The 225401-nt window shown below is 66.6% G+C and carries 215 protein-coding genes and 1 riboswitch (2 of these 216 cut by a window edge); of the genes, 102 read left to right on the forward strand and 113 right to left on the reverse strand.

Annotated features, from left to right (window positions below; all coding sequences use genetic code 11):
* Positions 1–83, forward strand: partial view of a 3-isopropylmalate dehydratase small subunit gene (gene leuD / locus AC1RP5_RS01320; protein ID WP_493108757.1) — the 3' portion only. 535 nt of this gene lie to the left of the window's left edge; only the last 83 of its 618 coding nucleotides appear in the window; its start codon lies beyond the left edge, outside the window; it ends in the stop codon at positions 81–83.
* A 4-nt stretch (positions 84–87) separates the two neighbouring features.
* Positions 88–951: an EamA family transporter gene (locus AC1RP5_RS01325; RefSeq protein ID WP_493108758.1), complete on the forward strand. Its 864-nt coding sequence runs from the start codon at positions 88–90 to the stop codon at positions 949–951.
* Positions 952–1038: 87 nt separating this feature from the next.
* Here the strand turns inward: AC1RP5_RS01325 and AC1RP5_RS01330 are convergent, their stop codons facing one another.
* Both AC1RP5_RS01330 and AC1RP5_RS01335 read right to left on the reverse strand, forming a co-directional pair.
* The gene (locus AC1RP5_RS01330) at positions 1039–2031 is read right to left on the reverse strand and encodes a hypothetical protein (RefSeq protein ID WP_493108759.1); all 993 of its coding nucleotides are present in this window, start codon (positions 2029–2031) and stop codon (positions 1039–1041) included.
* A gap of 414 nt (positions 2032–2445) precedes the next feature.
* A complete protein-coding gene (locus tag AC1RP5_RS01335) occupies positions 2446–2979 on the reverse strand; it encodes an Lrp/AsnC family transcriptional regulator (RefSeq protein ID WP_493108760.1) in 534 nt (177 codons plus the stop codon).
* 132 nt (positions 2980–3111) lie between these two features.
* Here AC1RP5_RS01335 and ald point away from each other — a divergent pair, with 132 nt between their 5' ends.
* On the forward strand, positions 3112–4227 hold the full coding sequence (gene ald / locus AC1RP5_RS01340; RefSeq protein WP_493108761.1) for an alanine dehydrogenase: 1116 nt from the start codon (positions 3112–3114) through the stop codon (positions 4225–4227).
* 56 nt (positions 4228–4283) lie between these two features.
* Here ald and AC1RP5_RS01345 read toward each other — a convergent pair whose 3' ends face one another.
* The 5 genes from AC1RP5_RS01345 to AC1RP5_RS01365 all read right to left on the reverse strand — a co-directional run bounded on the left by AC1RP5_RS01345 (position 4284) and on the right by AC1RP5_RS01365 (position 9208).
* The gene (locus tag AC1RP5_RS01345) at positions 4284–4451 is read right to left on the reverse strand and encodes a zinc-binding dehydrogenase (RefSeq protein ID WP_493113268.1); all 168 of its coding nucleotides are present in this window, start codon (positions 4449–4451) and stop codon (positions 4284–4286) included.
* Complete coding sequence (locus tag AC1RP5_RS01350; RefSeq protein WP_493108762.1) at positions 4417–4995, reverse strand: hypothetical protein; 579 nt, start codon at positions 4993–4995, stop codon at positions 4417–4419. The genes AC1RP5_RS01345 and AC1RP5_RS01350 overlap by 35 nt, the downstream gene beginning before the upstream one ends.
* A gap of 136 nt (positions 4996–5131) precedes the next feature.
* On the reverse strand, positions 5132–6412 hold the full coding sequence (locus AC1RP5_RS01355) for an ArgE/DapE family deacylase (protein ID WP_493108763.1): 1281 nt from the start codon (positions 6410–6412) through the stop codon (positions 5132–5134).
* Positions 6413–6436: 24 nt separating this feature from the next.
* Positions 6437–8020: a DHA2 family efflux MFS transporter permease subunit gene (locus AC1RP5_RS01360; protein WP_493108764.1), complete on the reverse strand. Its 1584-nt coding sequence runs from the start codon at positions 8018–8020 to the stop codon at positions 6437–6439.
* A gap of 21 nt (positions 8021–8041) precedes the next feature.
* Positions 8042–9208 carry an HlyD family secretion protein gene (locus AC1RP5_RS01365; protein ID WP_493108765.1) on the reverse strand — a complete coding sequence of 389 codons (1167 nt, stop codon included), beginning with the start codon at positions 9206–9208 and terminating at the stop codon, positions 8042–8044.
* A gap of 274 nt (positions 9209–9482) precedes the next feature.
* On the opposite strand from AC1RP5_RS01365, the gene AC1RP5_RS01370 reads away from it, so the two are divergent.
* The 3 genes from AC1RP5_RS01370 to AC1RP5_RS01380 are packed head-to-tail and all read left to right on the forward strand — an operon-like array spanning position 9483 to position 12867.
* Positions 9483–11123 carry a flavin-containing monooxygenase gene (locus tag AC1RP5_RS01370; protein ID WP_493108766.1) on the forward strand — a complete coding sequence of 547 codons (1641 nt, stop codon included), beginning with the start codon at positions 9483–9485 and terminating at the stop codon, positions 11121–11123.
* Complete coding sequence (locus AC1RP5_RS01375) at positions 11120–11809, forward strand: hypothetical protein (RefSeq protein WP_493108767.1); 690 nt, start codon at positions 11120–11122, stop codon at positions 11807–11809. Before AC1RP5_RS01370 ends, AC1RP5_RS01375 begins: the two co-directional genes overlap by 4 nt.
* Positions 11810–11838: 29 nt before the next feature.
* Positions 11839–12867 (forward strand): lysine-2,3-aminomutase-like protein, encoded by a 1029-nt coding sequence (locus AC1RP5_RS01380; RefSeq protein WP_493108768.1) that lies wholly within the window; start codon positions 11839–11841, stop codon positions 12865–12867.
* Between the two features lie 56 nt (positions 12868–12923).
* Here the strand turns inward: AC1RP5_RS01380 and gcvA are convergent, their stop codons facing one another.
* Positions 12924–13847, reverse strand: coding sequence for a transcriptional regulator GcvA (gene gcvA, locus AC1RP5_RS01385; RefSeq protein ID WP_493108769.1), 924 nt, complete (start codon positions 13845–13847; stop codon positions 12924–12926).
* Between the two features lie 141 nt (positions 13848–13988).
* On the opposite strand from gcvA, the gene AC1RP5_RS01390 reads away from it, so the two are divergent.
* On the forward strand, positions 13989–14225 hold the full coding sequence (locus AC1RP5_RS01390; protein WP_493108770.1) for a DUF1127 domain-containing protein: 237 nt from the start codon (positions 13989–13991) through the stop codon (positions 14223–14225).
* A 61-nt stretch (positions 14226–14286) separates the two neighbouring features.
* Positions 14287–15408 carry a bifunctional DNA-binding transcriptional regulator/O6-methylguanine-DNA methyltransferase Ada gene (gene ada / locus AC1RP5_RS01395; RefSeq protein ID WP_493108771.1) on the forward strand — a complete coding sequence of 374 codons (1122 nt, stop codon included), beginning with the start codon at positions 14287–14289 and terminating at the stop codon, positions 15406–15408.
* On the opposite strand, the gene AC1RP5_RS01400 is transcribed toward ada, so the two are convergent.
* Positions 15342–15947, reverse strand: a complete 606-nt coding sequence (locus AC1RP5_RS01400; protein WP_493108772.1) for a Smr/MutS family protein — start codon at positions 15945–15947, stop codon at positions 15342–15344. The genes ada and AC1RP5_RS01400 overlap by 67 nt on opposite strands.
* Before the next feature lie 47 nt (positions 15948–15994).
* Here AC1RP5_RS01400 and AC1RP5_RS01405 point away from each other — a divergent pair, with 47 nt between their 5' ends.
* Positions 15995–17350, forward strand: coding sequence for a tetratricopeptide repeat protein (locus AC1RP5_RS01405; protein WP_493108773.1), 1356 nt, complete (start codon positions 15995–15997; stop codon positions 17348–17350).
* A complete protein-coding gene (locus AC1RP5_RS01410) occupies positions 17347–18042 on the forward strand; it encodes a YggS family pyridoxal phosphate-dependent enzyme (protein WP_493108774.1) in 696 nt (231 codons plus the stop codon). The genes AC1RP5_RS01405 and AC1RP5_RS01410 overlap by 4 nt, the downstream gene beginning before the upstream one ends.
* A 1-nt stretch (position 18043) precedes the next feature.
* Here the strand turns inward: AC1RP5_RS01410 and AC1RP5_RS01415 are convergent, their stop codons facing one another.
* Positions 18044–18985: an endonuclease/exonuclease/phosphatase family protein gene (locus AC1RP5_RS01415; RefSeq protein ID WP_493113270.1), complete on the reverse strand. Its 942-nt coding sequence runs from the start codon at positions 18983–18985 to the stop codon at positions 18044–18046.
* Between the two features lie 75 nt (positions 18986–19060).
* Here AC1RP5_RS01415 and mutM point away from each other — a divergent pair, with 75 nt between their 5' ends.
* The 9 genes from mutM (at position 19061) to AC1RP5_RS01460 (ending at position 29205) form a co-directional block, all read left to right on the forward strand.
* Positions 19061–19900 carry a bifunctional DNA-formamidopyrimidine glycosylase/DNA-(apurinic or apyrimidinic site) lyase gene (gene mutM / locus AC1RP5_RS01420; protein WP_493108775.1) on the forward strand — a complete coding sequence of 280 codons (840 nt, stop codon included), beginning with the start codon at positions 19061–19063 and terminating at the stop codon, positions 19898–19900.
* Between the two features lie 56 nt (positions 19901–19956).
* Positions 19957–20739 carry an enoyl-CoA hydratase gene (locus AC1RP5_RS01425; protein ID WP_493108776.1) on the forward strand — a complete coding sequence of 261 codons (783 nt, stop codon included), beginning with the start codon at positions 19957–19959 and terminating at the stop codon, positions 20737–20739.
* 75 nt (positions 20740–20814) lie between these two features.
* Positions 20815–21078, forward strand: coding sequence for a 30S ribosomal protein S20 (rpsT, locus tag AC1RP5_RS01430; RefSeq protein WP_493108777.1), 264 nt, complete (start codon positions 20815–20817; stop codon positions 21076–21078).
* A 594-nt stretch (positions 21079–21672) separates the two neighbouring features.
* Positions 21673–22137 (forward strand): rhodanese-like domain-containing protein, encoded by a 465-nt coding sequence (locus tag AC1RP5_RS01435; RefSeq protein WP_493108778.1) that lies wholly within the window; start codon positions 21673–21675, stop codon positions 22135–22137.
* Entirely contained in the window at positions 22134–23621 is a 1488-nt protein-coding gene (gene dnaA / locus AC1RP5_RS01440; protein ID WP_493108779.1) for a chromosomal replication initiator protein DnaA, read from the forward strand. Before AC1RP5_RS01435 ends, dnaA begins: the two co-directional genes overlap by 4 nt.
* Before the next feature lie 210 nt (positions 23622–23831).
* Positions 23832–24950, forward strand: a complete 1119-nt coding sequence (dnaN, locus tag AC1RP5_RS01445; protein ID WP_493108780.1) for a DNA polymerase III subunit beta — start codon at positions 23832–23834, stop codon at positions 24948–24950.
* Entirely contained in the window at positions 24947–26152 is a 1206-nt protein-coding gene (gene recF / locus AC1RP5_RS01450) for a DNA replication/repair protein RecF (RefSeq protein ID WP_493108781.1), read from the forward strand. Before dnaN ends, recF begins: the two co-directional genes overlap by 4 nt.
* Before the next feature lie 22 nt (positions 26153–26174).
* The gene (gyrB, locus tag AC1RP5_RS01455) at positions 26175–28616 is read left to right on the forward strand and encodes a DNA topoisomerase (ATP-hydrolyzing) subunit B (protein WP_493108782.1); all 2442 of its coding nucleotides are present in this window, start codon (positions 26175–26177) and stop codon (positions 28614–28616) included.
* Positions 28609–29205: a hypothetical protein gene (locus AC1RP5_RS01460; protein ID WP_493108783.1), complete on the forward strand. Its 597-nt coding sequence runs from the start codon at positions 28609–28611 to the stop codon at positions 29203–29205. The genes gyrB and AC1RP5_RS01460 overlap by 8 nt, the downstream gene beginning before the upstream one ends.
* Before the next feature lie 21 nt (positions 29206–29226).
* Here AC1RP5_RS01460 and AC1RP5_RS01465 read toward each other — a convergent pair whose 3' ends face one another.
* Positions 29227–30153 carry a DMT family transporter gene (locus tag AC1RP5_RS01465; RefSeq protein ID WP_493108784.1) on the reverse strand — a complete coding sequence of 309 codons (927 nt, stop codon included), beginning with the start codon at positions 30151–30153 and terminating at the stop codon, positions 29227–29229.
* A gap of 82 nt (positions 30154–30235) precedes the next feature.
* On the opposite strand from AC1RP5_RS01465, the gene AC1RP5_RS01470 reads away from it, so the two are divergent.
* Genes AC1RP5_RS01470 through AC1RP5_RS01485 form a run of 4 tightly spaced genes read left to right on the forward strand, consistent with a single transcriptional unit; the run spans position 30236 to position 32404 of the window.
* The gene (locus tag AC1RP5_RS01470) at positions 30236–30826 is read left to right on the forward strand and encodes a TetR/AcrR family transcriptional regulator (protein WP_493108785.1); all 591 of its coding nucleotides are present in this window, start codon (positions 30236–30238) and stop codon (positions 30824–30826) included.
* Positions 30823–31212, forward strand: coding sequence for a DUF1330 domain-containing protein (locus AC1RP5_RS01475; RefSeq protein ID WP_493108786.1), 390 nt, complete (start codon positions 30823–30825; stop codon positions 31210–31212). The genes AC1RP5_RS01470 and AC1RP5_RS01475 overlap by 4 nt, the downstream gene beginning before the upstream one ends.
* Before the next feature lie 13 nt (positions 31213–31225).
* Positions 31226–31690 carry a glycine/sarcosine/betaine reductase selenoprotein B family protein gene (locus tag AC1RP5_RS01480; RefSeq protein ID WP_493108787.1) on the forward strand — a complete coding sequence of 155 codons (465 nt, stop codon included), beginning with the start codon at positions 31226–31228 and terminating at the stop codon, positions 31688–31690.
* An 18-nt stretch (positions 31691–31708) separates the two neighbouring features.
* A complete protein-coding gene (locus AC1RP5_RS01485) occupies positions 31709–32404 on the forward strand; it encodes a hypothetical protein (protein ID WP_493108788.1) in 696 nt (231 codons plus the stop codon).
* Here the strand turns inward: AC1RP5_RS01485 and AC1RP5_RS01490 are convergent.
* Both AC1RP5_RS01490 and AC1RP5_RS01495 read right to left on the reverse strand, forming a co-directional pair.
* Complete coding sequence (locus tag AC1RP5_RS01490; protein ID WP_493108789.1) at positions 32401–32796, reverse strand: PaaI family thioesterase; 396 nt, start codon at positions 32794–32796, stop codon at positions 32401–32403. The two genes, AC1RP5_RS01485 and AC1RP5_RS01490, sit on opposite strands and share 4 nt — an antisense overlap.
* Positions 32797–32817: 21 nt before the next feature.
* Complete coding sequence (locus AC1RP5_RS01495; protein WP_493108790.1) at positions 32818–33237, reverse strand: hypothetical protein; 420 nt, start codon at positions 33235–33237, stop codon at positions 32818–32820.
* Between the two features lie 110 nt (positions 33238–33347).
* Here AC1RP5_RS01495 and AC1RP5_RS01500 point away from each other — a divergent pair, with 110 nt between their 5' ends.
* Entirely contained in the window at positions 33348–34190 is an 843-nt protein-coding gene (locus AC1RP5_RS01500) for a helix-turn-helix domain-containing protein (RefSeq protein WP_493108791.1), read from the forward strand.
* Here AC1RP5_RS01500 and AC1RP5_RS01505 read toward each other — a convergent pair.
* Both AC1RP5_RS01505 and AC1RP5_RS01510 read right to left on the reverse strand, forming a co-directional pair.
* Positions 34165–35034, reverse strand: a complete 870-nt coding sequence (locus AC1RP5_RS01505) for an aldose 1-epimerase family protein (protein WP_493108792.1) — start codon at positions 35032–35034, stop codon at positions 34165–34167. The genes AC1RP5_RS01500 and AC1RP5_RS01505 overlap by 26 nt on opposite strands.
* An 8-nt stretch (positions 35035–35042) precedes the next feature.
* The gene (locus AC1RP5_RS01510; protein WP_493108793.1) at positions 35043–36713 is read right to left on the reverse strand and encodes a SulP family inorganic anion transporter; all 1671 of its coding nucleotides are present in this window, start codon (positions 36711–36713) and stop codon (positions 35043–35045) included.
* A 207-nt stretch (positions 36714–36920) separates the two neighbouring features.
* On the opposite strand from AC1RP5_RS01510, the gene AC1RP5_RS01515 reads away from it, so the two are divergent.
* From AC1RP5_RS01515 to AC1RP5_RS01525, 3 genes are all read left to right on the forward strand, one after another.
* Positions 36921–37910: a TRAP transporter substrate-binding protein gene (locus AC1RP5_RS01515; protein WP_493108794.1), complete on the forward strand. Its 990-nt coding sequence runs from the start codon at positions 36921–36923 to the stop codon at positions 37908–37910.
* Between the two features lie 97 nt (positions 37911–38007).
* Positions 38008–38523, forward strand: coding sequence for a TRAP transporter small permease (locus AC1RP5_RS01520; protein WP_493108795.1), 516 nt, complete (start codon positions 38008–38010; stop codon positions 38521–38523).
* Positions 38520–39839 (forward strand): TRAP transporter large permease, encoded by a 1320-nt coding sequence (locus AC1RP5_RS01525; protein ID WP_493108796.1) that lies wholly within the window; start codon positions 38520–38522, stop codon positions 39837–39839. The genes AC1RP5_RS01520 and AC1RP5_RS01525 overlap by 4 nt, the downstream gene beginning before the upstream one ends.
* Positions 39840–39876: 37 nt before the next feature.
* Here the strand turns inward: AC1RP5_RS01525 and AC1RP5_RS01530 are convergent, their stop codons facing one another.
* A complete protein-coding gene (locus tag AC1RP5_RS01530) occupies positions 39877–41337 on the reverse strand; it encodes an alpha/beta fold hydrolase (RefSeq protein WP_493108797.1) in 1461 nt (486 codons plus the stop codon).
* Between the two features lie 169 nt (positions 41338–41506).
* Between AC1RP5_RS01530 and AC1RP5_RS01535 the strand changes: the two genes are divergently transcribed.
* Positions 41507–42754, forward strand: coding sequence for an MFS transporter (locus tag AC1RP5_RS01535; RefSeq protein ID WP_493108798.1), 1248 nt, complete (start codon positions 41507–41509; stop codon positions 42752–42754).
* Positions 42751–42888 carry a hypothetical protein gene (locus AC1RP5_RS01540; RefSeq protein WP_493108799.1) on the forward strand — a complete coding sequence of 46 codons (138 nt, stop codon included), beginning with the start codon at positions 42751–42753 and terminating at the stop codon, positions 42886–42888. Before AC1RP5_RS01535 ends, AC1RP5_RS01540 begins: the two co-directional genes overlap by 4 nt.
* 108 nt (positions 42889–42996) lie before the next feature.
* Here the strand turns inward: AC1RP5_RS01540 and hslU are convergent, their stop codons facing one another.
* Together hslU and hslV are read right to left on the reverse strand one after the other, a co-directional pair.
* Positions 42997–44316 carry an ATP-dependent protease ATPase subunit HslU gene (gene hslU / locus AC1RP5_RS01545; protein ID WP_493108800.1) on the reverse strand — a complete coding sequence of 440 codons (1320 nt, stop codon included), beginning with the start codon at positions 44314–44316 and terminating at the stop codon, positions 42997–42999.
* A 7-nt stretch (positions 44317–44323) separates the two neighbouring features.
* The gene (gene hslV / locus AC1RP5_RS01550) at positions 44324–44887 is read right to left on the reverse strand and encodes an ATP-dependent protease subunit HslV (RefSeq protein WP_493108801.1); all 564 of its coding nucleotides are present in this window, start codon (positions 44885–44887) and stop codon (positions 44324–44326) included.
* A gap of 77 nt (positions 44888–44964) precedes the next feature.
* On the opposite strand from hslV, the gene AC1RP5_RS01555 reads away from it, so the two are divergent.
* Both AC1RP5_RS01555 and AC1RP5_RS01560 read left to right on the forward strand, forming a co-directional pair.
* Complete coding sequence (locus AC1RP5_RS01555; RefSeq protein ID WP_493108802.1) at positions 44965–46224, forward strand: NAD(P)/FAD-dependent oxidoreductase; 1260 nt, start codon at positions 44965–44967, stop codon at positions 46222–46224.
* Positions 46221–46628 (forward strand): GFA family protein, encoded by a 408-nt coding sequence (locus AC1RP5_RS01560; protein ID WP_493108803.1) that lies wholly within the window; start codon positions 46221–46223, stop codon positions 46626–46628. Before AC1RP5_RS01555 ends, AC1RP5_RS01560 begins: the two co-directional genes overlap by 4 nt.
* A gap of 141 nt (positions 46629–46769) precedes the next feature.
* On the opposite strand, the gene AC1RP5_RS01565 is transcribed toward AC1RP5_RS01560, so the two are convergent.
* Both AC1RP5_RS01565 and AC1RP5_RS01570 read right to left on the reverse strand, forming a co-directional pair.
* Entirely contained in the window at positions 46770–47645 is an 876-nt protein-coding gene (locus AC1RP5_RS01565; RefSeq protein WP_493108804.1) for an FkbM family methyltransferase, read from the reverse strand.
* Between the two features lie 74 nt (positions 47646–47719).
* Positions 47720–48469 (reverse strand): M48 family metallopeptidase, encoded by a 750-nt coding sequence (locus AC1RP5_RS01570; RefSeq protein WP_493108805.1) that lies wholly within the window; start codon positions 48467–48469, stop codon positions 47720–47722.
* Here AC1RP5_RS01570 and AC1RP5_RS01575 point away from each other — a divergent pair.
* From AC1RP5_RS01575 to add, 4 genes are all read left to right on the forward strand, one after another.
* Positions 48468–48863 carry a carboxymuconolactone decarboxylase family protein gene (locus AC1RP5_RS01575; RefSeq protein WP_493108806.1) on the forward strand — a complete coding sequence of 132 codons (396 nt, stop codon included), beginning with the start codon at positions 48468–48470 and terminating at the stop codon, positions 48861–48863. The genes AC1RP5_RS01570 and AC1RP5_RS01575 overlap by 2 nt on opposite strands.
* 1 nt (position 48864) lies before the next feature.
* Entirely contained in the window at positions 48865–50055 is a 1191-nt protein-coding gene (locus tag AC1RP5_RS01580) for an aminotransferase class V-fold PLP-dependent enzyme (protein ID WP_493108807.1), read from the forward strand.
* A 62-nt stretch (positions 50056–50117) separates the two neighbouring features.
* Positions 50118–51689 carry an ABC transporter substrate-binding protein gene (locus AC1RP5_RS01585; RefSeq protein ID WP_493108808.1) on the forward strand — a complete coding sequence of 524 codons (1572 nt, stop codon included), beginning with the start codon at positions 50118–50120 and terminating at the stop codon, positions 51687–51689.
* A gap of 11 nt (positions 51690–51700) precedes the next feature.
* Entirely contained in the window at positions 51701–52768 is a 1068-nt protein-coding gene (gene add, locus AC1RP5_RS01590; protein ID WP_493108809.1) for an adenosine deaminase, read from the forward strand.
* 209 nt (positions 52769–52977) lie between these two features.
* On the opposite strand, the gene msrA is transcribed toward add, so the two are convergent.
* Positions 52978–53640, reverse strand: a complete 663-nt coding sequence (msrA, locus tag AC1RP5_RS01595) for a peptide-methionine (S)-S-oxide reductase MsrA (RefSeq protein ID WP_493108810.1) — start codon at positions 53638–53640, stop codon at positions 52978–52980.
* A 110-nt stretch (positions 53641–53750) separates the two neighbouring features.
* Between msrA and AC1RP5_RS01600 the strand changes: the two genes are divergently transcribed.
* The 3 genes from AC1RP5_RS01600 to AC1RP5_RS01610 are packed head-to-tail and all read left to right on the forward strand — an operon-like array spanning position 53751 to position 56450.
* A complete protein-coding gene (locus tag AC1RP5_RS01600; protein ID WP_493108811.1) occupies positions 53751–54137 on the forward strand; it encodes an MAPEG family protein in 387 nt (128 codons plus the stop codon).
* A gap of 22 nt (positions 54138–54159) precedes the next feature.
* Positions 54160–55578 (forward strand): 1-acyl-sn-glycerol-3-phosphate acyltransferase, encoded by a 1419-nt coding sequence (locus AC1RP5_RS01605; RefSeq protein ID WP_493108812.1) that lies wholly within the window; start codon positions 54160–54162, stop codon positions 55576–55578.
* A gap of 2 nt (positions 55579–55580) precedes the next feature.
* Positions 55581–56450 carry a YihY/virulence factor BrkB family protein gene (locus tag AC1RP5_RS01610; protein ID WP_493108813.1) on the forward strand — a complete coding sequence of 290 codons (870 nt, stop codon included), beginning with the start codon at positions 55581–55583 and terminating at the stop codon, positions 56448–56450.
* Positions 56451–56612: 162 nt separating this feature from the next.
* Here AC1RP5_RS01610 and AC1RP5_RS01615 read toward each other — a convergent pair whose 3' ends face one another.
* Positions 56613–56900, reverse strand: a complete 288-nt coding sequence (locus tag AC1RP5_RS01615; RefSeq protein ID WP_493108814.1) for a GIY-YIG nuclease family protein — start codon at positions 56898–56900, stop codon at positions 56613–56615.
* 88 nt (positions 56901–56988) lie between these two features.
* A complete protein-coding gene (locus AC1RP5_RS01620; RefSeq protein ID WP_493108815.1) occupies positions 56989–57984 on the reverse strand; it encodes a 2-hydroxyacid dehydrogenase in 996 nt (331 codons plus the stop codon).
* 195 nt (positions 57985–58179) lie between these two features.
* On the opposite strand from AC1RP5_RS01620, the gene AC1RP5_RS01625 reads away from it, so the two are divergent.
* The 3 genes from AC1RP5_RS01625 to AC1RP5_RS01635 are packed head-to-tail and all read left to right on the forward strand — an operon-like array spanning position 58180 to position 61031.
* Positions 58180–58689: an SH3 domain-containing protein gene (locus AC1RP5_RS01625; RefSeq protein ID WP_493108816.1), complete on the forward strand. Its 510-nt coding sequence runs from the start codon at positions 58180–58182 to the stop codon at positions 58687–58689.
* A 35-nt stretch (positions 58690–58724) separates the two neighbouring features.
* Entirely contained in the window at positions 58725–59921 is a 1197-nt protein-coding gene (locus AC1RP5_RS01630; protein ID WP_493108817.1) for an energy transducer TonB family protein, read from the forward strand.
* Between the two features lie 51 nt (positions 59922–59972).
* Entirely contained in the window at positions 59973–61031 is a 1059-nt protein-coding gene (locus tag AC1RP5_RS01635; protein ID WP_493113271.1) for an energy transducer TonB, read from the forward strand.
* Positions 61032–61052: 21 nt separating this feature from the next.
* On the opposite strand, the gene AC1RP5_RS01640 is transcribed toward AC1RP5_RS01635, so the two are convergent.
* The 4 genes from AC1RP5_RS01640 to irrA form a co-directional block, all read right to left on the reverse strand.
* Positions 61053–61637, reverse strand: a complete 585-nt coding sequence (locus tag AC1RP5_RS01640; RefSeq protein WP_493108818.1) for a DUF3501 family protein — start codon at positions 61635–61637, stop codon at positions 61053–61055.
* Positions 61637–62995 carry a heterodisulfide reductase-related iron-sulfur binding cluster gene (locus tag AC1RP5_RS01645; protein ID WP_493108819.1) on the reverse strand — a complete coding sequence of 453 codons (1359 nt, stop codon included), beginning with the start codon at positions 62993–62995 and terminating at the stop codon, positions 61637–61639. Before AC1RP5_RS01645 ends, AC1RP5_RS01640 begins: the two co-directional genes overlap by 1 nt.
* An 87-nt stretch (positions 62996–63082) precedes the next feature.
* Positions 63083–63502: a rubrerythrin family protein gene (locus AC1RP5_RS01650; protein WP_444778743.1), complete on the reverse strand. Its 420-nt coding sequence runs from the start codon at positions 63500–63502 to the stop codon at positions 63083–63085.
* 127 nt (positions 63503–63629) lie between these two features.
* Positions 63630–64037 (reverse strand): iron response transcriptional regulator IrrA, encoded by a 408-nt coding sequence (irrA, locus tag AC1RP5_RS01655; RefSeq protein WP_493108820.1) that lies wholly within the window; start codon positions 64035–64037, stop codon positions 63630–63632.
* Positions 64038–64174: 137 nt separating this feature from the next.
* On the opposite strand from irrA, the gene fabA reads away from it, so the two are divergent.
* Genes fabA through AC1RP5_RS01670 form a run of 3 tightly spaced genes read left to right on the forward strand, consistent with a single transcriptional unit; the run spans position 64175 to position 66819 of the window.
* Positions 64175–64711, forward strand: coding sequence for a bifunctional 3-hydroxydecanoyl-ACP dehydratase/trans-2-decenoyl-ACP isomerase (fabA, locus tag AC1RP5_RS01660; protein WP_493108821.1), 537 nt, complete (start codon positions 64175–64177; stop codon positions 64709–64711).
* The gene (fabB, locus tag AC1RP5_RS01665; protein ID WP_493108822.1) at positions 64711–65958 is read left to right on the forward strand and encodes a beta-ketoacyl-ACP synthase I; all 1248 of its coding nucleotides are present in this window, start codon (positions 64711–64713) and stop codon (positions 65956–65958) included. The genes fabA and fabB overlap by 1 nt, the downstream gene beginning before the upstream one ends.
* Positions 65959–65970: 12 nt before the next feature.
* Positions 65971–66819: an SDR family oxidoreductase gene (locus AC1RP5_RS01670; RefSeq protein WP_493108823.1), complete on the forward strand. Its 849-nt coding sequence runs from the start codon at positions 65971–65973 to the stop codon at positions 66817–66819.
* A gap of 9 nt (positions 66820–66828) precedes the next feature.
* Here the strand turns inward: AC1RP5_RS01670 and AC1RP5_RS01675 are convergent, their stop codons facing one another.
* The 5 genes from AC1RP5_RS01675 to truB all read right to left on the reverse strand — a co-directional run bounded on the left by AC1RP5_RS01675 (position 66829) and on the right by truB (position 72222).
* On the reverse strand, positions 66829–67470 hold the full coding sequence (locus AC1RP5_RS01675; RefSeq protein WP_493108824.1) for a dioxygenase family protein: 642 nt from the start codon (positions 67468–67470) through the stop codon (positions 66829–66831).
* Positions 67471–67509: 39 nt separating this feature from the next.
* On the reverse strand, positions 67510–68511 hold the full coding sequence (locus AC1RP5_RS01680; RefSeq protein WP_493108825.1) for a Bug family tripartite tricarboxylate transporter substrate binding protein: 1002 nt from the start codon (positions 68509–68511) through the stop codon (positions 67510–67512).
* 177 nt (positions 68512–68688) lie between these two features.
* Complete coding sequence (gene pnp, locus AC1RP5_RS01685) at positions 68689–70827, reverse strand: polyribonucleotide nucleotidyltransferase (protein ID WP_493108826.1); 2139 nt, start codon at positions 70825–70827, stop codon at positions 68689–68691.
* Between the two features lie 203 nt (positions 70828–71030).
* The gene (gene rpsO / locus AC1RP5_RS01690; RefSeq protein WP_493108827.1) at positions 71031–71300 is read right to left on the reverse strand and encodes a 30S ribosomal protein S15; all 270 of its coding nucleotides are present in this window, start codon (positions 71298–71300) and stop codon (positions 71031–71033) included.
* A gap of 16 nt (positions 71301–71316) precedes the next feature.
* Complete coding sequence (truB, locus tag AC1RP5_RS01695) at positions 71317–72222, reverse strand: tRNA pseudouridine(55) synthase TruB (RefSeq protein ID WP_493108828.1); 906 nt, start codon at positions 72220–72222, stop codon at positions 71317–71319.
* 63 nt (positions 72223–72285) lie between these two features.
* Here truB and AC1RP5_RS01700 point away from each other — a divergent pair, with 63 nt between their 5' ends.
* Positions 72286–74505 carry a spermine/spermidine synthase domain-containing protein gene (locus AC1RP5_RS01700; RefSeq protein ID WP_493108829.1) on the forward strand — a complete coding sequence of 740 codons (2220 nt, stop codon included), beginning with the start codon at positions 72286–72288 and terminating at the stop codon, positions 74503–74505.
* Here AC1RP5_RS01700 and rbfA read toward each other — a convergent pair.
* The 7 genes from rbfA to AC1RP5_RS01735 form a co-directional block, all read right to left on the reverse strand.
* Positions 74489–74896 carry a 30S ribosome-binding factor RbfA gene (gene rbfA / locus AC1RP5_RS01705; protein WP_493108830.1) on the reverse strand — a complete coding sequence of 136 codons (408 nt, stop codon included), beginning with the start codon at positions 74894–74896 and terminating at the stop codon, positions 74489–74491. The genes AC1RP5_RS01700 and rbfA overlap by 17 nt on opposite strands.
* A 48-nt stretch (positions 74897–74944) precedes the next feature.
* Complete coding sequence (gene infB, locus AC1RP5_RS01710) at positions 74945–77689, reverse strand: translation initiation factor IF-2 (protein WP_493108831.1); 2745 nt, start codon at positions 77687–77689, stop codon at positions 74945–74947.
* Positions 77690–77721: 32 nt separating this feature from the next.
* Positions 77722–78291 (reverse strand): DUF448 domain-containing protein, encoded by a 570-nt coding sequence (locus AC1RP5_RS01715; RefSeq protein ID WP_493108832.1) that lies wholly within the window; start codon positions 78289–78291, stop codon positions 77722–77724.
* 73 nt (positions 78292–78364) lie between these two features.
* A complete protein-coding gene (gene nusA / locus AC1RP5_RS01720; protein WP_493108833.1) occupies positions 78365–79903 on the reverse strand; it encodes a transcription termination factor NusA in 1539 nt (512 codons plus the stop codon).
* Between the two features lie 29 nt (positions 79904–79932).
* Positions 79933–80514 (reverse strand): ribosome maturation factor RimP, encoded by a 582-nt coding sequence (gene rimP / locus AC1RP5_RS01725; RefSeq protein WP_493108834.1) that lies wholly within the window; start codon positions 80512–80514, stop codon positions 79933–79935.
* 178 nt (positions 80515–80692) lie between these two features.
* Positions 80693–81421 (reverse strand): tRNA (guanosine(46)-N7)-methyltransferase TrmB, encoded by a 729-nt coding sequence (trmB, locus tag AC1RP5_RS01730; protein WP_493108835.1) that lies wholly within the window; start codon positions 81419–81421, stop codon positions 80693–80695.
* 22 nt (positions 81422–81443) lie between these two features.
* Complete coding sequence (locus AC1RP5_RS01735) at positions 81444–82988, reverse strand: acetolactate synthase large subunit (RefSeq protein WP_493108836.1); 1545 nt, start codon at positions 82986–82988, stop codon at positions 81444–81446.
* 180 nt (positions 82989–83168) lie between these two features.
* Here AC1RP5_RS01735 and AC1RP5_RS01740 point away from each other — a divergent pair, with 180 nt between their 5' ends.
* Entirely contained in the window at positions 83169–83603 is a 435-nt protein-coding gene (locus AC1RP5_RS01740; RefSeq protein ID WP_493108837.1) for a hypothetical protein, read from the forward strand.
* Between the two features lie 9 nt (positions 83604–83612).
* Here the strand turns inward: AC1RP5_RS01740 and AC1RP5_RS01745 are convergent, their stop codons facing one another.
* Positions 83613–84806 carry a M20 aminoacylase family protein gene (locus AC1RP5_RS01745; protein ID WP_493108838.1) on the reverse strand — a complete coding sequence of 398 codons (1194 nt, stop codon included), beginning with the start codon at positions 84804–84806 and terminating at the stop codon, positions 83613–83615.
* Positions 84807–85015: 209 nt separating this feature from the next.
* Here AC1RP5_RS01745 and AC1RP5_RS01750 point away from each other — a divergent pair, with 209 nt between their 5' ends.
* The 5 genes from AC1RP5_RS01750 (at position 85016) to AC1RP5_RS01770 (ending at position 88608) form a co-directional block, all read left to right on the forward strand.
* Positions 85016–85708 carry a hypothetical protein gene (locus AC1RP5_RS01750; RefSeq protein ID WP_493108839.1) on the forward strand — a complete coding sequence of 231 codons (693 nt, stop codon included), beginning with the start codon at positions 85016–85018 and terminating at the stop codon, positions 85706–85708.
* A gap of 66 nt (positions 85709–85774) precedes the next feature.
* Positions 85775–86581: a glutathione S-transferase family protein gene (locus AC1RP5_RS01755; protein ID WP_493108840.1), complete on the forward strand. Its 807-nt coding sequence runs from the start codon at positions 85775–85777 to the stop codon at positions 86579–86581.
* Positions 86582–86637: 56 nt separating this feature from the next.
* Positions 86638–87366, forward strand: a complete 729-nt coding sequence (gene hisA / locus AC1RP5_RS01760; protein WP_493108841.1) for a 1-(5-phosphoribosyl)-5-[(5-phosphoribosylamino)methylideneamino]imidazole-4-carboxamide isomerase — start codon at positions 86638–86640, stop codon at positions 87364–87366.
* Between the two features lie 7 nt (positions 87367–87373).
* The gene (gene hisF, locus AC1RP5_RS01765) at positions 87374–88147 is read left to right on the forward strand and encodes an imidazole glycerol phosphate synthase subunit HisF (RefSeq protein WP_493108842.1); all 774 of its coding nucleotides are present in this window, start codon (positions 87374–87376) and stop codon (positions 88145–88147) included.
* Positions 88148–88233: 86 nt separating this feature from the next.
* Positions 88234–88608, forward strand: a complete 375-nt coding sequence (locus AC1RP5_RS01770; RefSeq protein ID WP_493108843.1) for a phosphoribosyl-ATP diphosphatase — start codon at positions 88234–88236, stop codon at positions 88606–88608.
* Positions 88609–88649: 41 nt separating this feature from the next.
* On the opposite strand, the gene AC1RP5_RS01775 is transcribed toward AC1RP5_RS01770, so the two are convergent.
* Genes AC1RP5_RS01775 through AC1RP5_RS01790 form a run of 4 tightly spaced genes read right to left on the reverse strand, consistent with a single transcriptional unit; the run spans position 88650 to position 93169 of the window.
* Entirely contained in the window at positions 88650–89486 is an 837-nt protein-coding gene (locus tag AC1RP5_RS01775; RefSeq protein ID WP_493108844.1) for a hypothetical protein, read from the reverse strand.
* A complete protein-coding gene (locus AC1RP5_RS01780; RefSeq protein WP_493108845.1) occupies positions 89483–90169 on the reverse strand; it encodes an ABC transporter ATP-binding protein in 687 nt (228 codons plus the stop codon). The genes AC1RP5_RS01775 and AC1RP5_RS01780 overlap by 4 nt, the downstream gene beginning before the upstream one ends.
* Entirely contained in the window at positions 90156–91367 is a 1212-nt protein-coding gene (locus AC1RP5_RS01785) for an ABC transporter permease (RefSeq protein WP_493108846.1), read from the reverse strand. Before AC1RP5_RS01785 ends, AC1RP5_RS01780 begins: the two co-directional genes overlap by 14 nt.
* Before the next feature lie 11 nt (positions 91368–91378).
* Positions 91379–93169, reverse strand: a complete 1791-nt coding sequence (locus AC1RP5_RS01790; protein ID WP_493108847.1) for a YncE family protein — start codon at positions 93167–93169, stop codon at positions 91379–91381.
* 181 nt (positions 93170–93350) lie between these two features.
* On the opposite strand from AC1RP5_RS01790, the gene AC1RP5_RS01795 reads away from it, so the two are divergent.
* Complete coding sequence (locus AC1RP5_RS01795; RefSeq protein ID WP_493108848.1) at positions 93351–94046, forward strand: J domain-containing protein; 696 nt, start codon at positions 93351–93353, stop codon at positions 94044–94046.
* Between the two features lie 28 nt (positions 94047–94074).
* On the opposite strand, the gene AC1RP5_RS01800 is transcribed toward AC1RP5_RS01795, so the two are convergent.
* Entirely contained in the window at positions 94075–94383 is a 309-nt protein-coding gene (locus AC1RP5_RS01800; RefSeq protein WP_493108849.1) for a hypothetical protein, read from the reverse strand.
* A 58-nt stretch (positions 94384–94441) separates the two neighbouring features.
* Between AC1RP5_RS01800 and AC1RP5_RS01805 the strand changes: the two genes are divergently transcribed.
* Genes AC1RP5_RS01805 through AC1RP5_RS01820 form a run of 4 tightly spaced genes read left to right on the forward strand, consistent with a single transcriptional unit; the run spans position 94442 to position 98431 of the window.
* Positions 94442–94837 carry a histidine triad nucleotide-binding protein gene (locus tag AC1RP5_RS01805; protein WP_493108850.1) on the forward strand — a complete coding sequence of 132 codons (396 nt, stop codon included), beginning with the start codon at positions 94442–94444 and terminating at the stop codon, positions 94835–94837.
* Between the two features lie 2 nt (positions 94838–94839).
* Entirely contained in the window at positions 94840–95895 is a 1056-nt protein-coding gene (locus AC1RP5_RS01810; protein ID WP_493108851.1) for an alpha/beta hydrolase family protein, read from the forward strand.
* A gap of 47 nt (positions 95896–95942) precedes the next feature.
* Positions 95943–96809 carry a TauD/TfdA dioxygenase family protein gene (locus AC1RP5_RS01815; RefSeq protein WP_493108852.1) on the forward strand — a complete coding sequence of 289 codons (867 nt, stop codon included), beginning with the start codon at positions 95943–95945 and terminating at the stop codon, positions 96807–96809.
* Positions 96810–96838: 29 nt separating this feature from the next.
* Positions 96839–98431 (forward strand): FAD-binding oxidoreductase, encoded by a 1593-nt coding sequence (locus AC1RP5_RS01820; RefSeq protein ID WP_493108853.1) that lies wholly within the window; start codon positions 96839–96841, stop codon positions 98429–98431.
* Positions 98432–98438: 7 nt separating this feature from the next.
* Here the strand turns inward: AC1RP5_RS01820 and AC1RP5_RS01825 are convergent, their stop codons facing one another.
* On the reverse strand, positions 98439–98924 hold the full coding sequence (locus AC1RP5_RS01825) for a hypothetical protein (RefSeq protein WP_493108854.1): 486 nt from the start codon (positions 98922–98924) through the stop codon (positions 98439–98441).
* Positions 98925–99063: 139 nt separating this feature from the next.
* Between AC1RP5_RS01825 and AC1RP5_RS01830 the strand changes: the two genes are divergently transcribed.
* On the forward strand, positions 99064–99846 hold the full coding sequence (locus AC1RP5_RS01830) for a bestrophin-like domain (RefSeq protein ID WP_493108855.1): 783 nt from the start codon (positions 99064–99066) through the stop codon (positions 99844–99846).
* A 24-nt stretch (positions 99847–99870) separates the two neighbouring features.
* On the opposite strand, the gene AC1RP5_RS01835 is transcribed toward AC1RP5_RS01830, so the two are convergent.
* Both AC1RP5_RS01835 and AC1RP5_RS01840 read right to left on the reverse strand, forming a co-directional pair.
* A complete protein-coding gene (locus AC1RP5_RS01835) occupies positions 99871–100308 on the reverse strand; it encodes a hypothetical protein (protein WP_493108857.1) in 438 nt (145 codons plus the stop codon).
* Between the two features lie 88 nt (positions 100309–100396).
* Positions 100397–102019, reverse strand: a complete 1623-nt coding sequence (locus tag AC1RP5_RS01840; protein ID WP_493108858.1) for a YifB family Mg chelatase-like AAA ATPase — start codon at positions 102017–102019, stop codon at positions 100397–100399.
* 149 nt (positions 102020–102168) lie between these two features.
* Here AC1RP5_RS01840 and AC1RP5_RS01845 point away from each other — a divergent pair, with 149 nt between their 5' ends.
* Positions 102169–103368, forward strand: coding sequence for an acyl-CoA dehydrogenase family protein (locus AC1RP5_RS01845; protein WP_493108859.1), 1200 nt, complete (start codon positions 102169–102171; stop codon positions 103366–103368).
* 18 nt (positions 103369–103386) lie between these two features.
* Here the strand turns inward: AC1RP5_RS01845 and AC1RP5_RS01850 are convergent, their stop codons facing one another.
* The 6 genes from AC1RP5_RS01850 to AC1RP5_RS01875 all read right to left on the reverse strand — a co-directional run bounded on the left by AC1RP5_RS01850 (position 103387) and on the right by AC1RP5_RS01875 (position 110325).
* Positions 103387–104382, reverse strand: coding sequence for an ABC transporter ATP-binding protein (locus AC1RP5_RS01850; RefSeq protein ID WP_493108860.1), 996 nt, complete (start codon positions 104380–104382; stop codon positions 103387–103389).
* Entirely contained in the window at positions 104363–105346 is a 984-nt protein-coding gene (locus AC1RP5_RS01855) for an ABC transporter ATP-binding protein (protein ID WP_493108861.1), read from the reverse strand. The genes AC1RP5_RS01850 and AC1RP5_RS01855 overlap by 20 nt, the downstream gene beginning before the upstream one ends.
* A 10-nt stretch (positions 105347–105356) precedes the next feature.
* Positions 105357–107054 carry an ABC transporter substrate-binding protein gene (locus tag AC1RP5_RS01860; protein WP_493108862.1) on the reverse strand — a complete coding sequence of 566 codons (1698 nt, stop codon included), beginning with the start codon at positions 107052–107054 and terminating at the stop codon, positions 105357–105359.
* 35 nt (positions 107055–107089) lie between these two features.
* On the reverse strand, positions 107090–107989 hold the full coding sequence (locus tag AC1RP5_RS01865; protein ID WP_493108863.1) for an ABC transporter permease: 900 nt from the start codon (positions 107987–107989) through the stop codon (positions 107090–107092).
* Complete coding sequence (locus AC1RP5_RS01870; RefSeq protein WP_493108864.1) at positions 107989–108945, reverse strand: ABC transporter permease; 957 nt, start codon at positions 108943–108945, stop codon at positions 107989–107991. Before AC1RP5_RS01870 ends, AC1RP5_RS01865 begins: the two co-directional genes overlap by 1 nt.
* A gap of 210 nt (positions 108946–109155) precedes the next feature.
* Entirely contained in the window at positions 109156–110325 is a 1170-nt protein-coding gene (locus AC1RP5_RS01875) for a hypothetical protein (RefSeq protein ID WP_493108865.1), read from the reverse strand.
* Positions 110326–110385: 60 nt separating this feature from the next.
* Between AC1RP5_RS01875 and AC1RP5_RS01880 the strand changes: the two genes are divergently transcribed.
* A complete protein-coding gene (locus AC1RP5_RS01880) occupies positions 110386–111597 on the forward strand; it encodes a CaiB/BaiF CoA transferase family protein (protein ID WP_493108866.1) in 1212 nt (403 codons plus the stop codon).
* An 89-nt stretch (positions 111598–111686) separates the two neighbouring features.
* Here the strand turns inward: AC1RP5_RS01880 and AC1RP5_RS01885 are convergent, their stop codons facing one another.
* The 9 genes from AC1RP5_RS01885 to argC all read right to left on the reverse strand — a co-directional run bounded on the left by AC1RP5_RS01885 (position 111687) and on the right by argC (position 121728).
* Positions 111687–112400, reverse strand: a complete 714-nt coding sequence (locus AC1RP5_RS01885; RefSeq protein WP_493108867.1) for an MgtC/SapB family protein — start codon at positions 112398–112400, stop codon at positions 111687–111689.
* A 19-nt stretch (positions 112401–112419) separates the two neighbouring features.
* Positions 112420–113736, reverse strand: coding sequence for an ABC transporter ATP-binding protein (locus tag AC1RP5_RS01890; protein WP_493108868.1), 1317 nt, complete (start codon positions 113734–113736; stop codon positions 112420–112422).
* Between the two features lie 10 nt (positions 113737–113746).
* Positions 113747–115501: an ABC transporter permease gene (locus AC1RP5_RS01895; protein WP_493108869.1), complete on the reverse strand. Its 1755-nt coding sequence runs from the start codon at positions 115499–115501 to the stop codon at positions 113747–113749.
* 143 nt (positions 115502–115644) lie between these two features.
* Positions 115645–116391 (reverse strand): ABC transporter ATP-binding protein, encoded by a 747-nt coding sequence (locus AC1RP5_RS01900; RefSeq protein ID WP_493108870.1) that lies wholly within the window; start codon positions 116389–116391, stop codon positions 115645–115647.
* Entirely contained in the window at positions 116379–117188 is an 810-nt protein-coding gene (locus tag AC1RP5_RS01905) for an ABC transporter permease (protein ID WP_493108871.1), read from the reverse strand. Before AC1RP5_RS01905 ends, AC1RP5_RS01900 begins: the two co-directional genes overlap by 13 nt.
* Positions 117189–117208: 20 nt before the next feature.
* Positions 117209–118255, reverse strand: coding sequence for an ABC transporter substrate-binding protein (locus AC1RP5_RS01910; RefSeq protein WP_493108872.1), 1047 nt, complete (start codon positions 118253–118255; stop codon positions 117209–117211).
* Between the two features lie 230 nt (positions 118256–118485).
* The gene (gene araD, locus AC1RP5_RS01915; RefSeq protein ID WP_493108873.1) at positions 118486–120234 is read right to left on the reverse strand and encodes an L-arabinonate dehydratase; all 1749 of its coding nucleotides are present in this window, start codon (positions 120232–120234) and stop codon (positions 118486–118488) included.
* A gap of 46 nt (positions 120235–120280) precedes the next feature.
* Positions 120281–120757 (reverse strand): GNAT family N-acetyltransferase, encoded by a 477-nt coding sequence (locus AC1RP5_RS01920; RefSeq protein ID WP_493108874.1) that lies wholly within the window; start codon positions 120755–120757, stop codon positions 120281–120283.
* 11 nt (positions 120758–120768) lie between these two features.
* On the reverse strand, positions 120769–121728 hold the full coding sequence (gene argC / locus AC1RP5_RS01925; protein WP_493108876.1) for an N-acetyl-gamma-glutamyl-phosphate reductase: 960 nt from the start codon (positions 121726–121728) through the stop codon (positions 120769–120771).
* Between the two features lie 303 nt (positions 121729–122031).
* Between argC and AC1RP5_RS01930 the strand changes: the two genes are divergently transcribed.
* A complete protein-coding gene (locus tag AC1RP5_RS01930; RefSeq protein WP_493113272.1) occupies positions 122032–122481 on the forward strand; it encodes an L-2-amino-thiazoline-4-carboxylic acid hydrolase in 450 nt (149 codons plus the stop codon).
* A 99-nt stretch (positions 122482–122580) separates the two neighbouring features.
* Here the strand turns inward: AC1RP5_RS01930 and AC1RP5_RS01935 are convergent, their stop codons facing one another.
* Positions 122581–123939 carry an alpha/beta fold hydrolase gene (locus AC1RP5_RS01935; RefSeq protein WP_493108877.1) on the reverse strand — a complete coding sequence of 453 codons (1359 nt, stop codon included), beginning with the start codon at positions 123937–123939 and terminating at the stop codon, positions 122581–122583.
* Positions 123940–124049: 110 nt separating this feature from the next.
* Here AC1RP5_RS01935 and AC1RP5_RS01940 point away from each other — a divergent pair, with 110 nt between their 5' ends.
* From AC1RP5_RS01940 to AC1RP5_RS01960, 5 genes are all read left to right on the forward strand, one after another.
* Positions 124050–124514, forward strand: coding sequence for a methylated-DNA--[protein]-cysteine S-methyltransferase (locus tag AC1RP5_RS01940; protein ID WP_493108878.1), 465 nt, complete (start codon positions 124050–124052; stop codon positions 124512–124514).
* Between the two features lie 46 nt (positions 124515–124560).
* The gene (locus tag AC1RP5_RS01945; RefSeq protein ID WP_493108879.1) at positions 124561–126549 is read left to right on the forward strand and encodes a uroporphyrinogen-III synthase; all 1989 of its coding nucleotides are present in this window, start codon (positions 124561–124563) and stop codon (positions 126547–126549) included.
* A 9-nt stretch (positions 126550–126558) separates the two neighbouring features.
* Positions 126559–127956 (forward strand): heme biosynthesis protein HemY, encoded by a 1398-nt coding sequence (locus AC1RP5_RS01950; protein ID WP_493108880.1) that lies wholly within the window; start codon positions 126559–126561, stop codon positions 127954–127956.
* A gap of 17 nt (positions 127957–127973) precedes the next feature.
* Positions 127974–128993, forward strand: coding sequence for a methionine synthase (locus AC1RP5_RS01955; RefSeq protein WP_493108881.1), 1020 nt, complete (start codon positions 127974–127976; stop codon positions 128991–128993).
* A gap of 88 nt (positions 128994–129081) precedes the next feature.
* Entirely contained in the window at positions 129082–129873 is a 792-nt protein-coding gene (locus tag AC1RP5_RS01960; protein WP_493108882.1) for a hypothetical protein, read from the forward strand.
* Here AC1RP5_RS01960 and mutS read toward each other — a convergent pair.
* On the reverse strand, positions 129870–132500 hold the full coding sequence (mutS, locus tag AC1RP5_RS01965) for a DNA mismatch repair protein MutS (RefSeq protein ID WP_493113273.1): 2631 nt from the start codon (positions 132498–132500) through the stop codon (positions 129870–129872). The two genes, AC1RP5_RS01960 and mutS, sit on opposite strands and share 4 nt — an antisense overlap.
* Positions 132501–132708: 208 nt before the next feature.
* Here mutS and AC1RP5_RS01970 point away from each other — a divergent pair, with 208 nt between their 5' ends.
* The 6 genes from AC1RP5_RS01970 (at position 132709) to AC1RP5_RS01995 (ending at position 140489) form a co-directional block, all read left to right on the forward strand.
* Positions 132709–135009 (forward strand): NADP-dependent malic enzyme, encoded by a 2301-nt coding sequence (locus AC1RP5_RS01970; RefSeq protein ID WP_493108883.1) that lies wholly within the window; start codon positions 132709–132711, stop codon positions 135007–135009.
* Positions 135010–135011: 2 nt separating this feature from the next.
* A complete protein-coding gene (locus AC1RP5_RS01975) occupies positions 135012–136724 on the forward strand; it encodes an N-acyl-D-amino-acid deacylase family protein (RefSeq protein WP_493108884.1) in 1713 nt (570 codons plus the stop codon).
* A 164-nt stretch (positions 136725–136888) separates the two neighbouring features.
* Complete coding sequence (locus tag AC1RP5_RS01980; protein WP_493108885.1) at positions 136889–137506, forward strand: LysE family translocator; 618 nt, start codon at positions 136889–136891, stop codon at positions 137504–137506.
* A gap of 140 nt (positions 137507–137646) precedes the next feature.
* Positions 137647–138678 (forward strand): TRAP transporter substrate-binding protein, encoded by a 1032-nt coding sequence (locus AC1RP5_RS01985; RefSeq protein WP_493108886.1) that lies wholly within the window; start codon positions 137647–137649, stop codon positions 138676–138678.
* A gap of 17 nt (positions 138679–138695) precedes the next feature.
* Entirely contained in the window at positions 138696–139190 is a 495-nt protein-coding gene (locus tag AC1RP5_RS01990; RefSeq protein WP_493108887.1) for a TRAP transporter small permease, read from the forward strand.
* A 15-nt stretch (positions 139191–139205) separates the two neighbouring features.
* On the forward strand, positions 139206–140489 hold the full coding sequence (locus AC1RP5_RS01995) for a TRAP transporter large permease (RefSeq protein WP_493108888.1): 1284 nt from the start codon (positions 139206–139208) through the stop codon (positions 140487–140489).
* 124 nt (positions 140490–140613) lie between these two features.
* Here AC1RP5_RS01995 and rnk read toward each other — a convergent pair whose 3' ends face one another.
* The 4 genes from rnk to AC1RP5_RS02015 form a co-directional block, all read right to left on the reverse strand.
* On the reverse strand, positions 140614–141024 hold the full coding sequence (rnk, locus tag AC1RP5_RS02000) for a nucleoside diphosphate kinase regulator (RefSeq protein ID WP_493108889.1): 411 nt from the start codon (positions 141022–141024) through the stop codon (positions 140614–140616).
* 233 nt (positions 141025–141257) lie between these two features.
* Positions 141258–142193 carry a 2-dehydropantoate 2-reductase gene (gene panE, locus AC1RP5_RS02005; RefSeq protein ID WP_493108890.1) on the reverse strand — a complete coding sequence of 312 codons (936 nt, stop codon included), beginning with the start codon at positions 142191–142193 and terminating at the stop codon, positions 141258–141260.
* Positions 142194–142201: 8 nt separating this feature from the next.
* Entirely contained in the window at positions 142202–143134 is a 933-nt protein-coding gene (locus AC1RP5_RS02010; RefSeq protein WP_493108891.1) for a ketopantoate reductase family protein, read from the reverse strand.
* Complete coding sequence (locus AC1RP5_RS02015; RefSeq protein ID WP_493108892.1) at positions 143131–143826, reverse strand: pyrimidine 5'-nucleotidase; 696 nt, start codon at positions 143824–143826, stop codon at positions 143131–143133. Before AC1RP5_RS02015 ends, AC1RP5_RS02010 begins: the two co-directional genes overlap by 4 nt.
* 61 nt (positions 143827–143887) lie before the next feature.
* On the opposite strand from AC1RP5_RS02015, the gene AC1RP5_RS02020 reads away from it, so the two are divergent.
* Positions 143888–144940 carry a DNA recombination protein RmuC gene (locus tag AC1RP5_RS02020; protein ID WP_493108893.1) on the forward strand — a complete coding sequence of 351 codons (1053 nt, stop codon included), beginning with the start codon at positions 143888–143890 and terminating at the stop codon, positions 144938–144940.
* Between the two features lie 70 nt (positions 144941–145010).
* Here AC1RP5_RS02020 and htpX read toward each other — a convergent pair whose 3' ends face one another.
* Positions 145011–146000: a zinc metalloprotease HtpX gene (gene htpX / locus AC1RP5_RS02025; RefSeq protein WP_493108894.1), complete on the reverse strand. Its 990-nt coding sequence runs from the start codon at positions 145998–146000 to the stop codon at positions 145011–145013.
* A 59-nt stretch (positions 146001–146059) separates the two neighbouring features.
* On the opposite strand from htpX, the gene AC1RP5_RS02030 reads away from it, so the two are divergent.
* The 4 genes from AC1RP5_RS02030 to AC1RP5_RS02045 all read left to right on the forward strand — a co-directional run bounded on the left by AC1RP5_RS02030 (position 146060) and on the right by AC1RP5_RS02045 (position 150124).
* Positions 146060–146227 carry a DUF1674 domain-containing protein gene (locus tag AC1RP5_RS02030; RefSeq protein ID WP_493108895.1) on the forward strand — a complete coding sequence of 56 codons (168 nt, stop codon included), beginning with the start codon at positions 146060–146062 and terminating at the stop codon, positions 146225–146227.
* A gap of 91 nt (positions 146228–146318) precedes the next feature.
* Complete coding sequence (locus tag AC1RP5_RS02035) at positions 146319–147665, forward strand: NAD(P)/FAD-dependent oxidoreductase (protein ID WP_493108896.1); 1347 nt, start codon at positions 146319–146321, stop codon at positions 147663–147665.
* A 149-nt stretch (positions 147666–147814) separates the two neighbouring features.
* Positions 147815–148885, forward strand: coding sequence for an NAD/NADP octopine/nopaline dehydrogenase family protein (locus AC1RP5_RS02040; RefSeq protein ID WP_493108897.1), 1071 nt, complete (start codon positions 147815–147817; stop codon positions 148883–148885).
* 6 nt (positions 148886–148891) lie between these two features.
* Entirely contained in the window at positions 148892–150124 is a 1233-nt protein-coding gene (locus AC1RP5_RS02045) for a threonine ammonia-lyase (RefSeq protein WP_493108898.1), read from the forward strand.
* A gap of 6 nt (positions 150125–150130) precedes the next feature.
* Here AC1RP5_RS02045 and AC1RP5_RS02050 read toward each other — a convergent pair whose 3' ends face one another.
* Positions 150131–150616 carry a DUF2269 family protein gene (locus AC1RP5_RS02050; RefSeq protein WP_493108899.1) on the reverse strand — a complete coding sequence of 162 codons (486 nt, stop codon included), beginning with the start codon at positions 150614–150616 and terminating at the stop codon, positions 150131–150133.
* On the reverse strand, positions 150613–151908 hold the full coding sequence (locus tag AC1RP5_RS02055) for an SDR family oxidoreductase (protein WP_493108900.1): 1296 nt from the start codon (positions 151906–151908) through the stop codon (positions 150613–150615). Before AC1RP5_RS02055 ends, AC1RP5_RS02050 begins: the two co-directional genes overlap by 4 nt.
* A gap of 83 nt (positions 151909–151991) precedes the next feature.
* On the opposite strand from AC1RP5_RS02055, the gene purH reads away from it, so the two are divergent.
* Positions 151992–153605 carry a bifunctional phosphoribosylaminoimidazolecarboxamide formyltransferase/IMP cyclohydrolase gene (gene purH / locus AC1RP5_RS02060; RefSeq protein ID WP_493108901.1) on the forward strand — a complete coding sequence of 538 codons (1614 nt, stop codon included), beginning with the start codon at positions 151992–151994 and terminating at the stop codon, positions 153603–153605.
* A gap of 112 nt (positions 153606–153717) precedes the next feature.
* On the opposite strand, the gene purT is transcribed toward purH, so the two are convergent.
* The 7 genes from purT to AC1RP5_RS02095 form a co-directional block, all read right to left on the reverse strand.
* Positions 153718–154908: a formate-dependent phosphoribosylglycinamide formyltransferase gene (gene purT / locus AC1RP5_RS02065; protein WP_493108902.1), complete on the reverse strand. Its 1191-nt coding sequence runs from the start codon at positions 154906–154908 to the stop codon at positions 153718–153720.
* A gap of 36 nt (positions 154909–154944) precedes the next feature.
* Positions 154945–158085: an efflux RND transporter permease subunit gene (locus AC1RP5_RS02070; RefSeq protein ID WP_493108903.1), complete on the reverse strand. Its 3141-nt coding sequence runs from the start codon at positions 158083–158085 to the stop codon at positions 154945–154947.
* Positions 158082–159359, reverse strand: coding sequence for an efflux RND transporter periplasmic adaptor subunit (locus tag AC1RP5_RS02075; protein ID WP_493108904.1), 1278 nt, complete (start codon positions 159357–159359; stop codon positions 158082–158084). The genes AC1RP5_RS02070 and AC1RP5_RS02075 overlap by 4 nt, the downstream gene beginning before the upstream one ends.
* A complete protein-coding gene (locus AC1RP5_RS02080; RefSeq protein WP_493108905.1) occupies positions 159360–160301 on the reverse strand; it encodes a diacylglycerol/lipid kinase family protein in 942 nt (313 codons plus the stop codon). It lies immediately after the preceding gene.
* A 104-nt stretch (positions 160302–160405) separates the two neighbouring features.
* Entirely contained in the window at positions 160406–161728 is a 1323-nt protein-coding gene (locus AC1RP5_RS02085) for an aspartate aminotransferase family protein (RefSeq protein WP_493108906.1), read from the reverse strand.
* On the reverse strand, positions 161725–162615 hold the full coding sequence (locus AC1RP5_RS02090) for a MurR/RpiR family transcriptional regulator (protein WP_493108907.1): 891 nt from the start codon (positions 162613–162615) through the stop codon (positions 161725–161727). The genes AC1RP5_RS02085 and AC1RP5_RS02090 overlap by 4 nt, the downstream gene beginning before the upstream one ends.
* Before the next feature lie 22 nt (positions 162616–162637).
* Complete coding sequence (locus AC1RP5_RS02095; RefSeq protein WP_493108908.1) at positions 162638–163666, reverse strand: amino acid ABC transporter substrate-binding protein; 1029 nt, start codon at positions 163664–163666, stop codon at positions 162638–162640.
* 340 nt (positions 163667–164006) lie between these two features.
* Between AC1RP5_RS02095 and AC1RP5_RS02100 the strand changes: the two genes are divergently transcribed.
* Positions 164007–165077: an efflux RND transporter periplasmic adaptor subunit gene (locus AC1RP5_RS02100; RefSeq protein WP_493108909.1), complete on the forward strand. Its 1071-nt coding sequence runs from the start codon at positions 164007–164009 to the stop codon at positions 165075–165077.
* 39 nt (positions 165078–165116) lie between these two features.
* On the forward strand, positions 165117–168302 hold the full coding sequence (locus tag AC1RP5_RS02105; protein ID WP_493108910.1) for an efflux RND transporter permease subunit: 3186 nt from the start codon (positions 165117–165119) through the stop codon (positions 168300–168302).
* Here AC1RP5_RS02105 and AC1RP5_RS02110 read toward each other — a convergent pair.
* Positions 168289–169524: an MFS transporter gene (locus AC1RP5_RS02110; RefSeq protein WP_493108911.1), complete on the reverse strand. Its 1236-nt coding sequence runs from the start codon at positions 169522–169524 to the stop codon at positions 168289–168291. The two genes, AC1RP5_RS02105 and AC1RP5_RS02110, sit on opposite strands and share 14 nt — an antisense overlap.
* A 69-nt stretch (positions 169525–169593) precedes the next feature.
* Here AC1RP5_RS02110 and AC1RP5_RS02115 point away from each other — a divergent pair, with 69 nt between their 5' ends.
* The gene (locus AC1RP5_RS02115; RefSeq protein ID WP_493108912.1) at positions 169594–170172 is read left to right on the forward strand and encodes a TetR/AcrR family transcriptional regulator; all 579 of its coding nucleotides are present in this window, start codon (positions 169594–169596) and stop codon (positions 170170–170172) included.
* An 82-nt stretch (positions 170173–170254) separates the two neighbouring features.
* Here the strand turns inward: AC1RP5_RS02115 and AC1RP5_RS02120 are convergent, their stop codons facing one another.
* Both AC1RP5_RS02120 and AC1RP5_RS02125 read right to left on the reverse strand, forming a co-directional pair.
* Positions 170255–170752: a DinB family protein gene (locus tag AC1RP5_RS02120; protein ID WP_493108913.1), complete on the reverse strand. Its 498-nt coding sequence runs from the start codon at positions 170750–170752 to the stop codon at positions 170255–170257.
* 23 nt (positions 170753–170775) lie between these two features.
* Entirely contained in the window at positions 170776–170907 is a 132-nt protein-coding gene (locus AC1RP5_RS02125; RefSeq protein ID WP_493108914.1) for a hypothetical protein, read from the reverse strand.
* A 103-nt stretch (positions 170908–171010) separates the two neighbouring features.
* Between AC1RP5_RS02125 and AC1RP5_RS02130 the strand changes: the two genes are divergently transcribed.
* The 4 genes from AC1RP5_RS02130 to AC1RP5_RS02145 are packed head-to-tail and all read left to right on the forward strand — an operon-like array spanning position 171011 to position 173502.
* Positions 171011–171949 carry a LysR family transcriptional regulator gene (locus AC1RP5_RS02130; protein ID WP_493108915.1) on the forward strand — a complete coding sequence of 313 codons (939 nt, stop codon included), beginning with the start codon at positions 171011–171013 and terminating at the stop codon, positions 171947–171949.
* A gap of 11 nt (positions 171950–171960) precedes the next feature.
* The gene (locus tag AC1RP5_RS02135) at positions 171961–172323 is read left to right on the forward strand and encodes a hypothetical protein (RefSeq protein ID WP_493108916.1); all 363 of its coding nucleotides are present in this window, start codon (positions 171961–171963) and stop codon (positions 172321–172323) included.
* Between the two features lie 14 nt (positions 172324–172337).
* The gene (locus AC1RP5_RS02140; RefSeq protein WP_493108917.1) at positions 172338–172706 is read left to right on the forward strand and encodes a nuclear transport factor 2 family protein; all 369 of its coding nucleotides are present in this window, start codon (positions 172338–172340) and stop codon (positions 172704–172706) included.
* 4 nt (positions 172707–172710) lie between these two features.
* Positions 172711–173502, forward strand: a complete 792-nt coding sequence (locus tag AC1RP5_RS02145) for an enoyl-CoA hydratase-related protein (protein WP_493108918.1) — start codon at positions 172711–172713, stop codon at positions 173500–173502.
* 6 nt (positions 173503–173508) lie between these two features.
* Here AC1RP5_RS02145 and AC1RP5_RS02150 read toward each other — a convergent pair whose 3' ends face one another.
* From AC1RP5_RS02150 to AC1RP5_RS02165, 4 genes are read right to left on the reverse strand one after another with little or no spacing between them, the layout of a single operon-like run.
* The gene (locus AC1RP5_RS02150; protein WP_493108919.1) at positions 173509–173916 is read right to left on the reverse strand and encodes an OmpA family protein; all 408 of its coding nucleotides are present in this window, start codon (positions 173914–173916) and stop codon (positions 173509–173511) included.
* A gap of 2 nt (positions 173917–173918) precedes the next feature.
* Positions 173919–175055, reverse strand: coding sequence for a C45 family autoproteolytic acyltransferase/hydrolase (locus AC1RP5_RS02155; protein ID WP_493108920.1), 1137 nt, complete (start codon positions 175053–175055; stop codon positions 173919–173921).
* A gap of 25 nt (positions 175056–175080) precedes the next feature.
* Positions 175081–175695: a thiamine pyrophosphate-dependent enzyme gene (locus AC1RP5_RS02160; protein ID WP_493108921.1), complete on the reverse strand. Its 615-nt coding sequence runs from the start codon at positions 175693–175695 to the stop codon at positions 175081–175083.
* A 1-nt stretch (position 175696) separates the two neighbouring features.
* Positions 175697–176230 (reverse strand): phosphonopyruvate decarboxylase, encoded by a 534-nt coding sequence (locus tag AC1RP5_RS02165; protein ID WP_493108922.1) that lies wholly within the window; start codon positions 176228–176230, stop codon positions 175697–175699.
* A 104-nt stretch (positions 176231–176334) separates the two neighbouring features.
* Between AC1RP5_RS02165 and AC1RP5_RS02170 the strand changes: the two genes are divergently transcribed.
* Positions 176335–177267, forward strand: coding sequence for a LysR substrate-binding domain-containing protein (locus tag AC1RP5_RS02170; RefSeq protein WP_493108923.1), 933 nt, complete (start codon positions 176335–176337; stop codon positions 177265–177267).
* On the opposite strand, the gene hemJ is transcribed toward AC1RP5_RS02170, so the two are convergent.
* Genes hemJ through hemE form a run of 3 tightly spaced genes read right to left on the reverse strand, consistent with a single transcriptional unit; the run spans position 177254 to position 179749 of the window.
* Positions 177254–177679 carry a protoporphyrinogen oxidase HemJ gene (hemJ, locus tag AC1RP5_RS02175; RefSeq protein WP_493108924.1) on the reverse strand — a complete coding sequence of 142 codons (426 nt, stop codon included), beginning with the start codon at positions 177677–177679 and terminating at the stop codon, positions 177254–177256. The genes AC1RP5_RS02170 and hemJ overlap by 14 nt on opposite strands.
* Positions 177679–178710 (reverse strand): ferrochelatase, encoded by a 1032-nt coding sequence (hemH, locus tag AC1RP5_RS02180; protein ID WP_493108925.1) that lies wholly within the window; start codon positions 178708–178710, stop codon positions 177679–177681. Before hemH ends, hemJ begins: the two co-directional genes overlap by 1 nt.
* Position 178711: 1 nt before the next feature.
* Positions 178712–179749, reverse strand: coding sequence for a uroporphyrinogen decarboxylase (gene hemE / locus AC1RP5_RS02185; protein WP_493108926.1), 1038 nt, complete (start codon positions 179747–179749; stop codon positions 178712–178714).
* A 322-nt stretch (positions 179750–180071) separates the two neighbouring features.
* On the opposite strand from hemE, the gene AC1RP5_RS02190 reads away from it, so the two are divergent.
* Genes AC1RP5_RS02190 through AC1RP5_RS02200 form a run of 3 tightly spaced genes read left to right on the forward strand, consistent with a single transcriptional unit; the run spans position 180072 to position 182340 of the window.
* Positions 180072–180905 (forward strand): pyruvate, water dikinase regulatory protein, encoded by an 834-nt coding sequence (locus AC1RP5_RS02190; protein WP_493108927.1) that lies wholly within the window; start codon positions 180072–180074, stop codon positions 180903–180905.
* 23 nt (positions 180906–180928) lie between these two features.
* On the forward strand, positions 180929–181336 hold the full coding sequence (locus tag AC1RP5_RS02195; protein ID WP_493108928.1) for a hypothetical protein: 408 nt from the start codon (positions 180929–180931) through the stop codon (positions 181334–181336).
* A 23-nt stretch (positions 181337–181359) separates the two neighbouring features.
* Positions 181360–182340, forward strand: a complete 981-nt coding sequence (locus AC1RP5_RS02200; RefSeq protein WP_493108929.1) for a Bug family tripartite tricarboxylate transporter substrate binding protein — start codon at positions 181360–181362, stop codon at positions 182338–182340.
* Positions 182341–182373: 33 nt separating this feature from the next.
* Here the strand turns inward: AC1RP5_RS02200 and AC1RP5_RS02205 are convergent, their stop codons facing one another.
* Together AC1RP5_RS02205 and AC1RP5_RS02210 are read right to left on the reverse strand one after the other, a co-directional pair.
* Positions 182374–182994, reverse strand: a complete 621-nt coding sequence (locus AC1RP5_RS02205; protein ID WP_493108930.1) for a hypothetical protein — start codon at positions 182992–182994, stop codon at positions 182374–182376.
* Between the two features lie 21 nt (positions 182995–183015).
* A complete protein-coding gene (locus AC1RP5_RS02210; protein ID WP_493108931.1) occupies positions 183016–185808 on the reverse strand; it encodes a [protein-PII] uridylyltransferase in 2793 nt (930 codons plus the stop codon).
* Positions 185809–185863: 55 nt separating this feature from the next.
* Between AC1RP5_RS02210 and AC1RP5_RS02215 the strand changes: the two genes are divergently transcribed.
* The 3 genes from AC1RP5_RS02215 to mnmE are packed head-to-tail and all read left to right on the forward strand — an operon-like array spanning position 185864 to position 188477.
* Positions 185864–186769 carry a sugar ABC transporter substrate-binding protein gene (locus AC1RP5_RS02215; RefSeq protein ID WP_493108932.1) on the forward strand — a complete coding sequence of 302 codons (906 nt, stop codon included), beginning with the start codon at positions 185864–185866 and terminating at the stop codon, positions 186767–186769.
* Between the two features lie 11 nt (positions 186770–186780).
* On the forward strand, positions 186781–187122 hold the full coding sequence (locus AC1RP5_RS02220) for a ComEA family DNA-binding protein (protein WP_493108933.1): 342 nt from the start codon (positions 186781–186783) through the stop codon (positions 187120–187122).
* Positions 187123–187133: 11 nt separating this feature from the next.
* Positions 187134–188477 (forward strand): tRNA uridine-5-carboxymethylaminomethyl(34) synthesis GTPase MnmE, encoded by a 1344-nt coding sequence (gene mnmE, locus AC1RP5_RS02225; RefSeq protein ID WP_493108934.1) that lies wholly within the window; start codon positions 187134–187136, stop codon positions 188475–188477.
* Positions 188478–188492: 15 nt separating this feature from the next.
* On the opposite strand, the gene AC1RP5_RS02230 is transcribed toward mnmE, so the two are convergent.
* From AC1RP5_RS02230 to AC1RP5_RS02240, 3 genes are read right to left on the reverse strand one after another with little or no spacing between them, the layout of a single operon-like run.
* Positions 188493–190646 (reverse strand): xanthine dehydrogenase family protein molybdopterin-binding subunit, encoded by a 2154-nt coding sequence (locus AC1RP5_RS02230; protein WP_493108935.1) that lies wholly within the window; start codon positions 190644–190646, stop codon positions 188493–188495.
* Between the two features lie 2 nt (positions 190647–190648).
* The gene (locus AC1RP5_RS02235) at positions 190649–191647 is read right to left on the reverse strand and encodes an FAD binding domain-containing protein (RefSeq protein WP_493108936.1); all 999 of its coding nucleotides are present in this window, start codon (positions 191645–191647) and stop codon (positions 190649–190651) included.
* Positions 191644–192282: a 2Fe-2S iron-sulfur cluster-binding protein gene (locus tag AC1RP5_RS02240; RefSeq protein WP_493108937.1), complete on the reverse strand. Its 639-nt coding sequence runs from the start codon at positions 192280–192282 to the stop codon at positions 191644–191646. The genes AC1RP5_RS02235 and AC1RP5_RS02240 overlap by 4 nt, the downstream gene beginning before the upstream one ends.
* Positions 192283–192374: 92 nt before the next feature.
* Between AC1RP5_RS02240 and AC1RP5_RS02245 the strand changes: the two genes are divergently transcribed.
* The 3 genes from AC1RP5_RS02245 to ku are packed head-to-tail and all read left to right on the forward strand — an operon-like array spanning position 192375 to position 198009.
* The gene (locus tag AC1RP5_RS02245) at positions 192375–194471 is read left to right on the forward strand and encodes a catalase (RefSeq protein ID WP_493113275.1); all 2097 of its coding nucleotides are present in this window, start codon (positions 192375–192377) and stop codon (positions 194469–194471) included.
* 3 nt (positions 194472–194474) lie between these two features.
* Positions 194475–197102, forward strand: a complete 2628-nt coding sequence (gene ligD, locus AC1RP5_RS02250; RefSeq protein WP_493108938.1) for a DNA ligase D — start codon at positions 194475–194477, stop codon at positions 197100–197102.
* A 4-nt stretch (positions 197103–197106) separates the two neighbouring features.
* Positions 197107–198009: a non-homologous end joining protein Ku gene (gene ku / locus AC1RP5_RS02255; RefSeq protein WP_493108939.1), complete on the forward strand. Its 903-nt coding sequence runs from the start codon at positions 197107–197109 to the stop codon at positions 198007–198009.
* A 2-nt stretch (positions 198010–198011) separates the two neighbouring features.
* Here ku and AC1RP5_RS02260 read toward each other — a convergent pair whose 3' ends face one another.
* From AC1RP5_RS02260 to AC1RP5_RS02275, 4 genes are all read right to left on the reverse strand, one after another.
* Positions 198012–198791 (reverse strand): ABC transporter ATP-binding protein, encoded by a 780-nt coding sequence (locus AC1RP5_RS02260; protein WP_493108940.1) that lies wholly within the window; start codon positions 198789–198791, stop codon positions 198012–198014.
* Positions 198788–199744 (reverse strand): FecCD family ABC transporter permease, encoded by a 957-nt coding sequence (locus tag AC1RP5_RS02265; protein WP_493108941.1) that lies wholly within the window; start codon positions 199742–199744, stop codon positions 198788–198790. Before AC1RP5_RS02265 ends, AC1RP5_RS02260 begins: the two co-directional genes overlap by 4 nt.
* Entirely contained in the window at positions 199741–200544 is an 804-nt protein-coding gene (locus AC1RP5_RS02270; RefSeq protein ID WP_493108942.1) for an ABC transporter substrate-binding protein, read from the reverse strand. Before AC1RP5_RS02270 ends, AC1RP5_RS02265 begins: the two co-directional genes overlap by 4 nt.
* A 99-nt stretch (positions 200545–200643) precedes the next feature.
* Positions 200644–202557 carry a TonB-dependent receptor plug domain-containing protein gene (locus AC1RP5_RS02275; protein WP_493108943.1) on the reverse strand — a complete coding sequence of 638 codons (1914 nt, stop codon included), beginning with the start codon at positions 202555–202557 and terminating at the stop codon, positions 200644–200646.
* Positions 202558–202641: 84 nt separating this feature from the next.
* Positions 202642–202843: riboswitch (cobalamin riboswitch) on the reverse strand.
* A gap of 143 nt (positions 202844–202986) precedes the next feature.
* Here AC1RP5_RS02275 and mnmG point away from each other — a divergent pair.
* The 4 genes from mnmG (at position 202987) to AC1RP5_RS02295 (ending at position 207238) form a co-directional block, all read left to right on the forward strand.
* Entirely contained in the window at positions 202987–204846 is a 1860-nt protein-coding gene (gene mnmG / locus AC1RP5_RS02280; RefSeq protein ID WP_493108944.1) for a tRNA uridine-5-carboxymethylaminomethyl(34) synthesis enzyme MnmG, read from the forward strand.
* Position 204847: 1 nt separating this feature from the next.
* Positions 204848–205486, forward strand: a complete 639-nt coding sequence (gene rsmG / locus AC1RP5_RS02285) for a 16S rRNA (guanine(527)-N(7))-methyltransferase RsmG (protein WP_493108945.1) — start codon at positions 204848–204850, stop codon at positions 205484–205486.
* The gene (locus AC1RP5_RS02290; RefSeq protein WP_493108946.1) at positions 205404–206255 is read left to right on the forward strand and encodes a ParA family protein; all 852 of its coding nucleotides are present in this window, start codon (positions 205404–205406) and stop codon (positions 206253–206255) included. Before rsmG ends, AC1RP5_RS02290 begins: the two co-directional genes overlap by 83 nt.
* A 92-nt stretch (positions 206256–206347) precedes the next feature.
* The gene (locus AC1RP5_RS02295; RefSeq protein ID WP_493108947.1) at positions 206348–207238 is read left to right on the forward strand and encodes a ParB/RepB/Spo0J family partition protein; all 891 of its coding nucleotides are present in this window, start codon (positions 206348–206350) and stop codon (positions 207236–207238) included.
* 12 nt (positions 207239–207250) lie between these two features.
* Here the strand turns inward: AC1RP5_RS02295 and AC1RP5_RS02300 are convergent, their stop codons facing one another.
* Positions 207251–207718 (reverse strand): hypothetical protein, encoded by a 468-nt coding sequence (locus AC1RP5_RS02300; RefSeq protein ID WP_493108948.1) that lies wholly within the window; start codon positions 207716–207718, stop codon positions 207251–207253.
* Between the two features lie 137 nt (positions 207719–207855).
* Between AC1RP5_RS02300 and AC1RP5_RS02305 the strand changes: the two genes are divergently transcribed.
* Complete coding sequence (locus AC1RP5_RS02305; protein ID WP_493108949.1) at positions 207856–208233, forward strand: encapsulin-associated ferritin-like protein; 378 nt, start codon at positions 207856–207858, stop codon at positions 208231–208233.
* On the forward strand, positions 208230–209054 hold the full coding sequence (locus tag AC1RP5_RS02310) for a family 1 encapsulin nanocompartment shell protein (RefSeq protein ID WP_493108950.1): 825 nt from the start codon (positions 208230–208232) through the stop codon (positions 209052–209054). The genes AC1RP5_RS02305 and AC1RP5_RS02310 overlap by 4 nt, the downstream gene beginning before the upstream one ends.
* A 14-nt stretch (positions 209055–209068) precedes the next feature.
* Here the strand turns inward: AC1RP5_RS02310 and holA are convergent, their stop codons facing one another.
* From holA to AC1RP5_RS02335, 5 genes are all read right to left on the reverse strand, one after another.
* The gene (gene holA / locus AC1RP5_RS02315) at positions 209069–210112 is read right to left on the reverse strand and encodes a DNA polymerase III subunit delta (RefSeq protein WP_493108951.1); all 1044 of its coding nucleotides are present in this window, start codon (positions 210110–210112) and stop codon (positions 209069–209071) included.
* 42 nt (positions 210113–210154) lie between these two features.
* A complete protein-coding gene (locus tag AC1RP5_RS02320) occupies positions 210155–211246 on the reverse strand; it encodes a hypothetical protein (RefSeq protein ID WP_493108952.1) in 1092 nt (363 codons plus the stop codon).
* A 45-nt stretch (positions 211247–211291) separates the two neighbouring features.
* On the reverse strand, positions 211292–211465 hold the full coding sequence (locus AC1RP5_RS02325; RefSeq protein ID WP_493108953.1) for a hypothetical protein: 174 nt from the start codon (positions 211463–211465) through the stop codon (positions 211292–211294).
* A 28-nt stretch (positions 211466–211493) separates the two neighbouring features.
* Positions 211494–214088, reverse strand: a complete 2595-nt coding sequence (leuS, locus tag AC1RP5_RS02330) for a leucine--tRNA ligase (protein ID WP_493108954.1) — start codon at positions 214086–214088, stop codon at positions 211494–211496.
* A 105-nt stretch (positions 214089–214193) separates the two neighbouring features.
* A complete protein-coding gene (locus tag AC1RP5_RS02335; protein ID WP_493108955.1) occupies positions 214194–214778 on the reverse strand; it encodes a DUF3576 domain-containing protein in 585 nt (194 codons plus the stop codon).
* A 401-nt stretch (positions 214779–215179) separates the two neighbouring features.
* On the opposite strand from AC1RP5_RS02335, the gene AC1RP5_RS02340 reads away from it, so the two are divergent.
* On the forward strand, positions 215180–216544 hold the full coding sequence (locus AC1RP5_RS02340) for a porin (protein ID WP_493108956.1): 1365 nt from the start codon (positions 215180–215182) through the stop codon (positions 216542–216544).
* A gap of 98 nt (positions 216545–216642) precedes the next feature.
* On the opposite strand, the gene AC1RP5_RS02345 is transcribed toward AC1RP5_RS02340, so the two are convergent.
* The 4 genes from AC1RP5_RS02345 to AC1RP5_RS02360 are packed head-to-tail and all read right to left on the reverse strand — an operon-like array spanning position 216643 to position 220263.
* Positions 216643–217410, reverse strand: a complete 768-nt coding sequence (locus AC1RP5_RS02345; RefSeq protein WP_493108957.1) for a class I SAM-dependent methyltransferase — start codon at positions 217408–217410, stop codon at positions 216643–216645.
* Complete coding sequence (locus AC1RP5_RS02350) at positions 217410–218096, reverse strand: LutC/YkgG family protein (RefSeq protein WP_493108958.1); 687 nt, start codon at positions 218094–218096, stop codon at positions 217410–217412. Before AC1RP5_RS02350 ends, AC1RP5_RS02345 begins: the two co-directional genes overlap by 1 nt.
* Positions 218093–219514, reverse strand: coding sequence for a LutB/LldF family L-lactate oxidation iron-sulfur protein (locus AC1RP5_RS02355; protein WP_493108959.1), 1422 nt, complete (start codon positions 219512–219514; stop codon positions 218093–218095). Before AC1RP5_RS02355 ends, AC1RP5_RS02350 begins: the two co-directional genes overlap by 4 nt.
* Entirely contained in the window at positions 219514–220263 is a 750-nt protein-coding gene (locus AC1RP5_RS02360) for a (Fe-S)-binding protein (RefSeq protein WP_493108960.1), read from the reverse strand. The genes AC1RP5_RS02355 and AC1RP5_RS02360 overlap by 1 nt, the downstream gene beginning before the upstream one ends.
* A gap of 131 nt (positions 220264–220394) precedes the next feature.
* Here AC1RP5_RS02360 and AC1RP5_RS02365 point away from each other — a divergent pair, with 131 nt between their 5' ends.
* Positions 220395–221171, forward strand: a complete 777-nt coding sequence (locus AC1RP5_RS02365; protein ID WP_493108961.1) for a DUF6675 family protein — start codon at positions 220395–220397, stop codon at positions 221169–221171.
* A 24-nt stretch (positions 221172–221195) separates the two neighbouring features.
* Here the strand turns inward: AC1RP5_RS02365 and mltA are convergent, their stop codons facing one another.
* From mltA to AC1RP5_RS02390, 5 genes are all read right to left on the reverse strand, one after another.
* Positions 221196–222299, reverse strand: coding sequence for a murein transglycosylase A (gene mltA / locus AC1RP5_RS02370; RefSeq protein WP_493108962.1), 1104 nt, complete (start codon positions 222297–222299; stop codon positions 221196–221198).
* A 17-nt stretch (positions 222300–222316) separates the two neighbouring features.
* Complete coding sequence (locus AC1RP5_RS02375) at positions 222317–223045, reverse strand: Tim44/TimA family putative adaptor protein (protein ID WP_493108963.1); 729 nt, start codon at positions 223043–223045, stop codon at positions 222317–222319.
* A gap of 127 nt (positions 223046–223172) precedes the next feature.
* Positions 223173–224525, reverse strand: a complete 1353-nt coding sequence (locus AC1RP5_RS02380; RefSeq protein ID WP_493108964.1) for an adenylate/guanylate cyclase domain-containing protein — start codon at positions 224523–224525, stop codon at positions 223173–223175.
* The gene (locus tag AC1RP5_RS02385; protein ID WP_493108965.1) at positions 224525–225361 is read right to left on the reverse strand and encodes a class I SAM-dependent methyltransferase; all 837 of its coding nucleotides are present in this window, start codon (positions 225359–225361) and stop codon (positions 224525–224527) included. Before AC1RP5_RS02385 ends, AC1RP5_RS02380 begins: the two co-directional genes overlap by 1 nt.
* A gap of 10 nt (positions 225362–225371) precedes the next feature.
* Positions 225372–225401, reverse strand: partial view of an MBL fold metallo-hydrolase gene (locus tag AC1RP5_RS02390; protein ID WP_493108966.1) — the final stretch only. It continues 819 nt past the right edge of the window; 30 of the gene's 849 nt are visible here — the last part of the coding sequence; the start codon falls outside the window, past its right edge; the stop codon is at positions 225372–225374.

Raw genomic sequence — 225401 nt, forward strand, 5'->3', positions numbered from 1 at the left:
TCGCGCTCACCATGTCGCGCCGCGACGAGATCGAGGCGTGGCAGGCGTCGGACAAGAGCTCGCGTCCGTGGGTCTGGCTGTAGCCACTTGAGCCCGCTGCATCTCGCGGCGGCTCTCCTCATCGTGGCGATGTGGGGGCTGAACTTCACGGTCATCCGCTTCGGCCTCGACGAGTTCACCCCCTTCGCCTTCGCGACCTGGCGCTTCCTGCTGGGTGCGCTGCCCGCCCTGTTCATTCCCAAGCCCAACGTCTCGTGGGCGGCGCTGGCCGGCATCGGCGGGCTGATGTTCGCCGGCCAGTTCGTCTTCCTGTTCTTCGCCATGGGCGCGGGCCTGCCGCCCGGCCTCACTTCCGTGCTGGTGCAGCTGCAAGGGCCGCTCACCGTCGTGCTGGCCGCGTTGTTCCTGCGCGAGCATGCGACGCGCGAACAATGGCTCGGTCTTGCCGTCGCGGTCGTTGGTGTCGTGCTGCTGGCGCGCTCGATCTCCGACGACACGCCGTTGCTCGCGGTCGGCCTCGCGCTGATGTCGGCGCTCACCTGGGCGCTGGGCAATCTCGTCTTCCGCTCGGCGCGCGGCGTCTCGATGTTCGCCGTCACCGTCTGGGCCAGCGTCCTGCCCCCGATCCCGCTCGCGCTGGCGTCGCTGGCACTCGACGGGCCGATGGCGCTGGCCGCGCCGATCCTGGCGCCAACCTGGCGCGGCTGGTTCGTGCTCTTCTACACGGTCGTTCCGGTGATGTGGCTGGGCTACCTGATCTGGGGAACCCTGCTGCGCACCTATCCGGCCGCGAAGGTCGGCCCCGTCAGCCTGCTCGTGCCCTGCGCCGCGCTCGCGATCTCGGCCTACCTGACCGGCGAGCCGCTGGACGGGATGCGCCTGCTGGCCGTCGCGGTCGTGCTGGGCGGCGTGGCGCTCGGCGTCTACGCCTCGGCGCGCCGCTTGCGATGAAGCAATTATTGGACTGCAAACGCATCAAGTCGGATTCAAAAAAAGCCGCGCTTCATGCGCGGCTTTTTCGACTAACGTTCTTGCTAGCTATTTCTCGTCATTCTGGTCACGCACAGCTGCCTTTTTGAGACGCGAAATGCGGAAGTCCAGATAATCGCGGATGAACTCGTAACGCTCCAAGGACGGTTCGCCTTTGTACGAAAGAAAGGTCTCGTCTCCTTCGTCGTCTACAAGGCGTTCCTCTTTCCAGCCCGATTTGGCTTCAGGTCGCGCTTCCTCCAACAGAGGTGGGGGGACGGAACTGCCTACAGTGCCTTTTTGATGAAGCTGGACGTTGTCCACGGATGCCCCGGCTTGGCTTCCTTCAACATAAACCCACGGTTTTCCATCATGGATGTTGACCGCCCGAACCCGCCTCGGTTCAGGAAACACCAATGATCCTCCGACTTCGACGTTGACCAAATCCCCGACGGCGATTGGGGGCGGTGGTAGGTCGTCCGGCACCTCATCTTGATAAACGCCTGTGTCAGAATTCGACAATCCAGCATAGTGAATGGTCTCATCATAGACTCGTAAGAAGGTGTTTGCGGCACCTTGTGTGAATCCACCCTTGAGGACGAGCTGATCCAAGCACACAGGATCAGGTGGCCGGTCAGGACCCCAAACATGCCAATAATTTGCAATCGCCTTAGGCTTTAGAGCTGCTCGCTTAAGGACTTCTTTCTTCACGTTCTCCTGCTGCGCGCGCAGATAAGTGCGCCCATCGTCGGAGATTGGCGCCGTGCGAGCATCGCCCGCGCCATTATAATCCACTAATCCGTATGATTTCAGGGCGGCAAGCGTTTGCGCAGCCTGGCTACTCGCTGGCTTCATATCCCATGCAATTCCAGCCTGTAGTGCGGGTGCCGGATGGCGCCCGAACTTAGCGTCTAAAGCGATCAAACGCTCGATTGCCGTCCGGAGTGGAATGAAGGGGTACGAAGGGCTGCGATCCTTCGGCGCCTTTGGCACCTGTGAGTCTATGGAAGTCATAAAATGGAACCTCAGCGGTAAACCGTATTTACGGGATATACGCTTCATGATTTGACAAATCAAGTCACAGGAATATATTCCCGCCAACAAGAGGCTAGCATGACCAGAAGAGACGCCAGCCCCCGCGAGATCGACCGACGCGAGGGGCGAGGACAAATAGGAAAGGCCGCTTCCCGTCCCCGCTGAACACGGAAAGGAAGCGGCCTTTAATCGACTTTACTACTCGTGGAGGTAAGGCAGAGCAGTCGAACGTACCGGTCTCCAAAACCGGAGGGGTCCCTAAGCCAGGCCCTCACGAGTTCGAATCCCGTCATCTCTGCCACGCAGCCCCTTCCAGAAGGGCCAACTCGGTCGCTCCCCTCCACCAGGAGCGGCCTATTTTCTTTTTAAATCAATGACTCCACGCTCTCAAGCGTCCGGGTGGCGCAGCCTGCGGCGGCCCCGCATCGCTCGGTGCACATGCTACTTAATGCCGTAATGATCGAACAGCCTGCCGGCGCGCCGCTTGCGCTGAGCCCCTCGCGCGGTCTTGCCGAACACCGACGGTGGCACCGCGCGGTTCACGACCTCGCGTAGCGCAAAGCTCGATTCCAGCCGCGCGACCCTCGGCAGGCGCGAGAGTTCGGTGCGATGGATGCGCTCGAAATCCTCGATGTCGCGCGCCAGCACGATGACGACATAGTCGTCGCTACCCGACATCAGGAAGCAGCGCACCACCGAGGGACAGTCGAGCACGCCCGCCTCGAACGCCTTCAGCGCCTCGTCGCTCTGGCTCTCCAGGGTGATGCGCACCACCACCGTGGTGGCGAGGCCGAAGCGGCCGAGATCGAGCACGGCCTGGTAGCTCTGGATGAGCCCCTCCTCCTCCAGCGCGCGCTGCCGCCGCGCCACCGCGGTACTGGAGAGGCCGACGCGTGTCGCCAGTTCGACCTGGCTGACCCGCGCGTTCTTCGTCAGCTCCGACAGGAGGGTGGCGTCGATCTTGTCGATATCCATGTTTGGAATCCTGCGCGATTTTCCGTTTCAGCGTAGAGTTCCGGCGCCAACGGCACAATTCTTCTTCAGATTGCCGGGAAACAAACCCGCTTTCCTTGGTTTGATGATCTCCATCAAACCCGGAGAAATTGCATGCGCGTCGGTGTGCCCAAGGAGATCAAGACCCACGAATATCGCGTCGGTCTGACGCCCGGCGCGGTCCGCGAATATGCCCATGCCGGCCACGAGGTCGTGGTCGAGACCGGCGCGGGTGCGGGCATCAGCGCCAGCGACGAGGTCTATCGCGCCGCCGGCGCGCGTATCGCCGCTACGGCCGCCGAGATCTTTGCGACCGCCGACATGATCGTGAAGGTAAAGGAGCCACAGCCCGGCGAATGGACGCAACTGCGGCCGGGCCAGATCCTGTTCACCTATCTTCATCTCGCCGCCGATCCCGAGCAGGCCAGGGGCCTGATCGCCTCGGGCTGCACCGCCATCGCCTACGAGACGGTGACGGATGCACGCGGCGGCCTGCCGCTGCTCGCGCCCATGAGCGAAGTCGCGGGGCGCCTCTCCATCGAAGCCGCGGGCGGCGCGCTGCAGCGCCATCGCGGCGGCCGCGGCCTGCTGCTGGGCGGCGTGCCGGGCGTCCAGCCTGCCCATGTCGTGGTGCTGGGCGGCGGTGTCGTGGGCACGCATGCCGCGCGCATGGCGGCGGGCCTCGGCGCCAGCGTCACGGTGCTCGACCGTTCGCTGCCGCGCCTGCGCGAACTCGACGAGCTGTTCGAAGGCCGGGTCCGCACGCGCTATTCGACCCTCGCCGCCGTCGAACAGGAAGTCTTCTCGGCCGACGCGGTGATCGGTGCGGTGCTGGTGCCCGGCGCCAGCGCGCCGCGGCTCGTGACCAGGGCGATGCTGAAGTCGATGAAGCCCGGCTCCGTGATCGTCGACGTCGCCATCGACCAAGGGGGCTGCTTCGAGACCTCGCACGCCACGACCCACGCCCAGCCGACCTACGAGGTCGACGGCATCATCCACTATTGCGTTGCCAACATGCCGGGCGCCGTGCCGCTGACTTCGAGCGAGGCACTTAACAACGCCACGCTCCCCTTTGGCCTCGCCCTCGCCGCCAAGGGCCTCGCCGCCGTCGCCGAAAACCCGCACCTGCGCGCCGGCCTCAACATCCATCGCGGCCGCTTCACGCATAAGGCGGCCGCCGAAAGCCTCGGCCTGCCCTACGCGCCGGCGGAGCAGGCGATCGCGGCTTAGTCATCCCTCTATTGTCCTCTCCGCCCACGCAGTGGGGGGAGAGGACGCATGAGCGATCACATCTGCTCGACGCTTACGACCACGCTGCCGCGCTTGCGGCCGGTTTCGACATAGGCATGCGCTTCGGGCAGTTGCGCGAAGCGGTAGCGGCGGTCGATCACGGGCTTGAGCGCGCCCGCTGATCCTGCCTCAATCCTCGGCGAACAGAGACCTTGTATCGGAATCCTGCCCCACGGGCCCCCAGCGCGCCCGGGCCTCGGTCAGCACCGCCGCCACGCGCGCAGCCGGCAGTTCCCAGTTGTTGCCGAGATTCACCGGCCCCCACAGGCCAGGGAGGAAGCGTCTCCAGCCCAGCCGTCGCTGCATACCGAGAGAAATGTCGGCTTCAATCTGCTGCTCGCCGTCGGGCACTGCACGAAAGCATCTGAAGTCGCTCCATCGAAACTCGATCGTCCAGAACCAGCGGCGCCAGACTACGCCATCGGCGTCGAGGATAAGCATGTCCGGAAAAATCGCCTTCACGCCGGACGTCACGCCAATCAGGCCTACAAGGACCGGGGCGAAGTAATGCAGGGCAGCGGCGGAAGACGATGCAACGAGGCAGGCATATATCGAAGCGCCGACAAGGCCTGCGAAGCATGTCACGGCATATCTCAGCCGGTGTTGCCGCAGGACGATCGGCGGATCATCGAGCGACCCCTCGACCGCCGGCACCCATTTGGGAAGTCCGAGCTCTTGCTTCGTTCGCAGTCTGGAATGGCGCGTCATTCGTCAACGCCAATATTGCGAAGAAAGCCCACATTCTGCAACCGGAGTCGCGGCCGCTCCCGGTCGGCTACCGCCTAATTGTAGATCGTCCTCTCCCCCACTTCGTGGCGGAGAGGACATGTGAGGCGAATGGTCGTTAGACCTTCTCCAGCCCGCACCATTCGGAGATGAACAGCGCGGTCGACTGGGTGATCTTGCGGATCGATTCGATGTTCACGCGCTCGTCGAAGCCGTGCACGTCGTCGGATTGCGGGCCGTAGACCAGCGCCGGCAGGCCGGCATAGAGGCCGAAGAAGCGGGCGTCGGTGGTGCCGGTCGTACGACGGTCGTCGAGCTCGGCGCCGAACACCGTCTTGTGCGCGTCGGCCAGAAGCTCGCGCACATGCTCGTGGTTCTTGAGCACATAAGGCTCGGCCTGGAAGCCTTCCCACGTCACGGTCGGCAGGTTGTTGCCGAGGAAGGGATCGTTGGCCGCGGCGGTGCGGATCGTGTCCTCGACCTCCTGGCGGCACTCCTTCAGCGTCTGCGTCGGCAGCACGCCCACGCGCATGTCGAAGGTGCACCAGGACGGGACCGAACTCGCCCAGTCGCCGCCGGCGATCTTGCCGACGTTGAAGTTCACCGGGTGGTGATGGTCGCAGTAGTGCTTGTCGTGGACCTTCAGCGCGTTCCACTTCTTCTCGAGTTCGCGCAGCTGCTGGATCAGGCGATAGGCGGACTCGATCGCGTTCGAGCCGGCATCGGCCTTGTAGACGTGCACGGGATGGCCGGTGACCTTGACCTGGAACCACATGACGCCGACCTGCGAGACGGTGAGCGTGCAGCCCGACGGTTCGGGGATGAGTGCTGCCTCGGCGCGATAGCCGCGCTGCAGGCAGGCCAGCGCGCCGTTGCCCGTGCACTCTTCCTCGACCACCGACTGCTGGTAGACGTCGGCTGCCGGCATGTAGCCCAGCGCGCGCAGCGCCCGCAGCGCGAAGACGTTCAGGATCAGGCCGGCCTTCATGTCGCCCGAGCCGCGGCCATACATCCAGCCGTCCTTGACGTAGGCGTCGTAGGGATTGCGCGCCCACATCTCGTGCGGGCCCTCGGGCACCACGTCGATATGGCCGTTGAGGATCAGCGAGCGACCCTTGGGGTTCGACGGCCGCCAGGCGCCGACGACATTCCAGGCATCGTCGTAGTCCAGCGAATGCGGCGAGTAGCCCGGCAGGTGCTTCAGGTCGTCGATCTTGATCTGCCAGCGGTCGACGCCCAGCCCGTCTTCCTTGAACAGGCGGGCCATCATGTCCTGCGCCGGCGCTTCCTGGAACCGGGTCGAGGGAATGCGCACCAGGTCGGCCAGCACCTTGAGCTGGTCGTCGAACTGGCGGTCGACCTCGTCCATGATCTTCGTCTTCACCGCAGAATCGATCATCGCAAAACCCCTAAGAACGAGACCCTACTTCCAGGCGTTGCGCGCGCGCCGCTGGGAGCGCGAGAGCAGGGCGGCGGGAAACAGGGCCAGAAGCGCCACCACGCCCACGACGATGAACGTATCGGAAAACGCCATCATCTGCGCATTGCTTTGCAACATCGTGGCCAAATATTCGAGCGCGCCCGCCTTCTGCTGCTGGAACGGCAGGCCGCTCTTCTGCATCAGGTGCTCGACCTGGGTCAGCATGCGGTCGGTGGTGCGGTTGCCCCAGTCCTGCGTGGCCGTCAGCGCATCGGCATGGAAGCGGGTGCGGATCTCGAAGAACGCCACCATCAGGTTGATGCCGAAGGCGCCGCCCAACTGGCGCATGAAGTTGGCGATGCCCGAGCCCTGGCGCACCTTGTCGGCCGGCAGCGCCTTCAGCGACGAGGCGTTGAGGCTGGGGTTGATGAAGCCCAGTCCCAGCCGTGAGACCATGACCATACAGACCAGCGTGCCGAAGGTCGTGTCGATGTCGGCGGTGGTCATCCAGGCGAAGCCGGTGGCGAACAGGATCAGCCCGCCGATGATCATGGTCGAGGCCGGCATCGCGTCCGAGAGCCGCCCGGCCAGCGGGAAGATGAAGGCCAGCATGATGCCGGCCGGCATCATCATCAGCCCGGCCAGCAAGGGCGTGAAGCCGATGATGGTCTGCACGAAGACCGGGATGATGTAGGTCGAGCCCATCATGCCGGCGCCGAAGATGAAGGCGATCAAGGCCGCCGCCGAGAACTCGACATTGCCGAAGATGCGCACGTCGAGCAGCGCGCGCGGCGTGTAGAGCTCCCAGGCTATGAAGGCGACCGTGGCCCCGGCGCCGAGCAGCAGCCGGAACACGATGGCGTCGGAACTCCAGCCCTCGCGCTGGCCGTCGGCGATGCCGGTCATCAGGCCCAGCAGCGCGGTGCAGAGGAGCGCGAAGCCCAGCCAGTCGAAGGGCGGGATCACCTTGGGGATCGGCCGATGCGGCATGAAGACGAGGCCGAGGACGGCGGCGACGACGCAGAACGGCAGCGAGATGAAGAAGACGTAGCGCCAGGAGAAGTATTCGATCATCAGCCCGCCCAGGGTCGGGCCGATGGCCGGCGCGAAGACGACGCCCAGGCCAAACACACCCATCGCCATGCCGCGGCGCTCGGGCGGAAAGACGGTGAAGATCGTGGCCATGACCAGCGGCTGGGCGATGCCGGCGCTGAAGCCTTGAAGCACGCGGGCGAAGATCAGCGCGTCCTCGGTCGGCGCCGAGCCGCCCATCAGCGCGCCCACCGAGAAGAAGAACAGCGCGCCCACGAAGGTGCGCCGCTCGCCTAAAATGCCGCTCACCCAGGCGTTGATCAGCATGCCGGCGGTCATCGTCGCCATGTAGGCCGACGACATCCATTGCGCCTTGTCCTGGCCGATGCCGAAGGCGCCCATGACGTCGGGCACCGCGACGTTGACCGTGGTCATCGCCAGCACCATCGACACGACGCCCATCATGCCGGTGATGGTCACCAGCCAGCGATAGGAAGGTCCGTAGCGTTCGGTGAGTGCGGCGGCCGTCTGCAGGGGAACGCTGGCAGCCGTCATGGAGTGCTTCCGCCGCTCGCGTCAGCGGATGTCAATTTCGACTTCGACCATCATGCCGGGCGTCAGCGGCTTCGGCATCTGGACCATGTCGATCTTGACCGGCACGCGCTGCGTGATCTTGGTGAAGTTGCCCGAGGGATTGGGCGTCGGCAGCAGCGCGAAGCGCGCCGTCGTGGCGCTGCCGATGCGCGTGACCTTGCCGACGAAAATATCGTTGGGATAGGCGTCGACCGAGACGCGCACGGTCTGGCCGAGCTTCAGCTTGCCGACCTGCGTCTCCTTGATGTTGGCCTCGACCCAGACCTCGTCGGGATTGTGCAGCAGCAGGATGCGCTGGCCCGACGCCACGTATTCGCCCGGCAGGGTGAAGGTGCGGTCGATCACGGCCGGGATCGGGCTCTTGATCGTGCGGTCCTCGACGTCGACCTGCTGCTGGTGGAGCTGCGCGGCCAACACGGCGACCTGGTGGGTCAGCGCCTCGATCTGCGCGTCGATCACCCCCAGCCGGTCATGGCCGACCCGTGCCTCGGCAAGACTGCCCTCGGCCTGCTCGTGCTCCGCCTGGAGCTGCAGGATCTGGATCTCGAGCTTGGTCACCGCCGCCTGCGCCATCTGGGCCTGCCGCTCGTTGATGACCTTGCTGGCGAACAGCGTCTTGCTGCGTTCGAGTTCCAGCTTGGCGAAATCGAGATCGGCGCGCAGGGCGCCCAGTGCCTTCTCGCGGACCGTGATGTTCGAGCTGCGCGTGCGCATCGCGGCATCGGCCTGGTTCTGGTCGAGCTTGCGCTCGGCGCGCAGCCGCGCCCGCTCGACCCGGATGCCTTCGATCTGCGCCTTCAGCCCGTCGACCCGCAGCTTGGCGATGCGGTCGTCGATCTTCACCAGGGTCTGGCCGGCCTCGACCTTCTGGCCCTCGCGCACCGCGAGATCGATGATCCAGCCGTCGGCGCGGCTCGACACGGTCACGATGTCGGCGGTCACGCGGGCATCGTATTCATAGACGTGCGTCAGCCGCAGGTGCAGTTCGCGGCCGCCATAGACCAGCGCCACGAGCAGCAGGAGGCCGATGGCGATGAAACGGGGGCGCAACAGGACGCGGACGAGGCCGCTGGCGCGGCTCGGACGCTCGCGCGGCATTACGCCGATCGCGGGCGATTCGGGCGATGGCTTGAGGGCGGGCGGCGGCACCGATTGATCCACGACCTAGCCTGCCGTCCTCAACCGGGGGTTCGCGCTGCTGTCATCAAAAAAGAATAAGGCCGAAACAATCGTCGAGCCAACGATCTTCGCGCAAAAGGTCCGACTTGCTGCACCGCGTGGAGCGCATGCCGCGCTCATGCCACCCCGGCAGTTCCGCATCTGTGCCCGCTGCGCTTGCCAAATCGGACGGTCGGGTCGACGCTGGCGGTGCCGCTCGTCCAACGCCATTCGCAGAGCAAAAATTCAACCAGGACCCGTCGCCATGCCCGATGCCTCGCACGCCTCCGCGCCTCGCCAGCTCGATGTTGCCATCGTCGGTGGCGGCCTGGGCGGCCTCTACGCCATCCATCGCCTGCGCAAGCTCGGCCTGAACGTCCGGGCCTACGAGGCGGGCTCCGGCATCGGTGGCACCTGGTTCTGGAACCGCTATCCCGGCGCGCGCTGCGACGTGGAGAGTCTCGAATATTCCTACAGCTTCTCCGACGAGCTGCAGCAGGAGTGGAAGTGGCCGGAACGCTACGGCACGCAGCCCGAGATCCTGAAGTACATCAACCATGTCGCCGACCGCTTCGACCTGCGCCGGGACGTTCAGCTCAACACGCGCATCAAGGCCGCCACGTTCGACGGCAAGGCCAACCAATGGACCTTGCGCACCGAGAACGGCGAGGAGATCCGCGCGCGCTACTGCATCATGGCGGCGGGTAACCTCTCGACGCCGCGCGTGCCGAACTTCAAGGGCATCGGGAGCTTCAAGGGCAAGTGGTATCACTCCGGCCTGTGGCCGCATGAAGGGGTCGACTTCACCGGTCTGCGGGTCGGCGTCATCGGCACCGGCTCCTCCGGCGTTCAGATGATCCCGCTGATCGCCCGGCAGGCCAAGCATCTCCACGTGTTCCAGCGCACCGCCAACTTCAGCCTGCCGGCGCGCAACGCGCCGATGGAGGAAGAGCGCGAGAGCCGCCACAAGGCCAACTATCCGGAGCGCCGCCGCGCCGCCTACGACACGCCCTTCGCGATCGGCGGCTATCCGCGCCCGACCCAGTCGGCGCTCGACGTCAGCGAGGAAGAACGCAACGCCGCCTACGAGGCCAAGTGGAAGGAAGGCGGCAGCATCAGCTACCTCTATACCTACACCGATCTTCTAGTGAACAAGGAGGCCAACGACACGGCCTCGGAGTTTGCGCGCAACAAGATCCGCGGCATCGTGAAGGACAAGGCGACGGGCGAGCTGCTGGCGCCCAAGGACCATCCGATCGGCACCAAGCGGCTCTGCCTCGATACGAACTATTACGAGACCTATAATCGCGACAACGTCGTGTTGGTCGACGTGCGCTCCGACCCCATCCAGGAGATCACCGAGAAGGGCGTGCGCACGGGCAAGCAGGAATACGAGCTCGACGCCATCGTCTTCGCCACCGGCTTCGACGCCATGACCGGCGCGCTGCGCGAGATCGACATCCGCACCAGCGACGGCGCGGTGCTGGCCGATCACTGGCAAGGCGGCCCCCTCACCTATCTCGGCCTGATGGTCTCGGGCTTTCCCAACATGTTCGTCGTCACCGGCCCCGGCAGCCCCGGCGTGAAGACGCAGATGATCGCGTCGATCGAACAGCACGTCGACTGGATCGCCGATGCAATCGATCATCTCGGCAAGCAGCAGCTCGACCGCATCGAGCCGTCGCCCCAGGCCGAGGCGGACTGGGTCGGCCACGTCAACGCGGTGGCCGACAGCACGCTCTATCCGCTGGCCAATTCCTGGTACGTGGGCGCCAACATCCCGGGCAAGCCGCGAGTGTTCATGCCCTATGTCGGCGGCTTCGACCGCTACAAGCGGCACTGCGACGAGATCACGGCGGGCGGCTATCCGGGCTTCACCCTCAGCCGTCACAAGGTCGAGGCTTGAGCGCCACCTTCGTCCATCACCGCATCGACGCCGCACCACGGTGCTGGCAGGCCGTGGCCGACCGGTTGGCTGGCGACGGCGCACGACGGATCAACCGCGCCGGCGGCCAGCTCTACGGCGCCTGGCGCAGCCAGATCGGCCGGCCGCGCGACGAGGTGCAGGCGATCAGCGTCTGGCCGCAGGGCATCACGGCTGAAGCCGCCGAGCACGCCCTGCTGGCGGACCGGACCGACATAAGCGCCGCGACCAGCGAGGCGATGACGCCGACGCTGCGCCCGACCGACACCGTCCCGCCGACGCGCCAGGGCAACTACGCCTTCCGCTGGTTCGCGGTACCGCCGCCGAACTGGCCGGAGTTCCTCGACCTCTGCGCCGCTGCCTGGCCAGGCTTCGAAGGCGCCTACGATTCGCAGGTGGTGGGCCTCTGGCAGGCGACCGGCGACCGCACCGGCAAGGCCCCCGACGAGGTCACGGGCGCGGGCCTGCACGCCGGCGTGCGCAGCCTGTTGCTGACCCGGCGCCCCAATCTGGCGATGTGGGAACGCTCGAAGATCCCCGAAGGCGCGGCCGAGACGGCAGTGCGCGACCGGCTCAGCCGCCGCTACGACCTCTGCGACTGGACGGTCGTTTCGACCGCCACGCTTCTGACCGCCATCGACCGCGCAGATACCGCTCGCTGGACTTAAGCGTCCTCGCCGCCTATCTCCCCGCCGCCATGCCGACGCTGCGCACCCTGGACGCCCTGGAACGCGAGGGCCTTCTGTCGCCCGATCCGCGACTGCAGGAGGCTGCCCAATCGATGGCGATTGCCGTGACGCCCGAGATGGCGTCGCTGATCGACCGCGCGAACCTCTCGACCGACCCGATTGCCCGGCAGTTTGTGCCGAGCGGCCAGGAGGCCGAGGTCGCGCCCGAGGAACTGGCCGATCCGATCGGCGACGAGGCGCGCTCGCCGGTAAAGGGCATCGTCCATCGCTACCCCGACCGCGTGCTGCTGAAGCCCCTGCATGTCTGCCCGGTCTATTGCCGCTTCTGCTTCCGCCGCGAAAAGGTCGGCCCCGGCGGCGAAGCCCTGTCGGCCGAGGAACTCGACGCGGCGCTGGCCTATATCCGCAGCCGCCCGGAGATCTGGGAAGTGATCCTGACCGGCGGCGATCCGCTGATGCTGGCGCCGCGGCGTCTGGCCGAGCTGATGGCGGCGCTCGATGCGATCCCGCATGTGGCGATCGTGCGCCTGCACAGCCGCGTGCCGATCGTCGATCCCGCGCGGGTCACCGACGAGCTGGTAAAGGCGCTGAAGCCCGGCCGGGTCAGCGTTTGGCTCGCCGTCCATTGCAATCACGCCCGCGAGCTGGCGCCCCCGACCCGCGCCGCGCTGGCGCGGCTGGCCGATGCCGGCCTGCCGCTGATGGGCCAGACCGTCCTGCTGAAGGGCGTGAACGACGAGGTCGAGACCCTAGAGTACCTCATGCGGGCGCTGGTGACCGCCCGGGTGAAGCCCTACTACCTGCATCACCCCGACATGGTGCGCGGCACCGGCCATTTCCGGGTCTCCATCGAGCGCGGCCAGGCCCTGATGAAGGCCCTGCGCGGCCGCCTCTCGGGGCTCGCCCAGCCGACCTATGTTTTGGACGTGCCCGGCGGCCACGGAAAGGTCCCGGTGGGACCCTCCTACCTGGCCGACGATCCCGGCGCGCTGGTCGTCGAGGACGTGTTCGGCGGGCAGCACCGCTACCCAAAATGACCTCGGCATGACCTCGGCCGAGTGACCTCGAGCCATTAGATTTATTCGAGGCCGCCTCAGCGCCGGCCGCTCGACGCCAGCGCCGGGCGCACCGTGCGGGCCTGCGGCGCGCTCAACTCCTCGACCAGCCATTCCTCGAACGCCTTGGTCTTCGGACGGCTGACCGACGCCGGCGGACAGACGAACCACCAGGCCTTGCCGCTGTCGACGATCTGCTCGAACGGCTGGAACAGGCGGCCCTCCGCCAGCTCCTCGCGGAAGAGCTGCGGCGGACCGACCGCGACACCCGCACCTTCCATGGCCGCTTCCACCGCAATCATCGTCGAGTCGAACGTCAGCACCCTCTTGGGCTTGAAGTCACCGAGACCGACCGCGCGCAACCAGATCGCCCACTCGGGGTCGTAGGTCATGTCGATGAAGGGTACGCGCTTCAGGTCGTCGAGCGTCTTCAGCTTGTCGCGATAACGCTTGCCGCAAAGCGGCGTCAGCACGTCGCTGAACAGCCTCGTTGCATGTAGATCGGGCTCCGGCTGCACGGTGAATCTGATCGCGCAGTCGACATCCTCTCGCGCGAAGTCGACGCGCCGCTGGCTCGTCGTCATGCGCACTTCGATCTCGGGATGCTTGGCCTGGAAACGATGCAGGCGCGGCACCAACCACCCCAGCGCGAAGGTCGTGACGAGGCTCACGTTCAGCGTGCCGGAGTTGGCCTTGCGTCCGACACGCTCCAACGCGTTGGTCATGCGGTCGAACGCATCACGCAGATCCGGCAGCAGCGCCTCGCCCTCGCTGGTGATCTCGAGGCCGCGCGGACGGCGCACGAACAGCGCGACGCCGAGCCTCTCCTCAAGTGCTTTCACCTGATGGCTGACGGCGGCCTGCGTGACGTGAAGCTCCTCGGCGGCGTGCGTGAAACTTGCGTGACGGGCTGCGGCCTCGAAGGCGCGCAAGGCATTGAGCGGCAGTTGAGAGCGGCTCATCAAAGACACCCGTTCATAGAAATTCTATGCCTCCCCCGAGCTTTCATCCTTTGCAACTATCCACAGGATACAGCAAATAAAGGCCAGAAACGAGGCGCAACTGCCGATCCCCGGCCCCATCGCCTCAAGCGGAGCTAAGTCATGTCGATCGTATCCACCGCGCGGGTTTCCCACGCGAGCGCCCCCTCCTTCTCGTTCGGCCGCGCCGTCGCGCTGCTGGCGGGCACGGTCGTGGTCGGGATCGAGAAAGTCATGACCCGAGCCGAGCTCTCGCGTTCGCGAAATCAGCTGGCCCAGCTCGATGAGCGACTGTTGCGAGACATCGGTATCGACCGCGCCACCGCGCGGTTCGAGGCCACCAAGCCCTTCTGGTCCTAGACCGGAATTGCCGGCGGGCGGCGGATAGAGCAGGTTCGGGTCGTGGTGCTTTGATGGCGCCATGACCCAACATCCTCTTTCGTTCCCCGCCGTGGCCCTCGCCACTTCTCTCCTTCCTGATCCGGACACCTGCTGGAACGCCGTCCAGCGGCGCGACCGCGTCTACAACGGCAGGTTCTGGTTCTCGGTCAAGACAACCGGGGTCTATTGCCTGCCGTCGTGCGCGGCCCGTCCGCCGCTGCGCGGCAACGTCGACTTCCACGCCTCGCCCGAGGCGGCGGAAGCGGCGGGTTTCCGTGCGTGCAAGCGGTGCAAGCCGCGCGACTGGCAAGCTGAGCTAGGCCTCAGCAAGCCGGTGGCGCGCGCCTGCGCGCTGTTCGAGGCCGGCGATGCCGACACCCCGCCGTCGCTGGCGGAGGTGGCGCGCAAGGTCGGCCTGTCGAGCGGAGCGCTCGGCAAGCGCTTCCTCACCGAGCTGGGCGTCGCCCCGCGCGACTGGCTGGTCGCGCGCAAGCGCGAACGCTTCCGCAGCGCGCTGCGCGGCGGCGCCAGCGTGGCCGACGCGATCTATGGCGCAGGCTACGGCTCGCCCAGCCGCGTCTACGAGAACAGCGACAAGGCGCTGGGCATGACGCCCGCCACCTACGCCAAGGGCGGGGCCGGCGCGCACATCGACTACACCACGGTCGATTCCGACTATGGCCGCGTGCTGGTGGCGGCGACGCAGAAGGGCATCGCCGCGGTGTTCCTGGGCGACGACGACCGCGCGCTCGAGAAGAGCCTGAAGCAGGACTTCCCGGCGGCCGAGATCGCGCGCAACGACGACGTGCTGGGGCCGCGGGTGAAGGGCGTGCTGTCGCGCCTCTACGGCCGCAAGCCCTCGGCGCTCGATGCGCCCGACGTGCCGCTCGACATCGTGGGAACCGCCTTCCAGTGGAAGGTGTGGAAGGCGTTGACCGAGATCCCGGCCGGCGAGACCCGCACCTATGGCGAGATCGCCCGTCGCATCGGCGAGCCCAAGTCGGCCCGCGCCGTGGGCCGCGCCTGCGCCACCAACCAGGCCGCCGTGGTCATCCCCTGCCATCGCGCCGTCGGATCGAGCGGCGCGCTGACCGGCTATCGCTGGGGCGTGGCGCGCAAGGAACGGCTGCTGGCCGAGGAACGCCGGCGCAGCAGCAGGTAGAAGGCGCCGGTGCCGCCGTGATGGGCGTGGGCGGCCTTGACCGCCCGCACCCGGTCACGGTTGTCGCCGCGATTGAGCCAGCCCACGAACTCCGCCCGGATGCGGCCGTCGATCGTGCGCTCTCCTTCGCGGCGCAGGCCCTTGCCAGTCACGACCAGCACCACGCGCATGTCCTGCGCCGATACCCGCGCCAGGAACGCCGTCACCGCCCGCTCCGCCATCGCGAGCGTCATGCCGTGCAGGTCGATGGTCGCTTCCGGCGACAGCTGGCGCCGCGACAGCGCCCGCGAGACGTCGCGATCGAACTGGCGGCCGTCGGCTGACAGCGCGGGCGCGCTCGGCTTGACCGGCAGCGGCCGGGGTTTCTGCACGACGACCGACGGCCGGTCCGTCGCCGACTTCAGGGCCGCGGACTTTCCGGCGGACTTGGGGCCTGGCTTTGCCTCGACCGCCGGCACGCGCGACGCGGCCGTGCGCTTGCGCTTCAGCGGCTTCACGCCGGCCATCGCGGCGGCGAACAAATCGAGGTCCTTGACCATGCCGTTTCGTCTAGCCTTGGCCGTGGGTCGGGTCTACACAGCCGGCCATGGCCATCGCGCCCCCCTCCCGGCCCAACGGCCCGCCGCAACCCGATCCCGACCTCCAGACCGGCCTGCAGTATCTGCGCGCGGGCTGGTTCGACCGCGCCGAGCCGCTCTTCCGCGGCGCCCTCGCGCGCTACGGCGATCGTCCCGACATCCTGCACTATCTGGCCGTTTGCCTGTCGCAGCGCGGCGCGGTGAAGGAAGCCGAGGGGCTGTGGCGCAAGGCGGTCGCGAAAGACCCCAACGAGCCGATGCTGCTCTACAATCTCGGTCTCGCCTCGCGCCGGCTGGGCAATCTCGACGAGGCGGCGCGGCGCTTCCGCGACACGATCCGCCGCGCCCCCACCCATGTCGAGGCGCGCCTGGCGCTGGCCTCCATTCACATGGACATGGGCCGCTTCGCCGCCGCCGAGCGCGAACTGTCGGAATTCGTGAGCAACGTCGACCGGGCCATCCAGGACCACGGCACCGAGCAACTGAAGCCGCTGCAGGCGCGCGCCCGCAACATGCTGGGCTATGCCCTCTATCGCCTCGGCCAGCATTCGGCCGCCATCGAGGTCTTCGACATGGCGCTGCAGGATGCCGGCGACAATGCCGAGCGCCGCGCGCAGATCCTGGGCGACCGCTCGCTGTCGCTGGCGGCCCTCGGCCTCTACGAGGAGGCCATCGCCGAGGCCGGTCGTGCGCTCGAACTGGCGCCCGCCAGCGCGACCCTGACCCATACGCTGGGCTTCGTGCTCTATTTCGGCGGCCGTCCCAGCGACGCCATCCCGCTGATCGAGAAGGCGCTCGAACTCGACCCGACCTTCAGCCCGGCCCTCGGCACCCTGGCCCTGGCCAAGACAGCGGCCGGCCAGACCGATCAGGCGGCCGAGATCCTGACCAAGGTCCTCGAACGCAACCCACTCGACCAGGAAGCCATCCTCCAGCTTTCGAACCTGCATGTTCAGCTGGGACGCTTCGACGAGGCGACCCAGCTTCTGGAGCCCTATCTGAGGGCCGTGTCCGGCGATGCCCGGGCCATGAACAATCAGGGTCTGGCGCTACTCGGCCTGAAGCGGTTCGACGATGCGCGGCGCATCCTGAAGAAGGCCGCGAAGATCTCGCCCGACGATCCCTTCGTGCAGACCAATTTCGGCCGCGCCCTGCTCGGCCTCGGCCGGGCCGCCGAAGCGCGTCCGCACCATGAGCAGGCGCTGCGCGGCATGCCGGGCGATTCGCGGCTGCTGGCCCATTACGGCATCTGCCTCGCGGCGCTCGGCGAACGCGACAGGGCGCGCGAGACCCTCGATGCCGCCCTCGCGGCCGATCCGAACAACGAGGAAGCGCTGCTGGCCCGCGCCGCGGTCGACGCATGAGCGACGGCGCCGATCATCTGGCCGAGGTCACCGGCCATATCGCCGAGGCCGCGCGTGCGGCCGGCCGCTCGCCGGCCGACGTCACGCTGGTCGCCGTCTCCAAGACGCACGGCGCCGACCGGGTGCGCGAGCTGCTCGAAGTCGGCCATCGCGTGTTCGGCGAGAACCGCGTGCAGGAGGCCGAGGGCAAGTTCCCGGAGCTGAAGGCGGCCTATCCCGACCTCGAGCTGCACCTGATCGGCCCGCTGCAGACCAACAAGGCGCGCGACGCCGTCGCTCTGTTCGATGTCATACAGTCGGTCGACCGCGATCGCCTCGCCGCCGCGCTGGTCAAGGAGATGGACAAGCTCGGCCGCCGGCCGGCCTGCTACATCCAGGTGAATACCGGCGAAGAGCCGCAGAAGGCCGGCATCCTGCCCAAGGACGTCGACGCCTTCGTCGCGCTCTGCCGCGACCAGTACAAGCTGCCCGTGGTCGGCCTGATGTGCATCCCGCCGGTCGACGAGGAACCGGCGCTGCACTTCGCGCTGCTGGCCAAGATGGCGGCGCGCAACGGCCTCGCGAAGCTCAGCATGGGCATGAGCGCCGATTACGAGACCGCCGTGCGCATGGGCGCCACCCATGTCCGCGTCGGCAGCGCCCTGTTCGGCTCGCGACCTCCGCTGGCCACCGCCGCAGAAGCAAAAGCCTAGATTATTCCCGCGTGATCCTCAGATCGAGGATCAGCGGAAGATGGTCGCTGCCGATGTCCGGCCCGATGCGGCGGCTGACGATGCCGATGCCGGCGCTGATCAGCGCATGGTCGATCGGCAGGCCGATCCCGGCCAGCCCCCAGGTCGAGATCCGCGGCGAAGTGCGGGGCTGTTCGGCCGGCAGGATCGTCGTGTCCCACAAGCCGCTTTGCTCGAGCAGCCGCTCGAAGACCGGCGAGAATGGCGTGAGATTGAGATCGCCGATCAGCACGACCCTCCCGCCCTTGTCGACAAGCCGGCGGGCCACGGCGGCGGCCTGGGCGAGCTGGCGGTCGCGGGCGGCAGTCCGATAGAAGCCCGGCCGCCAGGCATGCAGGCTGAGCAGGGTGAAACAGCCCGCATCCGCCACCGGGCACAGCCGCGCCACCATCAGCGGCTCGGTATCGCTCAGCGTCTCGTCGAATTTCAGCGCTTCGGGCGGCTTGCGGGCGAGCAGCATGATGCCGAACGAGTTGTCGCGCGGCATCGGCGACTGGAAGGGCAGCAGGCCGCGCACGTTGCGAAACGCCGCGTCGTAGATTGGATCGAGTTCCGTGAACACCGCGATGTCGGGCTTTTCCGCCTCGATCAGGCGCTGCAGGGCGACGGGATCGCCCTTCGCATTGTGCAGGTTGGCCCAGAGGATGCGCACTACCGGCTCGGCCTGGAGCTGCAGATCGATCGGCGGCAGGCGCATGGCCGGCCATACGGTCGCGAAGCTCGCCGCGGCGACCAGCACCGACAGCACTGCCGTCAGCCATCGCCGCAGCACGAGCGCCAGCACGGCCAGCCCAAGACCTGCCAGCAGGTAATAGACGTTGAAGTGGGTCAGCAGTTCGAACGCCCAGTGCCGCGTCGCCAGACGGGACAGGGCAGCCATCAGCGCAAGGCCCACGACAAGCATGGTCACGGTCAGCCGCAGGACGTTTAATGCGCGGTGTTGCCCATTCATTGATCGCATCTTACATGGCCGCCGCACATGCCCGAACTTCCTGAAGTAGAAACCGTACGACGCGGACTGACGCCGCGCCTGGTCGGCCGCCGCATCGTCCGCCTGCAGCAGCGCCGCCGCGACCTGCGCGTGCCGATGCCCGCGAAGTTCGCGGCCAAGGTCGAGGGCCGCACCGTCACCGGCATCGACCGGCGCGCCAAGTACCTGCTGATCCGGCTGAACGACGGCCAGACCCTGATCGTCCATCTCGGCATGTCGGGCCGCATGACCCTGTACGATGCCGAAACCGCGGCCAGCCATCCGCTCGACCGGCACGACCATGTGGTCTTCGACATGGACGATGGCTGGCAGGTCCGGTTCAACGATGCCCGCCGCTTCGGCCTGATGGTGCTGGTCCCCGACGAGGCCGTGCCCGCGCACAAATACTTCAAGAGCCTGGGGCCGGAGCCGCTGGAGGATGCCTTTACCAGCGAGGTGCTGACCGCCCGACTGGCCGGCCGCAAGACGCCGATCAAGGCGGCGCTGCTGGACCAGAAGACCCTGGTGGGCGTCGGCAACATATATGCGTGCGAAGCGCTGTTCCTGGCCGGCATCTCGCCCCGGCGCTCGGCGCACACGGTCAAGGGCGAGCGCGCCGACCGCCTCGTCGAGGCGATCAAGCGCGTGCTGCTGCGATCCATAGAAGACGGCGGCTCGACCTTGCGCGATCACGTCCAGCCCGGCGGCGAGCTGGGCTACTTCCAGACGCGCTTCAATGTCTATGACCGGGCGGGCATCGCTTGCCCGACGCGCGACTGCGGCCATACCGTCAAGCGACTGGTGCAGGCCGGCCGCTCGACCTTCTATTGCGCGCGCTGCCAGCGCTAGCTAACCAAGACCGGCGCCGGGACAAGGCGCACGAATTCGGCGTGAGGAGGAAAGACGTGACGGCTGCCTACGAGAACATCCAGACCGAGACCAAGGGCCGCGTCGGCATCATCCGATTGAACCGTCCGAAAGCGTTGAATGCCCTCTGCGCCGATCTGGTGCGCGAGCTCGGCCAGGCGCTCGATGCGTTCGAAGCCGATGCCAACATCGGCTGCATGGTCCTCACGGGCAGCGAGAAGGCTTTCGCCGCAGGCGCCGACATCAAGGAGATGAAGGAGAAGTCCTATCAGGACGTCTTCCTGCAGGACTTCATCACCGTCGGCTGGGAACGCGTGAGCCAGGTCCGCAAGCCGATCGTCGCCGCCGTGGCGGGCTATGCGCTGGGCGGCGGCTGCGAGATGGCCATGATGTGTGATTTCATCATCGCTGCGGACAACGCGAAGTTCGGCCAGCCCGAGATCACGCTCGGCACCATCCCGGGCGCCGGCGGCACCCAGCGCCTGCCGCGCTATGTCGGCAAGTCGAAGGCCATGGAGATGGTCCTGACCGGCCGCATGATGGATGCGGCCGAAGCCGAGCGTTCCGGCCTGGTCAGCCGTGTCGTGCCGCTGGCCCAGCTCATGGACGACGCCATCGCCACCGCCGAGAAGATCGCGGGCATGTCGCTGCCGGCCACCATGGTCGCCAAGGAATCGGTCAATCGCGCCTTCGAAACCACCCTTTCAGAGGGTGTTCGTTTCGAGCGCCGGACATTTCACGCAACTTTTGCCTTCGACGACCGGTCCGAAGGCATGGCCGCCTTTGCCGAAAAGCGTAAGCCGGGCTGGAAACACCGCTGATTTCGCGGTTTTGACGAACTTGACCGGCCCTCATACGGTCCGTATAAGCGCCCCCTTCGAATAACGAGGACTATCATGGCTAATCACAAGTCGGCCGAGAAGCGCGCCCGCCAGACCGAGCGCCGCACCGCCGTGAATACGGCCCGCCGCAGCCGCGTGCGCGGCTCGGTGAAGAAGGTCGAAGAGGCGATTGCTTCGGGTGACAAGAAGGCCGCCCAGGAAGCGCTTCGTGCGGCGCAGCCGGAGATCCAGCGCGGCGCCACCAAGCGCATCGTGACGAAGAACGCCGCCTCGCGCCGCGTGTCGCGTCTGTCGGCTCGCATCAAGGCGATGGCCTGATCCTTCTCGCCTCCTCGTTTCAGAGTTAGTGAACGCCGCTCCTTCGAGCGGCGTTTTCTTTTGTGGCGATGACGAGCCCGAGATTCTTTCGCGAAAAAAAATCTCGGCGCTTTTCTTCAATCATCGTTTGGTCGTCGATCCGCCGACTAACATACGATTCGGATTTATCGAACGAAGCGCGACGTCGAGCGCTAGATGTTGAGAGGCATCACGCGATGCACGACGAGCAAAATCGAATCGAAGAACTTGTCAATCGAGCAACGTCGAGAAGTGTCTGAATAGCGTGCGGTGTTCTGCATGTGAATCGTTTGCGGACTCCGGAGAGTCTGGATAAGAGTCGGGACATCGCGACGGGGCGTGGGGCGCTTGGATCGCGAGCCAGATGGAGAAGAGGGGATTCCTCTCCATCGAAACGACGAACGAGGGAGACAGGTACACAACGCTTCGCAAGTTCGACGATCGATAAGAAGATGAAGCGTCCCACATAAGCGACGCTCGCTGATAATCTCTCGTTCCCTCTTGCCGTGTTGTGTGTCGCCTTCGAGCGCTGGCTCGCCGGACAACGCCTCGCTTCGACGAATGAAAGCGGGGGCCATGTCGAAAGACAACAAGATCGCTGACACATACGAAGTGTCCCCCGCGGCCGGCTACGCCGGTGACGTGACTCCTGCAGTAGCGTGGCAGGTTCTCGGCGGGCACAAGGACGCGATCCTGATCGACGTTCGCACGCGCGCCGAGTGGAACTATGTCGGCCTGCCCGACCTTGCCGGCCTCGACAAGAAGCCCGGCCTGGTCGAATGGCAGATCTTTCCGAGCATGCAGGTCAATCCGGAATTCGTTGCCGCTCTTTCGGGCGCGGTGGCGGACAAGGCGACCCCGCTGCTCTTCCTGTGTCGAAGTGGAGTGAGATCGGTCGCGGCGGCGAAAGCCATGGCCGCGGCCGGGTACAGTACGTGTCTCAATGTAGTGGACGGGTTTGAGGGCCCTCTCGATGCGCAGGCCAAGCGCGGCGCGACGAGGGGTTGGAAGGCAGTGGGGCTTCCTTGGAGACAGACGTGAATCGAATTCAAATGCCGATCCAGGGCAACAATAACGCATCGTACGAAAAGAACACTGTGGCGGGGGCCGATATGGAAGAACTTGCGGGCCGGAAAGAGCTCGAAGCGCATTGGGTGCGCGTCTGCGATCGGCTTCGTAAGGAGATAGGGGACAAGGCCTTCAATACGTGGTTCGGCGAGGTCGAACTGGGTGAACTGAAAGACGGCAAGCTCCGTCTGTATGCCCCGACGCGCTTCGTGCGCGACTGGGTCGGCCGTCACTATGGCGACCGCGTGCTGGGTTACTGGCAGTCGGTGAACGCCGACGTGAAGAACGTCGAGGTGAACCTCGTCCCGCCGCCGGCGCCGCGCCGGCCGAACGAGATCATCGCGATGCCGCCGGTGCCGTCCTCGCAGAACAGCCACCAGACCCCGATGCCGCGCATGGGTCCCTCGATCGGCCGCGGCGCCGACGAGATCTCGCAGGCTCCCGAGGCTCGCTACACCTTCGCCAACTTCGTGGTCGGCAAGCCCAACGAGTTCGCCTATGCGGCGGCGCGCAACATCTCCGAGCAGGACCACCCCCTGCCCGAGCGCAACCCGCTCTACATCTTCGGCGGCGTCGGCCTCGGCAAGACCCACCTCATGCATGCGATCTGGCATGTCATCCGCGAGCGCGATCCCAAGACCCGCGTGCTCTACCTGACGGCCGAGAGCTTCGTGAACCGCTTCATCCAGGCGCTGCGCACGAAGAACACCGGCCAGTTCAAGGAGCTGTTCCGCAACGTCGACGTGCTGATGGTCGACGACGTGCAGTTCATCTGCGGCAAGGAAGCGAGCCAGGACGAGTTCTTCTTCACGTTCAACTCGCTGGTCGAGCAGAACAAGCAGATCATCCTGTCGTCGGAGAAGCCGCCGAGCGAGCTGCAGGACATCGAGGAGCGCATGCGTTCGCGCCTCGGCAGCGGTCTCGTGGCCGACATCCACTCCTCGACCTACGAGCTGCGCCTGTCGATCCTGCAGACCAAGGCCGAGAATGCCCGCGTGCCGGTGCCGACCGCCGTGCTCGAGTTCCTCGCGCACAAGATCAGCACCAACATCCGCGAGCTCGAGGGCGCCCTGAACCGCGTCGTCGCGCACGGCCAGCTGATCGGCCGCGAGATCACCGTCGAGATGGCGCAGGACGTGCTGCACGACCTGCTGCGCCAGGCCGACCGCAAGGTCACGGTCGACGAGATCCAGCAGCGGGTGGCCGCGCACTACAACATCAAGCTGGCCGAGATGAGCTCGCCCCGGCGCGCCCGCTCGGTCGCCCGGCCCCGCCAGGTCGCCATGTATCTCGCCAAGCAGCTCACGACGCTCAGCCTGCCGCAGATCGGCAAGCGCTTCGGCAACCGCGACCACACCACGGTCATGCACGCCGTGCGCAAGATCGAGGAACTCAAGGTTTCCGACCTCTCGATCGCCGAGGACGTCGAGCTTCTGAAGCGCCAGCTGCAGGGCTGAAGAATCACCACATTCAAGTGTGAAACAGGGCCCGGAAGGGCCCTGTTTTATGTGGCACCCAAGGGCCTAAGCACCCGTAAAAACAGCGAAATTGCTTCCCGCGGCCCATCCGCGTGATATACTTTTCAACCGTTCCTCCGGTGCCTCTCGCGGCCCCTGGAACGGGCCAAGAACTCGACCCAATCCGGCCCTGACTACGGCGACCAAAACATGAAATTGACGATCGAACGGGCGGCCCTCCTGAAGGCCCTGGCCCATGTCCAGAGTGTCGTCGAGCGTCGGAACACCATCCCGATCCTGTCGAACGTGCTGATCACCGCCCAGAAGGGCCGGTTGAGCCTCGCCGCGACCGACATGGACCTCGCCATCACCGAATCGGTGGAGGCCAGCGCCTCCAAGACCGGCTCGACCACGGCGCCGGCCCATACGCTGTACGAGATCGTCCGCAAGCTGCCCGACGGCGCCCAGGTCGAGCTCGAGGCGGCCTCGGACAACAGCAGCCTGGTCATCCGCGCCGGCCGCTCCCGCTTCACGCTGCAGTGCCTGCCGCCGGCCGATTTCCCGGCGATGAGCGAGGGCGACCTGCCGCACCGCTTCCAGCTGCCGGCGACCGACCTCAAGGCCATTATCGACCGCACCCGGTTCGCGATCTCCAACGAGGAGACCCGCTACTACCTGAACGGCATCTACTTCCATGCCGCGACCTCCGGTGGCACCGAGGTGCTGCGCGGCGTGGCGACCGACGGCCATCGCCTGGCTCGGGTCGAGGTGCCGCTGCCCAAGGGCGCCGGCGAGATCCCCGGCGTGATCGTGCCCCGCAAGACCGTGGGCGAGGTCCGCAAGCTGGTCGACGAGAGCGACGGCTCGGTCGATGTCGAACTGAGCGACACCCGCATCCGCTTCTCCAGCGGCAACGTCACCCTGGTCAGCAAGCTGATCGACGGCACCTTCCCGGACTACGAGCGGGTTATCCCGACCGGCAACGACAAGGTCCTGAACGTGCCGTGCAAGGAATTCGCGCACGCCGTCGACCGCGTCTCGACCATCTCCACCGAGAAGTCGCGCGCCATCAAGCTGGCCGTCGCCAAGGGCATCGTCACGCTCTCGGCCACCAGCCCGGACGCCGGCAGCGCCACGGAAGAGATCGAGGTCGAGTACAAGGACACGGCCCTCGAGATCGGCTTCAACTCGCGCTACCTGCTCGACATCACCGAGCAGATCGCGGGCGCCGAAGCCCGTTTCCTGATGGCCGACGCCGGCTCGCCCACTTTGGTGCGTGACGGTGCCGACGAGAGCGCGCTCTACGTGCTCATGCCGATGCGGGTATGACGGCGCAGGCCACCAGCGCCCTCGCCTATTCTTCCGACGCCGTATCGGGCGCTGCGCCGGCACTCCTCGCCGTGCGCCAGCTCCGCCTGAGCGACTTCCGCAACTACCGCCAGCTCCGCCTCGACTGCGGCCTCGAGCCGGTCGTCCTGGTGGGCGACAATGGCGCGGGCAAGACCAACCTCCTGGAAGCGCTCTCGTTCCTGGCGCCCGGCCGCGGCCTGCGGCGCGCCAAGCTCGACGATGTCTGCCGCCGTTCGCGCGGTGAGGAGCCGCCCGCCGCCGGCTGGGCGGTCGCCGCGACCCTCGACACGCCCGAAGGCCGCGTCGCCATCGGCACCGGCCTTGAAGCCGGCCGCAGCGACAGCAGCCTGCCGCGCCGCGCCGTGCGGATCGACGGACGGCCGATGCAGAGCCAGACCGCGCTTGGCCAGCATGTCGCCGCCGTCTGGCTGACGCCACAGCTCGACCGCCTGTTCCTCGACGGCGCCACCGAGCGCCGGCGTTTCCTCGACCGGCTGGTGACGGCGCTGCATCCCGAGCATGCCGGCGACGTCGCGGCTTACGAGAACGCGCAGCGCCAGCGCAGCCGCCTGCTGGGCGAAGGCAACCGCGACCCGCACTGGTTCACCGCCCTGGAAGACACGATGGCCCGCCATGGCGTGGCGCTCGCGGCGGCCCGTGCCGATACCGTCCAGCGTCTCGACGCCGCCGCGCGGCTGGGCGTCGGTCCCTTCCCGCGCGCCTCGCTCGCCATGTCCGGCGAGATCGACGGCTGGGTGGCCACGATGGCCGCGATCGACGTCGAGGACCGGCTGCGCGCGCAATTGGCCGCCAACCGGTTGCGCGACGCCGAGGCCGGCACCACATGCTGTGGGCCGCATCGCAGCGACCTCGCCGTGCGCCATCTCGATCTCGATCTGCCCGCGGCCGAGGGCTCGACCGGCCAGCAGAAGGCCGTCCTCGTCTCGATCGCGCTGGCGCATGCCCGGCTGGTGGCGCTGTCGCGCGGCCGGCCGCCGCTGCTGCTGCTCGATGAAATCGCGGCCCATCTCGACGTCGAGCGGCGGCTGGCGCTGTTCGACGAGGTGATGGCGCTGGGCGTCCAGAGCTGGATGACCGGCACCGATGCCGAACTCTTTGCGCCGCTCCGCGGCCGGGCGCAGATCCTGCGCGTGGCCGACGGATCGATTGCGGCGATCTGAACTTTTTTCGAAAGCCAGGACCATGAGCGACAACGACATGACGCCGGGCGCCGACGATTACGGCGCGGATTCCATCAAGGTGCTGCGCGGCCTCGAGGCCGTCCGCAAGCGCCCGGGCATGTATATCGGCGACACCGACGACGGCACCGGCCTGCACCACATGGTCTACGAGATCGTCGACAACGCGATCGACGAGGCGCTGGCGGGCTATTGCGACAAGGTCGATGTCATCCTGCACGGCGACGGTTCGGCCACGGTGCGCGACAACGGCCGCGGCGTGCCGACCGACATCCACAAGGAAGAAGGCATCTCGGCCGCCAACGTGATCTTCACGCAGCTCCACGCCGGCGGAAAGTTCGACCAGAATTCCTACAAAGTGTCCGGCGGCCTGCACGGCGTCGGCGCAGCGGTCGTGAACGCGCTGTCCGAACGACTCGACCTGCGCATCTGGCGCAACGGCAAGGAACACCACATGATCTTCCGGCACGGCGAGCCGGAGGGCGACCTGAAGATCGTGGGCGAGGCCGACCAGGGCCAGCACGGTACGGAAGTGACCTTCCTGCCCTCGACCGGAACCTTCACCAAGACCGAATTCGACTTCGCCACGCTCGAGCATCGCCTGCGCGAACTGGCCTTCCTGAACTCCGGCGTTCGCGTCGTGCTGACCGACGAGCGCGGCGCCGAGCAGAAGGTCTCCGAGCTCTATTACGAAGGCGGCGTCGAGGCCTTCGCCAAGTATCTCGACCGCAACAAGTCGGTGCTGCACGACCCGCCGGTGTCGATCCGCGGTGAAAAGGACGGCATCTCGGTCGAAGTCGCGATGCAGTGGAACGACAGCTATCACGAGACGATGCTGTGCTTCACCAACAACATCCCGCAGCGTGACGGCGGCACCCATCTGGCGGGCTTCCGCGGCGCGCTGACCCGCACGCTGAACAAGTACGCCGACGAGAGCGGCATCTCCAAGAAGGAGAAGGTCGGCCTCACCGGCGACGACATGCGCGAGGGCCTGACCTGCGTGCTGTCGGTCAAGGTGCCCGATCCGAAGTTCTCCTCGCAGACCAAGGACAAGCTGGTCTCGTCGGAGGTGCGCCCGGTCGTCGAATCGGTCGTTGGCGACAAGTTCGGCCAGTGGCTCGAGGAGCATCCTTCCGAGACGAAGAAGATCCTCACCAAGGTGGTCGAGGCCGCCGCTGCCCGCGAAGCCGCCCGCAAGGCCCGCGAGCTCACGCGCCGCAAGGGTGCTCTGGACGTCTCCTCGCTGCCCGGCAAGCTCGCCGACTGCCAGGAACGCGATCCGGCGCTCTCCGAACTGTTCATCGTCGAGGGCGATTCGGCCGGCGGCTCGGCCAAGCAGGGCCGCAACCGCGCCAACCAGGCGATCCTCCCGTTGCGTGGAAAAATCCTGAACGTCGAGCGTGCGCGCTTCGACAAGATGCTGGGCTCAGCGGAAATCGGCACCTTGATCACGGCGCTCGGCACCGGCATCGGCCACGACGATTTCACGCTCGACAAGCTGCGCTACCACAAGATCATCATCATGACGGACGCCGACGTCGACGGCTCCCACATCCGCACGCTGCTGATGACGTTCTTCTATCGCCAGATGCGCGACCTGATCGAGCGCGGCCACCTCTACATCGCCCAGCCGCCGCTATTCAAAGCGGCCAAGGGCAAGTCGGCGATCTACCTCAAGGACGAGCGCGCGCTCGACGACCACCTGATCCAGACCGGCCTCGAAGGCGCTACGCTGGGTCTCGGCGACGGCAGCGTGCTGGCGAAGGACGACCTGCGCAGCACCGTGGACATCGCCCGCTCCGTCACCAACCTGGTGAAGCCGCTGGCCCTGTCGCGCCGCGTCACCAGCCAGGCCGTCATCGAGCAGGCCGCGATCGCGGGCGCGCTCAAGCCCGACGTGCTGTCCGATCCGGAACTGGCCAAGCAGGCAGCCGACTACATCGCGCGCCGTCTCGACGTCGTGAGTTCGCCGCTGGAGCGCGGCTGGGTCGGCGAGCCGATCGCCGACGGCGGCCTCGCCTTCACGCGCCGCCTGCGCGGCGTCACCGAACGCCATGTGATCGACGGGCCGCTGACCCGCAGCGCCGAGGCGCGCAAGCTCGACGCGCTGGCCGACGAGCTGCAGGCCGTCTACCAGAAGCCCTGCATCTTCGCGGTGAAAGACAAGGAGACCCGGATCGCCTCGCCCACCGAGCTGTTCGCCGCCATCCTCGAGGCCGGCCGCCGCGGCGTCACGATCCAGCGCTACAAGGGACTGGGCGAGATGAACCCCGACCAGCTCTGGGAGACAACGCTCGACCCCGAGGCGCGCACGCTGCTGCAGGTCCGCATCAATCATGCCGACGAGGCCGACGAGATCTTCTCGACCCTGATGGGCGACGTCGTCGAGCCGCGTCGCGACTTCATCCAGGAAAACGCCCTGAAGGTGGCGAACCTCGATGTCTAGAACCGCAAAAGCCCTGCTCGCGGCCGCCCTCCTCGCCGCCGCGGCCGCTCACCCCGCGGCCGCGCAGACCCAGTCGACGACGCCCACCGCCAACGCCGGCACCAAGCTCAATTTCCCGGCGACCCTGGGCGGCGCCACCTTCGAGCGCTCGGTCAATTACTCGGCCCCTCCGGCCAACAATCCCGGCCAGGGCATGGCCTATTACTACTCCACGCCCAAACGGCTGATCATCAACGTGCAGGTGTTCGACCTCGGCCGTCGCGTGCCGGCGGGCAGCGAAAACCCGGCGGTGATCGCCCAGTTCAACACCGAAGTCAGCTCCGCCGAGCAGCAGTTCAAGTTCGCGGGCTACACCGGCTTCCAGAAGCCCTCGGTGCCGTCGACCTGCACCTATGGCGGGATCAGCTTCCGCTGCATCACCTACAGCGGCGTCACCCAGGCTAATTCACGCGTCTACAGCAAGCTCCTGCTGACCGGCTTCCGCGAGCATTTCATCAAGATCCGGATCGACTGGGCCCAGTCGCACCAGCAGACGACGGCCGACGCCGAAGCCTCGCTGCAGGCCTTCGTGCCCGCCCTGATGCGCTGATCTCGCGCTCGCGCCCGCGCGTCAGCGCAGGCCGAGCCGCCGGAACAGCCCGACCGTGGTCATCAGGCCCAGCGTGACCAGGCAGAGGCCGCCGATCTGCAGCACGCCCGGGATCTCGCCTACGATCGGAATCCCGACCAGCACCGACAACGCCGGCACGATCGCCGGGAACAGCACGGCGCGGCTAACGCCGAGGAAGATCACGGCCTGGCTGTAGGCCACCATGGTGATCGCGCCCTGCAGGCCGCCCTGCACCAGCCCCTGGAACGCCAGCATGCCGAGCGGCAGCGCCTGCAGGTGCGTGAGGCCCATCACCGACAGATAGAGCGGTGTCGTGAGCACGCAGGACAGCACGGCCACGACCGCGGTCGCCTGCAGGGCCGGCAGGCGCCAGTGCCGCAACAGCAGGGTGAAGCCGGCCCACAACACGCTCGACGCGAAGAACAGGAGATCGCCCAGCCAGGCGCGTTCGCCGCTGGGCTGCGTGAGCCCGTCCCAGCCGATCAGGAAGATGCCGGTCAGCACGATGGCGGCGCCGACCAGATGCGCGCGGCTCAGTCGCTCGCGCAGGAACAACGCGGCGCCGATGGTGCTGACGATGGTGACGGTCGAGGGCGCGATCACCGCGCCATGGGCCAGCGGCGCGAAGCCGTAGCCGCCGGTCTGCAGCAGCGCGAACGGCGCGCCGCCCAGCACGGTGAGGATCAGCGAGCGCCGCAGGCCGATCCCGGCGAAGTCGCGAATGCCGTAGCGCAGGAGCAGCGGCAGCATGATCGCGCCGGCCACGACGTAGCGGGCGAAGATCATGTCGACGGCGCCGAGCCCGCCCAGGATGCCGGCGCGCGCCGAGGCGAACGACAGCGACGCGCCCAGCGCCATGATCGAGCCGCTCAGGAAGCCCCAGCGTTCACGCGTGATCCGTGCAGCGTCCGTCGTCGTGTCGGCCATGTAATGGCGCTAGCACGGAGCGGGCCAGCGGCCCAAGAATTTTAGTGCACTCGCTCCAGAATCATGGTTTTCATGTCGAACCATGGCCCGCCTCAAGGAATTCGATGAGGACCGCGCCCTCGATGCCGCCGTCGAGTGCTTCTGGAGTCGCGGCTACGAGGCCACCTCGGTGCGCGATCTTGCCCGCGAGATGGGGATCGGCGGCGCCAGCCTCTACAATGCCTACGGCGACAAGCGCGCCCTGTTCGAGCGGGTCCTCGAACGCTACGCCAATCGCTCGACACGCGAGCGTATCGCACGCCTCGAGGCCAGCCATCGGCCGCGCGAGGCGATCCGCGCCTTCCTGGCGGAGGTGATCGAGCGCTCGTTGAAGGATTCCGACTGCAAGGGCTGCCTGCTGGTGAACTCCGCGCTCGACGTGGCGCCGCACGATGCCGAACTCGGTCGCGTGGTCACCGGCTATCTGGAAGAAATCCGCGCCTTTTTCCGGCGCAATGTCGAGGCCGCGAACCGGGCCGGCGAGACGCCGCGCGGCACCGACGCCGAGGCGCTCTCGATCCACCTGCTGGGCGTGCTGATGGGCATGCGCGTGCTGGCGCGCACCGGGGCGCGCCGCAAGGTGCTGGAGGCCGTCGTGCAGCCGGCGCTCGACCTGCTGGGGAAACCTTCATGATCGACCATCTGAACGAGGCCGCGCTGAAGGCGCTGCCGGACGATGTTCCCGTGGTGATGCTGAACCTGATGCGTTTCCGCGAGCGTTCGCTCGACGGCAATGGCAGCGGCTGGGACGCCTACCTGCGCTACAGCGCGCTCACCATCACGCTCATCAAGGCACAGGGCGGCACCATCATCTGGACCGGCGATGCCGAGGCAGTGGCGCTGGGCGAGCCCGACCGGCACCGCTGGGATTACGTCGCGCTGGTGCGCTACCCCTCGCGCGCCGCCTTCCTCGCGATGATGAATTCACCGGAATACGCCGCCGCCAACATCGAGCGCGAGAACGGCTGCCTCGACCACGCCATCGTCGCCACGCGCGAGACCTATCGCAAATTCACATGAGGAGTTCGTCGCCATGGTGAAGCGTCTCAGCGACATGCCGGAAGTCGAAGCCAACCATCTCCGGCGCATCGAATGCCCGACCTATGACGACACGCCAGCCCTGCCTGGCAAGCCGCTCGCCCAGCGCCGCGTGGTGCTGATCTCGACGGCCGGGCTGCACAAGCGCGGCGACCGGCCGTTCCGCCCCGGCGACGGCAGCTACCGCGTCATTCCCGCCGAGACGCCGGCGCGCGACCTGGTGATGAGCCACATCTCGGTGAACTTCGACCGCACCGGCTTCCAGCAGGATCACAACGTGGCGTTCCCGATCGACCGGCTGCGCGAGCTGGTGGCCGAAGGCGTCGTGGGATCGATGGCGTCGGTTCACTACTCCTTCATGGGCGCCTTCCCGCCCGACGCGGCCGAGCCGCATGCCCAGCATCTCGCCGGCCTGCTGAAGCAGGATGGCGTCGACGCGGCCCTGCTCGTCCCTGTTTGACCCGCCTGCACGCGCGCCGTGGGCGCGCTGGGCCACTTCCTCGAGCGTCAGGGCATTCCCACCGCCGGCATCAGCTTGGTGCGTGAGCACACCGAAACCATCCGTCCGCCGCGCGCCCTCTGGGTGACGTTCGAGCTGGGCCGTCCGCTCGGCATTCCTGACGATCCGGACTTCCAGCGCCGCGTCCTGCGCGCCACGGCGGAGCTGCTGGAGCGGACCGACGGGCCGCTGATCGCGGATTATCCGGAGGATGTGGCCGAGGAGGCCGACTTCACCGGCTGGGCCTGCCCCATCAACCTGGCGCCGCAGGCGACCGACACGCTCGCCGCCGAGATCGACCGGCTCGCAACCTGGCACGACCAGGCCGTCGCGAAGACCGGCCGCACGACGACGGGCGTTTCCGGCCTCGACATGCCGGCGGCGGGTGCGCTGCTTTCAGAGGCTCTGACCGGCGGCTTGCCAGCCGCGCAGGCGCTCAAGGAAGCCATCGACGATCTCCGCGCCTACTACCTCGAGGCGGCGTCGGCCTTTCCCGATCCCGGCACGTCGAAGAAGCGCAAGGCCTGGCTTTGGGACGAAACGCTGTTCGGGAAGGCGCTGCTCGCCCTGCAGCCCAAGCTGGCCGCAAGCGAGGATCCTCAACACAAGATCCTCGCGAATCTGACGCTGATCCCCGCGACCGAGCGTCACCGGCTGGCGAAGCGCCCGGCCTAGAGAACCATCTGCGTCTGCGTCACCACGGCCACGAGCTTGCCCTCGGCGGTGGTGATGCGCGTCGTCCATACCATGGTGCGGCGGCCGCGATGGATCGGCGTGGTCTCGCCGATCACTGTGATACCGACCGGCGCCGGTCCCACGAAGTTGGTCTTGCTCTCGATGGTCGTCGTGCCCTTGCCCTCGGGCAGGTTGAGCACGGTGGCGGCGGCGCCGAGCGTATCGGCAAAGGCCATGATGGCGCCGCCGTGCAGGATGGCCGGTCGCGTGCAGAGCTCGGGGCGCACGACCATCTCGGCCTTCACCCCGGTCTCGCTCGCTTCCGTGAACCGGAGCCCCAGCACCTCGGCGAAGGGCAGCTTGATGTCGTTCAGGTGCTGGAGCTTGTCCATGATCGTTTCCTCTCGTCGTCTTCAGTTGGCGGTGCTGATCCGGCGCAGGCCGAGATACTCCAGGATCACGAAGTCGGCCACGATCAGCGCGACGACGACGATGCCCGCGATGCCGGCCGTGGTCCACGAGGCCGGCAGCGCCAGCACCAGCGCACTGGCCGCCACCCAGGCGATGTCGGCGGCGAAGATCGCGCGGGCGAGGCCGCGCGGCAGCTCGGGCCGCGAGGCGACCCAGGCGCACAGCGCGCCGAAGGCCACGACGCCCACGCCCAGCAGCTCGAACAGGATGGCGAGGTCGAGGCCGGCCACGGAGACCGGCTGGTGCGCGGCGAAGCGCGCGAAGGGCCCGGCGAAAGCCACCAGCACCGCGCCGGACAGCACGGAGAAGGCGGCGTTGCCCCACAGGGTGCGGCGGAGCAGGCGGTCGGATGAAGCGTTCATGTTCGTCCTCCTTTGGTTGCGGACGACGGTGAAATCGCATTCGCCCGCCCGTCCCTCAATTACGCAGGAGGTAATCGGCGGACCGGAGGGCCGGTGCTAGGTTTCTCGCCATGAGCACCATTCCCGCTTCCGCCTCCGCCTCGCCGGTCGACACGTTCGGCCCCATGCTGCGCGCCTGGCGCCGCCGCCGTGGCGCCAGCCAGCTCTCGCTGGCGCTGCAGTCCGGCGTCTCGCAACGCCATGTCAGCTTCCTCGAATCGGGCCGCGCGCGTCCCAGCCGCGAGATGGTGGTCCAGCTCTCGACCGCGCTCGACGTGCCGCTGCGCCAGCGCAACGAGATGCTGTTGGCGGCGGGCTTTGCGCCGGCCTATCGCGAGAGCAACCTCGCCGCGCCCGAGCTCACGCCGGTGCGCAAGGCGATCGATTTCATGCTGAAGCAGCAGGAGCCCTACCCCGCCGTCGTGATCGACCGGCTGTGGAACCTGCTGCAGGCCAACGAGGCAGCCAACGCCTTCACCGTGTTCCTGTTCGAGGGCATGCCGCCGCCCCCACCGCCGGGCAAGGGACCGAACCTGCTGCGCTGGATCCTCGACCCCAAGGCGCTGCGCTCGAAAATTTCGAACTGGGAGGAGGTCGCGCGCTATCTCGTGTCGACGACCTATGCCGAGATCCTGGCGGCCGGCGGCGAGCCCAAGGCGCTGGCCTTCATCGAGGAGATCATGGCCTATCCCGACGTGCCGGCCTCGTTCCGCAAGCTGCGCTTCGAGGAGCGGCCGGCGCCGATGCTGACGGTCGACTATCTGGTGAGCGGCAAGGCGCTGTCGGTGTTCACCACCATCGCCACGCTCGGCACGCCGCAGGACATCACCCTGCAGGAAGTCCGCGTCGAATGCTTCTTCCCCGCCGACGACCGCAGCGACGCGCTGTTCAAGAGCCTGGCGGCGAAGCGCTGATCGACATCGCGAAGGTCGCCGTCGCCTCGGGCGCGATCGCGACCATGCCGGGCTTTTTAGCAAATTCGCCGTCGAAACCTTCGGGACTGGCATAGCCCTGCCACGGCTCGATGCACACATAGCCGGCGCCGGGCTTGGTCCAGATGCCGAGATGGGGCATGCGCGGGAAGTCGACGCGGATCGCCTCGCCGTAGGTGACGCTGCGGCTTTCGAGACTGTCCCAGATCAGAGCGCCATCCGCGAACAGGTCGTCACTCAGATCGAGATGACGGTCGCGCACCGGCGTCGGGAATTGCGCGGCGCTTAAGAGCCCGTCGGCCGGCCGATGGATCGGTGCGGGCTCGTCTTTCTCGAAGACGATCCCGTGTGCAGCGCGCGGCTTGCCGTAGGGCAAGGGCCAGCGCAGCGCCGGATGGAAACCGAACGAGGCCGGCATCGTCTCGCCGCCGGTATTCGTGACCTCGGCCTCCATGTGCAGGGCCGCGTCCTCGATCCGATAGGTGACGTCGAGCCGGAACGCGAAGGGATAACGCTTCAGCGTCGCTTCGCTGGCTTCGAGACGCCAGGTGCACGAGGCCGCGTCGGACCGCACCAAAGTGAAGAGCGAGGTGCGGGCGAAGCCATGCTGGCCCATTTCGTAGGTCTTGCCTGCGACCTTAATGCGGTCGTCCTTGGCCCGGCCGACCATCGGAAACAGCAGCGGCGAGCGGCCGGTCCAGAAGGCGGGATCGCCGTCCCATAGAAGATCGGCACCGGTGCGATCCCGCAGGCGCACCAGTTCGGCGCCGGTGGCGGAGATTTCAGCGCGGAGCGCACCGGTGGAGATCGAGACTGTGGAGGCCATGGGCCATCCTACAGGAGATGCGCCTCGCGCACGGCATCGTCGATCAGCCGCTTGTAGCGGACCTGCGGCCGCCCGGCGCCGGCCCGCAGCAGCATGCGGCGCACCGGCGGCGTGGCGCCGACGATGTAGACCCGCACACCATGGCGCAGCGCCTTGCGGCCGAGGCCGGCGATCACGTTGGCCGCCGTAGAATCGACGAACGGCACGGCGCTGAAATCGATGATGAAGGCCTTGTGCTGGTCGGCGATGCGGTCGAGCACCGCGCCCACGGTCGAGGCCGTGCCGAAGAAGAAGGCGCCGGACAGGCGATAGACGAGGACCTGCGGATCGGTGACGAGATCGGCGGCGAACGGCGCGCGTGTCGCCTGCGTCTCGATGCCGGCCGCCGCGTTCATGCGCTGCAGGAACAACACGACGCCCAGCGCCACGCCCACCACGATGCCTTCAGTGAGGTCACGGAACACCGTGAGCCCGAAGGTGGAGAGCAGCACGACCGCGTCGCCGCGCGAGGAGCGCAGCAGGGTCATGAACTCGTGCTTCTCGGCCATGTTCCAGGCGACGACGGCCAGCACACCGGCCAGCGCCGCCAGCGGGATGTAGGCAGCCAACGGCGCGGCCAGCAGCATGAAGCCCAGCAGGAAGATCGAATGCAGCATGCCGGCGACCGGCCCGCGCGCGCCCGCGCGCACGTTGGTGGCGGTGCGCGCGATGGTGCCGGTGGCGCAGACGCCGCCGAACAGGGCCGCGCCGATATTGGCCACGCCCTGGGCCACCAGCTCGCAGTTCGAGCGATGGCGGCGTCCCGTCATGCCGTCGGCCACCACGGCCGAGAGCAGCGATTCGATGGCGCCCAGCAGCGCAAAGGCGAGCGCATCCGGCAGCACGGCCAGCATCTTCGCCGGCGACATGTCGGGCAGGCTGGGCGCGGGCAGCATCGAGGGGATGCCGCCGAAGCGGCTGCCGATCGTCTCGACCGGCAGGCCGAACGCGAAGGTCGCCAGCGAGGCCGCGACGACGGCGACCAGCATGCCGGGCCAATGCGGCTGCAGCTTCCGCAGGCCGAGTATGAGACCGACGGTGATCACCGCCAGCGCGACGGCCGCCATGTTCACGGTGCCGGCGGCACCTGCCAGCGTTTCGAGCTTGGCTGCGAACTCGCCCGGCTCCTTGCCCTCCAGCGTGAGGCCGAACAGATCCTTGATCTGGCTCGCAAAGATGATGACGGCGATGCCGGCCGTGAACCCCACCGTCACCGGATAGGGAATGAACTTGATGAAGGTGCCGAGCCGCAGCGCGCCCGCCATCACCAGGAAGACGCCGGCCATCAGGGTGGCCAGCAGCATGCCCTCGACGCCGTGACGCTCGACGGTCGCGGCGACCAGGACGATGAACGCACCGGCCGGCCCGCCGATCTGGAAGCGGCTGCCGCCCAGCGCCGAGATCAGGAAGCCGCCGACGATGGCCGTGAACAGCCCGCGCTCCGGCGTGGTGCCGGAGGCAATGGCGATGGCCATGGAGAGCGGCAGCGCCACGATCGCCACGGTGAGCCCCGCCACGACATCGGCCCGCAGGGCAGCCAGCCCATAGCCCTCGCGCAGCACCGAGACGAGCTTCGGCACGAAAGGTCCGTCGAAGCCGGTGGGTGCGCCAAGGGGCGAGGAAGGAATACCGAGCGACATTTCACTAAATATTTGTGTAATAATATTATCCGATAACGCGCTGACGCACAACCTTCGCAAAATCCGGACCGCGCCTTTCCCGCACCGAGGGCGGGAAAAAGATGCACGTTGTCTGACAACTTTGTCGCTTCACTCGCTACGCACATGCATAGTGCGTGCTGGGTCTCGGTCTCAGAACCAAAACAGGACCTTTGGAGAGGAAACGACATGAAACGCAGACTGCTGATGGGCGGCCTTGCCGCCTCGACTCTCGCCGCTCCGTTCATTGCGAACGCGCAGGCCCCGCTCACCCTGAACGGCGCCGTCCAGTTCAACGACGATCACGCCTTCAACAAGACGCTGCTCAAGTTCGAGGAGCTGGTGAAGAAGTATTACGGCAAGCCGATCAACTTCGTGCTTCACCGCAATTCCTCGCTCGGCCTCGAGAAGCAGTATTTCGAGTACATGGCGCAGGGCAAGGCGGTGGACTACGGCATCGTCTCGCCGGCCCACATGTCGACCTTCTCCAAGGCCGCGCCCTTCATCGACGCGCCGTTCCTGTTCAAGGACCTGGTGCAGTGGAACAAGGTGCTCGACGCCGATCTCCTGAAGCCGGTGGCCGACGAGATCGCACAGAAGGCCGACGTCATGCTGATCGGCTATGCCGGCGGCGGCGTGCGCAACATCTTCGTCAACAAGCCGGTGAGCAACCTCGCGGAGATCAAGGGCCTCAAGGTCCGCGTCCAGGGCGCGCCGATCTGGTCCAAGACCTTCGCGGCGGCCGGCATGTCGCCGACGGTCATCGCCTACAACGAGATCTACAACGCCATCCAGAACAACGTGATCTCGGCCGGCGAGAACGAGGCGGCCGGCGTCGAGACGATGAAGTTCTACGAGGTGGCGCCCAATCTCGCGATGACCGAGCACGCCATCACCATCCGGCCCGTCTGCTTCTCGTCCAAGACCTTCAAGTCCCTGCCCAAGGATTTGCAGGATGCGGTCGTGAAGGCCGGCAAGGAAGCGGGCGCCTATGGCCGCCAGGTCGAGAGCTCGGAGGACGAACAGAAGCTCGTCGCGCTCGAGAAGGCCGGCAAGCTGAAGCGGATCCCGTTCAAGGACCGCGCCGAGATGAAGAAGCTGGTCGACCCGGTGATGGCCGCCTACGCCAAGGAGATCGGCGCCGACGGCATCTTCACGCAAATCGTCGCCACCAACTGATGCCGGGCGTGCAGCGGGGCACGGGCTCCGCTGCACCCTTCGTTCCGGCGCCGTCCCAGAAACGTGCGCCGGCCGCTTTCCCCTGAATGGATTTCCGATGCCTCCCTCTGTCTCCGCGCCTCCGGGTCTCTGGCGCCGGTTCACGGCCGCCTACGCCCAGTTCCTGACCGGCCTCATGGCCTTCTCCGTCGCCGTCATCGTCATTCCCGTCACACTGCAGATGGTGTCGCGCTACACCAGCCTGATCCCGGCCTATATCTGGACCGAGGAGATGGCGCGCTTCCTGTTCATCTGGATGATCATGATCGGCGCCATGATCGGCGTGCGCGAAGCCTCGCACTTCGAGGTCGACGTGTGGCCGACCCTTCCAAGACGCGGCGAAGCGGCGGTCCGCATCGCCGCCCGCCTCGGCATCCTGGCCTTCGCCATCGTGTTCCTGGTGGGCGGCATCGAGTTCACGCGCTTCGCCTGGTATCGCACCTCCGAGCTGGCCGACCTGCCGCTCTGGATGATCCACATCGCCTGGCCCGCCGCCGCGGTGACCTGGATCGTCTTCCTGGGCGAGCAGTTCTACGACGAGTTCCGCATTCTTCTCGGAAGGAGCGCGGCATGACCGGCTCGCTCTTCTCCGCCGGCGAGGCGGCCTCGATCCTGTTCGGCTGCTTCTTCGTGCTGCTGGTGCTGCGCGTGCCGGTGGCCTTCGCGCTCGGCCTCGCCTGCCTGCCGCTCTTCTACTTGGAGCCGCGCCTCGGCACGATGATGCTCGCGCAGGAAACCTTCAACGCCTACAACTCCTTCATCCTGCTCGCCGTGCCGTTCTTCCTGCTGACGGCGAATCTGATGAGCGTGGGCGGCATCACCGACCGGCTGGTGGCGCTCTCGCGCGCCATCGTCGGCAGCTTCCCGGGCTCGCTGGCCCAGATCAACGTCGTGCTCTCGGTGTTCTTCGCCGGCATCTCCGGTTCCTCGACCGCCGATGCCGCCAGCCAGAGCAAGATCTTCATCGATGCCCAGACCAAGGAGGGTTACGACCTCTCCTTCTCGATCGCCATCACCGCGGTCTCCGCCGTGCTGGCCGTCATCATCCCGCCCTCCATCCTGATGATCGTGTGGGGCGGGCTGATCTCGACCTCGATCGGCGCGCTCTATCTCGCGGGCGTGGTCCCGGGCCTGCTGATCGCCGGTGCACAGATGGCCACGGTGCACGTCTATGCGGTGAAGCGCGGTTATCCGACCTATCCGCGCGGAACCTTCCGCCAGCTCCTCTGCTCGATCTGGGTGTCGATCCCGGCGCTGATGACGCCCGTCATCATCGTCGGCGGCATCCTGGCGGGCTGGTTCACCGCAACCGAATCGGCCTGCGTCGCGGTGCTCTACTCGGCCGTTCTGTCGATCGTGGTCTATCGCGAGATGGGCCCGAAAGAGCTCTACCGGGCGCTCGTCGACACCGGCAAGCTCGCCTCGGTGGCGCTGTTCTGCATCGGCACCGCCTCGGCCTTCGGCTGGCTGCTGGCCTACTACAAGATCCCGCAGGAACTGTTGGCCAACGTCACGACCTGGGGCATGGGCCCGATCGGCGTCGGCTTCTTCATCGCCTTCGTGTTCCTGGTGGTAGGCTGCTTCCTCGATGCCATCCCGGCGATCATCATCGTCGGCACGGTGCTGGAACCGCTCGCCAAGTCGGTCAGCATGGACCCGGTCCACTTCGCGATCGTCTCGATCGTGTCGCTGGCCTTCGGGCTCGTGACTCCGCCCTACGGGCTCTGCCTCATGATCTCCTGTGCCGTCGCGGGCGTTCCGCTGCGCTTTGCGCTGAAGGACACGATCATCATGCTGATCCCGATGATCGTGGTGCTGGCGGCGATGATCGTCTGGCCCGACATCGCCCTCTTCCTGCCGCGTCTCATCGCGCCGGAGCTGCTGAAGTAGGCGTTGAGGCCGGTGGGCGTGGGCCCACCGGTTCTCCTCACGGCATATTGCGCATGCGTTCCCAGGCGGCGGTGAAGTTCGGCGCCGTGTCGGGGCGGCAGGGCAGCGTGCGCTTGGGGTTCGGGTCTTCGATGAAGGCATCCCGCAGGCGGGCGGCACAGGCGTCCTGCACGACGACGCCATGGCCCTGCGCGCGGAAGACGACGCTGCGCGACGAGGAGAGTGTCTTGGCGGCCTCGCGCGCCCAGGCCGGCGGCGTCAGCCAATCGTAGCCGCCGCTCAGCAGCAGGGTCGGCACTTCGGACTTCACGGGCTGGCGTTCGGTGGCCGGCGCGGCGGTGACGCGCCAGACGGGACAGAAGGTCGGCGACTTGCTGGCCTTGGCGTTCAGCCCATAGACGCCGTTGGTCTCGATCGCCTTGCGCCGGGCATTGCGGTCGACCATCGGCCAGGTCTCACGGCATTCGATGCTGTTGTAGAGCCCGTCGAACTGCTGGGCGTTCTGCTCCATCAGCCCGCCATCGTTGGTCTCGAGATCCTCGGCGTAGAGCTTGAGCAGCCGCATGTCGCCCTTGCGTACCGCCGTCACCATCTCGGGGATCGAAGCGACCTCGCCCTCGCGCATCATGTTGAGCATCACCATCAGCACCTGGGTGCCGTCGAGCTTCACCGGATGCGGACCGTCCTCCAGCGTGATGGAAAGCTCGAGCGGCGTGCGCTCGGCGCTGTCGATCAGGCCCTCGACGGCGGCGCGCAGGTTGGGCTGACGCTCGCGGCACACCGCATCGTTGGCGCAATCCGTGTAGAGCTGCTCGAAGGCGCGGCGCACGATCTCGGGCTCGTTCTGCTCGCCGTTGACCTGGGGCGGATAGACCCCGTCGAGCACCGCCGCCCGCACCAGGTCGGGATGGCGGCGCATGACCTCGAGGGCCCAGCGGGTGCCGTAGGACACGCCGTAGATGTTGATCTTGCTTTGGCCCAGCGCCGCGGCGAGATCGGCCACGTCGTCGGCCAGGGCCGGCGTCGCATACATGGCGAGGTCGATCTTGCGCCGGTCGAGCCCGGCGCGGCAGCGCACCAGGATGTCCCGCTCCTGCTGTTCCGTTACGGCGCGGCGGCGGGCCTTGGCGGGATCGGACGTGCGCGTGTCGAAGCAGTCTAGATTGGGCGTCGAGCCGCCGGCGCCGCGCTGGCTCAGGATGACGACGTCGCGGCGGCGGCGGATGGCAGCCGTCTCGTTCCACCAGTCGCCCTCGCTCAGTGCATCTGCACCCGGCGCGGAGGCGACCAGCGGCGCATCGCCGGGACCGCCGGAAAGATAGATCAGCGGCTCGACGCCGGCGGTCCGCTTGGCCTTCAGGATCGCGACCTTGAGCTTGATCTCGCGGCCCTGCGGCTGTTCCCGGTTTTCCGGCACCGTCAGGACGAAGCATTCGACCCGATCGCCCTTGGGCGGCTTGAAGGCGCAGCGCTCCTTGTCGAGCCGCGGCGCGGCCATGGCGCTTCCTGCCAAAACCAGCAGAAAAGCTGCCAAGCCGCACAGGAACCGCAGTCGCGCCATGGATATGTTCTGCCACATTGGAGCTTGTGACGGCATGAAGTAATTCTATGGAAACCATGAGGCCGAACGTCTTGCCACGTCGGTCCCACCGCCTCAGGTTGCGACCATGACCCAACGCTCCTACTGGACCGCCGTCTGGTGCGGCTTCCTCGTCCTCACCATCGGTCTCGGCGTCCGCCAGAGCTTTGGTATCTTCCTGAAGCCGATCTCGGCCGAACTCCATGTCGGCCGCGAACTCTTCTCCTTCGGCACGGCGCTGTCGATGCTGCTGATGGGCGTCATCGCGCCCTTCTCCGGTCGCCTCGCCGACCGGTTCGGCTCCGCGCCGACCATCGCCGGCGGCGGTGCGGTCTATGTGCTGGGCATGATCGTGACCGCCACGATGCACAGCGGCTACATGCTGATCCTGGGCAACGTGCTGGTCGGCGTCGGCCTCTCGGCGGCGACCTTCGGGCCGGTGCTCGGCGTCATCCTGCGCGTCGCCCCGCCGGCCAAGCAGGCGCTGGCGGTGGGCATCTGTTCGGCCGGCGGCTCGTTCGGCCAGTTCTTCATCGTGCCGCTGGCCGCGGTGCTGCAGAACTATTTCGGCGACTGGCGCCCGACCATGTGGGCGCTGACCATCCTTGCCCTGCTGATCATGGTCCTGCCGATCGGCCTCAACGACCGCAAGGAAATCGCAGCCTCCAAGCGCGGCAGCGGCGGCAGCCAGACCACCGGCCAAGCGCTATCAGAGGCCTTCGCCCAGCGCAGCTACGTGCTGCTGGTGGTCGGCTACTTCGTCTGCGGCTTCCATGTCGCGTTCGTGGGCGGTCACCTGCCGGCCTACATCTCCGACAAGGGCATCGGCCTGTCGCTGTTCGGCATCAACCTCTCGCCGGCCGAGCTCGGCGGCTGGGCGATCGGCATGGTCGGTCTGTTCAACATTGCCGGCGCCATCCTGTGGAGCTCGATGGGCAACCGGTTCAAGCGCAAGAACCTGCTGTCGACGCTCTACCTGCTGCGCTCGCTGGTGTTCCTGGGCTTCGTGCTGGCGCCGCTGTCGGCCGCCTCGGTGCTGATCTTCGCCGCAGCCCTTGGCTTCCTGTGGCTGGGCACCGTGCCGCTCACCACTTCGCTGGTCGGCTACATCTTCGGGCCAGTGCACGTCACCATGCTGAACGGCTTCGTCTTCATGGGCCACCAGATCGGTAGCTTCTTCGGCGGCTGGGGCGGCGGACGCCTGTTCGACCTGCAGGGCAACTACGACATGATGTGGTGGATCTCCATCGTGCTCGGCCTCGTCTCGGCCGCGCTGCACTACCCGATCGTCGAGGAGCGGCTGGTCCGCCCGGCGGCGATCCCGCAGCCGGCATGACCGTCAGCTGGCGCCCCGTGCTGCTCTGGGGACTGGCCAGCTTCGTCGTGGCCGCGACGGTGGTGTCTTTCGTCCTGTGGGGCCTGAACGGCCCCGCCTATCTGGTGGACCTGATCGCGGCGTACTGCCTTTGATCAGGCCGTCGAAGACATCATTGGAGCGCGCAACTCCAGTTGCGCTCATGCGTCATTGAGCAAGATAAGAGCGCAACTGGAGTTGCGCGCTCCAATGAGAAAGCCCGCTTAAAGCACGAACTTCGAGAGATCCGCGTTCTTCGCCAGCTCGCTCACGTGCGCGCGGACATAAGCGGCGTCGATCTCCATCTTCGTGTTCGGCTTGTCGGACGCCGTGAAGCTGATCTCTTCCAGCAGCTTCTCCATCACCGTGTGCAGGCGACGCGCGCCGATGTTCTCGACCGTCTCGTTGATGTCGGCCGAGAGCCGCGCCAGCTCGTCGATCGCCTCGGGCTTGAACTCGAGCTCGACCTTCTCGGTCGCCAGCAGCGCCTTGTACTGCTTGACCAGGCTCGCCTCCGGCTCGGTCAGGATGCGGCGGAAATCGTCCTGGCTGAGCGAGGCCAGGCTGACACGGATCGGCAGGCGGCCCTGCAGCTCCGGCAGCATGTCCGACGGCTTGGCGAGATGGAACGCGCCGGAGCAGATGAACAGGACATGGTCGGTCTTCACCGGGCCATGTTTCGTGTTCACCGTCGTGCCCTCGATCAGCGGCAGCAGGTCGCGCTGCACGCCCTCGCGGCTCACGTCGCCACCGCCGCGATGCTCGCTGCGTGCGGTGATCTTGTCGATCTCGTCGATGAAGACGATGCCATTCTGCTCGACCATCTCGCGCGCCTCGCGCACCACCCGCTCCTGGTCGAGAAGCTTGTCGCTCTCCTCGCGCATCAGCGTCTGGTGGCTCTCGGCCACGGTCATCTTGCGCTTCTTGGTCCGCCCACCGAACGCCTTGCCCAGCATGTCGCCGAGATTGATCATGCCGACCGACGCGCCGGGCTGGCCCGGCACCTCGAACTGCATGGGCCCGCCGGTGTCGGCGACCTCGATCTCGATCTCGCGATCGTCGAGTTCGCCGGCCCGCAGCTTGTGGCGGAAGCGCAGCTTGGTCTCTTCGCTCGCATTGGCGCCGCACAGCGCCTCGACCACGCGCTCCTCGGCAGCGAGTTCGGCCTTGGCCTTCACGTCCTTGCGCAGGCTCTCGCGCGCCATCTCGATGGCGGCTTCCATCAGGTCGCGCGCGATCTGTTCGACGTCGCGGCCGACATAGCCGACCTCGGTGAACTTGGTGGCCTCGACCTTGAGGAACGGCGCGTTGGTTAGCTTGGCCAGGCGGCGCGCGATCTCGGTCTTGCCGACTCCGGTCGGGCCGATCATCAGGATGTTCTTGGGCAGCACCTCGTCGCGCAGCGAATCGGAGAGCTGCAGGCGGCGCCAGCGGTTGCGCAGCGCGATGGCGACGGCGCGCTTGGCCTCCTGCTGGCCGATGATGTGCTTGTCGAGTTCGGAGACGATCTCGCGCGGGGAAAAGTCGTTGCTCATGGGACTCATGGAACTGTCAGAGCTTCTCGAGGACGATGTTGTGGTTGGTGTAGACGCAGATGTCGCCGGCGATCTTCATCGACTTGCGCGCGATCGCCTCGGCATCGAGCCCGTCGACGTCGATCAGCGCACGCGCGGCGGAGAGCGCATAGTTGCCGCCTGAGCCGATCGCGATGATGCCGCCCTCGGGCTCCAGCACGTCGCCCGTTCCCGACAGCAGCAGCGACACGTCCTTGTCGGCCACCGCCATCATCGCCTCGAGCTTGCGCAGGTAGCGGTCGGTGCGCCAGTCCTTGGCGAGCTCGATCGCGGCGCGCAGGAGCTGGCCGGGATGGCGCTCCAGCTTGGCTTCCAGCCGTTCGAAGAGCGTGAAGGCATCGGCCGTGGCGCCCGCGAAGCCCGCGATGATCTGGCCGTTGCCGATCCGGCGGACCTTCTTGGCATTGCCCTTGACGATGGTCGGGCCCATCGAGACCTGGCCGTCGCCGGCCATGACGACCTGGTCGCCCTTGCGGACCGAGAGGATGGTCGTGGCATGCCAGCCGGGACCGGGGGAGTTGTCTGATTGTGCGGAAGACATGCGCCCTAAATAGGGATTCACAGCCACAAATCAATCGCCGCCTCGGGCTCCCGCAGGCGGCGTGCTAACCTCGCTCCATGAGCGAATCAGTCACGAGCGACCCCATCATCGTCATCGGTGCCGGAATCGTCGGTGCGGCCACCGCCCGCGCCCTGCAGCGCGCCGGCCACAAGGTCACGCTGCTGGACAGCGCGGAGCCCGGCAACGCGACCTCCTTCGGCAATGCGGGCTTCCTGTCGGTCGACAGCCTGATCCCGATGGCGCGGCCGGCGACCCTGAAGAAGGTGCCGCAGATGCTGATGGACCGGGACGGGCCGCTCACCGTCCATCCGCCCAGCCTGCCCTGGCTGCTGCCCTGGATGGCGCGCTTCGCCCTGGCTTCGATGAGCCAGAAGGAAGTCCAGAAGGGCAAGGAGATGTTCAAGCCGCTGATGCTGGAGGCCGACATCGCCTGGAAGGCCGAGATCCAGGCGTCGGGCCTCGGCGAGCTGTTCCGCACCCGCGGCGCGCTCTACGTCTATGAGAGCGAGGCGTCGTTCCAGGGCACCGACGAGATGCGCGGTGTGCAGGCGGGCAAGGGCACCGAGTTCGAGATCGTCGACGGCAACCGCGCGCGCGAGCTGGCGCCCGGCCTCAGCCGCACCATCGTGCGCGGCATCCACTATCCGAACGGCACGCACACGATCAATCCGCACAAGGTCGTCACGACCCTGGCCGAGCGTTTCACCGCCGAGGGCGGCACCGTGGTGCGCGGTCGCGTGCGCGGCTTCCGTCGCGACGGCAATCGCGTGACGGCGGTCCAGCTGACCGATTCCGAACTGCCCGCGAGCGCGGTGATGATCGCGGCCGGCCGCGCCTCGGGCGAGCTGACACGCCTGCTGGGCTTCAATGCGCCGCTGGTCGCCGAGCGCGGCTATCATGTGATGGTGGCGCCGGACAATGTGCAGTTCGATCTGCCGGTGAGCCCGCCCGATCGCGGCCTGTTCTTCACGCCGATGGCCGAGGGCCTGCGCATCGCCGGCACGGTCGAACTGGCGGCACCTCACCAGCCGCCCTCATGGCATCGCGCCGATCTCCTGAAGAAGCATCTCAAGGACATCTTCCCCGGCGTCGGCGGCGTCGAGCAGAGCCGCTGGATCGGCGAGCGGCCGACCTTGCCCGACTACCGTCCCGCGATCGGCCGCGCGCCGCGCCTGGCCAACGTCTATTGCGGCTACGGCCACCAGCATCTCGGCCTCACGCTCGCCACCGCCACCGGCCGGCTGATCGCGCGCCTGATGGAAGGCGAGCCACTGCCGAGCACGCTGCAGGCCTGCGACCCCGGCCGCTTCGGATGACCGGGCCGGCGACGCTGCACGGAAAATGCCTGTGCGGCGCCGTGCAATACGAGGTGAAGGATGCCTTCGCCTACGCGCTCAACTGCCATTGCTCGAACTGCCGGCGCGCCACGGGCTCGGCGTTCAAGCCGTTTGCCGGCATCGAGCGCTCAGAGTTGACGGTGACGACCGGCAATGACCGCCTGCTGATCTATGGGTCGCCGGAAAACCACGACGCGCACTGCGCCCGTTGCGGCTCGATGCTTTATTCGCTGGTGCGCGATGCCGCCTGGGTGCACGTCACCTTGGGCACCTTGGTCGACCCGCCCTCGATCCGTCCCAGCGCCCATATCTTCGTCGGCTCGAAAGTGGCGTGGTTCACGATTACGGACGACCTGCCGCAATATGAGGGGCATGTGATCTAGACGTTGTACGGTTCTCCGTCGTCCTGAGCGGAGCCGACCGCAGGGCGGCGCAGTCGAAGGACCTCTTTTCCGACGCACGGTCTGCGGAAACGAAAAGAGGTCCTTCGACTACGCTGCGCTCCGCTCAGGACGACGGAAGGTTCAAAACGTCTTGCCCAGCACCGTGACCGGCTTGGCGGTCTTCAGCCGCTCCTCGACGAAGGCCCAGTCGCGCACGAAGAACTCGTTGGAGCGCGTCCACTTGCCGTCGGAGAAGGCGAGCTTGTTGGGTTCGCGCTGCAGGATGCGCGTGAAGGGATCGTAGAAGGCGCGCTCGAAGCCCAGGTCCGCGAAGAGCTTGTTCGACCAGGCCGATGTTGCCTCGAGGGCCACGACCTTGAGGCTGGGCTTCTTCAGCACCTCGATCGAACCTTCGAGGACCTGGTCCTCGTACTTCTCGACGTCGAGCTTCAGGAAGGCCGGTTGGGCATCACCCACGACATGGTCGAGCGTCTTCTGCGGCACGATGCGCACGCCCTCGCGCCGTTCCGTCACGACCTGGTTCATCGCGCCGAGGCCGGTCGTGAACATCACCTCGCCATCGCTGGGGCCCAGGGCGAGAATTTCGATCTTCACCAGGTCCTGCAGCGCGTTGATCTCGACGTTGCGGGCGAGATCGCGCGCAGTGTCGGCATCGGCCTCGACAGCGAGCGTGTGGGCGCGACAGACACCGGAAGCCAGCACCGTATAGGTGCCGACATTGGCGCCGGCATCGAGGAACAGGTCGCCCTCGCGCAGGAAATGGAGCGCGAGGCCCATGCTCATGAATTCGTGCAGGCCGAAATAGAGATTGCCGGTCGCGCCGGTCATGCCGCGGCGCACGACCAGCCGCTGGCCGCCGATCCAGGGCGCGACGACTTCCGGGCTGAGACGGCTCCTGAGATGCCAGGCCGCGAAGCGGGCCCAGGCGCCGAGCTGACCGTCCCGGGTCATCGGATGGGCGGCGAACGTGCGGCCGACCGTCAGCAGTGAATTCATTGCGCCCAGAATGGCGACCTTCCCTGTGTTTTGGCGGCCAAAGTGTACTGGCCCCGGCGAGGATCAGCCACCGATCAGGTGCCGTACTGCAGCAGCGTCTCACCGTTCTTCTTGAGCCAGGCCTGCGGCCCCTCGATCGGGCCATCGCACAGCGTCCGCGCCAGCGCCCAGAAGCGCGGCCCGTGGTTCAGGTGAACGAGATGCGCGGCCTCATGTGCGGCAAGATAGTCGAGCACCTCGGGCGGCGCGAACACCAGCCGCCACGAGAAGGAGAGCGCGGCATCGGGGCCGCAGCTTCCCCAGCGCGAGCGCGTGTCGCGCACGGTAATGCGCCGAACGGCCCGCTCCGCGCGCGCCGCCTTGGCATGGACCAGCGGCACCAGCCGCTCGCGCAGCTCGGCGGTCAGCCAGTCCTTCAGCCGGCGCGGCAGATGTTCCAGCCGGCCCGCGACATGGATCTCGCCGTTCTCGCACCAGACCGTGCCACGGACGCCGGGATGATGGCGCACCCTGTGCGGCACGCCGAACAGCGGGATCTCCGCGCCGTCGACGAAGGGCCGTCGTTCGGGCAGGCGATCGAGCCGCGCGGCGATCCAGCCGGCTTGCGCCTCGGCAAAACCCACCGCCGTGCCGCGCGCCATGCGCAGGGGCGCCGTCAGCACGATACGCCGGTTGGCCGGATCGACGCGCAGCGAGGCACGACGCGCGCGTGCGTTGCGGACGAAGGTGACGGGCAGCGTATCCCCGGCATGAGCAATGGTCAGTTGCTCAGGCTCCGGCGCCGCTTTAGGCAGGAAACGACTGAACCAGGAGGAAGACGGCATGTCGGAAGAGCAGGCTCACAAGACTCTCAGCGATGCGGGACGAAAGGTCCTGTCGGAGATTCTGGGCGAATCCTATCTCGCCAAGCGCGACGCAACCAACAACGATTTCTGGGGCCCCTGCCGCGCCTTCTCCGAGGAGTTCGCCTACGCCTCGCTGTGGACGCGCGACGGGCTCGACCGCAAGCAGCGCAGCATGATCACCATCGCCATGCTGTGTGCGCTGAACCGCCCGCACGAACTCAGGATCCATCTCGTGGGCGCGCTGAACAACGGCTGCACCAAGGTCGAGCTGCGCGAGATCTTCACCCATGCCATCGCCTATTGCGGCTTCCCGGCCGCCCTCGATTCGCTGCGCGTCGCCGAGGAAGTGCTGAAGGAACAGGGGAAGTTCTGAGATGACCACCGCCCAGCTCGACATCGACCGCATCCGCGCCGAGACGCCGGGCTGCGCGCACGTGCTGCATCTCAATGCCGCCGGATCGTCGCTGCCCAGCCGCCGCACTCTCGACGCGACGCTCGACCATCTGCGGCTGGAAGCCGAGATCGGCGGCTACGAGGCGGCCGACCGGGCGCGGCCGGTGCTCGACGGCTTCTACCCCTCGATCGCCAAGCTGATCGGCGCCGAGGCCGGCGAGATCGCCTTCGTCGAGAACGCCACGCGCGCCTGGGACCTCGCCTTCTACTCGCTCGACTTCAAGCCGGGCGACCGCATCCTGACCTGTGTCAGCGAGTATTCGTCGAACTACATCTCCTACCTGCAGATGGCGAAGAAGACCGGCGCCGAGATCGTCGTCATTCCCGACGACAGGCACGGCCAGATCGACATCGCCGCCCTCGAACGCGCCATCGACAAGCGCACGAAGCTGGTGTCGATCTCGCACATCCCGACCCAGGGCGGGCTGGTGCAGCCGGCCGAGGCGGTGGGCAAGATCGTGAACGATGCCGGCATCCTCTACCTGCTCGATGCCTGCCAGTCGGTCGGCATGATGCCGATCGACGTGAAGAAAATCGGCTGCGACTTCCTCTCGGCCACCGGCCGCAAGTACATGCGCGGGCCGCGCGGCACGGGCTTCCTCTATGCCCGCGAGCGCAGCACCTCGCGGATCGAGCCGATCTTCCTCGACAACCATGCCGCCCGCTGGACCGGCGACAACGAATACACGGTGATCGGCGACGCCAAGCGCTTCGAGAACTGGGAGCGCTATTTCGCCGGGGTGATCGGCCTCAAGGAAGCGGCCGACCAGTCGAACGAGCTTGGCATGCCGGCCATCTGGGCGCGCCTGCGCGAGTTGGCCGACGGCCTACGCGCGCGTCTCGCGACGCTGAAGGGCGTGACGCTCACCGATCTCGGCGTCACCAAGGGCGCGATCGTGACCTTCGCCGTGGACGGCAAGGATCATCCGGCGCTGAAGCAGACCTTGCGCGAGCAGCGCATCAACGTCTCGGTCTCGACGCAGTTCTCGTCGCGACTGGATCTCAAGGGCCGCGGCCTGCGCGACGTGATGCGGGCCTCGGTGCACGTCTACAATACCGAGGCCGAGCTTGACCGTTTCGTGACGGCGCTCGACGCTGCGATCCGCCGCTAGCGTGGCATGGGGCTTGCTGCCGACCGGCTGCTGATCGAGCCGGTCGTTCCGAGGGGGAGAATATGATTATCCGTCGTTCATGGTCGGTGGCGGCCCTTGCCGCCGTGGCGCTGCTGGGCGCGACACAGGTGCAGGCGCAATCGATCCTCAAGGTGGCGCCCGAGACGCTGAGCCGCGTGCTCGATCCGCATTTCACCACGTCGTTCACGACGCGCGACCTGGGCTACCTGATCTACGACACGCTGTTCGCCGTCGACGACAAGTTCGAGCCCAAGCCGCAGATGGTCGAGAGCTACACGATCAGCAACGACAAGCTCACCTACTCGTTCGTGCTGCGGCCGGGCCTCAAGTGGCATGACGGGCAGCCGGTGACGGCGGCCGACTGCGTCGCCTCGATCCAGCGCTGGGCCTCGCGCGACAGCATGGGCCAGACGCTGGCCAAGTTCACCGCCTCGCTCGAAGCGACCAACCCCACCACGATCAAGCTGGTGCTGAAGGAGCCCTACGGGTTGGTGCTCGACAGCCTCGCCAAGATCGGCGCGCCGGTGCCGTTCATGATGCCGGAGAGGATCGCCAAGACGCCGGGCAGCGAGCAGGTGAAGGAGATCATCGGCTCCGGCCCCTACAAGTTCCGCGCCGACCTGCATGAGCCCGGCGTGAAGATCGTTTTGGACAAGTTCGCCGACTACAAGCCGCGCAGCGAGCCGCCTATCTGGGCCTCGGGCGCCAAGATCGCCAAGATGGATCGCGTCGAGATGCTGGGCATGCCCGACGCGCAGACGCAGGTGAGCGCGCTGATCCGCGGCGAGGTCGACTACCTCGAGCGCGTGCCGGCCGATCTCCTTCCGCTGTTCGATGCGAAGTCCGGCGCCAAGGCCGAAGTGGTGAGCAAGTTCGGCTTCCAGGCGATCATGCGCATGAACCACCTGCAGCCGCCGTTCGACAACATCAAGGTGCGGCAGGCGATCGCCCGTGCGGTCGACCGGTCGATGTACGCCGCCGTCGTCGCGGGCGATCCGAAGTTCGCCACCGACTGCGCCGCGATCTTCGGCTGCGGCATGCCCTACGAGAGCAAGGACGGCATCCCCTCCTTCGATATGGCCGCCGCCAAGGCGATGCTGAAGGACGCCAATGTCGACATGTCCAAGCCGCTGGTGATGCTGCACGTCGCCAACGCGCCGGGCATCGCCGCACTGGGCAACGTCACGCGCCAGGTGCTGGTCGATCTCGGCTTCAAGGTCGACATGGTGTCGATGGACTTCCAGACCTTCGCCACGCGCCGCCTCAACACCGGGCCCGTCGCACAAGGCGGCTGGAACCTCGCCCACACAACGAACTCCGTGCCCGACCAGGGCAACCCGCTCAGCAACCCGTTCTTGGTCGCCTCCGGCCCGCCGGCGGCCGCCTGGGGCTGGCCGACCGATCCCAAGACCGAGGAGCTGCGGCTCAAGTTCGCCACCGCCCCCGGCGAGGCGACGCGGAAAACCATCGCCAACGAGATCCAGGCCCGCGCCTACGAGCAGGTGCTGTACCTGCCGCTGGCGCAGTTCACGACGCCCTCGGCCTGGCGCAACAATCTCGAAGGCGTGCTGAAGTCGCCGGTGATGCTGCTCTACAACATCGAGAAGAAGTAAGGAGCGCCGCCATGGCGAAGGCCGTTGCCGACGAATACCTGCGGCGCATTCCCAAGGCCGAGCTGCATTGCCATCTCGCCGGCACCCTGCGCGCCACGACCGTGGCCGAGCTTGCGAAGAAGTACGGCCTGCCATTGCCACGGCCGGCGGAGCAGCTCTACCAGTGGCCCAACTTCGACGGGTTCCTCGAAATCCTGCGCCTCGCCGCGCTGGTGCTGCGCACGCCGGAGGATTTCAGCCGCGCGGTCTACGAATATTGCGAAGACGCCAGGCGTGACGGCAACCTGCGGCACGTCGAGTTCTTCTTCAATCCCGACTACTTCTACCCCAACGGCATCGACTATCCGTCGATGGTGGGCGGCATGGCCGACGGCGTCGAGCGCGTGGCCCGCGACTTCGGCATCTCGGCGCGTCTGATCTGCTGCATCGACCGCTCGATCAATTCACCCGCCCAGGCCGTCGAGATCGTCGAGACCGCGCTGGCCCATCGCCATGAGCTGGTGATCGGCATCGGCCTCGACGGCAACGAAAGCGTCGGCCCGCCCGCCACCTTCGCCGAGGCCTATGCGCTCGCGCGCAAGGGCGGGCTGCGCTGCACGGCGCATTGCTGCGAGGATTACCTGACGCCGCTGGAAGCGCCGCCGACCAACTACCTGATCTGCCGTGACGTGCTGCGCTGCGACCGCATCGACCACGGCTACAACATGCTGGCCTCGGACTTCGTGATGAGCGAGGCGCGCAAGGACGGGCTCTATTTCACGCCCTGCGCCTGGACCAGCCTTTTGCACAATCGCCCGCATCGGCCGCAGCGCATCCGGCGCATGGTCGAGGCCGGCCTGAACGTCACGATCAACACCGACGATCCCGCGATGTTCGGCACCAATCTCGGCCACGGCTTCATGACCCTGTTCGACACGATCGGCTGGGGCCCCGACAAGGCGCGTATGTTCAGCCTGAACTCGGTCGAAGGCTCGTGGCTCGACGAGAGCGACAAGGCGAAACTGCGCATCGACTTCCGCCGCCAGATCGCCGCGCTCGATAAGGAGTTCGACTACGAGAACAAGGCGCTGCCGGTCTGATGTCTACGCTTTGAAGTGCCCTCTCCGCGCGCGCCAGCGTGGGGAGAGGGAGGGGACCCGCGCGAAGCGTGGGGAGGGTGAGGTGTCCCTCAACCAATTCGCCGCATCGTATCTGGCACCACCTCACCTTCCCATTGCTGCGCAATGGGCCCCTTCCTCTCCCCCACTTCGTGGCGGAGAGGAGCCATGAGATCGGGGCGAAGGCGAGACTACTCCGCAGCCACATCGAGCCCGATCGGACAGGACACGCCCGTGCCGCCGAGGCCGCAATAGCCGCCGGGGTTCTTGGCGAGATATTGCTGGTGATAGTCCTCGGCATAGAAGAACGCCGGAGCCTCGACGATCTCGGTCGTGATCCGGCCGTAGCCCCTCTTGTCGAGCTCCTTCTGGAACACCGCGCGCGAGGCTTGGGCCTGCGTCTTCTGCGCGGCCGAGAAGGCGTAGATGCCCGAGCGATACTGCGTGCCGACATCGTTGCCCTGGCGCATGCCCTGAGTCGGGTCGTGGCTCTCCCAGAACAGGCGCAGCAGCGCCTCGTACGAGGTCTTCGCCGGATCGAACCAGACCGACACCACCTCGTTGTGGCCGGTGTAGCCCGAGCAGACCTCCTCGTAGGTCGGGTTGGGCGTCAGGCCCGCCGCATAGCCGACCGCGGTGGCGTAGATGCCCGGCGCTTCCCAGAACACGCGCTCGGCGCCCCAGAAGCAGCCGAGGCCGAACATCGCCTGTTCGAGGCCGGCCGGGAATGGCGGCTGGATGAGGGTGCCGTTGACGTAATGCATCACGGGAATCTCGAAGTCCGGCGACGGGCGGCCCGGCAGGGCCCGGTCGGCGGTCGGCAACTCGGTCTTCTTGCGCAGAATTCGCCACATGGCGCGGCTCCTCTTGCTTTCGCGTGCTGGTCCTCTGCCAATATGGCCATACAATACCGGCAAATCGAGAGGCCGAAGCGTAACGGCCACAGCGCAGGGAGAGGTCGTCGATGCCCGTATTCTACGTGTGTGCCGGGCTGCTCGGCCTTCTGGCCGTCGCGCTCACGGCAAACATCGGACTGTTGCGCGGCCGCAAGCGGATCAGCCTGGGTGATGGCGGCGATGCCGAACTGCAGTCGGCGGTGCGCGCGCACGGCAACCTGGTGGAGTTCGCGCCGATCACCCTGCTGATGATCTACATGGCCAGCGACTTCTACGGCTTCCGTACCGTGGCGATCCTGTCGGTGGTGTTGCTGGTCGGCCGCCTCCTGCACGCCGGCGGCATGCTGGGCCTGGTTCCGAAGGGCCGCATGTTGGGGGCAATGGCCACCACCGCGACGCTGGGCGTCGCCTCGATCATGCTCGCGATCGCGGGCCTCGGCCTCAAGCAGTACTGACGGAAGGCCTGCAGGAACGGTCATGGGCGAGCCGGTCACCGTTCCGCTCTGGCTGTTCGTCGCGATCGCGGCCTTCGCGCTGTGGTCGCTGCTCGACCGGCTGCTGATCCCGAGCGGCCGCTGGTTCCTGCGGCGCCGGCTCAACCGGCTGATCGACAGGGTCAATCGCGGCCTCTCCGTCGAGATCAAGCCATTCCAGCTCACCAAGCGGCAGGTCCTGATCGACCGGCTGATCTACGACCCGCAGGTGGTCGCCGCCGCCAACGAGCATGCGCGCACCCACAACGTACCGCGCGAGGTCGCGATGACCGAGGTCCATCGCTACGCGCGCGAGATCGTGCCGACCTTCAACGCCTACATCTATTTCCGTGTCGGCTATTCGATCGCCCGCGCCGTCGCGCGTTTCCTCTACCGCGTGCGCCTGGGCTACGCCGACGAACGGACGCTAGCCGGCGTGTCGCCCGACACCACGGTGGTGTTCGTGATGAACCACCGCAGCAACATGGATTACGTGCTGGTGGCCTTCCTCGCCGCCGAACGCACGGCATTGTCCTACGCCGTCGGTGAATGGGCACGGATCTGGCCGCTGCAGCAGCTCATCCGGTCGATGGGCGCCTATTTCGTGCGGCGCAACTCAGACAGCCCGATCTACCGCCGCGTCCTCGAACGCTACGTCCACATGGCGACCGAGGCGGGCGTGGCGCAAGCGATGTATCCCGAAGGCGGGCTGTCGCGCGACGGCCGGCTGCGCGAGCCCAAGCTCGGCCTGTTCGACTACATGCTGAAATCGTTCGATCCCACGGCCGCGCACGACATCGTCTTCGTGCCGGTGGCGCTGAACTACGATCGCGTGCTGGAGGACCGCACCCTGCTGCGCTCGCTCGACCGCGAGGCCGGACGGCGCAGCGTCTGGTTCGCCGCCCGCACCGCGCTTTCCTTCTGGGCGAGTCAGATCGGGCTGATGTTGCGCGGACAATGGTTCCGCTTCGGTTATGCCTGCGTGAATTTCGGCGGCCTGATCTCGGCGCGCGACTGGCTGGCCAGGAACGGCGGACCGGGCGGCGGCGATCTCCGCACGCTCGACAAGGACCAGCGCTTCGAGGTGATCGGTCGGCTGGCGAACGATGTGATGGGCGAGATCGCCCCCCTCGTGCCCGTCCTGCCGGTCTCGCTGATGGCGACCGTCCTGCTCGACGCCGAGGGACCGCTCGACGAGCTGGAGCTCAAGGTCCGGGCCTCCGCACTGATCGCGCATCTCGAGGGTCGCGGCGCCAAGCTCTATTTGCCGCGCGGCGATCGTGATTACGCCTTCCATGTCGGCCTGCGCATGCTGTCGCTGCGCCATCTCGTCGAGGAAAGCAGCGATGGGCTTTTTTCGGTCGTGGCATCCGAGCGGCCGATTCTCGCGTATTATGCCAACGCCATCGCTCACCTGCGTTGAACATGATCACCACGCTCTGGCGTATCGCCTTCGAGGCCGGTTACGGCTACTTCGCGAACCGGCTCTCCACGTCAGCCGCGGCGATGGCGTTCTATACGATGTTCGCGCTGGGCCCGATCATGATCTTCACCATCGCCATCGCCGAGCCGTTCGTCGGCCGGATGATGGCGCAGGAAGCGATCTTCGACGCGCTGGGCACGCTGGTGGCGCAGGACCAGTTGCGCACCATCCGCCGCTTCGCCTCGGAGGACCTGTTCCGCGGCGGCGGTATCGCGGCCATCGCGGGCGCCGCGGTGCTGCTCTATACGGGCACGCGCGTCTTCGTCGAACTGGACGACGGCATCGACGCGATCTGGCGGGATCATAAGAGCCCGACCGTTCATCCGGTGCTGGCCAGCCTGAAGTCGCGGATGCTCGCGATCCTGCTGATGATCGTGCTGGGCGTGCTGCTGATCGTCGTCATCCTGGCCAGCGTGCTGATCTCGGCCTATGCGGGCGTGCTCGAAGCCTTTCCCGTCCTCGGTGTCTGGATCGGCCCGGCGATCTCGACCTCGGTACATTACGGCCTGCTCTCGGGCTTCTTCACCCTGATCTACAAATGGCTGCCGACGGGCGGCGTGCCGTGGCGCTACGCGCTGATCGGCGGCGCCGTGAATGCGCTGCTGTTCGCGGCCGGCAACCGCGCGCTGGTGTTCTACTTCGAGGTGACGCAGCTCACCTCGGCGTTCGGCGCCACCGCGGGCTTCGCCGCCATCATGGTGTGGATGTACTGGACCTCGCTCACCATCCTGATCGGCGCCCAGGTCGGCCGCGCGACACGCGACGTGCTGATCGACAATCGAGCACGGGAAATGGTCGAGGGGGATCTTTAAAGTGAGATCAATCCGTTACTAGAAGAAGTTCCGTCGTCTCGACCGAAGCGCCGAAGGCGCGTAGCGGAGAGACCTTCTCTCTACAAATAGCCAGCTAATCGTGGATGGAAGGTCTCTCCGCTACGCCTCGCTTACGCGAGGCTTCGGTCGAGACGACGGGTATTAAAGAATCTCATTCGATAAATCCAACCATTCGGGGTTGGCGCTTTCGATCAGGGCAATCTTCTTTTCGCGACGCCACCGCTTGATCTGCTTCTCGCGCTCGATCGCCAAAGATGCTGTCTCATGCGATTCGAGATAGACGAGCTTGGTGATGTTGTAGTGAGACGTATGCGCCGACAATCCCTGGCAATGCTCGTCGAGCCGGCGGCCCATATCGGTGGTGACCCCGACATAGAGCGCACGATGATTCGGGCTGGCGAGGATGTAGACGACTGGCTGGCGCGCCATGCGAGATTATTCTGCATGGGCTTGTCGTTTCAGCAAGGTCTCTCCGCTCCGCACCTTCGGTGCTTCGGTCGAGACGACGGAGCTGCTTTTAGAACATGGTGGCCAGCACGCGGTCCGGCGGCTTGTGGCCGTCGGTGAAGGTCTTGATGTTGATCAGGACCTTCTCGCCCATCTCGATGCGGCCCTCGAGCGTGGCCGAGCCCATGTGCGGCAACAGCACGACGCGGTCGAGTTCGAGCAGCTTCGGGTTCACCTGCGGCTCGTTCTCGTAGACGTCGAGGCCGGCGCTGGCCATCTCGCCCGCCTTCAGCATGCGCACCATCGCGCTCTCGTCGATCACCTCGCCGCGCGCGGTGTTCACGAGGATCGACGTCGGCTTCATCAGCTTGAGACGGCGCGCCGACAGGAGATGGAACGTCGCCGGTGTATGCGGGCAATTGACCGACACGATGTCCATGCGCGCCAGCATCTGGTCGAGGCTCTCCCAGTAGGTCGCCTCGAGCTCGCGCTCGATGTCGCCATGGACGCGCTTGCGATTGTGATAGTGGATGGCGAGGCCGAAGCCGCGCGCGCGCCGCGCCAGCGCCTGGCCGATGCGGCCCATGCCGACGATGCCCATGCGCTTGCCGCCGAGACGCGCGCCCAGCATCGAGGTCGGGCTCCAGCCGGACCACTTGCCGCCACGCACCAGCCGCTCGCCTTCACCCATGCGCCGCGCGGTGGCCAGCACCAGCGCCATGGCCATGTCGGCGGTGTCCTCGGTCAGCACGCCCGGCGTGTTGGTGACGGTGATGCCGCGCTGGCGGGCGGCATCGAGATCGATGTGGTCGACGCCGGTGCCGAACGAGGCGATCAGCTTCAGCTGCGGACCCGTCTGCGAGAGCAGGCGGCTGTCGATGCGATCGGTGACGGTCGGCACCAGCACGTCGGCCGTGTTCGCGGCCTCGACGAGCTGCGCGGCGGTCATCGGCTTGTCGTCGGCGTTGAGGCGCGTGTCGAACAGCTCCATCAGACGCGTCTCGATCGCGTCGGGCAGCTTTCGGGTGACGATCACCAGAGGCTTCTTCTTGGGACTGGACGGCATGCGAAAAGGGGACCGGCGTTCGCTCGAGACAGGGACCAAGCCCGATTACCAAGTCCGCGCGCGTTTTGTCCAGCAAGCGGCCCCGGCAATACGGTTAGGAGAAAGTCGCGCTTTTTCAAGTACTTGTCGATCATTATGAAGATTTCAGGTATATAAGCGCCGATGGGAATTCGATCGTCGGTCCTGCTTTGCGGCTTGTTCGTTGCTTTGGCGGCATTTTCACTGCCCCAGGCCGGCGGCAAGGCAGCCGTCGCCGCCGACAAACCGACCACCAGCGCCCAGCGCAAGGGCTCCGGCCTGCCGATCCCCCGTTTCGCATCGCTGCGCTCCGACGAGGTCAACGTCCGCACCGGTCCCGGCTCGCGCTATCCGATCGACTGGATGTTCAAGCGCAAGTCCATGCCGGTCGAGATCGTCGCCGAGTACGAGAACTGGCGCAAAATCCGCGACTGGCAGGGCGCCAGCGGCTGGGTGCACCAGAGCCTGCTGACCGGCAAGCGCAGCTTCATCATCTCCGCAAAGACCGCCAGCCTCTACAAGACGCCAGCCACCTCGGCCGACGTCATGGCCAAGCTCGAGCCCGAGGTCATGGGCGAGATCCGCTCCTGTGATGGCGACTGGTGCCGGGTGAAGGTTTCCGGCATCAGCGGCTGGCTCCAGCGGAGCGGCATATGGGGCGTCTATAAATCCGAGCCGATAAACTAGCGGCCGGCGGGGCCGTTCCGTAGAACGGGGTCACAGTGGCCCACGACGTCAGTCTCACCTACACGCGCTTTTCGCACATGCCGCCGACAGCACTGGCGCTGACGACGCTGCTGCATGTCGCCGTCGCGGCCCTGCTGTTCTGGGTTTCGCCGCTGCGCGCGCTGGAGCGGCCCGAGGAAGCCATCGAGATCACGATGGATGCGCCCGAGCCAGCGCCTCCGGCCACCGAAGCCTCGCCGCCGCCACCGACGCCCGCACCGGAAACCGCCCCATCACCCCCGCCGGCCGCCGCGAGCGCACCGCCGCCGCCGCCCACGCCTGCGCCCGTGGTCCAGGCCCCTGCGCCGACACCGCCGATCCGCCTCGGCCTGCCGCCGCTGCCCACCGAGCGCAGCACCAATCCCCGCGACGTCGCCGGCGCGGAAAAGCCCGCCCCGCCCACGCCGGAGATGAAGACGACCGACACGGTGCGCGAAAACGCCCCTACATCGGAGACCAAGCCGGAAGAACCCAAGCCGCAGGAAGCGAAGAAGGCGGAGTCCGAACCGCCGCCGCAGCAGCAGGCGATGGCCCAGCCCGAGCCGAAGCCGCAGGAGCCGCCGCCCCCGCAGCAGGCCGTGACCAAGCCGGAACCTCCACCCCCGCCACCGCCTTCGCTGGAGCAGGCCCTGCCGCCGCTCGAAGCGCCGCCGCCTCCCGTCACCGAGCGCGACGTTCCCAAGCCCGTGCCGGTGCCACGCCCGCCACCGCCGCAGCAGGCTGCTCGTCCGGCGCCACCGCCGCCGGCTCAGCGCCCGCCACCGGCCCAGCCGCAGCAACCCACGCGGCCGTCGCCGCTGGCTGCCCCCGCGCCGCAAGCGTCCGAATCGCAGGCCGCGGCGTCGCAGCCTTCGCCCGGCCTCCGCAATCCCGCCGACAATTACGGCCAGAGGCGCGCGCAGGACGACTATCGCCAGCGGCTGGTGCAGCGCATCGCGCAGTTTCCATACATTCCGAAAAGCACCGGCGCTTTCCGCGAGGAGGGCACGGTGCTGGTGCGCCTGACGATCTCGCGCGACGGGCGCCTGATCGACGCCGCCCTGGAAAAATCGAGCGGTCTTTCCTCGCTCGATGCCGGCGTGTTGGATTCGGTCCGGCGCGCCAGCCCCTATCCGCCGATACCTGCCGATCTGCCCGGCGACCGCCACACCTTCCAGCTGCCCTTCGGATTCAAGTACACCACGCCGCGCTGAAAGCTCGCCGGGCTGGCCGAGGCCGCCGCCCGGACGTAAAACTTGGGCGCCGTGACCCACGACAGTTTCATCCGGTCGCACTCCGGGCGCATGTCGCCGGCAGCCCTTGCCCTGGCGATCGGCCTGCATGTGCTGGTCGCGGCGGCGCTGTGGTGGATCTCGCCCTTGCGCCCTCTCGACCATTCCGAGACGCCGATCATGGTGTCGGTCGAGCCGGAGCCGCTGTCGGCCGGCAGCGCCTCGGCCGCGGCCAGCCCCGCGCCTCCCGCCGCCGCTGCGCCGGCCGAGCCTGCGCAGGCGGAGTCGAAGGCGAGCGACACCGCGCCGGCCGACACGCCACCGCCGAAGGAACCGACACAGCAGGCGGCCCTCGCCCCTTCACCGCCAACGCCGGCACCCGCGCCTCCGACTGCGCCCTCGCCGCCACCCGCGGCCGCCGAACCGACACCGCCTCCGCCGCCGACACCCGCGCCTGCTCCTGCGACCACTCCCTCACCCGCCCCCAAGCCGGCAGTGGCCGAGGCTCCGCCTCCGGCACCGGTCGACACCGCGATGCCGGCCCCGACACCAGCGCCCACGACACCCAGCGAAGCCGAAACCGAAAGCGCCTGGCAGACCGATGCTTCGTCGTGGAAGCCGCAGGTGACGGTGGAGCCGTCGCTCGAGACGCCGCCCAAGCCCGTGCGGCCGGCCTATCGTCCGGCGGCCCGGCCGCAGACACCGCGCACCGCGCCACCGCCGGGGAAACGGCTGGAGGAATATCCGCCGCAGACGTCGAGCCTCGGCGGACCGTCGGGCAGTTCGTTCGAATCGACGATGGCCTATGGCGGCGAGCGCAACGACTACCTGTCGCGCGTGTACCGGCACATCGAACCCTATCGCGACTATCCGGCGGCGGCCCGCGCGGGCCGGCAGCATGGCCGCGTCGCCACCCGCGTGACGATCAACCGGGCGGGCCAGCTCGTCGATCTCAGGATCGAGAATTCAAGCGGCTGGCCGCTGCTCGACAATGCCGAGATGGCGGCCATCCGGCGCGCCATGCCCCTGCCGCCGGTGCCCGACGGCATGCGCGGCGATCCGGTCGTGCTGGTCCTGAACATGAATTACTGAGCCGGCGGCGCCAGCGGAAGATCAGGCGAAGTCGCCCGACAAGGCCTGGCGCACGTTCGCGGACATGACGGCCATGTGGCCGTAGTTCGCGTGATCGAAGCCCACCACGACATCACCGGTGCCGCTCTTGAATGCCGCGACCTGTGCCGCGGTAAACGGAAAGCGGATGAACTGCACCGACGAGGCCTTGCCGTCGTCGCGCGAACGTTCCTGGTCGTCTTCCGGCACGCCGCGGATGATCTCGCCGCCGACGCGGATGAAGGCCTTGTGCTCGACGCCGCCCAGCATGCCCAGCACACGCGCGCGCCGCAGCGGATCGTCGATCTCGAACATCACGGTCGCCACCAGCTCAGCACCGGTGGGGATCAGCGGATTGTAGGCCGCGAGCTCGTCGGGGAGCTGCTCGGCGCCGCCCTTCTCGATGAAGAGCATCTCGAGCACTTGGTGCAGCATCGTGTCGAAAGACTCGAAATAGAAGGTCGCGAAAGGCCCGACCTCGAGCCGGCGGTTCTTCTTCACCTCGGAGATCTGACGGCGCCGCTCGGCCCGCAGCTTCGCGTAGTCGGCGAGCGGGATGATGTCGGAGGCGTCGATCTTGCGTGGCATCACTGTTCCTTGTTCACGAGCCCATAGGCCTGCGCCAGAAGCTCGATCGGATGGCTGGCGCGCGACGGCTTCGGCGCCGTGTCGCCCGCGGTCATCTCCATTACCTGCATCAGGTGATCGGCCGCCAGCGGGCATTCGGACGCGACGAAGCTGGTGTCGTTCTTGAGCGCGGCCTGCGCGGCGGGCTTGCCGACCTTCACCGCCGTCTCGAAGTTCTCGGTGCGGGCGCCCCAGATGCCGCCATGGCCGCTGCAACGCTCGATCACCGCGACCTTGGTCTGCGGCACCAGACGCAGCATTTCGGCGGCCTTGGCGCCCATGTTCTGCGCTCGCGCATGGCAGGCGAGGTGGACGCTGACGCCGCCTTCCAGCGGCTCCAGGCCCGGCGCGAGACCGTGCTTCTTGGCGATGTCGACGACGTATTCGGAGAGATCGAAGGTGGCGTTCGACAGGCGCTCGATCCCCGGGTCCTTCGGGCAGATCAGCTTCCATTCGAACTTCAGCATCAGCGCACAGGACGGCGTCAGCGCGATGATGTCGTAGCCCTTGTCGACCCACGGCAGCAGCGCCGCGGAGACTTCCTTCGCCGCGTTGGCGACCGATTCGATGTCGCCCAGCTCGAGCTTCGGCATGCCGCAGCAGGCCGGATGCACGACCTCGGTCTCGACACCGTTCTTCGCCAGCACGGCACGCGCGGCGGCGCCGATGTCGGTATTGTTGAAGTTCACGAAGCAGGTCGCATAGAGCACGGCCTTGCGCTTGCCGAAGGCCGGCGCGGCCTCGTTCAGCTCCACGCCTTCACGGCGCGCGCGGATCTCGAAGGTCTCGCTGGCATAGTGCGGCAGGCGGGCGCCGTGATGGATGCCGGTCCAGCGCTCCATGCTGTGGCGCGTCGTGGCATTGTGCTCGTCGCTCGCCCAGTTGACGACCGAGGCGAGGAAATTGCCGATGCGGCCGCTGCGATCGGTGTCGGCGAGCTGCTTGTCGACGAAGTTCACGCCCTTCTTGCGCGCCTGCACCGCGCGATGGCGCAGCATCAGGTGCGGGAAATCCAGCGCCCATTCGTGCGGCGGCACGTAGGGGCACTTGGTCATGAAGCACATGTCGCACAGCGTGCAGGCCTCTTCGACCTGCGCGTAGTCTTCCTTCTTCACGCCGTCGAGTTCGCCGGTCGGGCCGTTGTCGATCAGGTCGAACAAACGCGGGAACGAATCGCAGAGATTGAAGCAGCGGCGACAGCCGTGACAGATGTCGAAGACGCGCTCCATTTCCTTCTCGAGGGCCTTCTCGTCCCAGAACCAGGGATTCTGCCAGTCGAGGTCGTGACGGATCGGGGCTTCGAGGCTGCCTTCGCGCATGGCGTCTGCTCTGCTGGCAAGAAGTGGAAGAATGCAGTTACGAAAAAGGGGACCCGCGTGGGGTCCCCTTCGCAAAGCCCAATGGGCTCAGCCCATCGTGTCGAGGGCCTTCTGGAAACGGCCGGCATGGCTCTTCTCGGCCTTGGCCAGCGTCTCGAACCAGTCGGCGACCTCGGCGAAGCCTTCCTCGCGCGCGGTACGCGCCATGCCCGGGTACATGTCGGTGTACTCGTGCGTCTCGCCGGCGATCGCGGCCTTGAGGTTGCTGTCGGTCGGGCCGATCGGCAGGCCGGTGGCCGGGTCGCCGCTCACTTCGAGGAATTCGAGATGGCCGTGCGCATGGCCGGTCTCGCCCTCGGCGGTCGAGCGGAACACGACGGCGACGTCGTTGTAGCCTTCGACGTCGGCCTTCTGGGCGAAATACAGGTAACGGCGATTGGCCTGGCTCTCGCCGGCGAAAGCCGCCTTCAGATTGTCTTCGGTCTTGGATCCCTTGAGATTCGCCATGGTCCTTCTCCCTTTTCGATCGGCCCATCCGCCGATCTCGCCCCGGGATTTAGGAGGTGGCGTGCAATAACGTCAAGCAGCTTAGAAACATTCTAAAGAACTGCAAACGCTTCGCAGTAGCGACTGCCTAGCGGCGGACGCGAACGATCACATCGACCCGCGAAAGCTTGGTGCCCTTGGGCGGCGCCGGCAGGCCCGCGATGGTCACGGTGTCGGACGGAAAATCGTGCAGCTCGCCATCGTTCTCGACGAAGAAATGATGGTGCTCGCCGGTATTGGTGTCGAAGTAGGAGCGGCCCGGCGCCACCACGACCTCGTGCAGGAGACCGGCATCGCGGAACTGGTTCAGCGTGTTGTAGACCGTGGCCAGCGATACCGGCATGCGGGTCGCCTTCACTTCGGCATGCAGACTTTCCGCCGTGACATGGCGGTGACCACCCTCGAACAGCACCCGCGCGAGGGCCACGCGCTGGCGCGTCGGGCGCAAGCCGGCCTCACGGAGACTGACAGTAAAATCGGGGCTATTGCCTGACATGGTTGCAGTCTTATGTAAGCAGGCGAAAAAGACAAGAAAAGGGCCTGAACCGCCGGGCCCTCTGGTTTGCGCCGGGCGTCCGGCATCCTTATTCTGGCCGAGAAGCCCTGTCCGGGGCGGCCTGTGGGACGGTGAATGTGAGCGAGCTAGAGCAGAAGAACAATTATACCTACGAAGACCTGATCGAATGCGCCAAGGGTAACCTTTTCGGTCCCGGGAACGCCCAGCTACCGCTGCCGCCCATGCTGATGTTCGACCGTATCGTCAAAATCGACTCCACGGGGGGCAAGTACGGCAAGGGCGAGATCATCGCCGAGCTGGACGTGAAGCCCGACCTCTGGTTCTTCGCCTGCCATTTCCAGGGTGACCCGGTGATGCCGGGGTGCCTGGGCCTCGACGCGCTGTGGCAGATGCTGGGCTTCTTCCTGGGCTGGATGAAGGCCCCGGGCCGCGGCCGGGCGATCGGCGTCGGCGAGGTCAAGCTCACCGGCATGATCGTGCCGAGCGTCAAGAAACTCACCTATCACGTCCACCCCAAGCGCCTGATCCTGCGCCGCCTCGTCATGGGCGTCGGCGACGGTTTCGTGACGGCGGACGGCAACCCGGTTTACGAGGCGATCGACATGAAGGTCGGCCTGATCAAGGACGCCGCGGCTCCGGCGGCGGCAGTCTGATGAAGCGCGTCGTCGTCACGGGTCTTGGGATCGTCTCCCCGATCGGCAACAACGCCGCCGAGGTCACGAAGTCGCTGAAGGAAGGCACCTCGGGCATCGAGTTCGTGCCGCAGTACAAGGAGCTGGGCTTCCGCAGCCAGGTCGCCGGCACGCTCAAGCTCAATGTCGAGGAGCTGGTCGACCGCCGCCTCATGCGCTTCATGGGCAATGGCGGCGCCTATGCCTATCTCGCGATGAAGGAAGCGATCGCCGACGCCGGCCTCAGCGAGGCCGAGATCTCGAACGAGCGCACCGGCCTGGTCGCCGGCTCCGGCGGCCCGACGACCGGCGCCATCGTGCAGTCCGCCATGGTCGCCAAGGAAAAGGGCCCCAAGCGCGTCGGCCCGTTCCAGGTGCCGCGCGCCATGTCGAGCACCGTCTCGGCCAATCTCGCAACCGCCTTCAAGCTCAAGGGCCCGAGCTACTCGATCAGCTCGGCCTGCTCGACCTCGGCGCACTGCATCGGCAACGCCGTCGAGACCATCCAGCTCGGCAAGGCCGACCGCATGTTCGCGGGCGGCGGCGAGGAACTCGACTGGACCCTGTCGGTCCTGTTCGACGCCATGGGCGCGATGTCGTCGAAGTACAACGACACGCCGCAGCGCGCGAGCCGCACCTACGACAAGGACCGCGACGGCTTCGTGATCGCCGGCGGCGGCGGCATCGTGGTGCTCGAGGAACTCGAGACCGCCAAGGCGCGCGGCGCCAAGATCTACGCCGAAGTGACCGGCTACGGCGCCACCTCCGACGGCGCCGACATGGTGGCGCCCTCAGGCGAAGGCGCGCTGCGCTGCATGAAGCTGGCGATCGCCGGCTTCCCCGGCGGGTCGATGCGCAACCTGCCGGTCGACTACATCAACACGCACGGCACCTCGACGCCGGTGGGCGACATCACCGAACTCGATGCGATCCGCGCCGTGTTCGGCGAGACGCAGCCCGACAGGCTGCCGACCGTCAGCTCGACCAAGTCGCTGACCGGCCACAGCCAGGGCGCGACCGGCGCGCACGAGGCGATCTATTCGCTGCTGATGATGAAGGAAGACTTCATCGCCGCCTCGGCCAACATCGAGAACCTAGATCCCGGCGCCGAGGGCTATCCGATCGCGCGCCAGCGCATCGACAAGGCGGGCCTGCAGACCGTGATGTCGAACAGCTTCGGCTTCGGCGGCACCAACGCCTGCCTCCTGTTCTCCCGCTACGATCGCTGAGGCGGAGCCGCCATGTCGAACGATCCCGCCGCCAGGTCGCTGCCTGACGTTCCCAAGCTGATGGCCGGCAAGCGCGGCCTGGTCATGGGCGTCGCCAACAATCACTCGATCGCGTGGGGCATCACGCAGGCGCTGCATGCCGCCGGCGCCGAGATGGCCTTCACCTACCAGGGCGCGGCGTTCGGCAAGCGCGTGCTGCCGATGGTGCAGAAGCTGGGCTCCAAGGTGATCGTCGAGGCCGATGTCGAGGACGAGGCGAGCCTCGACCGGCTGTTCGAGACGCTGAAGACGGAATGGGGCAGCCTCGACTTCGTGGTCCATGCCATCGCCTTCTCCGACAAGGAGGAGCTGAAGGGCCGCTACGTCGACACCAGCAAGGCCAACTTCCAGCGCAGCCTCACCATCTCCTGCTACTCCTTCACCGAGATCGCGCGACGCGCGCTGCCGCTGATGACCAACGGCGGCAGCATGATCACGCTGACCTACGAAGGCTCGACGCGGGTGATGCCGTCCTACAACGTCATGGGCGTGGCGAAGGCCGCGCTCGAGGCGAGCGTGCGCTATCTCGCGGCCGATCTCGGCCCGCAGGGCGTGCGCGTGAACGCGATCTCGCCCGGCCCGATGCGCACCCTCGCGGGCGCGGTGATCGGCGGCGCGCGCTACGTCTATCGCGTGTCGCGCGACGCGGCGCCGCTGCGGCGCAACGTCGAGCTGACCGATGTCGGCGGTGCCGCGCTCTACTACCTGTCGGATCTCAGCGCCGGCGTTACCGGCACGGTGCACTTCGTCGATAGCGGCTATCACGCGATCGGCCTGCCGCACGACGGCAGCGCGGCGCCGAGCGCCAGCGGCGAGCAGTAGCCCGCCGCTTCAGGCGATCACGATATCCATCGTGGTCGCCAGGGCGTTGGGCTCCAGCCCCGACGCCGGTTCCAGTTTCATCTCGATCCGCTCGCGCTGCCCGGGAACGCGGATGGCGCTCCTGAACACGCCATCGCGCTCGTTCTGCGGATCGCCCGCGACATAGAACTGGCTGGTGAGCATCCTCCCGTCGCCAGTCGCCACCTTGAGATGGATGTGCGGCGTACGGCCGGGATAGGCGACGGGCTTCAGGGTACGGAAGCTGTAGCGGCCCTCGGCATCGACCAGCATGCGGCCATAGCCCTGGAACGCCGCATCGCGCCGGTCGCGGCCGGGCTGGCGCGGATGGTCGTAGAGGCCCTGCGCGTCGCACTGCCAGATCTCGATCATCGCGCCGCTGCGCACCGCACCGCCGAGGTCGATCACCTTTCCCTGCAGATGCAGCACCTGCCCCATCGCCTGCGCCGCCTGCCCCCGCACCTGCACCAAGTCGTTGTCCATGTCGGCGGGAAAGCCCGTCGGATAGAACGGCCCCTCGGTCTGCGCGGGTGTCGGCACGAGGCCTGCGGCACGTGCCGGGGCGAGTGGCATCAGGGCGACGCCGGCACCGACGAGAACGGTGCGGCGGGAGAGATTCGAAAGCGTTGTCATGCCGAAAGTTACGCAGGCAAAAACGCGATCATCCCTCGACTACTGGTCGAGCTGGAGATTGTTTTCCTTGATGAGCTGCGCCCACCGCGCGGTTTCCTCGGCGATGCGCGTCTGGAACTGCGCCATCGTATTGGGCAGGTAGATGAGGCCGTTGTCCGTCAGCATCTTCTTCACTTCGGGCGTGCCGGCGGCGGCGGTGTATTCCTTGTAGAGCCGGTCGACGATCGGCTGCGGCGTACCGGCGGGCGCGATCACGGCGTACCAGGTCACCACCTCGTCATCGCCAAGCGACAGCTCCTTCAGCGTCGGCACGTCGGGAAGCTGCGGCACGCGCTGCAAGGTCGTCACCGCGAGCGCGCGCAACTTGCCCGCCTGAATGTGCGGCAGAGCGAGCGGCAGCGTATCGAACATCGCGTGGATGTCGCCCGCGAACATCGCCGGCAGCGATTCGTTGGTGCCCTTGAAGGGAACATGCAGGAGATCGCTGGCAGTCCGCTTCTTCAGCATCTCGAAGGTAAGGTGCGCGGGACTGCCCGGCCCGACCGAGGCGTAATTGAGGACGCCAGGCTTGGCCTTCGCCGCCTCGATCAGGTCCTTCACGGTCTTGATGGGCGAGTCTCCCGAGACCACCAGCACCAGCGGCGAGGCGGCGAACATGGTGATCGGGATCAGGTCGTCCTTCACGCTGTAGGGCATGTGCTTGTACAGCGAGGGGAAGATGGTGAGGGGGCCGAGGTTGCCCATGCCGATCGTGTAACCGTCAGGCTTGGCCTTCGCGATCTCGGTGACGCCGATACGGCCGGCCGCGCCCGCCTTGAAGTCGGTGATCACCTGCTTGCCCAGCGCGATCGAGACCTTGTCGTTGAAGGAGCGCGCGATGATGTCGTTCAGGCCACCCGCCGGCCAGGGCACGAGAAACCGCACCGGCCGCGTCGGCCAGTCGTTCGGGGACTGGGTCGGCGCCTGGGCCTGGGCTTCGACCGCAGCCGCCAGAGGCGCCGTGCACAAAAGGTTCGTCAGCAGACGTCGCGTGATTTTCATGGTGTGCCCCCAAGCAATTGTTGGGCCGCACGGTAGCACGGACGGGTGTTCATGCCCTGGACCGCGGGCCTCCAGGCCCGCTCAAATCTGAGGCGGGCCTGGAGGCCCGCAGTCCGTAACCCCAAACAAAAACGGCGGCCCGTGGGCCGCCGTTTCCGTTATCGAATTGGTGAGGCGTTACTCGCCGGCGGCCGGAGCGGCCTCGACGGGCTTGTTCGAGATGTCCTCGCCCGTCTCCTGGTCGACCGCCTTCATCGAGAGGCGGACCTTGCCGCGGTCGTCGACGCCCAGGACCTTGACCTTGACCTGGTCGCCTTCCTTCACGACGTCGTTCACCTTGGCGACGCGGCGCGGCGCCAGCTCCGAGATGTGCACGAGGCCATCGCGCGCACCCAGGAAGTTCACGAAGGCGCCGAACTCGACGGTCTTCACGACCTTGCCGGTGTAGATCACGCCGACTTCCGGCTCGGCCACGATGCCCTTGATCCAGTCGATGGCGCGCTGGCCGGCGGTGGCGTCGACCGCCGCGACCTTGATCGTGCCGTCGTCCTCGATGTCGATCTTGGTGCCGGTCTGCTCGGTGATCTCGCGGATCACCTTGCCGCCCGTACCGATGACTTCGCGGATCTTGTCCTTCGGGATGGTGAACTGCGTGATGCGCGGCGCGGTCGCCGCGACGCCGTCACGCGCACCGCCCAGACCCTTGGCCATTTCGCCGAGGATGTGGATACGGCCGTCCTTCGCCTGGCCCAGAGCGACCTTCATGATCTCCTCGGTGATCGAGGTGATCTTGATGTCCATCTGCAGCGAGGTGATGCCCTTCTCGGTGCCGGCCACCTTGAAGTCCATGTCGCCGAGGTGATCCTCGTCGCCCAGGATGTCCGACAGGACGGCGAAGCGCTCGCCTTCCTTGATCAGGCCCATGGCGATACCCGCGACCGGACGCTCCATCGGAACGCCGGCGTCCATCAGCGACAGCGAGCCGCCGCAGACCGAGGCCATCGACGAGGAGCCGTTCGACTCGGTGATCTCCGACACGATGCGGATCGTGTACGGGAACTTCTCCTTCGACGGCAGCATCGGGCGGAGCGCGCGGAACGCGAGCTTGCCGTGGCCGATTTCGCGGCGGCCGGGCGAGCCCATGCGGCGCACTTCACCGACCGAGTACGGAGGGAAGTTGTAGTGCAGCATGAAGTGCTCGCGGTACTCGCCCTCGAGCGCGTCGATGATCTGCTCGTCCTGGCCGGTGCCCAGCGTGGCGACGACCAGCGCCTGGGTCTCGCCGCGCGTGAACAGCGAGGAGCCGTGGGCGCGCGGCAGGATGCCGACTTCGGCGACGATCGGACGGACGGTCTTGGTGTCGCGGCCGTCGATGCGCTTGCCGGTGTCGAGGATGGCGGTGCGGACGACGTCGGCCTCGAGGTTGCCGAACTGCTCGCCGAACGCGGCCAGAGCGGCGTCATCGCCTTCGAACAGCTTCTTGGCTTCGGTCTTCACCGCGCCGATCTTGGCCTGGCGAGCCTGCTTCTGGGTCTCGGCGAAGGCCTCGACCAGCTTGCCGTGCATCTCGGACTTGAGCTTGGCGGCCACGGTCTTCGACGCTTCCGACGGATCGGTGAGCGGCAGCGGCTCCTTGGCGCAATGCTCGGCGAGCTGGATGATCGCGTCGATCACCGGCTGGAACGAGCGATGGGCTTCCATGACGGCGCCCAGCATGACTTCCTCGGAAAGCTCCTTGGCTTCCGACTCGACCATCAGCACGCCTTCCTTGGTGCCGGCGACGACGAGGTCGAGCGTGCTCGACTCGAGCTGCACCTTGGTCGGGTTCACGATGTACTTGCCATCGGCGTAGCCGACGCGCGCGGCGCCGATCGGGCCCATGAACGGCACGCCCGAGATCGTGAGCGCGGCCGACGTGGCGACCATCGCCAGGATGTCGGGATCGTTCTCGAGATCGTGCGCGAGCGTCGTGACGACGACCAGCGTCTCGTTGCGATAGCTCTCGTGGAACAGCGGGCGGATCGGGCGATCGATCAGACGCGAGGTGAGGATCTCCTTCTCGCTCGGGCGGCCCTCACGCTTGAAGAAGCCACCGGGGATCTTGCCCGCGGCGAAAGCCTTCTCCTGGTAGTTCACGGTCAGCGGGAAGAAATCGAGGCCGGGCTTCGGCTTCTTCTCGAACACGACGGCGGCCAGCACCGTGGTGCCGCCGTAGCTCGCCATGACGGCGCCATCGGCCTGGCGCGCGATCTTTCCGGTCTCGAGCACGAGCTTGCGCCCGGCCCAGTCGAGTTCCTTGCGAAAAACTTCAAACATCTCATTCATCCTTTCCATCACGGTCGCCTGCCCCCGTTTGGCTGCGACCGCCCATCGGCGCCCTTGCGCCGACAGGACCGGGCCAGGCGTTTGCTCTCGCCCCTGCCTTCCCGGTTACTGCGATGTCGCGTCAGACGGCCGAACTCACGGGGACCAAACGACGCGACGCGAAAAGGCCCCGTCACAAGGACGGGGCCGGAGGGTCAACGACGCAGACCCAGACGTTCGATCAACTTGGCGTAGCGCTTGTCGTCGCGCGACTTGAGGTAGTCGAGCAGACGGCGGCGCTGGCCGACCATCTTCAGCAGACCGCGGCGCGAATGGTGGTCCTTCGCGTGGCCCTTGAAGTGCTCGGTGAGGTTGGAAATACGCTCGCTGAGGATCGCGACCTGGACTTCCGGCGAACCTGTGTCGCCTTCACCCTGGCTATACGACTTGATCAGCTCCGCCTTGCGGTCGGCTGTAATCGACATCGGTCATCTCCTGAAACTAAAGGTTGAACACGCGCACCGGCTGGAGAGCGGCGCCGTCCGAACGGACCAGTGCCACAAGCCTGCTGCCGACTTCGGCGCGAACAAGTGCGCCTGACGGAGGTGCGTCCCGGGTCAAGAGAACAGGCTGGCCTTGGCGCAACCGGTCCGCTTGTGCCTCCGTCATGGCCAGCGCCGGGATGTCGTCCAGCGCGGTCGCAACGGGAGCCAAGGCCCCGAAGAGCGCGGGAATATGCCCGAGGGCCTCCAGTTTGGAAAGCGAAATGGACCCCTCTTCGCGGAAGGGTCCCACGACCGTCCGACGCAATGCCGACAGGTGTCCGACGGTCCCAAGACTGAGCGCCAGATCGCGGCCGAGGGACCGGATATAGGTGCCCTTGCCGCACTGGACCACGAAATCTGCATGGTCCGCGTCGGGGCGGTTGAGGAACTCCAGCCCCTCGATCAGGACCCGCCGCGACTTCAGCTCCACTGTCTCGCCGGCACGGGCCAGGTCATAGGCCCGCTGGCCGTCGATTTTCAGCGCCGAGAAGGCCGGCGGCGTCTGGTCGATCTCCCCCAGGAAGGCTCCCAGGGCAGCAGCGATGGCGGCATCCGTCGGCCGGGCGTCGCTGGTGGCCGTGACCTCACCCTCGGCATCCTCGGTCGAACGGGCTTCGCCGAAGCGCAGGGTGAAGCGGTATTCCTTCCCCGCGTCCATGATGAAGGGCACCGTCTTGGTGGCCTCGCCGAGCGCGATCGGCAGGATGCCGCTGGCCAGCGGATCGAGCGTGCCGGCGTGTCCCGCCTTCTGGGCGCCGAACAGGCGGCGCACGCGGCCGACGGCCGGCGTCGACCCGAGACCGACCGGTTTGTCGAGGACGATCCAGCCATCGACCTTCTCGCCTTTTTTCCTGCGCGCCATGGCGGACGGCTTTAAGCCTCCGGGGCGTTGCGCGCCAGCCATCGCTTCAGGCAGGCTGCAATCATGACACTAGGACTGCAGTCGGATCGCGTCCGACAGATGACGCTTTTTGGACTGTTCTTCCTGTCGGGAGCGGCGGCCCTCATCTACCAGACCGCCTGGCACAGGCTGCTCGGCCTGTTCGCCGGCGCCGACACGATCGCCGCCGCACTGGTCGTCGGCGCCTTCCTGCTCGGTCTCGGCATCGGCAGCCTCGCGGCCGGTCTCTATGCCGACCGTCTCTCGCGCCGCGCCGCGTTGATCGCCTTCGCGATCTGCGAGGTCGGCATCGCGATCTTCGCGGTGCTGAGCCCGTGGCTCTACTACGACGTGATCTATCGCGGGATGCTGCCGCTTTCGTCATCGCGCGGCGTGATCTTCGCCGTGGTGTTCGCGGGCCTGCTCTGGCCGACCTTCCTGATGGGCTGCTCGCTGCCGTTCCTCTCCAAGGCGATCGTCAGCCAGATCGCGGGCTCGGCGCAGCTCATCGGCTGGCTGTACGGGCTCAACACCTTGGGCGCGGGTGTCGGCGCCTTCTTCGGCGGCTGGTACCTGATCGGCACGGTGGGCTTCGACAAGGCGGTCTATTTCGGCGCGCTGCTCAATCTCATCGTCGCGCTGTGCGGTCTTTGGCTCGCGCGCGGCCTCGACATGGAAGCGACGAGCCCGGCGAAGAAGACGGTGACGGTCGAGACGGCAGATGGCGTCGTGTGGCGCTGGTCCCTGCTGGTCTTCATCAGCGGCTTCCTGATCGTGGCGCTGCAGATCGTCTGGTACCGGCTGATCGGTGTGTTGCTGCAATCCAACGGCTACAGCTTCTCGCTGGTGCTGACGGTGTTCCTGCTGGGCGATGCGGCCGGCCTCCTGGTCGGCGCGCGTGTCATCGACCGCATCGCCGACCCGCGGCGCTTCTTCTTCCTGATGCAGGGCATCGCCACGGCACTGGCGCTGGCCGGCGCCTGGTTCGTCTATCTCGGCATCGGCGTGGGGCTGCTGCTCGCCACCTTCGTCGATCACGACGTCATGGGACCGAACACCGCCAACCCCGCGCTGATCCTGTTGTTGCTCGGCGTCGTCGTGCTGCCGGCCTCGTTCATCATGGGCTTCTCGTTTCCGGTGGTGCAGAAGGCCGTGCAGCGCGACCTCGATCGGCTGGGCAGCCGGGTCGGTCTCGTGCAGCTCGCCAACATCGTCGGCAACAGCATGGGAAGCCTGGTGGCCGGCCTGTTGCTGCTCGACCTCGCCGGCACGGCCGGCACGCTGAAGCTGCTGGTGGCGATCGGCCTCGCTTTCTCGATCCTGCAGTTCGCCGGCCCGCGCGCGACGCGCTGGGCGTATCTGCCCGCCGCCGTGCTGGTGGCGGGCCTGCTGTTCTTCCCTGGCGGCGAAGCCTTCTGGCGGCGGCTGCACGGGCTCACGACCGAGACGGCGATCGTGGCCGAGGACAAGACCGGCCTCAGCCTGCTCAAGATGTCGGGCAAGGATGATGGCCGCCTGTACATCCAGGGCCATTCGCAGAGCCGCCTGCCGTTCGACACCGTCCACGCCTATCTCGGCGCCATCGGCCCGCTGACGCATGACGCGCCCAAACGCGTGCTGGTGATCGGCTCGGGCACCGGCGGCACGCCCTACGCGGCGGGCCTCAATCCCGCGACGGAAAAGGTGAAGGTGATCGAGATCGTGGCGCCCGTGATCGAGACGCTGAAGACCTACATGAAGGCCGGCGGCAAGTCGGGCGTCGACGAACTCCTGTCGAGCAAGCGTTTCGACGTCGTGGTGGCCGACGGCCGTCATGACTTGGCGCTCGACCCGGCGCGCTACGACGTGATCGAGGCCGACGCGATCCTGCCCAAGACCGGCCTGTCGGGGCTGCTGAACTCCCGCGAATTCTTCGAGCAGGTGCGGGCCAAGCTGACGCCCGGCGGGATCTACGTGCAGTGGGCGCCGACCGAACGATCGGTCGCGACGTTCCGCTCGGTCTTCCCCTACGTCACCATGGTCCATCCCGCGATGCTGGGCAGCGACCGGCCGATTCCCTACAGCCGGGAAAAGATCGCTTCGTTGCTGGCGCAGCCCGGCGTCGCCGCGCATCTCGCGGCGGCGCGAATCGACAAGGCCGAACTGGCGAAGTGGTTCGAGGACAAGAAGGTCGAGGTGCTGAACGACGGCAAGATCGTGCCGACGGCCTCGCCCAACACGGATTTCTTTCCGCGCGACGAGTATTACCTCAATCGTCGTCCTTGATGTCGCGCGCGACGTCGGGCCGGCGCAGCAACGCGCCGATCTTGTCGGCCTCGTCGAAGGTGCGATCGATCTCGAAGCGAATCTCGGGCGCGGTGCGCAGGCCCGCCTTCTCGCTCACCCGGCCGCGGAACCATGGCGCGGCCCGGCGCAGCGCACTTAGCAGCCGGTCCTGATCGCCGCCGCCCAGCGGCATGACGAAGGCGGTGGCGTTGCGCAGGTCGGGGCTGACATCGACCGACGTCACGGTGATCGTGGCGTCGCGCAGGTCGGGATCGCGCATGTTGCCGCGCTCGAGGAGGTCGGCCAGCAGATGGCGGATCTCCTCGCCGACGCGCAGCTGGCGCTGGCCCGGAGCACGATGTTCCTTGTCGGACGAACGACGCCGCGACATGACGTTCCTCTTATCTCTCTCCTCCCCCGCTGACGGGGGAGGCAATCGCTACAAGGTCGCCTGGACCTGCTCGACGTCGAAGCATTCGACGATGTCGCCGACCTTCATGTCTTCGTAGTTCTCGAAGGCCATGCCGCACTCGAAGCCGTGCTGCACTTCCTTCACTTCGTCCTTGAAGCGACGCAGGCTCTTCAGCGTGCCCTCGTGGATCACCACGTTGTCGCGCAACAGGCGAACCTTGTTGCCGCGCGTGACCTTGCCGTCGGTGACCATGCAGCCCGCGACGTTGCCGGACTTGGTGACCTTGAAGACTTCGCGGATCTGCGCGTTGCCGACCAGCGTCTCCTTGTAGGTCGGGTCGAGCAGGCCGACCATCAGCGCCTGCATGTCCTCGGTCACCTTGTAGATGATCGAGTAGTAGCGGATGTCGACCTTGTCGCGCTTGGCGATCTCGCGGGCCTGCGGGTTCGCACGCACGTTGAAGCCGATGATCAGCGCACCCGACGCCTTGGCGAGCGTCATGTCGGCTTCGCTGATGCCGCCGACGCCGCTGTAGACGACGCGCGTGATGACCTTCTCGGTGCCGAGGCGCGACAGGGCGCCGGCCAGCGCTTCCGCCGAACCCTGCACGTCCGCCTTGATCAGCACCGGCAGCTCCTTCGCCGTGCCCTCGCGGATGCCCTTGATCATCTCCTCGAGCGTGCCGCGGCCGCCCGCGGCGCGCGCCAGTTCGAGCTGGCGATCGCGACGGGAACGGAAGTCGGAGATCTCGCGCGCACGGGCTTCGCTGTCGACCACGTGGAACTCGTCACCCGCCTGCGGCGTGCCGGCGAGACCCAGGACCTCGACCGGGAAGGCCGGACCGGCATGCTCCACCGCCTGGCCGTGATCGTCGACGAGGCGACGCACGCGACCCCACACCGAACCGGCGACGAGGATGTCGCCGACCTTGAGGGTACCGCGCTGGACCAGCACCGTGGCGACCGAGCCGCGGCCCGGATCGAGCTTGGCTTCGATCACGACGCCATCGGCGGCGCGGTCGGGATTGGCCTTGAGCTCGAGCACCTCGGCCTGCAGCAGGATGGCTTCCTCGAGCTTGTCGAGGTTCATCCGCTTGGTCGCCGAGACCTCGATCGACTGGACGTCGCCGCCCAGCGCTTCGACCTGGATCTCCTCGCGCAGCAGTTCGTTCTGCACCCGGGTCGCATCCGACCCCGGCTTGTCCATCTTGTTGACGGCCACGATGATCGGAACGCCCGCCGCCTTGGCGTGCGCGATCGCTTCCTTGGTCTGCGGCATGACGCCGTCGTCGCCGGCCACCACCAGCACGACGATGTCCGTCACCTTGGCGCCGCGGGCGCGCATGGCGGTGAACGCCTCGTGGCCCGGCGTGTCGAGGAAGGTGATCTTCTGCTGCGACGGCAGGGTCACCTGGTAGGCGCCGATATGCTGGGTGATGCCACCCGCTTCGTGCGCCGCCACGTCGGTGGCGCGCAGCGCGTCGAGCAGCGACGTCTTGCCGTGATCGACATGGCCCATGATCGTGACGACCGGCGGGCGCGGCAGCAGCGCCTCGTCGGCATCGGCGACGTCGGCCAGACCGGTCTCGACGTCGCCCTCGGTGACGCGCTTGGACCGGTGACCCATTTCGGTCACGACCAGCTCGGCCGTGTCGGCATCGATCGCCTGGTTGATGGTCGCCATCACGCCCATGCGCATCAGGGTCTTGATGACGTCGGCGCCACGCTCGGACATGCGCGCGGCCAGTTCCTGAACCGTGATCGATTCGGGAATCGTGACTTCGCGATAGACCTTCTGCTGCGGCTCGCTGCCGAACTGCTGGCGGCGTTCGCGCTCCAGGCGGCGACGCTGCTGCGCCACCGACCGGCTGCGGAAATCGTTCTCGCCCTCGACCGCGCGGCCGACGTCGACCTTGTCGTTGCGGCGCTTGGGCGCCTCGCGACGCGCGCCGGGTGTCTGCGGCGGGCGCTTGACGAGCAGCGGCGGGCGCGGCGGCGGACGACGCAGCGCTTCGCTGGTCGACGGACCGACCGGACGACGGATCGGGGCAGCCGGAGCCGCCGGAGCAGCCGGCGCGGCGGGGGCCGGGCGGGCCTCGATCGCCTGCGCCTGGCGGGCGATCGTGGTCTCCGGCGCGGCGGTGGACGCCTGGTCGAGACGCTTCTGGACCAGCGCGTCGGCCTTGCGCTTGACCTCTTCCTCGGCCTTCTTACGCGTCTCTTCCTCGGCGAGGCGCTTGCGATGCTCCTCGTCGGACTTCTTGCGGGCCTCTTCCTCGATGGCGCGGCGGCTGGCTTCCTCGGCGGCGCGCTTGCGCGCGACTTCGGCGTCGCGGTTGGCGTCGACCAGGGCGCGGGCGCGCGCTTCCTTCTCTTCCTCGGTCAGGGTGCGCAGCACGATGCCGCGACCACCGGTGGCGCCGGGCTGGCGGGTCGGTGCCGGGGCGCGGTTGACCGACGGTGCGGGCGAGCCGCCACCACCGCTACGCAAGTTGAGGGTGCGACCGGAAGGTGCCGCGGGAGCGGCGGGTGCAGCCTTCGGCGGCTCGGGCGCCGGCGTCGGAGCCACCGGGGCAGGCGCGGCCGTAGCCGCGGGAGCCGTCGTGGCTCTCTTCACCGGCTTCTTGACCTCGACCGTCACCGCGCGCGTACGCCCGTGCGAGAATTTCTGGCGCACCTGCGTCGCATCTGCCTTCGCCGCCGCGCTTGCGCGGTTGGTCGAGAGGGTCAGCGGCTGCTTGGTCGATTTGCTCTGTTCGTTCTGGTCCGTCATGTCGGCTGTTGTCCTTGGTCCGCTCCGGCCCGTCAACCGGCGCCGTTCAGCCGGAAGCCGCGCCAACGCGCCGCTCCGACAGAAATTCGTTCAATGAAAGCGCCACCCGCATTATCGCGGGCAATCGCCACGTAGACCGCCTGTTCGCGGCCGAAAATTCCGCCCAGTGCAGCCGCAGTGCCCAGCCGCTCCAGCGGCAGGCCGGTCGCACGCAGCTTCTGCAGTCCGTCGCCATCGGCCTCATCGGCCACGACGAGCAATCCCACCTGATGACGGCCGATCATCTGCTCGACCTTCACATAGCCCGCAACGGCACGGCCTGCGCGACGTGCCCGGCCGATATCGGCGAGGGTCCGCTCGAGCAACAGGTGCTCGACCCGGTCCACCAGCTCCGCCGACGCCTTGACCGGCGCCCGCGCGGCCCTGGAGAACAGCTTCTTCTCCACGGCTTTTTCGAGTGCGGCGCGCTCGGCCCGCACCCACATGCCCCGCCCCGGAAGCTGCCGCGCCAGATCCGGCACGACATCGCCTTCCGGCCCGACGACGAACCGGATCATCTGCTCCGGCGCACGTTCCACGCCGGTCGCGATGCAGGTGCGCATCGGGCCGGCGGGGGGTGCCGAGAGATGGGGTTCCGTCATGGTAAGGGCAAGGGCCAAAGGCGCTGTTCCTCCGCTAGGCCTTGGCCGCTTCGTCGGCCGGAGCGGCCTCGTCGGCGAACCAGTGCTCGCGCGCCTTCATGATGATGGCGTTGGCGGCGTCGTTATCCATGGTGCTCTCGCCCACGATCTCGCGCAGCTCGTCCGACGCGAGGTCGGCCAGATCGTCGAGCGTCTTCACGCCCGCCTCGCCCAGCGCGACCACCATCGCCAGGGTCAGGCCCTCGGCGTTGGCGACGTCCTCGGCGACGCCCAGCGACGCCAGGCGTTCGGCCAGTTCGGCGTCGCGCTTCTCGAGATATTCGCGGCCGCGGCGCTGCAGCTCGGTGGCGATCTCCTCGTCGAAGCCCTCGACGGTGGCCAGGTCCTCAACTGCGGCCTCGGAGACGTCCTCGACCGTGGCATAGCCCTCGGCCACCAGCAGGTGGGCGATGACATCATCGACGTCGAGCGTGGCCTTGAAGAGCTCGGTGCGCTCGCGCGTGTCCTTCTGGCGGCGCTCGCTCTCCTCGGTCTCGGTCATGATGTCGATTTCCCAGCCGGTGAGCTGGGAGGCGAGCTTCACGTTCTGGCCGCGGCGGCCGATCGCCAGGCTGAGCTGGTCGTCGGGAACGACCACCTCGGTCTTGTTCTTCTCCTCGTCCATCAGCACCTTGCTGACCTCGGCCGGCGCCAGCGCGTTGACGATGAAGTTCGCCGTGTCGTTCGACCACGGGATGATGTCGACCTTCTCGCCCTGCAGCTCCTGCACGACGGCCTGGACGCGGCTGCCGCGCATGCCGACGCAGGCGCCGATCGGGTCGATCGAGCTGTCGTGGCTCAGCACGGCGATCTTGGCGCGGCTGCCCGGGTCGCGGGCCACGGCCTTGATCTCGATGATGTTGTCGTAGATTTCCGGCACTTCCTGCGTGAACAGCTTGGCCATGAACTGCGGATGGCTGCGCGACAGGAAGATCTGCGGGCCGCGCGGCTCCTCGCGCACGTCGAAGATGTAGGCGCGCACGCGGTCGTTCACGCGCAGGCTCTCGCGCGGGATCGTCTCGTCGCGGCGGATCACGCCCTCGGCACGCTGCAGGTCGACGGTGATGTTGCCGTAGTCGACGCGCTTGACCACGCCCGACACGATCTCGCCGATGCGGTCCTTGAACTCTTCGTACTGGCGCTTGCGCTCGCTCTCACGCATGCGCTGCGTGATGACCTGCTTGGCGGTCTGGGCGGCGACGCGGCCGAAGTCGATCGGCGGCAGCTCGTCGGTCAGGAAGTCGCCGACCTGCGCTTCGGGATTGCGGCGCTGGGCGTCGGCCACCGAGACCTGGGTGTTTTCGTTCTCGATCAGGTCGGAGACCTGCATGTAGCGCAGCAGCTTGATCTCGCCGGTCTTGCGGTCGATCTCGGCGCGGATGTCGTGCTCCAGGCCATACTTGGCGCGGCCGGACTTCTGGATGGCCTGCTCCATCGCCTCGAGCACTTCCTCGCGCTCGATGCCCTTTTCGCGGGCGACCATGTCGGCCACCTGCAGCATCTCAAGACGCGGGATATCGGCTGTCGTCGCCATGTCTCTTCCCTCTTCTCTTGCCAGTCCGTTCAGTGGGTCTGCCCGGCCGCGCCTTCGGCGGCCAGACGGTGTTCTTCGATCAGACGGTCCGTCAGTTCCAGTTTGGCGCGCGTCACGGCCTCGAGCGGCACCGCGGCTTCCTTGCCATCGTCGAGGCGCAGCCTGACCAGGTCGCCGTCGAGCCCGAGCAGCGTGCCCTTGAAGCGGCGACGTCCCTCGACCGGCAGCGCCGTCTCGAGGCGGGCGATGTGGCCCGCCCAGCGCGCATAATCCTTGGGTCGGGTGAGCGGCCGGTCGATGCCGGGCGAGCTCACTTCCAGCGTGTAGGCCTCGGCAATCGGATCCTCGACGTCGAGCACGGCCGAGACGGCGCGCGAGACGGTCGCGCAATCCTCGACGTCCAGCGATCGGCCGTCGGCCGGTTCGATCATGATTTGAAGGGTCCCGCCCTTGCTCAACGCGACACGAACCACCTCGAAGCCCATGCCGACGATCGTCGGGGCGATGATGTCTTCGATTCGACGCAGCAGATCGGTCACGCGGGCGATGCTTCTCGACGGTTTTGGGCGGTAAAGGAGGAGCCAAATGAAAAGAGCGGGTTTGCGGCCCACTCTTTTTCTTTGGTTCATCCCGTGAACCCGATGAGGATGGCGCGGATATAGGCTTCCCCCTGCCCACTGGCAAGGGATTCCAGCACCCTCTATGGGGGGACCTGACCTGCCCCCTATATATAGTGTGACCACCCTTCCTGCCCTCCTCCCCATTCAAATGGGGAGGAAAACCGCTTTCCTACCGGCGGCGCAGGCGGAGGAAGACCGGTTTGTGGCCGGCCAGCATTTTCTGCTCGTAGCGTGTGCCGGGCCAGTCGGCCGGCCGGCCGCGCCAGTCGGCCGGGCTTTCGGCCAGCCATTCGAAGTCGGCGTGGCGGCAGGCATGTTCGACCATCCAGGGGAGATAGCTTGGATCGTCGGTGGCGAGGCGCAGCTCGGCGCCGGGCTTCATCAGGCGCGCCAGCACGTCGAGATTGGAGCGCTGCACGAAGCGGCGCTTGTGATGACGCGTCTTGGGCCACGGATCGGGGAACAGCACGAAGGCGCGCGACAGTGACCGCGGCGGCAGCGCCTGCATCACGAAGCGGGCGTCATCGGTGAACAGGCGGACGTTCGACACGCCCGTCCGTTCGATGTGCGCCAGGCACTTGGCGACGCCGTTGATATAGGGCTCGCAGCCGATCAGTCCGACATTCGGATGCTGCTCGGCCTGCCAGACGAGATGCTCGCCCGCGCCGAAACCGACTTCGAGCCAGACACCGTCAGCCGGCAACGCGCCGCCGAAGGCTCGCGCGAGATCGATCTTCGCGGCGCTTTCGGCGACCTCGTTGTCGGGGGTGACGATCGGTTCGGCCGGCAGGGCGACGGCGAGGCGAGGCAGCAGCGTGTCGAGCAGCGACTGCTGCCCGATCCGCAGTTTCTTGCCCCGTCGACGGCCATGCAGCGTGCGTCGGCGGGCTTCTTCCATGATTTATAAGTCCTGAGCGGCCTTACATGATCACGTCGATGAGGTACGGGCCCTTGTGCGACATGGCGTAGGTGAGCTGCTTAGTCAGCTCTTCCAGGTTGTTCGCCTTGCCGCTCGCCACGCCCATGCCCTTGGCCAGATCCGTGAACTGCAGGGTCGGGCGGTCCAGCGTCAGCATGTCGATCGCGCGCGGGCCGGGATTGGCCGCACCGACATCGGCTAGCTGGCTGTAGAGGATGTTGTAGGAGCGGTTCGAGAAGATCATCACGCAGACGTCGAGATTCTCGCGCGCCATCGTCCAGAGCGACTGGATCGTATACATCGACGAGCCGTCGCCGATCATGCAGATGACCTTGCGATCCGGGCAGGCGACGGCTGCGCCGACCGCGACGGGCGCGCCGAAACCGATCGAGCCGCCCATGTTGTTCAGCCAGTCGTGCGGCGGAGCGCCGGCGCTGAACGGGAAGAAGCCGCGGCCCGTCGTCACCGATTCATCGACCACGATGGCGCCTTCCGGCATCGTCGCGCCGAGCGCCTGGCCGAGGCCATCGAGCGTGAACTTGCCGGTCGGACGCTCCGGACGGCTCGGCTGGGCAACGCCCGCGGCCTTCTCGTTCATCGCGTCGAGTTCCATCGCCAGAGCTTCCAGCGAGCCCAGGATATCGCCTTCGACGGGGCACAGGACGGTCGTCTCGCAGCCATCCGGCGTCAGCACCGACGGCTTGCCCGGATAGGCGAAGAAGGCGAACGGCGCCTTGGCGCCGCACAACACCATCTGCTGCGTGCCCTTGAGCTGGGCCTGCGCCTGCTCGATCACGAAGTGCAGACGCAGCACCGGAATGCGGCCTGCGCCGCGCTCGATACGCGCCGTGCCGCCGGCGCCCTGCACCTTGCAGCCCGTCTTGGCGGCGATCTTGCCGGCCAGTTCGAGACCGCGCGCGCGCAGCGCCCGGCCACCGATGAACAGCATCGCGTTCGGCTTCTTCAGCGCCTTGGCGGCCGCAACGACCGTCTCATTGCTGGGCTTGTCCGGCTTCGGGGCCGCCGGCGTGTCGGCCACGCCCTCGGCTTCACCCCAGGCCGTGTCGGCCGGCAGGATCAGGGTCGCGATCTGGCCCGGCGCCACGTTGGCGGCCTGGATGGCCAGCGCGCCGTCGCCCGCCACCGTCTTGGAGGTCGGCGAAGTCTTCACCCAATGCGAGAACGGACGCGCGATGCCTTCGATGTCGGCGGTCAGCGGCGTGTCGTACTTGATGTGATAGAGCGCGTGCTCGCCCACGATGTTGACCACGCCCGAGCCCGCCTTCTTGGCGTTGTGCAGGTTGGCCGCCGCGTTGGCGAGGCCGGGACCAAGATGGAGCAGGGTCGAGGCCGGCTTGTCGGTCATGCGGTAGTAGCCGTCGGCTGCGCCGCTGCAGACGCCTTCGAACAGGCCCAGCACGCAGCGCATGCCCTCGACGCGGTCCAGCGCGCCGACGAAGTGCATTTCCGAGGTACCCGGATTGGCGAAGCAGACTTCGACGCCGCCCTTCACCAAGGTGCGAACCAGACTTTCAGCTCCGTTCATCGACATCCCCCAAACCCGAAAGATTGAAATCGGCCGGCACCCTAGGCCACTCGCGCCGTTAACCCAAGGCTTTGCAATGCCCAGAGAATTCCGTGTAACGGACGTTCTCTCTTTATTCTCAACGTCTTGTGCGTTACATTTGACGCATTATTTGAATTCTTAAGTACGAAAGACTTTTCCATGAGCCATTCGGAGCCTTCCGACAGCTCGGCCGACCCGCTTTTCGTCGTCGGCACCGACCTCGTCGAGTTCGACCGCCATGACCTGCCGATCTACGCGACGCCCGTCTCGCGCTGGGCCGAAGCCGGCACCGAGACCGTTTCCTACGGCGCTTCGCTCGACCGGTTGTTTGGCGAGCCTGGCGAGGTATTTGTCGATGGCGCCCCGGGTTCGGCCGTTGCCGATCTCCTGACTTCCACGAGCGAGGATTCGCTGGTCGTTCTCAGCGACCTGTCCGATGGGCTGATGCTGCCGATGGCCGACGCGCCCGCACCGATGCATGCGAGCGCCGCCGTCTACGATTTCGGCGCCGACACCCATGCGGTCGTCCATCTGCAGGACGGCGTGACCTGGGATCAGATCGACGCCGGGTGGTCCTTCGACCACCACGGCTGATCCGATCTTTTAGGCCGCGTCGCCCAGCTCGAGCTGGACGAGGTTCAGCCAGTAGGCTGCACCGGTCGTCAGGATCTGGTCGTTGAAGTCGTAGAGCGGCGAATGCACGTTCTGGCAGCCGCCCTCGCCCGTGCCGCCGTTGCCGATCATGATGTAGGCCCCGGGCTTCTTCTCCAGCATGAAGGCGAAATCCTCCGCGCCGGCGAGCGGCAGCGTGTTCGCCTCGACATGCTCACGACCCACCGTCATCGCCGCCGCCTCGACCGCGATCGAGGTCTGGTCGGCGGCGTTGACCAGCGCCGGATAGCGGCGGTGATACTTGCAGACGGCCTCGCAGCCGCCGGCCTGGGCAATGCCCGTCGCGACCTCGGCCAGCCGCTTCTCCAGAAGATTGCGCACGTCGGCCGAGAAGCTGCGCGCAGTGCCGCGGATCAGCACTTCCGACGGGATGACGTTGGGCGAGCCCGGCGTGCCGGCCGCGATATGACCGACGCTCAGCACGGCGGCCTGGCTCGGCGGCACGTTGCGGCCGACGATGCCCTGCACCGCCACGATGAACTGCGCGGCGACGAATGTGGGATCGGTGCCGCGATCGGGCATCGCGCCGTGACCGCCGGTGCCCTTGAACACGACTTCCCAGCTATCGGACGAGGCCAGCATCGCGCCGGTGCGGATGGCGAAGTTGCCGACCGGGAAGCCCGGCATGTTGTGCATGCCGTAGACCACGTCGCAGGGGAACTTCTCGAACAGGCCTTCCTCGATCATCACGCGCGCGCCACCCAGCCCTTCCTCGGCCGGCTGGAAGATGAAGTGCACGGTGCCGGCAAAATCAGGCGCCGCCGCCAGCTGCTTGGCCGCGCCGAGAAGCATCGTCGTGTGCCCGTCATGGCCGCAGGCGTGCATTTTATTGGGGATCGAGGAGGCGTAGTCGAAATCGTTCTTTTCCTGCAGGTGCAGCGCATCCATGTCGGCGCGCAGGCCGATCGTCTTCTGGCCCGGGCGATTGCCCTTCAGGGTGCCGACGACGCCGGTCGTGGCCAGGCCACGATGAACCTTCAGGCCCCAGGCGGTGAGCTTGTCGGCCACGATCTGCGCAGTCCGGACTTCCTCGAACGCGGTCTCGGGATGGCGATGGATGTCGCGGCGGATGGCGGTGAGATCGGCCAGGTCGGCGGCGAGAAGGTCGGGCGTATAGCGGGTCATGAAGGTGTCCTTCCGTGAAGGGCGGAGACTAGCCAGCGCAATCGTCCCTGCCAATCCAGACCATTGCCGCAAGAGACGGCCAGCAACGATGCTCCGAACAATCAATGGGCGAATCACTTGCGGCAGTTCGCCTGTTAGGCTTCCCCGGCAACGCAGCAGACGGCTATACTTGCAAAAGCAATGAAAAGTGCTCGCAGGGTGGTCCAGGCATGAGTTTCCGGTCGCTGTTGTTTATTGGTCTGGCCCTGTCGATCGGTGCCTGCGCACCCGGCCCGAAATTCCTCTCGAAGCCCGAACAGGCGGCCCTCGGAACGGTCGACGGCATCATCATCGCAATGCAGTCCGCGCCCCGCGTCACGGTCACCCAGTCCAATCCCGCGGGCGTCGGCGGCCTGGTGGGTGTGCTGATCTTCGCTGCCGTCGACGGCGCCCGGGCGGTGAACGCGAAAGCGGAATCCGTGCCGATCGTCGATGCGATGCAGGGCCTCAATTTCCAGGCCGAATTGCTGGCAGCCACCACGGCCAGGGTGAGCGCCCTGCCAAACATCAAGGTGGCGGTCCGGCCCACCGTCGACACGGTCGGCACCATGTCCGCGATGAAGAACCTCTACGACGAATCGAAGGACCCCGCCGTCCTGTTCTTCATCGTGAATTACTCGCTCGTCTCGGGCGATCTCATCCTGACGGCGTCGGCGCGGATCTTCCCGAAGGCCCCGGAGCTGCAGAGGTTCCGTCCCAAGCCGAACGACAAGGATCCGCTCGATATCGGCAATGCCATCTACGACAACAAACTGAGGGTCGAGAGGCCGGGCATCACCGCGGCCAACATCCGCACCAATCTCGTCGAAGGCGTCAACCAGCTCGCCGCACACCTGGCCGCCGACCTCAACAGCACGAGATAGCCGCACGGTTGTGCATGCCGCAGGCATCCTGCACAGTTGGTGGCTCCTCATCCCTGATGAACGGTCATGACAGAGTCCAGCAGGCTCTCCGGAGCAAAACCCCGCCTCTATCAAACGCCGTCGTCCTACTATTCGATGATCGCGCGCCTCGCGCTCGCAGAGGGCGGCGTCGCTCATGAGCGCGTCTTCGTCGACATCCATTTCCGGTTGAGCCAGCAGCAGCCGGACTATGTGCGGCTCAATCCGGGCATGACCGTGCCGACGCTGGTGCTGGCCGATCGCGTGCTCATCGAGAGTCGTGACATCGCCGAGTTCGCGCTCGGCTCGACGGCCGACTCCGAGACGAAAGCCTGGGTCGATCTCCACTACGGCTATCCGATCGAGGAACTGACCTTTGGCGGAATCCTCGCCCGAAATCCCCTGGCGCGGATCATGATCCCCAAGCGGCTCGAAGCGACCCGCCGCCAGCTCCTGACCCTCGCCGCCCGAAATCCCGATCTCGCGTCCGTCTACGAGGCGCGCGCGGCGGTCTTTGCCAGGCGCGTCAGCACCTTCGAGCCGGACGCCGTCGTGAAGCTCTCCCAGCAGCGCCGCGCCGAAGCCATCGACTTCATGGACAAGCTCGAGCGGACACTGAGCGATGGCCGGGCGGTGCTGGTACCGCCCGCCTACGGCGTCGCCGATGTCGTCTGGACGGTGTTCCTCGGGCGCATGGAGTTCGCCGGTCTCGGCGCGGAAATCCCGAAGCGACCGGCGCTCGCGCGCTATTGGCGCACCATGCAGGCGCGTCCCAGCTTTTCCGTGGCCGATATATGGACAAAGTTTCATATCGGCCGCCTGATCGGCGGGATTCTCGGCATCGACAGAGGCTGAGGCTTCCGCCAGCAGGGGTGGCGTGACGCCGCCCGGCGCGCTAAACCGCCGCCGCCATGATTTTATTCCCCGCGATCGACCTCAAGGACGGCAAGTGCGTGCGCCTGCTGCGCGGCGACATGCAGCGTGCCACGGTGTTCAACGACAGCCCGGCCGCCCAGGCCAAGGCCTTTGCCAATGCCGGCTGCGAATGGCTGCATCTGGTCGACCTCAACGGCGCGGTCGAGGGCCATCCGGTCAACCGCGCGGCGGTCGAGAGCATCCTGAAGGAAGTCGACGTGCCGACCCAGCTGGGCGGCGGCATCCGCACCATCGAGAGCATCTCGCAGTGGTTCGAGGCCGGCGTGAAGCGGGTGATCCTGGGCACCATCGCGGTCAAGGAGCCGGGCCTGGTGAAGGCCGCCTGCAAGCAGTGGCCGGGCCAGGTCGCGGTCGGCATCGACGCCCGCGAGGGCATGGTCGCGGTCGACGGCTGGACCAAGCAGAGCACGGTGCGGGCACTCGATCTCGCCCTGCGCTTCGAGGACGCCGGCGTCTCCGCCATCATCTACACCGACATCGACCGCGACGGCGCCATGGGCGGCGTCAATGTCGACGCTACGGTCACCCTCGCCCAGCATCTCACCACGCCGGTCATCGCCTCGGGCGGCGTCAGCTCGCTCGACGACCTGCGCGAGCTTCGTCCCACGGAAGAGTTCGGCATCGTCGGCGCCATCGTCGGCCGCGCGCTCTATGACGGCCGCGTGACGGTGCCCGACGCGATCCGCGTGCTGAAGGGCGAGTAGTCGCGCCATGCTGAAGGTCCGCATCATCCCCTGCCTCGACGTGAAGGACGGCCGCGTCGTGAAGGGCGTGCAGTTCGTGGGCCTGCGCGATGCCGGCGACCCGGTCGAACAGGCGCGCATCTACGACGCCGCCGGCGCCGACGAGCTCACCTTCCTCGACATCACCGCGAGCCACGAGAACCGCGATACGATCCTCGACGTGGTCGGCCGCACGGCAGAACAGTGCTTCATGCCGCTGACGGTGGGCGGCGGCGTGCGCCAGGTCGAGGATATCCGACGCCTGCTGCTGGCCGGCGCCGACAAGGTCTCGATCAATTCCGCCGCGGTGGCGCGGCCCGAGTTCGTGCGCGAAGCGGCCGAGAAATACGGCGACCAGTGCATCGTCGTGGCCATCGACGCGCGCAACACCGGTCCCGGCAAGTGGGAAGTCTTCACGCACGGTGGCCGCAAGGGCACCGGCCTCGACGCGATCGACTGGGCGCGCCGCATGGCAGAGTCGGGCGCGGGTGAGATCCTGCTCACCTCGATGGATCGCGACGGCACCAAGTCGGGCTTCGACCTCGAGCTGACGCGCGCGGTATCCGATGCCGTGCCGGTGCCGGTCGTGGCTTCGGGCGGCGTCGGCACGCTCGATCACTTCGTCGATGGCGTGACGAAGGGCGGCGCATCGGCGGTGCTCGCCGCATCGATCTTCCATTTCGGCGAATTCACGATCGCGCAGGCGAAGGAACATCTCGCGCGCGCCGGCGTTCCGATACGACAAATCTCGCGCGCCGCATGATTTTCGCGTAGAATCGTTCGACGCCCACCGAAGAGGCGTAGTGAAGTTTCTATCGCCCGTCCCCCAGGGCGGCGGAGTCCCCTCGGATGGCGAAGAAGAAAAAAGCCAAAAAGGTACAAAGGAAGCCCGGCATCGTGACGATCGACGAGCACACGCTCGATCGTCTGTACCTCGTGATCGACAGCCGCAAGGGCGCCGACCCGGAAACCTCGTACACCGCCCGCCTGTTCAGCCGCGGCCGCCAGCAGATCGCCAAGAAGCTCGGCGAGGAAGCCGTCGAGGCGCTGATCGAGGGCATCCGCGGCGACAAGCCCAAGCTGGTCGCCGAGAGCGCCGACATGCTCTACCACCTGCTCACTTTGTGGGCCGCCGTCGGCGTGAAGCCGAAGTCGGTATGGGACGAGCTGGCCCGCCGCGAAGGCCTGTCCGGCATCGCCGAAAAGGCCAGCCGCAAGCGCTGAGAAAGCTGGAAGTTAAAAAGACCCCGTCGTCCTCCATCCTCTCAATGCGGCGGCATCGGGATGAAGATGGGCGGCGTGCGGGTCGATTTGCTGCGCGCCTTGATGTCCTCGTCGTTGGCGCCGTGCGGCTTCAGGTAGACGTAGTAAGGCGTGCGTCGCTCCACGACGTCGTTGCCGGGCTGCGCCTTCTCGCTGACCAGCAGGTCGGACTGGATGCGGACATGCATGTAGCCCGGGATCAGCTCGGCCCAGTTCGCGACCTCGGGCGTAAAGACGACGTCGTAGCTGTAGCCATCCACGACCTTCACGACGCCCCAGCTCGTGCCCTCGGCCGGGCGTGACGGGACCTGCTGCCACACCATGCCCGACTGCACGTAGACGGAGACCGCGTTCAGCATGACGTAGAGGGGGCCGGTCGGGCTGACATTCTGCAGGAAGAGCGTCATGCGATACGACTTGCCGTCGGGATCGTAGGTGATGCCCTTCAGCTCGACATAGAGCGAGCGTGTCGCGGTATTCTCGAGCAGCAGCCGCGCCTGGCGCGCCTCGCGCAGCGCGCGCGCCTGGTACATGCCGACGCCGGCATCGACCGCGAAGCCCGTCAGCAACAGCATGACGAGCCCGACCAGCACCGGCGACCGCCACAGATCGAAGCGGCGGCCGAGTTTTACGGCGACGTTGACCGGCGCATCGACCTTGCGTGGCGCAGCCTCACGCAGCTCGTTCAGCAGACCCGGCGCGGCAGACGGCGCATCGGCCGGCGCCGCCGCACCCAGGCGTCGCCGCAGCACTCGCACTTCAGACTGCGCCGCGCCGAGCTGGCGGCGCAGGTCGGCGATCAGCGCGTCCTTGTCCTGATCGGGAGGCGTCTCGCTCATGCGACGATCGTCCCGTGGGCGATGTGCACGATCTGCTCGGCCTGTTGCGCCAGCGCCAGATTATGCGTGACGAGGATCAAGGTCGTCCCGCGCTCGCGGTTGACGGCCAGAAGCTCGTCCATGATCTCGATCTCGGTCTGCTCGTCGAGATCGGAGGTCGGCTCGTCCGCCAGGATCAGCGCCGGCTCGTTGATCAGCGCACGGGCGATCACGGCGCGGCGCTGCTCACCCGCCGACACTTCCGCCGGATAGGCGTCGAGATGATCGCCCAAGCCCATCTGGCCGAGCAGCGACGCGGCCCGCGCATAGGTGGCGGCCGTCTTGGCGCCGCCGCCCAGCATCGCCGGCAGCGCGACATTGTCGATCAGCCGCAGGGTCGGCAGCAGGCTCGCGAACTGGAAGACGTAGCCGATGCGCTTGTTGCGGAAGGCGGCCAGTGCGTTTTCCGACAGGCTCCAGATGTCGGTGCCGTCGACCAGCACTTGCCCCAGCGAGGGTCGGCTGAGGCCGCCGATCATCGCCATCAGGGACGACTTGCCCGAGCCCGAACGGCCGATGATCGCGGCGTAGCGACCGGCCGCGATTTCAAGGTCGATGCCGGCCACCGCCGCGACGTCGCCGCGTTCGGTGACGTAGTCCTTGCGCAAGGCCCGGCAGGACAGCATCGCGTCAGCCCTCGCCACGCACGAGGTCGTAGGGATCGCGGCGGCTGGCGCGCCAGGCGGGATAGAGCGAGCCCAGCGCGCCGATGATCGAGGCCATCACGATCGCGGCCACCGCCACGATCACGATGCGCGGCCCGTCGAGCCAGACGAAGGGCACGCCGATATTTTCCAGATAGTAGACCAACGAGCGCTCGTAGAGCCGCATCACCAGGACGCCCAGCGCGACACCCAGCGCGCCGCCGGCGCCGGTGGCGATCACCGCCTCGATGACCATCATGCCGACGATCTGGCTGCGCCGCGCACCAATCGCCTTCAGGAGCCCGAGCTCGCCGCGCCGCTCGGTGACGATGGCCGAGAAGAGCACACTGACCATCAGCGCGGTGCTGGCGAACATCAGCACCATCAGCGCCAGGATGCCGTTCAGCAGCGCGGCGAGGCCCTGGCGGATGCCGCTCATGGTCGAATCGCCGGTCACGACCTTCACGTTCTTCAAGGTCGAGAGGATCGCGAAGCGCGCCTGCAGCGGCGTCGCGCCCGGCGCCAGCTCGACCAGGAAGCCGCTGACCTTGCCCTTCTGCAGGACGGCCGGCGGGCCGCCGCCCATGCCGTGCACCGAGCCGGCCAGCGCCTCCAGCGTGTCGAAGCTCATGAACACGCCGCGCTCGTGCGTGCCGACGCCGGTCTTGCCCAGCCGGCCGTAGACCGTGTGCGCCTTGCCGAAGATCAGGAGTTCCGAGCCCAGCACCGCCTCGCGGCCGGCGCCCAGGATCACGTCACCAGCGCGCATGTCGCGGTTCAGTTTCTCGACCAGCCACGGCCGCACCGTGAAGTCGAGTGCGGGATCGAAGCCGATCAGGTCGGCCGATTCGTGATGGCCGCCGATGCCGGAATGCTCGACCCGCGCGATCTTCTGCGGCGCGGCGCGGCTCACGCTGGTGAGGTTGGCCTTGGCGAACAGATCCTGGTCGAGCACCAGTTCGGTCGGCTCGACGGTCAGCAATGCCGCGGTGATGTTGGTCAGCGCGCCTTCCGGCACCACCATCATGTCGGCGCCGAGCCGCGTGAAGCCCACCGCCATGCTGCTGTCGATGCTGCGCATCAGCGTGGCGCCGGTGAAGACGACGCCGCTCGCGACCGCGACGGCCGCGATCAGCAGCAGGCTGCGGGCCTTGCGGCGCCCGAGATTCTGCAGCGCCAGGCTGGCGAGCAGCCTCAAAGCGTGCCCACTCAGAGCGTGCAGGAGCGCGTGTGCTTCATGTGCTCCAGCTTGGTCGGAATGATCACGCAGTCATGATGCCCGCCGTTGCTCGGCAGGATGCCGACCAGAGTATCGGTGGAGGTATCGACCACCGCAATGCCGCTCGACTGGCGCTGGAAGCCGCTGAACGGCGTCAGCACGTACTTGCCGTCGTAGGTGATGGCTGGCGTCTGCAGATCGGGACCGATGCCCTGGATTTCCTTCAGGATCGTCCAGGTCTTGGTGTCGACCACCATGAGGCCGCTGTATGCGGGCGAAGGATGCAGGATGGACAGATAGAGCTTCGAGCTGTCCATCGAGAAGACCATGTGGAACGGATTCGGATACTTGCCGCGCCACAGCGGATCCTCGACATGCGCCACCTTGCGCCACTTCGTCGGATCGGGATCGATGCAGGAGAAGATCGAGCAGTTGTTCTCACGAAGATTGTTCATCATCACGAGGAACTTGCCGTCGGGCGAGAATCCGATTTCGTGGCCCGGCGAATGGATCTTGTCGAACACGACCTGCCACGTGTCCTTGTCGAGCTGCTCGACCTTGTACTGGTCCTGCGAATCCTTGTTGAACTGCAGGAAAGCGGCCGGCTCGAAGTTCTTCTCGGGATCGAGGATGCAGATGCCGCCGCACAGGCGCACGACGGTAGCGGCCCAGCGGCCTTCCGGATGCCAGATCGTGCCGTCGGCGCCAGTGAGCGTCAGCGGCGCTTCGCCGGGCAGCGAGCCTTCCTCGACGAACAGCTCGCCCATCGGCACCATTTCCCAGTCGATCTTGTTGCCCTTGGTGCCGCGGTAATTGTAGAGGCCGGTCTTCTCGTCCGGATAGATCTTCTTGATCGTGAGAGTGCCACCCTTGATCCAGGCGTCGCGCAGCTCGGGGACATTCGGCGTCCAGTCGAACTTGAGTGCGGCCTTCACCCTCGACGTCGTGCGATCGAAGCAGGCGGCGATGTCCTTCTGCCCGTCGGTCACGAAGTAGGACTGCGCGTCCTTCGGATTGACGGTGACGTGCACGCCGAGCCCGAGGCCGGTCGTCTCCGACACGTTCTCGATCATCTGCATCTGCGTGCCGTCGTAGCGCACACGATAGATGTTGGTACCGCCCGGCGCGTTCTCCGCCGTCACGTTGGTCGGGATGCCGTAGATCAGCGAGTTCTGGCCGCCCTGCGTCGAGTTCACGAACTCGAAGCCATGCGCGGGATCGGAACTCGGGAAGGCACAAAGATGGTGGCTGATCGGATTGTAGTCGCCGTAGTTCCAGTACCAGATCGAAGCGAGCACGCGGTTGGAGTTGAGATCCAGCGCGTAGGTGCCACCACCCATCTTGGTCGGGAGCAGCGCGACCCAGTTGCCGAGGCTGCGGCCCTTGATGTCGGCGCGCGAGTCGACGACCTCGCGCGTGATCGGCGATTGCTGCGCGCCGGTGCCGGCTGCCTGGTAGACGCCGTTGTCCGACGAGGTGTTGCCGCCCAACGCGTTGTAGCCGAGCACGGCGACTTCGGCGGTGGCCGCGGTGCCGACGGCGACGTTCAGCATCGTGCGCCGGCTCATCTTGGTTTTGACTTTGGGCTTTGCCGCTTCGGCTTTGGCCTTCAGCGTCGCCTGCTCATGCTTGGCGACGAGATAGGCCTGGAATTCTTCGCGGTCCTTCGCGAGGACCTCTTCGTTGCGTCGTAAAAATTCGTCGATCGATCCCGTGCGTGCCGGAATGTTCGATGTCGAACTTTCGGAGAGAGTCGGCGTGATCACGGGCGGGTTTTTCATCTGCGTCTCAGGCTTTTTCACGTGCGTCTCACGCGTGTGCTCAGTCATCGCAAATACTCCCCAATTGGCTCTTCATTAACTCTAGGCACGAGTCATCGCGGAGCGCATTCAGAAAAATTGCAATGATGGTCGCTGATTTCATCGTGCATCACGGTTAGGCTGCCGACGAAGGAGTTCATGGATGGACTACACCGTCATCATCTCCGCGATCGTGCTCGGCTTCTCGGTGCTCGCTGCCGCGGCGAAGTTCATCGACTGGTTTCTCCATTCCGATCCCAAGACGATGGTGCGCACCATTCGCTGGATGCTGCTGCTGCTGGTGATTGCGGCCATTCCGTTGCTGATCATGATGGTCATGCGCGAGCAGTATGCGGGTGCGATGCTGCTCGGCGCCGCGATGATCATCGTGCCGACATTCCTGAAGTGGCGCGCGATCCTCGTGCCGCTACGCGCCGCCTTTGCACTCTTCCGGACAAAGCCGGCGCCCTTCGAGATGCCGCCCGTATGGCAAGAACCGGCCGCGCCCGACCCGAGGGCCGTGCAACATGCCGCTGCGTTGCTCGAAGCCTATCTGAAGCACGCGACGCCGATTGCTTCATCGCAACGGCAGATATCTATCGTGTCGGATGACGATGACATGGGCATGACAGTGAAGGAAGCGCTCGAAGTGCTCGGCCTGTCCGACGGCGCCGATCTCGCCAGCGTCCACACAGCCCATCGTCGCCTGATGCGCAGTGCCGATCCCGATGCTGGCGGTTCGCCTTATCTTGCGGCGAAGATCGACGAAGCGCGCGATGTGCTGGCCAGCGCGTTGCGCCGGCAGGGAAAGCCCGCCGCTGTTGAAACGGCGGGCCGTCCGAGATTGCTGAAAGGCTAGAGGCGGATTTTCAGGTCCGTGACGTGATTTAGTCGCGGAACACGGCCAGATGGAACGGTCGTTTCGCCGGCTTGCCGGCGACATCGTAAGTATGGACACACATCTTCAACGGATCGGCTTTCAGGCCGACGGTGCAGAAGCCCGGCTCCACCGCTTCCTGTTCGGTGCTGCCGATCACGCAGGAGAAGTTGGTCTTCGCTTCCTTCTGCAGCGGCACCTTCCAGGTGATGACATATTCGTTGGCACCGACCAGCTCGCACTTGTCGATCATGTAACCGCGCGCGATCGAGCCATCGGCGGCGATCACGCAGGCGAGACGCTTCTCGAATTCCGCCATGTCTTGAACCTTTCCTATATTGATTGTCATGTCGGCACAGCGGCTACCGGAGCTCACCATGCAATCCTCCAATACATCGGCTTACGATCGCAGCAACGTCTTCGCGCGAATCTTGCGCGGGGAGCTGCCATGCAAGAGGGTTTTCGAGGACGAATTTACACTAGCGTTCCACGACATCGCTCCGCTGGCGCCGATTCACGTGCTGGTGATCCCGAAAGGCGAGTACATCAGCCAGGCCGATTTCGGCGCCAAGGCGCCGCCCGAGATGATCGTCGGCTTCTGGCGCGCGGTGTCGAAGGTCGCGCGCGATCTCGGTCTCGATCCCGAAGGCTATCGCATCATCGCCAATCACGGACCCAACGGCGGACAACTCGTGTTCCATTTCCACGTCCACATCTTCGGCGGACGCACGATGAGCCATGCGATGGGCAACATGCCCAAACAGGACAAGTAGGGTTGATCGGTCGGCGCACCCTGTTGACGGTCGGCGCGCTCGCGCCTGCCACCGCATGGGCGCAAGGAGCAGCACGGCGGCGCGCACCGGCCGACGGCAGCGACTGGTACGCCAAGGGAAAGACCATGGAGCGAGCGGTTCGTTTCACCGGCAAGAACGGCGTCACCCTGGCCGGCACGTTGCTGATGCCGTTGTTCGCCGAGATCCAGTACGTGCCGGGAATCGTGCTGATCGCCGGCAGCGGACCGACCGACCGCAACGGCAACAATCCGCTGGCGCCGGACCGCATCGATCTGCTGAAGGACATTGCCGAGCTGCTGGCGAAGAACGGCATCGCCTCGCTGCGCTACGACAAGCGCGGCATCGGCCAGTCGACCCAGCGGCCGCGCGGCTCGTTGGAAGAGCAGGAAGCCTTCTTCGCGTGGGACAATTTCGTCGGCGACGTCGAGGCCGCGCATGCCGAGCTGCTGCGCCACGACGAGATCAAGCCCTATGCCACGGCGCTGCTGGGCCACAGCGAGGGTGGGCTGCTGGCGCTGGCCGCTTCCAAGGCGCTGGCGGCCAAGAAGCTGCACGCGCTGGTGCTGGCCGCCACGCCGGGCCGCAAGCTCGAAGAGATATTGCGCGAGCAGATCGCCCGCACCGCGCCGCCCGCCCTGCGCCTGGCCGCCGACCGCGCGATCGCCGCCATCCTGTCGACCGGCCACGTGCCCAGCAACCTGCCGCGCGAGCTCGACCTCCTGTTTCCGGCCTATGTCGGGCCGTTCCTGCAGAGCCTCCTGTCGTTCGATCCCGCGGCGGCGCTGGCGGGGAGCCAGACGGCTTGCCTGGTCATCCAGGGCGGTGCCGACCAGCAGATCGTGCCGATGGGAGACGTCCAGCCGCTGATCGACGCACTGCGCACCCGCAACGCACCGGGCGAGGCCGTGGTGGTCGCGCAGGCCAGCCACAATCTCAAGACCGTCACCGGACCGACCGACCCGGGCTTCGGCGGACCCTTGTCGCCCGCGGTCGCCGAGACCCTGCTCAAGTGGCTGGTGCCGGCGCTGGGCGCTTGATCGACCTCCACGACCGGTCGATCATCGCGGCAAATTCGGAGGAAGACATGAGCGTTACGGTGCGCCCGGTGACCGATTCCGTCGGCGCGGAAATTTCCGGCGTCGATCTTCGCAACTTCAGCGACGCGGACTTCGCGGCGATCGAGCGGGCCTGGTACGCGCATTCGATGATCCTGCTGCGCGGACAGAAGCTCAGCGACGACGATCTCCTGGCCTTCAGCCGCCGCTTCGGCGACCTCGATCCGCCGCCCAACCAGGAACGCGGCCGCATCAGCCCGCCGGGCTATCCCGACATCTATGTCGTGTCGAACGTGCTCGACCCGAACGGCGATCCGATCGGCGCCCTGGGCGACGGCGAGGCCGTCTGGCACACCGACATGAGCTATCTCGACACGCCGCCCGACGCGTCGATGCTCTATTCGCTGGAAATCCCGCCGACCGGCGGCAACACCTGGTTCACCAGCATGCAGGCGGCTTGCGATGCCCTGCCGGCGAGCTTGCGTGCAAAGATCGAAGGCCGCCGCGTGAAGCACGACGGCACCTACAATTCGGGCGGCTTCCTGCGCAAAGGCGTGACGCCGACCGACGATCCGATGAAGGCGCCCGGCGCCTGGCATCCCGCGATCCTGCGCCATCCGGTCAACGGCCGTGCCACGCTCTATCTCGGCCGCCGCCGCAATTCCTATGTCGAGGGCTACTCGAAGGCGGAGTCCGATGCGGTGCTGGAGGAACTGTGGGCGCATGTCACGCAGCCGCGCTTCATCTACCAGCATGTCTGGAAGCTGGGCGACCTCGTGATGTGGGACAACCGCTCGACCATGCATCGCCGCGATCCGTTCGACAAAACCGCCCGGCGCGTGATGCATCGCACTCAGATCAAGGGAAAGACCAAGCCGATCGCCTTTGCGGCCTGAACGACAAGAAGAAGCAAAGTGGAGGAAACATGCGGCGCCAGAAGAAGTTCTATGCCTGGGGCTATGCCGACGAGGACCTGACGCCGGACGAGATCAGGCCGTGGGAGGCCGAGATCGCGGAGCGCTATGGCCTCTCCGGCTTCGACGTGAAGCCGCCGCCCAAGGCCGACGAGATTGCCTTGCGCAAGAGCCGGGTCGAGGTGCCGGCAGCGCTGCAGTCGATGGTGCACACAGATCACCTGACGCGGCTGGAACACAGTTACGGCAAGGCGGGCTTCGACACGCTGCGCATGTTCATGCGCTCCGTGCCCAACCCGCCGGACGCGGTGGCATTTCCTGAAAACGAGCAGGACATCATAAAAGTCCTCGACTGGTGCGACAGCATCGGCGCCAAGGCGATTCCCTATGGTGGCGGCTCCTCGGTCGTGAAGGGCATCGAGCCCTCGGCCACGTTCGACAAGGTCGTGACGATCTCGACCCGCCACATGGACAAGGTGCTGGAGGTCGACGCGGTGAGCCAGGCCGCGCGCATCCAGGGCGGCATCTACGGGCCCGCGATCGAGGACGCGCTGCGCGACACGCCGTTCACCATGCGCCACTACATGCAGGCCTATCGCTGCTCGACCCTGGGCGGCTGGATCGCCACGCGCTCGGGCGGCCATTACGCCACGCTCTATACGCACATCGACGATTTCGTGGAGAGCACGCGGGTGGTCACGCCCGCCGGCACGCTGGAGACACGCCGCCTGCCCGGCTCCGGCGCCGGCCCCAGCCCGGATCGCCTGTTCATCGGCTCAGAGGGCATTTTGGGCATCATCACCGAAGCCTGGGTGCGCTTGCGCAAGAAGCCGACCTTCCGCGCCTCGGCGAGCGTGCGCTTCCGCGACTTCTATGCAGGCGCCGACGCGGTGCGCGACATCACGCAGGCCGGCCTCTATCCCGCCAACTGCCGCCTGCTCGAGGCACGCGAGGCGCTGCCCGGCATCCCGTGGAGCAACGAGGAGGCCGTGCTGGTGCTGGCCTTCGAATCGCCCGACCATCCGCTCGACGCCTGGATGAAACGCGCTCTCGAAATCTGCGCCGCGCATGGCGGCGTCGCCGACCGGAGCGACGACGACGAGAACGCCCATCGTTCGGGGGCGGCCGGCGCCTGGCGCAACAAGTTCATCCGCGCGCCGCATTATGGCGAGCATGCGGTGGCGCGCGGCATCCTCTCCTCGACCTTCGAGACCTCGATGACCTGGGAGCGCACCCGCGACTTCCACGCCACGATCACGAAGATCACCAGGGACACGATCAAGGCGGTGACCGGCCGCGACGGCACGGTCACCTGCCGCTTCACCCACGTCTATCCCGACGGGCCCTGCCTCTATTTCACCTTCGGCGGGCTGTTCGATCCGAAGAAGGACGCGCTGGCGCAGTTCATGGAGGTCCTGTCGACCTGCACAGCGGCGACCGTCGAGCATGGCGGCACGACCACGCATCATCATGCGGTGGGCCGCTTCCACCGGCCGTTCTATGACAAGCAGCGGCCCGAGCTGTTTGCGCGGGCCTTGCGCGGCGCCAAGCGCGAGCTGGATCCCAAGGGGATGCTGAACCCCGGGGTGCTGATCGATCCCTGACCGGGCCTCAGGCCCGGACCCGGCCGGGCAGGAAGAAGAACATGACCAGCACGAGGCGCGCGAGCAGGAGCGCGCCGACCGCCACGAAGGCGAGACCGGCGGCGACGAGATAGTCGTCGACTTCGCCGGTGTAGATGATGGTGTTGGGAATCTTGATCATCTCGATGCAGATCTCGGCCATCAGGCCGATGGAGAGCTGGCCCACGCCGTAGTTGTGACACTTGTGATCGACCATCTCCTGCCAGGGTTCGTCCGGCAGCCCCAGCACCCCGAAGATCTCGCGCAGGGTCTTGCGTTCCTCGAGCACGACGCCCCAGCCGATCATGATGATCCCGATGCCGGTGACGATATCCATCTCTTCCTTGATGTCGGGCTTGGACCACAACACCTTGGAGACTTCGAACAGGGTGATCAGCATGGGGATGCAGATCAGCAGCGAGATCAGCCCGATCGTGTATCGTGAAGTAAGGACAACCATGATTGCACGGAACATCTGCAGGCTCTCTTCCCTTGCGTCCGAAGCCGAACACGGCCGCGACGACGCGACCCTAGTCGAGCGGCCGGTTCGGGATCAATCTCGGCGGCGCTCATTTCGCGCCAAAACAGACGCCGCCCTTCACTGAAGCAGGACCATGATCGACTGGCTCTACTCGTTCCCCGAGACCCTGATCATGGTGGCGGGCGCCATCGTGATGGCCGCGGCGATCCTGGCGATGCCGTCGCTGGTGCAGCGGCTGCCCTGGCTCCAGGTGAGCAACGAGAACAACGACTTCGTGCTGCGCATGCAGGCCACGCTGTTCACCATGACCAGCCTGGTGCTTGCCTTCACACTGGTTGAAGCGGAGAGCAACTACCGCAAGGTCGATGCGCTGGTCTCGACCGAGGCGTCGCAGATCAACCGGCTCGACCGGCTGCTGAACCGCTATGGCGAGGAATCGGTCACCGAGCTCCGGCTCAACCTGCTGGCCTATGCGAAGTCGATCGTCGATGACGAATGGCCGGCGATGCTGCGCGGCACCCGCAGCGACAAGACACGCCTGGCCTTCGCCCCCCTGTCGCGGGGCATCTTCGACATCGAGCCCAAGCCCGGCCGCGAGACGACGATCTACGCCGAGATCCTGCGATCGTTCGACAGTGTCGCTGAATCGCGCGACGCAAGGCTCAACGCCGTGTCCACGTCCTTGCCCACGGCCTACTGGCAGGTCGTGCTGTTCGCCGTCCTCATGCTGCTGTTCATCACCAGCACCATGCAGCGCAGCGCCTTCCGCGCCTACGTGCTCTCGGCCCAGATGGCCGTGATGGGCGCCTTCATCGGCTTCGTGTTCGTGATGGACCAGCCCTTCAAGGGCCAGACCGCCGTCGACGCCCAGCAGCTCAAGCAGACGATCATCCTGATGGAGAACCGGGACCGGTAGCGGCGGCCTCGATCGATTGATCGACTACTTCCAGCCGAGCCTTGCCGCGAACGTCCCGTCGGACTCGATGCGCCAGAGCACGAAATCGTCCTCCATGCCCGGCGTGGCTGGCTGGAGTTCAAGCTCTACCGACAGCACGAACTTGTCCTTGCCGCCCAGCGCAGCCTCGAGTGCCGTACGCGCTACGGCGAGATGGAATACTTCATTTGTACCGAGAGTGTCGGCGGGATCCTTGAGCCGGCCGATCTCGACGCCGTTGATCGCCACGCGATGGCCCAGCCAATTGCCCCAGGTTTCGACGTCGTGCGTATAGAAAACGAAAGTGATGTCGGTCGACGAGGTATCGAGCCAGGTTTTCGTGAACGGCAGCTTCAGTTCGAAGCCGACATAGGTCGCGTCCTGGAATAGTCCTGCATCGTTGCCGAGCTGATACCTGCCCGTGATCAGAGGAATGGGTGTCATGTCCGCCCTCGCGTTTCAGCCGATAACCTAGCACCACTTATCGCTGTATCGACATTACTTCTTGATTGCGGGAGTTGCGGAGAGACAGTCAGGCAGCCAGCATCGATCGCGTCTGCGGTCGCCGATAGCTCAGCGCCTCGGCGATGTGGAGGCGGCGCACGGCGTCGGAGCCGTCGAGATCGGCCAGGGTTCGCGCGACCCTGAGCGTGCGATGCCAGGCGCGCGCGGAGAGGCCGAGGCGCTCGGCGGCGCGGGCGAGCAGCGCGCGGCCCTCGGCATCGGGTTCGGCGATGGCCGAGAGAAGGGTGCCGTCGGTGTCGGCGTTGCAGCGCGGCTTGGACCAGTTGCGCGCCCGATCCGCCAGAAGGCCGGCGGCCGGATCGGCTTCGATGGTGACCAGTTTCCCTTTGGCGTCGAGGGCCGCCAGCCGCTCGCGCTGGACGGCGCGTGCGGCGGCGACCCGGGCCGCGATGTCGGACGAGCTTTCGGCGGGTGGCGGCAGGGCGAGATCGGCCGCAGCGACGGCGGGCACGTCGATGGTGAGGTCGATGCGGTCGAGCAGCGGGCCCGAGAGTTTGGCCTGATAATCCGCGCCGCAGCGCGGGCCGCGCGCGCAGGAGCGGGTCGGGTCCATGAGATGGCCGCAGCGGCAGGGGTTCATTGCGGCGACGAGCTGGAAGCGCGCCGGATAGGTGACGTGCGCATTGGCCCTCGCCACCGTCACCCGGCCGCTTTCCAGCGGCTGACGCAGCGCTTCGAGCGCCGCCCGGTTGAACTCCGGCAGCTCGTCGAGGAACAGCACCCCGTGATGGGCAAGCGACACCTCGCCCGGCTTCGGCCGCGCGCCGCCACCCACCAGCGCCTGGAGGGTCGCCGAATGATGCGGGTCGCGGAAGGTGCGGCGGCGACTGAGCCGGCCCTCGGGAAGATCACCGGCCAGCGAACGCACCATCGAGGCTTCCAGCGCCTCCTCGGGTTCGAGCGGCGGCAGGAGGCCCGGCATGCGGGCGGCCAGCATCGACTTGCCCGAACCCGGCGGTCCGATCATCAGCAGGTTGTGGCCGCCGGCGGCTGCGATCTCGAGCACCCGCTTGGCGCTTTCCTGGCCCTTGATCTCGCCGAGGTCTGGATAGGTCGCCCGGTCGTCGGCCAGCAGCGCCTCGGGCGGAGCGAGGGTCTGCTGTCCGCGCAGATGGTTGATCAGGGCGAGCAGCGAGGGCGCGGCGATGATCGGCGGCCGATCGGTGTCGCGAAGGGACTCGAAGCCACCCCACGCGGCCTCCCCGCCGCAGACCTCCGGGCAGATCACGCCGCGCCCTGCCGCCTGGGCGGCGATCGCCGCCGGCAGGACGCCGGGCACGCGACAGAGCGAGCCGTCGAGCGCCAGTTCGCCCAGCACCACGAAACCCTCGACGCTGGCTCGCGGCAGCACCCCCATCGCGGCCAGCAGGCCCAGCGCGATCGGGAGGTCGTAGTGGCTGCCCTCCTTGGCGAGATCGGCGGGCGAGAGATTGACCGTGATGCGCTGTGGCGGCAGCGCGAGGCCCAGCGCCCTGAAGCAGGCCCGCACCCGCTCGCGGCTTTCGCCGACCGCCTTGTCGGCCAATCCGACCACCGCAAAGGCGATGGTCCCGGGCGCCACCAGCACCTGCACGTCGACCGGCAGGACATCGATGCCCTGGAACGCCACCGTCCGAACCGTCGCCTGCATGCCGCGCTCCTATTCCGTGCCGAGAACAATTAAGGAACGAACATGCTATTAGTAAAGCACGCAATAGTTGCAATCTGCTGTGCGACGCTCCGTTGCCCAACCGGACCGCGACCCATGCTAGGTTCCGGCCGCAAACGCGGGAGAGTTTCGTGACGGCCAAGCAGAAGATCGACGACCTCAATTTCACGCCGCCGGCGGCGATCACCGACCTCGCCGCCAAGGTGAAGGAATTCATCAAGGACAAGATCATCCCCTACGAGACCGACCCGCGCTGGACGGCGCACGGGCCGACCGACGAGCTGCGGATCGAAATGAACGAGCTGGCCAAGGCCGCCGGCGTGTTCGCGCCGCAGGTGCCGAAGGAATATGGCGGCCAGGCGCTGAGCCAGGTCGGCCGCGCCCATGTCTTCGAGGCGGCGGGCTACTCGATCCTGGGCCCGACGGCGATCCACTGCGCCTCGCCCGACGAGGGCAACATCCACCTGCTCGACGTCGTGGCCCGCCCCGACCAGCGCGAGCATTTCCTGAAGCGCATGGCCAAGGGCGAGATCCGCTCGATCTTCTGCATGACCGAGCCCGGCGGCGCCGGCTCCGACCCCAGCCTGATGACGACGACGGCGCGGCTGGACGGCAACGAATGGGTGATCAACGGCCGCAAGTGGCTGATCACCGGCGCCGAGGGCGCGGGCTGCGCCATCATCATGGCGAAGAACGAGGGCGGGCCGATGGACGGCCACGCCACGCTGTTCATGGCCGACCTGCCCGATCCCGCGATCCGCATCGAGCGCACGCTCGACACGATGGATTCGAGCTTCACCGGCGGCCATGGCGTGGTCGAGCTGAAGGACCTGCGCCTGCCGGCCGACTCCGTGCTGGGCGAGATCGGCAAGGGTTTCCGCTATGCCCAGGTCCGGCTCGCCCCGGCCCGCCTCAGCCACTGCATGCGCTGGCTGGGCCAGGCCGTGCGCGCGCAGGACATCGCCACCGACTACGCCCGCAACCGGGTCGCCTTCGGCAAGAAGCTCGGCGAGCACGAGGGCGTGTCGTTCATGCTGGCCGACAACCTGATGGACATGCACACGGCGCGGCTCTCGATCTGGCACACCGCCTGGCTGCTCGACCAGGGCGAGCGGGCGTCGAACGAAAGTTCCATGGCCAAGGTCATCTGCTCGGAGGCGATCGCCCGCGTGGCCGACCGCTCGATGCAGATCCTGGGCGGCATGGGCATCACCCGCGACACCGTGGTCGAACGCTTCTTCCGCGACTCACGCGCCTTCCGCATCTACGACGGCCCGTCGGAGGTCCATCGCTGGGCGCTGGGCGCGCGCATCGTCTCAGGGAAGATGTAGCTGAAGATGTAGCGCGCGCTAGCCCGCGTGCAGGTGACAGGCGACGGCGCGGCCGTCGTCCATCTGCCTGAGCGGCGGATCGACAGTCTTGCAGACATCCATCGCCTTGGGGCAGCGCGTGTGGAAGCGGCAGCCCGGCGGTGGCCGCATGGCGCTGGGGATTTCGCCCGCGATGATGTCGGCGCCGCGCGCGGCTTCCAGTTCGGGATCGGCGATCGGCACGGCGGCCAGCAGCGCCTGCGTGTAGGGATGCAGCGGGTCCTTGTAGAGCTGGACCCTCGTGGCGATCTCGGCAATGCGGCCGAGATACATGACGGCGATGCGATCGCTGATATGGCGCACGACGCTGAGATCGTGGGCGATGAAGATGTAGGTGAGGCCGAGCCGCTCCTGCAGCTCCATGAACAGGTTCACGACCTGCGCCTGGATCGACACGTCGAGTGCCGACACCGGTTCGTCGCAAATCAGGAGCGTCGGCTCCAGCGCGAGCGCGCGGGCGATGCCGATGCGCTGGCGCTGGCCGCCGGAGAATTCGTGCGGATAGCGCTCGGCCATGTCGGGCAGCAGGCCGACCATCCTTAAAAGATCGGCGACGCGGGCGCGGTACTTGTCCTGATCCGACGCCAGCCCGTGCACGACCAGCGGTTCGCCCACGATGTCGGCCACCTTCATGCGCGGGTTCAGCGAGCCGTAGGGATCCTGATAGACCATCTGCATGCGCCGCCGGATCGGCCGCATGCGCTTGCGGTCGTGGCGCGTGATGTCCTCGCCCTCGAACTCGATCTTGCCTTCCGTGACGTCGAGCATGCGCAGGATGGCGAGCCCGGTCGTCGACTTGCCGCAACCCGATTCGCCCACCAGTCCCAACGTCTCGCCGCGCGCCACGCTGAAGCTCACGCCATCGACCGCCTTCACCGTGCCGACCTGCTTGCGCAGGATCGCACCCGCCGTGATCGGGAAATGGATCTTCAGTCCTTCGACTTTCAGGACGGGATCAGGCGGCGAGGCGGTCATGGAAGAAGCACGCTGAGAAATGGTTGGGGGCGCTCTCGACCAGCGGCGGCCGTTCGCTGCGGCAGCGATCGGTCGCGTCCTTGCAACGCGGGGCGAAGGCACAGCCCGGCGGCAGGGTCGCGAGATCCGGCGGCTGACCCTCGATCGGCACCAGCGGCCGGTCGGTATCGCCGTCGAGGCGCGGCACCGAAGCCATCAGGCCGCGGGTATAAGGATGACGCGGGGTCTTGTAGAGCTGGCGCGCCGGAGCGGTCTCGACGATGCGGCCGCCATACATCACCACGACCCGGTCGGCATAGCGCGCCACGACGCCCAGATCGTGGGTGATCAGGATCATCGCGGAGTTGGCCTCGCGCGTCAGTTCCTTGAGCAGCGCCAGGATCTGCGCTTGCACCGTAACGTCGAGCGCCGTCGTCGGCTCGTCGGCGATGATGAGCTGCGGCTGGCACGCCAGCGCCATGGCGATCATCACCCGCTGGCGCATGCCGCCGGAATACTGGTGCGGATAGGACGAGAGCCGGCTGCGCCCGTCGGGGATGCGCACCTTGCCCAAAAGCTCGGCGGCCTTGTCGAGCGCCTTGGCCCACACTGTCTTGCGATGCAGGTTGATCGGCTCGCCGACCTGCATGCCGACGGTGAGCGCCGGATTGAGCGAGCTCATCGGCTCCTGGAAGATCATCGCGATGCGGTCGCCGCGGATGGCGCGGATGCCGGCATCGTCGAGCTTCAGCAGGTCCTTCCCCTCGAAGAGGATCTCGCCCTCCTCGATCTTGCCCGGCGGATCGGGGATCAGGCGCAGGATCGAGAGCGCGGTCACGCTCTTGCCCGAGCCCGATTCCCCAACGATCGCCAGGGTCTCGCCGGCGGCGACGTCGAACGACACGCCGTCGACCGCCCGCACCGTGCCGCGATCGGTGCGGAAGCGTGTCGACAGGTTACGGACGCTGAGAAGCGGAGCGGTCATGGGCAGAAAATCACTTGCCCATCTTCTTCTTCATGTCCTGGTCGACCCACATGCGGGCGTAGATCGGGCCGGGACGCACCGCGCCGGCGCGCAGCTCGCCGTTGTAGCCCTTCACCCACGGCCACCACGCCGTATAGATGTAGGGCGTCGGCAGCCAGATGTACGGCGTCTTCTCGAGGATCTCGCGCGTGAGTTCCTTGATCATGACCTGGCGCTTGGCCTCGTCCCTTTCGAGGTACATGTCGGCCACCTTCTTGTCGAAGGCCGGATCCGAGTACTGCGACGGGTTCCACACTTCCTTGGTGACGAAGCTCTTGCGGATCGTCGTCGTCGGGTTGGTGTGGCCGTTGTTCATGAAGTAGCCGGCGGCGTTGGTCTTGGTCGTCATCGCCGAGAGGAAGGCCGCATATTCCATCGGCTGGATCTCGAGCTTGACGCCCACCGCCTCGAGATAGGCGGCGACCAGCGGCAGCAGGTCCATATGGTCGGGATTGCACGAGCAGACCTGGACCTTGAAGCTGAAGCCCTTCGGCACGCCCGCTTCGGCCAGCAGCTTCTTCGCCTTCTCCGGATTGAAGGTGTACAGCTCGCGCACCGATTCCGGCATCGCCTCCAGCGGCTCGTAGTAGCCGAGATAGTCGGGATGCTGCGGATAGGCGAAGAGCTCGGCGTTGCCGCCGTAATAGGCCTTCACGATCTCCTGCTTGTTGACCGCCATGTTGAGCGCGCGGCGGACACGGATGTCGTCGAACGGCTTGGTGTCGACCCGCATCGCCAGGAACTGGCCGCTCATGGCGAGCCAGCGCGACCATTTGAGCTGCGGCGTCGACTTCTTGAGGTCGTCGGCCGCGCTCCAGCGGATGTTCTCCAAGAGGTCGAGCTTGGCGGTGCGCAGCGCGGTCAGATACGTCGCCTCGTCCTTGATGGTGCGATAGACGACCTTGTCGAGGAACGGCAGCTTGTATTCGACGCCGTCGATCTTCTCCTTGCCCCAGTAGATCGGGTTCTTGGAGTAGGTGTTCGAGCTGCCCTGCACGAAGTCGCTCAGCATGAACGGGCCGGTGCCGTTCACGTTCTTCCAGTTGGTGGCGCCGGCGTCGGCGACTTCCTTCGGCGTGATGGTCGAGTAGTAGCCCCAGCCGAAGCGGTAGTCCCATTCGGCGTTGAAGTACTTGAAAGTGAAGACGACCGTGTACTTGTCGGTCGCCTCGACCTTCTCGACGTGATCGAAGTAGCCCGCGATCTTCTTCGGACTGTTGGCCAGGCGGTTGAAGGCGAAGACGATGTCCTCGGCGGTCAGCTCGCGCTCCTTCATGACCCCGGGCTTCTCCGGGAACATCACGCCCTTGCGCAGGTCGATCGTGAGCTTCAGCGGATTGTCGCTCCACACCCACTTCTCGGCCAGCTCACCGCGGATCGCGTCGGAGGGCAGCCAGGCGTCGGCATAGAACGGATACTTGCCGCCATTGCGCTTGCTCTGGGAGAGGTCGGCGGCGAAGAGCTGCTCGTAGAACTGGCCGGTATCGTGGTTCAGCTTCCAGTTCCAGTCGGCCGGATCGAAGGACAGCGCCGACAGCGTCACATAGACCGTGCCGACTTCGAGCGTGCCGCCGTACTGCGGCTTCTCGGCCTGCGCCTGCGCGGTTCCGGCAAGCGCCAGACCCAGCGCGCCGGAAAGGAGGCCCTTGGCCCACGTCTTCATCTTCATCGTGTTTCCTCCTCGTGCTTCTTTTCTTGTCTTCGTCAGCGTGAGCCCCGCATGCGCGGATCCAGGAGATCGCGCAGGGCGTCGCCGAACATGTTGGTGGCGTAGACCACGACGGTGAGGCAGAGGCCGGGCGCCAACGCGAGCCATGGCCCCTGCAGCATGAAGGTGCGGCCACTGCCCGACAGCAGGCCGCCCCAGGTCGGCGCCGGCGGCGGCACGCCTAGGCCGAGGAACGACAGGCCCGACTCGGCCAAGATCACGGTGCCGACGCGCGTCGTGAACAGCACGATCACCGGCGCCATGACGTTGGGCAGGATGTGCCGCCACAGGATGCGGAAGGTCGAGGCGCCGGTCGATTGCGCGGCATGGACGTACATGTTCTCGCGCACCGACACGACCGCGCCGCGGATGATGCGCGAGCCGGCGATGCCCAGCAGCAGGCCCAGGGTCACGATGATCTGCGGCATGCCCGGCCCGACCACCGACACGACGACGATCAGGATGATCAGGTCGGGGAAGCTCATCCAGGCATCGACGAAGCGCTGCAGCACGAGGTCGAACTTGCCACCGAGATAGCCCGAGACGATACCGAGGAAGACCGAGATCGCGGTGGCGATGCCGGCGGCGCAGAAGCCGATGATGACCGAGAGCTGGGCGCCGTACAGGCAGCGCGAGAGCATGTCGCGGCCGAGATTGTCGGTACCGAACGGGAATGCCCACGAAGGCGGCTTGAGCCGGTTGAGCGGCGAGATCTGGTTCATGCCATAGGGCGCCAGCACGCTGGCGAAAATCCCGCAGAACAGGAACAGCACGAACACGATCGCACCGGCCGCGCCCAGCGGCTTCTCGCGGAACAGCCGGCCGATGAAGTGCAACACGGGCCCGCGCTTGCGGCGCGGCTTTATAGCGACGGCGGTCTCCGCGACGGAGGTCATCAGCGGTACCTCACCTTGGGATCGAGCAGGCCGTAGCTGAGATCGACCAGAAGATTGATGAACATCACCGCGACTCCCACGATCAGGAACACGCCGGTGATGATCGGATAGTCGCGCTGGCTCACCGCATCGAGCAGCAGCAAGCCCATGCCGGGAATGACGAAGATCTGCTCCATGATCACCGCGCCGCCGATCAGCAACGGCGCCTGCAGGCCGATCAGGGTCACCACCGGGATCAGCGCGTTGCGCAGCGCATGCCGCGCCACGACAAGCTTCTCACCGAGACCTTTGGCCCAGGCGGTGCGGATGAAGTCCTGTCGCAGCACTTCCAGCATCATGGTGCGCGTCAGGCGCATGGTGATGGCAGAGAGTGCACAGCCCAGGATGATCGACGGAATGATCATCTGGCTGAGATTGGCGATCGGGTCTTTCGAGAAGGGCACGAACTGGATGGGCGGCGACCAGCCCCACCAGATCGACGGGAAGACCATCACCATGGTGCCCAGCCAGAAGCTCGGCACCGCCAGCATCAGGATGGAGAAGGAGCGCGCCACATAGTCGCCCGGCGTGTCCTGGCGGATCGCCGAATAGACGCCGATGGGAATGGCGACCGAGAGGCCCACGATCAGCGCCATCAGGCCCAGTTCGAAAGTAACGGGCAAGCGCTGCAGGAGCTGTTCGCTGACCGGCGTGCTCTGCCAGAGCGAGCGGCCGAAATCGCCATGGAACAGGATCGAGCCAACCCAGCGGCCGTACTGGACCCACATCGGCTGGTCGAGACCGAGCGCCTTCTCGAGCTGCTCGCGCCCCATCTTCCCCGCCGAGATGTCGTTCTGGCTCAGCATCAGGTCGATGACGTCGCCGGGGATCATGCGCACCGTCACGAAGACGATGAGGCTCGCAAAGAACAAAGTCGGAATCAGAGCCAGTACGCGACGGACGATATAGGCCTGCATCAATCCGTCCCTTGGACGAGATCGAGCAGGGTCCGGTCAAACGCGCGCATGGGTGCTATATGGCTCACCCTGTCCATCCTCCCGCAAAGACGCTTCCTCAGTCGCCCGTTCGTGCGGGCGATCTATTGGCGACAAGCTGCCGGGATTGCAGGCGGACTGTCAATTAAAACGGATGGGCGAGGTGAAAACCTTCGCCGTAACGCTCGCCGGTCAGCGAGCGTCGATCAGTTTCTTCAGGGCCGTCGAGATCCGCCCGATACTGTAGGCCGACGGATGCCCGTCATGCGGGATCATCAGTCGCGCGGCGGTCTCGCCCCGAGTGGCATCGGCCACGCTCAGCATCGGCGCGCCGATCTTGCGCAGCCGCACCAGCGTGTCGACGAGCAGCGGCTGTTCCACCTTGGAATCGCCGTAGCGGTTCTGCGTGGTCTCGTCGGGCCAGGAGTAGATGATGATGAGCGGCGCACCGAACTTCTCCTGCGCGTCGGCCTTCAGCTTGGCCATCATCGCGAGGAACAGCTCGATCTGCTCTTCCTGCCGCTGGCGCTGGCCGATCGCCTCGATGAAGGCGAACTGCTCGCCCAGCAAGTAGTGCAGGCCGGCGAGCGGATCGCGCCAGCGATGCTCGTTGAACGAACCGGTGAAGCGCAGCTTGCCGTTCTCGAGGACATAGCGTGGCGAGGAGCCGAGCCACGAGCCGTCGCCGGTCACGCGCTGCAGATGGGCCGGGATGATCCAGGTCACGACCGCCTTCACCTTGCCGGCGGTGTAGCGATCGTAGAGACCGGCCTCGAAGGCGCGGACGAGATGGTTGGGCCCGTAACCCGGCACGCCGAAATTGACGGTGCGCGCGTCCGGCGCGTTCTGTGTCGCGAACTGCGATGCCACGGTCTGGTCGTCGGCCAGTCCCTGGCCGAAGATGAACGAATCGCCGATGAACAGGTAGGTATCGGCCGGTGCCGGCGCCGGCGGCGTCACGCGCGCCGTCGTGTCATCGAAATGATAGGTCTGGCGGTAGACGAGTTCGTCGCCCCAGGTCGCGGTGGCGATCACTTCGCTGTCCGGCTTGGGCCGGAAACCCAGGATCGGATCGGGCGGCGGCCACCATTGCGGGATCGTGCGCGTCACGACCCCCATGTTCACCGCCTTGGGCGACAGGAAGCCGGCAAAGAGATCGAGCGCGACGAGGCTGAGCGCCAACGCCGTCGCGAGCAGCGCGCCGCTGCGCCAGCGATTGCCGTTGAACAGGACGACGCCCACGATGCCCAGCACCGCAGCGGCCACGGACGCCCACAGCGCGGACCGCAAGGCGAGCCCGATCGCCAGGACCACGAGCAGGAAAGCGCCTAGAAGCCAGAAATTGCGAAACCTGCCGGCCATTGACCTGATGCCGTTCTCTTCGGATAGGCTGGGGTGTAGGCGTTCGAAAGGGAAAACTCAATGAGCAGACAACTGCCGCTGCAGGGCCTCCGGGTGCTCGACCTGGCCAGCTTCATCGCCGGCCCGGTCGCCTCGACGGTGATGGGAGACTACGGCGCCGAGGTCATCAAGATCGAGCCGCCGGGCGAAGGCGATCCGCAGCGCAAGTTGGGCCAGGCCCATTCGATCCCGCAGCATCCGGTCAACTTCTGCTGGCACATGACCAACCGCAACAAGCGGTCGGTGGTGCTCGACCTCAAGAACGACGAGGGCCGAGCCGCCTTCTACCGGCTGGTCAAGACCGCCGACGTGATGGTGGTGAATTTCCCGCTGAAGGTGCGCGCGCGGCTGAAGATGCGTTACGCCGACGTGGCGCCGCTCAATCCGCGGCTGATCTACGCCTCGATGACGGGCTACGGCGAGGCCGGGCCCGATGCCGAGCAGCCCGGTTTCGACTCGACCGCCTTCTTTGCCCGCTCCGGCCTGCTCGATGGCCTTACCTACGAAGGCGGACCGCCGGCCTTCTCGCTGCCGGCGCAGGGCGACCAGATGGCGGGCATGAACCTGTTTGCCGCCATCTCGATGGCGCTGCTGCACCGCGAGCGCACCGGGGAAGGCAGCGAGGTTGGCACGTCCCTGCATGCGAGCGGCTTGTGGTCCAACGCCATCCTGGCGCAGGGGGCGCTGCTGGGGTCGTTCGTCTCGCCGCGTCCGCCGCGCACCAAGCCGCGCAGCGCGCTCGCCAACCAATACCGCACCTCCGACGGCCGCTGGATCCAGCTCACCATCGTGCGCGAGGACAAGCTCTGGCCCGAACTCTGCCAGGCCCTCGAGCGCACCGACCTGATGGACGATCCGCGCTTCGAGACGACCGAGAAGCGGCGCGCCCATGCGCCCGACCTCGCGGCAATCCTCGATCCGGTGTTTGCCGGCCGGCCGTGGCCGGAGTGGAAGGAACGCCTGCGCAAGCACGAGATCACCTTCGGCCTGCTCGGCATCCTGCGCGACGTGCCCGACGACGAGCAGGCGGTCGCCAACGGCGCGGTGATCGGCACGAGCCAGGCCGACATGCCGCGCACCATCTCGCCGCCGATCCGCATGTCCTTCGCGCCCGAGCCGGCGACGCCCGGACCGGGACCGGGTCATGGCGAGCACACGGACGAGGTGCTGGGCGAGCTGGGCTACAGCACCGCCGAGATCGGAAAGCTGCGCGAGGCCGGCGCTATCGGCTGACAATCATTCGGACCGCGGGCCTCCAGGCCCGCTCAAATCATGATGCGGGCTCGCGCGGGGTAACCCCCGCGCTGAGGAGGCCCGCGGTCCTATGATTCCGGAATCGTGCGGTCGACCTGCCAGGTGGCGGCCGTGACGGTGGGATCGAGGCTGAGGCGACCGACGATCTGTTCCAGCGCCGCATTGTTGCGTTTGGCGGCAACGACCTGCGCGGTCACCGTCACCTTCGACGTGTCCGCGATATCCTCGCTGTCGAGGCGGCGCAGGCCCAGTCCCGCCTGCGACAGGGCGTTCAGCAGCAGCGAACGCATCTGCGCTTCCTCGGCGCCACGGCAGACGACTTCGACGGTGTAATGCGTTTCGACGTTGCTGTTGGTCAGCAGGCGGCTGTTCACCCGCCGCACCAACGGTCGCAGAATCAGGTTGGTGGCGATGATCATGCCGGCCGCCAGCACTGCCGGCCCGCCATGCCCCGCCCCCGCCATCGTGCCGACCATCGCCGAGCACCACAGCGTCGCCGCGGTGTTGAGCCCATGCACGTTGACGCCTTCGCGCAGGATGACGCCGGCACCCAGGAAGCCGATGCCGGTCACGACCTGCGCGGCCACGCGCGTCGGATCGCCGGCGCCGACGAGGCCGGAGAAGGTGACGAAGCCCGCCGCGCCCAGCGCCACCAACGCATTGGTGCGCAGGCCCGCCATCTTCTGGTTCCACTGGCGCTCGAAGCCGATGGCCGAGCCCAGCAGCAGCGCAACGCCGAGGCGCAGCGCGGTCTCGCCGAGTTCCATCAGGTCGAAATGCATCGTGCGTCCTCCTCGACGCTCAGCCCGGATTGTCGAGGCTGAACACGTCGCTCAGCTCGTCATAGGCGAAGATCTCGCCGAAGCGGCCCCAGGACGTGACCGTCCGCAACGTCTGCGCAGCAAACGACTCCGACATGTGGTCTTCCAGTTCCCCACGGAAACGATCGCCCGGCGCGCGATGGGTGTCGCGCTCGTCGAGCACACGGCGGATGTGCGAGGCGATCGGCACGTAGCTCGTGAGATGCTGGGCGAACAGCTTCTTGCGGCCGTCGGGTTCGAGGCCGACGAACCGCCGGCCCGCTTCGGTGAGCTTGATGTCGCCCTCCGCCAGATCGGCGAAGCGCAGGACATGCAGCACTTCGGCGACCGGGAAGAGATTGTCGACTTCCATGTGCAGGTCGGCCGCCAGCTCCGGCAGGCCGGCATGGCCTTCGTGCGGCTCGGCGGCGACGGCCTCCAGCAGACCCGCGATCATGTTGGGCGAGACGCGCGGCAGCAGCATCGCGAGACCGGTGCCGAAGAAATGCCCCTGCCCCGCCTTGCCGTCGCTGCGCGCGGTCATGGTGGCGTAGAGATCCTCGACGATCTGCCGGAACGCCGGGTCGAGGCGGTTGCGCGGATGCGGCAGGTCGATCTTGATCTCGGCCGCGACGCGACCGGGATTGGATGCGAACACCAGCACGCGGTCCGACAGCAGCACCGCCTCTTCGATGTTGTGCGTGACGACGGCGATGGCGGAGATCGGCAGGCGACCCTCCATCCAGAGTTCCATGAGATCAGTGCGCAGCGTTTCGGCCGTCAGCACGTCGAGCGCGGAGAAGGCCTCATCCATCAGCAGCACGGTGGGCTCGACCACGACCGCGCGCGCGATGCCGACCCGCTGGCGCATGCCGCCCGACAGCTCCTTCGGGTAGGCGCTCTCGTAGCCATCGAGGCCGATCAGGTCGATGGCGGCCAGCGCGCGGCGATTGCGTTCGGCCGGCGGCACGCCCTGCGCCTCCAGGCCGATCTCGACGTTCTGCAGCACGGTGAGCCAGGGAAAGAGCGCGAACGACTGGAACACCATCGCGACCTCGGGCGAGGGTCCGGCGACAGGCTTGCCGTCGATCCGCACCTCGCCGCCGCTCGCCGGCATCAGGCCCGCGAGGATGCGCAGCAAGGTCGTCTTTCCGCAGCCGGAGCGGCCGAGGAAGGACACGATCTCCTTGCGGCCGAGCGTGAAGGTGACGTCGCCCAGCACCAGCACGTCCTCGCCGCTGCCCTTGGGATAGACCTTGCGGATATGGTCGACGCGGACCAGCGTCGCGTCCTGCACGGGGTTCGTGATCGAATCCATGAGGCTTCTCCTACTCGAGCCTGAAGCGGTTCTCGGCGAGACGGTAGAGCGGTCGCCACAGGACGCGGTTGCAGGCGGTCACCATCAGCGACATGACGACGATGCCCAGCACGACGCGGGGATAGTCGCCGGCCGTCGTGGCGTCCGCGATATAGGCGCCGAGGCCCTCGGCGCGCAGATGGGTGTCGCCCCAGCTCACCACCTCGGCGACGATGCTGGCGTTCCATGAACCGCCGGCCGCCGTAAGCGCGCCGGTCACGTAATAGGGCAGGATCGACGGGATGCCGACCTTGCGCCACCACGACCAGGAGCGGATGCGGAACAGCGCCGCGGCGTCGCGCAGGTCGGTCGGGATCGCGCTGGCGCCGGCGATCACGTTGAACAGGATGTACCACTGGGTGCCCAGGATCATCAGCGGGCTCAGCCAGATGTTGGGATCGAGCCGCAGGCTCACGATCGCCACCACGGCGACCGGAAACACGACGTTCGCCGGGAAGGCGGCGAGGAACTGCGCCACCGGCTGCAGGCTGGTGGCAAGGCGCGGCCGCAGGCCGATCCACACGCCGATCGGCACCCAGAAGAGGCTCGCCAGCGCGATCAGCACCAGCACGCGGATCAGGGTCAGCAGTCCGTCGAACAAGGCGATGCGCAGGTCGTCGAGGCCCAGCTCCGAGCGCGTGTACATCGCGATGTGCCAGAGCGCGTAGGCCGCCAGCAGGGCCAACACGCCAATCCAGACCTTCTCGCCGGTGCCCGAGGGTGTGCCGAACTTCGGCCGGGTCGGCGCGCGGGTGAGCGGCGTCGGCAGCAGCGAGATCCGGTCGGCCACTGAGGCGAAGCCGCGGACGAGGTGCGGGCGCACGCGGCTGCGGCGCCAGAAATCGTAGAGCCAGGAATGCGGCTGCGAATCGGCGGCCGTCTGCTCGAAGCGGAACTTGTCGGCCCAGGCGACGATCGGCCGGAAGATCAGCTGGTCGTAGGCCAGGATGACCGCCGCCATCATCGCGATGGCGAGCAGCACTGCCTGGATGTCACGCGCCTGGATCGCCAGCGCCAGCCACGAGCCGATGCCGGGCAGCATTACCGTTGTGTTGCCGACCGTGATGGCCTCGGAGGCGACAACGAAGAACCAGCCGCCGGACATCGACATCATGGTGTTCCAGATCAGGCCGGGCGCACCGAACGGCACGTCGAGCCGCCAGAAGCGCAGCCACGGCGAGAAGCGGTAGTGCCGCGCCACCTCGTCGAGATCGCGCGGCACCGTGCGCAGCGACTGGTAGAAGCTGAAGGCCATGTTCCAGGCCTGGCTGGTGAAGATGGCGAAGATCGCCGCGCACTCCGCGCCCATCACGCTGCCGGGGAAGAGCTGCAGGAAGAAGGTCACGGTGAAGGTGAGGAAACCCAGCACCGGCACCGACTGCAGGATGTCGAGCGCGGGGATGATGACCAGCTCGGCCTTGCGGCTGCGTGCCGCCAGGGTCGCCACCACGAAGGTGAAGATCAGCGAGCAGATGATGGCGGCGAACATGCGCAAGGTGGTGCGCAGCGCGTATTCGGGCAGGCGCGCGACGTCGAGCGTGACCGGCACGGTCTCGAGTTGCGCGGCCGGTGCATTCATCTCACGGAAGCCGTGGGCGACCAGCACGAAGACGCCGATCACCAGCAGGAAGATGGCCGCGTCGTAGAGATTGGGGCGGAAGCCGGTACCGCTCACGCCAAGCGGCGTGGTGGCCCGGCGGCCCTTGTCTGGTCTGGATACGAGCATGCGCGCTTTCCCAAAATCCGCAGAAGGCACGGCGCCCGCCCTACCCGTCGGGGCCGTTCTAAGACGGTAGGCTTTCGGTTTTGTGAATGCGCGTCGTTACGTCGCCCGGCAAGAGGCGGGCGACGGCCGTCGGGGGGATCGGGTCAGCCGGCCTTGCCGAGATGGCGCCTGATGTCGGCGATCAGGCCGGCATCGGCGGGATCGTCGCGGCGTCGCGGACGCGGCGTGTCGATCGTGCGGTCGATGACTGCCCGGCCCGGCGCGCCCGCCAGCACGACCACCCGGTCGGCCAGATAGGTCGCTTCCTCGATATCGTGGGTGACGAACAGGATGGTCTTGCCGGTCTGCTGCCAGATGCGGGTCAGCTCGTCCTGCAGCCCCTCGCGCGAGATCGCGTCGAGCGCGGAGAACGGCTCGTCCATCAGCAGCACCTCGGGCTCGACGGCGAGCGCACGCGCCAGAGACACGCGCTGACGCTGGCCGCCGGAGAGCTGGTAGGGCCAGCGATTGGCGAGGTCGGCGAGGCCCACGATGCCCAGCGCCTCGACCGCCTTGGCACGGCGCTGCGCTTTCGAGAGCCCCGAGCCTTCGAGGCCGAAGGCGACATTGTCGACGACGCGGCGCCACGGCAGCAGCCGCGAATCCTGGAAAACCAGCGCCACCGGCTGGCGCGCGGCCGAGCGGGTCGAGACCGACACCTTGCCGGCGCTGGCCTTGGCCAGGCCGATCAGCACGCGTAGCAGGGTCGACTTGCCGACGCCCGAGGCGCCGACGATGGCCACGAACGCGCCGCGCGGGATCGCGAGGTCGAGGCCGCGCAGCACCTCGGTCCGACGGCCGTCGCGCTCGAAGGTGAGCGCGAGGCCGGAAATGTCGATCACGCTTTCCATCGGAGCAGCCAGTTCTGGGTGACGAGGAACAGCGAATCGAGGATGCCGTAGAGCGCGGCCATGGTGAGCATGTAGACGACCACGATGTCGGTCGCGAGCAGCGACGAGGCCTCGATCATGCGGTTGCCGAGGCCCGGCACGCCGAAGATCTCGGCCGCCACCACCGCCATCCAGGCCTGGCCCAGCGCCGTGCGCAGGCCGACGAGGATGCCGGGCATCGCGGCCGGCAGGTAGATCTTGAACAGCTTCTCGAACGGGCCGCGGAAGCCGAACGCCTCGGCCACTTCCACGAGGTCGCGATCGACCCCGCGCACCGCGCCGTGCGCGGCGAAGAACACGATCCAGAACACCGACACGGCGATGATGAAGACGGCGGCCTTGGGCGTGACGCCGAACCAGATGATGGCGAAGGGCGCCCAGGCGAGACCGGGGATCGGCCGCAGCAGGCGCACCACCCACGAGGTCAGGTCCTCGGCGATCCTCGACATGCCGGTGAGCACGCCGACCGCGACGCCCAGCACCGCGCCGACCACCAGCCCGATGCCGTAATGGCTGAGGCTGCCGGTGACCGCCTTCAGCCACATGCCGGAGTCGAGTTCGCTGCGGAAGGCCTCGGGGATCGCCAGCGGGCCCGGCAGCATCATCGGATTGACGAGGCCAAGCGACGGCACCGCCTGCCAGATGAACAGGAAGGCGAGCAGGCCCGCAGCACCAAGCCCGATCGAGCCAAGCGCGCCGAGGCGCGCGCGGCTCGGCGCGGACGAGGCCGGCAGTTCGGCGGTTTGAGTGAGGGCCATCGGCCTATCCTAGCCTGCGATCAGCCCGGGCGCCGCGCCTTCTCGAAGAAGCGCACATCGAACAGGTCGTCGAGCGGGGCGGCTTCCTTGAGCGAGCCGAGCTTCACCTGATAGGCCTCCATCGCCTTCGACGGTGCGATGACCTCGCGCGGGTCGATGACGAACTTCGTGGCCGGCGACTTCAGCGCCGCCTTGATGATCTCGAGATCGACGATGCCCTTGGCGAGATTGGCCGCAACCGCGGGCGCGGCCTTGTCGGGGTCCTTGGTCAGCAGGTCGCCCGCGCGCACCAGCGCATCGACCAGCGCCTGTACCGCCGCCGGCTGCTTGGCGATCAGCGCGCCGGTGACGGCGACGACGGTGCCGGGCTGGCCGGGGAACAGCTTGTCGCCGACCTCGATCAGTTTGATGCCGGGGTTCGACTTCTGGATGATCGAGAGCGCCGGCTCGCGCACGGTCGCGCCCTCGACGGCATCGGCCAGCACGGCCTGCTGCGTGGCGTCGATGCCCATGGCCACGACCTCGACATCCTCGCGGTTGGCCTTGATGACCTCCCATAGCCAGTATTGCAGCGTCGTGTTGGGGACCGATCCGGCCGGCTGGGTGGCGAGGCGCGCGGCCTTACCCGTTGCCGCCTTGTAGCGCTTGAAGGCTTCGGCCGGGGCAACACTCGGCGCGAAATGCGTGGCGAGGCGCGGCACGCCGACGAAGACGTTCTCGCCGCTCGCGGTCGCCGCGACGACCTTCACGTCGACACCGCGCGAGCGCGCGACGCCCAGTGGCGCGATGCCCGCGACATAGACGTCGAGCGTGCCCGACGCCAGCGCCTGGATGGCATGCGGACCCGACTGGAAGGTCGTCAGGGTGAGGTCGAGACCGGCATCCTTGGCCCAGCCCTCCTTGCCGACGACGAAGATCGGCGCGGCGCCGATCACCGGGATGTTGCCGATGCGCATCGGCACGCGTGCGCCCTGCGCCTGGGCGCGGCCGGACAGCAGGGCCGGCGCCGCCAGCAACGAGGCACCGGCGCCCAGGAAGGCGCGACGCGGAAGGGACGACAAGGTCATGAAACTCTCTACGAAACAGGGATGCGCGGAAGCGCAAGCGGCGCCTGAGATAGAAAATTCAGTCGCTGAGAACAATCCATCCGGCACAAATGGATGAGAAGTGGTCGTGGCTTATCGCGACCTTGGAAGGATTTTCTCTCCAAGGTGCAATTCAAGCTCATGCCGGACCGCGGGTCTCCAGACCCGCTCATGAATCTGAGCGGACCTGGAGGTCCGCGGTCCGGTTATGGCTAGTAGATCGACGGCTCCGCAACCGGCTTGCCGAACTCCGTCTCCAGGAAGTCGAAGTCGCAGCCTTCGTTGGCCTGCTTGATGTGCTTGGTGAACATCCAGCCATAGCCGCGCTCGTAGCGTGGCTCGGGCTTCTTCCACGCCGCCTTGCGCTTGGCCAGCTCCTCGTCGGAGACGTTCATGTTGATCGTGCGCTTGTCGACGTCGAGCGAGATCATGTCGCCGGTCTTCACCAGCGCGAGCGGTCCGCCGATATAGGATTCCGGCGAGACGTGCAGGATGCAGGCGCCGTAGCTGGTGCCGCTCATGCGACTGTCGGAGAGGCGCACCATGTCGCGCACGCCCTGCTTCACCAGCTTGGTCGGGATCGGCAGCATGCCCCATTCCGGCATGCCCGGCCCACCCTGCGGCCCCGCATTGCGCAGGATCAGCACCGTATCCTCGGTGACATCGAGATCCTCGCGGTCGATCGCAGCCTTCATCGACGGATAGTCGTCGAACACCAATGCCGGACCGGTGTGCTTCAGGAACTTCGGCGCGCAGGCGCTGGGTTTGATGACGCAGCCGTCGGGCGCGAGGTTGCCCTTGAGCACCGCGAGCGCGCCTTCCTTGTAGATCGGGTTGGCGACGGTGCGGATCACGTCGTCGTTGTAGATCTCCGCGCCCTTCACGTTCTCGCCCAGGGTCTTGCCGGTCACGGTGAGCGCATCGAGATGCAGGTGATCGCGGATCTGCTCTAAAAGGCCCGGCAGGCCACCTGCGTAGAAGAAATCCTCCATCAGGTATTTGTCGCCGCTCGGCCGGATGTTGGCGATCACCGGCACCTTGCGGCTTGCGCGCTCGAAATCGTCGAGGCCGATCTTCTGGCCGGCGCGGCGCGCCAGCGCGATCAGGTGGATGATGGCGTTGGTCGAGCAGCCGACCGCCATCGCCACGGTGATGGCGTTCAGGAAGGCCTCGTGCGTCAGGATCTTCTTCGGCGTCAGGTCTTCCCAGACCATGCCGACGATGCGACGGCCGCATTCGGAAGCCATGCGGATATGATTGGCGTCGGCGGCGGGGATCGACGAGGCGCCGGGCAGCGACATGCCGAGCGTCTCGGCCATCGCCATCATGGTGGCGGCCGTGCCCATCGTCATGCAGGTGCCGTAGGAGCGCGCGATGCCGGCTTCGACATCAACCCAGTCTTTGTCCGAGATTTCGCCAGCGCGGCGCTCGTCCCAGTATTTCCAGGCATCGGAGCCCGAGCCCAAGGTCTTGCCCTTCCAATTGCCGCGCAGCATCGGCCCGGCGGGAAGATAGATCGTCGGCAGGCCCATGCTGATCGCGCCCAGCAGCAGCGCCGGCGTGGTCTTGTCGCAACCGCCCATCAGCACGACGCCATCGACGGGATGCCCGCGTAAGAGCTCCTCGGCGTCCATCGCCAGCAGGTTGCGGTAGAGCATGGTCGTCGGCTTCAGCAGGCTCTCCGACAGCGACAGCGCCGGCAGTTCGATCGGGAAGCCGCCCGCCTGCAGGATGCCGCGCTTCACGTCGTCGACGCGCGTCTTGAAGTGCATGTGGCAGGGCTGGGCGTCGGACCAGGTGTTGAGGATGGCGATGACCGGCTTGCCGGCCCATTCCTCGGGCGCGTAACCCATCTGCATCGCGCGCGAGCGATGTCCGAAGGCGCGCAGATCGTCGGGCGCGAACCAGCGCGCGCTGCGCAGCTGATCGGGAGTTTTGTTCTTTGGCTTGCTATCCGGCATGGCTTTTTCCTCCGCGCCGGACGCGACCACATTCAAGCCATCGCGGTCAAGCCGCAGGGCCGCCCGCTCCGATCGGCTTGCTCATATAGACCGTGACGCCGAGCGCCGAGGTCTCCTCGCGGTCGAGGCGGTAGCCGAAGGCGAGATAGAGCCGCACGTTCGCCTCGAACATCTTGTTCGTGTAGAGCCGCACCTCGGCGTAACCGAGATCGCGCGCCACCTGTTCGGCATGCGTCAGCAGGTGGCGACCGAGGCCCCGCCCCTGGAAGGCAGGCGCGACGGCCACGTTCTCGATCACCAGGTGATCGCCCTTGTCGATCGTCTCGATGAGGGCCGCGAGGCCGCCGTCGAGAAAGGCCATGTCGATGCGATGCTGGCGCACCGCCTCGTCATAGTCGGCCCGCATCGGCAGCGGTTCGCGGCCGATCACGGGCACCCATTTGGCGTAGGCTTCGCGCGTGAGGGTGCGAACGGCGGCGGCATCGTCCGCCACCGCGCGCCGCAGCGCCGGTGTCTCGTCCATGGGAAATGGCTTCAGCCGACCGCGAGGCCCGTCGTCTCGTCGACGCCGGTCTTGAGGTTGATGCACTGCACCGCCGCGCCCGACGCACCCTTGCCGAGATTGTCGAGCGAGGCCACGGCCAGCACGTTGCCGTCGGCATCGTTGCCGTAGACCGCGAGTTCCATCGTGTTGGTGTCGATCAGACGGTCGGCCCGCAGGAACCGGTCGCGCTCCAGCCAGGCGCGGTCGGCGAGCGGCCGCACCGGCACGAAGGTCTCGCCGGCATAATAGTCGCTCAGCACCTGGTGCACGTCCTTGGCCGTCACCTGCTTCGTCGTGATGTCGCGCGTGATCGGCACGGTGATCAGCATGCCCTGCGCATAGTGACCGACCGACGGCACGAAGAGCGGCGCGTGCTTGAGGCCGGAATACTTCTTCATCTCCGGCACGTGCTTGTGCGTGAGTTCCAGGCCGTAAATGCCGAACGGCTCGACGCCGGGCTGTTCATGGACCGCGATCAGCTCCTTGCCGCCACCGGTGTAGCCCGACACGCCGAACACGGCTGGCGTCGAATCGGCACGCAGGAGACCGGCGTCGATCAGCGGCCGCATCAGGGCGATGGCGCCGGTCGGGTAGCAGCCGGGATTGCTGATCCGGTTGGAGGCGAGCAGCTTCTTGCGCTGGTCCTTGGCGAGTTCGGGGAAGCCGTAGGTCCAGCCATCGGCCACGCGATGCGCCGTGGAGGCGTCGATCACGACCGTGTCCGAATCTCCCATCGCCGCCACCAGCTCCTTCGCCGCCGCGTCGGGCAGGCAGAGCACGGTGATGTCGGACGCCTTGGCGATCTCGGCGCGCTTGCCGAGGTCCTTGCGGTCGGCCATCGGCAGCTCGAGCAGCTCGATGTCGGCCCGGTCCTTGAGCCGGTCGAGGATCTGCAGGCCAGTGGTGCCGTGCTGGCCGTCGATGAAAATCTTGGTCTTGTTGCTGGTCATGGTCTTCTCTCTCGATGCAGGGCCTTGAAGGGGTGGCCGACTGGAGAAGGAAGTAGGAAGCCGCTTCGTCTCTCCAGCGGCTTCACGATACGGCGCTTTTGTTACGCGCGCGTTCTCTTACCGCTTTTGGGGGCGGCGACGTCGCGACCGGAGGAGGGCGAGCGAAATCATGATGGGGCGGATATTTCATCGGGGGACCCCTGTGTCAAGATGCCGGGAACACGCTAGGTTCGATTATTCCCAGTCAGGAGGCAGCCCGTGAGCCAGTCCCCCGCCAAATCCGCCCATCCCGAAGGCCTCTCCATGCTGGAGAAGCGCCGGATCGAGGCGGAGATCCTGAAGGAGGTCTACGAGACCCTGAAGGCCAGCCACGGCGTCGAGGTCGCGAAGAAGACGATCGAGGAGTCCGTCCGCCGCTCCGCCATCGAGCAGGCCCGCCAGTTCGCCGCCTCGGTGCCCGGCGGCACGTCCCTGAAGTCGTTCCAGGACATCCAGCATCTCTGGACCGCGGGCGGGTCGCTGCAGATCGACGTCAAGGAACAGACCGCCGATACCTTCACCTTCAACGTCGTGCGCTGCCAGTACGCCGAGACCTACAAGGCGATGGGCCTGGGCGAGATCGGCGCCCTCCTGTCGTGTAACCGCGACGGCGCCTTCTGCGAGGGCTACGACCCCAAGCTCAAGCTCGAACGCACGCAGACGATCATGCAGGGCGCCAGCCACTGCAATTTCAAATACACGTACGAGGGCTAGTTCTTGTCATCCTGAGCGAAGCGAAGGATCTCACGCCACCCACGCAGTACTTCGGTCGATCCGCTAGGTCCTTCGCTGCGCTCAGGACGACAGCGCTGCTCAGTTCAAGAACTCCGCCACCACGATGTGGCCGTCCTTGGCGGGCCACGTGCGCGTGGGAATGGTCTCGTTGTTGAACACGGCCATCACCGTGCGGATCGGTGCGGCGTCGAAGGTGAGGCGGCCCGTCGAGACGCCGGGCACGCCGTCGTTGATGCCGGGCGGCACCTTGCCGTCGAGCGTGAACTTGTCGCGACCGACGCCGAAATAGCCGCGCGGGCGGCTCATGATCGTGACCGCACCGGCGCCCTCGTCGGCCTTGGCGAAGGTCTGCGGCCGGAGATGCACCACGTCGCTCGAACGCAGGAACGGCGAGCGATAAGTGTGCGTGGTCGGCAGTCCCGGCATGCGCAGCACGAACTCGTAGTAGGAATCGGAGCGCCCCACGAACGGGCCCCACACGCCATCCTCGCCGGTGGTCTTGCGATGCAGCGCCACCGCGCTCTTGCGCTCGCCGGTCCTGGGATCGACCTCGAAGATCTCGACCTCGGCGCCGGCGGCGGCCACGTTGGTGTAGTTGCCCTCGGCCATGCCGGTCACCTTGCCGTTCAGGATCGGCAACGGCTCCTGGGTGATGAACATGCTGGCGGGCGGCTTGCCGGTGATGTGCTCGAACATCGCAGCGAAGGCCAGCTTGTTGAACGCGACCTCGCGATGGTCGAGCCCGTCCAGGATGACGTTGCGCGCGCCGCGCAGCTCGGAGGCGTCATAGCTGACGCCGGTCGGCTTGCCGGGCGCGCCGATGAAGCGGCCGTCGGGCTGGGAATATTTGTCGTTCTTGTCGGACCGGATGGCCATCATCTCGACGCCGGGGACGAGATCGTTGGCCCCGTCGTTGAGGCCCTTGAGGAACGGAAAGGCGCCGTTGAACTCGCTGCCGGGCAGCAACTGCTCGGAGATCACGATGCCCTTGTTGGGCGTGCCGCACAGCACGGCATGGCTCACCATGTCGGCGCCACCGTTCTTCAGCATCGAACGGATGGCGTTGCCGCCGCGCGAGGATCCGACCAGCGCGACCTTGCGGCGGCGCGTCGCCTTCAGCACCTGCACCACGAAGGAGGTCAGCTCCTTCATCTGGTCCTCGGCCGAGGAGCGGTAGGGCTGTGGCTTGGCGTCGTCGGTGCGCGCGTTGGGATAGACGAAGTCGATGGCAAAGAGCTGGTTGCGCTTGAAGCCGTTGGCCTCGAAGCGCCACAGGTTGTTGATCCAGAGCGCGCTCGAATCGCCGTTGCCGTGCACGAACACGACCGGCGGCGGGCCGACCTCGGACGCAGGCTGCTGACGGCGCGGCACCGGTTGCGCGAATGCCCCGGCAGACAAGGCAAGCGTCGGCACCAGCGCGGCAGTACCGCCCAACATGGCCCGGCGCGTCGGGCCCTTTTGCGTGGACCTCTGGCCTCTCTTCATCTCATTCCCAGACATTCGTCCCCATGTTGGCAAATGCCGGCGACCGGCGCTACGCTTGCCATATGTCCATTTGTTACGTCGACAGCCCGGTCGGCAGATTGGCGATCGAAGCGGATCACGACGCCGTGACCTCGCTCCGCTGGGCCAGCGACGGCGAACGCTCGCGCGACAAGTCGTCGACTCCCGTTCTCCGGGAGGCGATGCACCAGCTCGATCGTTACTTCAAGGGCAAGCTCAAGCGCTTCGACCTGCCGCTCGCCGCGCGCGGCACCGATTTCCAGAAGAGCGTCTGGAAGATGATGGTCGAAATTCCCTTCGGCGGCACCGCGACCTACGGCGGCATGGCGATCGCGCTGGGCTCGGGTCCGTGCGCCGTCGGCATGGCCTGCGGACGCAATCCAATCCCGATCATCGTGCCCTGCCATCGCGTGCTGGGCAGCGGCGGCAAGGAAGGCGGCTTCTCCGGCGGCCAGGGCCTGCCGACCAAGCGCAAGCTGCTGGCGCTGGAAGGCGTCGTGCTTCTTTAATCTCTCTGTCGTTGCGTTGGCCGGACGCCCCGGCTACGGAGGCGTGATGCGCGTGCTGATCACCCGGCCGGAACGCGAGGCGACCACGCTGGCGACGGCACTCGTCGAGCGCGGCCATGTCCCCGTCATTGCGCCGTTGTTCCATCTCGAGATTCTCCATCCGCCGACCGAGTTCGCGACGGATATGTTCGAGTGCCAGGCCGTGCTGCTGAGCAGCGCCAATGGCGCACGCGCCCTGGCCGAGGCCAGCGAACAGCGCGGCAAGCCCATCCTGGCCGTCGGCGACACCACCGCCTCGACCGCCGAAGGGCTGGGCTTCGCGTCCGTGACGTCGGCCGCGGGCGACGGCGATGCCCTGGCCGAGCTCGCCCAACGACGCCTCGACCCCAAGGCCGGCCCCCTGCTCCACGTCTCCGGCGTCGACATTGCCCAGGATTTCTCGAAGTCCCTCGCGCCGCACGGCTTCGAGGTGCGCCGCGTCGCGCTTTACGACGCGCGCGAGGCGACGGAGCTACCGGAGTCGGCGCGGGCTGCGATCGAGGCGCGCGCGCTGGATGCCGCGATGTTCTTTTCGCCGCGGGCCTCGGCGCTTTTCGCCCGGCTGGTGCAGGAGGCCGGAATTTCCGGCTCCCTGTCGAACGTGACGGCCATCGCCATCAGCCCTGCGGCGCTCCAGCCCTTGAGCGACCTGCCATTCAAGGCGACGGTGGCGGCGTTGCGCCCGACCCGCCAGTCCGTGCTGGACGAGATCGACCGGCTGCCGGTAGCTGCCACAGGGACTGCCCCAACGGCTGCCAGCCAGGCCGCCGTAGAAGGACCGAGCATCATGAGCGACACACCTTCTTCTTCCGAAGCGGTCTCTCCCCCGGTGGAGCCGCCGCCGCCCGTGCAGGTTCGCCGCGGCCTCGGCGTGGCCGGCGCCTTCATCACCGGCGTGGTCGCCTCCTGCCTGGTGCTGACCGGCGCCCTGATCACCCTGCCCTACTGGCCCGCTGAAATCCGGGCCCTCTGGCAGGGCAAGGGCGCGGCCGCGGCGGCGCCCGCCCCGTCGATCGATCTCCAACAGGTCCGCCAGGATGCCGCCGCCGTCGCCAACGCCTCGGTCGAGGTTGCCCGCAAGGAGATGGCGGCCCGGATCGACGATCTGGAAAAGCGGCTGCGCGCCACGTCGGCCGCCATTGCCGAGCGGCCGGTCGGCAGCGGTGCGCCCGATCCCGCGATCGCTGACCTGCGCGGCAAGATCGAGGCGCTGGAAGGCCGCGTCGGCGGCGCCACGGCACCCGCTCCGGCGCCTGCTGTTCCGGCACAGCCACCGGCCGTGACCGTGGACCAGGAAAAGGAACTCGCCACCCTGCGTCTCGAACTCGCGACGATGCGCAACGCCCTGCAGACGATCGACCAGACGGTCAACGTGCAGCGCGACCAGACCCGCCTGCTGACCGAGGCCGTCGACAAGGCGCGCGGCGAGGCGACCGCGAGGAACGCCGGCGAGCAGAAGGCAATGAGCACCGCGCGCGCGTCGGCCGTCATCGGCGTCGCGGCGAGATTGAGCGCCGCCGTCGGCTCGGGCCTGCCTTTCGCCACCGACCTCGCGCTGCTGGCACCGTTGGCCCAGGGCGATGCGAAGCTCGGCGAGAGCATCGCGGTTCTCCAGACCCATGCGCAGACCGGCGTCGCCTCGCGCGCGTCGCTGGTGGCGGAGTTCCCCGCCGTCGCCAAGGCGGCATTGGCCGACGACGTCGCCGACGATTCCTTCGGCGAACGGCTGCTCGGCAAGGTGCGCGGCCTGATCTCGCTGCGCCGCGTCGGCGACGATGTCGAAGGCGACGGCACCGAGGCCAAGCTCGCGCGCGCCGAGGCCGCTCTCGATGCCGGCGATCTCGCCAAGGCGGTCGGGCTGGTGAAGTCGCTGCCGCCGCAGACCTCGAAGGCAACCGCCGGCTGGCTGTCGCGCGCCGAGACCCATCTCGCGGCCAAGCAGGCGGCCGACCAGATCTCGGCCCAGGCCGTCACCCTGCTCGGCTCCGCGAAGTAGGTCGCTCCCATGACCATGCTGCGCACGATCATCTGGTTCGTCGTCGCGATCGCCGCGATGCTGGGCGCGGTGTGGCTGGCCGAACGGCCGGGCGTCGTCACCGCCGAGTTCCGCGGCTGGCGGCTCGACACCAGTGTTGGCGTGCTGCTGATCACCCTGGTCGTGCTGATCCTGCTCAGCATCGGCGGCTGGCTTCTCTATCGCTGGATCGTCGGTGCGCCCGGCGCACTGCTCGACGGCTGGGGCGAGAGCCGCCGCCGTCGCGGCTACCGCGAACTGACGCAAGGCCTCGCCGCCGTCGCCGCGGGCGATGGCGTCGAGGCCCAGAAGCATGCCCGCAAGGCCGAACAGCTCCTGTCGGAACCGGCACTCACGCTTCTTCTCTCGGCACAGGCCGCTCAGCTCAATGGCGACCGCGACGGCGCGCGCCGCGCCTTCAATGCCATGCTGGAAGACGACCAGATGGCCTTCCTCGGCCTGCGTGGCCTGATCGGCCAGTCGCTGCGCGACGGTCACCAGGAACAGGCGCTGGCCTATGCCGAACGTGCCTTCAAGCTCCGGCCGCAGACACCGTGGGTCGTGCATTCGCTGTTCGACATGCAGGCGCAGGTCGGCCAGTGGAAGACCGCGCAGGAGACGCTGGAGTCCGGCATTCGCCGCAAGGTCGTCGCACCCGACAAGGGCCGCAGCCTGAAGGCCTTGCTGGAAGTCGAACGCAGCCGCGAAGCCGAGCGCGAGGGCCGCGCCAATGACGCGCTGGCGCTGGCGCGCCAGGCGTTCGGGCTCGCTCCGGAACGTATCGCCGTGACCCAGCGCTTCGCCGAGCTGCAGATCAAGGCCGGCGAATCGAAGAAGGCGATGAAGACGATCGAGCGCGGCTGGTCGGTGGCGCCGCATCCCGATCTCGTCGCGCTCTATCTCGAAGCCTCCGGCGAGACCGAGGCATTGAAGCGGGTCGGCGTGGTGCGCCGGCTGGCCGGGCATAACGCCAACGATATCGAAAGCCATCTGGCGCTGGCGCAGGCGTCGCTCGACGCCGGCCTGTGGGGTGAGGCACGCCGTCATCTCGACACCGCGTCCGGCACCAACCCGCCGACGCGTGTCTGCCGCATGATGGCCGAGGTCGAGGAACAAGCTCACTCCGGCCAGGAGAAAGTGCGCGAATGGCTCGGCCGTGCGACCGACGCGCCGGCCGATCGCGCCTGGCGCTGCAGCTCGTGCGGTGCCCATCACGAAGCCTGGCGGCCGGTGTGCGAGAGCTGCGGTGCTTTCGGCACCCTGCAGTGGCGCGCGCCCGGCACCTACGGCCAGGTCCTACCGCCGGAAGCGACGCCGGGCCTGGCGATGCCGGCATCGACGCCCGGATCCGCCTTGCCGGTTCCAGCCGCGAACAACACGACAAGTTAGAAGAACGGGGAAACGCCATGTTCGAGACGACACTTGCGGGCAGCCTGCCCAAGCCGGCCTGGCTGGCAACGCCGAACGTCCTGTGGGCGCCGTGGACGCTCTCCGGTCAGCCGCTGTTCGAGGCCAAGGACGATGCGACCTTCCTCGCCATCCGCCGCCAGGAAGAGGCCGGCCTCGACATCGTGAGCGACGGCGAGCAGGCGCGGCAGCATTTCGTGCACGGCTTCCTCGCAGAGGTCGACGGCGTCGACTTCGACAAGAAGGTCCGCATGGGCATCCGCAACAACCGCTACGACGCCGACTGCCCGACCGTCACCTCGGCGTTGAAGCGCCGCAAGTTCGTGCACGAGCGCGAGGCGCGCATTGCCCGCGCCGCGACCTCGCGCAAGCTCAAGTTCACCCTGCCCGGCCCGATGACGCTGATCGACACCCTGGCCGACGGCTATTACGGCGACCGGGTGAAGATGGCCTTCGCTTTCGCCGAGTTGCTGAACCAGGAAGCCAGGGATCTCGAGCGACTCGGCGTCGACGTCGTGCAGTTCGACGAGCCCGCCTTCAACGTCTACCTCAAGGAGACGGTCGATTGGGGTGTGCCGGCGCTGGAGAAGGCGGCCGAGGGCCTGAAGTGCACCACCGCCGTGCACATCTGCTACGGCTACGGAATCGAGGCCAACATCAAGTGGAAGGAGACGCTGGGCGAGAGCTGGCGCCAGTACGAGGAGACCTTCCCCGCGCTCGACCGCAGCTCGATCCAGCAGGTCTCGCTGGAATGCCGCGAGAGCCATGTGCCGCCCGAGCTCATGAAGCTCCTGAAGACCAAGACCGTGATGGTCGGCGCCATCGACGTCGCCTCCAACGAGGTCGAGACGCCGGAACAGGTGGCCGAGACCCTGAAGCTCGCCACCAAGTTCGTCGATCCGGAACGCATCCAGGCCTGCACCAACTGCGGCATGGCCCCGATGACCCTGGGCGTCGCCTACGGCAAGTTGCGCGCGCTGTCCGAAGGCGCGGCGCTGGCGCGGAAAGCGTTCAGCTGACGGCGGGTACGCCGGCTTGATGCTACCGACGAGTGAAGATCGACATACGACTTCACTCAGCAGTGCATCTCGTAGCAAACTCGCTGGCATGAGCACGATAGAAGCCCGGCCCACCCCGCCGGCCGGCCACTTGCTGGGTGAAGCTCTGCAACGTTTCCCCGGCGACAAGGCGTTCTGGAGCTACACGGTACCGATTGCCCTCCTGATGGCAGCGGTCGCGGCTTTTCTGCCGCGCCATCAGACGGCGGCGGCGGCATTTGCCCTGTGCTTCACGTTCGACCTCTGGTTCAAGCAAATGCTCATGCCCGACTGGAAAGAGCGTTTCGCGGCGAAGCTCCAATCGACGCGGTCTTTCTCCTGGGCCTTCCTCGGCTTCTGCATACTCTACGGTCTTGGTCTGATAGCCCTGCCGATCGCCTTCTCATTCGCGATCGGCCTCGGCCTCAAGAGTGCGACCGATCTCGGCGGCATGCTGGCGCTGATCGTGTTCCAGTCGATCACGATGATCCTGCTCGCCACGATTTTCGGCAGTTCCCTTCTGTTCCTGCCGGCGCGGGTCGTGCGCCTGTCCTGGAACATCGGCGATGCCTTCCGTGCCGCTGCCGGCGCGCGAGGCACGCTGATCGCCGTGGCGCTCACCTGCAGCGCAATCTCGATCGGCGGCACCGTCCTGGGCTGTGTCGCGATGATCGGCTGGGTTGTCGGGAAGTTGCCCGAAGGGCCATGGGTGTCGTTCGTCGGTCGCGCCATCATCGTGTTCGCCGACATGCTGGCGCTCTATGTCGCCGCCTACTGCCTCAGTCGAGTGTTTGTCGCGAAAACCGGCTGGACGCCGCCACCACTCCCCGGTGACCGCATCGAGCCCTCGCTGGCGGGCTAGTTCTTCAGTCGCGCGCGCAATTCGTAGAGAGCGTCGAGCGCTTCGCGCGGTGAGAGTTCGTCCGGGTTGATCTCGGCCAGCGCCTTCTCGACTTCCGACTCTTTCGCCTTCGCCGTGCCGCTGGCGGGACGGGCAGGCGCCGCGGCGAACAGCGGAAGGTCGTCGGCCAGGCGCGTGACCGCGCCGGACTGTTCGCCCTTTTCCAATACCTCCAGCACTTCCTCGGCGCGCGAGACGACGGCGGCGGGAAGGCCGGCGAGCTGCGCCACGTGGATGCCGTATGAGCGATCGGCCGCACCCGGCGCGACCTCGTGCAGGAACACGACCTCGTTCTGCCATTCCTTCACGCGCATCGTGTAAGGCGCGAGCGCGTCGAGCCGTTCCTTCAGCGCACCGAGCTCATGATAGTGCGTGGCGAACAGTGCACGGCAGCGGTTGACCTCGTGCAGATGCTCCAAGGTCGCCCAGGCGATCGACAGCCCATCGAAGGTCGCGGTGCCGCGGCCGATCTCGTCGAGGATGACGAGGCTTTTCGCCGTCGCCTGGTTCAGGATCGCCGCGGTCTCGACCATCTCGACCATGAAGGTCGATCGGCCGCGCGCCAGGTCGTCGGCCGCGCCGACACGACTGAACAGGCGATCGACGATGCCGATGATGGCGGCCCGCGCCGGCACGAAGGCGCCGGCCTGGGCCATCACCGCGATCAGCGCGTTCTGGCGCAGGAAGGTCGACTTGCCGGCCATATTCGGGCCGGTCAACAGCCACAGACGTCGGTCGGTTCCGAGCGCGCAGTCGTTGGGCACGAAGCCCGCGCCGCTCTGGCGCGCCAGCGCGGCCTCCACGACGGGATGCCGGCCGCCCTCGATCGAGAAGGCCGGATCGTCGGTGAGCGAGGGACGCACGTAGTTGTTGCTGGCCGCCAGCTCCGCGAGGGCCGAGGCGACATCGAGCGCCGCCAGGGCGCGGCCGGCCGCGGCGATGGGCGCCGCGACGGTCATCACCTTGGCGACTAGCTCCTCGAACACGGCGAGTTCGAGCGCCAGCGCCTGGTCGGCGGCGCGGCCGATGCGGGTTTCGAGATCGGCCAGCTCGGCAGTGCTGAAGCGCGTGGCGTTCGACATCGACTGCCGCCGCGTGAAGCCCAGCGCTGCCAGGTCGAGCTTGTCGGCATGCGTTGCCGTCACCTCGATATGGTAGCCGATCATGTTGTTGTGCCGGATTTTTAGCGACGGCACGCCGGTCGACGCCCGGTACTTGGCTTCGAGCCCGGCCACGGTCTTGCGGCTATCGTCGCGCAGGGTGCGTTGTTCGTCGAGTTCAGGACGATAGCCTTGGCGCACGAAACCGCCGTCACGCACCAGCAGCGGCGGCTCGTCGGCCAGCGCCTCAGCAAGCGCCGCTACGGTGGCCTGATGATCCGAGCAGGCGGCGACGATTTCCGCGAGGGGCGCCGGCGGCGGCAACAAAGCTTCGGGCTCGGCGCGCAGCGACCGGGCCAGCGCTTCGCCGGACTCCAGCCCGTCGCGCAGCGCCGCGAGATCGCGAGGGCCGCCGCGGCCGACCGACAGGCGCTGCAGGGCGCGCTCGATGTCGGGCGTGCGCCGCAGTGCTTCTCGCACCCGCTCGCGCACGGCCGGGCGCTCGACGAAGAGCTGCACCAGGTCGAGCCGGCGCTCGATCGCGGCGCGGTCGGTCAGGGGCGCGGCGATGCGCTCGGCCAGCAGGCGCGCGCCGGGGCCAGTCAGGGTGCGGTCGATGGTGGCCAGCAGGCTGCCGTCGCGCCGCCCGTCGAGGCTTTTGACCAGCTCGAGATTGCGCCGCGTCGCCGGGTCGATCTCCATCGTGCCGTCGGCGCGCTCGCGGCGCGGCGGCACCAAGGCGGGGCGCTTGCCGGCCTGGGTCAGCTCGACATAGTCGAGCAGCGCCCCGCAGGCCGCGACCTCGGCCCGCGAGAAGGCGCCGAAACTGTCGAGCACGGCGACGTTGAACGCCGCCTGCAGGCGCTTGCGGGCATTGTCGCTGTCGAACCGGGCCGAGGGCAGCGGCGTCAGAACGGCGTTCCACTCTTCGAGCGCGGCCTTCAGCGGCTCGCGCGCCAGCAGCCGGTCCGGCACCAGCAGCTCGCCGGGCGCCAGCCGGGCCAGCGCGGCCGCGACCTGCCCCGGCAGCAGCGGCTGGGTGGCGAAGTCCGCCGTCGAGAGGTCGAGCCAGGCCAGCGCCAGGTCGCCCTGCGCCTCCGAAAGGGCCGCGAGGTAATTATGGCTGCGTGCATCGAGCAGGGAGTCTTCGGTCAGCGTGCCCGGCGTGATGACCCGCACCACGGCGCGCTCGACCACCGACTTGGCGCCGCGCTTCTTGGCCTCGGCCGGGTCCTCGACCTGCTCGCAGACCGCGACCTTGAAGCTCTGGCGGATCAGCCGCGACAGGTAGGCCTCGTGGCTGTGCACCGGCACGCCGCACATCTTGATGTCTTCGCCGAGATGCTGGCCGCGCTTGGTCAGCGCGATGTCGAGCGCCGCCGAAGCCTTCACCGCGTCGTCGAAGAACAGCTCGTAGAAATCGCCCATCCGATAGAAGACCAGATGGTCCGGATGCGCGGCCTTGATCGCCAGGTACTGGCGCATCATCGGCGTGGCGTCGGCGGGGATGGCGGAACTGTCCGGCACTGAAACTTCCTCGGGAGACGTTCGGTCTAGCACACGCTGCCGAGCGGTCCATGTGGACGACAGGTGGACGATATTTGGGCATGGAAGTTGCGCTGCAGCGCGGGATGGCTGGCTGGCACGTCCGGCCGATTATCGCCAATATGCATACTCAACTGGGAGTGAAATTCAGATGGCGAGCAAAAGCTCGGAAGAAATGGTCAGCAACCAGATGGGCGACCTCGACGGCGATTCGCTGATCATGCATCGCTCGGGGCGGCCCGGAAAAATCGAAATCATCGCCAGCAAGCCGCTGGTCACCCAACGTGACCTGGCGCTGGCCTATTCGCCGGGCGTTGCCGCCCCCTGCCTCGAGATCGAGAAAGACCCTGCGACCGCCTACGACTACACGATCAAGGGCAACCTGGTGGCCGTGATTTCCAACGGCACCGCCGTGCTGGGCCTGGGCGACATCGGGGCGCTGGCCGGCAAGCCGGTGATGGAGGGCAAGGCCGTCCTCTTCAAGCGCTTCGCCGACGTGGACTGCATCGACCTCGAGGTCGACACCAAGGACGTCGACCAGTTCGTGAACTGCGTGCGCTATCTTGGGCCGACCTTCGGCGGCATCAACCTCGAAGACATCAAGGCGCCGGAATGCTTCATCATCGAGCAGCGCCTGCGCGAGCTGATGGACATCCCGATCTTCCATGACGACCAGCATGGAACCGCCATTGTCTCGGCCGCCGGCCTGATCAACGCGCTGCACCTCACCGGGCGCGACATCAAGGACATCAAGATGGTGGTCAACGGCGCCGGCGCCGCGTCGATCGCCTGCATCGAGCTCGTGAAGGCCATGGGCATGCCGCACGAGAACGCCATCCTCTGCGACACCAAGGGCGTGATCTACCAGGGCCGCACCGAAGGCATGAACCAGTGGAAGAGCGCCCACGCGGTGCGCACCAAGGCTCGTACCCTCGAGGAGGCGATGAAGGGCGCCGACGTGTTCTTCGGCCTCTCGGTCAAGGGCGCCGTCACCCAGGAGATGGTGAAGTCGATGGCGGCCAAGCCGATCATCTTCGCCATGGCCAATCCCGATCCCGAGATCACGCCGGAAGACGTGCGCGCGGCGCGCGGCGACGCGATCGTCGCGACCGGGCGCTCGGACTACGCCAACCAGATCAATAACGTGCTGGGCTTCCCCTACATCTTCCGCGGCGCGCTCGACGTGCGCGCCACGACGATCAACGAGGCGATGAAGGTCGCCGCCGCCGAGGCGCTGGCCAAGCTCGCCCGCGAGGATGTGCCCGACGAGGTCGATCGCGCCTATTCCGGCCGTCGCCTGCGCTACGGCCCGGACTACATCGTGCCGGTGCCGTTCGATCCGCGCCTGATCGTCGAGGTCTCCGCCGCCGTCGCCAAGGCGGCGATGGAGTCTGGCGTCGCCAAGAAGCAGATCACCGACATGGCGGAGTACAAGCGCAGCCTCAGCGGCCGCCTCGACCCGACCAGCCACTTCCTGCAGAGCCTGTTCGAGCAGGTTAAGGCCAATCCGCAGCGCATCGTCTTCGCCGAGGGCGAGGAGGAGCGCACGATCCGCGCCGCCGTGATGTTCCGCGACAACGGCTACGGCACGCCGATCCTGATCGGCCGCGAGGAGCAGGTGCGCGAGACCATGAAGACGCTCGGCATCAACGATGCGACGGGCATGGAAATCCACAATGCGCGGCTCTCGACCAAGAACGCGCCCTATACCGACCTCGTCTATCGCCGCCTGCAGCGTGACGGCTACCTGCACCGCGACGTGCAGCGCATGGTCAACCAGGGGCGCAACGTGTTCGGCGCCTGCATGGTGGCGGCGGGCGACGCCGACGGCATGGTGACCGGCATCACGCGGCGCTTCCCCGAGTGCTACGCCGATGTGAAGCGCGTGATCAACATCGACATGGGCAAGGTGCCGATGGGCTATTCCATCGTGGTGTCGCGCCAGGGCACGGTGTTCCTCGCCGACACCTCGATCAACGAGACACCGACGCCCGAGCAGCTCGCGACCATCGCCAAGCAGATGGTGAAGAACGCCCGCATGATGGGCCACGAGCCGCGCGTCGCCTTCATGTCGTTCTCGAACTTCGGCAGCCGCGAGATCGAGCGCATCGACCGCATCCGCAAGGCGATCCGCCTGCTCGACGCCGAGGAAGTCGACTTCGAGTATGACGGCGAGATGCAGGCCGACATGGCGCTCGATTTCGACCTGCTGAAGTCGACCTATCCGTTCACCCGCCTCACCGGCCCGGCCAACATCCTGGTCATGCCGGGCCTGCACTCCGCCCACATCTCCTCGCGCCTGATGCAGTCGCTGGGCGGCGTCACGGTGATCGGCCCGGTCATCGACGGCCTCTCCAAGCCCGTGCAGATCGTGCAGATGGGCGCGACCGTCAGCGACCTCGTCAATCATGCCGCGCTCGCCGCATACGGAGCGCTCACCGCACGGAGGTAGGGATGGTCGATCTCGTCATTCGCGGCGCCACTATCGTCGACGGGCTGGGCAACGAACCCCGGCGCGCCGATCTCGCGGTCAAGGATGGCCGCATCGCCGCGATCGGCGAGATCACTGAAAAGGGCATGGAGACCGTCGATGCCGGCGGTCTCGTGCTCTCGCCCGGCATCGTCGACGTGCACACGCACTACGACGCGCAGGTCACCTGGGACCAGACGCTCTCGCCCTCGCCGTCGCTGGGCGTCACCACCGCGGTGATCGGAAATTGCGGCTTCGGTATCGTGCCGGCGCCGCCGGCGGCGCGAGACCTGGTGATCCGCAACCTCTCGGTCGTCGAGGGCATGGACCTCGACGCGCTGCGCGCCGGCATCGCCTGGGATTTCGAGAGCTTCTCCGACTACATGGCGATGCTGCGGCGGCGCGGCGCCTACGCCAACCTCGCCGTGCTCGCCGGCCATTCCACCATCCGCACCGCCGTCATGGGCGAGGCCGCCTCGCAGCGCGCCGATGCCACGCCGGAGGAACTGGCGCGCATGAAGGCGCTGGTCGCCGACGCGATGGCCAACGGCGCGATCGGTCTCGGCGCTTCCTATTCGCTCAACCATTCGGGCTTCGGCGGCGTGCCGATGCCGTCCACCATCGCGCCGATGTCGGAACTCGACGCACTGGTCGAGGCCATGGGGCCGCGCGGCAAGGGCGTCATCGCCATCGCCTCGGGCGTGAAGACGCCGCAGGAGCTGGAGCCGATGGCCGCGAAGCACGGCCGCCCGTTCTTCCAGGGCACCGGCATGGCCATGTACAACGAGCAGGAGCCGCAGCGCGCGCTGAAGATCTTCGACGACTGCGCCGCCGCCATCCGTCGCGGCAACGGGCTCTACGTCCAGATCCCCTGCCAGCCGCTGTCGTTCGATTTCACGATGGCCAACGCCTATCCGTTCTACAGCCACTCCGCCTTCGACCCGATCAAGGCCTTTACGCCCGAGCAGCTCAAGGCGGTCTATCGCGATCCTTCGTGGCGCGCGAAGTTCCGCGAGAACGCCAAAAACCCGCGGCCCGGCATGATCTTCCAGGGCAACTGGGATCGCGTGATGGTCGCCGTGGCGCAGAAGCCCGGCAACGCGCGCTACGTGAACCGCTATCTCCACGAGATCGCCCAGGCCGAGCATCGCGACCCGCTCGACATCATGCTCGACCTCAGCCTCGACGAGGATCTCGAGACCGCCTTCCTCGGCCGCTTCCTCAATGTCGGCGACGACGGCGTTGCCCGGCTGTTGAAGCATGAGGCGGGCGTCGTGGCCCTGTCCGACGCCGGCGCGCACCTCATCTACATGTGCGATGCGGGCTTCGGCCTGCACTTCCTGGCGCGCTGGGTGCGCGAGCGCGGCGACTTCGACCTGGCCGAGGGCGTGCGTCGCCTGACCAGCCATCCGGCCGATCTCTACGGCATCCAGAATCGTGGTCGCATCGCCGTCGGCGCCCAGGCCGACCTGCTGCTGTTCGATCCCACGACCGTCGGCGTCTCGCCGGCCGAGCGGGTCGCCGACCTGCCCGGCGGCGGCCGCCGCACCATCCGCCGGCCGACCGGCGTGCACGGGGTGTTCTGCAACGGCGTCCGGACCTTCGACGGCAAGGATTACGTAAAGCACGCCAAGGGACCGGGCCATGTGCTCGACCGGTTCAACCCGTCGAAGGGTCCGCACGCCGCGGCGGCATAAAGCAGCCCGTCATCTCGACCGAAGCCTCGCGCAGCGAGGCGTAGCGGAGAGATCTTCTTTCAACGACCAGCCGGCTTTTGGTGGAGAGGAGGTCTCTCCACTGCGCGCCTGCGGCGCTCCGGTCGAGACGACGGGTATTCTGAGGTTTGTATGGAGCCGACAAAGTGACCCTCGAAACCTGGTGGCTCTATCTCGGCGCGGTCGTGCTGATCGCCTGCACGCCGGGGCCGAACGTGCTGTACGTGACGACGCGCAGCATCCGGTTCGGGTTGGGCTCGGCCTTCATCGCCATGGCGGGCTGCCTCTCGGCGCTGGTGCTGATGCTGACCGGCTCGGTCGCGGGCCTCAGCGCGCTGCTGCTGGCGCTGCCGGATGCGTTCAACGTGTTGAAGATCGCCGGCGCGGCCTACCTCGCCTGGCTCGGCATCCAGCTCTGGCGCGAGCCGGTCGAGCCTGAGGCGACGCCGCAGCCGACCGGCACCTCGAACCTCGCATTGTTCCGTGGCGGCTTCCTGATCGGCATCAGCAATCCCAAGCTCCTGATCTTCGCCGCCGCCTTCTTCCCGCAGTTCATCGACCCGGCGCGCGCCTGGGGTCCGCAATTCGCGCTGATGGTCGCGACCTTCGTGGGCGTCGAGCTGTTCTTCTATTCGATCTACGCGCTGTCGGGCCGCAAACTTGCAGACCGACTGATGCACGGTATCTGGCGCCGCCGCCTCAACCGGGCGAGCGGCGTGGTGTTCGTCGGCTTCGGCATCGCCCTGCTGCGCTACCGTCCCTGACGGCTTCAATTGCACTTGGACTGCGTTGCGAGATTCATTCCAGGTGCAACCTAAGGACGCGACGACTCCCATCGAGCGGCGTAGGCTTCGCCTCAACAAGAGACGACTTCACGTCAAGCGATCGCCTGGGAGGGCGCACCATGACCATCATGAAGATCAGCAGCCGGAATCTGTCTGCAATTCACCGCCGCAGCCTGGTGAAGGGCGGCCTGGCGGGCATCCTCGCCAGCGGCCTCGCGCCGACCTTCGCGCGGGCCGAAGCCAAGAAGTTGGTCTTCGCGCACATCAACGCGGTGCCGGAATCGGCCGCCGTCGCCTTCGACTGGATGGCCGGCGAAGTACGCAAGCAGTCGAACGGCGAGCTCGACATGCAGTTCTTCGGCAGCACCTTGCTGAGCAAGGAGCTGGAGATCATGAACGCGGTGAAGTCGGGCAACATCGCCATGGGCAGCCCGGCCGGCGCCGCGGCGACGATCTTCCCCGAGATGGGCGTGTTCCTCGTGCCCTATCTGGTGAAGAGCTACGACCAGGCCTATGCGATGTTCAACGGGCCGGTCGGCGACAAGCTCGATAAGCAGTTCCAGGACAAGTACAAGGTCAAGACGCTCTGCTTCTTCGACTACGGCTTCCGCCATTTCTTCACGACCAAGAAGGCGATCGTCGAGCCGAAGGATTTGCGCGGCGCCAAGATCCGCGTGCAGCAGGCCAAGGTGTTCGGCGATACGATCAACGGTCTCGGCGGCAACGCCGTGCCGATGGCCTGGGGCGAGGTGATCTCGGCCGCCAAGCAGGGCGTGATCGACGGCGGCGACCTGCCGATCGTGAACATGCTGGCGCTGAAAATCTTCGAGGTCTCGAAATACTGCTCGATGACCTATCACAATTACGGCCCGACCAACGCCGTGATGAACCTCGGCGTCTGGGAAAGCCTGACGCCGGCCCAGCAGAAGCTGATGCTCGACCTCAGCCGCCAGGCGCAGGTGAAGATCCGCGACCTCACCGAATCGGTCGACAATTTCGCCGCCGCCAAAAAGGCGCTGGAGCCCAAGGGCATGACGGTGGTCGAGGCCAACGTCGAGGCCTTCCGCAAGGTGGCGCAGGACAAGATCTGGCCGGCGTACAAACAGCAATATGCCGGGCTGTGGGACGAGGTCGCGACGTTCAAGGCCTAGAGCGTCGGTCCCGAACCATGATGCGTTTCATCGCGTCGATCCCGAAGATCGTGGTCGCGCTGCTCCTGATCGCGGCCATCATCAACCTGCTGATCGGCGTCTTCCTGCGCTACGTCATGATCGAGATCACCGACTACTACGATCTCGATCCGGTCCGCTTCACCTGGGTCGAGGAGGTCGGCGAGATGATGCTGGCCTGGCTTACCCTGATCGGCGCCGCCATCGGCGTCCGTGAGCGATCGCACTTCACCCTGCACGTGCTGCCGTTTCCGACCGCCGTGCAGGGCGTGATCGACCGCATCCATCACGTGCTGATCGCCGGCATCGGACTGCTGGCGAGCTGGTACGGCGTAAAACTCTGCCTGCTGAACCGCACGTTGGTGACGCCAGGGCTCGAGATCAACCTCGCGCTGCTCTACGGCTCGGCCGCGGTCGGCGGCGCACTGCTCTTCATCTATGCCGTGTCGATGGTCATAGCACCGCCGCCGCGCAATCCCGACGCCGTGCACTAGAAGGACCGTCCCGGCATGCTGTTGCTCACCGTGGCGGCGATCTTCGTCGTCCTCATCCTGTTCTCGATGCCCATCGTCTTTGCGCTGGGCGTCTCCGGCGTCGCGGGCCTGTGGCTCGGCGGCTACGACCTGCAGATCCTGGCGTCGAGCATGGTCTCGGGTTCGCAGAGCTGGGTGCTGCTGGCGATCCCCGCCTTCGTCTTCGCCGGCGGGCTGATGGAAAAATGCGGCATGAGCCACGCGCTCGTGGCCTTCGCCCGCGCACTGGTCGGCTGGGTGAAGGGCGGACTCGGCATGTCGGTGATCGTCGTCGCCTATTTCTTCTCCGACATCTGCGGCTCGAAGATGGCCGAGGTCTCCGCACTCGGTTCGACCCTGATGCCGCCGCTCACCAAGGCCGGCTACAAGCGCGAGGATTCGGCGTCGCTGATCGCCGCCGGCACCGCGATGGGCATGCTGGTGCCTCCCGCCATCTTCATGATCGTGATCGCGCAGGTGACCAATACCTCGGCGGTGGCGCTGTTCCTGGCGGGGTTCATCCCTGCCGCCACGATCATGGTCTGCCTGATGATCCTGGTGTACCTGCGCGCCCGGAAGTACGACTGGCCGGTCGACGGCAAGCCCAGCATTCCCTTCCTCGTCACCTCGGCGCGCGGCGCCGCGGTGCCGCTGGTGATCCCGATCGTCATCCTGGGCGGCTTCTTCCTCGGCATCTTCACTGCCACCGAGGCCGGCGCCGTAGTGGCGGGCTATGCCTTCCTGGCGGCGCGCTTCTACTACAGGAACGTCACCTACAAGCAGATGGGCCGGCTCGCCTACGACAGCGCGATTCTGACCGCGTCGGTCGTGTTCCTGCTCGCGGTCGCGTCGGTGTTCCAGTACCTGATGGGCGTCTCGGGCGTACCGAAGCTGCTGGCCGAAGTGCTGGGCCCGCTGCGCTCACAGCCCTGGCTGTTCCTCGTGTGCACGGCGCTGATCACCATGATGTTCGGCATGGTGCTGGAGGGCCTGCCCGCCGCCGTCGTGCTGATCCCGGTCGTGTTCCCGATCGCCGAGGAAATGGGAATCGATCCCATCCACTTCAACATCGTGCAGACCGCCGCCGTCGGCATCGGCCTGTTCCTGCCGCCGATGGGCGTGGGACTGCTGATGGCGCTGAAGTTCGCCAACCTCACGGTCGGCCAGCACTGGCGGGCCTACATGCCCTACATCGTCGCGCTACTGATCGGGTTGATGCTGATCATCCTGTTCCCGCAGCTCTCGCTGTTCCTGCCGAAAGCTGCGGGGTTGATCAAATAGAAACCAACCTCATCCTGAGGAGCGAACGCAGTGAGCGTCTCGAAGGATGGGCACACGCACCACGTTCGTGGCTCATCCTTCGAGACGGCGCTTCGCGCCTCCTCAGGATGAGGTCAGTGGAGTTCTAGGAAACCTTCACAACCGTAAGCCGGTGCTGGCGGCCGTCGCGCGCCGTCCAGGAGATCGACTGGCCGACGGCGAGGCCGATCAACGCGGCGCCGACCGGCGTCATCACCGAGAGCTTGTGCGCGTCGCTGTCCTCGTCGACCGGATAGACCAGCGTCTCCGTGAGCTCGTGCTGCTCGCCGTCAGTGCCGGCATCGGAGCGGAAGGTCACGGTTGAGCCCATGCGCACGACATCGGCCGGCACGCTGGCGGCGCTCACCACCTTGGCGCGGTCCATCTCGGACAGCAGCTCCTCGGCCACTTCCGGCAGTCGCTCCAGCGACGCGGTGGCGAGGTCGGTCAGGCGGTCATAGTCGGCGTCGCTCACGACGATGTTGGGGACGGAACGATTACGTGCAACGGCGGGCATCGCGGATGCTCCTGCATGGCTAAAGACAAATTGGATTTAATCGGTTGATCGCAGACAAAGGCGATCGAGTGCCCCGATGCCGGGACACAAAGGCCGGCTCGGGGATTACGCTTCCGCGATCGGATGGTTCCGTCGCGGCACGAGCGAAAGAGGACCTGAGAAGTTCATGACCAAGAGGTAAGCCCCTCCGGCCGGCCTTTCAAGGCTCCTCTGCAGGCTCCTGTCTCGCGAGCTTACTTCGCCAGTTTCCGGGCGCGCTGGGCGAGATAGACCTGAAGGTTGGCATAGGCCAGCCGCAGGTTCGGCGTGGCGATACCGGCCTTTTTCGCCCGGGCAATCATGTCGCCCACGATGTGGTCGGCCTCGACCATGTTGCCCTTCTCGAGATCGTGCAGCATCGAGGCGGTGAACTTCGAGCCCTTTACCGTCAGGAACGAGCGGATGGTCTTGAGGCCCTTCTCGCCGGGATCGTGACCGGCGGCGGCGCCGACCTTGCGGCCTTCCTCGACCGTCTCGAGCACGATCGCCAGGCCTTCCTCGGCTTCGAGCACGTCGCCCGAGGACCCGCGCATCAGGCAGCACATCGCGGCGAGCGTGCACAGCATGATCCACTTGTCCCAGAGGTCCTGGACGATGTTGCCGTTCAGCCCGCCATCGACGCCCGACTTCTTGATCGCGGCATCGAGTTCCGTCAGCGCGGCGCGCGCGGGCTTTCCGTCGCGCTCGCCGAACGAGATCACGGCAAAGGGGCTGGTGTGCAGGATATGGCCCTGGCCATCCATCGCGACGCCGACGCGCGCCAGACCGCCGACCACCTTCTCCGCACCGAAGCGGGCATCGAGCGCTTCGAGATGGCGCATGCCGTTCAGCAGCGGCACGACCGTGGTGTTGGCGCCGACCGCCGGGGCGATGGCGTCCATCGCCGAGTCGAGATCGTAGGCCTTGCAGGTCAGCACGACGACGTCATACGGGCCGCCTTCGCTTCCCTTGGTGACCGTCTTCACCTTCTGGGTGATGTCGCCCTTGGTGCTCTTGATCACCAGCCCATCGCGCTGCAGCGCCTCGTTGCGCTTCTCACGCACGAGGAAGGTCACGTCGGCGCCGCTCTGGTGCAGGCGTCCGCCGACATAGCCGCCGATCGCGCCGGCACCGAGGATCAGGATCTTCATGGCAACCTCTACTTCAGGCCGCCACGCGCGCGGCGGGCCTCATAGGTCTGCAGGTGTGCGTAGGCATAGCGCAGGTTGGGTGCCGCGATGCCGTGCTTGCGCGCGCGGGCGAGCATGTCGCCGACGATCTGCTTGCCCTCGGCCGCGCCGTGCTTTTCCATGTCGCCCAGGATCGAGGCCACGGCCTTGGAGCCCTTGGCCGTCAGCATGCCTTTCAGGTTGGCGACGACCTTGTCGCTCGGCGGCTGGCCCTCGGCCATCGCGACCTTGCGGCTTTCTTCCAGCGTCTCGGCCACGATCGCCGCGCCGTCCTCGCTCTCCATGATGTCGCCGATCGTGCCGCGCATTGAGGCGCACATGCCCGCGATCGTCGACAGCATGATCCACTTGTCCCAGAGATCCTGGTTGATGTTGCCGTTCAGGCCACCCTCGATGCCGGCCTTCTTGCAGGCCGCATCGAGCTCGACCAGCGATGCACGTCCGGGCTTGCCGTCGCGCTCGCCGAACGACACGCCCGAGGCGCCGCTGTGCAGGATCTCACCGTTGGGACCCAGCATGCCGGAGATGCGCGCGAGGCCGCCGGCCACGCGCGCCGCACCAAATTTGCCGTCGAGCGTCGCGAAGTGGGCATGGCCGTTCAGCATCGGCACGATCACCGTGTCCGGTCCGACCGCCGGGGCGATCGACTCCATTGCCGACTCCAGGTCGTAGGCCTTGCAGGCCAGCACGACGACATCGTAGGGGCCGCCTTCGCCGCCCTTGGTCACGACCTTGACCGGCACGACCGCGTCGCCCTTCGGGCTCTTCACGACGAGGCCTTCCGCACGCACCTTCTCGGCACGCTTCTCGCGCAGCAGGAAAGTGGTGTCGACGCCGGCCTGCGTGAGACGCGCGCCCCAATAGCCGCCGACCGCGCCGGCGCCCAGAATCAGGATCTTCACTTCTTGAGGTTCCTTTCGGTCAGCCAGTCGTCGAGCCACGTGGCGAGGTCGTCCGTCTGGTGATGGATATGGCTGAGATCGGTGTCGGCCGCGCGCTTCACGCTCTCGTCGGTGCGGATCCACACCGTGCGCATGCCGAGATCGGCGGCGGGCTTCAGGTTGACGGAGATGTCGTCGGCGAAGGCGGCGCGGGTCGGATCGACGCCGTGCTTCTTCACCAGCGAGTCGTAGATCTGCGGATGGGGCTTGGGCCAGTATTCGCCCGCGGCGATGTCGAAGATCGCCTCGAAATGATGCGACACGCCCAACCGCTCCATCACGCGCTCGGCGTGCGGCACGTCGCCGGCGGTGAAGATGATCTTGCGGCCCGGCAGCGCGCGCAGCGAGGCTTCGAGCGCGGGATTGGCCTCTACCGGCGAATAGTCGATGTCGTGCACGTAATCGAGATAGTGCGTGGGGTTCACGCCGTGCAGGGTCATCATCCCACGCATCGAGGTGCCGTGGTCGCGCCAGTACTGCTTCTGCACGACCCGCGCCTCTTCCGGCGTGACCTTCAGCCAGTCGGCGATGTAGCGCCCGATGCGCACGTCGATCTGCGAGAACAGGTTGCAGCGCGACGGGTAGAGCGTGTTGTCGAGGTCGAACAGCCACACGTCCGGATCGTGCGCCGGGGGAGCGTATTTGGGTGCCATTGGACGCTTGGATTACCGGCCAGCCGTGCGCTTGTCGAGCCGGAGGACTATAAGGGGAACAATGGATATCCTGTCGATCGCCCTCCTCGCCGCCGTCGTTTTGCTGGCCCTCCTGCTGGTCGTGGTGCTGATGCGCCAGGGCGGCGGCAACCGCGAGGCCGAGCAGCGCATGCAGCAGCAGCTTGCACTCGCCCTGAGCCAGCAGGCCGAGACCGTGCAGCGGGTCGAGAAGTCGCTGCGTGAGCAGGAGCAGGCGCTGGGCAAGGTCGTCGCGGAGCGGCTCGACCGCACCGAGAAGGCGACAGGGCAAATCGTCACCGATCTGCGCGAGCGGCTGGTCCGCATCGACGAGGCGCAGAAGAAGATCGGCGAGCTCTCGACCCAGGTCGTCAGCCTGCAGGAAGTCCTGTCCAACAAGCAGGCGCGCGGCGCCTTCGGCGAGGTCCAGCTCAACGACCTAGTGCAGAGCGCGCTGCCGCCGTCTGCCTATGACTTCCAGGTGACGCTCTCGACCGGCGTGCGCGCCGACTGCCTGCTCAAGCTACCCAACCCGCCGGGCTCGATCGCCATCGACGCCAAGTTCCCGCTGGAAAGCTACAGCCTCCTGCGCGCCGCCCCGGCCGGCGACGCGGCGGCCTTGCTGGCGGCGCAACGCGCCTTCCAGCAGGCGATCCGCAAGCACATCGCCGACATCCGGGCCAAATACATCGTGCCCGGCGAGACCGCCGAATCGGCGCTGATGTTCCTGCCGTCGGAAGCCGTCTATGGCGAGCTGCACGCCAATTTCACCGGGCTGGTCGAGGAATCCTACAAGGCGCGCGTCTGGATCGTGTCGCCGACCACCATGATGGCGACGCTGAACACCGTACGCGCCGTGCTGAAGGACGTGCGCATGCGCGAGCAGGCCGGCGAGATCCAGAAGACGGTCGGGCTGCTGCTGGGCGACGTGAAGCGGCTCGACGACCGGGTCGACAATCTCAAGAAGCACTTCACCCAGACCGAGAAGGACCTGCGCGAGATCGACACCTCGACGACGGCGATCACCCGCCGCGGCGAACGCATCCTCGCCGTCGATCTCGGCGACGAGCCGGCGGCGCTGCCGCCGAAGGTCTAGGGTTCATCGGACCGCGGACCTCCAGGTCCGCCTCATGAGCGGGCCTGGAGGCCCGCGGTCCGCTAAAAGATCAGCCCCAGGGGCCGCGACGCGGGGTCTGCGGCGCCGGATTGCCCCACGGACCGTTCGACGGCGGCCGGGAGTCGGCCCACGGGCCACCGCCGGGCGCCGACGCAGGCTGCGGGCTAGACGGCGCGTAGGTCTGGTAGCTTTGGCCGCCCATCGCCTGCAGGCGCGCGATGCGCTCCTCCATCGGCGGATGGGTCGAGAAAAGGCTCGACATGCCGCCGGCCGCCGCCAGCGGATTGGCAATGTACATGTGCGCCGTCGCCGGATTGCGTTCCGCCGCCTGGTTGGGGATCTGCTGCGTGCCGGCGTGCAGCTTGGCCAGCGCCGAGGCGAGCCACTGCGGCTGGCCGGAGATCTCCGCGCCCATGCGGTCGGCCTCGTACTCGCGGCCACGGCTGATCGCCATCTGCACCAGCATGGCGGCCATCGGGGCCAGGATCATCGCGGCGATGGCGACGATCGGATTGACCAGCGGCCGGCCTTCGGAATCTCGGCCGCCGCCCATCAGGCCGCCGAAGCTCGCCAGCATGCCGATCGCGCCCGACAGGGTCGCGGCCACGGTCATGATCAGCGTGTCGCGGTGGCGGACATGGGCCAGCTCGTGCGCCATCACGCCCGCGACTTCCTCGCGGCTGAGGTTGCGCAGCAGGCCCGTGGTGGCCGCCACGGCGGCATGTTCGGGATCGCGGCCGGTCGCAAAGGCGTTCGGCTGGTCCTCGTCGATCAGGTAGACGCGCGGCATCGGCAGGCCGGCGCGCTGCACCAGCTCGTGGACGATGTTGAACAGCTCAGGCGCGTTTTCCGGCCCGACTTCCTGCGCGTTGGCCATGCGCAGGACCATCTGGTCGCTGTTCCAGTAGGCGAAGACGTTCATGCCCAGCGCCATGACGAAGGCAATGACGAGGCCGGTCTGGCCTCCCATGAGATACCCGGCCACGAGGAAGAAGCCCGTCAGCGCGGCGAGCAGGAGCGCGGTCTTGAAGTAATTCATGCCGGTTAAGTTGGTCTGCAAAAGTGGCGAATCAAGGTACGGAAGGGCATCATGGCGCCATGACCGAACCCACCAAGCCCACCCCGCCGGAGCCGCCCAAGGCCGATCCGGCGACCACCACCCCACCCGAGAAGCCCAAGAAGGTCGAGGAGATCGGCGGCCCGCCCGGTCCCGAACCGACGCGCTACGGCGACTGGCAGTTCAACGGGAAAGTGACAGACTTCTGAAAGAAGTCTGTCATCCCGAGCGCAGCGAGGGATCTTTCAGTGGCACGAAGACTGCCTCGCATCGCTCGAACGATGAATTGCGAGTAAGCCCATGAACAAAGCCGATATCTTCCATCCCAGCTTCAAGGCTCAACCGTGGTGGTGGGAGGCGTGGACGCCCAACAACGCGCTGAGCGTCGATCCGCCGGCGAAGACCGACGTGGTGATCGTGGGTGCGGGCTATGGCGGCCTGTCGACGGCGCTGGAACTGCGGCGCAATGGCATCGACTGCGTGGTGCTGGAGCGCGGCGTGTTCGGCATCGGCGCCTCGACCCGCAACGGCGGCATGCTCTCGGGCGGCACCAACATCGCCAAGGGGCTGGGCGGCAAGAACCCCAAGGTCGAAGCCGAGTTCGAGGCGAACAAGGCGGCGTTCCTGGGCAGCGGCGCGGATTCGCTGCAGACGCTGATCGACATCATCCATCGCGAGAAGATCGATTGCGGCCTGATCACCAACGGTCGCTTCACCGGCGCCTGGACGCCCAAGCACTACGACGACCAGGCGCGCAAGGTCGAGATGTTCAACAAGTACGCCAATGTCGGCGCCGAGATGATCCCGCGCGAGCGGGTGCGCGAGATGATGGCGTCGGACTATTACTACGGCGGCATGTATGTCCGCAGCGGCGGCAACCTCCATCCCGCGCGCTACTACAAGGGCCTGCTCGAAGCCGCCCACGCACAGGGCGCCGTGCTGTGCGGCAACGTCGAGGCCGAGCGCATCGAGAAGACGAAGGACGCGAAGAGCGGCAGCGGCTGGCGCGTGCTGACGGCCAAGGGGCCGATTGCCTGCAAGGAAGTGGTGATCGCGACCAACGGCTACACCGGCGACCTGACGCCCAAGCTGAAGCTGCGCGTCGTGCCGGTGGCCAGCCACATCATCGCCACCGAAGAACTGCCGATGCCGGCGACGGATCTCATTCCGATGCAGCGCTCGATCGGCGACACCAAGCGGGTGCTCACCTATTACCGGCCCTCGCCCGACGCCAAACACATGATCTTCGGCGGCCGTGCCCGCTTCACCGCGGCACCGCCGGAAGTGAGCGCGCCGATCCTTTACCAGTACATGATCGACCGCTTCCCGCAGCTGAAGGGCATCCGCATCACCCATGTCTGGACGGGCAACGTCGCCTTCGCGCTCGATTCGATGTCGCACATGGGCCAGGACGACGGCATGCATTACCTGCTCGCCTGCAACGGCAGCGGCGTCGCGATGATGACCTATCTCGGCACCCAGACGGCCAAGAAGATCGCCGGCGGCTCCAACGCACCGGTCAATGCCTTCGACGGCCGCGAGTTCCCCGAACACCCGCTCTACAACGGCGATCCCTCGCTCTATCTGCCGCTGATCGGCGCGCTCTACCGCACGCGCGACTGGCTCGACCGCAAGATGGCCGGCTGAGTTGAGGATCCGTCATCTCGACCGGAGCACCGAAGGTGCGGAGTGGAGAGATCTCCTCTCTACAACTTGCCGGCTTTTGGTAGAGAGAAGGTCTCTCCGCTCCGCGCTGCGCGCTACGGTCGAGACGACGGACATTTGAGGATTAAAGAATGAAGGTTGGTATCGTCGGCGCGGGCGCGATCGCGTTTGGAATGGCGGCGTTTCTCGAACAGGCGGGACACGCGGCCACGCTATGGTCGCCGTCGGGCGAACGGACCAAGGCCCTGGCCGCGGGCGAGCCGCTCGTCGCGGCCGGCGCCATCGAGGGCACGTTCAAGCCTCGCATTGCGACGAGCGCGGCCGAAGTCGTAACCGGCGCTGACGTGATCCTGATCGCCCTGCCGGCTTACGGCCATAAGCACGTCTTCGACGCGATCGCGTCGCACATCGCGACAACTCAGACCGTGATCGTGAGTTCGCACGCCTCGTTCGGCGCGCTGTACCTGTCGCGCCTGCTCGCCGCGCGCGGCGTCGCGGTGCCGATCATCGCCTGGGGCACGACCTTGCTCAGCGGCCGCCAGACCGGTCCCACCAAGGTGCAGGTGAACACGGTGCGCAAGACGGTCGATCTCGCCACGCTTCCCGCCTCGCGCAGCGCCGAGGGTCTCGCCCTCTGCCAGTCGCTGTTCGGCGACCGCTTCGTCGACCGGCAGAGCCTGCTCGCCATCGCGCTCAGCAATCTCAATCCGACGATCCACATGGGCATCGCGCTCGGCAACATGACGCGCATGGAGAAGGCCGAGGCCTGGGGCCAGGCCGAGAACGTGACGCCGAAGGTCGGCCGCCTGCTCGAGGAACTCGACCGCGAGCGCCTTGCCATCGCCGCGTCGCTGGGGCTCGACGTCCGCACCATCTTCCAGCACCTCAACCTGTCGTTCGGCATCCCCATGGGCTCGGCTTCGGAGATGCACCAGGCGATGCACGCCATCGGCAAGGGCGGTGCGGGCCCGACGACCGCCGACAGCCGCTACGTCACCGAGGACGTGCCCTTCGGCCTGGTGCCCACCGCGAAGCTCGGCCGCCTCGCCGGCCCGGCCGCGCCGCTGCACGAGGCCGGCGTCAGCCTCTTCTCGGCGATGTACGGCCGCGACTTCACCGCCGAGAACGACCTTTTAGCCGCCCTCGACATCGATGCCCTTTCGCTGCCGCAGCTTCAAAAGCTGTGCCGCGACGGCTACTGAGTTGCCATGACCGCCGATACTCTTCCTGTTTCTTTGGCCGACGTGCGCGCCGCTGCGGCACGCATCGCGGGCGCCGTCGTCCACACGCCCTGCCTGCGCAGCGAGACGCTGTCGCGCATCGCCAAGGCCGATATCTGGGTGAAGTTCGAGAACCTGCAGTTCACCGCCTCCTTCAAGGAGCGCGGCGCGCTGAACACCCTGCTGCAGCTCACCGACGAGGAGCGGCGCCGCGGCGTGATCGCCATGTCGGCCGGCAACCACGCGCAGGGCGTCGCCTATCACGCGGGCCGGCTCGGCATTCCCGCGACCATCGTGATGCCGTCCTTCACCCCCAACACCAAGGTGAAGCACACGCGCGACCACGGCGCGCGGGTCGTGCTGAAGGGCGACACGCTGTCGGAGGCGGCGGCCGAGGCCCATCGCCTGGCCGACGAGGAGAAGCTGGTCTTCGTCCATCCCTATGACGATCCGCGCATCATTGCGGGCCAGGGCACGATCGCGCTGGAGATGCTGGAGGACGCGCCCGAGATCGACACCCTGGTCGTGCCGGTTGGCGGCGGCGGCATGCTCGCCGGCTGTGCCGTCGCGGCGCGCGGCCTCAAGCCCGACGTGAAGATGATCGGCGTCGAATCGGCCGGCTACTCGGCCATGCGCCAACTCCTGGCCGGCGAGACGGTGACGGTGGGCGGCGACACGATCGCCGAGGGCATCGCGGTGCGCGACATCGGCCAGAAACCGCTCGCCATCGCCCGGGCGCTGGTCGACCGGGTGCTGTCGGTCGACGAGGTGGCGATCGAGCGCGCCATCGCGCTCTTCCTGGAGGTCGAGAAGACCGTGGCCGAGGGTGCGGGCGCCGCCGGCCTCGCCGCGCTGCTCGCCCATCCCGAGGTCTTCAAGGGCCGCAAGGTCGGGCTGGTCCTGTGCGGCGGCAACATCGACACCCGCCTGCTGGCCTCCGTCCTGCTGCGCGGCCTGGTCCGCGACGGCCGCATCGTGCGCCTGCGCCTGATGATCCCCGACCTGCCCGGCCAGCTCGCCCGGGTGGCCCGCCTGATCGGCGGCGCCGGCGGCAACATCGTCGAAGTCCAGCACCAGCGGCTTTTCGGCAGCGTCGTCGCCAAGTCCACCGAGCTCGACGTCACCGTCGAAAGCCGCGACCGCGACCACGCCCGCGAACTGGTCGCGGCGCTGCAGGCCGAAGGCTTCACGGTCCGGGTCCTGGAGGGGGCGGACGCCTAACCGCGTTCACCAGAGGTCGGGTTTGGCGACCATCAGCAGATAGACGACCACCAGCGCGATGAAGGCTGGCCAGCCGAGGGTAAACCACAGCCGCATAGCGCGGTAATAGGCGGGCGGCAGGGGCTGGTTCGTGGCGAGCGCCTGCGCAGCGAGATCGCGGGCGCGGATCTGCAACACGACGACGGGCACCCAGCAGGCGAACGCCAGGGCGTAGAGCGCGTAGGTCAGGACGAGCCAGGACGCTGTGAGATCGAGACCGCCCTGCATCACAAGCGCGAGGCCCGTGAGCGGCTGCAGGATGCCCGCCGGCAAGGTGAACAGCCAATCGGCCAGCACGACGTTATGCGCTACCACCGCAATGCCGCGCACGTCGCCGCGCAGATGCGCGAACCACATCTGGAAGGCCGTGCCGATGCCCGTGCCGAACAGCACCGTGCTGCTCAGGATGTGCAGCCACTTCATCCAGAGATAGGAGTCGATTCCCAGGATCACCGTTCCTCCTCCAGGACCGCCCAGACGCCGATCAGCGCGAGAATGGGGAGGTTCTTGAGCAAGGCTCCAAACGGTTCGAGCCAGAGCGACGGAACCAGCAGGGTCAGCAGGATTGTGTAGCCGCCGACTACGGCAAACTGGATCGCCGCCATCCAGCGCGGCCGCCAGCGAAGCAGCAGCGCGATGGCGATCAGCAGATCGACGACGGAGAAGGCAAGGGCCAGCGGCCGTGATGGTAGTCCCAGGCCCGAAAAGGCAGCATCCACCGTGGCGTAGGAAGCAACCGGCGCCAGCACGCCGGCAAGCGCCGAGCCTATCCATAAGAGAATCAACGCCGTTCGCAGTAACGGCCGCAGGAAATACAGCCGTGCGTGCCAGAGGTCCTGAGTTTGTGCTGGGCGGCGCATCAGCATGTCGTCCATGCGGCGCGGCGCGAAGCCGATCTGGTCGGCAAAAGCGGTAACCGGCTCCTTACCCGCATTGCCGACCTCGAGCTGGCGCAGGCTCGCGGTTCCGAGCGGGCCACCACCCGCAAGATCGGCAAAGCGGGCAGCGACGCGCATCAGCGGCATCGGGATCGCGAGAAAGGGAGCGGGCTCGAAGCCGAGCCAGGCTCGATACTTCGCGATCAATTCACGCAGGGTCACGATTTCCGGACCGACAGGTTCGAGCGTCTGGCGCGCAAACCGATCGGTCTCCACGACGCACACGACTGTCTCTACGAGATCGTCGAGATGGATCGGCCGGAACGAGGCCGAGCCGTCACCGACCAGCGGACTCACACCGGGCAAGCCGGCAAGCCCGCGCAGCGCCGACGTGCCGCCATAGCTACCCTCGCCATAAACCAGCGACGGTCGCAGGATCGTCCAATCGACCGGCAGGCTGCGCAGATGATCGTCGGCGCGCTTCTTGGTCAGCGCATATTCGGTGCCTGCCTCGTCATCGGCACTGATGGCCGATATCTGCACCACGCGGCGGATGCCCGCCACCACACAGGCATCGAACAACGCGATCGGCGCGGTTGCATGGATGGCCTGGATATCCTGCCCTCGCCCGCCCTGCAGGACGCCGGCACAGTTGATGACGGCCTCCACGCCGGCCAGCCGGGATCGCCAGACCTCGGGCGAGGTGTCGCGATTGAGGTCGGCAGCAAGGACCTCGACGTCCGGCCATTTGCGGCGGAAGGCGGCCGGGTCTCGCACTGCGGCGACCATTTTGTGGCCCCTCGCCTGCAGGCCGGACAGAAGCTGCCCGCCGATGAATCCGTTCGCGCCTGTCAGCAGAATTCGCACGGCGGGAACTTAGCAAAACCGCGCCACCTTGGCGCGATGAGCCGCCATGGCGATCCACCGCCGACCGGGCTAAAAGACCGGCCATGTCCGCCTCGACCCAATACGTCCCGTCGCCCACGCCCGATCTGGCCCGCATCCAGCGCGCGTTGATCTCCGTCTCCGACAAGGAGGGCCTGGTCGAACTGGGCAAGGCGCTGGCGGCGCACGGGGTGGAAATTCTCTCGACCGGCGGGTCGGCCAAGTCGCTGCGCGACGCCGGCCTCAAGGTGGTCGAGGTCAGCGACCATACCGGCTTCCCCGAGATCATGGACGGCCGCGTGAAGACGCTGCAGCCCTCGATCCACGGCGGCATCCTGGCCCGCCGCACCGACGCCGGCCACCAGAAGGCGATGAGCGACCACAAGATCGCGGGCATCGATCTTGTGGTGGTGAACCTCTACCCGTTCGAGGCGACCGTCGCGCGCGGAGCCGACTTCCCGACCTGCGTCGAGAATATCGACATCGGCGGCCCGGCGCTGATCCGCGCCTCGGCCAAGAACCACGATTTCGTGACGATCGTGGTCGACCCCAAGGACTATGCCTCGGTGCTGCAGGAGCTCGACGCCAACAAGGGCGCGACGACCCTGGCGCTGCGTCGCAAGCTCGCGGCCAAGGCCTATGCCCGCACGGCGTCCTACGATTCGGCGATCGCCAACTGGTTCGCAAGCCAGGAGGGCGAGACCTTCCCCGAGCGGCTGACCCTCTCGGCCGAACGCGTGCAGACGCTGCGCTACGGCGAGAACCCGCACCAGAAGGCCGCCTTCTACAGCGACGGCACCAAGCGCCCCGGCGTCGCCACGGCGCGCATGATCCAGGGCAAGGAATTGTCCTACAACAATATCGGCGATACCGAATCGGCTTACGAGTGCGTCGCGGAGTTCGCCGAATCCGCCATCGTCGTCGTGAAGCACGCCAATCCGTGCGGCGTGGCGGTCGATGCCGACCAGTTCACCGCCTACCAGAAGGCCTATGCCTGCGATCCGGTCTCGATCTTCGGCGGCATCGTCGCGGTCAATCGCACGCTCGAAGCCAAGGTCGCGGCCGAGCTGGTGAAGCTGTTTCTCGAAGTGGTGATCGCGCCCGATGCGACGCCCGAGGCGCTGGCGATCCTCGCGACGAAGAAGAACGTGCGCGTGCTGCTGGCCGGCGCCCTGCCCGATCCGTCGACCGCCGGCATGACGCTGAAGAGCGTGGCCGGCGGCTATCTCTTCCAGACGCGCGACAACGGGCATCTCCAGAAGAGTGACCTCAAGGTCGTGACCAAGCGCTCGCCGACGGCGAAGGAACTCGACGACCTCCTGTTCGCCTTCACCGTAGCCAAGCACGTGAAGTCGAACGCCATCGTCTATGCCAAGGACGGCGCGACTGTGGGCGTCGGCGCGGGACAGATGAACCGCCGCGACAGCTCGCGCATCGCCGCCATCCGCGCCGCCGAATCGGGCGAGGCCGCGGGCCTGAAGGTCAGCCCTGCCGTCGGCAGCGTCGTGGCTTCGGATGCTTTCTTCCCGTTCGCCGACGGCCTGCTGGCCGCCGCCGAAGCCGGCGCGACCGCGATCATCCAGCCCGGCGGTTCTATGCGCGACAAGGAAGTGATCGACGCGGCCGACGAGAAGGGCCTCGCGATGGTGTTCACCGGGATGCGGCACTTCCGGCACTAAGGTCGAATTGTCGTCCTGAGCGCAGCGAAGGACCTTGCGGAACGACCACAGCACTCTGTCGCTGGCGCTAGATCCTTCGCTGCGCTCAGGATGACAATGGTCGGGTGCGCGCCTACCCGACCTTGATCTGCTTCGCGGACGCCATTGCCTTGCGGCGGGCTTCCTTGACCGTGCGGGCGGTTGCCAGCGCGACGGCCATGCGGCGGTGGCCCTTCACTTCGGGCTTGCCGAAGATGCGCACCGACGTGCCGGGCTGCACCAGCGCTTTGGCGATGCCGGTGTAGGTCGGGTCCTTGAGGTTGCCGTCGCCCAACACGGGCACCGAGGCACCGGGCTGGCAGGTGATCTCGGGGATCGGCAGGCCGAGGATGGCGCGTACGTGCAGCTCCATCTCGCTCATGTTCTGCGAGACCATCGTCACCATGCCGGTATCGTGCGGGCGCGGCGAGAGTTCGGAGAACCAGACCTTGTCGCCCTTCACGAACATCTCCACGCCGAACAGGCCGCGGCCTTTGGCACCGCACAGCTCGTTCACGACCTTCTTCGCGATGTCGCGCGCCTTGCGCAGGGCCGTCTTCGACATGGCGTGCGGCTGCCAGCTCTCGCGATAGTCGCCGTCGACCTGGATGTGGCCAATCGGCTCGCAGAAGCCGAAGCCGCCGTCGTGGCGCACGGTGAGCAGGGTGATCTCATAGTCGAAGTCGATGGCGCCCTCGACGATGACGAGACCGGTGCTGGCGCGCGTGCCCTCCATTGCGGTCTTCCAGCTCCTGGCCACGTCGGCGGGCTTGCGCGCGACGCTCTGGCCGTGGCCGGAAGACGACATGGTGGGCTTGATGAAGCAGGGAAAGCCTACGGCCGCCGCGCCGGCCTGCAGCTCCTCGAGGCTGGCGGCAAAGCGATAAGGTGAGGTCGGCAGCTTGAGTTTCTCGGCCGCGAGCTTGCGGATGCCACGGCGGTCCATGGTGAGCTGGGCAGCGCGCGCCGTCGGGATGACGGTCCAGCCTTCCTTCTCCAGCTCGACCAGCGTGTCGGTGGCGATGGCCTCGATCTCGGGCACGATGAAGTCGGGCTTCACCGTCTCGACGACATGGCGCATCGCCCCGCCGTCGCGCATGTCGAACACGTAGGCGCTGTTGGCGACCAGCATCGCCGGCGCATCGGCGTAGCGGTCGCAGGCGATGACCTCGATGCCGAAGCGCATCGCCTCGATGACGACCTCTTTGCCGAGTTCACCGGAGCCCAGCATCATGAGCTTGATCGCGGACCGCTTGAGCGGCGTGCCGAATTTCTTAATCTTCATCCGGCGATGATAGCAGTCCGCCGGACGATTCGTCCGCTAGTGCGCGGCCGGCGGCGCCGGGTTTTCCCCATCCGGCTTGGTCTCCGCCTTGCGACCGCGGGTCAGCAGGCGGAAGAACAGGGGCACGAACAGGATGGCGATGAAGGTCGCGGCCAGCATGCCGCCGACCACGCCGGTGCCGATCGAATGGCGGCTGGCCGAGCCGGCGCCGCTGCTGATCGCCAGCGGCAGCACGCCCAGGATGAAGGCGAGCGAGGTCATCACGATCGGCCGAAAGCGCAGCTTGGCCGCCTCCATCGCCGCGTCGTAGGCCGAGAGGCCCTGCTGGTAGCGCTGCGAGGCGAACTCGACGATCAGGATCGCGTTCTTGGCGGCAAGACCGATCAAGGTGATGAGACCGATCTGGAAATAGACGTCGTTCTCCAGGCCGCGGATCCAGACCGCCAGCAGCGCGCCGAACACCGCGAAGGGTACGGCGGTGATGACGGCGAGCGGGAGCGACCAGCGCTCGTACTGCGCCGCCAGGATCAGGAACACCATGACGAGACCGAACACGAAGCCGAGGCTGCCCGAGCCCTGGGTCGCCAGCTCCTGATAGGCCGAACCGGTCCAGCCGATCGTGTAGTCGTTGGGCAGGGTTTCGGCCACGACCTGCTGCATGGCCGCGATCGCCTGACCCGAGGAGTAGCCCGGCGCTGGATTGCCCAGGATCTTGGCAGCGGGGAAGATGTTGAAGCGGTCGACCGTGTCGGGACCGACGATGCGCGTCACCGTCACCAGCTCGTTGAGCGGCACCATCACGTTCTTGTCGGACTTCACGAAGACCTGGCGCAGGTCGTCCGGCTTCTCGCGAAAGTCCGCTTCCGACGACAGGCTGACGCGATAAGTGCGGCCGAACAGGGTGAAGTCGTTGACGTAGAGGCTGCCGAACGAACTTTGCATCGTGTCGAAGATCGAGTTGATCGGGATGCCGATCGCCTTGGCCTTGTCGCGATCGACGTCGATCCGGTACTGCGGCACGCTCGTCGAGAAGGTGGTGGAGACGCCGGCCAGCTCGGGATGCTTCGCCGCCGCCGCCACGACCTTGTTCGCGGCCTCCGCGAGGCTCGCCAGCGAGCCGCCGGAGCGGTCCTGCAGGTAGAATTCGAAGCCGCCGGTCGTGCTCATGCCCTGGATGGGCGGCGGATTGAAGCCGATCACCACGCCGTCGCGGAAATTGGCATTCAGCCCCGCGAGTGACGGCGCGAGATTGCGGGCGTCCTGTTTGGGATCCTTGCGCTCGGACCAGTCCTTCAACGTGACGAAGGAAATGCCCGAGTTGGTCTTCTGCGCGCCCGACAGCAGGTCGAAACCCGAGAAGGTGACGATGTTGGCGACCGCCGGGTTCTTGCCCAGCTCCTCGGTCGCCTTGGCCGTCACCTCGCGCGTGCGGCTCAACGAGGCGGCAGGCGGCAGCGCCGTCACCAGGAAGACGTAGCCTTGGTCCTCGTTGGGCACGAGGCCGCCCGGCACTTTCTGGAACAGGAAGACGGTCGCGCCGATGATGACGGCAAGGCCTGCCAGGCCGATCACGGTGCTCTTCAGCAGGAACGACACGCCGCCGGTGTAGCGCTCGGTTATCCAGTCGAAGCCCTTGTTGAATCCGGCAAAGAACCGTCCGGGCTTCTCGTGGCCGGGCTTCAGGATCAGCGCCGCCAGTGCGGGCGTCAGTGTCAGCGCCACGATGCCCGAGATCACCACCGAGACCGCGATGGTCACCGCGAACTGGCGATAGAGCTCACCCGCCAGGCCGCCCAGGAAAGAGACCGGGATGAACACCGCGCACAGGACCAGCACGATGGCGATGACCGGGCCGGTCACCTCCTGCATGGCCTGGATCGCGGCCTCGCGCGGGCTCTTGCCCTCGGTCGACATGATGCGCTCGACGTTCTCCAGCACCACGATCGCGTCGTCGACCACGATGCCGATCGCCAGCACCAGTCCGAAGAGCGTGAGCAGGTTGATGGAGAAGCCCAGCAGGTACATGCCGGCGAAGGTGCCGATGATCGAGACCGGGATGGCGATGACCGGGATGATCATCGCGCGCACGCTCTGCAGGAACAGGAAGACGACCAGCACCACCAGGATGATCGCCTCGATGAAGGTGATGACCACCTCCTCGATCGACACCTCGACGAAGCGCGTGGTGTTGAACGGCACGTCGTAGCGCAGCCCCTCGGGGAAGCGCTTGGAGATGCGCTGCATCGTCTCGTTGACCGACTTCGCCACCTCCAGCGCGTTGGCGCCTGGCTGCAGGTAGACGCCGATCGGCACGGCGGGCGCGCCGTTGAAGATCGCCGAGAAACCGTAGGTCAGCGCCCCCAGTTCGACCCGCGCCACGTCCTTGAGGCGCAGCGCGCCGCCGATCTCGTCGGAGCGGATGATGATGTTCTCGAACTGGGTGGGATCGACCAGTCGCGCCGGGGTGGTCACCGAATAGGTGAAGACCTGCGGGTTGGTCATCGGCTCCTCGCCGAAGCGGCCGGCGGCGAACTGCGAGTTCTGCTCGCGGACCACGGCCGCGACCTCGCCCGGCGTCAGATTGTATTGCGCGAGCTTGTCGGGCCGCAGCCAGATGCGCATCGAGTAGTCCGATGCGCCGAACAGGGCCGCATCGCCGACGCCCGGCAGGCGGCGCAATTCGTCGATCACATTCACCAGTGCGTAGTTGCTGATGAACACCGTGTCGTAACGCCGGTCGGGCGACGACATCGTCATCACCATCAGGATCGAGGTCGAGCGCTTCTGCACCACCACACCCTGGCGCGCCACCTCGGCCGGCAGCAGCGGCAGCGCGCGCTGCACGCGATTGTTCACGTTGATGGCGTTCTGGTCGGGATTGGTGCCGATCTCGAAGCTGATCGTCAGGCTCATCGTGCCCGAGCCGGTCGAGGTCGAGCGCATGTAGATCATGCGTTCGACGCCATTGATCTGCTGCTCGAGCGGTGCGGCCACCGTCGATGCGATGGTCTCGGCCGTCGCGCCCGGATAGCTCGCCGTCACCACCACGTCGGGCGGCACGATCTGCGGATACTGCGAGATCGGCAGCGCCCGCATGGCGACAAGGCCGGCGAGCACGATGACGATCGACAGGACGCTGGCGAAGACCGGCCTGTCGATGAAGAACTTTGAAATCACGGTTTGGTCCCGCCTCCGGCCGGTGCGGGAGCGGCTGGAGCAGGAGCAGGACCAGAGGGGGCGTTCGCGGCCGGCGTGCCCTGGGGAGCCGAAGCAGGTGTCGCGGCGGCAGGAGCCGGCGGCGCAGCCACAGGCTTCACCTTGGCGCCTGGGCGCACACGGATGACACCGTCGACGACGACCCGTTCACCGGCCTTCAGGCCGTTCTTCACGATCCAGCCCTTCTCGACCTCGCGGTCGAGCTGGACGGGACGGGCCTGCGCCACGTCGTTGGCATCGAGCACATAGACGGCCGCGCCCTGCGGGCCCTGCACGATCGCCGTCTTCGGCACCAACACCGCGTTCGGCATGGTGACGCCGATGATCTCGACCCGCACGAACTGACCGGGCAGCAGGCCACGCTTCTCATTGGGGAAGACCGCGCGGATCTGCACCGTGCCCGTGCGGGGATCGACGATGCTGGAGCTGATGTCGACCTTGCCGTCGTAGGGATAGACGTCGCCGTTGCCGAAGCGAAGCTTGACCGTGACGTCCTCTTCCTTGAGCGGCTTGTCGCGCTTGCGGTTGATCTCCGTCAGCTCGCGCAGCTCGCTGTCGGTGGTGGTGAAATAGACGTAGGCCGGATCGAGCTGGGTGATCCGTGTCAGCACGGTCTGCTGCGGCTGGACCAGCGTGCCCTCGGGCGGCGAGGCCTCGATGCTGGTGAGGCCCGAGATCGGCGCCTTGATCACGGTGTATTCGAGATTGAGCTCGGCGGTCTGCACGTCGGCCTTGGCGGAGGCCAGCGCCGCCGCGGATTGCTCGCGGGCGGCCGTCGCATCCTCCAGGGCCTTCTGCGTCGACACCTGGCGCGCCGCCAATCCTTCGACGCGGGTGAAATTCTCGGCCGCCTGCGTGACCGTCGCCTGGGCCTGCGCCATCTGCGCCTTGGCCCGCGCGAGCGCGGCTTCGTAGCTGCGCGGGTCGATGCGGAACAGCACGTCGCCCGCCTTCACCGCCTCGCCGTCGGTGAATTCGCGCTTCTGCAGGAAGCCCCCGACCTGCGACCGGATCTCGACGATGCGGAAGCCGATGACGCGGCCGGCATAGAGCAAAGGCAATGGCACATCGGCCGAGGTCAGCGTGACCACACCGACTTCAGCAGGCGGCGGAGCGGCCGCTACCGGCGGCGCCTTGGGCCCGCGCAAGGCGAACCAGTAGACGGCGCCGGCCGCCACTGCGACGAGGACGAGCGCAATGAGGGTGATGCGAACGGAAGAGGTCTTGGCAGCCATCTAGTCCGTCCCGTCGATAGCGCCGACGAAGAAGCCGCGCGGCATGACCGAGATTTCGAGGGGAAGCCGGCCAATCGTCTCACCATCGAGATCGACGAGGGTTTCGGCTTCGCTCCTGAAGCAAAAGGACGTGCCGCGCGTCATGCGCACCTTCGGGTGATGGATGTGCGAACCGCTGTAGAGCTTCGGCATGACGCCAAGAAGAGCATCGAGGCGCGAGACGTCACCCACTTCCACGAGATCGAGCACCCCGTCGTCGAAGCGCGCGCCGGGGGCAATCCGCAAACCACCCCCGCCATTCTCCGTATTCGCGATCATCGCCGTGAACAAAGGCCTCGTCCCCCTATCGACACCGTCCACGGTCACTTCGACCGCACGAGGGCGAAAGCCCAAAATTACGGTGGGCGCCATCAACACATAAGCGACCTCGCCGAGCTTTTTTGCCCAGCGCGATCTCGACGTGCGATGACTGACGGACGCAGCCGCCCCGAGTGAAACGATCAGATAGCCAAATCGTTCCACGCGGCCGCCTTCGAAATCGGCGCACCGCACTTGCAGGAGATCGACGGCCTTCCGATGGCCCGACGCCGCGGCATCATAGGCAAGCGATGGCTTGGCGAGGTGACCGAGCGCGCGGCTGAGTTCGTTGGCGGTCCCGGCCGGTATTGGACAGAGCACAGCATCGGGGGCCAGCAACTTACCCGAGGGGTCGAGCAGACCGTTCAGCGTTTCGTTGACCGTGCCGTCACCCCCTACGGCCACGAAGCGGCGCGCACCGTCCTGCAAGGATGCGCGCGCAAGTTCAGTCGCATGACCCGGCGCCTGAGTGAACTGCGGCTCGACCGGTCCAAGGCGCTTCTCCAGCTCGGCCCGGATCGCGGGCCAGCGCTTTGCGGCGCCTCCCTTGTGCGCCATGCGGTTCACAATCACCGCCGTCTTCATGGGGGAAGACTAGCGCGACCGGAGTGATCTCGTCATGCGGACCGCGGGCTTCCAGGCCCGCATCATAATCCGAGCGGGCCTGGAGGCCCGCGGTCCGAAGAAGACTACGCCAGCGCGTCGTCGATCGCGCTGCCCAGCCGGTCGACGATGTCGCCGATCTGCTCGGCCGTCACGATGAACGGCGGCGCCAGCAGCACGTGGTCTCCGCGCTGGCCATCGATCGTGCCGCCCATCGGATAGACCATGAGACCGCGCGCCATCGCCGCCTTCTTCACCTTCGCATGGAGCTTGCGGGCCGGATCGAACGGCTCCTTGGTCGAACGGTCCTCGACAAGTTCGACGGCCTGGAAAAGGCCGCGACCGCGAATGTCGCCGACATGCGCATGATTGCCGAAGCGCTCGCCCAGCCGCCGCTGCAGCAGCGCGCCCATCGTCTTCACGTTGGCTAAAAGGTTGTCGCGCCGGATCGTTTCCTGCACGGCGAGGCCCGCGGCGCAGGCCATGGGATGGCCCATGTAGGTGTGACCGTGCTGGAAGAAGCCGCTGCCCTTCTCGAAGGCCTCATAGATGTGCTTGCCCAAAAGCACCGCGCCGATCGGCTCATAGCCGCCGCCCAGGCCCTTGGCGATGGTCATCAGGTCCGGCGCGATGCCTTCCTGTTCGCAGGCATGGAGCGTGCCGGTGCGGCCCATGCCGCACATCACCTCGTCGAGGATCAGCAGCACGCCGTGGCGGTTACAGATCTCGCGGATGCGCTTGAAGTAGCCCGGCGCGGGCGGCACCGCGCCCGATGTCGCGCCGACCACAGTCTCGGCAACGAAGGCCAGCACCGTGCCGGCGCCCAGTTCGAGGATCTTCTCCTCCAGCAGGTCGGCCGCGCGCAGGCCATAGGCCTCGTCGGATTCGCCCGGCTGCTGGTAGCGATAAGCAAAGCAGGGATCGATGTGATGCGTCTCGATCAGCAGCGGCGAGAAGGGCGCACGCCGCCACGCATTACCGCCGGCCGCCAGCGCGCCCAGCGTGTTGCCGTGATAGCTCTGGCGCCGAGCGATGACATGACGACGGCCGGTCTCGCCGCGCTCGGTGAAGTATTGCCGCGCCATCTTGAGCGACGCCTCGATCGCCTCGGAGCCGCCGCTCACCAGATAGACGTGGCTCATCCCCTTGGGCGCGTCCTCGATCAGCCGGTCGCCGAGTTTCTCGGCCACATCGGTCGTGAAGAAGCCGGTATGGGCATAGGCGAGCTTGTCGAGTTGCTCGTGCAGCGCCGCCGTCACCGCAGGATGGCCGTGACCGAGGCAGGAGACGGCCGCACCGCCCGAGGCGTCGAGATAGCGCTTGCCGGTGCTGTCGACGATCTCGATGCCCGAGCCGCCGGCGGCCACGGGAAGGTTTCCGCCGATCTGGCGATGCAGGATATGGGTCATGGTCTTTCCGATGAGGGGCGACGGGTGAGATGGACACCGAAGGCCGAGAGCTGCGCTTCGGTGCGTTCGAGGGCCGCCAGCGCGGTCTGGCCGCCATTGCCTGCCACCAAAGCGGCGAGGATCTCGGCGACCGCCAGCAGCGGCGTCATGGTGTGGAAGAAGGACGGGCTCTCGGTCGCCACCAGGATGGTGGCGGCGGCCAGCGACGCGAGCGGCGAGACCGCACTGTCGGTAAGTGCGACTACAGGCACACCGCCGGCGGCGGCATAGCGGGCCGCCTCGATGGTGGCGCGGGCATAGGGCTCGACACTGGCTGCCAGCAGCACGTCGTTCGGCCCGGCGTCGCGGATCGCGTCGAGGCCGGTGCCGCCGGCATCGTCGAGCATCACGGTTTTGTCGCCCAGCAGCGACAGCATGTAGTGGAAGTGCCAGGCGGCGGCATGGCAGGAGCGCAGGCCCAGGCAATAGACCCGCCGCGCGGCATGCAGGCGGCTCGCCGCATCGGCCAGCCGGTCGAGCGACGACGGCTCGGCCAGCCGTGCGATCTGGCGCGACAGCGACAGCGCCATGTCGGCGGCAAGCGCGCGCTCGCCATGGACGATCTGCACCTCGACCTGGACTTCGGCCTTGCCGGCAAAGCCCAGGGTGCCGGCGCGCACCGCCCCGGCATAGAGCGCGCGGACCTCGTCGTAGCCGTCGAGGCCCAGGCGCTTGGCCAGCCGCGTCATGGTCGCGGCCGGCACGCCCGCGCGCCGCGCCTGCTCTCGCATCGAGAGCAGGGCGACATCGTCGGGCCGGTCGAGCATGTAGCGCGCCGCAGTCTTCAGCTGCGGTGGCAACAGCTCGTAGGTCTCGACGATCGATGCGGTAAGCGGACCGCCGGTCATCGTTACCTTCTCCGCGGTCCTGCTAGCGCAGCGGGACCGGGTACATCAGGCCGCTCTTGGTCCACAGGCCGTTGAGACCACGCTGGAGCTTGAGCGGGCTGTCCATGCCGACATTGCGCTCGTAACTCTCGCCGTAGTTACCGACCTGCTTCACGATGTTGTAGGCCCACTTCTCGTCGATCTGCAGCGCCTTGCCGTTGCCCGGCGTGACGCCGAGGAAGCGCTTCACCAACGCGTCGTTCGACTTCAGCTGCTCGTCGACATTGGCCTTGGTGATGCCGCGCTCCTCGGCCTCGAGCATCGCCATGAACGACCAGCGCACGACGGCCAGCCACACATCGTCGCCGCGGCGCACGAACGGTCCCAGCGGCTCCTTCGAGATCAGCTCGGGCAGGACCATGTAGTCGGCCTGCTTGCCGCGGGTCGCCAGCGCCGAGGCGAGCGCCGAGGAATCCTGGGTCATGGCATCGCAACGGCCGGCAAAGAACGCCTCGTACATGACGTCCTGGCTCTCGAAGACGACGGCCTTGATCTGCAGGTTCCGGCCGCGGAACCAGCTCGCCATGTTGAACTCGTGGGTCGTGCCCTGGGCCACGCAGATCGTGGCGCCGGCCAGCTCGGCCAGGCCCTTCACGTTCAGCTTCTTGGGCACCATGAAGCCCTGGCCGTCATAGAAGTTGATGCCGGCATACTGGATGCCGAGACCGGCATCGCGCTCGAGCGTGATGGTCGAGTTGCGGACCAGGATGTCGATCTCGCCCGACTGCAGGGCGAGGAAACGCTGCTGCGCCGAGAGCGGCACGTACTTGGCCTTGGTCGCATCGCCCAGCACGGCGGCGGCAACGGCGTTGCACATGTCGATGTCGAGGCCGGTCCACTTGCCCTGGCTGTTGGGCAGCGAGAAGCCGGCCAGGCCGACATTGACGCCGCAGATGACCTGGTCGCGCTTCTTCACGGTCTCCAGTGTCGACGGCGTCTGGGCCGAGGCACTGGCCGCAAGAAAGGCGAAGGCGCCGGCGACAGCGCCGGCCGCGAGAAATCGCTTGAGCATGTAAATCCCCCTGATTTAGGTCTTTCGACCGTATCGCAGATCGATCCCGGCTCGCAACAAACGAGTCTCTTATCGGTGATTTGATCCGTTTGTTTCATTCATTGCCCAAGGCTTGGGCGCTGGCATTGCCAGCACGAAAAATGCCGTTTCTTCTAGGGTCCTCGGTTACTTCGGCGGGAATTGACACCGGTCCGTGCGGCAACCACATGTCCACCTCGCGACGCAAAATAGATCGCGGGGGAGTTTCGAGTTGTCCGTACGCCGTCGCCTGCTGGCTCTTGCCAGCCTTTCGCTCTTGGCCCTGTCGTCCGCCGCCCTCGCGCAGGGGGGTCCGCCGGCCATGCCGGTCGGAGTCTCCGAGCCGATCGCCAAGCGCGTGACCCAGTGGGACGAGTATTCCGGCCGCTTCGAGCCGGTCGCCACGGTCGAGGTCCGCGCCCGCGTCTCGGGCTTTATCGAGAAGCTGCACTTCAAGGACGGCCAGACCGTCAAGCAGGGCGACCTGCTGTTCACGATCGACAAGCGCCCCTACGAGATCGCCGTCGAGTCGGCCGAGGCCGAGGTCGCTCGCAACAAGGCCCAGGTCGATCTGGCCGAGCTGCAGGTCAATCGCGGCGCCTCGCTGATCGCCTCGCGCACCATTACCGAAGCGGAGAACGATTCGCGCAAGTCGAGCCTCGCGGTGGCCCGCGCCCAGCTCAAGACAGCCGAGTCCTCGTTGAACAACGCCAAGCTCAATCTCGAATGGACCGAAGTCACCGCGCCGATCGACGGCCGCATCTCCGACCGCAAGATCGATGCCGGCAACCTGATCCAGGGCGGCCAGAGCGGCGCGACCCTGCTGGCAACCATCGTCAGCCAGGATCCGATCCGCTTCGTGTTCGAGATCTCCGAATCCGACCATATCCGTTACGCCCGCCTGTTCCTGTCGGGCTCGCGCGCCGCGCAGTCGAGCGACCTGCCCGTGCGCATCCGCTTGGCCGACGAGGCCGAGTGGACGCGCACCGGCAAGATCGACTTCGTCGACAACTCGCTCAGCCTGCGCTCGGGCACGATCCGCACCCGCGCCGTCGTCGACAACAAGGACCGGCTGCTGACGCCCGGCGTCTTCGCCCGCGTCCAGCTCTATGGCGGCGAGTACGACGCGCTGCTGGTGCCCGACTCGGCCGTGATCTCCGACCAGGCGCGCAAGATCGTGTTCGTCGTCGGCCCCGACAATGTCGTGCAGGCCAAGCCGGTGACGCTCGGCCCGCTGGTCGACGGTCTCAGGGTCGTGCGCACGGGCATCACCGCCACCGACAAGGTCGTGCTCGACGGCCTCGCCAATCCGATGGTTCGCCCCGGCGCCAAGATCGTGCCGCAGCCGGCCGAGATCAAACCCTCCCCCGCTCCGGCGGTCACGGGCCGCTAAGCGACCTCCGCCCGCAGCCGGACCAGAGTTAAAAAGCCCATGCGTTTTTCGCACTACTTCATCGACCGGCCGATTTTCGCCTCGGTCCTGTCGCTCATGATCCTGATCGTGGGCGGCATCGCGCAGCTCAGGCTGCCGGTCGCCGAGTACCCCGAGATCGCGCCGCCGACGGTCAACATCACCGCGACCTACCCCGGCGCCTCGGCAGAGGTGCTGGCGCAGACCGTCGCTACGCCGATCGAGCAGGAAGTGAACGGCGTCGACGACATGCTCTACATCGTGTCGCAGTCGACCGGTGACGGCCTGCTGTCGATCAACGTGGTGTTCAAGCCGGGCGTCAACATCGACCAGGCGCAGGTGCTGGTGCAGAACCGCGTCGCGGTGGCCCAGCCGCGCTTGCCCGAGGACGTGCAGCGGCTCGGCATCGTCGTCCGCAAGGCCTCGCCCGACCTGATGATGGTCGTGCACATGACCTCGCCCGACGGCTCGCGCGACCAGCAATACATCTCGAACTACGCCACGCTCTACGTGAAGGACGTGCTGGCCCGCGTCGAAGGCGTCGGCAACGTGCAGATCTTCGGCGCACGCGACTACGCCATGCGCGTGTGGCTCGACCCGGCCAAGATCGCCGCGCGCAACCTGACGGCCGGCGAGGTCGTGCTGGCGATGCGCGCCGCCAACCTGCAGGTCGCGGCCGGCGCCATCAACCAGGCCCCCGCGGTCTCGCCCGGCGCCTTTACCCTGTCGGTGCAGACCCTCGGCCGCCTGAGCTCGCCCGAGGAATTCGAGAACATCGTGATCCGCGCCGAGTCCGACGGCTCGGTCACGCGCCTGCGCGACATCGCCCGCATCGAGCTCGGCGCGCAGGACTATACGGTCAACGCCTATCTCGACAACAAGAACGCCACGGCGCTCGCCGTCTTCCAGCGTCCCGGCTCCAACGCGCTCGCCACGTCGGACGGCGTGAAGGCGGCGATGGAGAACCTGAAGAAGAACTTCCCGCCGGGCCTCGACTATTCGGTCGTCTACAATCCCACCGAGTTCATCCAGGCGTCGGTCGACGCGGTGATCCACACGCTGTTCGAGGCGCTGATCCTCGTCGTGATCGTGGTCATCCTGTTCCTGCAGACCTGGCGCGCCGCGCTGATCCCGCTGCTCGCCATTCCGGTATCGCTGATCGGCGCCTTCGCCTTCATGTCGGCGATCGGCATCTCGTTCAACACGCTGTCGCTGTTCGGCCTGGTGCTGGCCATCGGTATCGTGGTCGACGACGCCATCGTCGTGGTCGAGAACGTCGAGCGCTACCTGACCCAGGGCATGTCGCCCAAGGAAGCCGCGCACAAGACCATGGACGAGGTCGGCGGCGCGCTGATCGCCATCTCGCTGGTGCTGATCGCGGTGTTCCTGCCGACCGCCTTCATCTCGGGCCTGCAGGGCACGTTCTACAAGCAGTTCGCCATCACCATCGCGGCCTCGACCGCGATCTCGGCCTTCGTCTCGCTGACGCTGTCGCCCGCGCTGGCCGCGCTGCTGCTCAAGACCCATGCGCTCAGCCATGTCGAGAAGGCCCAACCGACCTTCTCGGAACGGCTGATGTCGCCGGTGAACTGGTTCTTCAACAAGTTCAATCGCGGCTTCGAATGGCTCTCGAACCTGTATGGCCGCACGACCGCGCGGCTGGTCCGCATGACCGTGGTCGTGCTGGTCGTCTATGCCGGCCTGCTGGCGCTGACTTATAACCGGCTGGCGACGACGCCGACCGGCCTGGTGCCGCAGCTCGACCGCTCCTACTTCATCGCCGCGATGCAGCTCCCGCCGGGCTCGACGCTGGAACGCGCCGACAAGCTGGTGCGCCAGGCGTCGGAGATGATCATGAGCACGCCGGGCGTGCAGAACGCGGTGGCCTTCGTCGGCTTCGACGGCGCGACCTTCACCAACGCGCCCAACACCGGCGTGATCTTCGTGCCGCTGAAGCCGTTCGCCGAACGCGCCAACCTGCCCAAGGAGAAGATCCTGCAGGAGCTGCGGGGCAAGATGTTCTCCCTACGCGAGGCCTTCGTGTTCGTGCTGGAACCACCCTCGGTTCCCGGCATCGGCACCGGCGGCGGCCTCAAGGGCTACGTGCAGGATCGCTCGTCGCGCGGCCTGCCGGCGCTCGAGGGCGCGACCTGGGCCTTGGCGGGTGCGGCCGGACAGACGCCGGGCCTCACCCAGGCCTTCACCCTGTTCAGCACGCGCACGCCGCAGATCTACGCCGACATCGACCGCACCAAGGCCGAGAAGCTCGGCGTGCCCATCGCACGCGTGTTCGAGACCCTGTCGGTCTACATGGGCTCGGCCTACATCAACGACTTCAACATCCTGGGCCGCACCTATCGCGTGACGGCGCAGGCCGACAATCCCTACCGCCTGACCCTGCAGGACGCGGCCAATCTCAAGACCCGCAGTGCCGGCGGCGAGATGGTGCCGATCGGCTCGGTCGCCACCTTCCGCGACACGACCGGCCCCTATCGCGTTGCCCGCTACAACCTCTACCCCGCCGCCGAGGTACAGGTGGCGTTGCAGCGCGGCTTCTCCTCGGGCCAGGGCATCGCGGCCATGGAGGGCCTCGCCTCGAAGGTCCTGCCGTCGGGCTTCGGCTTCGAATGGACCGAGATCGCGCTGCAGGAGAAGCTGGCGGGCAATACCTCGATCATCGCCTTCGGTCTGGCGGTGCTGTTCGTGTTCCTTCTGCTGGCCGCGCTCTACGAGAGTTGGCTGCTGCCGCTGTCGGTCATCCTGATCGTGCCGATGTGTATCCTCGCGGCCATGATCGGCGTGAACATCCGCGGCCTCGACCGCAACATCCTGGTCGAGATCGGCTTGGTGGTGCTGGTCGGTCTCGCGGCCAAGAACGCCATCCTGATCGTGGAGTTCGCCAAGCAGGCGCACGAGGGCGGCATGAGCCGCTTCGATGCCGCCGTGTCCGCCGCCAAGACACGCCTGCGGCCCATCCTGATGACCTCGCTCGCCTTCATCCTGGGCGTGGTGCCGCTGGTCTTCTCGTCCGGCGCCGGCGCGGAGATGCGCCAGTCGCTCGGCACCGCGGTGTTCTCCGGCATGCTGGGTGTGACGATCTTCGGCCTGATCTTCACACCGGTCTTCTACGTGCTGAGCGTCGGTCTCGCCGAGCTGCGCTTCAAGTGGCGCAAGCAGGATATCAAGCCGGAGTTCAAGCCGCAGTAGGCTGCAACGGCGCGGGCGGCGGTCGCATCAGGGCGAACGTCACCTGCACCAGGCCAGCGGTGAGGCCGAGCGCAACGCCGAGACGCCAAGCGAGATCGTAGGAGCCCAGCGCGTCGAACAGCAGACCGCCGCCCAGGGCGCCGACGAAGCTGCCGACCTGGTGGCTCATGAAAGCGACGCCCTGGATCATCGCCTGCCAGCGCAGACCGAACATCTCCACGACCGAGCCGGCGACCAGCGGACCGACGCCCAACCACAGGAAGCCCATGGCCGAAGCGAAGACCAAGGTGCTGGCCGGTGTCGGCGGCATCACGAAGTAGCAGGCGAGGACGATCGAGCGCGTGATGTAGATGCCGCCCAGCAGGCCGAGCTTGGACCAATGGCCGCCGGCCCAACCGAAGAAGAGGCTGCCAAACACGTTGAACAGCGCGATCGCGCCCAGCGCGCCGGCGCTCAGCGACGGGTCCATGCCGCAGATCGCCAGGTAAGACGGCAGGTGGGTGGTGATGAACAGGAGTTGCATGCCGCAGACGAAGTAGGCCGCGGTCATGACCAGGAACGACGGGTTACGCAGCGCGGCCCGGAGCGCGAGGCGCGGCGAGGCAGCACTGATATCGCCCGCGGCCGGCGCGAGCGGCGTCAGCCGGTCGACGCGACCCGCGATCCACGCAGCCGGCAGCATGAACACCGTGAGCGCCAGGAACCCCAGCAACCCGGCACGCCAGCCGAAGTCGGTCGTGAGCATCTGGCCGAGCGGCGCCGACAGCAGCGCGCCCAACGAACCGGTGGCGGTGATGGCGCCCAGCACGAGGCTGCGCAGACGCGCCGGCACGGACCGCGCACCCACGGCCAGCGAGATCGCTGAGGCGGTACAGGCGAGCGCCACGCCGATCAGCACGCCGCCGCCCAGCATCACGCCGGTCATGCCCCCGGCCATGGCGAACAGACCCAGCCCGGCGACGTAGAGCGCCGCGCCGGCGACCATGATCGGCCGGAAGCCCAGCCGCACCGCCAGCGCGCCGGCCACCGGCTGCAGGAACCCCCAGGCGAGGTTCTGGACCGACATGGCCAGGGCGAAGTCGGACACTGTGAGCGCGATGTCGCGCGTCAGCGGCTGCATCACCAGACCGAAGCTCTGACGCACGCCCATGCCGAGGCTCAGCATGACCGAAGCCCCGATCAGGATGGGCATGACCGGCCGTAATTCCTTTAGGATGGCCACGACGCGCCTCCGGCTTGTTACACAGACCTGTGTAACTTAAGGTCGGCGCCGGAAAGGGGTCAAGGCATCATGGCGCGAGCGGACGTCAGGGCAGCGATGCAGGAGCGCATCCTCGAGACGGCGGACCGGCTGTTCTACGGGCAGGGCATCCGCGCCGTCGGCGTCGACACGATCGCGGCCGAGATCGGCATCAGCAAGCGCACGCTCTACAATCACTTCCCGTCGAAGGACGACCTGATCGTGGCCTACCTGTCGCGGCGGCTGCGGCCCGCGCCGCCCTCGGACCGGCCGCCGATGGAACAGATCCTGGGCGCCTTCGACCGGCTGGAACGCACCATTGCGACTGGCGTCTTTCGCGGCTGTCCCTTCGTGAACGCGGTCGCCGAGCTCAAGGAGCCCGCGCACGCCGCCAACAAGATCGCGCTCGCGTTCAAGGAACAGCGGCGGACGTGGTTTCAGGATCTGCTGACGCGCCTCGGCCTCAAGGAGACGGAGTCGCTTTCGATGCAGCTCCAGATCCTGATCGACGGCGCCATTGCAGCGGCAATCGTGCGCGGCGATCCGAAAGTCGCGACCGCCGCGCGCGAAGCGGCAGCGGTGCTGCTGAAAGCGGCGGGTGCCGCGTCTTCACCTAAAACCAAGCGCTAGCTTTGGAGCGCGCCACTCCAGTGGCGCTTCGGAATCATGAGCGCAACTGGAGTTGCGCGCTCCGAGGAGACGCTTCGATTGGTCAAGTCGGATCCGGCCGCAGCACGCGATGCAGGTCGAGGACCGGCGGCTTGTAGCCGAGCTGCGAGAGCAGCGTGTGGACCTGGGCTCGGTGATGGGTCTGGTGATTGAAGAAGTGCGGCAGGATCACCGACCAGGGGTCCTCGGTGTCGAAGCCCGAATTGTTGACGTAGCGCACGCTGCCGTCTTCGAACCCTTCGGGCAGGTTCGCGAAGAAATGCTCCATGTGCCGGTCGAGGCGTTCGCGTTCGACCCGAAGCGCCTCGAACTTCTCGAACTGGGTCGCGCCGAGACCGGTCGAGACGTGGGAGCCGCCTTCGAACCGCGCCATCCAGATACGGTCGCCGAGCAGCAGGTGGTTCAGCGTGCCGTGGACGCTGCCAAAGAAGGCGCCGAGATCGCGGCGATACTCGGCGCCGGAAAGCCCGGCGCAGGCCGCGTACAGCGTCTCGTTGGCCAGCCGGTTGTAGCGGGCGTACTGCCCCCAGATCCTGCTCATCGGCTACCGTACATCAGCCGTGTTCAGCGGGCGGCGGCGGAGACCCAGCGGGCGAAGTCACGAATGAGACCGGCGACGACGGCGCCACGCATGCGCAGCGCACGGGCTTCGAAAGCCTGACGTTCGGCGATGGTGGGATAGGGAGTCGTGAACATGGCAAAGACCTCCAAGGGTTGAAAGGAACCTAATTCCGTTCTTCCCGGCGGTTAATACGGAGTGTATGACGAACACTCCTGAATATAATTCAACAATAGCGCAATGATCGATCACGCGAGCGAGATGGCGGCCTTCGTCCGGGTCGTTGATTCCAAAGGGTTTTCCGCCGCAGCACCAGGCCTCGGCCTGACCCCGTCGGCGGTCAGCAAGCTGGTGACGCGGCTGGAAACCAGACTGGGCGTCCGGCTGCTCCAGCGCACGACGCGGGCGATCAACCTCACCGAGGAGGGCGAGGCCTTCTATTCGACGGCGCGGCGCATCGTGGGCGAGATCGAGACCCTGGAGAACCAGATCAGCCGGCAGAGCGGCACGCCGCACGGGCTGCTGAGGGTCACGACCTCCCTCGCCTTCTCGACCCACCAGCTCGCCCCCGTCATCGCCGAATTCCTCGAACGCTATCCGCTGCTGCAGCTCGAGCTGATGCCGACCGACCGGGTCGTGGACATGATCGAGGAAGGCATCGACGTCGCGATCCGCATCGGGCGCCTGGCCGACACCAGCTTCATGGCGCGCAAGATCGGAGAGGACGTCCGGCTGGTCTGCGCCTCGCCCTCCTACCTCAGGAACCGCCGCGCGCCGCAGCGGCCGGAGGAGCTCACGCGCCACAACTGCATCGTCTCGCGCGACCGCACCTACCTCAACCGCTGGCCGTTCCGCATCGACGGCGAGGTCCGCGAGATCGAGGTCGGCGGGCGGGTCGCCGTCACCGAGGGCGAGGCACAGATGCGGCTGGCGCTGCAGGGGCTGGGCATCGTGCGCCTGACCCGTCTCACGGTCGCCGCGGCCATCAAGAACGGCGAGCTGGTCTCGCTGCTGGAGGAGTTCCGCGCCGAGCAGCCGATCCCGATCCACGCCGTCTATCCGCACCGCCGTCACCTCGCGCCCAAGGTGACGGCCTTCATCGACTTCATCGTCGAGAAATTCTCGCCGCCACCGTGGGAGGTGCTAGGGTCGGTCCCAATCAAAGAGACCAATCAATGAGGGGAGCGCAGATGGACACCGAGACCGATCTTTTCGTGCAGGCCTTCTGGGTGAAGTGCCGCGACATCATCCGGCCCGAACTCGACGAGGCCGTCCATGCGCTGCGGCATGCGGGCCACGAGACAAATATCTCGACCCTGGAATATTCGCCTGACGAGAAGACCTCGCCCGAAGGCGCGCCGGCTCTGATCATGACCATTCATCCCAGTGGCGAATCCGACACCCGCGTGCTGCGTTATCGCGGCGACGTTCCGGCGCGGGAAATCGAAGTCATGGCGTCGGGTTGCAAGACCGCTCGCTCCGACCTCTCGATGATCACCACGGCCGGCGTGAAGAACGACATCGCGCTCTGCTTCGGCTCGTTGCTCAAGTAACCAAGGAGTACCCCATGGCTGACGCCATCGACGACCTGTTCCGCCGTTTCGGCAAGGCCTTCAACAAGGCCGATGTCGACGCGATCGCCGACTGCGTGACCGACGATTTCGAATGGCGCCTCAATGCCGGCGGGTCGCCGACCGGGCGCGTGCTCAAGGGCAAGGAAGCGCTGCGCGCGCACTTCGCCGACAAGAGCACAGCGCATCGCGAGGTGCGCTTCTCCGAGGCCAGCATCCATCGCGCCGGCGACAAGCTGTTCGGTACCTTCCGCGCCACCGGCATCGACCATGCCGGCAAGCCGTTCGATCGCTACGGCATCGACCTCTACGAGGTGAAGGACGGCAAGATCGCCCTCAAGGACAGCTACCTGAAGGCTGAGTAAATCGATGTCGAACGATACTGTCCTCTGGGAGATCGACCGCCGCGGCGTGGCGACCGTCACGCTGAACCGGCCCAAGGTGAACAACGCCTATAACGGCGATCTCATCCAGGGCCTGCACGACGCGATGGATTCGCTGGGCAACGAGAGCCATCTGCGCATTGTCGTGTTGCGCGGCAACGGCAAGCACTTCCAGGCCGGCGCCGATCTGACGTGGATCACCGGCGTTGCCAAGCAATCGCCCGCCGAGAACGAGAAGGTGAGCCGTCTCACCGCCGAGGCCGTGAAGCGCCTCGACACCTGTCCGGTCCCGACGCTCGCCTTGATCCAGGGTGGCTGCTTCGGCGGCGGCACCGGCATTGCCGCGGCCTGCGACGTCGTCGTGGCGCAGGAGGATGCGCTCTTCTCCATCAGCGAGACGCGTTGGGGCCTGATGGCAGGCATCATCCTGCCGCAGCTCTGCCAAGCGATCGGCCTGCGCCAGACGCGGCGCTACGCGCTGACCGGCGAACGCTTCGGCGCCCACGAGGCCCGCCGCCTCGGGCTGGTCCACGAAGTCTGCCCGACGGGTGGCCTTGCGGAGGCCGGCGAGAAGATCGTCGAAGCCGTGTTGATGAACGCGCCGCGCGCGACGACAGCCACCAAGCTGCGCTCGCTCGCCTCGGCCCGCGCCTTCATCGACGACGGCGAACTGCGCGACCTGATCGACGAACACGCCCGCACCCGCCAGCAGGACGAAGCCACCGAGGGCCTCACCAGCTTCCGCGAGAAGCGCAAGCCGGCCTGGTATCCGGGTTAGGCAGCCTTACAGGCGCTCGAGGAAGATCTCCGCCCGACGATTATGCGCATCGACGTTCGGTTCGTTCACGCCGAACGGTTGCCGGTCCGCGATGCCTTCGATCGACACGAACTGCTCCGGGCGCGCGCCGAACTCGATCAGCCTGGCGCGAAGAGCCTGGGCACGCGCCAGCGAGAGTGCCATTCCGCCGGCTTCATCCTTGGAGGTGTGCCCGACAATCCTGATGGCGCCACCGTAGGGGTACTTGGTCAAGCCAACGATGCCTGGGATTTGCTGCGTCTTGTTGTCGATCTCCGTCGAACCGCGCTGAAAGAACACCGGTATCGTCATTTTGTCCGGTGCCGGCGGCAGCGTGGCGAGCGCAGGTGATACGGCGCCCACGCCAAGACTTGCGAGGACGAACCGTCGTCGCATGCCTATTCCGCGGCCTGCTTCTGCGCGACGCTGTCGGGCGTCAGCTTGTACGTCGTGAACTGGCGGTTCAGTGCTGGCATCGGGCAGGCTTCGAGATGGCCCTCGGCCGGGCGCATCAGGATCATCGCCGTGGTGGCCGTAGAGACGCCGCGCGAGTTGAGGCGCGGCGGGCGGCACACTGAGTAGGGCGTGCCCCAGTCGTCGAAGAAGGCCTGGCGGAAGTCTTCCAAGGTGAGTTCGCCGCGCTTGGGCGAGAGCTGGTCGCGGACACGCTTGTCGCGATAGATCGAGTCCGGCGTCTCGGCGAGGCCGGTGTCCTTCACCTTGGCGCGCGCCGAGTCCGAGATCCAGTGATTGGCGTGCACGTAGAGGCCGCGATCGGGCGCGATCCAGAAGGTCTCGTCGGGCGCGCATTCGAAGCCGAAGGCCTCGCCGCCACAATGGCTCACCGCCATGTGGTTGGAGCCGGGCTTGGGCGTCGAGACGATGGTCTGAACGGCGTGGGCGAGATGCGACGCCTCCAGCACCTTGCGGCGGATGAACGGCAGCGGCACGCCTTGCCCGCGCTGATAGTCGCGGTCGCATTCCAGTGCGTTGGCGGTGAGACCGATGCCGGCGGAGTTGAGGCCCGAACGCGCGAGGCCGCCCGCTTCTGTGAAGGTCAGGATGTCGGGCCCATCGTCACGGCGGATGCGCAACACCACGCCCGTCTCGGCGCATTCCGAACGCCAGTCCCAGTTCTGGCCGTGCAACAGCACACCATCCGAGCTTGCCTCGGGCAGCGCGAGGGCTGCCGTACAGCCGTCGGGGAAATGCTTTGCGGCCTGCTGCTTGCGCGCTGCGACCACCATCTCGGTGCGCGCGTTCATCAGCACGACGGCGGCGAAGGGTTCGTTCGCGCCCTCGGCGATGCCACGCATCTCCTCGGTGTAGGTCGGATCGAACTTGTCGATCAGCGGCACCATCGCCTCGGCGCGCCGCTCCAGTTCCTTCCAGTCGACGCCCGACTTGAGCAGCGACTCGGCATACATCTTGGCGCCGCGCTTCAAGCGATCCGCGGCGGCCTTGCCATGGATCCGACCGCGCTCCCTGGGGCCGCCGGTGAGATCGATCAGCGGGAAGGGAGCGTAGTCGGTCATGGGAGCCTCTTAGGGATGGCCCAACTTAGGGATGTCCAAGTAGGGCCTGGCGGAAACGATCCTTGAGATGCGCACCATCCTGCGGCGGCATCACGAACTCCAGCTTTTCTACCATCACCTTCACGAGCCGGAAAACCGGACCCTTCTTGGTGCGGGCGTCCTTCACCAGCTCTGCGACCTCGCTCGAGTCGCGCACCGTCGTGGAGTCGGGGATGCCGCAGCCGCGCGCGATCATGGCGAGGTCGGTGCCGGCGCCGGACTCGGTCGGGCCGTTGTTGCGCGGGCTGGTGTGCGTGGCCTGGTTGCCGGTCTCGCCGAACTTCTCGTTGTCGAGCACGACGATTGCCAGGTTCTCCGGCATCTGCGTCGCCACGGTGGCGAGCGAGCCCAGGCTCATCAGCATGTCGCCGTCGCCGGTGATCACCAGCACGCGCTTCTTGGGCTGCGCCATGGCGAGGCCGAGGCCCATGCCGACCGGTGCGCCCATCGAGCCCCAGAGCGGCATGTTGAGCGGGCGGTCGCCCGCGGCGGTGATGTCCCAGTTGGCCGAACCGAGGCCCGCGATGACCAGCAGGTCGTCACCGGCGTTCTCGAGGAGTTGTTTGACCAGCGGGCGACGCTGGAGAGTTGCTTTGCTCATCCTACTTCTTCCCGAAATTCTTGATGCCGATCAGCTTCTGGCGCAGCAGCACGGCGACGGCTTGGCCGCCGTTGAAGGCCGATCGCGCGGCGGCGTCGACCGTGGTCTTCACCTCGTCGGCGGTCTCGACCGAGTAGAGCAGCACGCCCATTGCCTCGAGCACCTTCGGCGTGCCCTGGCCCATCGGATACTGCCAGGAATTGAACTCGCCCCAATCGCCGCGCATCGTGATCAGCGTCAGGAACGGGAAGCGCAGCGTCTTGGGCATGCCCATCAGGTTGATGGTGTTGCCGACGCCCGAGCTCTGCATCAGCAGCACCGAGCGCTGCCCGCCCAGCCACGCCCCGGCGGCGAGCGGAATGCCCTCCTCCTCGGTCGTGAGCGCCAGGGTGCGGATCGAATTCGACTTCTGGCAGGCCTCGATCAGACGGCCATGGCCGGCGTCGGGGACGTGATAGACCTGCTTCACGTCATGGTCCTGGAAGACCTCGAAAATCTGGTCGCGCCAGTCAGGCTGCGTCGGTGCGGCGGTCATGTTTCTCCATTCCCAATTCAGGATCGGCCGGCACATTAGCTATAACGGCAGCGAAACTGGACGACTGTTGGGAATGAACAGATATAACGATATTGTATGGCTCGATGGAGCTTTCCCAACTTCGCACCCTGATCCATGTCGCTGACCTCGGCAGCCTGAGCAAGGCCGCTGACCGGATCGGCATCGCCCAGCCCGCCCTCAGCCGCCAGATCCGGATGCTGGAAGAGGAACTGTCGGTCCGCCTGTTCACCCGGCACGGGCGGGGCATGGTCCTCACCGACAAGGGCCGGGAGATCCTCGAACACGCGACGAGGGTCATGACCGAGTTGGAGGAAATCCGCGCCACGGCCTCCGATCTCGACGCGCCACTTAAAGGGCGGATCGCCATCGGCTTTCCGCCGACGGTGGCCGACATCCTCTCGCTGCCACTGGTCACAGCGTTCGGCAAAAGCCACCCGCAGGTCGAGCTGCGGCTGGTCGGCGCCTATACCGGCCATCTGATCGACTGGCTGCATCGCGGCGAGATCGACGTCGCCATTCTCTACGACCCGCAGTCCGCCCGCTCGCTGCGCTCGGAGCCGTTGCTGCTCGAGAACCTGTTTCTGATCGGCCCACCCGGTTCGGGGCTATCCAGCGAGCGCTCGATCCGGTTCAAGGACCTCGACGGCAGACGTGTCCTGCTGCCCAGCACGCGTCACGGCCTCCGGACGATCGTCGAGCAGTGCGCCGAGGAAGCCGGCATCTCGCTGCACATCGCCGTCGAAGCCGATTCCTACGCGACCCTGAAGGACCTCGTCCGTCACGGCCATGGCTGGACGATCCTGCCGCTGTCGCCCATTCACGACGACATCGCATCGGGGCGTTTGCTCGCGGCACCGCTCACCGATCCGGCGCCGGTCAGGCAACTCGTGCTGTCCTATCCGGCCGACCGGCCGGTCTCTCGACTCACGCGATTCGCCGGCGACACGATCGCCAGCATCGTCGCCGATCAGGTCGAACGGAAAATCTGGCCGGGACGACTGCTCAGAAAGGCTTGAGCACGACCAGGAAGACGATGGCGATCATCAGCAGGGTCGGGACCTCGTTCCACCAGCGGTAATAGTTCGCCGGCCGGACGTTCTGGTCGGCCGCGAATTCCTTGCGCCAACGGCCGTACAGATGGTGCACGACGGTGAGGACGATCACCAGCAAGAACTTCGCGTGCCACCAGCCGGAGTGCCACCACTGTCCCTGCCAGGCGAGTGCGATGCCAAAGACCCAGGTCAGGATCATCGCCGGGTTCATGATGCCGCGCAGCAGACGGCGCTCCATCACCTTGAAGGTCTCGCTCTGCACGGAGCCCTTCTCGGCATCGGCGTGATAGACGAACAGGCGCGGCAGGTAGAGCAGTCCCGCCATCCAAGCGATGACCGAGATGATGTGCAGCGCCTTCAGTACTTCGTAGAGCATCACACCGCTCCGGCAATCAGCGGACAGCCGCGATGACTGCCACTGCACGGCATCGTCTTCGCCCCATGGCAGATCGCGACCTGCGGCTCGGCCAGCACGGCACACACCCTGTTGGCGAGGCCCTCGATGAACGAAGGATGCGTCCCCACCGTCGGCACACGAATGTAGGCAGGCACGCTGCTCTCGTTCGCCAGGGTTCGATAATCCATATCGAGTTCGACCAGCGTCTCGGAATGCTCCGATACGAAGGCGAGCGGATAGAGCACGACAGCCTTGCCATCGGCGCCGGCGCGCCGGATCTCGTCATCGGTCGAAGGGCCGATCCATTTCAGCGGACCGACGCGGCTCTGGTAGCAGACCGACCAGTCGAGATTGCCGATGCGCTCAGCGATGGTTTTAGCCGTACGCTCGACCTGCGCCTGATAAGGATCGCCGGCCTTGATGACTTTTTCCGGCAAGCCATGCGCGGAGAACAGAACGCGTGCTGGACGATTGCCGGTCTCAGCCAGCCCTTGCCTCAAAAGATCGACCGAGGCGGCAATAAAACCTTCCTCGTCGGGATAGCAGCAGACGGTTTGCGTCGGCACGTTGAGTTTCGCCGCGGCTGCCGCTTCTTTCCAGGCCTTCACCGACGAAGCCGTCGTCGTCGTGGAGAATTGCGGATAGAGCGGCAGCAGCACGATGCGATCGGGCGCAAATCGTTTGACTGAACGCACGACGGCTTCGGTCATCGGATGCCAGTAGCGCATGCAGACATAGCCGCGCCATTCGTGGCCCGATCCGAGGGCTTCCTCGAGCGCCCGCGCCTGTGCTTCCGTCTGGCCGAGGATCGGCGAACTGCCGCCGATCTTTGCGTAGATGCCCTGTGCCTTCGCCGTGCGCCGGCTGGCGATGAACCGCGCCAGCGGCAGCCGGAAGAACGACGGCAGCGAAATGATCGCGGGATCGCTGAACAGGTTGCGCAGGAACGGCTGAACCGCCTCGGGCGAATCGGGCCCGCCGAGATTGAACAGGACGATCGCGATCTTCACGTCAGCTCGGCTTCCAGTTGCGCACGATGTCGACCAGCCGCGCGACATGATCGGGCGGGGTCTGCGGCACGACGCCGTGGCCGAGATTGAAGACGTAGGAACCGTGGCCGAGCTTGTCGAGGATACGCGTGGCCTCGCGCTCCATCGCCTGGCCGCCGGCGACCAGCATGATCGGATCGAGATTACCCTGCACCGTAATGTGCGGCTGCACTTCCTTCGCAGCCCAATGGGCGCCGATGCCGGTATCGAGCGACAAAGCGCTGAACGTCTCGGGCAGGCGATACATCAAGGCGGCCGGACCGACGGCCCGGGGAAAGGCGATGATCGGCACGTGAGGATGACGTTCGCGCAGGCCCTTGGCGATCCGCACCATCGGATCGAGCGACCAGTGGAAGAGCTGCTCTTCCGGCAGCACGCCCGCCCACGAATCGAAGAGCTGCACGGCATCGACGCCGGCATCGACCTGGTGGCCGAGATGATCGATCACCGCATCGACAAGAAGATCGATCAGCAGCTTGAAGGATTCGGGATGGGCATAGGCCCATTTCTTCACCTTGGCGAAATCCTTGCTGCCGCTTCCTTCGATCATGTAGCAGGCGAGCGTGAACGGCGCGCCGGCGAACCCGAGCAGCGCGGTTTCCTTTGGCAGCTCGGCACGCGTCCGACGGATCGCCTCGTAGACCGGTGCCAGACGCTCCTGCAAGCGAGCCCGTGACAACCGGCCAAATTGCGAGGGATCGGTCAGCGCCTCGAGCTTCGGCCCCTCGCCTTCAGCGAACCAGACCTTCTGGCCCAGTGCGTCGGGCACCACGAGGATGTCGGAAAAGATGATCGCGGCATCGAACCCGAAACGCCGGATCGGCTGCAGGGTCACCTCGACGGCCTTGTCGGGCGTATAGCAGAATTCGAGGAACGATTTCGTGGTCGCCCGCACGGCGCGATACTCCGGCAGATAGCGTCCAGCCTGACGCATCAGCCAGATCGGCGGCGTCGGATGTCTCTTTCCGGCCAGCGTCTCCAGGAATTTTCCGCCGCTCACTCTCTGTCCCTCATGCTTCCTCTTACTCTATTCATAATAGGTAGTAGCAGTAGTAGAGCCTGTGGCACGTGGGGATGCGCCCTATTGGCCATCGGTCCCCAGGCTGCTGTGGATCGGAATCCATCGATTCCACGCGGCTAAAAGACCTGATTCCCGACTCGCAGGTCATTCGTCCCGACCTGTCCGCAAGGGAAGATAAATCGGATGGGCCGGGCGAGTCGTGTCCCGAATCAGGGCGCTCCCGAGGGGCGTCCTGTTTGTCCCCGCGATGCCTCGATCAATCCCGCGTTTCTCCCGGCGTGTCTGTGGGGTAAAACGAACCGTGGCCAACCGGAATTTTCACGTCCATCTCGTGTCCGATTCGACCGGTGAGACCGTGTCGAGCGTCGCGCGCGCCTGTCTCGTCCAGTACGAGGGCATCTTCGTGCAGGAGCACGTCTGGTCGCTGGTGCGATCGCCGGCTCAGATGGAGAAGGTGATGCAGGCGGTCGAGCGCGACCGCGGTCCCGTCCTCTACACGCTGGTCGATCCCGAACTGCGCGACGTCGTGCGCGATCATTGCCGGCGTCTGCAGTTGCCTTGCGTCGGCGTGCTCGACCAGGCGATGAGTGTGCTGGCCGTCCATTTCCATTCCAAGAGCGAGCAGTGGCCGGGTCGCCAGCACCAGCTCGACGAAGGCTATTTCGACCGGATCGACGCCATGCATTACACGCTGGCGCATGATGACGGACAGTCGACGCACGATCTCGACGATGCCGACGTGATCCTGGTCGGGCCGTCGCGCACCTCCAAGACACCGACCTGTGTATATTTGGCCAATCGCGGCGTGCGGGCGGCCAACGTACCGCTGGTGCCGCAGGTGCCGCCGCCTACCGAACTCGAGGAAGCCAGGCGACCGCTGATCGTCGGCCTGATTACCGATCCCGAGCGACTGGTGCAGATCCGCGTCAATCGCCTGCGGCTCATGCAGCAGGACACCGAGTCGGAATACACCGACATGGACACCGTGCAGAGCGAGATCCAGGAAGCGCGCCGGCTCTATGCCCGACGCAAATGGGCGACCATCGACGTGACTCGCCGCTCGATCGAGGAGACGGCGGCGGCGATCCTGCAGATGCTGGCGACCCGCCGGGAGCAGCGGCTGCAGTCGAGCTAGGAAAACCGAAGCAGGAGGCGACCATGAAGGCAGCCTTTGGTGCGTTGAGTCTGGTTCTGGCAGGAACGGCGGCCCTTGCCGCCAACGGCATCGACGTGACGCGCGGCGGTGACGCCAACGTTTACGGCAACTGTGTCCCAAGCCTCGTCGTCGAGAACAAATCGGGCGAGACGATCGACTATCTGCAGGTCGACGTGGTCCTGGCGCTGCGCGACGGCCGCCAGCGCATCGTCGAACTCAAGTCGGCCTATCGCGAAGGGGTGCCCTCGCCCATCGCCCCGGGCGGCAAGGCGACCCTTCAGCAGCATCTCGACACGTCACGGGCCCTGGGCGTGCCCTGCGGGGAGGTCGCCGAACGGCGGGTTTCCCGCACGATTTGCGAGACAGATCATGGCATGGCGTGTGCATCTTCGGTTAGTGTGCAACCTTAGGCATTCTCTCCGAGGCAATTTCCATGAATCTTCGTCGTAGGACCGTGCTGGGCGCTGCTGGCGCCTCGCTTCTCGCCGCTCCGGCCCTCGGCCCTGCCTTGGCTCAGGACTACCCGAACAAGCCACTGAAGATGATCGTGCCCTACCCGCCGGGTGGCGGCACGGACGGTCTCGGCCGCATCACGGCGCAGTTCCTGTCGGAAAAGCTCGGCCAGCAGATCATCATCCAGAATATCGGCGGTGCCTCGAGCACGATCGGCTCCGACACCGTCCGCCGCGCCGATCCCGACGGCTACACGATCCTGTTCAACGCCAGCCTGTTCGTGCTGGGCAAGACGGTAGTGCCCTCCTGCCCGTACGACCCGCAGACCGATTTTCGCGCCATTGCCCAGGCGGGCGAGGCGCCGCTGGTGATGCTGGCCAACAACAACGTGCCGGGCGACGACTATGCCGCCGTCATGGCGGCCGTTGCGAAGGACCCCAAGAAGTTCTTCGTCGCGATCTCCTCGGGCGGCTCGGCCGGTCACATCGCGACCTTGGCCTGGCTGAAGCGCATCGGCATTCCGCTCGACCAGATCCTCTACAAGGGCACGGCGCCGGCCAATACCGACCTGATGTCGGGCAGCGTGCAGTTCTTCATGGATCCATGGACGGCGCTCCTGCCGCTCGCCACGTCGGGCCGCGCCAAAGGCCTGTTCGTGACCTCCAAGGAGCGCACGTCGCTCGCGCCCAACATTCCGACCACGGCAGAGGTTGGCCTCAAGGACTTCAACCTCAGCTCCTGGTACGGCGTCTGGGCGCCCAAGGACACGCCCGATGCGATCGTGAACAAGCTCGCCGCGGGCATGGCGGAAGTCTCCAAGGACAAGGGCTTCATCGAGAAGACCACGTCGCTCGGCATCGTTCCCACGGGCCGCGGCCCGAAAGAATTCGCCGCCTTCATCAAACAGGAGATCGAGACCAACACCGCCCTGCTGAAGGAAGCGAACTTCAAGCCGGAGTGACGACGAAGGGCGGCGGAGCGATCCGCCGTCCGCTCAAGTCGATGTTGGCGGCCGCCGGTATTTCAGCGCGATGGTTAGCCTGCGCAGGCTGCTGAGAGCACCGCAGAAATAGGCGACGGAGAAGATCAGGCCCGCAACCGGGAAGACGAGCGATAGCTTCGCTGGGACCATGAACTGGCCGCCGGCGACGATGAACAGCCAGAAGCCCGCACAGATCAAACTCAGCCCAAGTGGAAACGACCCTTCGACGTAATGACGTGGTTTGGGAATACGCCCCGTCATGATCGAGAAGACGAGATAGGCCGACATTCCGAGAAACCAGAGATAGAGGGTCGCTTGGATGACCAGCATCCAGGCCGACGGCCACGATATCTTCCAGCACCATAACGTCGGCAGGGGATAGCCGCAGACTCGGTCGAGAACGACGGTGAGTGCGGACGGCGCAAGTCGGTCCAGCGGAGGTACCGCAAACACGATCAGCGCGGCGATCGAGCAGAGAACCGGACTCCAGAGAAGCAGCCTCTCCTTCGAGGATGAGGATCCGATGTAATACTGCCGGCGGGGTTTTGCAGGTTGTCGAGACGACAGATCTGCGAAGTAGATGAAGGCGAGCGTCGCCAGCAAGGCCACGACGATGAGGAGAAGGAATTCCACGGGCTGAAGAAAAGCCGGCGACTATTCCGCCGCCTTCGCCACCGGATCGAAGCGCGAGTCGAAGTCGCGGATGGCGGCTTCGACGGTCGTAGAGATCTGTTTCAGCTTGTCGGCGTTCACGACCTTCAGGCCGAACAGGTCCTTCACGTAGAACACGTCGACCGCACGCTCGCCGTAAGTCGTGACATGCGCGGTGGCGATCTGCAGGTTGAGGCGCGTGAGCGCGCGCGTGACGACGTGCAGGAAGCCCGGCCGGTCGCGGCCGTTGACCTCGATCACGGTGAACGTGTCGGACGCGTTGTTGTCGATCAGCACGCGCGGCTCGACGGTGAAGACGCGATCGCGCTTGGGCCATGAGCCGCGCTGGCTGTCGAGTTCGCGCTGGATGTCGAGACGGTTGGACAGCGCCAGCTCGACCCTGGCCGCCAGTCGCGCCAGCCGCTGCGGCCCGTCGAACGGCTTGCCCTCGAGGTCCTGGATCCAGAACGTGTCGAGCGCCATGCCGTTGGCAAGCGTGAAGATCTTGGCGTCGACGATGTTGGCGCCGCTGATCGCCATGGCGCCGGCGAGGCGCGCAAAAAGGCCATGCGTGTCGAGCGTGTAGATCGTGACCTCGGTGACGGACCGCTCCTCGTCGACACGATGTTCGATGGCGAGCGGCTGTTTGGCGCGCTCGGCGCCGCGCACCAGTTCCGCCTGGCGCGCCAGCGTGTCGGGTGAGAAGGACAGCCAATAGGAGGCGTAGCCGCGCGCGAAGTGCGCTTCCTTGTCGGCTTCGCTCCAGCCCGGCAGGCGCTTGGCGATCTCGCTCTGGATATGCTTGATGCGCTCGGCGCGGCCGCCGCTGAGCGTGCCGCCGGAGAGGACCTGCTCCGTCGCATTGTAGAGCTGGCGCAGCAGCGCGGCCTTCCAGTTGTTCCAGACGTTCGGGCCGACCGCGCGGATGTCGCACACGGTCAGGACCAATAACAGGCGCAGGCGCTCGGGCGACTGGATGAGTGCCGCGAACGTGTCGATGGTCTTGGGATCCATCAGGTCGCGCTGGAACGCGGTGGCCGACATCGCGAGGTGGTAGCGCACCAGCCACGCCACGGTTTCCGTCTCGGCGGCGCTCAATCCCAGGCGCGGGCCGAGCTGCATTGCGACGTCGGCACCCAGCACCGAATGGTCGCCTCCGCGGCCCTTCGCGATGTCGTGCAGCAGCACCGCGAGATAGAGCACCGGCCGAGACAGGATCTTGTGAACGACATCGGCCGACAGCGGATGGTCTTCCTTCAGCACGCCCGATTCGATCTTCGAGAGGATGCCGATGGCGCGGATCGTGTGCTCGTCGACCGTGTACGTGTGGTACATGTCGTGCTGCGTCTGCGCGACGACGCGCCCGAAGTCGGGCACGAAGCGGCCGAACACGCCGGCCTCATTGAGACGCCGCAACGTCGTCTCCGGATCGTGACGCGACGTCAGCATCTCCATGAAGAGACGATTGGCTTCCGGATCGTTGCGAAGCTTGTCGACCAGCCGGATGTTCTGCGTGATCAGCCGCAGGGTCGCGGGATGGATGTCGAGGTCGTTTTCCTGCGCGACATGGAACAGGCGCAGGATCGCGACGGGATCCTTGGCAAATGTATCGGGCGAGGCCACGGCCAGGCGCTCGCCGTCGAGACGGAAGCCTTCGAGCTCGCGCGGACGCAGGGTCTGCCAGAGTGCCGCGAGCTTGGGCTTGCGACGGCGACTGTCTTCCAGCGCGGCGACGAAGATGCGCGTCAGATCGCCCACCGTCTTGGCGTGAAGATAATAGTGCTTGGTGAAGCGCTCGACGCCGCGGCTGCCGGGGCGGTCCTGATAGCCGAGGCGCGCCGCGATCTCGCGCTGAAGATCGAACGACAGGCGGTCGTCGGCCCGGCCTGTCAGGTAATGGATGTGGCAGCGCACGGTCGCGAAGAAGCGCTCGGCGCGCTCGAAGTGGCGAGCCTCTTCCTTGGTGAGCACGCCCTTGGCGATCAACTCGCTAGGCTCGCTCACGCGATAGAGATACTTGGCGATCCAGAACAGAAGGTGCAGGTCGCGCAGACCGCCCTTGCCTTCCTTGACGTTGGGTTCGACGACGTAGCGCGAATCGCCCATGCGTTGATGGCGCTGGTCGCGTTCCGCGAGCTTGGCGTCGACGAAGTCGCGGCCGTCACCGGTATAGAATTTCTGAGCGAAGCCATGCTGCAACTCGTCGAACAGCGCGCGGTCGCCCCACAGATAGCGCATCTCCAGCAGGGCTGTGCGGATCGTCTGGTCGCGCTCGGCATAGCGCAGGCTCTCCTCGACCGTGCGGGTCGCGTGGCCGACCTTCAGGCCGAGGTCCCACAGGAGATAGAGCATGAACTCGACGATCTGCTCGCCGCGCGGCGTCTGCTTGTAGGGACGCAGGAACAGGAGATCGATGTCCGAGAGCGGCGCCAGCTCGCCACGGCCATAGCCGCCGGTCGCCACCAGGCCCAGTCGCTCGCCAGAGCTGGGATTGGCCGCAGGATAGGCATGCTGGTCGGCAAAGTCGTAGAGGACCCGGATGATCTGATCCATCAGGTAGGACGTCGCGACCAACACCGCCGGCCCGTCGTTCTTCAGCGGACCCGGCTCCTCGAAGCGGCGGCGAATCTCCGCGCGGCCGGCAGTCAGTGCATCGCGCAGAAGCGCGAGCACGGGCGCACGCGGCGGCTCGCCGCCTTCGGGCATGTCCTCGACCAGATGAGCGAGGGCTTCCTCGAGGGCGCGTCTGCGCACGATGGCGCGTCGGTCCGGAATTTCGTCGTAGGGTGTGCCCATGGCGGGCGGATACTACAGGGCCCCGGTGGCCTAAAGTAGGCCCCAGTAGGCCCCTATGAAGCAGCTCGGCACACAGCCTCTCACGCTCGCGGTTTTCACAAAAAACCGTGTGAATCCCGCTTATGATGCCGCCCGGCAGATCGCTGACCGGGTCGCGGCTGAGGCCGGCGCCCGGACCCTGCACTATGTGCCGGCCACGCCGGACCATGTCGGCGAGCAGAAAGCGCTGGTGACGGAGGCGCTGGCGGCGCGGCCGGACGGCGTGCTTTTCAACCCAACCGACGATGTCGCGATGGAAGAGGATGTGGCGCGGTTCACGGCCGCCGGCATCCCGGTCGCCGTGTTCATCAATCGCATGCGCGTACCCGTGCTGAGCTTCGTCGGTTCCGATGATGTCGGGATCGGCCATGCCGTGGCACGAGCCCTCTTCGAGGGCCTGGGCGGGACCGGACGGATCGTGGCGCTCGACGGCACCCCGGGCGCCCGCACCGCGCGGGACCGGACCGACGGCTTGAAGCGGGCGCTCTCCGAAAGTCCGGGAATCGCGATGGTCGGCTCGCGTATCGGCTATCTGCAGGAAGCGCCGGCGCAGGCAGCCATGGCCGAACTGCTCCGGGACCACTCCCGGATCGACGGAGTTTGGACCGCTAACGACGTCATGGCCTTCGGAGCTCTGAAAGCCCTGCAGGAGGCCGGACGGGCCGCGGCGGTCGTGGGCATCAACGGCCTGCCGGCCGCGATCGGGCACATCGAAAGCGGGACGATGTTGGCCAGCGTCGATTTCAGCGCCTTCAACATCGCGGCCATTGCCGCCCAGGCGATGCTCCGGCACCTGTCGGGCCAGATGGTGCCTTCCGAGATCATGGTACCGGCCGAGCTCATAGACCGGTCGAATTGTCACCGCTGGAAAGTGCCGTTCGAGCAGCGCCCCATCCCGGCCTGGGACGATTTCGTGCGATAATGGCCGCCATCATGTCATTCAAAGCATTTCTTGCGACGATGGTGATCCTGCTGAGCGTCGGCACGGCCCATGGCCAGGGAGCGCGGCCGGCTTCGCCACCGGCAGCGCCCGCCTCGAGCCTGATCGACCTCAACAGCGCCAGCCGCGACGATCTGATGTCGCTCGACGGGATCGGCGAGGTGCGGGCCGATGCCATCATTCGGGCCCGGCCCTTCAAGGCCAAGACCGAGCTCGTCGAACGGCGCCTGATCCCCGAATCGCTCTACGAGAAGATCGCCGACAAGGTGATGGCCCGCCCGCCGCCGGCCGCCCCGCCGGCGCGCCCGGCACAGCCCGCTCCCCGCCGCACCTAGCCGGCCCGGCCGTGAGCGACGCCACGATCTATGCGCTGGGCACGCCAACGCCGACGCGCGCGCATCCCGGCGCGCTCGCCGTCATCCGTCTCAGCGGCCCGCGTGCCGGTGACGTGTTGGTGTCGCTCACCGGGGCCGCCCTGCCGCCGCCGCGTCGCATGGTGCTGCGCACGCTCCGCGATCCCTCGACCGGCGAAGCGATCGACCGAGGCCTGGTCGTGTATTTCGCGGCGCCCAACACCGAGACCGGCGAGCCGATGGTCGAGCTGCACCTGCACGGTGGTCGCGCGGTGGTCGGCGCGGCGCTCGATGCCATCGCCGGTCTGGGTTTCTGCCGGCTGGCCGAGCCGGGCGAATTCACACGCCGCGCCTTCGAACACGGCAAGCTCGACCTCACCGAGGCCGAGGGCATCGCCGATCTCGTGGCGGCCGAGACGGCGGCGCAGCGGCGGCAGGCCCTGCAGCAGATGGAGGGCGCCCTCCATCGCCTCTACGAGGATTGGCGCGGCAAGGGTCTGCGCGCGCTGGCCCATCTCGAAGCGGCCATCGACTTTCCCGACGAGGATTTGCCGGAAGGCCTCGCCAACGAAGTGCGTATCGCCATTGCCGGCCTGCAGGCCGAGATCGCGGTCCATCTGGAAGATCGGCGCGGCGAGAAGCTACGCGAAGGGCTGTCGATTGCGATCATCGGACCGCCCAATGCCGGCAAGTCCTCGTTGCTAAATCTGCTCGCGCGCCGTGAAGCGGCAATCGTGTCGGAAACCGCCGGGACGACCCGAGACGTGATCGAGGTCCATCTCGATCTCGGCGGCTGGCCGGTCGTGCTGGCGGACACGGCTGGCTTGCGGGAATCCACTGACGCTATCGAGCAGGAAGGCGTGCGCCGGGCCCGCGCGCGGGCTGCGGCGGCCGACCTGCGCGTGCTGGTGCTCGATGCCTCGGGTGACTGGCGGGCGGAAATGCGAAGCATCATCGGCACGACCGACCGCTGGGATTCTGCCCGCGACCTCGTCGTGGTGAACAAGAGTGACCTCGCTCCGGTCGGCGACAAGGCCGTCGTTACCCTGTCGACCGCCACCGGCTCCGGATTGCCCGAGTTGCTGACCCGTCTGGAAAAATCGGCTGAAACGTCGATGCGTGAGGGTGCCGGGGCGCCGCCTCTAACGCGCACGCGTCATCGCGAAGCATTGATAGAATGTCAGGCATCGCTGGGTCGAGCGCTTCAGGCACCGGAGGTTGCCCTCGCCGCTGAAGATCTTCGCCTTGCACTGCGCGCCATCGGCCGCATCACCGGCGCGGTCCGCCTCGAAGAGCTTCTGGACGTGATCTTCCGCGACTTCTGTATCGGCAAGTAACGCGGACTTTGAGTCTCAACCACCGCGTTTGTGGCCGCCGGGAAGCTGCGCTTCGGAGGCGCCGACGCGGGCCAGGCCCGGCAGGATCTTGTCGACAGTAATGGGATACTCGCGCACCCGCACGCCGCAGGCATTGTAGACGGCATTGGCAACGGCGGCGCCAGAACCGCAGATGCCGAGTTCGCCGACGCCCTTGGAGCCGAGTGCGTTTGCCTTCTCGTCGAACTCTTCCAGCATGATCGCCTCGACATCGGGCACATCGGCATGGACGGGCACGTGATAATGCACGAGGTCATTGGTGACGAAGGCTCCATAGCGTAGGTCGACGACGGCGTCCTCGTGCAGCGCCGAGGAGACGCCCCAGATCATGCCGCCGATAAGCTGCGAGCGCGCTGTCTTGGCGTTGAGGATGCGGCCGGCGGTGAAGACGCCGAGCATGCGCCGCAGCCGGATCTCGCCGGTGATGCTGTCGACGCCGACCTCGGCGAAGTGAGCGCCATAGGAATACTGCGAGAACTTCTTGTACTCCTCGCCGGGTTTCACGCTGCCTGTGGCGCTCAGGCCCTGTGCCCCCTCACCCGTATCGAGCTTGGCTTTCAGTTTGTGACAGGCATCGAGAAGCGCGGCGCCACAACTTGAGGCGCCGAACGAGCCGCCGGAGCCCGGCGTGTCGGGGAAGCTGCTGCGGCCGAGGCGCACCTCGACCTTGTTGACCGGGATTCCGAGCGTCTCGGCCGCGATCTGCGCGAAGATCGTGTAGGAGCCTGTGCCGATGTCGGTCATGTCCATCTCGACGACGGCGCGGCTGGCACTTTCCATCGTGACGCGCGCCTCGGCAGGCCGCAAATAGTTGGCGCGCATGGCCGAGGCCATGCCCATGCCCAAAAGCCATTTGCCGTCGCGCACCTGACCTGGCTGTGCCTGGCGCTTGTCCCAGCCGAAGCGCTTCGCGCCTTCCTGCAGGCACGCCACGAGATTGCGTGTCGCGAAGGGAATCTTCTTCTCGGGATCTTCCTTTGGCTCGTTCCTGAGGCGCAACTCGATCGGATCGATCTTCAGCCGCTCGGCAAGCTCGTCCATCGCCTGTTCCAGCGCCAGCATGCCGATCGCCTCGCCGGGCGCGCGCATCGCATGCGCCGACGGCAGGTCGAGGGCGGCAATGCGCTGCGAGGTGAAGCGATTGGCCGCCGCATAGAGCGCGCGCGTGGTCATCACCACGGGCTCGGAATATTCATCCGACCGAGCACTCTGCGCATGAGATTCGTGAGCGATAGCCGTCAACGTGCCGTCCTGTTCCGCGCCCAGCCGCACCTTCTGAATCGAGGCAGGCCGATGCGGCGTTGCGTGGAACATCTGTTGTCGCGTCAGCACCACATTGACGGGACGTTTCAGTTCACGCGCCGCGAGTGACGCCAGCACGATTTCGGGCGTGAGCGTAAGCTTGCCGCCGAAGCCACCGCCGATGAATTCGGCGATCACCTCGACCTTTTCCGGCGGCACGCGCAGCGTCGCGGCGAGGGATTTGTGGGCGTTGTCGACGAGCTGGACCGAGCAATAGATGGTGAGCTTGTCGCCGGCCCATTCCGCCATGGCGGCGTGCGGCTCGATCATGCTGTGAGATTGATAAGGCGTCGTGTAGGTCGCCTCGATGCGCACTGGCGCGCGCGCGAGCGCCTTCTCGACATCGCCGAGCTTGCTGTCGCCGGAGCCGCCTTTGTCGGTCTTCTTCGGATCGTAGGCCTGCGGCCGCGCCGCTTCGAGATCGTAGGTGCCGGTCTCGCGCTTGTAGGAGACGAGGATCGCCTCGGCCGCCGCACGTGCGGCCTCGCGGGTGCGTGCCACGACGACCGCAATCGGTTGGCCGAAGTTGCGAATCTTGCCGTCGACGAGCTGCGGGCTTGTTCGCGCGGTGCGGTCCTGGGATTTGGCCGGTGGCATTGGCGCCTGCTTCGGCGCGTTCTCGTGCGTCATCACAAGCAGCACGTCCGGCATCTTGCGCGCCGTCGAAGTGTCGATAGTGGCGATCTCGCCCCGCCCGATCGTGGACGGCACGATGAAGCCGTAAGCAAGGCGTTCGGCGCCGTGATCGGCGCTGTAGAGCGCGCTGCCGGTGACCTTGGCGCGGCCGTCGACCCGGTCGATCGGCTGGCCGATGATGTGATCGGGCATGGTCAGCCTCCCGCCTTCGCCAAATCGCCGAGCGCGCTCGCGACGCTGCGCCGGGCCAGATCGATCTTGAAGCCATTGTGCTTGCGGCCGACCGCGCCCTTCAGCGCTGCGCTCGCGGCCGCCTCGAAGGCGTCCTCGTTGACGGACGCGCCGACCAGACCGGTCTCGGCTTCGCGCGCCGGCCACGGCTTGTGGGCGACACCGCCCAGCACCAGCCGCGCCTCGCGTACCTTGCCATCCGCCACGTCAAGCAACGCCGCTACCGAGACCAGCGCGAAGGCGAAGGACGCGCGGTCACGGACCTTGCGATAGACCTGCTTTCCGGCGGGTGGCGGCGGCAGGATCACGGCGCTGATGAGTTCTCCCTCGGCGAGCGTCGTGTCCTTTTCCGGGGTCGTGCCGGGCAGCCGGTGCAGATCGGAGACCGGCACGCGGCGCGCCTTGCCGGCCGGCGTCTGGATCTCGACCTCGGCATGCAGCGCGGTCATGGCGACGGCCATGTCGGAAGGATGCACGGCGATGCAGGTGTCGCTGTCGTTGCCGACGACACCCAGGACCGCATGCATGCGGTTATAGCCCAGCAGGGCCGAGCAGCCGCTGCCGGGCACCCGTTTGTTGCAGGGCTTGGAGACGTCATAAAAGTACGGGCAGCGCGTGCGCTGCAGGAGATTGCCGGCCGTCGTCGCCTGATTGCGCAATTGGCCAGAAGCGCCGTTCAGCAGGGCGAGCGCCAGCATCGGGTAGCGGGTGCGCACGTGATCGTCGGCTGCCAGCTCTGCGTTCGTCACCAGCGCCCCGATTGAGAGACCGCCGTCGGAGGTCTCGGTGACGGTGCGCAACGGCAGGCGCGAGACGTCGACCAGATGGCGCGGTCGTTCGACATCGACCTTCATGAGATCGAGCAGGTTGGTGCCGCCGGCGATGAATCGCGCGCCGGGCTGGGCAGCGGCCTGGACCGCGGAAGCGACATCATCGGGCCGCTCGTAGGTGAAGCTCCTCATGTCGAGCCTCCCTTTGCTTCCATGATGGCGGCAACGATGTTGGGATAGGCCGAGCACCGGCAGATGTTGCCGCTCATGCGTTCGCGCACCTCCTCCACCGACACATTCGATGCAGCCGTGATGTCGCCGCTCACGGCCGAAGGCATGCCGTGCTTGATCTCCGCCAGCATGCCGACCGCCGAGCAAATCTGGCCCGGCGTGCAGTACCCGCACTGGAAGCCATCATGTTTCACGAAGGCGGCCTGCATCGGATGCAGTTCCTGGCCGCGCGCCAGGCCCTCGATGGTGACGATGCGGTCGCCGTCGCGCTGCACGGCAAGCGACATACAGGCATTCAGGCGCGTGCCGTTCACCAACACGGTGCAGGCGCCACACTGGCCATGGTCGCAGCCCTTCTTGGTACCGGTCAGTTCGAGATGATCGCGCAGCGCGTCGAGCAGGGTCGTGCGGGAATCGAGCATCAGTTCGCGCGGCTGTTCATTTACGGTGAGCCTGACTTTCACGGTCCCGACCGGCGGTACGGTCGAATCGCGAGCTCCGGCGGGCTGAGCGGCGAGTTCGCGTCCGAAGGCGGCGGTCGCCAGCGACGCCATGCCCAAGGTGCGGCGGCTGATCGGGTGAGGTGTGTCGGTCATTCCTCACGAACGGCGATCGCGACAGTGCGTTGCAACGACTCACAGAAAGCCCCGTTCAGCGCGCGGCTTTTCTCAAGAAAATGTGAGGCGGTATCGTGCGGAAACCCAAGACTGCGCCCAGGTCCAAGGCCCGTTCATCGGAAGATCGCCCGGGCGGCGAGACCCACCAGACCACAACATCTGCCAACCAGACGCTGACGACCAACCAGGGCGTCGCGATCTCCGACAACCAGAATTCGCTGAAGAGCGGCGCGCGCGGGCCGACTCTGCTGGAAGACTTCGTGCTGCGGGAGAAGATTCAGCACTTCGACCACGAGCGGATCCCCGAGCGCATCGTGCATGCGCGTGGCAGCGGTGCCCACGGCTACTTCCAGCCGCTGAAGAACCTCTCGCGCCTGACCAAGGCCGCTTTCCTGCAGGACCCGAAGAAGACCACCAAGGTCTTCGTCCGCTTCTCGACGGTGGCTGGCGGCGCCGGTTCGGTCGACACGCCGCGCGACGTGCGCGGCTTCGCCGTGAAGTTCTACACCGAGGAAGGCAACTTCGACCTCGTTGGCAACAACATCCCGGTCTTCTTCATCCAGGACGCGATGAAGTTCCCGGACCTGATCCATTCGGTGAAGATGGAGCCGGATCGCGGTTTCCCGCAGGCGGGCTCGGCCCACGACACGTTCTGGGACTTCGCGTCGCTGATGCCCGAGAGCATGCACATGCTGATGTGGGCGATGTCGGACCGCGCCATTCCGCGCTCGCTGCGGCATATCGAAGGCTTCGGCGTTCACACCTTCCGACTGGTCAATGCCCAAGGCGACTCGACCTTCGTGAAGTTCCACTGGCGGCCGAGCATCGGCGCGGCCTCGACCCTGTGGGATGAGGCGGTGAAGCTGGCCGGTGCCGATCCGGACTATCAGCGGCGCGATCTCTGGGAAGCGATCGACAATGGCGACTATCCGGAATGGACGCTGTCCATCCAGGCATTCGACCAGAAGACCGCCGATGAACTCGACTTCGACATCCTCGATCCGACCAAGCTGATCCCGGAGGAGGTCATCCCCCTCACCCCGATCGGCCGCATGGTGCTGAACGAGAATCCGGTGAACTTCTTTGCCGAGACCGAGCAGGTGGCGTTCCATCCCGGCCATATCGTTCCCGGCATCGACTTCACGCCGGACCCATTGCTGCAGGGCCGCCTGCACTCCTATCTCGACACGCAGCTTAGCCGCCTCGGCGGGCCGAACTTCCACGAGATTCCGATCAACAAGCCGGTCTGTCCGATGCGCAACTTCCAGCGCGACGGTCACATGCGCATGGCGGTGCCACCCGGCCGGGTCGCCTATGAGCCCAACTCGCTCGATCCCCAGAGCCCGCGCGAGAATCCGGTCCGCGGCTTTACGAGTTTCCCCGATCCCAATTCGGGCCCCAAGACCCGGGAGCGTCCGGAATCTTTCGCCGATCATTACTCACAGGCGCGCCAGTTCTGGCGTTCGATGACGCCACCCGAGCAGGGCCACATTGTGAGCGCCTTCACCTTCGAGCTGAGCAAGGTCGTCACGGTCGCGATCCGTAAGCGCATGCTGGGCCATCTCGACCTGATCGAGCCGGAACTCGGCAAGCGGGTCGCGGCGGCCATGGGCATGGCTGGCGAGGCCGACACCATCACCCCGGCCGTGCCGCCGCGTGACGATCTCGATCCCTCGCCCGCGCTCAGCCTCATCGGCAAGGCGCCGAAGACCATTCAAGGCCGTACCGTCGCGGCGCTGGTCACCGACGGCAGTGATGCCGGCGCGATCCAGAAGCTGCGCCAGGCGCTGAAGAAGGAAGGCGCGCAGCTCAAGCTGGTAGCGCCGAAGGTCGGCAAGCTGAAGGGCGGCCTGGTGCCCGACATGCAGCTCGACGGGGCACCTTCGATCCTGTTCGACGCCGTCGTCGCGCTGCCGTCCGAGGCGGGTGCCGCGGAGTTGGTTGGTGTCGCCGGCGCCATCGACTGGCTGCGCGATGCTTTCGGTCACCTGAAGGCGATCGGCTTCAACGAAGCCGCCTCCCCGATGCTGGAGAAAGCCGCGATTGAGCCGGATGCCGCGATGGGCATCGTGCCCTTGGATGGCAAGAATGGCATCGAGGCCTTCATCGCGGCGGCGAAAAAGCACAAGATCTGGGATCGCGACAAACTGGTGCGCCCCCAGCGGTGATCCATGCGGAAGGACAGCCTCGCCCCATATCGCGCCAAGCGCGACTTCACCCAGACGGAGGAGCCGTCGGGCAAGGCGTCCGTCCCGAAATCGAAGCAGCTGCGTTTCGTCATCCAGCGTCATGACGCGACGCGGCTGCACTACGATTTCCGCCTGGAACTCGACGGCACGTTCAAGTCGTGGGCCGTCACCAAGGGACCGTCGGTCGATCCGACGGTCAAGCGGCTGGCGGTCGAGGTTGAGGATCACCCACTCGACTATGGCGACTTCGAAGGCACTATCCCCGAAGACCAGTATGGCGGCGGCACGGTCCAGCTCTGGGATCGCGGCTACTGGATTCCCGAAGGCGACCCGCACGAAGGGCTGAAGCGCGGCGATCTCAAGTTCTCTCTGGTCGGCGAACGGCTGGAAGGAAGCTGGGTGCTGGTCCGCATGAAGTGGGACCGCAAGGGTGGCAAGAGTGGCGGCCGCACAAATTGGCTGCTGATCAAGCATCGCGACGCCGCTGCGCAAGAGGGCGACGACGACAAGCTCCTGAAGGATCCGAAGTCGATCGCTTCGGGCCGTACCCTGAAGGAGATCGCGCTGGGCACCGGCAAGGCGCCCAAGCCCTTCATGACTAGCAAGAAGCGCAGTGCTGGCGCTGTCTGGCAGAGCAACAAGAAAGATGGCGGCGACGGCGCTTCGGCACCGAGGAGCAAGGCCAAGCCGAAGAAGGTCGCGTCGATGCCGCGCTTCGTCGAACCGCAACTGGCCAAGCTGGTCGAGCGTGTGCCGGGCGGCGCGGGTTGGGCGCACGAGGTGAAGTTCGACGGCTACCGGCTGCAGCTTCGCGTCGAGGATAGAGAGGCGAGGCTTCGCACGCGCAAAGGCCTCGACTGGACGAAGAAGTTCTCGGCCATCGCCAAGCAGGCGAAGGGGCTACCGGATTGCATCCTCGACGGCGAGACGGTGGCGCTGGACAGTCATGGCGCGCCGGACTTCGCCGCGCTGCAGGCCGCGCTCTCGAACGATGCGTCGGAAGACCTGATCTTCTTCGCCTTCGACCTGCTGTTCCTCGAAGGCGAGGATCTGCGGCCGCTGCCGCTGTCGGAGCGCAAGACACGCCTGAAGGCGCTGCTCGACGGGATGAAGGGCAAGCATGCCGGGCTGCGCTATGTCGATCACTTCGAGACGGGCGGCGATGCCGTGCTGCAATCGGCCTGCCGTATGCATCTCGAAGGCATCGTCTCCAAGGAGCTGGACGCGCCCTACAAGTCGGGCCGTGGCGGAAGCTGGACCAAGGCCAAGTGCCGCGCCGGCCACGAGGTGGTGATCGGCGGCTGGACCAGCGAGGGCCGCCGTTTGCGCTCGCTGCTGGCGGGCGTGCATCGCGGCGAGGGCAAGGACCGCAAGCTGGTCTATGTCGGCCGGGTCGGCACCGGCTTCGGCGAAAGCGTGATGCGCTCGCTGATGCCGAAGCTGCGCGCGGTGGCGAGCAAGACCAGCCCCTTTGCAGCAGGTGCCAGTCCGCCGAAGGAAGCCAACATGCATTGGGCCAGGCCCGACCTGGTCGCGGAGATCGAGTTCGCCGGCTGGACCGGCGCCGGCAATGTGCGTCAGGCTGCCTTCAAGGGATTACGCGGCGATAAGCCGGCCGACGAGGTCGAGGCCGAGGTCGCGGCCGATCCGGAGAAGACCAGGATGGCCAAGCCCGCGCCGCGCAAGACGAAAGCATCCGTGTCGTCCGGCAAGGCCGTGGTGATGGGCGTGTCGATCTCCCATCCCGACAAGCCGCTCTGGCCCGACGAGAAGCCGCCGGTCACCAAGCTCGAGCTGGCGGAATACTACGAGGCGGTGGGCGACTGGATGATCGACCATATCGCCGGCCGCCCCTGCTCCATCGTGCGTACGCCCGACGGGATCGACGGCGCGCAGAAGTTCTTCCAGCGCCATTCGATGCCCGGCTCTTCGAACCTTCTCACGGAAGTGAAAGTGGCGGGCGACAGGAAACCCTATCTGCAGATCGACCGTGTCGAGGGGCTGGCCGCCGTGGCGCAGATGGGCGGCACCGAGCTGCATCCCTGGAATTGCCAGCCGGGCAATCCGGAATTGCCGGGCCGGCTGGTGTTCGATCTCGATCCGGCGCCGGACGTGAAATTCGCGGCCGTGATTGCCGGCGCGCGCGAGATCGCGGCACGCCTGAAGAAACTGGGACTCGTGCCCTTCTGCAAGACGACAGGTGGCAAGGGCCTGCATGTCGTCGTGCCGCTGACTGACGACAGGAAGAGCCCGGACTGGGACACGGCCAAGACCTTCGCGCGCGAGATCTGCCGCCGCGTCGCCGAGGACGAGCCCGATCTCTACGTGCTCAACATGGCGAAGAAGGAACGGACCGGCCGCATCTTCCTCGACTATCTGCGCAACGATCGCACCGCCACCGCCGTCGCGCCGCTCTCGTCCCGCGCCCGCCCCGGCGCCACAGTGTCGATGCCGATCGAATGGACGCAGGTGAAGGCCGGTCTCGATCCGATGAAATACACGGTGCGCACCGCGCCCGCGTTGCTGAAGCGGAGCAAGCCGTGGAAGGACTATGCGAAGTCGGCGAAGCCCCTGCGCGCCGCCATCGAGAAGCTCGTGAAGTCGGAGTAAAGCCATGGCCAAGCACAAAGCGATGCGTCCCACTTGGGAGGGCCATCTGCGCCTCTCGCTGGTGACCTGCCCCGTCGCGCTCTACACCGCGACCGAGCGCAGTGCCGACATCCATTTCAATCTCATCAACCCGAAGACCAACAACCGCATCCGCATGCAGTCGGTCGATGCCGGTACCGGCAAGCCGGTCGACCGGGCCGACCTGGTACGCGGCTTCGCCGTGTCGAAGAACAAATATGTGCTGCTCGACAAGGAGGAACTCGACGCGGTGCGGCTGGAATCGACGCGCATCCTCGACATCGAGGAGTTCGTCGATGCGTCGGAGATCGATCGCATCTACTGGGACGAGCCCTATTATCTCGCGCCCTCGGGCAAGACCGGTATCGAGGCTTATTCGGTGATCCGTGCCGCCATGGCGAAGCAGAAGAAGGTGGCACTCGGGCGTGTCGTGATGCACCAGCGTGAACGCATCTGCGCGCTGGAGCCGCGCGACAAGGGCATCCTGCTCACCACGTTGCGCACCCACGACGAAATCCGCGGCACTTCCGCCGTGTTCGATCGCAGCCTGCCCAAGCCCGACGCCCGCATGTTGCAGATCGCCGAGAAGATCATCGAGCAGCAGGACTCGAAGTTCGATCCATCGCGCTTCAAGGATCGCTACGAGGACGCATTGCGCGAGTTGATCGCCAAGAAGAAGAAGGGCCAGCCCGTCGTTTCCGAGGCGCCGGAGGAAGACGATGAGAAGGTCGTCGATCTCATGGAAGCCTTGAAGCGGAGCCTCAAGGGCGGCGGCGGTCCCTCGCGCGACAAGGCCGACCGCTTCCTGGAAGCCCATGAGCGCAAGAAGGCGAAGCCCAAGGCGAAGAAGGCGCGGCGCAAGACGGCGTCACGCAAGCGCGCGGCTTAGCGTCAGCCGCGCCTTTCCCACGCGACCGGCTGCACCACGCCGTCGACCATGAGGTGGCGGAAGGCAACGCCGTAGGCGGCATCGATCACCCCGGAGGCGAGCGCGACGGCGGGCGGCCCGTCGGCCGTGATGGTGCGATTTGCCAGGACGACGACCCTGTCGGCGAAGCGCGCTGCCAACCCGAGGTCGTGCAGGACCACGATCACGCAGGCGCCGCCGGCTGCTTCGTCACGCAGGATCGTCATGGCTTCCAGCGCATAGGCGGGATCGAGGCTGGCGACCGGTTCGTCGGCGAGAAAGATGGCGGCCTCGGTGGCTAGTGCGCGCGCCATCAATAGACGCGCCCGTTCACCCTGGGACAGCGTGTCGATGGAGCGTTCGGCCAGGCGCATGCCGTCGACCCGCTGCAGGGCACGCTCCACGGCTTTTGCGTCGGTGTCGCGGGTTGCATGGTTGAGATTGGCGCCGTGCGGCAGCCGGCCGAGCGCGACCAGATCGCGGGCGCGCAAGGGCCAGTAGGCCGACGCCGCCTGCGCCAGATAGGCGATGCGCCGGGCCCTGATGCCGGGATCGAGCGCCGACAAGGGCTTGCCGTCCAACTCAACCGTGCCGGACGCCGGCGCATCGAGGCCTGCGAGATGGCGCAGCAGGGTCGTCTTGCCGGCGCCGTTGGGGCCGACGATGGCGGTGACTTTGCCGGCGGCGAATTCGACGTCGATGCGATCGAGGATCGGCACCTCGCCGCGGCGGCTCACCAGCGCCCGGGCGGCGATCGCGCTCATGCGGCGAGCCAGGCGGCGCGGGCCTTGCGCACGGCCCGCACGAGGAACGGTGCGCCGACCAGCGAGGTGAAGACGCCGAGCTGCAGCTCATAAGCCGTCGGCAGGAGACGCACGATGATGTCGGCGCCCAGCACCAGGGCTGCGCCGACCAGCATCGAGGGCACGAGCGTCGCGCCGGGCCTGAAATCCACCCGTGACCGGACGAGATGCGGCGCGATCAGGCCGACGAAACCGATGACGCCCGCCACGGAAGTGGCGGCGCCGACCATCAGCCCGACGCCGAGGGTGAGCCGCAGGCCGAGCGATTTGGTGTCGGCCCCCAGGGTGCGCGCGGTGTCTTCGCCGAGCGACAGGGCATCGAGCCAGCGCCCTGCGCCCAGGACGATGGCCGCGCCCGCGATCATGAACGGCGCGGCGATGGCCAGGTGGCGCAGGTCTCGATCGACGATCGAGCCCGCGAGCCAGAGCGAGATTTCCTGGTAGGCGAAGGGATTGGGCGACAGCGCCAGCACCAGCGAGATCAGCGCCGCGGCGATGGCGTTGATTGCCACGCCCATCAGCAGCAGCGAGACCGTCCCCGTCCCGGCACGGACCGCGCCCATCAGCAGGGCGACGGCGATGGCCGCGCCGGCGATGCCCGCCAGCGGAAGGGCCAGCGCGAAGGCCGCGGCGAGGCCGCTGTAGAAGGCGCAGACAGCGGCGAAGCCCGCGCAGGCCGACACGCCGATCACGCCGGGCTCGGCCAGCGGATTGCGCAACCAGCCTTGCAGCACCGCCCCGCTGAGGCCCAGCACGCCGCCGATCAGCAGGCCGAGCGTCGCGCGCGGCACCCGGAGCTCCCAGACAATGGCCCAGCCGACGTCACTGCCCAGCCGCCAGGGCCACCAGGCCGGACCGATGGAGAGCGACAGCAGATAGAGCGCCGCTACCAACAGGACGAGCCAGCGATTCACCGGCGCGCCTCCGCCAGAAGGCGCATCACCTCGAAATTCTCCGGACCGGCGCAGACCGCGTACTTGGTCGGCACCGACACGAGCCGCGACTTGCCCGCCAGGGCGACCAGCGCGTGGTGGTCGACGAACTCGGTGGCGCGGGCGGGATTGGCATTGGAGGCGCCATCGAGCACCAGCAGGTCGGGCTGGCCGGCGAGCACGGTCTCGAGCGTGAGGCGACCGAAGGCCGGGAGACCGAGCTCCGATGCAAGGTTGCGGTAGCCGGAGAGCCGCAGCAGCTCGTCCATCAGGCTGCCCTTGCCCGAGGTGCCGCCATTGGCCTCGAGATAGACGGCCCGGCCAAGAGGTGCGCCCGTCCAGGTGAGCTGGCTGCGTTGCGCACGCATGCCGGCGATCAGGGTCCGGCCGGCCTCCTCGCGGTCTAGCGCCGTGGCCATCTGTTCGATGACTCTCTCGGCGTCGTCGATCGAAGAGGCAAACGGCACTTCGAGCAGGCGCACGCCGGCGCCGCGCAGCAGGCGCTTGATTGGGGCGTGCGAGTCCCGGTCGAAGATCACGAGATCGGGCCGCAAGTCGAGGATGGCTTCGACGGATTCGCGCACCGGCGTGACGGCGGTCGCCCGGTCGGCCAGCACCGACAGGCGGCGGTCGAGCGACAGGTAGCTCACGCCCACGAGCTGGCCGGGCGCGGCCAGGCGCAGAGCCACCTGGTCGAGGCAGAGGTTGAGCGTCACCACGCGTTGCGGCGCCTGTGCGGCGGCCGGAGTGGCCGTCGCCAGAAGCAGGCCGGCGAAGCCCATCAGGCTTCGGAGGAGCGCTCGTGTCGTCACAGCGGAGAAGCTACGCCACCGGCGAAGACTTGCAGCAAGTTTCGCCGGCGGCGCCGCCGGATCGCTCCCTCAGAACCTCGCCTTCACGCCGAAGAAGGCCTGGAAGTATGGCGCCTGGAAACCCTCGGGCTCCTCGTACACCGTGTTCAGCACGTTCTCGGCGCGGGCAAAGAGCTGTACCGACGGGATGACGTCATACTGGGCGGTGACGCGCAGCAGCGTATAGGGCGACGGGCTCATCAGCGCGCCGGTGGTCGCGTTGAAGTCGTAGCGGTTGTTGACCTGCAGCACGCCGATGCCGAACATCGTGTTGTCCCACGGCCGCACCTCGGCGCGGACGTTGAAGACGTCCTGCGGCCGGCGCACCAGCGGCTGGTTGCCGCTGACGTTGCGCGCGATGGTCAGGGTGTAGTCGCCGTAGAGATCGAGCCACTTCGTCGGGCTGATCTGGATGAAGCCTTCGAAGCCCTCGCTCTGTGCATCGGTCACGTTCTGCAGCGAGGTGAACGGCGGCGGGCACTGGATGAGATTCGAGTAGCTGTTGAGGAAGTAGGTGGCGCCCACCTTCATCTTGCGATCGAACAGGCCCTGCTCGACGCCCATTTCGTAGCCGCGGCTGTACTCAGGCTGGATGTTGCGGTTGCCGCCGCAGAACGGTCCGGGCCCGTAAAGCTCGAACAGCGACGGCGCCTTGAAGGCCGTTCCGTACGACGCCTTGAACTTGGTGTCGGTCGGCGCCCACAGATAGGACGCACCGACGCGCCACGTGCCCACGCTTCCGAACGTGTCGTTCATGTCGACGCGCCCGCCGATGTTGAGGTTGAAGCCCTCGAAAGGGTTGAGGCGGAGCTGACCGTAGATGCCGGTCTGGGCCATCGTGCCCCAGGACTCGGTGAACGGGGTGAAGGTGCCGATGGTGTTGCTGTAGGCCCACTGCCGGTCGTAATCGATGCCGCCGATCACTTCGATCTGGTCGGTGACTTTGACCAAATTCTTGAAATCGGCCTGCAGGCGACGGCCGTTGAACCAGGTATCGGTCGCGAACGGGAACAGGTTCTGCGGGCTGGCATAATCGAGATCATGCCGCGAGATCGTGCTGTAGTTGATGCCGATGACCGGCTTCCAGCGGCCGTCGAAGTAGGATCCTTCGATTTCGCCGCGCGTGTAGAACTGCGACGTGTAGCCGTTGGCGTTCGGATCTTCCTGGCCGACCTGATCGTAGTTCAGCTTGGTATCGATGTAGCGGCCGTAGAAGTTGAATTGGGTGGTGTCGCTGATCTCGTAGCCGAGACGCGCCGCGAGCGTGATGTTGCGGTAGGGATCGATATCGACGAAGCCGCCGTTCGGCGTGAAGCGCGCCGGCACGGGCGTGTCGTTGGGGCTGAACGTCCCGGCGAAGGTCAGGTTGTAATTGAACTTTCCTTCGCTACCACGAACGTAGGCGCCGCTGTTGCTCTGCAGGCGCGTTCCGAGTTCGGTGAAGGCCGCGCCGTTCATCTTCCCCTTGCCGGCCTTGGTGACCATGTTGATGACGCCGCCGATCGCCTGGCTGCCGTACATCGTGCTCATCGGGCCGCGCACGATTTCGATGCGGTCGAGATTTTCGGTCAGGAAGTGCGCGAAGTCGGCCGCGCCATTGGCCGACGAAGGATCGTTGGCGTTGATGCCGTCGATCAGCACCAGGACGTGGTTCGAATTGGAGCCGCGCACGAAGACGTTGGTCTGCGTGCCGGGGCCGCCCGACTGTTGCACCGAGACGCCGGGGACCGTCCTCAGGACCTCGGCCGCCGTGCGGAGCTGACGGCGCTGCATCTCTTCCTGCATGACGACCGTGTAGCTGGACGTGATCTTGTCCGGGTCGGTCGGGAAGCGGTCGGCGGTGATGACGGTCGTGGGCATCATGCCGTCCGGCTCCGTTTGGGCGAGCGCCGCCGAGGGCGCCAGCAGGGCCAGGAACAAAGCGATACGACGGAACGGCGTCATCAGACGGTCTCCCCAAAACAGCAACACGCACATGGCGCGTCACCGCTCGGTTGACCGTCCCGTTGGATTGTCCCGTCCATCGGAAGAGCGACGCTATCGCCGGCAGGTCTTCTGGCTCGCGGGTCACGGCTCCTGCCCGTCTTCCCAGACCTTGCCGGTCCAGTGACATCTGGGCATTCGCTCGCCGCTTACAGCTGCGGGTACAGCTGCCGATTGGCCCCCGAGGAGGCGCCACGGCATTCCCTGTTAGCCTCCGTTAAGGAGGACCGTCGATGCGGCGATCGGTAAAGCAGGCCGGTGGACCGTGCAACTGCGGTCGAAGGGTCCGGCAAATTGACCGGTCGTCTGCGGCATCTGCGCTACACCCATGGCTCCCTCGTCTGTGGATGATCTGGACCGGGCCCGACCCGGAGGCGTAAAAGGCCGGCCATGCGGGCCTTTTCATATGACGTGATCGTGGTGGGTGGCGGCCATGCCGGCTGTGAAGCCGCGGCCGCGTCGGCTCGCCTTGGTGCACGCACCCTGCTTCTCACCCATCGGCTCGAGACGATTGGCGAGATGTCGTGCAATCCGGCGATCGGCGGATTGGGCAAGGGGCACCTGGTCCGCGAGATCGATGCGCTGGACGGGATCATGGGCCGGGCGATCGACCGGGCTGGCATCCAGTTTCGGACATTGAACCTGTCCAAGGGACCGGCGGTACGTGGTCCACGCGCGCAGGCCGACCGCAAGCTCTACCGGCAAGCCGTTCAGGCCTTGCTGGCCGAACAGGCCAATCTAGAAATCCGAGCCGAGGCGGTTGCGGATATTATTCTGGATACAAGCGGCACGTGTGCCGGAGTGGTCACGGAATTGGGCTCTGAAATCAGCGCCGGCCGCGTGATCCTGACCACGGGCACGTTCCTCCGAGGCCTGATTCACAAGGGCGAAACCAAGATCCCGGCGGGCCGGGTGCGGGGCGACGGAGTTGAAGAACCGTCCGTTGCACTCGCCCAGACGTTGCATCGCCTTGGATTCAAACTGGGACGCCTTAAGACGGGAACACCGGCCAGGCTGGACGGCCGCACGATCGACTACGCCTCACTGGAGCAGCAGGACGGCGATGACCCGCCGCAGCCGTTTTCGTACCTCACGGATCGTATCACCACGCCGCAGGTCCCCTGCCACATCACGACCACCACGGCGGCGACCCACGAGCTGATCCGGGCCAACCTTCATCGGGCGCCAATGTACTCGGGCCAGATCGAGGGCATCGGCCCGCGCTACTGTCCGTCGATCGAGGACAAGGTCGTCCGGTTCGGCCAGCGCGACCGGCACCAAATTTTCCTGGAGCCCGAGGGGCTCGACGATTTCACGGTCTATCCGAATGGGATTTCGACCTCGCTGCCGGAAGACGTACAGCTCGCGATGTTGCAGACCATCCCGGGTCTGGAGCGCACAGTCATGCTCCGGCCGGGCTATGCCATCGAATACGATCATATCGACCCGCGTGAGCTGACCGCGACCCTGGAGACTCGTCGTATCCCGGGCCTCTATATGGCCGGCCAGATCAACGGGACGACCGGTTACGAAGAAGCCGCCGCCCAAGGTCTGATCGCCGGGTTGAATGCAGCGCTGGCAAAGCCGTTCGTTGTGGACCGGGCGGATGGGTATCTGGGTGTGCTGGTCGACGACCTCGTCTCATTGGGCGTGACCGAACCCTATCGTATGTTCACGTCGCGCGCGGAGTATCGGCTCTGGCTTCGGGCAGACAATGCCGACCAGCGCCTGACCCCACGGGGCCTGGAGATCGGGTGCGTCGGGTCGGCCCGAGCGGAAATGTTTCACGTGAAACATCGGACCTTGCAGGCCGCGCGCGATTTGGCTTCCGGCCGGAAGATCAGCCCCTCGGCTCTGGCGAAGCGTGGCATCACCATCAATCAGGACGGTGTGGCGCGTTCGGCCCTCGACCTGCTCGCCTATCCGGAAATCGACTGGGCTCGGCTCGTCGTCCTCTGGCCCGAGCTTGGCGGCGTGTCCGGTGAGGTTGCCGAACAACTCACGATCGACTCACGGTACGAAGGCTACCTGACCCGGCAGCGGGGCGACATCGAGGCCTATCGCCGGGACGAGGCTCTGAGTCTCCCGCCCGATCTCGACTACGGTGCCATCGGGAGCCTCTCGACTGAGGTTCGGCAGAAGCTCGAAGCCAACCGGCCTGCCACCCTCGGCCAGGCGGCTCGTATCTCGGGGGTGACCCCGGCGGCGCTGATCGCTCTCCTGAAGCACGTCCGACGGCGAGCGGCCTAGGATGGACCCCTTAGACGGTGTTTCACGTGAAACACTCGACCGGCTCAAAATTCTCGTCGAGACCTTGGAACGCTGGCAAAAGGCCATCAACCTGGTGGGGCGGAACACTCTGGATGGCGCCTGGAAGCGGCACATCGTGGATTCGGCACAGGTCGTCCGGCTCATCCCAGCCGAGGCGAAAACGCTGGCCGATCTCGGCAGTGGCGGCGGATTTCCGGGCTTGGTCATTGCCGCCATGAGGCCCGATCTCCAGATAACGATGATCGAAGCGGATGCCCGGAAAGCCGCCTTCCTCGGTGAGGCAGGCCGGAAGATGGGGCTCGAAAAACAGCCCCGGCTGGTCATCAAACGTATCGAAGTGGCGCCCCCGGCCATGGCCGAGGTGATCACGGCAAGAGCACTGGCGCCGCTGGGTCAGTTGCTGGAATGGTCCGATCAGCACCGGACTGATACCGCTATTTGCCTTTTCCACAAAGGCAAGGACTGGCAGGCGGAGGTGGACGAGGCCAAGAAGAGATGGGATTTTTCGCCCGATGCCATTGCAAGCGTGACAGACCGTGACGCCGTCATCCTCCGAATCGGCCCCTACGCCCCCGCCGCAGATCTTCGCGATCGCCAACCAGAAGGGCGGCGTCGGTAAGACGACGACGGCGATCAATCTCGCCACGGCCTTGGCCGCGGTCGGTGAGAAGGTGCTGCTGATCGACCTCGACCCCCAGGGAAATGCCTCCACGAGCCTGGGGGTGCCGCGAAATGAGCGCTCACCCGGTTCATACGAATATCTGGTGGGCATCAATCCGATGGGCGAGTGCGTGCGGGCAACCCAGATCCCGGGGCTCGAGGTCATGCCGGCTTCGGTCCAGCTCGCCGGCGCCGAGATCGAGCTGATCGACATGGAGCGCCGCGAGCATCGGCTGGCCGACTCGCTGGCCGCTCCGGAGAGCAATGCCCGCCAGCGTTGGACCACCGTCCTGATCGACTGCCCACCCTCGCTCGGTCTCGTCACCCTGAATGCCCTGGTCGCGGTCGACGCCGTCCTGGTCCCACTGCAGGCGGAGTTTCTGGCGCTCGAGGGAATCGGTGCGCTGGGCAACACGATCGAGCGGGTTAAGAAGCGCCTCAACCCAAAGTTGCATATCGCCGGCATCGTGCTGACCATGGTCGACCGCCGCATGAGCCTCAGCCAGCAGGTCGTGGCCGATGTGCGCGCGCATTACGGCGAGCTGGTCTTCGGCACGACCATCCCGCGCAACGTGCGCATCGCCGAGGCGCCGTCGCACGGCATGCCGGTGCTGATCTACGACAATGCCTGCGCCGGATCGCAGGCCTACATCCTGCTGGCGAGCGAGTTCATCCGCCGTCGGCGAATCGCTGCGGAACAGGCCAACGCCCTGGAGAATGCCCCGTGAGCCAAGCTCCCAAACCACGCGGCCTGGGCCGCGGACTCTCCGCCCTACTCGGTGATGACGAAGTTGCGTCGGCCGTGACACCCGCGGCGCCGGTGCCAGCTTCGACTCCGCCGTCCCCTGCGACGCAGGCTCCCTCGCCCGCTGCCGCAGTCGACAGCGAGGCCTCGCGTCCCGCTGCCAGCCGCACGCCGCTCACGCTGCCGATCGGCCAGCTCAAGCCCGGCAAGATGCAGCCGCGCACCAGCTTCGAGGGCATCGAAGCGCTGGTCGAATCGGTCAAAGAATACGGGCTTCTTCAACCTATTCTTGTGCGCCCCTTGCGCGATAGTGCCGACAGCTACGAGATCATCGCCGGCGAACGGCGCTGGCGGGCCGCTCAGAAGGCCCAACTGCACGACGTGCCCGTCGTCATCCGCACCATCAACGACATGGATGCGCTGCAGATCGGCCTGGTCGAGAACCTGCAGCGATCGGACCTCACGCCGATCGACGAGGCGCTGGGCTATCAGCGGCTGATTGCCGACTACAGCCACACCCAGGAAGACATCGCGCGGATGATGGGCCGGAGCCGCCCGCATGTCGCCAACATGATCCGCCTGCTCGACCTGCCGCCGGCGGTCCAGGAAATGGTCCGGGAAGGCGAGCTTTCCGCCGGCCAGGCCCGTACACTGATCGGTGTACCTGACCCCCTCGCCATGGCCAAGCGCGTGGTCGCCGAGAAGCTGACGGTCCGAGATCTGGAGCGCCTCGCCGGCAACACGAAGAAGCAGGCCAAGGCGGGCGGCGGCAAGGCCAAAGCCGATGCCGCCGGCGCCGCACCCAAGAGTGCCGACACGCGGGCGCTGGAAAAGCGCATCGAGGAAGCGCTGGGCTTGAAGGCCGATCTCACGCTGCGGGGTCTCGGCGAGCAGAGCGTGCTCAGCCTCGAGATCCGCGACTTCGACCAGCTCGACACGGTGGTCGACAAGCTCACCCGGCGGTAGTCGGGACGACGATTAGTTGGACGCCAGCGCGCGGTTGCCGCTGGCGACGCCGGCGCGGCCCTTGTCCGCCGAGACCTCGGTCGCGGTGCAGCGCGGGTTGAGCGGAAGTCCCGGCCAAACGTCGACTTCAAGGAAGCGAGTCTCTCCCGGTCCGATGTTGACCGTGGCTGCCTGCGCAGGCGTCTGTGTCAGCGGGGCATAGCTTGCAATGCCGCATGTGATCACGTGTTGTCCCGGCGATACCTCGACGCGAATCCACGTCTTGTCGGCCAACGAGCCGATGGGTTGCTGGTTATCGGCCAGCGAAAAGGCGGCTTCCGATCCTAGGAGTGAGTTTCGATAGAGATAGAGCACGGCATAGCCGGGCGCCGGCGGATCGTATCGCTTACCTTCTGCGTCGGCCCCGGGCCCCGCCATCGGGACGGTCGCGCAGCCGGCGAGCAGGATGGAGGCGGTCAGCAGGCAACCCAAAGTGCGCACGTGTTCCTCCGGAAAGTGTTGGGGCAACAAAATAAACGCCGCGGCGAGCCGCTACGTTCCGCAGGAACCTTCTGCGACCGTCGCCGAATCACCTCTTCTGAGAGGAACTTTGACCAAGACCGGGCGTTACCGCGCACATGGCAAGTGAAACGCTGCACGAAGATCCGGCCAAGCTTGGCCACGAGGTCATTGATCGCCATCGCGCGATCGCATCCATCATGGAAGAGCTGGAGGCCGTCGATTGGTACGACCAGCGTTCCAAAACCACCACCAATGCCGAACTGCGCAAGATCCTCGAGCATAATCGCGACGAGGAAAAGGAGCACGCAGCGATGGCGATCGAGTGGCTGCGACGCAACGATCCCAAGCTCGACGAGCATCTTCGCACCTTCCTGTTCACAAAAGGCCCGATCACGGAGATCGAGAAGAACATGGCCGGTGACGAGGAGACTGGAGCGGACGACACGTCCGACGGAAGCCTCGGGATCGGCAGCCTGCGTCAGGTGAAGAAATGAAGAACCATCTTTTCCGCGATCGCGCGCCCATTACCGAAGCGGGCTGGGAAGAGATCGAGAAGGAAGCCAAGCGCACGTTGCGTGCCCTTCTCGCCGCGCGTCGCGTCGTCGACTTCAAGGGTCCACTGGGCTGGGGCGCTTCCGATGTCGAACTGGGTCGCGCCGATCCGATCGCCTCGCCGCCGGGCGGCGAGAAGGTCCGCGCGCTGCTGCGCCGAATCCAGCCGCTCGTCGAGTTGCGCATCCCGTTCGAGGTGAGTCGCGCCGAACTCGACGCGATCGATCGCGGTGCGCGCGATCCGGATCTCGATTCGGTGACGGCTGCGGCACGCGAGATCGCCATCGCCGAGGATCGCACCATCTTCCACGGCTACGAGGCCGCTCATATCACTGGCATCTGCGAGGCGCAGAAAGGCCAGGCGGTGGCACTGGGCAGCAGCCATGCCGACTATCCCGATGCCGTCGCCGCGGCGTTGAAGAAGCTGCGTGACGAAGGTGTCGAAGGCCCGTTCGCCGTGGTGCTGAGCGAGCAGCTCTACAAGGACCTTCAGGCGCGAACCGACGGCGGCTATCCGATCCTGAGCCATGTACAGCGCCTGATCGACGGCGACGTCCATGCAGCGCCTGGTCTCGACGGCGGCCTGGTGATCTCGCTGCGCGGTGGCGACTTCGAACTGACCGTCGGCCAGGATTTCTCGATCGGTTATCTCGACCACGACGCCGAACGCGTCCGCCTGTACATCGAGGAGAGCTTTACCTTCCTCGTCCTGTCGCCGCAGGCGGCGATCCCGCTCGTACCGGGCAGCGGCAAGAAAGCTTAACGAGAAAGCCTGAACTAGCGCCGCGCCTTCGCCGAGCGCGCGGCCTGGCTGAGACGCAAACAAAGACGACGTGCAATCGCTTCATCCGGCAAACCGGTGCGCTTGCACTCGATCTCCGCCTCCAGGATCGTAGAGAGGGCCGCACCCAGACGGGGAAGCGGCCAGGTGCGCAGGTGGCGTTCGAAGCGCTGACGCACGGGACCGCCGCGCGGCAGTCCGCGGGCCTTGAACATCGCACCTTCCAGGTTGCCGCCCTTGGCGGCATGTCCCGACACGAGATGAAGCTGGTCGGCGTGACGCTGCAGCGAGCGCACGAGCTGGATCGGATTGCCGCCCTCGGCGAAGACACGGTCGAGCGCGCGGTCGAGGCCGACGAGATCGCCGTCGAACGTCGCGGCGATGACATCGTCGATGCCGATCGAGGCGGTGTCGCCCAAGACGGCCATCGCGTCTTCCAGGGTGATCGTCTTGCCCTGATCGTTGCCCTTGTAGAGCAGCAGCTTGTCGATCTCGCCGCGCGTCTGCCCGCGATCGCCTCCCAGGCGTTCGACGATCCATTCGAGCGCATCGGGCTCGACGTTCATGCCCTGCGCGCGCGCGGCACTCTCGACCAGGCCTTCGAGCGCAGCTTCATTGTCCATGTAGCAAGGCATGGCCGCGAGTGTGGCCTCGGTCTCGGCCAAGGTGCGCAGGTTCGAGCGCGGCGTCAGATTGCCGGCCTCGACGATGATCAGGGCATCGCCCGCTGTCGCTTCGACGAGGTTCTGCAGGGCTGTGGCTGATTCCTCGCCCGCAGGCCGCACGCGAACCACGCGGCGGCCGCCCATCATCGACATCGCGCCAAACTCGTCGGCAAGACGCGCCGGATCGTTCTTCAGCACGTCGCCGGCAATGTCGACGACGCGAAACGGGTCCTTGAGATCCTCGCAGATCGATTTGGCCAGCGCCACCGCGCGCTCGGCGACCAATCCGTCGTCGTTGCCGTAGATCACCACGCCCCGGACCTTCGGGTCCGGTTTCTTCAAAAAGGCTTCGACCTGGCGCGCTTCGATTTTCACGACCTGCTTATACCACTGGCCGGGCGGTCGGTTCGAGCCTGCTCAGTTGGACGAAGGATACCGGTCAAGAAGCCGCGCCTGACGCCGGAAGGCGCGCAACAAGGTTTGCCAACCACAAGGTGCGAACCCCGCCGCGCGATTCTCTGCGGCAAGCGCAAAGACCATCGCCTGCTTCTTCAGGATGCCGTTATAGGCGGTGAAGAAGGGAACGGTTGGATCGAAGAATTCGATCGCCTCGGAACCTGCGCCGTTGATTTCGATGATCTTGAAGTTGCCCTGCCCAAGTTCCGCGAGATTAGCAAAGCGGATATCAAAGCGCGCGACATGCAGATGCGGCATGCTCACCGCAACGGCATCGACTCGTTCTTCGAGGGCTAAGGTGATCGCTTCGCTGCAGTCGCGATAGAGCCCGCCCATGCGATAGGACCACACGGCAGCGAGAGGTACGTCGGTCCCCGCATCTGGCACGCGGTCGAGCGCGGCGCCCTCGTATAGAGCGGTGCGACCACGCAGCCGTTCGTCCCGCGCCAGCAGATCGCGCAGTGAACTCGTGCCATTACCGCGCACCGTCGGCGGCGCGCGGACGGTAAGCGAGAGCAACCGGCCGTGCATTTCGGTGGGGCGCCGCACGTAGAACAGACCGGCTTCGCCGGGAAGGTCGAAGTACTCCTGCACCAGCAGCGTTTCGCCTGCTGGATAGGCGTCGCAATAGGCCTGTAGCGACGCAGGATCGTCGATCCGTCGCACGCCGAAGCCGCACCAGCCGATGTCGGGCTTGGCGATGACTGGAAAATCGAGGCCGAGGGCTGCCATCGCTGCGCGCGCTTGCGACGCGGCATCGGCCCCCGAACAGATGGCAGCCGTGCGCGCCAGCCATGGGCGCTCGGCATCGCCGACTTGGTCGAAATACGCGATCTTGGATTCGCCCGCCAAACCGCCGGCATGGATCATCGGATCGGCCGCCGAGGGCAATGACAGGCTGCGATAGCGCAGCGCCAAAGCCAGCCACTGCACGACCATCGGAACGACCAGTAACGGCTTGGGAAGTTTGCAGATCAGTCCTGGCCACAAGCCTTCGCGCGGCCCGGACGAGGGACCGGCAGGTGCCGTGTCAGGCGTGAGGTTCGGCTTCATGAACTCGCTCGCGGACAACGCGGGAGCGAGTCGAACGGCTGCGCTCTACGAGGTCTTGTCGGCAGACGGATCGGCGCCGTCAGCCGTGGCCCCGCCGCCCTCTTCCAGCTTGGCGCGCTCGCGAGCGGCCCGCTTGGCTTCGGCCTTCTCGGCGACCTTGATTGCCTTGAGGCGCTCGCGTTCGCGGCGCTCGAAATCGTAGTTCGGCTTGCGTGCCATGTTACTGGCCCTTCCTGGCTCTGCGGCCCTAGACCACGACGTTTACGATGCGGTTCGGCACGACGATCACGCGCTTGGGCGTCTTGCCGTCGAGACCGCGGATGAGATCGGGCAGCGCCAGCGCCGCGGCTTCGGCCACGTCCTTGGGCGCGTCCTTGGCCAGCGCGATGGTGCCGCGCAGCTTGCCATTCAACTGCACGGCAACGGTGACCGTGTCGTCGACCAGCAGCGCATCCTCAGGCAACGGCCACGGCGCATCGGCCAGCAGGCTCTTGTGGCCGAGCGAATGCCACAGCTCCTCGGCGAGATGCGGCGTCATCGGGCCGATCAGGCGTACGAATATCTCCAGCGCCTCGCGCAAGGCCCAGCGCGTCGAGTCGTCCTTGGCCTCGACCGAATCGATCGTGTTGGCGAACTCATAGAGTCGCGCCACGGCCTTGTTGAAGTGGAAGGCCTCGATGTCGGCCGAGATGCCGGCGATGGACTTGTGGGCGGCGCGGCGCAGCGCGGTCGCGGCGTCGGAGAAGGTCGCGGGCTTGGCCGTACCGATCGCCGGCAGCGCATCGATCGCCTGCGAGGCGATGCGGAACAGACGCTGCTGGAAACGCCAGGCGCCGGTGACGCCGGCCTCGGTCCATTCGAGGTCGCGCTCCGGCGGGCTGTCGGACAGCATGAACCAGCGCGCGGTATCGGCGCCGTAGTCGCGGATGATCTCGTCCGGGTCGACGACGTTCTTCTTCGACTTGGACATCTTCTCCGAGCGGCCAACCTCGACCGGGCTCTTGTCGGAGAGGCGCACCACCTTGCCGCCGTCACGCGAGATCTCCTCGGGCGTCAGCCATGTCCCGTCGCTCGCGCGATAGGTCTCGTGGCAGACCATGCCCTGGGTGAAGAGGCCGTCGAACGGCTCGTCGCGGCTGGTCATCTGAACTTCGCGCATCGCGCGCGTCCAGAAGCGCGAATAGAGCAGATGCAGGATCGCGTGCTCGACGCCGCCGATATATTGATCGACCGGCATCCAGTACTGGTTCTCCTCGCGATCGAACGGTGCCGTCTCGAGATGCGGCGACGTAAAGCGGTCGAAATACCAGCTCGAATCGATGAAGGTGTCGAACGTGTCGGTCTCGCGACGCGCGGGCTTGCCGCACGTGGGACACGCGACATGCTTCCACGTCGGATGACGGTCGAGCGGATTGCCCGGACGATCGAAGGTGACGTCGTCGGGCAACTGGACCGGCAGATCCTTGTCCGGCACCGGCACGACGCCGCAGCTCTCGCAATGGATCGCCGGGATCGGGCAGCCCCAGTAGCGCTGGCGCGAGACCAGCCAGTCGCGCAGGCGATACTGCGTCGTGCCCTTGCCGACGCCCATCTCCTCGAGGCGCGCGATGACCTTGGCCTTTGCATCCTCGACGCCGAGTCCGTCGAGGAACTCGGAGTTCACAATGACACCGTCCTCGACATAGGGCGCGGCGGCGATGTCGAGCTTCTTGCCGTCGGTCGGCGCCACGACCTGCAGGATCGGCAGGCCGTACTTGGTCGCGAACTCATGGTCGCGCTCGTCATGTCCGGGGCAGCCGAAGATCGCGCCCGTGCCGTATTCCATCAGCACGAAGTTGGCGGCGAACACCGGCACGGTCTTGCCCGGCATCAGCGGATGCTTCGCCAGCAACGGCAGCTTGTAGCCCTGCTTCTCGGCGGTCTCGACCTCGGCGGCGGCGGTGCCGGTCTTGCGGCATTCGGCGACGAAGTGCTGCAGGCCGGGATCGGTCGCGGCCAGGCCTTGGACCAGCGGATGCTCGGCCGACAGCGCCATGAACGACGCGCCGAACAGCGTGTCGGGACGGGTCGTGAAGATCTCGAGCTTGCCGTGGTCGGCGCCCGAAGCGTCGGTCAGTTCCCAGAAGACGCGGGCGCCGCGGCTCTTGCCGATCCAGTTCGCCTGCATCAGGCGCACCTTCTCCGGCCAGCGGTCGAGCGTATCGAGGCGGCTCAGCAGCTCGTCGGCGAAATGCGTGATCTTGAGGTTCCACTGGGTGAGCTTGCGGCGCTCGACGGCTGCGCCGGTGCGCCAGCCCTTGCCCTCGATCACCTGCTCGTTGGCGAGCACCGTGTTATCGACGGGATCCCAGTTGACCCAGGCCTCCTTGCGATAGGCGAGACCGGCCTTCCAGAAGTCGAGGAACATCTTCTGCTGGTGGCGGTAGTAGGTCGGGTCGCAGGTCGCCAGCTCGCGGCTCCAGTCGAGGGACAGGCCCATCGACTTCAGCTGCTTCTTCATCGTGGCGATGTTCTCGTAGGTCCACTTCTTCGGATGGACCTTCTTCTCCATGGCGGCGTTCTCGGCCGGCAGGCCGAACGCGTCCCAGCCCATCGGATGCAGGACGTTGAAGCCCTTGGCGCGCTTGTAGCGCGCGATCACGTCGCCCTGCGTGTAGTTGCGCACGTGGCCCATGTGGATGCGCCCCGACGGATAGGGGAACATCTCGAGCACGTAGTATTTCGGCCGAGCCTTATCCATCGCGGCCTTGAAGGTCTGGCGATCTTCCCAGACCTTCTGCCACTTGCTCTCGGTTTCGGTGAAATTGTAGCGCACGGTGGGTGCGGCGGGCGTCGACGACACGGAGATCTTCCCGAAAATAGGGTGTTGCCGAAAAAGACAGAGGCCGCAGCGGATGCCCGCTGCGGCCTCTCACGTCAAGCTTTTGACAGAGAGGGTTAAGCCGTCTCAGGACCCGCCGGCGATGCGAAGCTGGCGGGCGCGCGTAAGGATGGCGTTCTCGATGTCGATATTGGTGCGCGGGTCGACCTGGGCGTCGACCCAGTTGCCGCCCTTGGGGCTGGCCTGCTGCTTGAAGACCGAGACGCGCACGCCGTCGGCGCGCAGTTCGCGGTCAAGGATGGTGACCTGGACCTTCATGCGCTCGTTCGGCGTCTCCGACGGGGTGTACCAGTCGGTGATGATGACACCGCCGAACGGATCGGCCGAGACCAGCGGGATGAAGTTGATCGTGTCGAGCGACGCGCGCCACAGGTAGGCGTTCACGGCGACGCCGGTGCCCGTACTATCATCCTTCTTTTGCTCTTTTGAGCCCAGGAGGCCGCCGGGACCAAACAAGGTGCCCTGCTCCTGGGTGCGGCCGCCCAAGCCGGTACGCGTATCTTCGCGGGTACGGCCGCCCGAGGGGCCGCTGGCCCGCTCATAGTTGACCGAATCGTCGGTGCAGCCCGTCAGCCCGCCGGTCAAACCGGCTGTAGCGAGGACCAGGACCGCTGCCGAGGCGACGCGGAAAATTCTGGACGATCCCGACATATGAAGGCGCCTCATGTTCCAAAACCGCAGACGCTCGGCGACCACGGCGGCCGGACCATAGGCCCAATGGGTAGTAAACTGCAAGCGGCCGAATAAGGCAATATAATAAGTTTCTCTATTAAACCAACTAGACAACGAGATATGGTTTTATTTTAAAACTTATGACAATATCGACCTCGCCGAGCCTCCAACGCCCCTGGCAAAATGTGACAAAGACGCCACAGGTGCGGGCAGAATGGAGCGACGGGGCGACCATTTCTTGACCCTCGATTTCGTGAAGTGTTTTATAGCCCTGCCGTATTGGCGAGTGCCGTGAGTCTCTTCTTCAGGCTTCCACGTCTCGCCGGTCGGACAGGCCTTTTGGTACGTACCAGTCTCTGTTCAATGAGAGAGGGAGAATGATGAAGAAGCTTCTACTCGGCTCGACCGCCTTGGTCGTTGGCGGGCTTATGGCCGCCCCGGCCATGGCCGCCGACCCGATCAAGATCGGCGTGGGCGGTTATTACCAGTTCTACGCTATCGCGGGCGGCATCCAGTCGACCTATGCCACCAACGGCACCTGGGCCCAGTACAAGGGTCTCCAGTTCCAGCAGGAAGGTGAAATCCACTTCATCGGCCAGACCAAGCTGGACAACGGCACTTCGGTCGGCGTTCACGTCGAACTCGAAGGCTGGAACCCGAGCTCGGCTGCTGCGAACGCGCAGATCGACGAAGCCTTCCTGTTCGCCTTCGGCGACTGGGGCCGCGTTGAGTTCGGCGGTCGCGATCCCGCCACCTACCGTATGTACTACGGTACTCCGTCCGCCCTGCTTGGCTTCGGCGCCATTCAGCACAACACCAACTTCGGTTGGGCTAACCAGTCGGTCATCGCCAACAACAAGGCGTGGTTCCACGCCACGACGACGACGAACGCTGGTCAGCAGCAGGACGCCCAGGGCATCAACTACTTCACGCCCCGCTTCCAGGGCCTGCAGATCGGTGTCGGCTATCGTCCGAAGGTTAACGTTGCCAACGGCGCCAGCGCTGGTCTGACGACCGGTCCGGGCACGGTTGCCGGCGTTTGCGGTTACAACAACCCGACCTCGTCCCTGAACTGCCCGACGATGGACAACTCCTACCAGGATATGTTCGACGTCGGCGCCAACTACCTGAACAAGTTCGGTGACGTCACTGTCGCGCTGTACGGCGCGTTCATGTACGCCTCGTTCGTTCCGGGCGCGCAGCCCTTCGCTGGTTCGGCCAATCAGGCGAACGGTGCGAACCTGTCGACCTGGAAGCAGTACGTGTTCGGCGCTCAGTTCGGCTTCAAGGGCTTCACCCTTGGCGGCGCGATCGGCTGGGACAACAACGGCCTCGGCTCGAACTTCTACACGAACGTCGACAACGACACCCGCTTCTACACCGCGGGTATCATGTACGAGACGGGTCCGTGGCAGATGTCGTTCAGCTGGGTTGGCTCGTACAACACCAACGGTAACGGCTCGGTTGGCTGCAACAACATTGCCGTCAACACTGTGACCTGCGCCGCTGTCGCCCCCACGGGCGTCCCGGGTGTCAACTCCAACACGTTCGCTGGTGGTGGTAACCCCGGCGCCGTCGCCTTCGGTACCGAGTCGGTGCAGAAGTGGGAAGTTGGTATCAACTACGCGCTCGGACCGGGCGTGAAGCTCACCGGCGGTGGTCTGCTGTACACCGGTTCCGGCCCGTCGGCTTCGGTCTCTGGCAACAGCTGGGGCCTCCTGATGGGTATGGACCTGCGCTTCTAGTCGCAGGACAAACCGAAAAATTGGAGAGAGCGGGCGAAAGCCCGCTCTTTTCTTTTGTGGAGACGTCTGTCGTCAGCGCCCGCGGGCAACGGCCGACCTCACTTCGAGGTGCGGCGGCCCACGAGATTGACGAACAGGCTGGGAAGATAGGTCCGGGAGACCGGCAGCCGCTCGGTCGCCTGGCGGGCCAGCACGGCGCGATTGTCCTCATGATCGAGGACGAGCTGGAACAGGCCCTGTTCGACGGCGCCGGCGCGGGAATCGAGCTCGGGCTTGCCATCGCGCTCGATGCGATAGGCGACGTCGAGGCCGACATCGCCGCCGCAATAGAATGACGAGGCGATCTCGATCTGCCCGAACAGCAGCATCAATCCGCGCGCCGAGAAGCGCCAATAGTCGTCGGGTGTGGCGTGAAAAGCCTGCGACCAGGCCGCCGCAACATAGGCAAAGCCACCGGGCCTCAGCGCCCGCTCGATGTTGCGCGCTGCTCGCGCCGGGTGGCGCGTGTGTTCCAGCACGTGGCAACAGATCGCGAGGTCGAACGGCTCCTCGCCCAGCTTGTCGCGCAGCGTTCGCGGGCCGCTGCAGATGTCCGCGACGCAATCGACATTGCTCCCCTCGGCGAGATCGAGCCCGACGAAACGCGCTTTGGTTCCGAAGCGCTTGGCGACGAGGCTGCGCCAGTTGCGGACATTGCGGTCGGAGACGAGGGTGCGGGATCCCACTTGCAGGATGCGGGGCGGGCGCTTGCCGACCGACTGGGCCACCCGGTCGAACAACAGCTCGATTTCACGCGTAACGCTCGTGCCGACGACGCGGAGCTCACCTGGGCGCAGTTCGCCTTTGGTGGCTTCGCCGGCGGGCATCAGTCTCGCACCACCAGGATGTGCATGCGCCGCGGGCCATGTGCGCCCAGTTCCATCGCCTGCTCGATGTCGCCCGTGCGCGACGGGCCGGTGATGGTGTTGACGGTGCGCGGCATCAGGTTCTTGCCGTAGCGCGCCCGCAGCCGGCCCCACACATCCTCATAGCCACCGACGATGTCGGCCTCGCGCAGGACCACGACATGCGTGTCGGGCAGGAGGTTGAGCGACACCGGATGGTCGGGCCCGGAGGCCATCACCACGGTGCCGGTCTCCGCGATGCCGGCAAAGGCGCCGGTGATCGAGACCTGGTCGCTGCCTTCGCCACGACCGCGGCGGATCGACAGCATCTTCTGGCTCGACCAATCATAGCCTTCGAGCAAAGGCGAGGGGGCCATCGCGACGTTCGCCGGCAGGTTGTTGCGCGCGAGATAGGCTGTCACTTCGCCCGGCACATCCGCTGTGCCGACACGTGCGACGGTGGCGTTGAGGGTCTCGGCCCACTGGCAGAACAGCGCGACTTTCTCCGACTGAGGGAGCTGCGCTCGCGCCACCGAAGGACCACGCGGCGGCGAGGCGAGGCGTGCATCGACTGCGCTGCGCGCGTCGCCCGTGAGCTCACCGCGACGCAGCGAGCGGCGGATGCCACCCAGGATCTGGGCCCGGGCATTGTTCGCGGCGTCGCTCATGGCTTCCTCCGCGCGGCCCAGCGCACATGGAAGGTGCCGCCCGGCTGCGGCGCGGGGAAATCGCGGAAGCGCGTCCATCCGCCGGCCAATGGCAATGCGCTGTAGCGCCCATCAGCGCGGCCGAACAGCGCCAGCACGCGATTGACCATGCCGGTCAGCCGGCGATAGAGCGCGGGCCGCCGCGCGAAGAAGCTCCACATTGCGAGCCCCTGACGTACCGCCTTCGGCGTCAGATGCTTCTCGAACTCGCGCTCGCGCCAATGACGCATCAGCTTCGGCAGCGGGATACGCACCGGGCACACGCTCTCGCAACGGCCACAGAAGGTCGAGGCATTCGGCAGGTTGCTCGCTTCCTCGACGCCGACGAGTTGTGGCGTCAGCACCGCGCCCATCGGGCCGGGATAGACCCAGCCATAGGCATGGCCGCCGACGGCACCGTAGACCGGACAATGGTTCATGCAGGCACCGCAGCGGATGCAGCGCAGGATCTCCTGCATCTCGGTGCCGAGCACGGAGGAGCGGCCATTATCGAGCAACACGACGTGATACTGCTCGGGTCCGTCGAGATCCTCGCGCTTCTTCGGCCCGGTGTTGAGCGTTGTGTAAGCCGACGACTCCTGACCCGTTGCCGAGCGCGCCAGCACGCGCAGCAGCACCGCGGCATCCTCGAGAGTGGGGATCACCTTCTCGATGCTGGCCAGCACGATGTGCATCTTGGGCAGCGTGTTGGAGAGGTCGGCATTGCCTTCGTTGGTCACCAGCATCGACGAGCCGGTCTCGGCCACCAGGAAGTTGGCGCCGGTCAGGCCGACATCGGCATCGAGAAACTTCTGGCGCAGGACGTAGCGCGCTTCCGCGACGAGATCGTTACGCTCGGTCAGGCGCTTGTTGAAGCCGAGCTTGGCGTGATGTTCGAGGAACGTGTCGGCGACCTGGTCCTTGGTGAGATGGACGGCCGGCGCGATGATGTGGCTGGGCGGCTCGTTGCGCAGCTGGATGATGTATTCGCCGAGATCGGTCTCGATCGGCGCGATGCCCTGGGCTTCGAGATGCTCGTTGAGCGCGATCTCCTCCGCCACCATCGACTTCGACTTGGCGACGGTGCGGGCGTTCACGCTCTTGCACAGATCGGCGATGATGCGTCGCGCATCGGCGGCGGTCGGCGCCCAGTGCACCTTGCCGCCGAGCCCGATCACCTTGCGCTCGAACTCCTCGAGATAGAAATCGAGATGCGCCAGCGTGTGGTTCTTGATGTCGCGCGCACGATCGCGCAGCGCCTCGAATTCCGGCAACCGTTCCGCCGCCTGGCGACGACGTTCGGAGAAGCCGACCTTCAGCATGGCCAGCGAATCCTGAAGGTTGGGATCGGCTAGCGCGTGGTCGACATTCGCCTTGAAGGCATGGGCAGTCGATTCCATCAGCCGCGCTCCGGCTCGCCGATCGCGGGCAGGTCACCCATCCCGGCCAGCACCTCGGCGACATGGCGCACCCGCACCGGGCTTCCTTCACGCTGCAGCTTGCCGGCCATGTTCATGAGGCAACCGAGATCGCCGGCCAGCAGCGTGTCCGCACCGGTCGACGCGATGTCGGCCGACTTCTCGCCCACCATGGCATTCGAAATCTCCGGATACTTGACGCAGAAGGTGCCGCCGAAGCCGCAGCAGACTTCCGGTGTCTTCATCTCGTGGATCTTGAGGCCCTGCACCGATCCCAGCAGCCCGCGCGGCTGTTGCTTGACGCCGAGCTCGCGCAGGCCCGAGCAGGAATCGTGATAGGTGACCGCGCCGTCGTAACGCGCGGCCACTTTGTTCACGCCTAGCACGTCGACGAGGAACGACATCAACTCGAAGCTGCGACCGGCGAGGCTCTCCGCGCGCGCCTTCAGCTTGGGATCATCGTCGAACAGGCCGGGATAATGATGCGACAGCATCCCGCCGCACGAACCCGACGGCGCCACGACGGCGTCATAGCCTTCGAAGGCGTTGATGACCTGCAGCGCGATGGCCCGCGTCGTGGCGCGATCGCCGGAATTATAGGCCGGCTGGCCGCAGCAGACCTGGAGCGGCGGCACATCGACGGTGCAGCCCGCGTCTTCGAGCAGCTTCACCGCAGCGAAGCCGACGGACGGCCGGAACAGGTCGACGAGACAGGTGACGAAAAGCGCCACGCGGCGCGGACGGACGGAAGGGATGGCTGGCGAGCTGGACACTCAGCGACCATGGCAGCGGCGAATTTGGCGTGCAAGATGGGCGTGCAAGACCGCGAGCAACCTTTGCACCGGCCGTGCCGTTGCCGGCGATGCTCCGTCGCACCCTTCTCCGCTCGGCTCTGGTTGGCCCGGTGCTGATCCCGGCTCTCGGTCACGCTGCGGCGCCTCCCCTTGTGCCGCCCTGCGGAGGCCCACCATCGCCCGCCTATCCGGCTCTCGGACAGGCTCCCGTCGCGCAGATCTGGACGGAAGCCGATCTGAAAAGCCTTGGTTGGCAGCCCCCGGGGTGTTTGCCTTGGGCGCCGGTCCGGACGCGCCTCGTCGCCGCCCTGGCCGGGCAATTCCAGTCTTCCGCATCCACCGACCAGATGGCGGCCCGTCTGACCCAGATGTCGGCGCTGCCCGCCATCCGCTACTGGTCGACCAGCGACAAGGCGTGGAAACCGCTGGCCTCGCAGGCCGGCATGCTGGCGAGCGCCGAGGGAGCTGCGGCGCCGGATCCCGGGCCGGCGGAGCTGCAGCCCGGCCGTATTTTCTACTATTTCGAGGTTGGGCGTGCCGGTCGCACGGTCTATCGGCTGTCGGTGCTGGAACGCACGGCCGACCGGCTTGTCATCGCCACCGAGAACGTGACGGCGATGCGCATAGCCATCGTGACCGCCTTCGAGCCCGGCGCCCTGCAGTCGGCGATCTTCCTCGACCGCCGGGGCGCGGGCAGCTGGGCCTACTATCAGGTGATGCGCGCCACCGAGGGCGCCAGCTCCGTGGCCATGGGCAAGGATGCGTCCTATCTCAACCGGCTGGCGGCGTTCTACCGGCATACCGCCGGCATCCCGACCGACCAGGAACCGCCGCTCGCACGCTGAGGGGCGTAGAGCGCCGGCCGGCGATCAGCTCTTGTTGGGCACCAGAACGATGGCGCGGCCGTCGCTGTTCATGCGGCCGGCCCATTCGGCGGCCTGTGCGCCGCCGCCATAGAACACGTCGCCGCGCGCCGGACCCTTGATGGCCGCGCCCGTGTCCTGTGCGATCATCAGGCGGCGATAGCCCTCGGTGGCGCCCGGCTTGCGATAGACGGGCCGGCGCGTGTCGATCCAGACCGGCGTGCCATAGGGTGTGAGCGTCGGGTCGACCGCCATGCTGCGCTGGGCCGTGAGGGCGACGCCCTCCGCGCCGATCGGCGCCGAGGTCTTGGTATCCTTGAAGAAGATGTAACGCTCGTTCTTGCGCATCACGTCACGCGCCTGCTGCGGATTGCGCTTCAGCCAGTCGCGGATCGCGGGCCAGGTCGCATCTTCCTTCTTCATCACGCCCATCTCGACCAGCACGGCGCCGATCGCGGTGTAGGGGCGATTGTTCGAGCCGTCGAAACCCAGGGTCATGGTGCCGCCCTCGGCGAGCTGCACGCGACCGCTGCCCTGGACCTGGACCTCGAACAGACCCACCGGATCCTGGACGTAGGCGATCTCGAGTCCCTTGCCCTTAAGGGCGCCGGCTTCGATCTCGGCGCGCGTGAAGTACGGCTGGTCGGTGAGGTCGGGCGGCTTGCGGTAGACCGGCACGGTGAAGAGCCTCGAGGGCACCTTGCTGCCCCGCAGCTCCGGCTCGAAATAGCCGGTGAACTTGCCCTGGACCTGGACGACCAGCGGCCGGAAATTCGTCTCGAAGAACGTACGCGAAGCGCGGGCGTCGCCGGCTTTCACCGCGGCGGCGGCTTCGCAGATGCGGCCCCATTCGCCCGGCGTGATGGTCTTTTCGCCGCCATCGGTCGCGATCTTGACGTCAGGGCCGGCGGTCAGCTTCGGGCAGGAACGGCGGAAGGCGGCAAGCGCTTCGGCGTGACGATCCTCGGCCCAACCCGGAATCTCGTTGTAGGAGGTCGGCGACATCGAAACGCGTTGCTGCGGTTCGGAACTGGTGCTGCCGGCACAGGCGGAGAGAAGGCCGGCGGCGGCCAGCAAGGCCGCGCCACCGGCGAGGATGCTCCAACGCATTCTCGGAAACGCCTCCCTCAGCCTTCGCTTTCGGTCTTCACGAGCTGCCAGTTGGGATCGCCCGACGTGGTGTCACGACGGAACGTCCAGAGGTCCACGACCTTCTGCACTTCATTGGGATTGCCGTCGACGATCTGGCTGTCCGCATTGCGCACGACGTTGATCTGCTCGCTGACGAACCGCACCGTGACGGCGGCGTTCGTGCCCTGCATCTCCGCGCCCGCGATGTCGGACGCCTCGAAGCCGATCAGCGTCGTCTCGGCCTTCTCGTTACGCTCGATGCGGCCACGGATCGCGGCCTCGAAGCTCGAATAGGTGGCGCTGTCGAGCAGCGGCTTCAGCGTCGAGGTGTCGCCGCGTGCGAACGCTTCGACGATGGCGGTGAAGGCCGCGCGGGCGCCGCCGGTGAAGCCGATCGGTTCGAAGCTGGGGTCAGCGGCGCGGATCGCAGCCACACCCGCCGTCGCAGTCGGCATCACGGTGGCGCGAATGCCGCCGGGACCGCTGGTCGGCGAGGACTGGTGGCGCGGCGCCGGCGCATTGGCGGTCGGCAGCGGCACGACATTGTCGTTGCCTTGCGACGCATCGCCGACACGCGGCGTGGCCGGCGGCGGCGCGGGCGGCGTGAAGGGATCACGCGCCGGAGGCGGCTCGCTGCCCGTGCGTTTACCAAGGACGGACCGCAGTCGCAGGATCAAGAAGACCGCGACCAACCCGATCAGGATGATGTCGTAGTTATTGCCCACGATGACGCTCCGCCGGCTCGCTATTCAACGCGTTCGACTGTCTCAAATTACATAGGCCCCGAATAGGGAAAGGGCAAGGCAACGACCTGCCTGCTTCGCGGGCAGCGTCACGTCGCAGGCAGCCACTTCAGGGAGCCAGGACCACAATATCGACCGATTCCGCGACGCCCGCGACCTGCCGGCCGGGCCGGCGCTCGTGCTTCGCGGACGGGCGATAACCCTGGCGCTCGGCGAGGGCGTAGGTGGCCGCGTCGGTGAGGGCGCGGGTTCGCTCCTCCTTGTTGTGTTTCTCTAGCTTGGCCGCAAAATTCACAGCGTCGCCGATCACTGTGAATTCGAGGCGTTCGCCATCGCCCACCGCACCGAAGACGACGCGGCCCGACGCGGCGGCCAGCCCGATCTCGAGCGGCAGCAGCCCAGCAGCCCGGCGTTCGGTGGCCCAGTCGGCGGCGGCGCCGATCACGGCATCTGCGGCCCGCAGCGCATCCGCGGCGGCCGTAGGCGAGGGCTGTACCGCGCCGAACGAGGCCAGGATGCCGTCGCCTAAAAACTTGTCGATGCTGCCGCCGGCGGCCGCGATCAGCGGGCAGACCCGGCGTTGGTAGTCCTGAAGGACTTTCATCACTTCGGCGGGCGCCAGTTCGGTCGACAGACGCGTGAAACCGCGCAGGTCGACGGTCAGGATGGCGACGTCGCGCAATTCGCCCTCGCCGGCCTTGATCGACATCTCCGCCCCGCGAATGCGGGCCGCCACGCCGGGATCGAAGAAGCGCGAGAGATCCTGGGCCGCCGCGCCTTCGCTCACCGCCTGCACCAGCAAGTGGCGGGCGCGCGAGATGGCGAGCGCCAGGACGAGCGTGGTGAGCAGGATGGCGATGATCTTGTCGACCTCGGCGTGGATCAGCAACGCGTTGGAGGTCATGTACTCCACGAAGTCGTCGGTCGGATTGGCCGGGCCGCCACGTCCGCCGATGGCGTAGAGGATCAGGCCGATCCAGCCGGCGATCGCCGTCAGGCCGGTGAAGACGACGAACCGTGCCTCGAAGCGCAGGGCCCTAAGCGCGATGAACAGGAACACATAGAGAAGCGTCGGCACCTTCAGATAGAAGACGGCCGGCTGCGCGTACTTGTAATGGAACGAGTAGATCAGCCCCATCAGCAGGAAGATGTCGGCGACTACCGACAGGTAGAGCATCCACGGCCGCAGCAGGCGAGCATAGGCGAGGCCCAGCCGCACCAGGCAGAAGGCGCCGTAGATCAGCAGCACCTCGAATTCGAAGGAATAGTCTTCCTGCACCACGCCGCCCGGCATGGAGCTGGTCTCGTAGACCGTGCCGACCAGCACGGTGATGACGAGCTGCACCCAGCCGATCAGGATTTCGCTCTGTTCCTGCTGACGCTCGATCGCTTCACGCACCCGGTCGGGAAGCTGGGACATGCCGCCGCCGCCAAACAACCAGGCGCGAAGGCGGCCGAGCATCAGCGCTTTTCCAGCCAGAGGCTGGCGGGCATCGCATCCGGCGGCCGCGGCAGGCGGGCGATCACCGAGGCGGCCAGCCGGTCGGCCATGCGCCGCTCCGCCCAGACGCTGGAGAAGAGCGGCTTGAAGGCGCCGCTGGTCAGCAGCGGCACCACGCCCTGCTGTTCGTTGTAAGCGCGCCAGCCCCAGATCGCGGGATAGTCGAAGGGCAGGAAAATGTCGTGGATATGGACCAGGGCGCCCGATGGCAGGGTCGGCAGCACGCGGTTGAGCAGGATGTCGACGTCGCTGCCCGGCATCAGGATGTGGCTGGAATCGATGAACAGGATGTCGTCCTGCATCAGCCCGTCGAAGACCTTGGCGGGTGCGGCCTGCAGGGTCGAGGACTTCACGCGGACGCCCGGCAGATCGGCGATGTCGGCGCGCGGCGCGGGATCGATCGCGAGGATTTCGCCAACGCCCCCCACAGCCTTGGACAGCAGGCGCGTCGAATGGCCGGAACCGACCTCGATGATGTGACGCGGCTTGCGCTCGCGGACCAGCGCATAGGCGACGGCGGCGTCGAGCGAGGGGAACCACGACTGCTCGAACAGCGCCTTGCAGCCTTCGAGCACCTCGGCGCGGGCATCGACGGCGTCGAGCACGGCAGAGAACTGCTCGGTGTGCTCCTCGAACAGGCGTTCGATCGCGGGATAGGGCGGCTGCGCGCCGGGCGGCGGCAGCAGGGGCGCATAGCGGTGCGGGATGAACCAGCCGCGCGGCTTCAAGCCGAGCACGGTGGGCAACCCCAGGGCGAACCGCCTCCAGCGGCCGCGCAGGCTGGACCTGGCACTCATCGAAACATGCTCACGGCGTTAGAGTCAGGCCTTCGTGGGC

Source organism: Reyranella sp. GW821-FHT12G01 (genome assembly GCF_058806575.1).

Coding starts and splice junctions, on each gene's coding strand:
- AC1RP5_RS01330 (WP_493108759.1), bottom strand. CDS start 2,031: ATGAAGCGTATATCCCGTAAATACGGTTTACCGCTGAGGTTCCATTTT.
- AC1RP5_RS01335 (WP_493108760.1), bottom strand. CDS start 2,979: ATGGATATCGACAAGATCGACGCCACCCTCCTGTCGGAGCTGACGAAG.
- ald (WP_493108761.1), top strand. CDS start 3,112: ATGCGCGTCGGTGTGCCCAAGGAGATCAAGACCCACGAATATCGCGTC.
- AC1RP5_RS01350 (WP_493108762.1), bottom strand. CDS start 4,995: ATGACGCGCCATTCCAGACTGCGAACGAAGCAAGAGCTCGGACTTCCC.
- AC1RP5_RS01355 (WP_493108763.1), bottom strand. CDS start 6,412: ATGATCGATTCTGCGGTGAAGACGAAGATCATGGACGAGGTCGACCGC.
- AC1RP5_RS01360 (WP_493108764.1), bottom strand. CDS start 8,020: ATGACGGCTGCCAGCGTTCCCCTGCAGACGGCCGCCGCACTCACCGAA.
- AC1RP5_RS01370 (WP_493108766.1), top strand. CDS start 9,483: ATGCCCGATGCCTCGCACGCCTCCGCGCCTCGCCAGCTCGATGTTGCC.
- AC1RP5_RS01380 (WP_493108768.1), top strand. CDS start 11,839: ATGCCGACGCTGCGCACCCTGGACGCCCTGGAACGCGAGGGCCTTCTG.
- gcvA (WP_493108769.1), bottom strand. CDS start 13,847: ATGAGCCGCTCTCAACTGCCGCTCAATGCCTTGCGCGCCTTCGAGGCC.
- AC1RP5_RS01390 (WP_493108770.1), top strand. CDS start 13,989: ATGTCGATCGTATCCACCGCGCGGGTTTCCCACGCGAGCGCCCCCTCC.
- ada (WP_493108771.1), top strand. CDS start 14,287: ATGACCCAACATCCTCTTTCGTTCCCCGCCGTGGCCCTCGCCACTTCT.
- AC1RP5_RS01400 (WP_493108772.1), bottom strand. CDS start 15,947: ATGGTCAAGGACCTCGATTTGTTCGCCGCCGCGATGGCCGGCGTGAAG.
- AC1RP5_RS01405 (WP_493108773.1), top strand. CDS start 15,995: ATGGCCATCGCGCCCCCCTCCCGGCCCAACGGCCCGCCGCAACCCGAT.
- AC1RP5_RS01410 (WP_493108774.1), top strand. CDS start 17,347: ATGAGCGACGGCGCCGATCATCTGGCCGAGGTCACCGGCCATATCGCC.
- AC1RP5_RS01415 (WP_493113270.1), bottom strand. CDS start 18,985: ATGCTTGTCGTGGGCCTTGCGCTGATGGCTGCCCTGTCCCGTCTGGCG.
- mutM (WP_493108775.1), top strand. CDS start 19,061: ATGCCCGAACTTCCTGAAGTAGAAACCGTACGACGCGGACTGACGCCG.
- rpsT (WP_493108777.1), top strand. CDS start 20,815: ATGGCTAATCACAAGTCGGCCGAGAAGCGCGCCCGCCAGACCGAGCGC.
- AC1RP5_RS01435 (WP_493108778.1), top strand. CDS start 21,673: ATGTCGAAAGACAACAAGATCGCTGACACATACGAAGTGTCCCCCGCG.
- dnaN (WP_493108780.1), top strand. CDS start 23,832: ATGAAATTGACGATCGAACGGGCGGCCCTCCTGAAGGCCCTGGCCCAT.
- recF (WP_493108781.1), top strand. CDS start 24,947: ATGACGGCGCAGGCCACCAGCGCCCTCGCCTATTCTTCCGACGCCGTA.
- gyrB (WP_493108782.1), top strand. CDS start 26,175: ATGAGCGACAACGACATGACGCCGGGCGCCGACGATTACGGCGCGGAT.
- AC1RP5_RS01460 (WP_493108783.1), top strand. CDS start 28,609: ATGTCTAGAACCGCAAAAGCCCTGCTCGCGGCCGCCCTCCTCGCCGCC.
- AC1RP5_RS01465 (WP_493108784.1), bottom strand. CDS start 30,153: ATGGCCGACACGACGACGGACGCTGCACGGATCACGCGTGAACGCTGG.
- AC1RP5_RS01470 (WP_493108785.1), top strand. CDS start 30,236: ATGGCCCGCCTCAAGGAATTCGATGAGGACCGCGCCCTCGATGCCGCC.
- AC1RP5_RS01475 (WP_493108786.1), top strand. CDS start 30,823: ATGATCGACCATCTGAACGAGGCCGCGCTGAAGGCGCTGCCGGACGAT.
- AC1RP5_RS01480 (WP_493108787.1), top strand. CDS start 31,226: ATGGTGAAGCGTCTCAGCGACATGCCGGAAGTCGAAGCCAACCATCTC.
- AC1RP5_RS01490 (WP_493108789.1), bottom strand. CDS start 32,796: ATGGACAAGCTCCAGCACCTGAACGACATCAAGCTGCCCTTCGCCGAG.
- AC1RP5_RS01495 (WP_493108790.1), bottom strand. CDS start 33,237: ATGAACGCTTCATCCGACCGCCTGCTCCGCCGCACCCTGTGGGGCAAC.
- AC1RP5_RS01500 (WP_493108791.1), top strand. CDS start 33,348: ATGAGCACCATTCCCGCTTCCGCCTCCGCCTCGCCGGTCGACACGTTC.
- AC1RP5_RS01505 (WP_493108792.1), bottom strand. CDS start 35,034: ATGGCCTCCACAGTCTCGATCTCCACCGGTGCGCTCCGCGCTGAAATC.
- AC1RP5_RS01510 (WP_493108793.1), bottom strand. CDS start 36,713: ATGTCGCTCGGTATTCCTTCCTCGCCCCTTGGCGCACCCACCGGCTTC.
- AC1RP5_RS01515 (WP_493108794.1), top strand. CDS start 36,921: ATGAAACGCAGACTGCTGATGGGCGGCCTTGCCGCCTCGACTCTCGCC.
- AC1RP5_RS01520 (WP_493108795.1), top strand. CDS start 38,008: ATGCCTCCCTCTGTCTCCGCGCCTCCGGGTCTCTGGCGCCGGTTCACG.
- AC1RP5_RS01525 (WP_493108796.1), top strand. CDS start 38,520: ATGACCGGCTCGCTCTTCTCCGCCGGCGAGGCGGCCTCGATCCTGTTC.
- AC1RP5_RS01530 (WP_493108797.1), bottom strand. CDS start 41,337: ATGGCCGCGCCGCGGCTCGACAAGGAGCGCTGCGCCTTCAAGCCGCCC.
- AC1RP5_RS01535 (WP_493108798.1), top strand. CDS start 41,507: ATGACCCAACGCTCCTACTGGACCGCCGTCTGGTGCGGCTTCCTCGTC.
- AC1RP5_RS01540 (WP_493108799.1), top strand. CDS start 42,751: ATGACCGTCAGCTGGCGCCCCGTGCTGCTCTGGGGACTGGCCAGCTTC.
- hslU (WP_493108800.1), bottom strand. CDS start 44,316: ATGAGTCCCATGAGCAACGACTTTTCCCCGCGCGAGATCGTCTCCGAA.
- hslV (WP_493108801.1), bottom strand. CDS start 44,887: ATGTCTTCCGCACAATCAGACAACTCCCCCGGTCCCGGCTGGCATGCC.
- AC1RP5_RS01555 (WP_493108802.1), top strand. CDS start 44,965: ATGAGCGAATCAGTCACGAGCGACCCCATCATCGTCATCGGTGCCGGA.
- AC1RP5_RS01560 (WP_493108803.1), top strand. CDS start 46,221: ATGACCGGGCCGGCGACGCTGCACGGAAAATGCCTGTGCGGCGCCGTG.
- AC1RP5_RS01565 (WP_493108804.1), bottom strand. CDS start 47,645: ATGAATTCACTGCTGACGGTCGGCCGCACGTTCGCCGCCCATCCGATG.
- AC1RP5_RS01575 (WP_493108806.1), top strand. CDS start 48,468: ATGTCGGAAGAGCAGGCTCACAAGACTCTCAGCGATGCGGGACGAAAG.
- AC1RP5_RS01570 (WP_493108805.1), bottom strand. CDS start 48,469: ATGCCGTCTTCCTCCTGGTTCAGTCGTTTCCTGCCTAAAGCGGCGCCG.
- AC1RP5_RS01580 (WP_493108807.1), top strand. CDS start 48,865: ATGACCACCGCCCAGCTCGACATCGACCGCATCCGCGCCGAGACGCCG.
- AC1RP5_RS01585 (WP_493108808.1), top strand. CDS start 50,118: ATGATTATCCGTCGTTCATGGTCGGTGGCGGCCCTTGCCGCCGTGGCG.
- add (WP_493108809.1), top strand. CDS start 51,701: ATGGCGAAGGCCGTTGCCGACGAATACCTGCGGCGCATTCCCAAGGCC.
- msrA (WP_493108810.1), bottom strand. CDS start 53,640: ATGTGGCGAATTCTGCGCAAGAAGACCGAGTTGCCGACCGCCGACCGG.
- AC1RP5_RS01600 (WP_493108811.1), top strand. CDS start 53,751: ATGCCCGTATTCTACGTGTGTGCCGGGCTGCTCGGCCTTCTGGCCGTC.
- AC1RP5_RS01605 (WP_493108812.1), top strand. CDS start 54,160: ATGGGCGAGCCGGTCACCGTTCCGCTCTGGCTGTTCGTCGCGATCGCG.
- AC1RP5_RS01610 (WP_493108813.1), top strand. CDS start 55,581: ATGATCACCACGCTCTGGCGTATCGCCTTCGAGGCCGGTTACGGCTAC.
- AC1RP5_RS01615 (WP_493108814.1), bottom strand. CDS start 56,900: ATGGCGCGCCAGCCAGTCGTCTACATCCTCGCCAGCCCGAATCATCGT.
- AC1RP5_RS01620 (WP_493108815.1), bottom strand. CDS start 57,984: ATGCCGTCCAGTCCCAAGAAGAAGCCTCTGGTGATCGTCACCCGAAAG.
- AC1RP5_RS01640 (WP_493108818.1), bottom strand. CDS start 61,637: ATGCCACGCAAGATCGACGCCTCCGACATCATCCCGCTCGCCGACTAC.
- AC1RP5_RS01645 (WP_493108819.1), bottom strand. CDS start 62,995: ATGCGCGAAGGCAGCCTCGAAGCCCCGATCCGTCACGACCTCGACTGG.
- AC1RP5_RS01650 (WP_444778743.1), bottom strand. CDS start 63,502: ATGGCGAATCTCAAGGGATCCAAGACCGAAGACAATCTGAAGGCGGCT.
- irrA (WP_493108820.1), bottom strand. CDS start 64,037: ATGTCAGGCAATAGCCCCGATTTTACTGTCAGTCTCCGTGAGGCCGGC.
- fabB (WP_493108822.1), top strand. CDS start 64,711: ATGAAGCGCGTCGTCGTCACGGGTCTTGGGATCGTCTCCCCGATCGGC.
- AC1RP5_RS01670 (WP_493108823.1), top strand. CDS start 65,971: ATGTCGAACGATCCCGCCGCCAGGTCGCTGCCTGACGTTCCCAAGCTG.
- AC1RP5_RS01675 (WP_493108824.1), bottom strand. CDS start 67,470: ATGACAACGCTTTCGAATCTCTCCCGCCGCACCGTTCTCGTCGGTGCC.
- AC1RP5_RS01680 (WP_493108825.1), bottom strand. CDS start 68,511: ATGAAAATCACGCGACGTCTGCTGACGAACCTTTTGTGCACGGCGCCT.
- pnp (WP_493108826.1), bottom strand. CDS start 70,827: ATGTTTGAAGTTTTTCGCAAGGAACTCGACTGGGCCGGGCGCAAGCTC.
- rpsO (WP_493108827.1), bottom strand. CDS start 71,300: ATGTCGATTACAGCCGACCGCAAGGCGGAGCTGATCAAGTCGTATAGC.
- truB (WP_493108828.1), bottom strand. CDS start 72,222: ATGGCGCGCAGGAAAAAAGGCGAGAAGGTCGATGGCTGGATCGTCCTC.
- AC1RP5_RS01700 (WP_493108829.1), top strand. CDS start 72,286: ATGACACTAGGACTGCAGTCGGATCGCGTCCGACAGATGACGCTTTTT.
- rbfA (WP_493108830.1), bottom strand. CDS start 74,896: ATGTCGCGGCGTCGTTCGTCCGACAAGGAACATCGTGCTCCGGGCCAG.
- infB (WP_493108831.1), bottom strand. CDS start 77,689: ATGACGGACCAGAACGAACAGAGCAAATCGACCAAGCAGCCGCTGACC.
- AC1RP5_RS01715 (WP_493108832.1), bottom strand. CDS start 78,291: ATGCGCACCTGCATCGCGACCGGCGTGGAACGTGCGCCGGAGCAGATG.
- nusA (WP_493108833.1), bottom strand. CDS start 79,903: ATGGCGACGACAGCCGATATCCCGCGTCTTGAGATGCTGCAGGTGGCC.
- trmB (WP_493108835.1), bottom strand. CDS start 81,421: ATGGAAGAAGCCCGCCGACGCACGCTGCATGGCCGTCGACGGGGCAAG.
- AC1RP5_RS01735 (WP_493108836.1), bottom strand. CDS start 82,988: ATGAACGGAGCTGAAAGTCTGGTTCGCACCTTGGTGAAGGGCGGCGTC.
- AC1RP5_RS01740 (WP_493108837.1), top strand. CDS start 83,169: ATGAGCCATTCGGAGCCTTCCGACAGCTCGGCCGACCCGCTTTTCGTC.
- AC1RP5_RS01745 (WP_493108838.1), bottom strand. CDS start 84,806: ATGACCCGCTATACGCCCGACCTTCTCGCCGCCGACCTGGCCGATCTC.
- AC1RP5_RS01750 (WP_493108839.1), top strand. CDS start 85,016: ATGAGTTTCCGGTCGCTGTTGTTTATTGGTCTGGCCCTGTCGATCGGT.
- AC1RP5_RS01755 (WP_493108840.1), top strand. CDS start 85,775: ATGACAGAGTCCAGCAGGCTCTCCGGAGCAAAACCCCGCCTCTATCAA.
- hisA (WP_493108841.1), top strand. CDS start 86,638: ATGATTTTATTCCCCGCGATCGACCTCAAGGACGGCAAGTGCGTGCGC.
- hisF (WP_493108842.1), top strand. CDS start 87,374: ATGCTGAAGGTCCGCATCATCCCCTGCCTCGACGTGAAGGACGGCCGC.
- AC1RP5_RS01770 (WP_493108843.1), top strand. CDS start 88,234: ATGGCGAAGAAGAAAAAAGCCAAAAAGGTACAAAGGAAGCCCGGCATC.
- AC1RP5_RS01775 (WP_493108844.1), bottom strand. CDS start 89,486: ATGAGCGAGACGCCTCCCGATCAGGACAAGGACGCGCTGATCGCCGAC.
- AC1RP5_RS01790 (WP_493108847.1), bottom strand. CDS start 93,169: ATGAAAAACCCGCCCGTGATCACGCCGACTCTCTCCGAAAGTTCGACA.
- AC1RP5_RS01795 (WP_493108848.1), top strand. CDS start 93,351: ATGGACTACACCGTCATCATCTCCGCGATCGTGCTCGGCTTCTCGGTG.
- AC1RP5_RS01800 (WP_493108849.1), bottom strand. CDS start 94,383: ATGGCGGAATTCGAGAAGCGTCTCGCCTGCGTGATCGCCGCCGATGGC.
- AC1RP5_RS01805 (WP_493108850.1), top strand. CDS start 94,442: ATGCAATCCTCCAATACATCGGCTTACGATCGCAGCAACGTCTTCGCG.
- AC1RP5_RS01815 (WP_493108852.1), top strand. CDS start 95,943: ATGAGCGTTACGGTGCGCCCGGTGACCGATTCCGTCGGCGCGGAAATT.
- AC1RP5_RS01820 (WP_493108853.1), top strand. CDS start 96,839: ATGCGGCGCCAGAAGAAGTTCTATGCCTGGGGCTATGCCGACGAGGAC.
- AC1RP5_RS01825 (WP_493108854.1), bottom strand. CDS start 98,924: ATGTTCCGTGCAATCATGGTTGTCCTTACTTCACGATACACGATCGGG.
- AC1RP5_RS01830 (WP_493108855.1), top strand. CDS start 99,064: ATGATCGACTGGCTCTACTCGTTCCCCGAGACCCTGATCATGGTGGCG.
- AC1RP5_RS01835 (WP_493108857.1), bottom strand. CDS start 100,308: ATGACACCCATTCCTCTGATCACGGGCAGGTATCAGCTCGGCAACGAT.
- AC1RP5_RS01840 (WP_493108858.1), bottom strand. CDS start 102,019: ATGCAGGCGACGGTTCGGACGGTGGCGTTCCAGGGCATCGATGTCCTG.
- AC1RP5_RS01850 (WP_493108860.1), bottom strand. CDS start 104,382: ATGACCGCCTCGCCGCCTGATCCCGTCCTGAAAGTCGAAGGACTGAAG.
- AC1RP5_RS01855 (WP_493108861.1), bottom strand. CDS start 105,346: ATGACCGCTCCGCTTCTCAGCGTCCGTAACCTGTCGACACGCTTCCGC.
- AC1RP5_RS01860 (WP_493108862.1), bottom strand. CDS start 107,054: ATGAAGATGAAGACGTGGGCCAAGGGCCTCCTTTCCGGCGCGCTGGGT.
- AC1RP5_RS01865 (WP_493108863.1), bottom strand. CDS start 107,989: ATGACCTCCGTCGCGGAGACCGCCGTCGCTATAAAGCCGCGCCGCAAG.
- AC1RP5_RS01870 (WP_493108864.1), bottom strand. CDS start 108,945: ATGCAGGCCTATATCGTCCGTCGCGTACTGGCTCTGATTCCGACTTTG.
- AC1RP5_RS01875 (WP_493108865.1), bottom strand. CDS start 110,325: ATGGCCGGCAGGTTTCGCAATTTCTGGCTTCTAGGCGCTTTCCTGCTC.
- AC1RP5_RS01880 (WP_493108866.1), top strand. CDS start 110,386: ATGAGCAGACAACTGCCGCTGCAGGGCCTCCGGGTGCTCGACCTGGCC.
- AC1RP5_RS01885 (WP_493108867.1), bottom strand. CDS start 112,400: ATGCATTTCGACCTGATGGAACTCGGCGAGACCGCGCTGCGCCTCGGC.
- AC1RP5_RS01890 (WP_493108868.1), bottom strand. CDS start 113,736: ATGGATTCGATCACGAACCCCGTGCAGGACGCGACGCTGGTCCGCGTC.
- AC1RP5_RS01895 (WP_493108869.1), bottom strand. CDS start 115,501: ATGCTCGTATCCAGACCAGACAAGGGCCGCCGGGCCACCACGCCGCTT.
- AC1RP5_RS01900 (WP_493108870.1), bottom strand. CDS start 116,391: ATGGAAAGCGTGATCGACATTTCCGGCCTCGCGCTCACCTTCGAGCGC.
- AC1RP5_RS01905 (WP_493108871.1), bottom strand. CDS start 117,188: ATGGCCCTCACTCAAACCGCCGAACTGCCGGCCTCGTCCGCGCCGAGC.
- AC1RP5_RS01910 (WP_493108872.1), bottom strand. CDS start 118,255: ATGACCTTGTCGTCCCTTCCGCGTCGCGCCTTCCTGGGCGCCGGTGCC.
- araD (WP_493108873.1), bottom strand. CDS start 120,234: ATGCCGGATAGCAAGCCAAAGAACAAAACTCCCGATCAGCTGCGCAGC.
- AC1RP5_RS01920 (WP_493108874.1), bottom strand. CDS start 120,757: ATGGACGAGACACCGGCGCTGCGGCGCGCGGTGGCGGACGATGCCGCC.
- argC (WP_493108876.1), bottom strand. CDS start 121,728: ATGACCAGCAACAAGACCAAGATTTTCATCGACGGCCAGCACGGCACC.
- AC1RP5_RS01930 (WP_493113272.1), top strand. CDS start 122,032: ATGCTGGAGAAGCGCCGGATCGAGGCGGAGATCCTGAAGGAGGTCTAC.
- AC1RP5_RS01935 (WP_493108877.1), bottom strand. CDS start 123,939: ATGTTGGGCGGTACTGCCGCGCTGGTGCCGACGCTTGCCTTGTCTGCC.
- AC1RP5_RS01940 (WP_493108878.1), top strand. CDS start 124,050: ATGTCCATTTGTTACGTCGACAGCCCGGTCGGCAGATTGGCGATCGAA.
- AC1RP5_RS01945 (WP_493108879.1), top strand. CDS start 124,561: ATGCGCGTGCTGATCACCCGGCCGGAACGCGAGGCGACCACGCTGGCG.
- AC1RP5_RS01950 (WP_493108880.1), top strand. CDS start 126,559: ATGACCATGCTGCGCACGATCATCTGGTTCGTCGTCGCGATCGCCGCG.
- AC1RP5_RS01955 (WP_493108881.1), top strand. CDS start 127,974: ATGTTCGAGACGACACTTGCGGGCAGCCTGCCCAAGCCGGCCTGGCTG.
- AC1RP5_RS01960 (WP_493108882.1), top strand. CDS start 129,082: ATGAGCACGATAGAAGCCCGGCCCACCCCGCCGGCCGGCCACTTGCTG.
- mutS (WP_493113273.1), bottom strand. CDS start 132,500: ATGATGCGCCAGTACCTGGCGATCAAGGCCGCGCATCCGGACCATCTG.
- AC1RP5_RS01970 (WP_493108883.1), top strand. CDS start 132,709: ATGGCGAGCAAAAGCTCGGAAGAAATGGTCAGCAACCAGATGGGCGAC.
- AC1RP5_RS01975 (WP_493108884.1), top strand. CDS start 135,012: ATGGTCGATCTCGTCATTCGCGGCGCCACTATCGTCGACGGGCTGGGC.
- AC1RP5_RS01985 (WP_493108886.1), top strand. CDS start 137,647: ATGACCATCATGAAGATCAGCAGCCGGAATCTGTCTGCAATTCACCGC.
- AC1RP5_RS01990 (WP_493108887.1), top strand. CDS start 138,696: ATGATGCGTTTCATCGCGTCGATCCCGAAGATCGTGGTCGCGCTGCTC.
- AC1RP5_RS01995 (WP_493108888.1), top strand. CDS start 139,206: ATGCTGTTGCTCACCGTGGCGGCGATCTTCGTCGTCCTCATCCTGTTC.
- rnk (WP_493108889.1), bottom strand. CDS start 141,024: ATGCCCGCCGTTGCACGTAATCGTTCCGTCCCCAACATCGTCGTGAGC.
- panE (WP_493108890.1), bottom strand. CDS start 142,193: ATGAAGATCCTGATCCTCGGTGCCGGCGCGATCGGCGGCTATGTCGGC.
- AC1RP5_RS02015 (WP_493108892.1), bottom strand. CDS start 143,826: ATGGCACCCAAATACGCTCCCCCGGCGCACGATCCGGACGTGTGGCTG.
- AC1RP5_RS02020 (WP_493108893.1), top strand. CDS start 143,888: ATGGATATCCTGTCGATCGCCCTCCTCGCCGCCGTCGTTTTGCTGGCC.
- htpX (WP_493108894.1), bottom strand. CDS start 146,000: ATGAATTACTTCAAGACCGCGCTCCTGCTCGCCGCGCTGACGGGCTTC.
- AC1RP5_RS02030 (WP_493108895.1), top strand. CDS start 146,060: ATGACCGAACCCACCAAGCCCACCCCGCCGGAGCCGCCCAAGGCCGAT.
- AC1RP5_RS02035 (WP_493108896.1), top strand. CDS start 146,319: ATGAACAAAGCCGATATCTTCCATCCCAGCTTCAAGGCTCAACCGTGG.
- AC1RP5_RS02040 (WP_493108897.1), top strand. CDS start 147,815: ATGAAGGTTGGTATCGTCGGCGCGGGCGCGATCGCGTTTGGAATGGCG.
- AC1RP5_RS02045 (WP_493108898.1), top strand. CDS start 148,892: ATGACCGCCGATACTCTTCCTGTTTCTTTGGCCGACGTGCGCGCCGCT.
- purH (WP_493108901.1), top strand. CDS start 151,992: ATGTCCGCCTCGACCCAATACGTCCCGTCGCCCACGCCCGATCTGGCC.
- purT (WP_493108902.1), bottom strand. CDS start 154,908: ATGAAGATTAAGAAATTCGGCACGCCGCTCAAGCGGTCCGCGATCAAG.
- AC1RP5_RS02075 (WP_493108904.1), bottom strand. CDS start 159,359: ATGGCTGCCAAGACCTCTTCCGTTCGCATCACCCTCATTGCGCTCGTC.
- AC1RP5_RS02080 (WP_493108905.1), bottom strand. CDS start 160,301: ATGAAGACGGCGGTGATTGTGAACCGCATGGCGCACAAGGGAGGCGCC.
- AC1RP5_RS02085 (WP_493108906.1), bottom strand. CDS start 161,728: ATGACCCATATCCTGCATCGCCAGATCGGCGGAAACCTTCCCGTGGCC.
- AC1RP5_RS02090 (WP_493108907.1), bottom strand. CDS start 162,615: ATGACCGGCGGTCCGCTTACCGCATCGATCGTCGAGACCTACGAGCTG.
- AC1RP5_RS02095 (WP_493108908.1), bottom strand. CDS start 163,666: ATGCTCAAGCGATTTCTCGCGGCCGGCGCTGTCGCCGGCGCCTTCGCC.
- AC1RP5_RS02100 (WP_493108909.1), top strand. CDS start 164,007: ATGCCGGTCGGAGTCTCCGAGCCGATCGCCAAGCGCGTGACCCAGTGG.
- AC1RP5_RS02105 (WP_493108910.1), top strand. CDS start 165,117: ATGCGTTTTTCGCACTACTTCATCGACCGGCCGATTTTCGCCTCGGTC.
- AC1RP5_RS02115 (WP_493108912.1), top strand. CDS start 169,594: ATGGCGCGAGCGGACGTCAGGGCAGCGATGCAGGAGCGCATCCTCGAG.
- AC1RP5_RS02120 (WP_493108913.1), bottom strand. CDS start 170,752: ATGAGCAGGATCTGGGGGCAGTACGCCCGCTACAACCGGCTGGCCAAC.
- AC1RP5_RS02125 (WP_493108914.1), bottom strand. CDS start 170,907: ATGTTCACGACTCCCTATCCCACCATCGCCGAACGTCAGGCTTTCGAA.
- AC1RP5_RS02130 (WP_493108915.1), top strand. CDS start 171,011: ATGATCGATCACGCGAGCGAGATGGCGGCCTTCGTCCGGGTCGTTGAT.
- AC1RP5_RS02135 (WP_493108916.1), top strand. CDS start 171,961: ATGGACACCGAGACCGATCTTTTCGTGCAGGCCTTCTGGGTGAAGTGC.
- AC1RP5_RS02140 (WP_493108917.1), top strand. CDS start 172,338: ATGGCTGACGCCATCGACGACCTGTTCCGCCGTTTCGGCAAGGCCTTC.
- AC1RP5_RS02145 (WP_493108918.1), top strand. CDS start 172,711: ATGTCGAACGATACTGTCCTCTGGGAGATCGACCGCCGCGGCGTGGCG.
- AC1RP5_RS02150 (WP_493108919.1), bottom strand. CDS start 173,916: ATGCGACGACGGTTCGTCCTCGCAAGTCTTGGCGTGGGCGCCGTATCA.
- AC1RP5_RS02155 (WP_493108920.1), bottom strand. CDS start 175,055: ATGACCGACTACGCTCCCTTCCCGCTGATCGATCTCACCGGCGGCCCC.
- AC1RP5_RS02160 (WP_493108921.1), bottom strand. CDS start 175,695: ATGAGCAAAGCAACTCTCCAGCGTCGCCCGCTGGTCAAACAACTCCTC.
- AC1RP5_RS02165 (WP_493108922.1), bottom strand. CDS start 176,230: ATGACCGCCGCACCGACGCAGCCTGACTGGCGCGACCAGATTTTCGAG.
- AC1RP5_RS02170 (WP_493108923.1), top strand. CDS start 176,335: ATGGAGCTTTCCCAACTTCGCACCCTGATCCATGTCGCTGACCTCGGC.
- hemJ (WP_493108924.1), bottom strand. CDS start 177,679: ATGCTCTACGAAGTACTGAAGGCGCTGCACATCATCTCGGTCATCGCT.
- AC1RP5_RS02195 (WP_493108928.1), top strand. CDS start 180,929: ATGAAGGCAGCCTTTGGTGCGTTGAGTCTGGTTCTGGCAGGAACGGCG.
- AC1RP5_RS02200 (WP_493108929.1), top strand. CDS start 181,360: ATGAATCTTCGTCGTAGGACCGTGCTGGGCGCTGCTGGCGCCTCGCTT.
- AC1RP5_RS02210 (WP_493108931.1), bottom strand. CDS start 185,808: ATGGGCACACCCTACGACGAAATTCCGGACCGACGCGCCATCGTGCGC.
- AC1RP5_RS02215 (WP_493108932.1), top strand. CDS start 185,864: ATGAAGCAGCTCGGCACACAGCCTCTCACGCTCGCGGTTTTCACAAAA.
- AC1RP5_RS02220 (WP_493108933.1), top strand. CDS start 186,781: ATGTCATTCAAAGCATTTCTTGCGACGATGGTGATCCTGCTGAGCGTC.
- AC1RP5_RS02230 (WP_493108935.1), bottom strand. CDS start 190,646: ATGCCCGATCACATCATCGGCCAGCCGATCGACCGGGTCGACGGCCGC.
- AC1RP5_RS02235 (WP_493108936.1), bottom strand. CDS start 191,647: ATGAGGAGCTTCACCTACGAGCGGCCCGATGATGTCGCTTCCGCGGTC.
- AC1RP5_RS02240 (WP_493108937.1), bottom strand. CDS start 192,282: ATGACCGACACACCTCACCCGATCAGCCGCCGCACCTTGGGCATGGCG.
- ligD (WP_493108938.1), top strand. CDS start 194,475: ATGCGGAAGGACAGCCTCGCCCCATATCGCGCCAAGCGCGACTTCACC.
- ku (WP_493108939.1), top strand. CDS start 197,107: ATGGCCAAGCACAAAGCGATGCGTCCCACTTGGGAGGGCCATCTGCGC.
- AC1RP5_RS02260 (WP_493108940.1), bottom strand. CDS start 198,791: ATGAGCGCGATCGCCGCCCGGGCGCTGGTGAGCCGCCGCGGCGAGGTG.
- AC1RP5_RS02270 (WP_493108942.1), bottom strand. CDS start 200,544: ATGGGCTTCGCCGGCCTGCTTCTGGCGACGGCCACTCCGGCCGCCGCA.
- AC1RP5_RS02275 (WP_493108943.1), bottom strand. CDS start 202,557: ATGACGCCGTTCCGTCGTATCGCTTTGTTCCTGGCCCTGCTGGCGCCC.
- mnmG (WP_493108944.1), top strand. CDS start 202,987: ATGCGGGCCTTTTCATATGACGTGATCGTGGTGGGTGGCGGCCATGCC.
- rsmG (WP_493108945.1), top strand. CDS start 204,848: ATGGACCCCTTAGACGGTGTTTCACGTGAAACACTCGACCGGCTCAAA.
- AC1RP5_RS02305 (WP_493108949.1), top strand. CDS start 207,856: ATGGCAAGTGAAACGCTGCACGAAGATCCGGCCAAGCTTGGCCACGAG.
- AC1RP5_RS02310 (WP_493108950.1), top strand. CDS start 208,230: ATGAAGAACCATCTTTTCCGCGATCGCGCGCCCATTACCGAAGCGGGC.
- AC1RP5_RS02320 (WP_493108952.1), bottom strand. CDS start 211,246: ATGAAGCCGAACCTCACGCCTGACACGGCACCTGCCGGTCCCTCGTCC.
- AC1RP5_RS02325 (WP_493108953.1), bottom strand. CDS start 211,465: ATGGCACGCAAGCCGAACTACGATTTCGAGCGCCGCGAACGCGAGCGC.
- AC1RP5_RS02335 (WP_493108955.1), bottom strand. CDS start 214,778: ATGTCGGGATCGTCCAGAATTTTCCGCGTCGCCTCGGCAGCGGTCCTG.
- AC1RP5_RS02340 (WP_493108956.1), top strand. CDS start 215,180: ATGAAGAAGCTTCTACTCGGCTCGACCGCCTTGGTCGTTGGCGGGCTT.
- AC1RP5_RS02345 (WP_493108957.1), bottom strand. CDS start 217,410: ATGCCCGCCGGCGAAGCCACCAAAGGCGAACTGCGCCCAGGTGAGCTC.
- AC1RP5_RS02350 (WP_493108958.1), bottom strand. CDS start 218,096: ATGAGCGACGCCGCGAACAATGCCCGGGCCCAGATCCTGGGTGGCATC.
- AC1RP5_RS02355 (WP_493108959.1), bottom strand. CDS start 219,514: ATGGAATCGACTGCCCATGCCTTCAAGGCGAATGTCGACCACGCGCTA.
- AC1RP5_RS02365 (WP_493108961.1), top strand. CDS start 220,395: ATGCTCCGTCGCACCCTTCTCCGCTCGGCTCTGGTTGGCCCGGTGCTG.
- mltA (WP_493108962.1), bottom strand. CDS start 222,299: ATGCGTTGGAGCATCCTCGCCGGTGGCGCGGCCTTGCTGGCCGCCGCC.
- AC1RP5_RS02380 (WP_493108964.1), bottom strand. CDS start 224,525: ATGCTCGGCCGCCTTCGCGCCTGGTTGTTTGGCGGCGGCGGCATGTCC.
- AC1RP5_RS02385 (WP_493108965.1), bottom strand. CDS start 225,361: ATGAGTGCCAGGTCCAGCCTGCGCGGCCGCTGGAGGCGGTTCGCCCTG.